The organism is Citricoccus sp. GCM10030269, assembly GCF_042665635.1.
Lineage (GTDB): Bacteria > Actinomycetota > Actinomycetes > Actinomycetales > Micrococcaceae > Citricoccus.
In genome coordinates, this window is the sequence record NZ_JBHTCV010000006.1 from 1 (window position 1) to 207,650 (window position 207,650).

Below are 207,650 nucleotides of genomic sequence, written 5' to 3' on the forward strand. Positions count from 1 at the left end.
CACCTCCCCGCCCCCACCCCACTCACTACGGGGCGCAAAGTGACCTCACCCCCACCAAAGTGGTGTGGTCAGGTCACTTTGCGCCTGGTGGTACCGAACCACCTCAGACGACCACCTTCCAAGGAGGAAAGATGCTCGAATTCGTGGACACGGCCGCCGAGGCCGTTTCCCGGGTCACCGACGGCGCCACGGTGCTGATCGGTGGATTCGGCAATGCCGGCCAGCCGATGGAATTGATCGATGCCCTGCTGGAGTCAGGCGCGACTGGACTCACGGTCGTGAACAACAACGCCGGACAGGCCGACGCCGGCCTCGCCCTGCTCATCAAGGAGCGTCGGGTGGCCAAGATCATCTGCTCCTTCCCGCGCCAGTCCGATTCCTGGCACTTCGACGAGGCCTACCGCGCCGGGGAGATCGAGTTGGAACTCGTCCCCCAGGGCAACCTGGCCGAGCGCATGCGGGCCGCGGGGGCCGGCATCGGGGGCTTCTTCACCCCCACGGGCTACGGCACCGAGCTCGCCGAGGGCAAGGAGGTGCGCGAGATCGACGGCAAGCATTACGTGCTGGAATCCCCGATCGGCGCCGACTTCGCCCTGATCAAGGCCTACGCGGCGGACCCGTACGGGAACCTCGTGTACCGCAAGACCGCCCGCAACTTCGGTCCGGTCATGGCGACGGCGGCCGAGCACACCATCGTGCAGGTCGACGAGATTCTGGACGAGCCGCTGGACCCCGAGGTCATCGTCACGCCGGGCATCTACACGGACACCGTGGTAGGCATCCCCACCGGCTCCGGTGTGAAACAGCGCGAGGAACGCGAAGCCCTCGCCGCCGGCAAGCCCAAGCCGAGCCTGGCCACCAAGACCGCGGCCGAGCTGGCCGCTGAGAAGTGAGGACGACGATGAGCGAACAGACCCCTCAGCAGAACAGCAGCACCTTCCGCAGCACCGAGACCCCGCTGACCCAGGAGGAATTGGCCCAGGTCATCGCGCAGGACATCGCCCCGGGCTCCTTCGTGAATCTGGGCATCGGTCAGCCCACCACGGTGTCCAACTATCTCTCCCCGGAGCAGCGGGTCACGCTGCACACCGAGAACGGCATGCTCGGCTTCGGGCCCCGCGCCACGGGGGAGCAGGTCGATGAGGATCTCATCAACGCCGGCAAGATCCCGGTGACCGAGCTGCCCGGCGCCTCCTACTTCCATCACGCCGACTCCTTCGCCATGATGCGTGGCGGTCACCTGGACGTGTGCGTTCTGGGTGCCTACCAGGTCTCCGCTCGCGGCGATCTGGCGAACTGGTCCACCGGTAAGCCCGGCGCCATTCCCGCCGTCGGGGGTGCGATGGACCTGGCCATCGGCGCCAAGGACACCTACGTGATGATGGATCTGTTCACGAAGAAGGGCGACCGCAAGGTCATGGCCGAGTGCACCTTCCCGCTGACCGGCGTCGGATGCGTCTCCCGGATCTACTCCGACAAGGCCATCCTGCTGCTGGACGAGTCCGGCATCGTCAAGGTGCGCGAACTGCACGGCATCACCTTCGAGGAACTGCAGGAAAAGCACCCGGACGTCACGTTCGAGCGCGTGGACTGACTCAGCACCGAGAACGACGACGGCCGGCCCGCCCGGCCGTTGCCCGCCGTCACCTGTCTGCATCTGCAAACACGGTTTGTTACCGTCGAAGGGTTGACGGTGCCCACCAGAGGGCACCGCACCCGGGAGCGGACCGAGAACGTCAGCGGTGACGCTGGCATGCGCCGGCGGTGCCGTCGGCGAAGGTCGTGGCCCCGGGTGGATGTGTGGTCCTGATGTTGAGGCCGTGGCGCGTGAACCTGCGCCCGAAGTCGTCTGCCTCCATCAGGATCCATCGATGGATCGAGAACAGGCCGACGACGGCCGGAAGGGTAACTGTGCCTCAACAGCGTATTGCGATGATCGGAGCCGGACCGAGCGGCATGGCGGCACTACGGGCCTTTGAGTCCGCGGAGCGCGCAGGCGACGAGATTCCCGAGGTGGTCTGCTTCGAGAAACAGAGCGACTGGGGAGGACAGTGGAACTACGACTGGCGCAGCGGCATCGACGAGTACGGCGAGCCGGTCCACTCCTCGATGTACCGCAACCTGTGGTCGAACGGCCCCAAGGAGGCGCTCGAGTTCGCGGAGTACACCTTCGACGAGCACTTCGGCCGTCCCATCTCCTCCTATCCGCCGCGTGAGGTCCTCTGGGACTACATCGATGGACGCATCCGCACGTCCAAGGTCAAGGACAAGGTCCGGTTCTCCACGGCGGTGCGGTGGGTGGAACATCACGCGGAAGACGACACTTTCACGGTCACCGTGGAGGACCTCACGACCGGAGTGACCTCATCCTCCGTGTTCGATCAGGTGATCGTGGCCACCGGACACTTCTCCTTCCCGCACGTCCCGGAGATCAAGGGCATCGAGACCTTTCCGGGGATCCTGCAGCACGCCCACGACTTCCGCGGCGCCGAGAAGCTGGCCGACCAGCGCGTACTGCTGGTGGGGGCGTCTTACTCGGCGGAGGACATCGGCGTGCAGTCGTTCAAGATGGGTGCCCGCTCGGTGACCATGAGCTACCGCACCGCGCCCATGGGTTATGCCTGGCCCGAGGGCATGGAGGAACTGCCGTTGATCGATCGATTCGAGGGCGACACCGCGCACTTTTCGGACGGCCAGACCCGCCAGTTCGATGCCGTGATCCTCTGCACGGGTTACCTGCACAAGTACCCGTTCCTGCCCTCCGACTTGGCGTTGAAATCCAGCAACAACATCTATCCGGCCGGTCTGTACCGGGGCGTGGTCTGGGAGAAGAACCCGCACGTCTACTACCTGGGCGCCCAGGACCAGTGGTTCACCTTCAACATGTTCGACGCCCAGGCCTGGTACGTCCGGGACCTCATCATGGGCCGTGCGACTCTGCCCTCGGCGGAAGAGCGTGCTGAGCACAGGGCGTCCTGGAGCGCCCGCTTCGAGGCTCTCGACGGAGACGCCGATGCGGTGCGGTTCCAGGCCGACTACATCAGGGACCTCATCGAGGCCACCGACTATCCGATGTTCGACCTGGACGAGGTGGTCCGCATCTTCCTGGACTGGAAGAAGGACAAGAAGGAGAACATCCTCACCTACCGGGACATTCCGCACCGCTCGGTGATGACCGGGACGATGGCCGCGGAGCACCACACCGCGTGGCTGTACGAGCTGGACGACTCCCTCGAGCGCTACCTCTCCGTGCCGGAGCAGACCGAGCTCGACGAGCTCATCGCCGGTCCCTCCTCCGGCTCCACCGCCTGACGCAATTTTTGTCTCCCGCCTCGCGGAAGCCCTGCGGGGCGGGAGCTAGAACGCGATCTTCAGCAGGAGGGCGCGCAATTGTTTGCGTTCCCGCGGGGACAGCGTCGCTAGGGTGACATCCTCGGATTCGGCGAGGATCTGGCGGGCCTTCTGGTGCAGTTCGTGGCCGGCTTCCGTCGCGACGATGATCTTGGAACGGCGGTCGCGGGGGTCAGTCTCCCGCTGCACCGCGCCGCGGTCCTCCAGGTTGTCCACGAGGGCCACGATCTGGCTGGGGTCCAGGGCCAGGAACTCGCCCATCTCCCGTTGCGAGGGGTTCAATCCACTCGCGGCCAGCGCCAGGACCGAGGACTGGCGGACCTTGAGGTCCAGGTCGGCCAGCATCTGATTGGCCTGACCCGATCCCCGCCCCCGTGCCCGGGCGATGAGGAAATCGATCTGGCCGGCCAGCTCTGAATCGAGGAAACGCTCGATGCCGTCCATGCCGTCGACAAGCGAAGAAGCCGGGGCGGCCGGGGTGGCTTTGTCAGTGGAAGTAGACATGGATTCTCGCAACCGTTCGTCACATCGTTGATATTTTCAAGTATAGCCCGGGGTCGGTGGCCACACCGCGGCCACCGGGTGTTGCTAGGGAATGTACATCATTGACTTTCTCAACGGTATGGGCTGTCATGGTGATCAGAAGCACTTGATCCCGTAGTGACCCCCAGATCTCAAGGAGAAACCCATGTCCCTGAACGGCAAAGTGGCCATCGTGACCGGATCCGGCGCCGGGCTCGGTCTCGCCTACGCGCAGGAATTGGCCCGTCAAGGCGCCTCCGTCATCATCAACGATGTCAATCAGGAGACTGCTGACGCCGCTGTGTCCTCGATCACCGACGCCGGCGGTCAGGCCGCCGCCGTGGTCGCCCCGGTCGGCTCCACCGAGACGGCGGATCAGCTGGTCAAGACGGCCGTGGACACCTTCGGCGGCCTCGACATCCTGGTGACCAACGCCGGCATCCTCCGGGACAAGTCCCTGCTGAAGATGTCCGACGAGGACTTCGACGCCGTCATCAACGTGCACGTCAAGGGCACCTTCACGTGCGTGCGTTCGGCCTTCGCCTACTTCAAGGAGAACGGTGTGGCCGGCCGGATCGTGACCATCGGCTCGCCGACCGGTCAGCGCGGCAACTTCGGCCAGACGAACTACGCCGCCGCCAAGGCCGGCATTGTGGGCATGGTTCGCACCTGGGCGCTGGAGATGAAGAAGGCGGGCGTCTCCGTCAACGCCGTCATCCCCGTGGCCGCCACCGCCATGACCAAGACCATCCCCTTCTTCCGCGCCGCCGTCGAGGCCGATGAGCGCGGCGAGGCCATGCCCGAGTTCTTCCGCAAGGAACTCGGCTTCGGACCGGCGCAGGACGTGGCCGGCGTCATCGCCTTCTTGTCCTCGGACGCCGCTGCCGGCATCTCCGGCCAGGCCATCGGCGTCGGTGGCGATCGCCTGCAGATCTGGTCCCACCCCGAACCGGCCGTCACCGAATACCACGACGGCGGTTGGGACTACGAGACCATGCTCTCCGAGGGCAAGGCCCTCCTGGAGGCCAACCTCCAGACCGTCGGCGAGAAGATGCCGGAGCTGCCGGCCGAGCTGCAGCCCCAGGACGCCAAGTGAGCGGGGATTCCGTGCGCTACGAATGCGCCGTCGACCCCGGGGCGATCACCGCGGTGGACATGCACGTTCACCTGGAGAAGGACGACCACGGACACGTGTCCATGCCGGACGACGTCATGGAGGCCTCCTCCAAGTACTTCAAGGCGGCCGAGCGGACCCCGTCCGTGGATACGATCGCCGAGACTTACCGCGCTCAGCAGATGGCGGCCGTGGTGTTCACGGTGGACGCCAGCACGCAGATGAAGCACGAGCCGAACTCGATCGACGACCTCGTGGCCGGTTGTGCCCGGAACAACGACGTCCTGATTCCCTTCGGCAGCGTCGACCCCCGCAAGGGTGAAGCCGCCGTGACCGAGGCTCGCCGCCAGGCCGATGAGTTGGGCGTGCGCGGCTTCAAGTTCCATCCCTCCGTCCAGGGCTTCGACCCCACGGACGAACAGTTCGCCCCGCTGTGGGCGGAGCTGGAGCGGATCGGTCTGCCGTGCGTGTTCCACACCGGTCAGAACGGCATGGGTGCCGGCCTGCCCGGCGGTCGCGGAATCAAGCTCAAGTACTCGAATCCGCTGCTGCTGGACGAGGTCGCCGCGGACTACCCGCAGCTGCCGATCATCATGGCCCACCCCTCCGTGCCGTGGCAGGACGAGGCGAACTCGATCGCCACGCACAAGGCCAATGTGTACATCGACCTCTCCGGCTGGTCGCCGAAGTACTTCCCGGAGTCCCTGGTGCGGCAGTCGAACAACGTGCTCTCCCGCAAGGTGCTGTTCGGCACCGACTTCCCGCTGATCACGGCGGAGAAGTGGATGCGCGCCTTCGCCGACCTGCCCATCAAGGATGAGGTGCGGCCGCTGATCCTCAAGGAGAACGCCGTGAAGCTGCTCGGCCTGGGCTCCGCAGAGGCCTCCGGATCCGGTACAGCCTCCGGCTCCGCTGCAGGAAGCGGGGCTTCCGATGCGTGAGCCGGTGACCGGAGCCGTCATCCCCTCGGACCTCTACGGCTTCGCGGAGCGACTGACCGAGGCGGAACGGACCGTGTTGACCGAACTGCGCACGGTGCTGGAGGAGCAGGTGCGTCCGCATCTGAACCAGCACTGGGACGCGGCCACCTTCCCGGACGAGATCCGGCAGCCGCTGCGGGACCTGCGGCTGATGGACCCGCCGGCGCTGAAGGCGGCGGGGGAGCCGGTCCGGGACATTCTGACCGGATTCCGGAACTTCGAGCTGGCCCGGCTGGACCTGAACGTGGGGACTTACGTCAACGCGCAGGCCGGCCTGTTCCGCACCGTCTGTCTGCTGGGTGGATCTCCGGAACAGGCAGAACAGCTCGACGCGCAGATCCGCGACTACACCCTCAATGGCGTCTTCGCGCTGACCGAACCGGACCACGGCTCCGATGTGGCCGGCGGCCTGGCGACCTCGGCTCGGCGCCAATCGGACGGGTCCTGGGTGATCAACGGCGCCAAGCGCTGGATCGGCGGCGCCCTCGAAGCGGACGTCCTGGCCACATTCGCTCGCGATGAGGACGATGGACAGGTCAAGTGCTTCCTGGTGCCGCGCACCGCCGAGGGAATGCACCTGGAGAAGATCCACCACAAGGCCAGTCTGCGCATCATGCAGAACGCGCACATCACCTACACAGACGTGCGCGTGGAGGAGGCCGACCGGCTCCAGGGCATCAGCAGCTTCAAGGACGTCAGCCGGTGCCTGCGCAGCATGCGTTCCGACGTGGCGTGGATGGCCGCCGGGGCTCAGGCCGGGGCCTTCGAGGCGGCGCAGCGGTACGTGCGTCAGCGCGAACAGTTCGGCCGTCCGCTGGCTGGCTTCCAGTTGATCCAGGAGAAGCTCGCGGTGATGCTCGGCAACCTCACCGCTTCGCTGGGCATGGTGGTGCAGCTGACCGAACAGCAGGCCCAGGGCATCTATCGCGACGAGAATTCGGCCCTGGCCAAGATGTTCACTTCATTGCGTCTGCGGGAGACCACCGCCCTGGCCCGCGAGGTCTGTGGCGGCAACGGCATCACGCTCGACACCGACGTCGCGCGCTTCCACGCCGACGCCGAGGCCGTCTACTCCTACGAGGGCACCCACGAGGTCAACGCGCTGATCGTGGGCCGGGCCGTGACCGGCGTCGGCGCCTTCGTCTGAGAGCCGGCACACCACCCAACCGTTATCCGTAGACCATTGCATTTACCAACTATTGTGATGTAGAACACAAGGCAAAGGAGAACCCATGAGTGAATCCAGCACTGAACAGACCGCCCAGGCAGCCGAGGCAGCCAAAACAGTTGTGTCGTTCGAGGACGTCAAGAATCTGGCCGGCCGGGACCTCGGCTACTCGGAGTGGCGAGAGGTGACCCAGGAAATGGTCAACACCTTCGCGGACGCCACGGATGACCACCAGTGGATCCACGTGGACCCCGAGCGTGCCAAAGAGGGCCCGTTCGGCGCCCCCATCGCCCACGGGTTCCTAACGCTGTCCATGATCATCCCGTTCTGGTCCGAGCTGTTCGACGTCACCGGCGTGAAAACCAAGGTCAACTACGGACTGGACAAGGTCCGCTTCACCTCGCCGGTGAAGGTTGGTGCCCGTATCCGCATGCACGGTGTCGTCAAGGAGGTCTCCGAGGTCAAGGGCAACGGCCTGCACCTGGTGACCGACGGCACCATCGAGATCGAAGGCGAGGACCGCCCCGCCGTCGTCGCCACCTTCCTGTCCCGCTTCTACGCCTGACGCACTCGCACTCAGGTCATCGCCGTCCGGTACCCCCACCGGACACGACACCCAGGAGAAATGATGAAGAAGAAGCTCGTATCCTTGATGGCCACCGTCGCCGTCGCGGGCCTGACGCTGACCGGTTGCGGCTCCGGTTCGCCGTCGGGAGGCGGTGAGGGCTCGACGTCGGCCGGAGCCTCGGAAGGCAGCGGCGCCTCCGGAGAGCTCACCCCGGTGACGGTCGGCGTGCTGCCGATCGCCCCGTCCGTGGGCGTGCAGTACGGCATCGAAGAGGGAATCTTCGAAGAGCACGGCTTCGACGTGGAGCTGTCCACCTCGAACGCCGGTGCCGCCATGCTGCCGGCCGTCTCGAATCAGCAGATCACCTTCGGCGTCGGCAACCCGCTGTCCGTGATGACCGCGGTGGACCAGGGCCTCGACATGCGTGTGGTGGCCGGATACTCCAACTCGCTGGCCGAGGGTGATGACATCGCCGGCGTCGTCACCACCAAGGACAGCGGGATCGAGGGCTACGAGGACCTGGAGGGCAAGACCACCGCGATCAATGCTCTGCGCACTCTCGGTGACCTCACGATCATGGCCGATGCCGAGGAGGCCGGAGCGGATCCGGAGAAGCTGAACTTCACGGAGATGCCGTTCCCGGACATGGCGGCCCAGCTGGAACGCGATAACGCGGACGCCATCTGGATTCCGGAGCCGTTCCTCACCAGTGCTCTGGAGAACCCGGACAACTCGCTGGTCGGATATTCGTTCCAGGACGCGATCCCGGGCATGCCCACTATGGTGACCTTCACCTCCGGCGCCTACGCCGAGGAGAACCCTGAGGTCGTCTCGAGGTTCGCCGAGGCCATGACCGAGTCGCTGGCGGCCTCGGAGGAGGACCCGGAGGGCACCCGTGCGCTGTTGCCCGAGTTCATCGATCTGCCCGAAGAGGTCGCTGAGAACCTGAAGATGGAGGAGCTGAGCGGGGAGATCCGCACCGAGCAGCTCAACGAGACGGCAGAGCTGGCGGTGAAGTACGGCTTCATCGAGCAGGCGCCGGACCCGGAGAAGCTCTTCATCCAGTAACGCACGAGACGATCACGCAGTTCTCGTAATCACGCAGTTCGTGATCACGCGGCGGTGCCCCGGGCCATCTGGTCCGGGGCACCGCTCTGTGTGGACTGTGCCAAGGCGCCATTATTGAACAAATCATCTAAATCTCTTGTTGCCACAAGCTACGCCTGAGTAGGATGTAGCTCACATCTCCGGCGCGGAGCTATCCCCAGCCCGCTGCCGAACTCGCACTGTGTGAACCAGGAGCACCGCCATGATGAGGAAAATCCGTATAGCCGCCCTGAGCGCGGCCACTCTGCTCGCGCTGACGGCGTGCGGGTCCGGCTCGCCGTCCGGTGGCGGCGGCAGTTCCGCTGAGGGCGGCGAGTCGGGCGCACAGTCCGGGGAGCTGACCCCCATTGAGGTCGGCGTCATCCCGATCGTGGACGTGGCCCCGATCTACCTGGGCGTGCAGGAGGGCATCTTCGAGAAGCACGGCCTGGACCCCGAACTCACGCTCGCTCAGGGCGGAGCCGCCATCGTTCCGGCCGTCCAGTCCGGTCAGATGGACTTCGGTTTCTCCAATGTCACCTCGTTGATCGTCGGTCGCGACGCCGGCCTGCCTCTGAAGATCGTGGCCACCGGTCCGCAGACCACGGGCAACGCCGAGGACGATTACGCACACGTGATGGTCCCGGAGGACTCGGACGTCACGAGCATGGCTGACCTCGAGGGCCAGAGCATCGCGGTGAACACCCTGAACAACATCAACGACTCCGTGGTGTCCGAGGGTATGAAGCAAGAGGGCGGCGACCCCGAGAGCATCGACTACGTGGAGATGCCCTTCCCGGACATGGTCAGCCAACTCGAGGCCGGCAACGTGGACGCCATCGCGGCCGTCGAGCCCTTCGTGACCCTGGCCGAGGCCGCGGGCGCCAAGCGCGTCTACGCCCAGTACGCCGAGCCAGTGCCGGATCTGTCCATCGCCGGGTACTTCACCACTGACAGCATGATCGAAAGCAACCCGGAGCTCGTGGACTCGTTCCGCGCGGCGATGAAGGAGTCACAGCAGTACGCCACCGATCACCCGGACGAGGCCAAGGCCGTCCTGCCCGAGTACACCTCGCTGGAAGAGGACGTCATCGAGGAGCTGACCATGCCTCGCTTCCCGCAGGAGCACGACGTGGCCTCCCTCGAGCGGATTGCGGAACTCTCGCTGGACTCCGGCCTGATCGACGAGATTCCGCCGACGGAGGACCTCATCGCCGAATAAACGGCCGCATGAGCACGCGATGAGCAGCGCCTCACGCGCATCTCGACCGTGAACGACGCCGGCCCCGCCCAGGTTCGCCTGGGCGGGGCCGGCGTGCGTCCTGGCACCCCCGGATCAGTGACGAATGTCGAGGACAATCATTGAAATACTCAACTGAATACACCACAATGAACGAGAGTGTGGTTCAGCGCACAGCCATTGCCGTGAGGAGTAGACACCCATGAACAATCGTGGAATCGGGGACTGGATCCACCGCCGCCGCGTCAAGTCCGCCGGGCAGACCGCCGTGATCAGCGCGGCCGGTGAATTGACCTATGACGAGTGGGCCGTTCGCATCGATCGCCTGGCTGACGCGCTCGCCGCCCGTGGCGTCCGGCAGGGCGATCGGGTCGCGTACCTGGGCGAGAACTATCCGTCGTTCCTGGAGGCGCTGTTCGCCGTCGGGTCCCTGGGCGGGGTGTTCGTCCCCCTCAACACACGCCTGGCTCCGCCGGAGGTCGCCTTCGCCCTGACCGACTCCGGATCCACGGTGTTGATTGCCTCGGCCACCATGGAACCGCTGGCGGTCTCCGGGAGCCGGGGGACCGACGTCGGGCTGTTGGCTCTGGTGCAGGACGGCACCCCGGTGCCGGCCGAGCGTCAGGATGGCGACCTCGCTCCCGTCGACTATGAAGAGCTGCTGGCCTGCGGCGAGCCGACACGGCCCGACGTGGGCGTGGAACTCGACGACCTCGCCATCATCTTGTACACCTCCGGCACTACGGGCAAGCCGAAGGGCGCCATGCTCACGCACGGCAACCTGACGTGGAACGCGTTCAATGTGCTCACCGATTTCGACATCACCAGCGATGCCGTCGCCCTGATGATCGCGCCGATGTTCCACGTGGCCTCCCTGGGCATGGGTGCGCTGCCGACGCTGCTCAAGGGCGGCACGCTGGTGCTGGAACCCCGCTTTGAGCCGGGCCGGGTGCTGGAGCTGATCGAGCGGCACCGGGCCACCTTCATCTCAGGGGTGCCGACCACCTATCAGATGCTCGCCGAGCACCCGAACTGGGAGAGCGCGGACATCTCCTCGCTGCGTCAGCTCACGTGCGGCGGCTCCGCGGTCCCGCTGCGGGTGCTGGAGGCCTACGAGAAGCGTGGTCTGTCCTTCACCAACGGCTACGGCATGACCGAGACCTCGCCCGGCGCGACCACCCTGCCGGCGAGGTATTCGCGGCCCAAGCAGGGGTCCTCCGGGCTGGCGCATTTCCACACCTTCGTCCGCGTGGTCGACCCGATGGGGGAGCTGTGTGCGCCCGGCGAGGTCGGCGAGGTCCAGGTCCAGGGTCCCAACGTCATCAAGGCCTATTGGAACCGGGAGGACGCCACGGAGGAGTCCTTCGTGGAGGCCGAGGACGGCACCTGGCTCAAGACCGGGGACATGGGCTACCGGGACGAGGACGGTTTCCTGTTCATCTCCGACCGGCTCAAGGACATGATCATCTCCGGTGGTGAGAACATCTATCCCGCCCAGGTGGAGCAAGAGATCGCCCAGATGGACGAGGTGGCCGCCGTCGCGGTGATCGGGGTGCCGAACGAGAAGTGGGGCGAGGTGCCGCGCGCCGTCATCGTGGTCCGTGACGGCCACGAGCTGACCGCCGAGCAGGTCATCAGCTTCCTCAACGGCAAGCTCGCCCGCTACAAGATCCCCAAGTCGGTGGTGTTCACGGACGAGATGCCGCGGACGGCCTCCGGCAAGATCCGCAAGCCGGACCTGCGCAAGCAGTTCGGCACCTGAGCCCGTTCGTTCCCTTTGAAAGGGAAAAGGCGTTCCTCTGTGTGATCTGCGCCTCTAGTGTGGGGCGCACCAGGCTGAGTGAATCCCCCACCAGAATCCGTGGAGCGAGATCCCAGCCAGATCTGGAGGACCACGAATATGTCACAGACTGAAACCCTCGCCCAGGCCATCGAGCGCGTGGGCAACCCCGTCGAGCTGCTGCGGAACCAGGATTGGCCGTCCGCCACGTTCCCGATCACCCCGGAGTTCACCAACTGGCGCGATGAGCAGCGCGCCTGGCGCACCACGGTGGCGATCATGGACCAGTCACACCACATGACCCAGCTGTTCCTGGGTGGCAGTGACCTCATTCCGTTGCTGCAGTCCATCTCGCCGAACACGTTCAAGAACTTCCAGCCCGGCCGAGCCAAGCAGCTCATCTCCGTCAACCAGGACGGCTACCTGATCGGCGACGGGATCCTGTTCTTCAACACCGACGAGCGTGAGGGTCTGGTCCTGGTGGGCCACCACCTGCTCATCGACTGGGTGCGGTTCAACGTGGAGAAGGCCGAGGCCGCCGGCAAGGACGTGCACCACCGCCTGGACCCGAACTCGAACATGCGCTCCGGCCCGCCGACCCTGTACCGCTATGAGCTGCAGGGTCCGGAGGCGGACAAGGTCATGGAGAAGGTCTTCGGCGGCCCGGTTCCGGAGGTGAAGTTCTTCCATATCGCCGATGTCTCGATCGCGGGCAAGAACGTCAAGGCCCTGCGGCATGGCATGGCGGGGCAGCCCGGCTTCGAGTTCTACGGCCCGTGGGAAGACCACGAGGTGGTGCACGCGGCGCTCTTCGAGGCGGGTCAGGAGTTCGGGATCCGGCTGGTGGGCGCCAAAGCGTACTCGAGCTCTCCACTGGAATCCGGCTGGGTCCCGACCCCCTTCCCCGCCATCTTCGGCGAGGACTTCGCTGAGTATCGCGAGTGGCTGCCGGCCGCCCGGGCCGGCTCGATCGGCGGTTCGCTGTACTCGGAGAACATCGAGGACTACTATGCCACCCCGTACGACTTCGGTCTCGGCCGCTCCGTACGGTTCGACCACGACTTCCACGGCCGCGAGGCCTTGGAGAAGCATGCGGAGAACCAGACCCGGCGCAAGGTCACGCTGTTGTGGAACGCCGACGACGTCGCCTCCGTGGTGAAGTCACAGGTGGAGGACGGCACTCCGGCCAAGTACCTCGACTTCCCGAAGGGCCGCTATGGCCTCTATCAGATGGACGAGGTGGTCCAGGGCGGCGAGGCTGTGGGTATCTCGACCGACGCCGGCTACGTCGCCTACCCGCAGCTGTACATGTCCCTGGCCACGCTGAACGCGGACATCCCGGACGGCACCGAGGTCGACGTCGTCTGGGGCGAGAACCCGGTCTCCCGCAAGCCGCAGGTCGACCAGAACCACCGGCAGGTGAAGATCCGTGCGACCGTGGCTCCGGCGCCGTACCAGGAGTATGCGCGGACCACTTACCGCGCGAACGGTTGAGTCGGGTGCGCTGAGTCAGGTGCGCTGAATCAGGTGGCGGGGCCCGACGTCGGTCCCGTCGCCTGATGCTGGCTCAGCGTCCGTTCCAGCCCCGTCGTCCGAAGTGCCCGCAAGGTCCGCAGTACTCGAAGCGTCCGCAGCGCTCGGACCGCCCGCAGCGCTCGAGGCGCCCGCAGTGCCTGTGGACTTCTCGAGACCGTTGGCCTGATCGATCCGGTCCAGCTCGTCCAGCTCGTCCAGCAGTTTCAGCCCGCGGTCAGCCCAGGCCAGCTCGGCGTCAGCGCGGGCCACGAGGCCCTCATAGGTGAACTTCTTGAAGGCCGTGGAGCGGCGGTGCTGGGAGACCGGAACGGACTCGAGACGCCGGTTCAGGGTCTCGGACGTGCCCGCCACGACCTCGTCGATCTGCTGTTGCCACATGCTGCGGATCTGCTGAATGTGGTCTCGATAGGCGGCGAGTTGGGCCCGAGCCCGGTCAGGGCTCGCGTATTCGAAGTAGGCGGCGCGGAGGTGCATGGGATCGCGGTCGCGGGTCCACTGCAGATCGGACTCCATCCATTCGCCGAAGGCCTGCCGGCCCTTGTCCGTGATGGTGTACTCGATCTTGCGGCCCTTGCGTCCCCACGGGACTTCCTCGGATTCCAGCAGTCCGTCCTGCAGCATCCGGCGCAACTCCGGGTAGATCTGGGAGTCCGGCGCGTGCCACACGTTGCCCACCGAGGACCCGAAGCGCTTGGCCAGGTCATAACCGGTCATCGGCTCCACGGTGAGGAGTGCCAGCAGCGCGTTGCGCAGGGACATGCAGTCGATCCTTCCTGCCGGACGCTTCGGCGGTGTTCTGCGACCGAGGCGCGAGGGTGATCCACACCACTGTATCGGCCACAGGCCGAAATCACTATGGGGATAGTGGTTGTGACGTGTCGGCAGATGAGCCGGCTGGTTCGGTGACGGAGCCCTGGGAGCCCTCGGAGCCCTCGGTCACACCCTGGGAGCCTTCGGCCGCACCCTCGGTGGGCTCGGGCTGTCGCGGCGGAGTGGTGATCTCCTCACCCAGCTCCAGATCCGGAATGGCCAAGAGGTCCTCGAGGCGGACCCCATCGACGAGGATCTCCGCGTTCGGGACGCCCGCCGCGGTGGCCGCGGTCTGATGCAACTGCGCCCGGATGCGGAACGACTCGCACTGGCTGCGCGAGACCACGTCACCGGTCAACTCGACCACGACCGTGTCACCCTCCACCCGGTGCGACACGTAGCGCAGGTCGTCCTCGGAGGGGTCGAGTGAGTTGGTCACGGCTGGGTCGCCATGGCTGTACTGCTCGTCGGAGAGGAGGAATCCGATGGCCGATGCCACCGGATCCTCCGTCTTGACCGGCACGGTTGTGGTCCGCACCAGCAGGTCTTGGCACGCGACCTCGCGACCGGTGGTGTTCGGCGGGTATTCGCCGTTGAGGGCCACGAAGTACAGCGGCAGTTCGGCGAAGCCCTCCGCATCCACGGTCGGCAGCGGATTCCCGTCCTGGTCAGTCGACTCGTCGGGGGAGGGGAAGATCGTGCACCCCGCCAGAACGACGGCGGCCAGCGCCGCTCCGACTCCCGCGGCGGCCCGGCGCGCGTCTGGGCGGCCGGACGAACGGTCCGGTCGGCGTCGGACGGTCATGGAACTCCTGAACTGCTGTGGGTTGGCCTGGACCAGGTCCATCGGGGCGACTCAAGGCCGCCCGGGCTCTGGCAGGTGCCGCTAGGGATCCCACCCATCCTACTCCGGCTCACCCCGGTCAGTGGTTCCGTGTGGCGGTAGGCTTGTTGTATGCCCTTGCGTAACCGTCGTGCTGCCGCCCTGCCTGCCAAACTGAGCCGTTCGTGGCTGCTGGTGAATGCGGCCAAGCCGGAGGATTTCGCCCCGGGACTCGCCTCGGAGGCGGACTCGGTCTTGTTCGACATGGAGGCCGCGGTCCCCGCCAAACAGAAGGACGCTGCCCGGGCGAACGTTATGGAGGCTCTGAACGGCGGCATGTCCGCCTGGGTGCGGATCAATGACATCGGCACGGACGACTGGGCGAAGGACTTGGAGGCACTCTCGGGAGCCGAAGGGTTGCGCGGCGTCATGCTGGCGCTGGCCGAGGAGCCCGAGCAGGTGACTTTGACCGCCATGCGCCTGCGTGCGGGCACCCCCGTGATCGCGCTGATCGAGTCCGCCGTCGGGCTGGACAACGCCACCGCGGTCGCGAAGGCCCCCGGCACCTTTCGCCTGGCCTTCGGCACCAACGACTTCCGCAAGGACACCGGCATCTCCGACGATCCGATGGCCATGGCCTATGCGCGTTCCCGCCTGGTCATCGCCTCGAGGGTGGGCAAGCTGCCCGGAGCGATCGATGGTCCTCCCGGCGTCGCCGACCCCAATGACGCGGTGGTGGAGACCTCCCGGACCACTCAGTCCATGGGCATGACCGGTCGGCTCTGCCTGAACCGTGAGCAGGTCGATTCGATCAACCTGGCCCTGTCACCGTCGGAGGACGAGGTCGCCTGGGCCGTGGATATGCTCCAGGCTCATGAGGCCGGAGCCTCGGTGGGGGATGGCTCCTACCTGCCCCGTTTGGCCCGTGCTCAGAAGATCGCCGACCTGGCGGACTCGTACGGCCTCTGGAACGCGTGACCGGGTAGATTTCTCCCGTGTACCGGCGTGGACCATTCCCTCGTGGTCAGTCCCGCCGTGAGTCACCCCGCCAGTCATTCCCGCCAGTCATTCCCGCCAGTCAGCTTCTGAAGGAACACCATGAACAGCACTCCCGAGTCCTCTACCGACTCCTACTCTCCTGACGTCTCCACTCCTGCCCCGGGATCGATCAGCGATTCGGGTCAGGGCTCGCCCCGCACCGGCACCGCCCGCGTCAAGCGCGGATTCGCGGACATGCTCAAGGGCGGGGTCATTATGGACGTGGTGACCGCCGAACAGGCGAAGATCGCCGAGGACGCCGGCGCCGTGGCCGTGATGGCACTCGAGCGCGTCCCTGCCGATATCCGCGCCCAGGGCGGCGTGGCCCGGATGTCCGATCCGGACCTGATCGACGGGATCATCGATGCCGTCTCCATTCCAGTCATGGCCAAATCGCGCATCGGTCATTTCGTTGAGGCCCAGATCCTCGAGGCGCTGAAGGTCGACTACATCGACGAGTCCGAGGTGCTGTCCCCGGCCGACTACGTCAACCACATCGACAAGTGGGACTTCACCGTTCCCTTCGTCTGCGGCGCCACCAACCTCGGCGAGGCCCTGCGCCGGATCACCGAGGGAGCGGCGATGATCCGTTCCAAGGGCGAGGCCGGCACCGGCGACGTCTCCGAGGCCGTCAAGCACATCCGCACCATCCGCGGGGAGATCGCCCGGCTCTCCGCGCTGTCCAAAGACGAGCTGTACGTCGCCGCCAAGGAACTGCAGGCACCCTACGAGCTGGTGGCCGAGGTCGCCCGCGAGGGCAAGCTGCCCGTGGTGCTCTTCACCGCCGGCGGTGTGGCCACTCCGGCCGACGCCGCGCTGATGATGCAGCTGGGTGCCGACGGGGTGTTCGTCGGCTCCGGCATCTTCAAGTCCGGCGACCCTGCCGGGCGGGCGGCTGCCATCGTGCGCGCCACGGCCCAGTACAACGACGCCGGCGCCGTCGCCGAGGCCTCGCGCGGTCTGGGTGAGGCCATGGTCGGCATCAACGTCGGCGATCTGGCCGCCCCGCACCGGCTCGCCGAACGCGGTTGGTAACCCCCACCCCTTCACTTTGCGGGCAGAACGAACCGGTTCGTTCTGCCCGCAAAGTGCTGTGTGGAGGGGGTTGTCGGATGAGGAGTGTGCGATGACGATGACGGGGATCAAGACGACGGGGGATCAGCCTGCCGTCGGGGTGTTCGCTCTGCAGGGAGATGTGGCCGAGCATGAGCGGGTGCTGACCGCGCTCGGCGCGCGGGTCTCGAAAGTCCGCTCCGGATCTGACCTGGAGGGCCTGGACGGACTGATCATCCCGGGGGGAGAGTCCTCCGTGATGGACAAGCTCTCCCGGCTGCTGGGTCTGGCTCCGGCCATCCAGTCGGCCGTCGCCGACGGCCTGCCCGTGTATGGCACCTGCGCCGGGATGATCATGCTGGCGGACCGCATCGCCAATCCGATCACCGGTCAGCAGAGCCTGGGCGGACTGGACATCACCGTCCGGCGCAACGCCTTCGGCTCCCAGGTGGAGTCCTTCGAGACCTCACTCGGGGTGGACGAAGTGTCCGACAAACTGGTGCACGCGGTGTTCATCCGGGCCCCCGCGGTGACCCAGTCAGGCCCGGAGGTGCAGGTGCTGACCCGCGTGGAGACCGGCGAGCCCGTGGCGGTGCGCCAGGGCAACCTGCTGGCCACCAGCTTCCACCCCGAGGTCACCGGCGACTGGTCCTTCCACCGGTACTTCCTCGAGCGAATCGTCGCCGCCCGCGGATAACCCGCGAATAGCCTGCCGCTACAGTTCCCCGATCACGCGGTCCCGGTCCGCGAACTGCCGGCGAGTGACGTCAGCCTCTGGAGCCATCCGGTCGGAAGCGTGTACGGCACCGGGATGCAGGTGGAACTCCACGTCCACGTCATGCCGGGCGAGCAGGGCCGCGTAGGCCAGCGACTCATCGCGGAGGATGTCCGCCCCACCGACCTCGATGTACGCCGGAGCCAGTCCCGTGGCGTCCTGCAGGCGGGCCGGGGCGATTGTGGCCGGCACCTCCGGTCCGCCGCGAGCGTCCCCGAGCAGGGCATCCCAGGCGGTGGTGTTGTTCTCGTAGGTCCACAGTGCGGTGGGCGCCAAGGCCGGGTCCGGCTCGGTGTTGCGGTCGTCCAGCATCGGATAGACGAGGATCTGGCGAGCCAAGTCCACGCCGCGGTCCCGAGCCAGAACGGCGACGCCGGCCGCCAGGGTCCCGCCCGCGCTGTCACCCATCACCGCTACCCGGCCGGGGTCAACGCTGAGTTCGGCGGCGTGGTCGAGGAGCCATGCGAGCCCGGCCCAGGAATCCTCCATGGGAGTAGACCACGCCGCCTCCGGAGTGCGCCGGTAGTCGACGGAGAGAAACGGGACGCCGGTGCGCTCCACGTAAGCGGCCACGAAGGAGTCATACAGATCAACGCTGGCGCCCATCATGCCGCCGCCGTGCAGGTAAACAATGGCTGATCCCGGGCGGGAATCCCGGTGCTGGTACAGGCGGGCGGGAACGGCCGTGCCGTCCGCGGAGACGGCGGATACCTCGGTGCGCTCGACGTGCGGGGCCGGAGCATCGGCTTGAGCCACGCCGGTGTAGATGCCGATGAACATCTCCCGCAGCGCCAGGGCGTCTCCGGGCGGCGGGGGTTCCGAGTCGGGGATGGCCTCCAAGGCTTGGAGAATCTCTGGATTGATCTTCACGCTGCGTTCCTCTCGTGTCGGAAATGAAAACCGGGATACCCCGCCGCCGCGGCCCGTTCCACGATGTCCCGGTATCCGGGGACTCCTCCCGCATAGGGCATGAACACGCGGGGTTTGCCGGGGACGTTGGCGCCCAGGTACCAGGAGGCCGTCGTCGGGAGCAGGGTGGCGTCAGCCACCTCGTTGGCGTGCGCCACCCAGTCTGCCTGTGCCTGTTCCGTCGGTTCGACGACCGTTTGCCCTTGGCGCTTCATCGAACTGAGCAGATCACCGATCCAGGACACATGCTGTTCGATCGACCGGACCACGTTGCTGAGCACCGAGGGGCTGCCTGGTCCGGCGATGTGGAAGAGGTTCGGGAAGCCGTGCACCATGACGCCGTACAGGGTGACCGGACCGGCGGACCAGGCCTCGCGCAGGGTGATCCCGTCCCGGCCCACCGGATTGATGGCCAAGGCCGGACCGGTCAGAGCGTCGAACCCGGTGGCGAACACGATCATGTCCACCTCGATCAGGTCGTCCCCGACCACCACACCCTCGGCCGTCACCCGGTTCAGTGGCCGCTCGCGGGTATCGACCAAGTGGACACTGGGCCGGTTGAACGCCTCATGATAGTCGCTCTCCACCACGATCCGCCGGGCCCCGACCGGATACTCGGGCATCAGCTGGCGGGCGGTCTCCTGGTCCTGGACCGTCTCGGTGATCTTGCGGCGCAGGAAGTCGGCGACGACGTCGTTGGACTCCTGATTGACCAGCACGTCGTCATAGGCGCCCAGGATCGCTGAACCGCCCTGGGCCCAGCGTTCTTCCAGGGCTCGTTCGCGTTCGTCCGGGTCGGCCTCGGCAGCGCTGGGCCCGGCCGAGGGGAAGTCCACGCCGAGAAAAGCCGCCCGGGCGCGCTCGCGGTAACCCTCCAGGTCGCTCAGCAGCTCACGTCGCTCGGTTTCCTGCAGTGGCCGGTTCCGCGCCGGCACCACATAACTGGGCGTGCGCTGCAGCACGTGCAGCTCCGCAGCGTCAGGCGCGATCGCCGAGATGACTTGAGTGCCGGAAGAACTCGTCCCGACGACGGCGACGCGCTTGCCGCGGAAATCCACCGGTTCCTGCGGCCACGCCGCCGTGTGGAATTGCTCCCCCTGGAAGTCCTCCCGTCCGGGAACGTCCGGGAACCTCGGCGCCGAGAGGGCACCGGTGCCCAGGACGACGTGGCGCGCGCGAACGGTACGGGAACCGGCAGCCGTGTGCACGGTCAGGTCCCATAGCTCGGCGGACTCATCGAAGACGGCGGCGGTCACCTGGGCGCCGAGCTCGACCCGGTCCCGCAGGTCGTAGCGGTCCACCACGTGATTCAGATACCGCAAGATCTCCGGCTGCGAGGGGTAGCGCTCGGACCATACCCATTCCCGTTGGAGGTCGTCGTCGAACTCGTAACTGTAATCCAGGCTCGGGAAATCGCACCGGGCCCCGGGATACCGGTTCCAGTACCACGTGCCACCGACCTCACCGCCGGCCTCGAACGCGCGGGCGTCCCACCCGGACTGCCGTGCGCGCTGCAGCATGTGCAGGCCAGCGAAGCCCGCTCCGACGACGGCGACATCGAGAATCTTGTTCGTGCCCACGGCGTCTCCTTCGACTGAGGTGTCCTGTATTCGCTGGTGTTCGCGTTGTTGGCCTCACCCTAGGGACGGTCAAGGAGCGGTGACGTGATCCTCACTGCACGACCCGATGACCGCGGCCGCACGGTGCAGTGTGATGCAAGCCACTGTCTAGACTCGTTCGGGCAGCCATCAACGGTGAGGAGATCTCCGTGGAACGCACCATTGCACCCTCCGAGCACCTCGGACATATCGCAGTGTCCACCGGCCGGGTCAAGGCCAGAGAGCAGTTCGACTATTGGCACAGTCTGCTGGTCCGTCACTACGTGGATGTGGACATCGAGTCCTCGGCCCGATTGACGCCGGAAACCGGGTATTCCGGGCGTATGCACCGCACCGATTTCGGAGGATGCTCGATCGATGAGGTAACGGCCGATCCGATCCGGGTGAACCGCTCGGCTTCCTCCATCCGGCGACACCCGGGCGACTACTACCAGGTGGCGGTGCTGGTGGAAGGCGAAGGCATGGTCATGCAGGACGGTCGGACGGCCCGGCAGAAGGCGCCCGGGGACTTCTTCGTCTTCGACACCGAACGGCCTTACATCTTCGACTTCCTGGGTGGCCGCACCAGACAAGCACTGTTCAAGGTGCCCAAGGAATTGGTGGACGCTGAGCTGCCGGATCTGGGCAGCCTCACCGCCGTCGCGGTCCGGGCCGACCACGGGATCTCGCGACTGGCCTCCCAGCTGCTGCTCTCGTTGTCCCAGAATGACGAGGCCCGCTCCGACCAGGCGTCTTACTCGGCGGTGACGAGCGCCCTCACGCTAGCCGTCACGGCCCTGCGCGAGCAGACTGGTGCCGGCCGGGAACAGCGGCCCGCCGAAGCGCTGCTGGCCGACGCTCGGATGTACATCTCGCGGCACGTGGCCGATCCTCGCGCGGTGACGCCGCGACAGATCGCCTCAGCCGTGAACATTTCGGAGCGCTACCTGTTCAAGCTGTTCGAGCAGGCCGGCACCACTCCGGTGAGATGGGCCCGCGCTTTGCGTCTGGATCGCGCCCACAACCTGCTGGAAGATCCCGCCGGTCACCGGTCCGTCAAAGAGACTGCCCATGCGGTCGGCTTCAGCTCGCCGGCGCACTTCTCACGAGCCTTCACGGCCCGCTTCGGCCAATCGCCCAGCGACGTTCGCGAAGCAGCCCGGAAAGACGCTCGGATCAGTTCTTCTGGCTCATGACGTCTCTGATGGGCGTGCCGTCGACGAGAATCGTGGCGGTGTAGACGCCCGCGTTAGCGATCGCCGTGTTCTCGAGCTGGGCGATGATGCGCGGGTCGTCGCACGTGCCCGCGGAGATCGGCATACCGGAAAGTTCGACGGTCACGGTGTCACCGCTAATGGAAGCGTCCTCGAGGGTGAGCTCGGACTGGTACAGGGCGTTGATGAGCCCGGACTGGCCGACGTCGTACTTCTTCTGGTTCAGCAGTGCCTGAATGGCGGCCTCCACGCGGGAGGGCTCGCCGACCTCGCCGGCTCCGGAGACCTCGGCCGTGGACTCGATGAGGGAGTCACCGCAGCCCGGGAACTCGATCCCGGTGGGCCCCTCGCCGGCCAGGGACACCCAGTAGACGGTGGCTTCAGCGGCCTGCGGGCTCTCGGACGCGGGCGTCGAGGAGGGAGCCGCCGGCGAGGTGGAGGCCGGTGCCGAGCTGGACGGCGACTCGCTCGGAGAGGCGGGGGCCGACGTCGTCGGTTCGGTGGTTTCGGTGGCCGAGGGGCTGCTCGTGGGGCTCTCGGTGGCGCTGGCGGTATCGGAGGCCGTCGGGCTCTCGGAGGGATCGTCTCCACCGGTGCCGCAGGCACTCAGGCCGAGGGTGAGGGTGGCGGCGAGGGCTGCGGTGGCGAGCAAGGGGCGTCGGGCGAGTGATGTCTGGCGCATGCTCTGAGCCTAGACGAGTGCCCGGACGCGAAAAGCCATTCAGGACATCACCACGTCCGACGCCGGCCGGTAGTCCCGCTGCGGGTCCAGTCCCAGCGGTTCGGCCACGGCCTCGGTCACGCCGCGATGGGTGAGGACGCCGTCGTGCGCCGTGAGTCCCTCGCGCAGGCCCTCGTCGGCGGCCAGAGCCTCCCGCCAACCGCGGTCCGCGATCCTCAGGATGTAGGGCAGAGTCGCGTTGGTCAGAGCGGTGGTGGAGGTCTGCGGGACGGCGCCGGGCATGTTCGCCACGCAGTAGTAGATCTGTTCGCCGACCCGGTATGTGGGCTCCTGGTGCGTGGTGGGGCGCGAGTTCTCGAAGCAGCCGCCCTGGTCGATGGCGATGTCCACGAGGACCGATCCCGGGCGCATGGTGGCCACCATCGGAGCCGTGACCAGCTTGGGCGCCGCGGCACCGGGGATCAGCACGGACCCGATGACCAGGTCGGCATCAGCCACCGCCTCGGCGATGTGCAGAGTGGAGGAGGCCAGGGTGCGCAGCCGGCCCCCGTGAACCGAGTCGAGGTACGACAGGCGGTCGAGATTGATGTCCAGCACGGTCACCTCCGCGCCCATGCCCGCGGCGATGACGGCCGCAGCTTCACCCGCGACGCCGGCCCCGATCACCACCACGCGACTGCGCCGGGTGCCCGGGACACCGCTGAGGAGCATGCCCGAGCCGCCCTGAGCCTGGGTCAGATGGTAGGCGCCGGCCATCGGGGCGAGGCGCCCGGCGACCTGGCTCATGGGGGCGAGCAGGGGGAGTGCGTGCGGGAGTGACCGTCCGCGCGTGACGGTCTCGTAGGCGATGGCGGTGGTCCCGGAGTCCAAGACCGCCTGGGTCAGCTGCGGGCTGGCGGCCAGATGCAGGAAGGTGAACAGGGTCTGGCCGCGCCGCATCAGCTGCCGCTCCGGGCCGACGGGTTCCTTGACCTTCAATACCAAGGAGGCCTGCTCCCAGACCTCCTCGGCCGTGGGCGCCAGTCTCGCTCCGGCATCCCGGTAGGCCTGATCCGTGATGCCGGATCCGAGGCCTGCGCCGGACTGGACCAGGACCTCGTGCTCGTGGTGGACGAGTTCGGTGACACCGGCGGGGGTGAGGCCGACGCGGAACTCGTTGTTCTTGATTTCGGTGGGTACGCCGATCAGCATGACTTGACGCTATCGGTTCTCAGGTGTTTCGGGGAGGGGGCCGCCATACTGGACTGGTGGACCCGCAGATCATCACCACCGTTATCGCCGGACTGCTGCTGATCGTGGCCGTGCTCGGCACGATCATCCCGATCCTGCCCGGCTCCATCCTGGCCGTGATCACGCTCATCGGCTGGGCGTGGATCCTCGGTTCGCCCGCCGCCTGGACAGCCGCGATCATCGGGTCCGGGTTGGCGATCGCCGGCCTGAGTGCCTCGGCGGTGCTCACCGGTCGGAAGATGCGACGCGAGGAGATTCCGAACGGGCCTGTCCTCGTCGGCGTGGCCGGGGCCATTGTCGGCATGTTCGTGATCCCCGTGGTGGGGCTTTTCCTCGGCTTCGCCCTCGGCCTGTTCGCCGCTGAACTGACCCGTCGCCGCGACGTCGGCGCCGCCGCCTCATCCTCCTGGGAGGCCCTGAAATCCATGGGCCTGGGCATCCTCGTCGAGTTCGGCTGCGCCTCGCTGGCCGCCTCCTCCTTCGCCCTCGGCACCCTGGTCCACTTCCTCAACCGCTGACCTTTTGCGGGCAGAACGAACCGGTTCGTTCTGCCCGCAAAGTGATGATGCAGTGAGGATGTGAGGCTGGGGAACGACGGCGGCGCGTCACCTGGGGTAGGTGACGCGCCGCCGTCGTTCGTGGGTTGTGGGTGCCGGATCAGATGATGGGGCGACCGGCTTTCTTGGACTCCGACACGTCGCGGATGAAGCCGCGGCCGACGAAGAACAGCACGAGGGCCACGATCACGGGCCACATCAGCACGTACGCGGTCAAAGCGATAGTCATGGTGTTTCCTTTCTCAGGTTCTGTACTGACACTGCTGCTGGTGAGCAGTGATCAATCGCGGTTGGACGTGCCGACGGCGCTCTCGGTCGCCGGTTCGGCATCGATCGGGGACTGGGCGGAGGCAGCCGTCTCGGTGGCCAGCGAGGCGTCCGGATCGAAGTCACCGGTGACGTCCTTGATGGTGTCGAAGTCGAAGTTCTGCTTCGACCGGAAGGACATCAGGTAGCAGACCACGAAGGACACCGCGTAGGCGACCAGCGAGGCCGACAGCACCGTGTAATCACGCAGGAACAGGAACGTGAACGGTGCCGCCACCACGGTGGCCACCACGCCGACGATGATCGCTGGACGCAGACCGAAGAAGCCGAAGGCCATGATGCCGAGCACCACACCGATGCCGATGGTGGCCAGTAGCTTGATGCTGAAGCCGAAGGCTCCGGTGGTCGGGATCCACTCGAAACGGACCGGCAGGAACGCCACGAGCGCGGCCAGCACACTGACGGTGAAGGCCGCGTTGGTGATCTTCGGCCAGTAGAACGAGGCGATGACCGGGAACACCAGGCAACCCCAGAGGGCGCCGACGAACACCAACAGGTCCAGAATGCTGAACTGTGCCGTGGCGAAGTACAGCGCCGCGGCCGTGGCCACGATCATGGTGATGCGGCCGACCCAGAGCATCGTCGCCGGCTTGGCGTTCTTCTTGCCGACCGACTGGCCGTAGACGTCCGCCATGACGATGGAGGACAGGGCCGCGAGATCGGAGTCGGCGGTGGAGGACAGGGCGCCGATGATCATCAGGAACGCCACGCCCAGCAGAATCGGGCCGAGATACGTGCCGGCCATCTGCGGGATGAGGTCGTTGAGGTCCCCGTCCAGTGGCGTCAGGCCCGAGTAGAGGGCCATGACGCCGATCATGCCGATGCCGATCACCGAACCGCCGTAGCCGATGGTCGCGGTGACGAAGGTCGGCTTGATGAGGTCCTCCCGCACCGCGAACAGGCGCTGGGCGATGGTCTGGTTGCCGATCGCGTAGGCCAGCACGGCTGCGATGTAGGGAGCGCCCTGGTTCATGAACGCGTCCGAGGAGAAGAAGTTGCCCTGCTGCGCAGTGACGTTGCCCGCCTCGACGCCGGCCTCGAACATCCCGGGTCCGCCGGCCACGAAGAAGACCACCGGGATGATGACCACGGTGGCGCCGAGCATGAACACGACCTGCACGAAGTCGGTCAGCACGGACGCACGGAAACCCGACCACAGCGTGTACAGCAGGACGCCGGCCGCCACGATCACGATGCCCGCGCCGAAGCTGATCGGAGAGAGCATCGAGATGAGAGCGCCGCCGGCGATGAAGTTGGAGGTCAGGGAGATCAGTGAGCCCAGCACGTTAGAGCCGGCCAGCATCAGCTGGGAGGACCGGCCGTGGCGGGCGTACATGACCTCGGCCAGGGTGTGGGCCTTCGGCGCCACCTTCCGGATGCGCTTACCGAAGGGGTAGATGAAGAGGATCATCAGGGCGCCCCAGAGCCCATAATGGATCGGTCCGGAGATGCCGTAGGTGTAGCCCGCGGTGGCGGAGGCGTACATGGACGACGCCCAGATCCACGTGGCGGTCATGGATGCCGCCGAGATGCCGAATCCGATGTTGTTGCCGGCGGTCATGTAGCCGTCGGCGTTCTCTTTCTTCCGGCCGATGGCCACGGACATCCACATGGTCCCGCCGTAGAAGAGAATCAGCAGCAACACCACTGCCATGACTCCTAGTTGGTTGATTTCCTGAGCGGGTGGCATCCCGTCCCTTTCCGTTGGCGACAAATGACAATGACAACGACCTCGTTCGCGGCGCGCGAGGGTCACTCGCCTACCGCGAAGGGCTGCTGGTCCCGGCCATCAGTGGGTCTTGTAGACCACCACCGGCGGGAGCCCGATTAGCGGGTCTGCGTGCCGCTTGCACGCACCCTGTGGGGCTCACACACACCGGTGCCAGCCAGGTAGCCAGCATTTGAAGCTTCTCACGGTTGCGATTGCAATACCAGTTGGGCCTAGGGCGTGATGTATAAACACGCAGGTCAGGCGCCTGTTTGGTGGACGTCATATAACTGACGGTGGTGTGGGGGTGGAGCGCCGGGGGCGCGCGGTGACGAGCAAACCACCAATAGGCGGTGGCACAGGCAAGAGCGCAGGCGGACGCTCGGGCGATGTCTCAGGTGGCGGCACGGTCAGTGGTGACGCGGCTGAATTCGAGTGTCGACCGGCGTCGGAGTATGATGGCTGAGCGTGTTCCGGCGTCAGCCAGGCACCGCGGGGCCTTAGCTCAGTTGGTAGAGCGTTTCGTTCGCAATGAAAAGGTCAGGGGTTCGATTCCCCTAGGCTCCACTTTTAGTTTTTTATTATCGATCAAGGCAATCCCGAACCCAGAATTTCTGGATTCGGGATTGCTTTTTTAGTGGGCTGAGGACATAGGCGGCCGGTTATGGTGGCTGATCCGGGCCGACGTCGGGCACATCCCGGAGCAAGCTGTCGCAGGGAAGTCCATCCCCTCGGATTACTGAATGCCTGTAACCTGTCATGAGCTACGCGTAATGACAGGTTATGGATCTAACCTGTCATTAGCGCTCCACTATGCCACCTGAGGAGTCGCCTTGCAGACCGATTGGCCGGGACACTCAACTGAGACACTCCCTTGGAGCAGCCAGGGTCGTGGTCCCAAAGAGGACCGCATCTTCTCGGAGTACCAGGCCACCATTCCGCCCTTTATCGCGGGCCTGGATTGGCCCCAGGGCGCTGAGACGAGTGCCCTGTCGGATGAGGCTGTGGCCGCTGTGGTGAGGTTGGACGCGACCGCCGGTCAGGTCCTCGCGCCGCTCACTGGATTCTTGCTGCGCAACGAGGCCCAGTCGTCCTCGAAGATCGAGCGGGTCCAGGCATCCCAGATTGATCTGGCCCGGGCCAGCCTGGGAATCAAAGCCAACGAGGACGCTCGGACGACCGTGGCTGCTGCAGAGGCGATCTCATTGCTGATCAACTCGGTCGCCAACACCGGGATTGTCGATCTCCAGTCCTTGCTCGCCTCGCACTACTCCCTGATGCGTGAAGACAAGATAGATGCCGAGTACGCCGGGAAACTGCGGACCGTGCAGAACTGGATCGGCGGATCTGACTACACCCCCAGGAATGCGATTCACGTCCCGCCGGCCCCAGAGCGGGTGCCCGAACTCATGGACGACCTGGTGGCATTCTGCAATAGGCGGGACCTGCCCGTGATGGCCCAAGCGGCCCTGGCTCACGCCCAGTTCGAGTCCATCCACCCGTTCACGGATGGCAACGGGCGTATCGGCCGCGCACTGATCAATGCTGAGCTGCGCTTCCGGGGAACCACCGGAGCGGCCATCATCCCCCTCGCCTCGGCCTTCGCTGCTCGCAGGCAGTGGTACTTCTCGTTGATCAACGTGTACCGGCAGGGATATGCCGGGTTATTCGTTCAGTACCTGTGCCGCTGTGCGGTGCTGGCGTGCGAGGAGGCCGCTGCATCGGCGGAGACCCTGAGCTCGTTGCCCTCGACCTGGCGCGAGAGCGCCCCGGCTCGAGGCGGATCGGCCGTCGAGAGGATGATCGACGACCTGCTCGACGCGCCCTTGCTGACCATTGAGACCGTGGTGGATCGGCTTGGCGTGTCCAGGACGGCAGCCACGTCGGCGATCTCTCGGCTAGAGGATGCTGGTGTACTTCGATTCGTTGGCCGCGGAAGGCGAGATCAAGCATGGGCCGCCGGAGATGTCTTGGATGAAACGGAGTCGCTCGTGCTGCGGATCGAGGAAGGCCGAGCCAGACTCCTCACCCCGGCGGTTGAGCGCCATCTCATCTCAGAGGGACTCATCGGAGTTTGACCGTCGGTTCGAGCACCGGTGCTGGACTGCTGAAATCAGCGATGGTGCCCATCATGCCGTGTCAGGCCGGTGGCGTTTGATCCGGGTCCATGGCCAACAAAAGTCGGCCGTGGCGCTTCACAGCGGAGCCTACAGCGGATGGCGCTCCCCGGAGTATCAGAGCTACCTTTTCGCGGAAGGGATCGACGACTACGGATCCGAGGCCAAAGCTGCCCAGTGGGTGGCCACGGCGGAGACATCGTCGCATGTCTCGGGCGACGCCGTCGATATCGCGACGTATGACGCGATCTCCTGGATGGCCCAACGCGGTGACGACTATGGGCTCTGCCAGATCTACGGCAACGAGTCCTGGCACTACGAGCTCAGGGCCGAGGCCATCGACAACGGGTGCCCTCCGCGATACGCCGACCCCGCTGACGACCCGCGACTGCAACAGTGACCCCTCCTCACTTTCCGGACAAAAGTGGTGGGTGTGGGTCAGCGATGTGGGTTCAGGTGATCTGGGTTCGGTCGCTCACGGGTCGCTCACCGCGCGCTGTACCAGTCCGGCAGCGGCTCCGGGCCCAGACGCTGGGTGTCTCCCGGCCGAGTCAGAGTGAGTACGGCTCGCATCACCACCGGATGACGCTCCAGCTCGTCCTCGATCGCCTGGATTCTGGTCTGCAACTCGGATTCGCGTGCATCGCCAGTGATATCCACGGAAGCCACGATGAACAGCCGGTTGGCGCCGACCCACTCGGTGTGCAGGAAGCTGACGGCCTCGATGTCGGGGTGGTTCACGAGTCGGTCCAGGATCTCGTGACGGGCCAGGGGAGAGCCGCCTTCGCCGGAGAGGAAGTCGCTGTTGCGCTTGATCAACAACACGGCGACGACTCCGAGCAACAGGCCCACCAGGATTGAACCGACCGCATCCCACATCGCCTGTCCGGTGATCTGGTGCAGGGCGATGCCCGCCGCTGCGATCAGGACGCCCAACAGTGCGCAGAAGTCCTCGGAGAAGACTGCCCGCAGCATCGGATCGGAGGTCGTCTGGATGTACTTCAGGGGTTTGACGCCGCGCTTCTTGGCTCCGCGGACCGCCTGCCTGGTGGCCTGGATGAAGGAGACCCCCTCGAACACGAACGCCATGGCGAGCACGATGTAGGCCCAGGTGTACGAGGTCTCCTCGCTCTCGGCACCGAGCTCCTGGATGCCGTGCCAGACGGACACCCCCGCGCCGACGGCGAACAGGCCGATGGCGGCGAACATCGACCACACGTACCCCGCGCGCCCGTATCCCAGTGGGTGGGAACGATCCGGGGCGCGCCGAGAGCGGCGCTCGCCGATCATCAGGAACACCTGGTTGCCGGTGTCCGCCCAGGAGTGAGCGGCCTCTGCGAGCATCGACGCCGATCCCGTCAGCACGGACACGATGGTCTTCGCGACGGCGATCACCAGGTTCGCGCAGAAGGCGATCAGGACGGTGAGTCCGCTCTCGCCGCCGCCACCCTGTTGACCCGTGTCGCCCGCGTCGGCATTCTCGATGCCCCCGGGCGGGGTGCTGGTGTTGGGCTGTGGTGGCTCGGGGGCGTTCGCGGACTCTGGGGACTCGGTGCGCGTGTTCTCCGTGTTCACGGGTCCATTGTGCGCCGGACAGGCTGGCCGGTCACGGCATCATGACCTGTCAGCTCGAATCCTTGGCGACGGCTCTCTAGGGGGGGCAGGCGCAACCTGCCACGGGATCCCGGAGGTGTCGGCGAGTTCAACCCGTCCATGGTGTGACCTTTTTGACTCATGTTGTTCGGTGATCGAGGTCTCGCCGTTCACAGCGGGATGCCGGCGACGCACACTGAATCCATGACTACTGAAGCCCACGCCGACATCTCCGGGGACCTCGAACGACTGGCGGACGCCGCCGTCGAGAAGGTATCCCGCTGGCTCGAGGCCACCCAACGCTCCGGAGTGAAACCCCACGCCTCCGCCGAGCGGCTTTCCGCCCTCCTGTCCGACCCGCGCGGACTCGACTTCACGGTGGAGTTCGTGGACCGGGTCATCCGCACCGAGGATCCGAAAGCAGCCGCGGAGGCCCTGTCCGAGCTGGGTGAGCTCGCTCCGGACACACTCTCCAAACTAGACCGCGCGCAGATCCAGGCCGGCTCCAAGCTCGGCACGCTGCTGCCCCATGTGGTGGTTCCGGCGGCCCGCACCCGGATGCGATCGATGGTGAGCCACATGGTCGTGGACGCTCGGGACAAGCCGTTTGGCCGCGCGGTCTCCCGGATGAAGAAGGACGGGCATCGCCTCAACATCAATCTCCTCGGCGAGGCCGTCCTCGGTGAGGAGGAGGCGGACAAGCACCTCGAGGACACCCTCCGGCTGCTGCGCCGGGATGACGTGGACTACGTCTCCATCAAGGCCTCGTCCATCGCCTCGCAGATCTCCATGTGGGGCTTCGAAGAGACCGTCGACTACGTGGTCAACCGTCTTGTCCCTCTCTATATCGAAGCGGCGAACGCCCCGGCCGGCTCCAAGTTCGTCAACCTGGACATGGAGGAGTACCGCGATCTGCGCCTGACCATCGCCGTGTTCAAGCGCCTGCTCTCGCTGCCCGAAACGAAGAACTATGAGGCCGGCATCGTGCTGCAGGCCTACCTGCCGGATGCCCTGGCCGCCATGCAGGAGCTCACCGAGTTCGCCAACCAGCGGGTCGCCGAGGGTGGTGCCGGCATCAAGGTCCGGCTCGTCAAGGGCGCCAACCTGGCCCTGGAGCACGTTCACGGAGACGTCCACGACTGGCCGGTCGCCACCTGGGAGTCGAAGAAGGCCACGGACGCCAACTACAAGCGGGTGCTGCACTGGCTGCTCACCCAGGACCGGATGAAGGGCGTGCGTCTTGGCGTCGCCGGCCACAATCTCTTCGACATCGCCTTCGCGCACCTACTCGGCGTCGAACGCGGCGTCTCCGAGCGCCTCGAATTCGAGATGCTCCAGGGCATGGCGACCGAACAGGCCGATGCCGTCAGCGCCGACGTCGGGGATCTGCTGCTGTATGTGCCGGCCGTGCGCCCGGCGGAGTTCGACGTCGCGATCTCGTATCTGGTCCGCCGGCTGGAGGAGAACGCGGCGAGCGAGAACTTCATGTCCGGAATCTTCGATCTCGAGCCTGGCTCGGAGGTTTTCCATCGCGAGGAGTCGCGCTTCCGCAGTTCGGTGGCGTTGCTGGCCGACACCCTGGAGCACGACGGCGAGACCCCGCCTGCCGCTCGGCACCAGCAGGACCGCTTGCAGGAAGAACGGCTCGGCCGCGAACTGCAGGTGGGGGTATCCGGGGTCGCCGAGGATGCGGAGGAAGACGAGGATCCCGACGAGTTGACGGATGAGGTGCCGGAGTTCCGCAACGAACCGGACACCAATCCGGCGCTGGAGGCGAATCAGCGGTGGGCGGAGCAGGTCGTGGAGCGGGCCACTCCGGAATGGCTGGAGCGTCAGGCCGTGCCCGAGCAGCTGGCCGCCGACGACGTCGACGCCTTCGTGGCGCGTGCCCGCTCGGCCGCCGAGCAGTGGGCTGCACGACCGGCTTTGGAGCGGGCCCGTATCCTTTACCGCGCTGCCGACATCATGTCCTCCCGCCGTGGCCACCTGGCCTCGATCGCTGCGGCCGAGGTGGGCAAGTCGGTGGCGCAGTCTGATCCGGAGGTCTCCGAGGCGATCGACTTCATCCGCTATTACGCGCATCGGGCGCTCGAGCTGGAGCAGGTGGACCACGCGCGCTTCTCCCCGGACCGTCTGGTGATGGTCACGCCGCCGTGGAACTTCCCGCTGGCGATTCCCACCGGTGGCACCGTGGCCGCCCTGGCCGTGGGTGCAGCCGTGATTCATAAGCCGTCGAAGCCGACGCCGCACTGCTCGATGGCGCTGTTGGAGTGCCTCTGGGACGGCGGTGTCCCCCGCGATGTGTTGTTCGGCATCTACCCGGATGAGCGGGAGGCCGCGCAGAAGCTGATCGCGCATGACGGGGTGGACCGCGTGATTCTCACTGGTGCCTCCGAGACGGCCGCGCTGTTCCGTTCCTGGAAGCCGGACCTGAACATCAACGCGGAGACCTCCGGCAAAGACGCCATGGTGATCACCCCGGCGGCGGACCGGGACCTGGCCGTCGCGGACCTGGTCTACTCCGCGTTCGGCCATGCCGGGCAGAAGTGCTCGGCCGCGAGCCTGGGCATCCTGGTGGGGTCGGTTGCGACCTCCGAGCGGTTCCGCCGCCAGTTGGTGGATGCGGCGTCCTCGCTGGTGGTCGATTGGCCGCAGAACCTCTTGGCGACCGTCGGCCCGCTGACCGAGTTGCCGAGCGACAAGCTTCAGCGCGCCCTGACCACCCTTGAGCCGGGGGAGTCCTGGCTGCTGGAACCGCAGCAGCTGGACGACACCGGCCGGCTATGGAGCCCCGGGATCAAGACCGGCATCAAGCCCGGAAGCTTCTTCCACTTGACCGAGGTCTTCGGCCCCGTCCTCGGGCTGATGGAGGCCAAGGACCTGGACGAGGCGATCACACTGCAGAACGCCGTGGAGTATGGGCTCACCGGCGGCATTCACTCGCTGGAGACCTCCGAGGTGGAGCAGTGGCTGGAGCAGGTACAGGTGGGCAATGCCTACGTGAACCGTGGCATCACCGGCGCGATTGTGCAGCGGCAGCCGTTCGGCGGCTGGAAGAAGTCGTCCGTGGGGCTCGGCTCCAAGGCCGGCGGACCGAACTACCTGATGCAGTTCGGTCAGTGGTCGAACGATGCTCCGGTTGGTGCTGTTGGTGCTGTTGGTGCTGTTGGTGCTGTTGGTGCTGCGGGCCGTTCGGGTGTTGGTGCCGGGGTTGACGCCGCGACCGGTTCGTTGACGGGCGACGCCGCCCGGCTGCTCAGTGCGGTGCAGGACAAGGGTCTGCTCAGCGACGACGACCTCGCGTGGGTTCGTCTCGCGGTGGCGGATGACGCCCAGTGGTGGGAGCGGGAATTCGGCCACGGTAGCGACAAGACGGGCCTGTCCTCGGAGGCCAACATCTTCCGGTACCTGCCTCAGGACGTCTTGCTGCGCGTCGGTGCCGACGCACCCGCCCGTGAGGTAGCGCGGACACTGGCCGCGGCCGCCGTCCTAGGTGCCGACGTGGAGGTGTCCGTGCACCCGAAGGCGCCGCGTCCCACGCGGAAGGTGCTCAAGGCGCTCGCCGCCGAGCTGCGGCTCAAGCCCGTCAAGGAGAACGACGACGCCTTCGCTCGGGCCGTCGTGGCCGGTGACCACGATCGCGGCGCCGCCCACTCCACCCGGGGGCCCTCCGCCGGCATCCGGGTTCGAGTGCTCGGGACGCTGCCGGAATCGGTTCGGGAAGTGGCCGCTCCGCGACCCGAAGTGGCCCTGCTCGATGACACGGTGACCGCCTCAGGCCGCGTGGAGCTGCGCTATTGGCTCAAGGAGCAGTCCATCTCCATGACCCTGCACCGCTTCGGCAACCCGAGCCGCCGCTTCCATGAGCTGGCAGAGGAGTTGACAAGCTAGCCACTGTCTACTGGCTACTTCATTTCCCGCAATTCGTGCTGATCCTGACCGCTCGCAGTCATAATGACCGCGAGCGGTCAGGATCGGTGCGAACTCTCGCCGGGCGGGGTTCGACGTTACGGGTTAGGGGCGGTAGATCCAGTACTCGGGCCCGAGGCGCTTCTCCAGGTCGTCAAGTGCCTGGAGATTCAACTCGACTGAACGCTCCGGAGTGATCAATTCGCTCTCATCGACTTCTTCGAACGTGATGCTCGTCTTGTCCTCGTAGAGGTTTTCGCCCTTGACTCGTGCGCGTTCGTCAAAGGGCCACAGGAAGACTTGTCGTGATGACAGGTCGTAGTACTGCTCGGGATCGGGGGTCTCGTATCCGAGCGTTGCCAGCGCTTTGCCGGTCCCGACGTAGTGGAAGGTGAGTTCGTCCGCGACGCCCCAATCTGCCACGGCGATCAAGTTGTCGGTGTGGAACATGATCACGTCGGTCGCGGCGTTCCGATAGAAGTCGATCACGGCTTGCTTTCCGTCAATGACGGCAGCGGTGTTTCCCCAATTGACGTGGTAGACGGGGTGGTCGGCCATCATCGTCTCATCGGTGATCTCGTCGATCTTTCCCGCCCCTTCCAGCAGCGCGTGACGCCACCACACCCGCAGGATGTGCTGATGGAAATCATTGGACGTTTCGTCGTGCAACTTCGCTGTCGCATCAAAGCTGTGTTTGATGAGATTCTCGATGCGGTTCATGAATCGCTCTCCAAAGGTCTCGTCGGGTGGCGTTCCCAGAATGCCTGGTGAGCAGGTCAGTGGCTAGACGTTTGCGGGGATTCTCCCGGACCGCCTGACAGTCCGGACCGCGTGTGCCTACGCCGGGCCGGTCTTGTCGGCGCGGTGCCCTCATGGAAGTCTGGACGCATGCCCGCTGCCGCGTCGCCCCAGAGTGCCGTGCCGGTCATCGGACCGGCGGATCACGCCCGTGTGCTGTCCCGAGTCCTACTAGGCCCGGTGATCAAAGGTCCCATCGTGCGCCGGCCGAAAGCGGTGGGCCTGGCCGAACGGTTCGACGCCGATTCCTGGGGCGTGGCCGAGATGCAACGGGTGCGGGCGCGCTACGGAGCCGGCCCGGTCCAGCTCCGGGTGGCCGGCCGCCGCGTCGCACTGTTGCTCGATCCCGAGGACGTGCACCGCGTCCTCAACGAGACCCCCGGCACCTTCTCGCCCGCCTCGCTCGAGAAGCGCGGCGCCCTGAACCACTTCGAGCCGAAAAGCTCCCTCGTCTCGTCCTCTGAGCGGCGAGCGTCCCGCCGGCCCTTCAACGAACAGATCCTGGAGACGGCGCGTCCAATCCACAGCCATGCCCAGGCGATGACGGCCGCCGTCACCGAAGAGGTCTCGGCGTTGTTGGGCCATGCGGACTTCGCCGGAGTCCTGGACTGGGACGCCTTCGCGGTGATGTGGGGGCGCATGGTCAGGCGCATCGTCCTCGGCACCAGCGCCCGTGACGACGAGCAGGTCACCGACGACCTCCGACGCCTCCGCGAACGCGCCAACCTCTCCTACTTCATGCCGCAGAACCGTGGTCTACGTGAGCGTTTCCTGGGTCGCCTTCAGGACTACATCGAGCTGGCTGAGCCCGGCAGTTTGGCGGCCATGGTCGCGCAGGCCGAAACGGCGGACGACATCGCTCCGCACCAACAAATCCCGCAGTGGCTGTTCGCCTTCGACGCCGAGGCGTGGGCGACGTTCCGGGCGCTGTCGCTGCTCACCGCGCACCCAGAGGCTGCCGAGATGGCACGAACGGAGATGGCACAGGCGCCAGATCTGCCCTTCCTGCGGGCCACCGTCTTGGAGTCGCTGCGGCTGTGGCCGACCACTCCGCTAATCCTGAGGGACAGCACCGTCGAAACGCGCTGGCGCAATGGGGTTCTGCCGGCCGGCACGTCGCTGGTCATCTACGCGCCGTTCTTCCACCGCGACGATGAGACCCTGCCCGAGGCCCACCGCTTCAGCCCCGAGCTGTGGCTGCGGGATCGGGACGACACCGACTGGCCCCTCGTGCCCTTCAGTGGCGGCCCCGGAATGTGCCCGGGACGCAACGTCGTCTTGCTGACGTCCAGCATGGTGCTGGGCGAACTGCTGCGCCGGCGCGAGTTCACGGCGCAGAAGCCCCTGAACACCGATCCGCTTCCCGGCACGCTGAGCCCGTTCTCCTCGCGATTCTCCGTCCGGCCCGTATGAGCGGATTGCTGTTCTCGCCCTGACTCTCGCGCAACAGCTCGCCACCTCTAGGCCACCACCAGACCACCACGAGGCAATTCGCACCGATCCTGACCGCTCGCAGTCATGATGACTGCGAGCGGTCAGGATCGACGCGAATTCTGCGCCCGGGCCAAGTAAGCCGAGTAAGCCAAGCCGGCCGGCCGCGACTGCCCGCCCGGCCGCCGTCGGGCTGTCCGCATGTGATCTGGACAACACCACATCGGCTGGGGAATGCTACTAGTCAGTACATTTCGGCGTCTGCAGCGGCCCGTCACGTGCTGTGATCGCGTCAGCATTCCCGACCTGCATAGACCGACATGCCACCGAAAGGACCATCATGAGCGAGGCCTACATCATCGACGCCGTCCGCACTCCCGTGGGCCGGTACCGCAAGGGCCTCGCCGAGGTGCATCCGCTGGACCTGGCGGCCACTCCACTGCGGGCGTTGATCGAGCGGACCGGGGTGGACAGCGAGCTCTACGACGAGGCCATCCTCGGCTGCATCGACCAACTCGGTCCGCAGGCCATGGACATCGCCCGCAACGCGTGGCTGGCCGCTGGCGGATCGGAGGCCGTGCCGGGCACCACCCTGGATCGGCAGTGCGGATCCGGGCAGCAGGCCGTCCACTACGCCGCCCAGGCCGTGATGAGCGGGACGTCGGACCTGGTCATCGCCGGGGGAGTGCAGTCGATGTCCGCCATTCCGCTCTCGCACGCCAACCGTGCCGCCGCCGACCTCGGCTTCCCCGATCCCTTCACCGGATCGCAGGGCTGGGCGCAGCGCTATGGGGATGAGGAGATCTCGCAGTTCCGCGGGGCCGAGATGATGGCCGAACGGTGGGGCTTCAGCCGTCACGAGCTGGAGTCCTTCGCGGTCCGCTCGCATGAGCGTGCCCTGGCCGCCCGCGCTGCCGGTCACTTTGAGCGCGAGATCATCCCCGTGCCCGGCGCGGAGGCAGTCACCGAGGACGAGGGCCCGCGCGAACCGAACCTGGAGAAGATGGCGTCCCTGGACCCGATCGTCCCCGGCGGATTGCACACCGCCGCCAGCGCGTCTCAGATGTCCGACGGCGCCGCCGCTTTGCTGATCGCTTCACCGGCCGCGGTGGAACGGCATGGCCTGACACCCCGCGCCCGCATTCACCACATCTCAGCCCGCGGCGCTGACCCGATCATGATGCTCTCGGCACCGATCCCGGCAACCCGGTACGCGCTCGAGAAGACCGGCCTGAGCCTGGACGACCTCGACCTGGTCGAGATCAACGAGGCCTTCGCCGCCGTCGTGCTGGCGTGGTTCACCGAGACCGGAGCCGACCCGGAGAAGGTCAACGTCAACGGCGGGGCGATCGCCCTGGGCCACCCGATCGGGGCCACCGGCGCCAGGCTGATGACCTCGCTGCTGCACGAACTGGAACGCCGCCAGGGACGGTACGGGCTGCAGACCATGTGCGAAGGCGGCGGCCAGGCCAACGTCACCATCATCGAACGCCTCTAACCTCGTCCCTCACCCCACCCGCCGACTTCGCGTTTTGCGGGCAGAACGGACCGGTTCGTTCTGCCCGCAAAACGAGGAGAGAGGTGAGGAAGAGGGCACATCTTCCGGGAGGACCACTCCATGACCACTCTTGACTCCACGATGGCTCGGGCCGGCGCGAACACCCTCGGCTCCCTGCTCGCCCGCACCGTGTCCCGCAACCACTGCAACGTCGCGGTGAAGTTCGAGGATCGCCAGTGGACCTACGCCGAGCTGGATCGGGCAGTGCACCGCGTGGCGCACCGCCTGCGGGACACCGGCCTGCCCGACGGCGCCCGCGTGGCCGCCTACGGGCTGAACTCCGACGCCTACGCGATTCTGTTCCTGGCCTGCGCCACGGCCGGCTACGTGCACGTGCCGGTCAACTTCGCGCTCAAGGGCGAGGAACTGGCCTACATCCTCGAGGACTCCGGTGCCGAGCTGCTCGTCGCGAACCCGGAGCTGCTGCCGCGGATTCGCGAGGTCGTGGACCAGGGCGGTGCCGCACAGGTGCGGCATCTCTGGACCTTCTTTCCCGACGCCGGCGCGGAGACCGCCGTTGCCGGTACAGGTGCCGGTGCAGGAGCGGAGACTGCCGGTCTGACGCTGCTGGACACCGCCCTCGATGAGTCGGCCCCCGGCACGCCCTTGGACCTGCCCATCGGCGACGCCGACCTGGTCCAACTGCTCTACACCTCGGGCACCACCTCTGCCCCGAAGGGCGCGATGATGTCTCACCGGGCGCTGACCGCCGAATACGTCTCCGCGATCGTCGCCCTGGATCTGACGGAAGAGGACCGCCCGCTGATCTGCATGCCGCTCTACCACTCGGCAGCCATGCACGCGTTCTTACTCCCGTATCTGGCGCTGGGCGCGACCATCCGGCTGCTGCCCAAACCCGACGTGGCCGCGGTGCTGGAACGGGTGGAGGCCGAGCACATCGGTTCCCTGTTCCTCGCACCCACCGTCTGGGTCCCGCTGTCCGGCCACCCGGACCTGGATACTCGGGACCTGTCGTCGCTGGCCAAGGCCCAATATGGCGCCTCCATCATGCCGGTGACCGTGCTGCAGCGCCTCCGCGATCGGTTCCCGCAGCTGGGCTTCTACAACTGTTTCGGCCAATCCGAGATGGCCCCACTGTGCACCGTGCTGCGTCCGGAAGAGCATGCGGCCCGTCCGGCGTCGTGCGGCCGTCCGGTGCTGTTCGTGGAGACCCGGGTCGTCACCGCTGAGGGCACGCTCGCCGAACCCGGCGAGCCCGGCGAAGTCCAGTACCGGTCGCCACAACTGATGAGCGGCTACTGGAACAAGCCGGAGGCCACATCAGAAGCCTTCGACGACGGCTGGTTCAAGTCGGGCGACCAGGCGACCCAGGACCAGCAGGGTTACCTGCAGATCGTGGACCGGATCAAGGACGTCATCAACACCGGTGGCGTGCTGGTCGCCCCGCGCGAGGTCGAGGACTGCATCTACGAGCTCGAACAGGTCGCGGAGGTCGCGGTGGTGGGGCTGCCGGACGAGCGCTGGGTCGAGGCGGTGACGGCCGTCGTCGTGCTCAAGGAGGGCGCCGAACTGACGGCCGAGACGGTGCGGACGCACGTGAAATCTCGGATCGCCGACTTCAAGGTGCCCAAGCGGGTGGACTTCGTGGCCGAGCTGCCGCGCAACCAGTCCGGCAAGCTGCTCAAGCGGCAGTTGCGGGCCGAACGGACCCCGGAGGGCTGATGAGAGGAGTCGCTCTCCCATGAGGACCGCTGACGGCTCCGAGCCCACGCACTGGTTGCTTCCCATCAACCCGGCTGCCCACGCAGAACACCAGCCCGCGGACTGGCGCGAGCGGTATGACGCCACCGGAGTCTGGAAGGCCATCGGACAGTCCCAGCCGATCGACCGGTGGTGTCTGAACAGTGGATTCCGCACGATGCGACCGGGTGACGTGATCTGGGCCTACCTGTCCCAGCGCCAGGACATCTGCGCGGTGGGCGTCGTGCGGAACATTGCCCACGAGGACGGGTGGATCGTGTACCTCGACTGGGACAGTGAGCGTACCGCGCATCTGTGCCGGGACCCGTTGCCGCGTAGGGCTTTCGGGCAGGTGCCCATGTCGACCTGTCGGGCCGACGCGCGCGCCGCTGCGGTGCTCTCGCAGTGGTACGAGGAGACCGGCACTCTGTGGGAGGCCCCAAAGTAACCCGGTCCTGAGCGGCCGGCGTATGCGGTTCTCGTCGACTCAGTCGCGGGATTCTCCTGCGTGGACGGTCTCCCCATTGGTCGGCAGAACCCCGGCGAACGTCAGAGGGATGGCGTGGGCGCGCTCGGGGTCGCGATGGTCCATCGCCTGAACGTGGACGTGGGGTTCGGTGCTATTGCCGGAGTTCCCGCAACCACCGAGCATGTCTCCGGCCTGCACCTGCTGGCCTGGGTGAACCCGGATGCTGCCCTGCCGCAGGTGGCAGAGCGCGACGATGGTGCCGCTGCTTTCGATCAGGACGTGGTTCCCGGCCAGCGCTGTCCAGCCTGCCGCGGCTCGGCGGTGCTGGGTGAGTGCGTAACGGATCGAGGGCACTCCGCGATAGGCGGGATGATCGGGCTCGTGGTCGTGCGCGGCGATGACGACGCCTCCAATGGGTGCCAGGATCGGGCGATCGAAGCCGGAGAACCGGTTGGAGGGCTCGGGTCGCAGGAGCGAGCCGAGAGTCATCGGCGCGGTGCGTCCGGTGTCAGTGACCGGTACGAAGTCGATGGCGTAGGACGTGGCGAGCAAGCGAGTCCCGTGGCTGGGAACCCGGTTCGCCGGGCTGTTCTGGACGAGCCAGCGGCCCGCGAACGGATAGACCAGGTCGATGAAGGTACTGATAGCCCTACCCCTCACGCTTCGGTGCCGGGTACCGGGTACCCGGCACCCGCCTACTGCTGCGGGTTCACCACGCGCATCGCTTCGGTCTCGCCCTCGCGCCACAGGGTGACTCCCTTGGCCTCGGGCAGGTTGGAGGAGCGGAACACGGGGTCCACGCCGGCCTTGCGCTGGTCGCTGTAGTCCTTGAGTAGTTTCACAGCGAGACCACCCAGCGGGATGATGGCGATCAGGTTGATGGTGGCCATGAAGCCCATGAACAGGTCGGCGATGTTCCAGATGAGCGCGACCGAGCCGAGGGCGCCGGCGAACACGCACACCACCACGAGTACGCGGTAGCTCATGATGAAGGGGCGAGCCTTCCGGCCGGCCAGGAACTCGATGTTGGACTCTCCGTAGTAGTAGTTGCCCAAGATCGAGGACCACGCCAAGAAGAAGATCACGGCGGTGAGGAACGGCCCGACCCAGTTGCCCACCTGAGCCTGCAAAGCGGACTGCGTCAGGGAGACACCCTCCACGTTCTCGGAGCCGAACTGCGGGTTGGAGAGCAGGATGATGAAGGCGGTGGCCGAGCAGACGATGATGGTGTCGAAGTAGACGCCGAGCGCCTGCGTCAGGCCCTGCTTGGCCGGGTGCGAGACGGCGGCAGTGGCCGCGGCGTTCGGCACCGAACCCATACCGGCCTCATTGGAGAACAGTCCGCGGCGCATGCCCTGCATCAGCGCCGCGCCGAAGGCGGCACCGGTGATCTGCTCGAAACCGAGGGCATGCCCGACGATCTGAGCGATCATGGCCGGAACCTCAGTGATGTTGATGACCACGACCACCAGAGCGAGCACGATGTAGCAGGTCGCCATCACCGGGACGATCACGTTGGTGACGGCGGAGAGCCGGCGGATGCCGCCGAAGATCACCGCGGCGGTCAACAGCGCGACGACGGCGCCGGTCACCACGGCCACGGTGGGGGAACCACCGAAGTTGCCCTGGGCGGAGTCGCTGATGGAGTTGGACTGCACCGCGTTGAACACGAAGCCGTAGGTGATGGTGATGACCACGGCGAAGATCGCGGCCAGCCACGGTTGCCGCAGGCCGTTGCGGATGTAATAGGCCGGACCGCCGACGAAGCTGTTCTTGCCGCGCTCCTTGTACAGCTGAGCCAGGGAGGACTCCACGAAGGCCGTGGCTCCGCCCATCAGGGCCAGCAGCCACATCCAGAACACCGCGCCCGGACCGCCGATGCTGATGGCCAGTGCGACGCCGGCGACGTTGCCGGTGCCCACACGGGAGGCCGCCGAGACGGTGAACGCCCGGAAGGCCGAGACGCCGTGATCGGAGTTGTCACCGCCGGGGCGCTCCAAGATGCTGCGGAACATCTCGGGCAGGAAGCGCACCTGCACCAGGAAGGTCCGCGCGGAGAAGTAAACGCCGGCGATCACCAGCAGCGCGATAACGAGGTACCAGTACTGGTCGTTGAACGCCAGAATCTGGTCGGCCAGGGAGTCCATGAACTCTTGCATTACCTCAGGGTAATGAACGAAGCCTGATCACCGGGGATTTGAGCGGAATTTAGCGGATCTCAGTCGGCAGAGCGCCCGCACTCCAACTCGTCAAGATCATCCGGCACCAGGAGTTCTCCCGCGAAACCCGTCCCGGCGTCCAGCCAGTGCTGCCGATCCACGGTCCCGGGAACGAGGTGGTGCAGGGCCAGCCGTGGCACACGAGCCTGCTCGGCGACGCGGATCGCATCGGCCACGGAACTGTGCGACTTGTGATGATGCTCCAATGACGCCCGCGAGGTGGCATCCGGGCGCTCCCGGTACTGCCGCTCCATGAACGCGAAGTCCAGCGCCTCGTGCAGCAGCAGTCCGGCGCCGTCGGCCAGTCGCACCAGGTTGTCGGTATAGGCGGTGTCCCCGGAGATGACCACGGCACCACCGTCGGCGCTTTCGTTGGCGCCGGAACCGGCGTCGTCCACAGAATCGGCCCGGACATCGAACCGGAACGCGAAAGCCGGCGCCAGCGGCGGGTGGCGCACCAACACCGCCTTCACGACGACGGCCTCGTCCCGGAGCACCTCGAACGGCTCCATCTCCGGGGCCGGGTTCTCGTTCGGGTGGAACCCGACGCCGGCCGGAAGCTCGATGTCCTGCGCCCGGAAGATCTCGAGGGGACTGGGCCGCAGGGCATCGAGCACCCGGTCATTGATGTCCGTGGCGTGGGCCTCCATCAACTTCTGGACCATCGCCGCGGTCCCCGGCGTCGGTTGGGCGGGGTGGAACGGCTCGGGAACCGTCTCCGCCCGAGGGGATACCGGCGGCAGCATCCCGCGGTCGCCGGGACCGATGATCGGCACCGGGTGACCGCGGCGGTGCTGCAGTGACGCCAGCGAGAACAGCATGACGCCGTTGAGGTCCACCGTGTGATCCGAGTGGAGGTGGGTGATGAAGATGCCCTTGAGCTGACCGAGATCCAGCCCGGCCCGGACCACTTGACGGCCGACGCCCTGGCCGCAGTCGACCAGGTAGAACCCGTCGTCCACCACGATCGCCGTGGCAATGCCGGACCGCTCCGTGGTTCGCCAGAATCGCGGACCACCGGCGGTGCCGAGGGCAATGACCCGCATCCCCATCACCTCCGCCATCTACGCGTCCACCTCGCTCTTGGCCTCGCGCTGTGCGTCGTCGGCCGGCTGCTCCAACCGGCCCGCCCGCGAACGACGGCGGATGGCGCGGATGATCTGCGGCCCCACCACGAGCAGCACGGCCAGGGCCATCAGACCCATTGCGATCGGCCGGTCCAGGAAGATGACCAGCGAACCGTCGCCGATGGCCAGCGACCGCCGCAGCTCTCCCTCGACCATCCCGCCGAGCACCAAGCCCAGCACCAGGGGCGCCACGGGGTAATCGAGCTTCTTCATAAACACCCCGAACACGGCCAGCCCGATCGCCAGGAAGGCGTCGAACATCCGGGAGGAGACCGCATAGGCCGCCACGATCGCCACCACCAGCACCACCGGGTACAGGTAGGTGTACTTGATGCGCAGCACCGAGGCGAACACGGGCGCCAGTGGCAGGTTCAGGGCCAACAGCAGGATGTTGCCCACATAGAACGAGGCGATCAGCCCCCACACCAGCTCGCCCTGCTGCTCGAAGAGCTGGGGGCCGGGCTGGATGTCGAACAGGATGAAGGCACCCAACAGGATGGCCGTCGTCGCTGATCCGGGGATGCCCATGGTCAGGGTGGGGATGAAGGCACCGTTGACGGCGGCGTTGTTGGAGGCCTCCGGGGCGGCCACACCGCGGATGTCACCGTGGCCGAACTGGGACTTGTCCTTGGCGATCCGCTGTTCCACGCCGTAGGTGAAGAACGTCGCGAGCGTCGGACCGGCACCGGGCAGGATCCCGATGATGAACCCGAGCAGTCCGCCGCGGCCGATGGAGCCGCTGGCCTTGCGCAGGTCCTTCCGGGACAGGATCATGTCCCGAAAGCGCGTGCGGATCGGCTTCATCTGGCCGGCCGCCCCCTGAGTGGCCAGCTCGGCCAGAGCCACAATACCCACGACGACGGCCACCAGACTCACCCCGGAGTACAGTTCCGAGCGGTCGAAGGCAAAGCGCAGCGTCGAGGTCTGCGAGTCGATGCCGACCATGGCGATCATCGCCCCGACCACCGCCATCAGAATGCCCTTGACCGGGTTCTTGCCGACGATGCCGCCGACCGTGAGCAGGCCGAGGACCATCAGCGCGAACATCTCCGGTGGACCGAAGTTCAGGGAGATCGCCGCGAAGAACGGCGCGAGCACGCTGAGGAAGACCACCGAGATGGTGCCGGCCACGAAGGAGGAGATGGCGGCGATGGCCAGAGCTTGACCGGCTTTGCCCTTCAAGGCCATCTGATGTCCGTCGATCACCGTCACCAGCGCGGCCCCGTCTCCCGGGGTACTGATCAGCACGGCGCTGATGGTGGAGCCGTATTCGGTGCCGTAGTAGAGACCGGCCAGCATGATCAGCGCGGTCACCGGGTCCAGGGTCAGGGTCAGCGGCAGCATGACCGCCACGCCGGACGCCGATCCCATCCCCGGCAGCATGCCGATCACGGTGCCCAGCACCACGCCGAGGAGGCAGAACATCAGGTTCTGCGGTTCCAGGGCGACGCTGAAGCCATGGAGCATGTTCTGCATCAGGTCCATATCAGAGTCCGATCAGGCTGTTGGGGAATCGGACGGAGAGCAGCTGCTGGAAGACCAGCCACAGCATGAGCGCGGTGACCGCCCCCATGATCAGCGCCGGCACGATCTTGAGCTTCTCCACGAGCAGTGCGATCGCGACGACGGCCAGCGGCATCGCGACCAGCATTCCGAGGATCGGGGCCAGCATGAGGCCGACCACCAGGATCAGCAGGATCGTGATCGGCTTGACGGCCTCCCGGATCCCTGGGGCCGCTTCCGCGGAACCCCGCCGGTAGGCCAGGACCTCTTGAGCGAGCAGCACGAGGCAGCCCACGATGAGCAGGATGCCCAGGGCGGCCGGAGCGGCACCGGGACCGAGGGGATTGGTGTCCGCGGAGAGCCCGTAGGAGACGGCCACGCTGACGTAGGCGATGCCCACCGCGATCATGATGACGAGGAAGCCGGCGCCCACGTAGTTCGGACGGACGGGCGGGGCGTGCTCGCGCTGCCCGTCTTCTGCTTCAACACTTCTGTCAGTGGTCATGGCGCTCATTCCATGTTCTCGAGGAGGTCCTGCTCGCTCTCCTCGATGAAGGTGGTCAACTCATCGCCGGTCAGGAACTCGGGGGAGAGGGCGTTCTCCTCGATGTACTGGTCATAGGCGGGGGACTCGGTCCAGGCCTCGATGTTGTCCAGCCAGTAGTCCTTCTGCGCCTGGTCCAGGTCCGGAGCGCCGAAGATGATCCGCCACTGGGTGGAGAACCGCTGGTCGGCGCCGAGGTCACTGGCCAGCGGGACATCGGCCAGCTCGGGGTGCTCGGCCGGTTCGTCGCCGGTGCTGAGCATCACCTCGAGCTCGCCGGCCTCCACCTGGGGCAGGAACTCGGCGGCCTCGAGCACGGCCAGATCGACGTCGCCGGAGAGCACGCCGCGGATCGAATCACCGCCGCCCTCGTAGACCACCGGGTCGAGCGTCATGCCCAGGGAGTCGGAGAGTTGGCGGGTCAACAGGCTGTCCGCCGCGCCCGAGCCGACTTGGGCGACCGTCAGTCCCTCGCCCTTGGCCTGCTCGACCATCTGTTCGGCGGAGTCGAACGCACCGGACTTGGCCACCACGTAGGAGACATCCTCGGCCACCAAGGCCAACTGGGTGTAGTCCTTCCAGGTGTAGCCGACGTCCTGCTCGTTGGGGCGCACGACCATGTTGGAGTAGTTCCCGACGCCGACGATGTCGCCCTTGCCGGGTTCGTCCTTGACGATCAGGACGCCCTCGACGGTGTCGTAGTTCTCGACGACGGTCGAGTCGCCCGTGTGCTCTTCGACGGCTTCGGCGAAGGCGCGCCCGAGGATGTCGCTGCCGCCGCCGGGCTGGGCGCCGACCGCGATCTCGACGGTGCCTTCGGGGCTCCAGGTGCCGTCGTCGTTGGTTCCACCGCCGGAGCTCTGGCCGCACCCGGTCAACAGGAGGGCGGAGGCGGAGAGGGCGGAGACTGAGGTGAGGACTTTGCGGTTCATGATGTTTCCTATCGACAGTGGTGCGGGGTGACGTGGGAGTCAGTCGAGGGCGAGGGAGGATCGCCGGATGGACTCGCCGGCTGACTGCAGCTGAGCGAGTTCGTCGTCCGTCACGGCCGGCAGCTCTGCGCGGACGTGAGGAGTGTTCGGGTCGGTGTTCAGGCGGGTGGGCACGGCCATGAACGTTTCGGGCAGGGCGTCGAGGCCGGCGGTCGAGGCGGTGGTCACCACCGCTTCACCGGCGGCGAGCGAGCGGATCAGATGCATGACGCCGGCTCCGGTGGCCCAACCAGAACTGCGTCCCGGCTTCAGTTGGGACCACCGCTCGAACCAACCGTCGACGTCGGCCCGGATGCGGTCGATCGCCCCGTCCGGCCACTCGACGGGCTCGCCGTCGACGCGGACCGTGGAAAAGATCGGGACTTGGCCCTTGCCGTGTTCGCCCAGCACCATGGCGTCGACCGAGGTGACCTCGGTGCCAAGCTCCTGGGCGATGGCCCGGCGCAGTCGAGCGGAGTCGTTCAGGGCGTAGCCGATCAGTCGGCCGGGGGCGAAGCCGTGGGTGCGGGCCAGCCAGTCCGCCAGGATGTCGACGGGGTTGGTCAGCAACAGCACCACAGCTTGGTCGCCGGCTTGGCCACCGCCCTGGTCGCCGGCCTCGCGGTGGATCTGCTCGGCCAGTGAGTCCAGCAGCTGCGCGTTGTTGGCCAGGAACGCCCGGCGGTCCCCGTCCGGGGTCTCCGGCAGGGAGGCGGCGACGATCACCAGATCCACCGGTTCCGGTGGCGGACCGCTCAGGACCCGTGGCCGGGCGATCCCGAGCACGGCCTGAGCATCGGAGAGGTCGATGCGGTGAGCCTCCACGAGATTGTCCCGACGGTCCTGCAGGTAGAGCTCCTGGCCGATGCCCTGGGTGACCAGTTGGGCGGCCACGGAGGAGCCGACCATGCCGGCCGCTCCGATGATGGAGATCCGTGCCGGCCACGCGTTCTGAGAGCTGATCTGGGAGACGTTCTGGCTCATGCGATCCGGTACCTCGCGAAGGCGTCCTCGGTGAACTCGATGCCGTGGCCGGGGGTGGTGGGCACGGCGGCGCGTCCGTGGGAGATCTCGAGGCGGTTGGTGGTGTACGGCTCGAGGAAGGGGAAGTACTCCACGTACACAGTGCTGTTGGTGGCGGCGGCCAGGTGGACGTTGAGGTCGGTCATCAGGTGCGGTGCGAAGCCGACGCCGTGGGATTCGGCGAGGTTCATGATGCGGATCATCTCCGTGATGCCGCCGACCATGCAGACGTTGGGCTGGGCGATGGAGAAGGCGCGCGAGGTGACGTAGTCGACGAACTCGGCGGCACTGCAGTGGTGCTCGCCGCCGACCACGGGCATCGGCAAGTGGTGGGCCAGTTCCACGTGGGACTGCCGGTCGGTGAACAGCACGGGCTCTTCGAACCAGAAGATGTCGTACTCGGCCAACCGGCGGCCCAGGGACAGCGCGGTGGGATAGGTGAGGCGCTCGTTGGCGTCGATCATGATGCGCACGCCGTCGCCGAGGGCCGTGCGGACGGCGGCGATGCGCGCCGGATCGTCTTGCGGGTCCCGGCCGACGCGGATCTTGACGGCGTCGAAGCCCGACTCAACGTACTCCTCGGACAGGCGCACCAGTTCATCCACGGAGAGCCGGCCGCCGGCCTTGCCGGAACCGTAGACGGGGACGTCGTCGGTGAGCTGACCCAGTTCGGCCGCCAGCGAGTTGCCGTGGGACTTGGACTTGAGGTCCCACAGGGCGATGTCGATGCTGGCCATCGCGAAGCGGTTGATGCCGGTGCCCATGCGGTGCGTGAGCTCTTCCATCGAATCCCAGATCCGCTGGGGCTGGGAGGCGTCCCGGCCTAGGATGCTCGGAGCCAGCAGGTCATCGATCAGCGCTTTGACGGAGGTTCCGCCCGCGTGGTCGGTGATGAAGCTGTAGCCCATGCCGGTCAGTCCCTCAGAGTGGACCGTGACGCCGATCAGCTCGTGGTGGGCGTCGTCGAAATCGGCCGTGGCCCGCAGGAAAGGCACCCGGAGGACCCAGGTGTCGATGTTCTCAATCTTCATTCCGCTCATTTCTTGGCATCAAGATGTTCCGTGACGTGGAACAATGGTGTTCGAGGTGGCACAAATGATGGTGTCGTACGTCACAGGCAGTGTCAACAGGTACGGTCAGATTCCCGATCCTGGAGTCGGGGACCGCGCGTTCATGTCAGGAGGGATTCGCATGCAGGTCGTGACCAATGCGCTTCGGGTGGTCGAATGCGTCGTCACTCATCAGCCGGTGGGGGTGTCAGAGATCGCCCGGGAGCTGGAGCTGCCCAAGTCCTCGGTGCAGCGGGCGCTGGAGGTGCTCCAGGAGAACGGCTGGCTGACGCGGGATCGGACCAATCCGCGCCGCTGGGTGCAGACGCCGCGGATCTGGATGCTGGCCCATGCCGGACCGGGCATGGAGATCCGGGAACTCACGTGGGACGTGCAGCAATGGCTCAACGAGAAGACGGACGAGAGCGTTCACGTCACGCATCACCAGGGGGACAACATCGTGGTGGTGGACCGGGTCGAGTCCACCAAATCCATCCGCGTGTTCGACCCGATCGGGACCACCGTGCCGATGCACTTGTCCGGTTCTGGCCGCGCCCTGCTGTCCACGTGGGACCGTGCCGACGTGGAGTCCTACTTGGAGCGTCAGCGGGCCGTGTTGCCCGAAGAGCAGCACCCGGACGAGGAGGCGCTCTTCGCGGAGCTAGAGGAGACGCGCGCTCGCGGATACTCGGTGAACCGGGGCAGTTGGCGCTCAGAAATCTCGGGCGTCGGCGTCGCCCTACGCTTGGACGGCCCGGCAAAACCGGCCGAGTACGGGATTGCCATTGCCATCCCCACGCACCGTTTCGACCCGGACAAAGTCGAGTACTACGGCGAGCTCGTGGAAGAGGGGCGCGATCGCATCCTGGCCGCCGCGGGACTACGGCCGAAGCGGTAATCGATGGGGGCGTCGGCCCCGTCCTCTAGTCGCCTGCCTTACTTCCTTACTTCCGGACTGCTTGCTGCGTCGGGTTGCTCCATCGGAGCCTCGAAGAACTCGAGCTCGTGGCCGGCGGAAACCTCGAACGCCCGCCACATCCGCTCCCGGGTCTTCGGGTCGGCCGACGCCGCGTACGAGCTGACCAGCCGGATGGCCTCCTCCGTCGCCGCGTTGAACGCCGGATCCCCGTAGGTCCGTAACCAGTCGGCGAAGGGGTTCTCCGGCACGGCGTGATCCACCAGCCGGGTGCCGACGTCCATGTAGATCCAGTAGCACGGCAGTACCGCGGCGATCAGCACCCCGTAGTCTCCACGTGCGGCCGTGGCCAGTAGGTGGTTGACGTACGCCGTCGTCGTCGGGCTGGGTTCTGCCTCGGTCAGCGCCTCACCGAGCCAGCTGCCGTGCAGTTCGAGCTCGGCCACGATCGCCCCGTTGGCTCCCTGCGCCCAGAAGGCCTGCTCCGCCGGTGTGGGGGCCAGGGCGCTGGCCGCGGCGAGTGCCCGCGAATAGTCCAGTAGGTACAGCGCGTCCTGGCCCAGGTACCAGGTGAAGGTGTCCCGGTCCAGGGTTCCCTCGGCCAGGCCACGGACAAAGGCGCAACGGTCGACGGCGGCCCGCACCTGCGCGATCTCGTTCCACCACTGGCGGGCGATCGTCTTCGCGTCGGTCGCCACCGGGGTGAGCCCACGGTCCCAGAGTCCGGCGAAGTGATGGATGGGTCCGTGGCCCTGGCCGACGTCGAGCTGGTCTGCCGCGGCAATGGCCTCGGTCAGCCACTGTTTGGCCTGCCGGGCGGCGAGCTCCCAGTCGTCGTACTGCGGGCGCAGGGTGGCCAGTGCGGAGGAGAATGAGCAGCCGGTGCCGTGGGTGTTGTCCGTCTGCACCCGCGCTGCGCTGAACTCGACCGTAGCGCCAGCACCAGTACCGGCTCGGCTGTCCACCAGTGCATCCCGGGACTCGGTGCCCTCCAGATGGCCGCCCTTGGCCAGCACCAACACACCGTGCTGGGACGAGAGCCGCTGCGCCTGCTCGAGGGTCGCTTCCCACGTGGTGGCCGGCTCTTCACCGAGCAGCACGCCCAGCTCGGGGATGTTCGGAGTGACCAGGTCGGCCCGGCCCAGCAGATCCCGGACCGCCTCCTCGGCGTCCTTGTCCAGCAGCCGGTCACCGCTGGTGGCGACCATGACCGGGTCCAGCACCACGATGGGTGGGCGCACTCGATCCAGCCAGTCGGTGACGGCCAGGATGATCTCTCGGCTGGCCAGCATCCCGATCTTCACGGCATCGATGGCCACGTCATCGCTGACCGAGTCGAGTTGCTCGGTGAGGAAGCCGACCGGCGGAACGTGGATGCTCCGCACGCCTTGGGTGTTCTGGGCCGTCATCGCGGTGACCACGGCCATTCCGTAGCCGCCACACGCGGCGATGGACTTCAGGTCCGCCTGGATCCCCGCCCCGCCGGAGGGGTCGGTCCCGGCGATACTCAGCACGCGGAGGATAGCGGTTGCAGGGTCTCGTTGGGCAATGGAGCGTTCAACAGAAAAAGTGCGCGTCATAAGCGCGACATCCCTTCGCTAGTTCTAACTAGATCAGGTTCGACGGGTGTTCTCTCAGCCCCTTTTCGGGGCACCCCGTGTCACGTGGTGTGGTCAGAACTGTAGCGCAGGAAGCCGGTCTACGAGGCCGATCGGCTCGCGCGGGTAGCCTGTCCGTCCGGATCGCGAGACGATTCACCGGCGATCTTCAACACGCGTTCTGGGACCGGTTGCTGCTGCTTCTTGGCGATCGCAATGTAGGCATGGGCAGCAGCACGCCTGTTCCGCAGATAGCGGCCCTGGAGCGCTTCCTTAGACGTCTGCTTGGCCATGTGCAGTCCCGTTCGGTTGAGTGTCGGCGATGTCAACGGCAGATTCGCCTTCTTCATTGTCTACCCCAGAGGGTACTCCCAGCACTACACCGAGGGCATCTAAGGCGAACAATCTCGCTTTTTCGCTCGGCGCGTTCTCACCCAAGTACTCCAACATGATGATGGCTGCATACGCGTCTTGGTCACGCAACAGATTGACGTTGGAATCGTCGTCGTTTACCTCGTCCTCGGTCGACGCGTTGTCGACTTCCACTGCCAGATCAGAAACCGACAGAAGTCGGTCCACAGACCATCGCGCGTTTTCCCACCACTGGGCTTCCAACGACGTCTCGCGCGACGTGTCGGCTGAACGAGTGACTCCTCGGTAGGCGATGGCGGCTGCACCGAGCGCCGCCATGCCGCCGAGCCCCGCGCTGGTGGAGAACGCATAGCCCCATGAGGTCAGGGCATGTAGCGAGATGGGCCACGCAGAGTGCGTCAAGAGTCCAGCCGCCACTCCGATCAGGAACGCGCCGGCAATCCACGTGGGCAGAACCCACGGCCTGGGAAAGCCCACGGAATCGCTAGTCATCGAACCGCCCCTTACCGTGAGGGAATATCGAGAAATTCCAGCGCGCCCTCAACTACGGCCAATCCTGCCAAGCCAAACGGACGAGATAAGGTCCTAGCTCACATCGCGTGGTGTCAACTCTTCCCAAGCCCTGGCCAGCTCTGCGGCAGCGTGCCGCGGGTGCTGCGCCGCGCAGATCCAGGACACGACGGCGGCTCCGTCCAGGCCCGCGGTGCGCAGGCCCGGCAGATCGTCCGGGACCACGCCGCCGATCGCGACGGCGGGCAGGTGGGTGGAGGCGGCGAGCCGCCCGATACGTTCTGCGCCGATGGGTTCTGGCGCGTCGGCCTTGGACACGGTGGTGCGCAGGGCGCCGATGCCGAGGTAGTCCACGCGGGCGTCGCTAGCCTCAGCGGCGGTGATCTGTTCCGGGGTGGCGGCACTGAGCCCGAGGACCGCGTCCGGGCCGATGAGCCGCCGCACATCCTCAACAGGCAGATCGTCTTGACCGACGTGCACTCCGTGGACGCGGGCGCCGCGGTTCCGGGCGGCGAGGTAGACGTCCACACGGTCATTGACCAGCAAGGTCACGTGTTGCGGGAGCACCTCGGACAGTGACTGCAGCAGGTCGACCTGCTGGCGGGCCGGGGTGTTTTTCTCTCGCAACTGCACCGTGGTGACCCCACCGGCGACGGCGGCCGCGACGGTGTCGACGAGTGTCCGCCCGGCGCCGTTGGCCTGGTCGGAATCGGTGACGAGGTAGATGGAGAGATCGATCGGGATCGGGTCATCCGCACCGATAGTCGCATTCATGCCGACCTCCCCGAGGAAGCGCTGGCGGTGTCCATCGTGATCCGGGCCCGTTCGGTGAGGTCCTCGGTGGTGATGGCGTCCAGCGCATCGAGGAAGGCGACAGCGAAAGAGCCCGGTCGCTCCCTCTGCTGGACTGCCAACTCGGCGGCCACCGCGAACACCGTGCATGCGGTCACGGTGGTGGAGAGCCGGTGTTGGTCGGTCGAGGCGAAAGCCGCGACGGCGGCGCCCAGCAGGCAGCCGGCTCCGGTGACCCGGGTGAGCAGTGGATGCCCGTTGTCGATGCGGACTACCGTCTCGCCATCGGTGACGACGTCCACGTCACCCGAGACGGCGACGACCGCACCAGTCCCGTGCGCCAGCTGCAGCGCGCTCGGCAAGGCCTCTTCGGCGCTGTCCGCGGAGTCGACGCCGCGGCCGCCCGCGCCCTCACCGGCCAGAGCCCGGATCTCGGAGGCGTTGCCGCGGATCACGGTGGGGCGGTGGTCCAACAGCTGGTGAGCCAGGGCGGTCCGAACCGGCAGGGCACCCACGGCGACGGGGTCCAGGACCCAGGGAGTGCCGGCGTCGTGGGCCGCGGCCGCTGCTTCCACCATGGCCTCACGCTGTTCGGCGTGCGGAGTGCCGAGATTGATGAGCACCGCGGAGGCGACGCGGGCGAAGGGGCCAGCCTCCGTGGGGACGTCCGTCATGGCAGGAGTGGCGCCGAGGGCGAGCAGGCCGTTGGCCACAAAGTTGACCGTGACGGGATTGGTCAGGCATTGGACCAGGGGCCGGCTGTCCCGAAGTCGGGGGAGCAGTTCCCGGGCGTGGTCGAGCAGTTCAGAGGGTGCAGAAAAATGCGTGCGCGTCATAGGCGCGACATCCCTTCGCTAGTACGAACTAGATCAGGTTCGACGGGTGTTCTCTCAGCCCCGGTGAGGGGCACCCCGTGTCACGTGGTGTGGTGGCTACTGTAGCGCAGCGTCCTCGGCTCGCTACTCCACAGCTAGAGATGGCAGCCACAGGACGATGTCCGGCACCGCGAACAGCAGGATCACCAAGGCGAGCTCGATGAGTACGAACGGCCACACGCCGCGGAAGACCTCACTGGAGCGCAGCCCGGACGTCCCGGCCACCACGAACACGTTGATGCCGACCGGGGGAGTCACCATGCCGATCTCGATCAGCTTGACGATCAGGATGCCCAACCAGACCCCGTCGAAGCCGAACTCCGTGGCCACGGGGTAGATCAGCGGGACCGTGATCACCAGGATGGAGATGGACTCCAGGGCCATGCCCATGGGGATCAGCAGCAGCAACAGCCCTGCCAAGATCGCCCACCCGGGAAGATCCGTGCCGGTGAGGGCGTCACTCAGGTTCTGCGGGACGCGGGCCACCACGAAGAACAGGGACAGCACGGCCGAACCGACGATGATGGCGAACACCATCGACGTGGTCTGAGCCGTCTCCTTGAGAGCCTCGACGAACTGCCGGCCCATGGTGCGTGCCCCGTCGCGGCGGAACTCCAGGACGAGCATCAGGGCGGCGGCGAGGGCACCGATCGCGGCCGACTCCGTGGGGGTGAAGATTCCCGAGTAGATGCCGCCCATGATGATGGCGAACAGGATGGCCAACCGGACCAGCCCGCGGTAGGGGAGTTCGCCCCACGGAATGCGGGAGGGAGCGTGCCGCTGTGCTGCTGCCGCCTCGAGCTCGGCGGGCAAGGTCCCGACGTCGGCGCTTCCGGTGGCGCTTCCGGCGCCGGCACCGCTTCCGGCGCCGGCACCGCTTCCGGTACCGCTTCCGGCGCCGGACGACGTCGTGGCATGGACCTTTGCTGGGGCGCCGGCCGTGATGGTCTGCATTCCGCGGGTCCGGAACTGGATGTAGACCATGTAGGCCAGGGCGGAGAGCACACCGGGTACGATGCCGGCGGCGAGCATCTGGGCAATCGATTCTCCGGAGAGGATTGCGTAGAGGACCAGGAACACGCTCGGCGGGATCATGGCCCCCAAGGTGCCGGCCATGGCCACCAGGGCGCCCGCCAGGCTCGGCGGATAGCCCGCCTTGCGCATCTCGGCGATAGACAAGCGGGACATGGTGGCCGCCGTGCCGATGCTCGAGCCCGAGACCGCGGCGAAGCCGGCACATGCGGCGACCGTGGAGATCCCGAGGCCACCCGGGAAGCGGACGAAGACCCGCCGCGCGACCTCGAACACCTGCCCCGCGATCCGGGCCTTCACTGCGAAGACGCCCATGAGGATGAACATGGGGATGATCGTCAAGGAGAAGTTGGACGTCTGCTCGAACGGCGCGGAGGCCAGCGTCCGCGTCACGAACACCTCGTCGCGCAGCAAAAAGAGGCCGACCGCGCCGGAGGTGGCCAAGGACAGCCAGACGGGCGTGCGGAATGCCAGCAGGATGATCAGCAGAACGATCACCAGCAGGACGATGACATCGTTGCTCATGACCGGTTCTCCTCGAGTGGTGCGCTTTCGTCGATCTGGTCGACCTGGACGGTCTCGTCGACCTCATCGGTTGTCTCGGTGGTGTCCTCTCCGAGTAGGGGTTCGCCGCGGATCAGGAGCACCACGTTGATGAGGGCCACCACTAGGAAGGCCACCAGGCCGATGACCACGAGCCAACGGGCCGGCCACAAGGGCCAGTCCACTAGGCCCTGCCGCAGTTCACCGGACTCGGTGCTTTCCACCGCCCGCTCGAACGTGGCGAGGACGAACCAGGCGGAGATCAGCACGCCGATGACCCAGGCAATGCCGATCAGTATCCGCGAGACCCGTGGGGGCAGGGCCTCGGTCAGCAGGTCCACGGCCACGTGCGCGTTGGTCACCCCGGCGTAGGCCAGCCCGAGGAAGACAGTGGCGACCAGAGCGGTCTCACTCATTTCCAGCAGACCGGGAACGGACCGACCGCCGGTGTTGCGCACGACGACGTCGATGACGATGGCGACCATGATCGCCAGAGTGGACAGGGAGGCCAGGGCGCCGAGCGGGACGGCAATCACCCTGGCGGCTCGCCGCAGGAATCCCGGCCTGCCGGCCGTGGGTGTGGAGTTCATGGAGGACCTTTCTCCAGCAGGTGTGGGCGCCGTAGTCGGCGCCCACACCTCAGGGGAGAGTGAAGGAATCAGGAGCGGTCGGAGCAGACCAGGGACGGGTCCTTCGGGGTCTCACCTTCGAAGGAGGCCATCTTCTCCTTGTAGGCCTCCAGGTATCCTTCGGGGTCCTCGAGACCGGCATCCTCGGCGTCGGAGATCCACTTCTCCTCCGGCTGGGTGCCCAGGGCCTCCTCCCAGCGCTCCGACTCGGCTTCGTCCCACTCCTCGATCTGACCGATGGTCTCGAGGACCGGGTCGCACTGCTCCAGGGTGATCTCCTCGAAGACGGTGGCGACGCCGCCCTCGTTGTACTCCGTGTTGACTTCGTCCACGATCTGCTTGAGGTCATCCGGCAGGGACTCGTAGGTATCAAGGTTCATCCACAGGCCGGTACTGGTGTACTGGCCGAGTCCCGGGTCCGTCCAGTTGGGCAGGATGTCTTTGAGCTGGAAGGACACCAACCCGTCCATGGGGAAGCCGGCCGCGTCGGCGACGCCGCGCTCCACGCCCTCGTAGGTCTCAGGGGCCGTCAGGGCGACATTGCTGCCGCCGGCTGCCTCGATGGCCATCTGGGTGTAAGGTCCGGCCATGCGCCAGCGCTTGCCGGCGATACCGTCCACCGACTCGATGGGTTCCTTACTCCCCAACAGCAGGCGTCCGGCTGGGTTGTGTCCGACCAGCTTGAAGCCGTTACTCTCCCAGAGGCTGGCGGCTCCCTCGTGCTCCGTGCTCAGCTCCCAGACGGCCTGAGTCATCGCCTGGTTGTTCTGCGTGAGGAAGGGAATGCTGACCACAGTGGTTTGCGGGAACAGCTGCGGGGCATAGTCGGCGATCGTCTGGCCGACGTCGGCGCGACCGTCCCGCACGCACTCGGGGATCTCGTCGGCGCTGCAGAGGGAGCCGGCGTAGGAGATGTCGAAGCTCAACCGTCCCTCTGAGCGGTCCTCGATCTCCTGCGTCCAATATTCCATGACGGCCTCGTCCACGCTGTCCGGGTTGGCCCAGGAGGCGACGGTTAGGGTGACCGATTCTTCTCCCTCACCGCCGCCGGAACCTCCGTCGCCGCCGGCACAGGCCGTCAGCAGTAGTCCGGTGGAGGCGAGGCCGGCGAGCGACGCCAGGAGTCGGCGGTTACGAGTGGTGCTTTGGGTGCGATGAGTCTGCATGACGGTGCTCCTTGAGACGGGATCCCGTGGATCGTTGATGACAGCCATGATTGTAGATGACAAGTGATCTATATCACCACAGGTAACGTGGGCCACAGACTTATATTCCCTAGTATGAACTGGATCACTGTCCTGTTCATTGTTCACCTCGACGCCGAAGGACTACATGAGCCGCACGAAGACCCACTCCCGCCGAGTCACCGCACTGGGAGGCCTGGCTGCCCTTGCGCTATTGACCGGTTGCGCGGACCAGTTCCGTGGGACCGCGACCGAACCCGAAGCGGGGCAGGAATCGTCCGCTGACGCGGCGAACGAGGCCGCCGTCGGTGACTCGCGGTTGGACGCCATCAAGGAGTCCGGGTCCCTGGCGGTCTGCACCACCGGTGACTACCCGCCGTTCACAGAGCAGGAGGAGGGGTCCGGCGAGTTCACCGGCATCGACGTGGACATGGCCCGAGACCTTGCCGAGACGCTCGGGGTGGAGGTCGAGTGGGTGAAGACCAGCTGGGAGACGCTGATGGAGGACTACCTGGCGAAGTGCGACATCGCCGTCGGGGGTATCTCGATGAACCCCGAGCGGGCCGAGCAGGTGTTCTTCACCGTCTCGACGCTGGAGGACGGCAAGACGCCGATCGCCCGCTGCGAGGACGTGGAGAAGTACCAGACGGTCGAGGACATCAACCAACCGGATGTTACGTCGATCTTCCCGAAGGGCGGCACCAACGAGAAGTTCGCCCGGGAGCACTACCCCGATGGTGACCTGCAGACTCATGACAACCTGACGATCTTCGATGAGATCGTGGCCGGCCGCGCCGATGTGATGACCACCGATCGCTCCGAGGTGCTCTACATCGACCACGAGTACGAGGAACTCTGCGCGGTGAATCCGGATGAGCCGTTCGACTACTTCCAGAAGGGCTACATGCTCCCGCAGGGCGACGTGGTCTTCAAGCACTACGTGAACCAGTGGCTGGACATCGCCATGAACGATGGCACTTATGACGAGATCGCCAAGCCCTGGATCGGCGATGTGGAATTGGCTCTGGAGGACTGATCCTGCTGGGCTGGCTGGGCTGGCTGAGCTGGCTGGGCCTGCTGAGTCCGCGAGGGCTCGCTGGGATGGGCTTCCCTGGGATGGACAGTGCAAGACCCCGGTCGTTGAACTCTATGCAGTCCGACGACCGGGGTCCTGTGTATGGGTGTCTTACAGACCCGTCTGGCTCACGCCATACTCAGCTTGCTCCGGCGTAAAGCCCTCGAAAACCAGCTGATCGACGAGGCCCTGGCGCGAGAACGCCGTGAAGTCGAGGTAGTTCGCGGCGGACTTGGCAGCCTGTTCATTCCAATCGACCTCGACGCGGTCAACCGCCCAGGTGGCGTCGGCAGCCGAGTAGTCCTCGAACTCCAGCTGTTCGATCAGGCCGGAGCGTGAGAAGGCAGTGAAGCTCAGGTAGTTGGCCGCGGCCCGCAGCGCGTTCTGCTGGCTCGGAGTCCCGGCTTCTTCTGCAGCCTTTTTCTCTTCTGCTGCACGGGCCTCTTCCGACGCCTTGGCCTCGGCTTCGGCCTTCTCGGCGGCCTCGGCTTCTTGTGATGCCTGGGCTTCTGCCTCAGCCTTCTCGGAAGCCTCCGCCTGCTTCGACGCCTGCGCGTCGGCCTCTGCGCGAGCGGATTCCTCTGCTTCCTCCTCGGCCTCGGCACTGGCGGACGCCTCGGCAGCCGGGCTGGTCTCCGCGGTTGCAGGAGAAGTTGTGCTCTGAGAGGGCGTGGCAGCTTCGGTCTCCGGGGTCTCCCCGCCACCAGTGGCGATGCCGACAATGACGAACAGCACCACGACGCCGGCCGGGATGGTGGCGCGCTTCTTCTTGTACCAGGGACGGGCAGCCTTGGCCGCGGCCTTGTGGTCCGACGGGGATCTGCCGCCGTAGTGCTGAGGGTTGTGGGGGAGTGATGACTGGTTCTTGGTCATGGCAAGGTCCTTCATGAGAATCGCTATGGGAAGCGATAGACGGTGAAGCGGTGCCGCGGAGGTGCCCACGGCGCCGTTTTCCGGATGCTGCCGGAACAGAGACCGATGGGAATGACCCGCGTCTCGGCGGGATCGGTCGTGGTCCAGAAGCTAAGGGTGGGGGCGGACACGATAAGGCTGCGTGGAACGACGACCGCAGGTCTAGTCGAACTTTTCGGGCACCCGGCACTGCCGCAGTTCAAATACTCGACGCCTCAGGATTAATTCGCGAGGCCAAGCCTGCGGTTCGAAGACCCCGAAAATCCGGGCGAGAACGACAGCGTGCATTAAGTACTGAATCCCGTCACCTGAAAATCGCCGCGCTTCTGAAGTGCCACCTCGGACTGCGACTGCGCTTCACCTGGAGAGGTAATTTATGGCGGGTTGGGCGCGCGAAGCTAGAAACCGGCTCGTCTTTTCAAACGATCACGAGGTGTATCGGTCGAGAGGTCGTTCGTCAGTCACAGTCTCCGAACATTTGCCTGGTGCTTGGATTACAGGCTTTTCGAGATGTCGTATTCCCAGGTCCATCCGCCTCCACCCATGAACCATGGGCGATGCGCGATCTCCCCCTTGGTATCGCTGACCTCTAGGATCACGCTACCCAATGCCTTCTCTGCAGGTCCGATCTCATAAGGGATTTGCTCGCTCTCATCGAGGCACATTTGCGTTGCCCCTGAGTCGATGGAGTTCATGGTCGTCCCATTGCTGTCGAATCCATGCCAATCAGTCTGGAATAGCAAGCTGGCAGGCGAAGCTCCTATCTGTTCAAACCCTTCACGCATTTCCTTCTTAGTTTCCACTTCGAGGTCGACTTGGAGGAAGTGATTTCCTGTGGCCGGGCCGTCCGCATACTCATTCGTGCAGGCGCCTGGTTTGATGTCGGTCACCTTGAACTGGACGATGTTTGGGGCTTCCGGATCTTCTGGGTTTGCCATTCCTGCGACTTCGCCCACCTCCTTGATGAGGTCTCCGCGGTCGTTCTCGTTCCGAGTGGGCGAAGGACTCGATGTGGGGGTCGCCGATGCGTCGGTGCTAGCCGGTTCGACGGTGAAATTGGTCGGTGTTGGTTGCTGTGACTGACCTCCGGAGCATGCGGTAAGCAGAGCAACCGAGCTGATAGCCATCGCCATCATTTTGGCGCGACGAGTTGAGTACATGAGAAACCCCTTTGGGACTGGTGATGACGCGAGACGGTGATGAAGTCGAACTCAATCCAACCAATGTGAGCGACAAGATAAGGCCATGTCCCATAGGTTCGAGGTGCCTACCGGAGACGGCACCTCTGGCGGTGAAGCCAAGGGCCAACTATCCGCCACAATAGACATCATGACAGCTTCACCGGACACCATCGTCCCCGCAGCCCAAGAACGTCATCCAGTTACGTTTGCGGAGTTGCTGGATCAATTGGTCTATTCGGGACTCAGTGAACAGGAACAGGGCCGTCGGTTTGAGCGACTGGCCAAGCGCTTCCTTGAGGTCGAGCCGAAGTACGCGGACCAGTTCTCAGACGTGTGGTTGTGGAACGAGTGGCCGGGCCGGAATGGCAAGGCCGATACTGGCGTCGACATTGTGGCCAAGGATCGATACACCGGTGAATTGATCGGCATCCAAGCTAAGTTCTATCCGCCGGAGAAGAAACTCCAGAAGGGACAGATCGACTCCTTCTTCACTCAGTTGGGCAAGGTCGACTTTGCCCAAGGCATGGTCGTCAATACTTCGATTGAGTGGTCTAAACATGCTGTCGATGCTCTGAGAGACCAATCAAAACCGGTTGTCACGCTGGGCATCAATGAGCTCACCGACTCGACGGTCGACTGGTCACGTTTCACCTTCGAGAATCCCGAGCAGTTGGTTCAGAGTCCCAAGAAGGAGCTCCGGAAGTACCAGCGTCAGGCTATTCAAGACGTCACCGACGGTTTCCGAGGCCACGATCGGGGTCGCCTCATCATGGCTTGTGGCACAGGAAAGACCTTCACTTCTCTGAAACTGGTGGAGGAAATGGTTCCCATTGGGGGCTCTGTGCTCTTTCTTGTTCCGTCCATTGCCCTGCTTCAGCAGACACTCAACGAATGGACGGCGCAGTCCGAGACGATAATCCGGGCCTTCGCGGTCTGTTCGGATGCCTCGGTCGGCAAGAACCTCAGCGAAGACGTCTCGGCAGTGGAGATCGGCTTTCCGGCCACCACAGACCCGGTGAAGCTAGCAAAACAGTCCAAGATCAGTACCGGGCAGGACGCCGTCACAGTGGTGTTCTCCACCTACCAGTCCATCGACGTCATCACTCAGGCTCAGCAGCTCGGCCTAGCAGAATTCGACCTGGTCATCAGCGACGAAGCTCACCGGACCACTGGCATCACCGAACCGGGACAGGACGGCTCGGCCTTCACGGCGGTCCACGATCCTTCCAAGGTCAAAGCGGCTAAGCGCCTCTACATGACGGCCACTCCTCGTCTCTACGTTCAGGAGGCCAAGGCGAAAGCCGCGCAGGACGACGTCACGGTCTACTCCATGGACGACGAGGAAACCTATGGACCAGAGTTCCACCGTCTCGGGTTCGGCAAGGCCGTCGAACAAGGGCACCTGACCGACTACAAGGTGCTCGTTTTGGCTGTCAATGAAGACGCCGTTTCGTCCTCATTCCAATCGTTGTTTGCCGAGGACTCAGGTCTGAAGTTGGATGACGCAGCCAGGATCGTGGGCTGCTGGAACGGGTTGTCCAAACGCAGCATCGATGGGCAGAGGCTGGACATTCAGGACACGAAGCCGATGAGCCGTGCGGTGGCCTTCGCACGCAACATCAAGGAGTCCAAGCGTCTGGCAGAACAATTCGAGACAATCGGGCGGCAGCTGCTGGCCAACCGGTCCGACGACGAGAAGCCCGGCCTGAAGATGGAGGCCGAACACGTTGACGGAACCCACTCCATGCTGGAACGCACGTCCAAGCTCGACTGGCTGAAAGAGACCACAGACGGCAACACGGTGCGGATCCTGTCCAACGCGAAATGCCTGTCCGAGGGCGTCGACGTTCCCACTTTGGATTCGGTCTTGTTCCTGAATCCCCGCAACTCTCAGGTAGACGTAGTCCAGTCCGTGGGACGAGTGATGCGCAAAGCCGAGGGTAAGGAATACGGGTACATCATTCTGCCGATCGCGGTACCCGCGGACCAAGACCCGGAGACCGCGCTGAACGACAACGCCCGATACAAGGTGGTCTGGGATGTGTTGCAGGCCCTTCGTGCCCATGATGACCGTTTTGAGGCGATGGTCAACAAGATCGACTTGGGTGCGTCCACGGATCGGCTGGACGTCATCACGGTCAATGACCCCTTCAATCCCGACGACGGCGGCGCGCCCGCCGAAGGCGAGGACGCCTCCCACCGTGGCCGCGCCGACGCACTGCTCCATCTGGCCAACGCTGCGGATTGGAAAGACGCGATCTACGCAAGGATGGTCCGCAAGGTGGGGGATCGCCGCTATTGGGAGGATTGGGCGGCGAGCGTCAAGGACATCGCCGACCGGCACATCAGCCGGATCCGCGGCATCCTGAACGGCGAGGACTCCCGACCGCGGGAGGAGTTCGCCGGATTCCTAACCGGGCTGCGCGGAAATCTGAATGAATCGATCACCGAGGACGGCGCGATCGAGATGCTGTCCCAGCACCTGATTACCAAGCCGATCTTCGACGCCCTATTCCAGGACTATGACTTCACGGCACACAATCCGGTCTCCCAGGTGATGGAGTCCATGGTCGAAGTGTTGGAGTCCTACCACCTGGAGTCTGAGGTCGACTCCCTCGAAGATTTTTACCGCGGCGTGCGAATCCGGGCGGAGGGTGTTACTAGCGCCGAGGGTAAGCAAAAGATCATCACCGAGCTCTATGAGCGGTTCTTCAAGCTCGCTTTCCCCCGCACCGCAGAGTCTTTGGGGATCGTCTACACGCCGCTGGAGGTCGTGGACTTCATCATCCGCGCCGTGGACGACGTGCTGCAAAAGGACTTCGGCGTTGGAGTTACCGACGAGGGCGTACACGTGCTCGACCCCTTCACCGGCACCGGGACCTTCATCGTGCGGCTGCTGCAGTCCGGGCGCATCCGCCCCGAGGACCTGCTGCGTAAGTACACCCAGGAGCTGCACGCCAACGAGATCCTGCTGATGGCCTACTACATCGCGGCCCTGAACATCGAGGCCACCTTCCACGGCCTGCAACTCGAACAGCAGAACCCCAACACCCCGGCGCGCGACGCCGGCCCGGTCGCCTCGCCGCACGACGCGGCGGTTCCAGAGGCGGCCGCCGAGCCGGTCGGCTCGGCCGACGGAGTCGGCTACGTGCCCTTCGACGGGATCGTGCTGACTGACACGTTCCAGATGACCGAGGACGGAGACACCCTCGACGACCACGTCTTCATCTCGAACAACGACCGCGTTGTGGCCCAGAACCAACTCGACATCCGTGTCATCATCGGCAACCCGCCCTACTCGGTGGGCCAGACCTCCGGCAATGACAACAACGCGAACCTCAAGTACCCGACGCTGGACGAGTCCATTCGCTCCACCTACGCGGATCGGTCTACCGCGACGAACAAGAACTCCCTCTACGACTCATACATCCGCGCCATCCGCTGGGCCTCCAATCGGATCCTCACCTCGGAACAGGGCGGAGTGGTCTGCTATGTCTCCAACGGCGGGTACATCGACGGGAACACCACCGACGGACTTCGCCTTACCTTGGCCGACGAATTCCACGACATCTACGTCTACAACCTCCGCGGCAACCAGCGCACCGCCGGCGAGCAGAGTCGACGGGAAGGCGGCAAAATCTTCGATGCCGGCTCCCGAGCCACGGTCGCCATCCTGCTGCTAGTCAAGCGTCCCGGCCCGGTGAAGCAGGGGCGACTGCACTACAAAGACATCGGCGACTATCTCAACCGCGACGAGAAGCTACAGCTCGTCGGTGAATCCAACGTGGGCACCCTGGACTGGGACAACATCACCCCCAACGCCGAGGGCGACTGGATTAACCAACGTGACCCCCACTACGAGCAGTACCCGTTCATCGCCGAGAAAGGTGCCAAGGAGGCGATCTTCGAGCTTCATTCGCGCGGCTTGGCGACCGCCCGTGATGCCTGGGTCTATAACTCTTCGGAGCCTAAACTCCGGGCCAATGTGGACCAGATGCTGAACTTCTACAACGCCGAAGTCGACCGGTACGCGTCTCAGGGGCAAGGGGCCAGTGTCGATGGCTTCGTCAGCACCGACCCGACGCAGTTCAGCTGGAACCGAGCCGACCGCGTCCAACTCAAGCGAGGGAACCACTATTCCGTGAGGGACGGTGGATTCCGCAGTGGTGCCTACCGACCATTCAACCGCCAGCATGTCTACTTCGATCGCCAGGCCAACGACATGGTCTACCGGCTCAACGAAATCTTCCCGGACTCAGAATTTGAGAACGTTGGTTTCTACAATGTCGGTAGCGGATCGGCAGTTCCGTTCAGCGTTCTTATGACTGATGTGATTCCCGATCTGCACGTCACAGGAGCGGGCAGTGGTGGTCAGTACTTCGCTCGATACTCCTACGTCGACGCCTCCGTCCAGGGAATCGAAGCCCAGGGCGACCTATTGGCAGAGTCTGGCGTGACAGTGTCGGGTTTCACGAGAGTGGACAACATTACCGACTGGGCGCTGGGGGAGTACCGCGCTGCCTACGGGTCGCAAGTGAGTAAGGACGACATCTTCTACTACGTCTATGGGCTGCTGCATTCGACTGAATACCGGGAACGGTATGCCGCTGACCTGAAGAAGTCGCTGCCGCGCATTCCCCAGGTTCCCGGCCGTGACCGCTTCGAGGCCTTCGCCGAGGCCGGTCGGAAGCTGTCCGCCCTGCACATCGGCTATGAAAAAGTTCAGCCGCACCCTCTGACCGAGGTGGTCTCACCGGTGGCCCCGGAAGATGAGTACGAGCGATTCGCCGTGAAGAAGATGAAGTACGGAGGGAAGTCCGGGGCCTGGGATAAGACGAGGATTCGATACAACGCTTACGTCGACCTCGAAGGCATCCCAGAGGAGGCGCAGCAATACACGCTCGGCTCGCGCTCGGCGCTGGACTGGATCCTGGAGCGGTACCAGGTCAAGAGAGACAAAGCGTCCGGCATAGTTAACGATCCCAACGACTGGTCTCGTGAACACGAACAGCCGAGGTACATCATCGACCTGGTTGGTCGAGTGGTGGCGTTGAGCCTTGAGACGATCGAGATTGTGAATAGCTTGCCTGCCTTGGCCTTGGGCCACGAATGAGAAATGATTGCGCACATGCCTGATCTGAAAGTATTTCGTCTCGCCGATGGACGCGTATCGTCACTGTCGGCCTCGAGTGCAGCACTCGAGAAGGATCTGCAGAAGCTCATCGAGGAGAATATGGGCGCCATCTTCGGCGTCGAGTTTCTCCATAGTGAGTACGTCACTGGCAAGGTCCATGGCGGTCGCATCGACTCCCTTGGAATCGATGAGAACGGTCTGCCTGTCATTCTTGAGTACAAGCGCCACCGGAATGAGAATGTCATCAACCAGGGTTTGTATTACCTCGACTGGCTGATGGACCATCGTGGAGATTTTCAACTGTTGGTACAGCAGAAGCTGGGGCATGAGCGCGCTGGCAATATCGATTGGAGCGAGCCGCGGCTGATCTGCGTGGCCAACTCGTTCACGAGGTACGACGAGCACGCGGTGAAGCAGATCGATCGGAGCATTCAACTTGTTCGCTACCAGTACTACGGCGACGATCTTCTTGCAGTGGAACTGATCACGACGACCGAGAAATCGACGTCCGCTACGTCGGTCGCCCCCGTGGAACCGGCACAGACGTCCTCAGGCCTGAGCTCGACGCGCATAACCGAAAAGACCGTCACGGAGAAGCTTCATCAAGCCTCACCTGAGCTCAGAGGCCTATATGCGCAGGTCGAAGACTTGGCCCTAAGTCTCGGCGAGGACGTCATCAAGAAAGTCAATAAAAATTACGTCGCTTTCCGTCGGCTCAAGAATTTTGCGTGCGTCGAAGTCCACCCTCAGTCAGGAAACCTTTTGGTGCATCTGAAGCTCAATCCAAAGGACTTCGTGACGGGGGATGACTTTTTGCGAGACATGACCGGTATCGGTCACTTCGGGACTGGCGATCTCGAGCTCAGGATTGCAGACGACTCGCGTTGGGAAGAGGTCTCCAGCCTGATTACCCAGGCGTATGAGGAGAACTGAAGCAAATGTAGGCGGTCGCGTCACTCTCTTCGACTATAGTTTAGACCTTGAAACAGAGCAGGGGAACCGGAAGGCCTTCCGGGGAGCGTAAAGCGTCTCGAGAGCCGGGCCCAAGAAGAGGGAATACCCCGTCTGGGCTACGGTGGGACAATGCTTCGTCGAATTCGTCGATTGCGTACGCGGTGCTGTGCGCCCAGGTGAGGGATTGGCCTGCCAGCAACGTTCCAATGAGCGGTACACCCTTGCCTTGCAATTAAGCACCTTATACTCACCTGTCCGGGAACAGTGAAACGTGTTCAGGTTTCCGTTCCATCGCGATGGGTGGCATCTCGACCTCGTCGGAGACCCTGGGCCGGTCCAGATGGTGAGGGTTAACCAATCTGCACCGGCTGACCGACTACCCTTGACGGGTGCCCATCGACAACGGCGTCGACGCCGGAGCGAAGGTTATGACCCAGCATGTGCTCCGGGCAAAAAAGCATCGATGACATAGCTGTACTGCGCTATGGGGCGATGAAGGGCTCTTCAACGCCTGCTATTCGCCCTCGACCATAGCCAGACACGGCTACCGTCAGCGCGAAGACATGCGTAGAGCCCGCATGGACGAGAAGAATGCCAAGGGGCGCCACTGGGAGCCTCACTTCTAGGGCAAGGACGGCAGCCCGCAGCAGGAACTTTTGCCTCGGGCAGCTACCGGCCTCCGGAATGCGGCTTCCAACTGGGACTACCCAACATCCTCAGTTGGCCTTGTTCCTTCCCGCGTCTATCAAGTCGATCCCCCGTGAATTCGCTAACGTCTAGAATGGCTCGCCTCAACGCTCGCAGGTCCTGACTTGGAACTTCGACGTCCCCAATCACTTCGTCCTGAGTGGGCAGATCTGATTGATATTCCGGTAGGGGCAGATGTGTAGAAGGTCCGTTCTTTGTGCCAATCAGGTCAACATATGCGCCATAGTCGATTGTGTAGACGTCGTATCTTTCTCCGGGGGCGTCCTGGGCCGAGTACCCGCGTCGAGCGACGTGAAGAACTCGCGCCTCGAAGAGAGATGTGAGAAGGCTAGTACCAATGTCCCTCTGGTTGACCAGGAACCCTCTGGCCTTTTTGTCACGTATGACCTTGTCAACAATCCAATTGAGCAACGCTTCGGCCTCGGGCTGCGACGTAAGTGCGCGATGCTTATCTTGGTGATACCAATCTCGAGAAGCGCGCCGGACGTGGGGGATGGAAATTGCGCCAGACCCTGCGTGCCGAGCTGAATTCGCGGCGATATTGATTGCATCTCTCGGGACCCCCTCTGCCGCTCTGACCAATTCGTCAAAGGCGCGCACGTCGGAGAACCCTTGACGAATAAGATCCCGTTCGGAACGGAAGTCAAATTGTGTCGATGTGTCTGAGGAGCCCACTTTAAGGTGCTTGCAGAACAGCCCAAGAAAGAACTCGCGGGACCGTTGTTGATCATTCTCAAACACCATGAAGTCATCAAGGCTCAAGTTGGCCGCCATGTCAGCACCGAGTTCGATGCCAATGAGCTCGCCATTCGATAGTTGTGTCTGGAACACGGCTTGCTGCTCAATTGCCGCGATCTTCACTGTAAAGCGGGGCAATGGCAAGATGCATCGCTTTAAAAACTCGCCAAGATAAGGCTGCACTTCGATTGGAAGACTGGTCCACTCGTCGAGGAGTAGCCAGATACGTCGGTTCGAGATGCTCCTGGCCAGATCTCGAAGCGCCTTGGAAACTTCAGCGAAATTAATGGACTGTACCTCAATGCCGCTTCTAGTCTCATTCTCTGCTCGCATGGATGTGGATGACGCATTGCTACTCGAAGCCACATTGAGTCCGTGGGGACTGACGTCTAAGCGGAAAGTTCCTTGCTCAGCGTCTTCCTCTCTTCTCTGTGATGACGTTTCGACTTCGCCGATAACACGTACGGTGCGGATTGAATCGTATAGGCGGTCGAGGGATCCAACAAAGTTGCTGTCACTTTCAAGTCCTTCGTCGGAGACCGCGAGGTTAAATATCTCCTCGTGTATCCAGCTCAGAAGGTCAACGAGTAGGCGTGCGGTCTTCTCTGCTCCGGTGAGTGGCCGTCCTCCAAAGAGACCATCAGTTGATCCGACCGTACGCAAGTCGATATAAATGGGTAGATTGTTCTCATCGTTGCGGATCGATGAGAGGTATCTGAATGCATGCGTCTTGCCAGTGCCGCGTCGGCCATAAACGATCTGGTCGTCCAGGTTGTTCATTGCCTGACTGACGCCCGAATCCTCGAAGGTTGATCGTAGTTCAGCTTCATCTCTTGACTCGGCCCGTTTGGGAATTTGTCCGAGCGCCGCATTTATGGTGGACAGTGCCATCAGGGGCCTCCAAGTCGGCTGGGTGTGTTATGTGGTTCCTGTGTCTAGGTCGCGTGTGCAACTCCACCTTATTGGAGAATGGCGCGGAATCACTATGGATGCATCGTTTTATTGCTTCTTTGTATATTGTCGGTGGATCTGAGTCTATATCAATTAGGGCCAATAGCCGTCCGCATTTCGCCTCAATCACTTCGCGCGTCAGTTCGGCCTCAGGCACATCCCTCGCCTCTGGCGCCGCATCCGCCACGTCGCTGACGCGTACTTCTCGAACAGCTCACGCTTGCGGGCCAGCATTTTGGTCAGTTGCTGGTCCACGCCTTCCCCAGGTTGCAGCCGGTGCCCTTGCACTGTCTTCAACTGGCCCGTGGGAGGAGCAGGGGAGCGATGGCCTGCTTTGACGGCCGGGTTGAGCTGAGGTTCGCACAGCGCCGTCACTATCATCATCGACAAGTTGACCCACACCGAACCTCGGCGGCGATCGAGCACGTCTGACGTCTCCGCGGACGGATATCCCTACGGAACGATCGAGTCGATGTAACCGCCGTCAACACGCACCGCGGCGCCAGTCGTGGCGGAGGCAAGGGGCGAGGCGAGATAGGCCACCATGTTCGCGATCTCCTGGGGCTCGATGAGCCGCTGCAGGAGAGACTGGGGTCGGTGGGCAAGCATGAACTCGCGCTGGGCTTCGTCCCACGGGGTGTCGGGATCCACCAGCTCGTAGACGAATTTCTCCACGCCACCGGTGTGCGTGGGGCCGGCAATCACGGAGTTCACGGTCACTCCGGTGCCAGCGGCGTCCTTCGCAAACCCACGCGAAACGGCCAGCAGTGCAGTCTTCGACATGCCGTAGTGGATCATCTCTTCGGGAATGACGACCGCGGAGTCACTGGCGATGTTCAGCACCCGTCCCCAGCCGCGCTTCTTCATCCCCGGGAGAGTAGCTCGGATCTGACGTACGGCGGCGAGTACGTTGACCTCGAAATAGTGCCGCCACTCCTCGTCGGTGATGTCGAGGGCCGGCGTCGCCCCGAAGATGCCGAGGTTGTTCACCAAGATGTCGATGTCACCGGCTGCGGCGAGCACGTCGGCGGCGCCGGCGTCGTCGGTGATGTCGCCTGGCGCTGCGATGAGGTCGCGTTCGGCGTTCTCGGACTGTAAGTCCGCAATGGCCGAGTCCACGCTGTCGGGCCGACGACCATTGATCGCCACGCGGGCCCCGGCGTCGGCCAGAGTGGCGGCGATCGCATTTCCGATGCCTTGCGTCGAACCCGTCACCAAGGCGGTGCGGTCGTGAAGCTCGATGAGCATGAAGCCCCTTTCGGAGTGATCAGCTGTGGCCGCAGCTGCTACCCATTGAGCGTGAGACCGCCTGCGTGGCTCTGGCCGCGTCACGTTGATCGTACGAGAGCCGCCGTCTATGGCGATACCGGTCTGTTGTCGGTCCGCGGCCCAGGTGGATCAATGGCGCGATGACCCGTCGCGCTCCGGCGTCACTGACCCGAGATCGGACGACGGCTGTTTGACGGTGTACGCGGCTAATCGCGGAAGTGTGTGAATGTAACCGAACTTTCACACAGAACCGGGGTTTTGTGTGAAAGTTCCGGAACACTCACACAAAACTGCGATTCACGCAGAAAGGGGCTGGCAGCACCCCGGCCATCGGGAGTTACGTGCACGACGGATGGGGCCCGCACCGGCGCGTCGCCACATCTAGCGTGATCGTCACTCGTCAGTCGTCTGGGGGTCGTCCAACGACGGTGCGCCATCCGCCGCCCACCAGCGACGAGCCTGCCCGACGATCGCGCAGTAGAGCAGCGTCACGAAGACCGAGATCGCGACGGCCCAGGGGTTGATCTCGGTGGCATTCAGGTCAGCCAGGCCGAAGGCTCCGGCGGCGAACGCGAAGGTGTTGCCCACGATGTGCAGGCCGATGGCGGCCTCGAGCCCGCCGGTTCGCCAGGTCAGCCAGCCCATGGCGACCGCGAAGACGAAGATGTCGATCTGTCCGATCCAGGAGTACTCGTGGCCGATCATGAACAGTGGCACCGGGAGCAGGATCGTCCAGGCCGGGTGGCGCAGCCAGGCCCCGATGCTCTGCATCAGCAGGCCGCGGAACAGGAACTCCTCGGCCGTGGCCTGAAGCGGTACCACGAGCACCACCATGACCAGCATCCACAAACCCTCACCGGCGAGACCAGGTATGTCGTCCGCCAAACCCTCGGGCTGTTCCACGAAAAGGCCAACCCCCTGGACGGTCGCATAGAGCGCAGCGGCGACGGCCAGGCAGCGGACCAACAACCTCCAGCGAAAACGTCCTGCCACGGAGGACACGAGCCCGGCCCTCCAGCCGCCAACGCGGACGCCGATCAACACCGCGGGCAGTGCTATGGCGATCATCCCCAGGGCCAACAGCGCAGTGACTGGCTGGTGAAGATCCATCGGTGCATCGGGGGCGAGCGCCTCGTCAACGGCAACACCGAGTCCGGGATCGACCACGGCGGCTATGCCGAGGACGACCATGAGCGCGAGCACCATCGCCGCCCAGACCCCCGCCGTGGTGACCAGGGCAAGCAGTGGGCGCCACCATCGGTAGCGCGGTGGCCGGCGGGCCAACCGGTGGTAGGGCATCTCGTGCGCCAGTTGGTGGGGAGATCCGGAGGGACGGGTGTGAGGATCAGTGCGAGAAACAGCGTGAGACATGGTCATGCATTCAGCCTCGCCAAGGGAGCGATGTCCGGCATCGGCCACGGAGCTGCTCCTTCACGGCTGAAGGTCCTACCCAGGTTCATCCCCTTGGACGACAGTCCGGTATGCCCCCGCGTTCTACGCTGAGGGGGTGTTGAGATGGATCCGTCGACCAGGGTGGTACGCCGCCGGGACCACCGTGGCGGCTCTGCTGATCGGGGTCCTCGCATTCGTGGTGGTTCGCGGCAGCATGCTGCCCGAGGACCCGACGTCCGTTCCCGATCCCGAGGCGCTGCGGATCACCCTGTTGCTCTTCGGCGACCTGTTTGTGGGACTACTTGCCGTGGGCCTGCTGCCACTCGCGCTGCGGCCCTGGGCGGAGGCGGCACCCACCCGTGCCAGCGACTCTGCCACCCCTGCCAGTGGGTGGGTGAATGGGTGGGCCTTCGCCGCCGGAATGGTCGTGGCGGCGACCACGGTGGTCTCGAGCCTGGCGATGCCGGCCGCCGTCGTCGTCCTGACCTCTTTCGCAGCCCGACGCCGGCCCTGGTGGTTCGGTGTCGCCACGGGCGCGTTCTTGGTCGCCACGGCGGTCAATGGGTTCGTGGTGGAGCCCTCACCGGAGGTGCCGACGTGGCCCGTCGTGCTCTTGGCACTGGCCGTGCCGGCGATCTGCGGGCTGGTCGGAGCCGTGCGCCGCCATCGTCGGGCACTGATCCGCTCTCTGCACCAGGAAGCGGCCGCCGCCCACCGAGAGCGGGAAGCCCACGCGGACCAAGTGCGGGCCGCCGAACGCACCCGGATCGCCCGCGAGATGCATGACAGCCTCTCCCACCGCCTCAGTCTGATCTCCGTGCACGCCGGCGGATTGGAGTACCGCTCCGACCTGGACGAGGAGACCCTTCATCGAACCGCCGGACTGGTACGGGAGACGGCACGCACCGCTGCGGAGGAACTGCGCGCGGTGCTCAGCGTCCTGCGCGAGGAGCACCACTCCACCTCCCCGGATGCGACCCTGGCCGCCCTGGGGGAACTCGTGACAACCGCCCGTGACTCTGGCACCTCGGTCGAACTCGTCACCGCTGGAGTGCTGGAGGAGAGCCGGACCGAACACCTCCCGGAGGTTCTCTCCCGAGCCATCTACCGGTTCGTGCAGGAATGCCTGACCAACGCGCGCACCCACGCCCCGCGCGCTCCCGTGCATCTGTTCTTGGGAGGTGGCCCGGGCGAAGGCATCATCATGCGGGCCAGCAACCCGCTGCCCGCCGATCCACCGTCGCCGGGTCCTGGCGGTTACGGATTGATCGGCCTGCGTGAACGATTCGAGTTGCTCGACGGCCGGCTGGAGCACCGTGCCGCCGAGGGAACCTTCACCGTGGAAGCATGGGTGCCATGGCCGAGTTGAGTTCACCGATCCGGGTCCTCGTGGCCGACGACGAATCCCTGATGCGCGCCGGACTGCGCCTGATCCTCGAGGGCGCTGCCGACGTCGAGATTGTCGGGGAGGCCGCTGACGGGGAGCAAGCTGTCACCCAGGCAGCGGAACTGCGCGCGGACGTGGTCCTGATGGACATTCGGATGCCGCGGTGCGATGGCATCGAGGCGACCCGTCGTCTCCGAGCGTCCGTGGACCCGCCCCAGATCCTGGTGCTGACGGCCTATGACACCGACGACTTCATCCTGGACGCGTTGGAGGCCGGAGCCGCGGGGTTCCTGCTCAAGGACACTCCGCCCGAGGACCTGGTGGCCGCCGTTCGGCAGGCTGCCACTGGCACCATGGCCGTCTCGCCGGCCGTGCTCGCCCGGCTGGTGGCGCTGGCCACGCACCAGGGCCGACGTCGGCCGGTGGCGGACCCGCTCGAGGGCTTGAGTGAGCGTGAGCAAGAGGTGGCCGCGCGGGTGGCCGACGGGCTGACGAACACGGAGATCGCCAGCGAGCTGTACCTCTCCGTGCCGACGGTGAAGACCCACATCGGGCGCATCTTCGACAAGCTGGGCGTCGAGAACCGGGTCCAACTGGCCGTCCGCGTCCTCGAATCCCGCTGACGCAACTCTGCCCTCAGTTAGGCCGCCAGAGCCTCCGGCACCCGGGCTGGCTCCACCAGCAGCTGACCATCCTCGACGCTCACCCGGACCACGTCGCCCTCGCGGACGGTCTCGGCGACCAGCAGGTCGGCCACTTGGTCATCGAGTTCGCGCTGGATGACCCGGCGCAGCGGGCGGGCGCCGTAAGCCGGTTCGTAGCCGGCGTCGGCGATCCAGTCCTTCGCGGCGTCGTCGACCTCGAGGGTGATGCCCTGGGCGGCCAACCGCTGCTCGGAGGCCCGCAGCTGCAGTCCGACGATCTCCCGGAGCTGTTCCGCCTCCAAGGGGGAGAACAGCACGGTGTCATCGATCCGGTTCAGGAACTCCGGCCGCATGAACTCCCGCAGCCGGCCCATCACCTTCTGGCGGACGTCCCGGCGGGCGGACTCGGCGTCACCGGAGGCGAAGCCAATCGGTGCGCCCTGCGAGGACATGAACTCCGAGCCGAGGTTCGAGGTCATGATCAGCACCGTGTTGCGGAAGTCGACCATGCGGCCCTGACCGTCGGTGAGCCGGCCGTCGTCGAGCACCTGCAGCAGCAGGTTGAACACGTCCGGGTGGGCCTTCTCGATCTCGTCGAGCAGGATCACCGAGTACGGGCGACGGCGGACCTGTTCGGTCAGCTGCCCGGCCTCGTCATAGCCCACGTAGCCCGGAGGGGCACCGACCAGACGCGAGACCGTGTGGCGCTCGCCGAACTCGGACATGTCGAACCGGACCATCGCACCCTCGTCGTCGAACAGCGACGTCGCCAGGGCCTTGGCCAGCTCGGTCTTGCCGACGCCGGTGGGGCCGAGGAACAGGAAGCTCCCGACGGGCCGCGACGGATCGGCCATCCCGGTGCGGGACCGGCGGATGGACTTGGCGATCGCGGCGACCGCATCGTCCTGACCGATCACCCGGTCGTGGAGTTCCTCCTCGAGCCGGGCCAGCCGGGACTTCTCGGCCTCGGTCATCCGCGCGGCCGGAATGCCGGTGGCACGGGAGACCATCTCGGCAATGGCGTCCTCGTCGACCACAGACGACGTGTTGTCTCCGTCCGAGTCTGCAGCGCGCTTCGCCTGCTCGGCCAGCGCCGCCTCCAGCTGCTCGCTGACGCGGTTGACCTCGTCGCGCAGCTCGCCGGCGCGCTCGTAGTGCTCCGCGTTGACCGCCGAGTTCTTCTCGGCCTCCAACTCGGCGAGCTGGGACCGCAGCGCGTCGACGTCCACGGCCGGGCCGGCGTCGTGCGGTCCGCGCTTCAGGGACAGCCGGGCACCGGCCTGATCGATGAGATCGATGGCCTTGTCCGGCAGGAACCGGTCCGTGATGTACCGGTCCGAGAGCACGACGGCGGCGCGCAGCGCCTCATCCGTGTAGCTCACCTTGTGGTGCTCGGCGTAGCGATCGGCCAGGCCGTGCAGGATCTGCACCGCGTCCTCCACCGACGGCTCGCCCACGGTCACCGGCTGGAAACGTCGCTCCAGCGCGGCATCCTTCTCGATGGTGCGGTACTCCTTCAGCGTGGTGGCACCGACCATGTGCAGGTCGCCACGGGCCAGGCGCGGCTTGACGATGTTGCCGGCGTCCATGCCGCCGGACTCACCGGAGCCGCCCGTGCCCACGATGGTGTGCAGCTCGTCGAGGAAGACGATGGTGTTGCCGTCCTCGGCGATCTCGTTCATCGCACCGGTGAGCCGCTCCTCGAAGTCACCGCGGTACTTGGTGCCGGCGACCATGCCGGCCAGATCCAGGGCGATCACGCGCCGCCCCTTCAGCTGGGCGGGGACCTCGTCGTCGGCGATGGCCTGAGCCAGACCCTCCACGATGGCGGTCTTGCCGACGCCGGCCTCACCGATCAGCACCGGGTTGTTCTTGGTGCGGCGAGCCAGCACCTCGATGGTCTGCTCGATCTCGTCGGCACGGCCGATCACCGGATCCAGCCGGTCCTCCCGCGCTTCAGCGGTCAGGTCACGGCCGAACTGCTCCAGAATGGAGCCTTCCTGGCCGCCCTGGCCGCCTTGGCCCGCTGCTCCGGGCTGGCCGGCCTGCTGTGCTTGCTGGTCCTGCTGATTCTGCTGATTCTGCTGGGCAGCGGCCTGCAGCGACTGCGGGGTGATGCCCGCCTGAGCCAGCAGCTGACCGGCGGGGGAGTCGTGATTCAACGTCAAGGCGAAGAAGAGGTGCTCAGGGTCGATGTAGGTCGAGCCGAAAGCACGGGCCACCTGGTAGCCGTCCAGCAGCACCTTCTGTGCCGAGTCGTTGAGGACCGTGGCGGTCTTCTCCTTCTGCTCGGTCGGCGCGGGCAGGCGGTCGTCCACGGCGCTGATGATGGCCTGAGGATCGACGCCGGTCTGCCGCACGGCCGCGGCGGCCGGCTCCTCGCTGAGCATGGTGCGCAGGATGTGCAGAGCGTCGACGTCGGTCTGGCCGCGCTCCGCAGAGAAGGTCGCCGCGGCGGACAGGACGTCATGGCTGCGCTTGGTCAGCAGAGCGGTGATGTCCACGGGTCGGCCCTGACGGCCGGTCCGCTGGCCCTGGAAGTAGCGGTTGATGAACTCGTCGAAGGACTCGCCGTTGGAACCGGCGGGGCCGAAGAATGCTGGCAAAGCGCCCTCCTAGTTGAGATGTTGAGTGCATTCGACTCAAGTAACGACAAGGGGTGCGGGATTGTTCCCAGTTCTCCTGTGATGCGGGTCAAACCTGAGCGGAGGAGGCTCAAGATGAGTATAAGCAGGCGAGCCTGCAGTGTCTTTCGATGTCCGCGCGCTGAATGGGCGGCAATATATCTTCCGATATGACGAACCGTGGGGGAATTGCCATGCCTGCCGATGGTGTTTCGGAAGAATAGTTCCGTTTGGCCGTGACTGGTGGCACTATGGGTGGTAATTTCTCGTTATCGGCATGATTTTTCCGGAGTGGAGGCTGGCTCATGTCAGACGTGAGCGACACCAGCGACACCAGCACCATCGGGCGGGCCATTCGCGCTGCGCGGCGGGAAGCCGGCTTGAGTCAGACTCAGCTGGCCGAACTTGTCGGCCTGTCTGACCGGACACTGAGGGATATCGAGAAAGGCAGCCGCAGTCCGAGCATTGGCGCAGTGGCCGCCGTGGCTGGTGCACTAGGCCTTCACCTGAGGGCGGACCGATGATCACAGACCTGGAGTCGCTCCGATTCGTCACCGTCGCGGACGTCTATAAAGCCGGAGCGCTGGCCGGAACTCTCGAGCGGACCGGCAACGGGACGGTACGTTTCAGTTATCTGCCCGACTATGGCGGTGCACTACTTCCCGGTAGTCCACCCGTGTTAGGTCAAGGCCTGCTTAGTTGAATTGGATAGTTTTGTCTCGTGTTCAACGCCTCGAAGTGCGCCGTGATCTATTTCAACTCAAGCAAGATCTGCTTCAACATCGGCCTTCCTCTCGATTCTGTCTTGAATCTCTGTGATCGTGGCCTGCTCCAGTGCGTTGATTTCACCGTCGACCAAAGCCACTAGACGTGCCATATCGAGGATGGCCCCCAGATCACCTTCGGCATCATTGAGCCGCTGCCACACTTCGGAGGGGTCGATTTCAATGGTATGGGCCAGTTGTTGGTCGAAAAACTCATGGCGTTCCCGAACAAACTTCATGAGGTGTCGAATTAGCTGTGCTTCGTCGTCGGATATCTTATGGTCTGCCACTATGACCAGCCATGCGACCCACAGCATTAGTTGGGGATGCTGGCTCCTTGTGGTGAGGCGGTCGGCTAATTCGACCACTCTGGCGTCGTTTCGGAAGACCTTCTGAGCATGACGCCCTGCGAGTAGCGTCGAGTAGCGATTGACCACGACCGCTAGCGGAACCCCGACCAGAGGGATGCCAATTTTGATGACATTCCGTTGGAGCAGAAACTTGCCCACGAATGGAAGCCCCTTGGCTGCGTTCAGGACACCTCTGGAGTAGAAACGCTTGATGACTGGTCGCACCAGAGGCGGTACTAATTTGGCCAGCCCTTCGCGTCCTACTTCCCCACCCTTGATCGTGAGAGCCACGCGGATTAGCTTCCACAAGTCGTCGGGGTCCTCAACGTCGAGCGGTACGCGATATAGGACCGCAATATCATAAGCAAGGCGAAGTTGGAGCTGCGTAAGGAAAACGACGTCGACCATCAAGGTGGCGACGGAAGCCGGAACGGTCGCCGGTGAAGCGCCACCAAGGGTTCCCAAAGTGGCAATGATGGCAGCGGAGTAGGCTCCAGCGGATAGCCCACCTTCGATCGCGGCATAGCGGCTCGCCATTTTGATGCGTTGATCAACGATGGCGTCTGCGGGCACACCCTTGTACTTTTCTGCGAAGTACTCCCACGTGGCCTTTTCGGTGTATGAGCCCAAGGCTCGTGCACATAGTTTAGGAAACCACCCGCCGGACTTGATGTCGTCGGGGCTGAGTTCTTTGATGAACTCTTGAATATTCGCCCGTTCTTCCTCGATCGCGGCACTGTGCACGTCTTCGTCATCGATTGGCACTTTGACCACGGAGAGTCCTTCCAGACGTTTATCCCAGGGCTTTCTCGATGACGTTACCGGATCCCTGTTGAAGTCGACGGGACTATTAGCCGGAACAACTGGAAATATTCGATCGCGGTCAATTAGCGATGCGCAAGATAACCTTTGGGCGCCCAGCTGTGATGGGATGGGAACCATGGTCAAGGCACAAGAAGTTACGCTTCAGAAAGTCCTCGAGGGCAGCTACCAGTTCCAGGTCCCGCTGTACCAGCGGCCATACCAGTGGACCAAAGAGCAATGGGACACTCTATGGGGTGACGTCGTCAGCCTCGCCGAGGAACGCCAAGAAGAACACGGCGCCACGGCAACGCATTTCATCGGCTCACTTGTTCTCGCTCCGGCGCCCGGTGTTGTCGCCGGCGGGCTCACCAAGTTCATGGTGGTTGACGGCCAGCAGCGGCTGACCACGTTGACCATCCTGCTGGCCGCGATCCGTGACCACGCCATCAGCACGATTCCCGATGGCGGGAGCCGTCACGCGGCACGGCTCGAGCACACGTTCCTCGTCAATCAGTATGAAGACGGACCTGGGCGCTACAAACTCCTGCCGACCCAGCAGGACCGCGACGACTACGTTGCCCTCATCAATAAGTCCAAAGTCGCTCACCCAAGCTCTCGGGTAGTCGAAGCGTACAGTCACTTTTCCGCGCTGCTGGACTTGGCGGCTGCCGATGAATCCAATCCAACGGTCGCAGCGATCGAAGATGCCGTGTCACATGGGCTATCCCTGGTATCCATCTCGACAGAGCCGGACGACAACGTCTACCGCATCTTCGAATCCCTGAACAACACCGGGCTGAAACTCACTCAAGGCGACTTGATCCGGAATCACCTGTTCATGCGGCTTCCCAGTAGAAGCCAAGAGGTGTACGACAGGCACTGGCGGTCCCTCCAGCGGACATTGGAGAACAATCAAATTGAATGGCTATTCTGGATCGACCTTGTCCGTCGTGATCCCATAGTTCGCTTCCGTGATACCTACACCAAACAAAAAGCCCGTCTCGAATCGCTGCGGACGGAAGAGTCAGTCGCTGGCGAGGTGGCACGCCTTGCCCATCTGGGCTCCATTTACCGGCTCATGTGGCACCCCGAGGAAGAGGAACACCCTGCCGTGCAACGCCAACTGCGTCGCCTACTAGACTGGCGGGCCACAGTCACGGACCCACCTGTGCTTCAGCTTCTGGTCATGCGCGATAACGGCGAAGCCTCTTCAAAGGAAATCGCACGAGCGATGCTCATCATCGAGTCTTACCTTGTACGCCGCATCTTAGCCGGGAGGGCCAGTCAGGGCGTGAACCGGCAACTGGCCGGGCTGGCGAACGAGCTCTACGCAGACAAGAGCTCCCAGTCCGTCGACATAACGGTCCACACTTACCTCACCCGCCAGGTCCGACAGTACGTGAGCGACCAGGCACTCCGGGATGCCGCCCGGACTTCAGCCTTCTACTACTCTGGCCGAGCCAACCAGCGCAAACAGGTGCTGCTCTGGCTCGAAGACCTTTTCAATAGTCAAGAGCACATCAACCCGGCGAACCTCACTATTGAGCACGTCATGCCCCAGACGTTGTCGCCGCAATGGTGGGGAAAGCTCGCGGAGTCCTACGACGAAGAGGCCATATCCGAACTACACACTTCCTTGGTGCACACGCTGGGCAACCTGACGCTTACCGGCTATAACGCTCCGCAATCGAACCGACCATTCGACGAGAAGCGCGCCTACTTGCGCGGCACCAGCTTAAAGATGAGTCAGGAAATCGGGGAAGCCGAAAGATGGACGTTCGCTGAGATCCAGACCAGGACCGACCGACTTATCGAGATGGCGATTCAATTTTGGCCCGGACCATTGGACGAGGGCTCTCCTGCGGATAAGACCGACAAGACGTATTGGGTGAGCCTCCGGTTCATTCTGGCTGAGCTTCCTTCGGGACGCTGGACCACGTATGGAGACCTCGCCAGTGCTATTGGTGTTGCGGCACAGAGCGTGGGCAACTATTTGGCGAACCAACCGGCGCCCAACGCCCACAGGGTGCTCAAGTCTGACGGCACAGTCTCGCCTCAGTTCGCGTGGATCGAGAACGACCGCACGGATAACCCGCGCGATATTCTCGCGGAGGAAGGCGTGACGTTTGATCAGAATGATCGAGCCGATCCGAAAGCTCGTCTAACTGTAGAAGATCTCGTGACGTTCTTGCCCGCCGCCAAGGACGAACTGTAAGAGCACCAGGCGTCTACTAGAACCAATGTTTCAGGATCCTACAGACGTTTTAACTGACGAGGACGGCATCTGAACACTCGGCAACAGCTCGGCGAATTGCCCCTGGTCAGGGGCAGGTCCGCCGCGGGACCGGGCCATCATGGAGTCCGTGAACGCTCCAACTCGCCGCACCACCGCCCGCACCCTGACCATCACCGCGCTCTCGTGCGCCCTATTGACCACCGGCACCGTTGCCGCGCCAGTCGCCGCCGCCACTGACTCTTCTGCCGACGAACAGCGCCTGGCTCGAGGCCTCACCCACGAGTCCTTCACGCTGGGCGACCCCGGCGCCGAGTACTCGTGGACCGTGCAAATCACGCTGCCGTCGGACCAGGAGGGTGTGCGGGATTCGCCTCTGGCCAGCCGTGGCACGGCTGACCGTGTGGCCTCCGAGCTCCGAGAGCACGGGCTCGACGCGCGGGCTGAAGCCGTCGTCGCTGACCGGCTGGCCGACTCCGGCGGCTACCTGGGTCACCGGGTCCGGGTGGGGGAGTTCTCCACTGAGGCTGAGGCGGAAGCCGCCCGTACTGAGGTGACGGCCCTCGGATATTCCGGCGGCACCTGGTACGAGGGCTGGGACGGCGACCAGCCGTCCGGCGAGGAGGGCGGCCCCGTCAACGTGGACGTCCTGACCGTGGACCCGAACCGCTTCCAGGGAGAAGTGGTGGGCACCTTCGGGTCTGATCTTGAGCGCACCGAGACCACCTCGGAACTGACCGAGGGAGCCCTGGCCGGTGTCAACGGCGGGTTCTTCGTATTTGGTGAACAGCACGGTGCACCCGGAGACCCAGCCGGCGCGGCGGCGTACAACGGGGAGATCCTCAGTGAGACCGTTGGGGACCGTCCCAACCTGGTGATCGATCACCGCAGCGGCCGCGCCTCAGTCCAGCGCCTCACGTGGGAGGGCCGTGTCTCCTCGGGTCACGAGGAACTGGACCTGGACGGCATCAATCGAGTGCCCGGAAAGATTCGCAATTGCGGCGGCGTCGGGGATCTCCCCACCGACGCACCGAAGCATGACGTCACCTGCACCGATGCCGACGAGACCGTCGTGTTCACCGAGGACTTCGGAACGACGACGCCGGAAGGGGACGGCGTCGAGGTGATCGTTGACCGCCGGGGCCTGGTTCAGGAGGTCAACCACGAGCGGGGCATCGAACTGACTGACGGCGAGTACGCCATCCAGGCCATCGGCGACGACTCCGCGGACCTGCGGGAGTTCGCCACCGAGGCCCGGCGGATCAAGCTCACCAACGAGTACCGCGACGAGCGCGGTAAGAAGCTGCGCATGACCCCGCACACCCAAGTGTTCAACGGAAGCCCCAACCTGCTGACGGACGGGGAGCGGGACATCACGGCCGCCCGCGATGGCATGGTCCATGCCGACAACCCGGGCCAGTTCTACGGCTGGACCCACCAACGCAATCCGCGCACTATCGCGGGGATTGACGAGCAGGGTCGCTTGGTGCTCATCACTGCGGATGGCCGGCAGACGGATTCCGTCGGACTGAGCATTTCCGAGGCGGCCGATCTCTCCGAACAGCTGGGGCTGGTGGACGCCATCAACCTCGACGGCGGAGGATCCACCACCATGGTGGTGGACGGCGAGCTCGCGAACTCCCCCTCCGGCGGCAGCGAGCGTGCGGTGGGGGATGCCATCGTGATCCGGGAGCGGTGACCGCCGCTTCTCCCACAGGAAGGGTGTGCCCGGTAGACAGCTCCGGGCACACCCCCTGATTTGGACGTGTCTAGATCCTTCTAGATCACATGTTGCGGCACTGATCGCACAACGGCAGTCCGCCCGTGCCCGGGAGACGGTTTCTGGGAGGAATCTGCTGCCCGGTTGGGCAATTGTCGTGGGTGTGGTGAACGTGGGGAGGGGAATGGTTGCTTGAGTGATAGGACGAGCTTGCCATGAGGATGACCTTTCAACGGGGGTGAACATCTCCAGTTTGGAGATGTCGAGAAGGTATCTGACTGGTCGGACACGATAAGAAAAAGCGATGTCCCTTCGCCCATTTCTGAGAAGAACTGGGGGTAGGCCTTACGGTCGGGCAGTGGTCATCCGGACGGCCACGGCGAGGGCGAACTGGTCCTCGAGGCTGTGTGGGTCCAACCCGGTCAGTTCAGCAATCCGGTTCAGTCGATTCCGTACGGAGTTGGCATGGATGCTCATCTCCTTGGCGGTCCGCGTCACTGAGGCACCCGAGTTCACGTAGGCCAACAGCGTCGGCCACAGGGAACGTCCGTATTGAGCGTCGTACTTCAGCAGGGGACCGGTCACATGATCGCGGAACGGTGCGGCTTGTTCGGGGGTGAGGCGCTCGATCAATCCAGGGAAGGTGGATAGATCGCGCGGGCCGGCCCCACTGCCGCGGCGAGCACTCATGGCCAGGGTAGCCATGGCCTCCTTGATGGTCCGGGCCAAGCCGGAGAGCGGAACCGCACTGCCGATGCCGAACATCTGCACATCACTGCGCTCGGAGAATCTGCGGACGAAGAGCTCATCGGCCACCACCACGGTGAGGTTCTCGATCCAGCCTTCGAGGATCACTCCCTCGAGTTCCACCGAAGCCTGTTCGGGCAGACACAGCGCCATGTACGCAGCCCCGGGAATCTCCGGAAACCGCTCACGAAAAATGTGCGGACTGGCGTAGCCGCGGCGTACGTAGTCCAACATGCGCCCGTCTTCGTGCCTCAGACGTTCATATTCATGACGCTCGTCGGCGAGTTCCTGGAACTTCTCCGTGAAGGCCACGAACGGCAGGCTCGGCGGCACGGTGAACATTGCCAGCCCGGCCTTCTCGGCCGCTGGTGCCAAATCCTCGGGGGAGTCGTGACCCTCCACCTCGATCGCCAGCGCAATGCCCGCAGCTCCGCTATCAAGCAGATGGGCCACGAATCGCTGGCAGGCCGCGGCATCGGACAGTTCGGAGCCCACCGTCAGGATCAATTCGTCTCCGCGCAGGAACATCCGTGGGTCGATCAACTCCGTGGCATGGGCCATCCGCACCGGGCGGTCCAACCCCAGCGAGCCGGCCACCAGCTCGACATCGAAACCTGGCCAGGTGAGGATGTCCCGCACGGTGGTGATGTGACGTCCACGGCGGCCCACTCGCACGGGGCGGGGTCCCACGGTTCCGTCATCATGCTGAAACAGTAGAGCCTCGGTATTTCACGAACGTTTCCCCTGATTGTGCACGTGTACACCCCGGCCGATCTGTGGCTGTGAGGGTGTCCAGAAACGTGGAAGCGGCCTTTAAGTCCTTGCTAGCTTCGAGCGCTATCACCCTCCTGAGCACGCTCTCCTCCCTGAAGGACACCCCCACCATGAGCCATAGCTCCTCTACGTCGACAGCCACGTCGACAGCCACAGCTCCAGCCGTCGATCCCGCATCCATCCCACCGAACGTCACCGGTGACGTGGACCGCGACTATCCGCTCTCGCCCGTACCGATCGCCGAGGAACGATCTCCGTTGCCGTGGTCATCCTCGGGTTCCTGTTCTTCACGCCCACCATGGTGGCCGCGGCCGACGTCGCCGTGGCCTTCGACTTCCCGCAATTCCTCGTTCTGGCGGGCGTTGCCGCGGCCGTGCTGGCCATCTACATCTCCCTGATGGGTGTGGTGAGCTCACGTACTGGCTTGACCACGGTGCTGGTCTCGCGCACCGTCTTCGGCAAGGTCGGGGGCAAATGGGCCTCCTTCATCCTGGGCGGCACCCAGGTGGCTTGGTACGGAATCACCCTGACCACGCTGTCGGACCTGCTGGGAATGGCGCTGGGGTGGGACATCACCTGGCCGATCGCCGTCATCGGGGGAATTCTGATGGCGCTCAGCGCCTACATCGGCATGAAAGGCATTGAGCTGCTGAGCTGGATCTCCGTGCCGCTGATGCTCGCCCTGTGTATTTGGGTCTTCGTGTTGGCCACCAATGAAGTCGGTGGACTCGGCGGCTTCCTTCAGCTCGAGGGCAACGGCACCGTGAGCACCGGGGCGGCGCTGACGATCCTGATCAGTACCTTCATCTCTGGGGGCACCCAGGTGGGCAACTGGAGCCGCTTCGCCAGGTACACCTCAGCCACGTTCGGCATCCTCGTGCTCTGCGTGATCCTCGGGCAGTTCACCATGTTCTTCTTCGGGGGCGTCGGCGCCGCCGCGTTCGGCGAAGGAGACTTCGTGGAATTGCTGCTGATGCTCGGGTTGATCGGCGCCGGGCTCATCCTGCTCGTGGCCAACCTGTGGACCACCAATGACAACGCGGCCTATGCCTACGGTGTGGCCGGCAGCGAGTTCTTCGGTAAGGCGGACAAGCGGCCGTTCGTGATCGGTGGCACCATCCTGGGCATCATCATCTCCGTCAGCGGGATGGGTGGCATGCTGATCCCGTTCCTGAACATGCTCGGCGTGCTGATCCCGCCGCTGGGAGGAGCCATCATCGGCATGTACTTCCTGGTCTGGCGAGGACGCACGCCGGACGACCTGCTGCAGACCGCTCCACTAGTGCGCGTCTCCGGGCTGATCGCCTACGTGGCGGGGGCCGTGGCCGCCGGCATCGGGACGGCTTTCGATCTGGGCTCCCCTGCCGTGCAGGGCATCATCGTGGCCGCACTCGTGGCCCCGCTCGCTGCCGTCATTGAACGAAAGGTCTCCGCCGCATGAGTCTCTTCATCGCCAACGCCCAGGTCATCACGATGGACGGAGAATCCGGGAGCACCCCGGTCACCGCGAGTATCCGGATCCAGGACGGCGTCATCGCCGCACTGGGACCTGACGTACGGCCTGAGCCCGGGGACGTCGAGATCGACGGTCGTGACCGACTGGTCGCCCCAGGCCTGGTCAACGCGCACACCCACTCGTGGGAGACGCTGTTCAAGGGGCGATTCGACAACCTGCCCCTGGAACTGTGGATGCTGTTCTCGTACCCGATACTGGGGAACACCCGGGTGGATCCCGATCTGGTCACCCTGCGCAGCACGCTCTTCGCCGCCGAATCCCTCAAGGCCGGGGTCACCACCGTCATCGACGACGTATTGGAGACACCAGACCAGGACTTCGACCAGCTCGACGCCGTTGTGGACGCCTACGATGTGGCCGGAATCCGCGCCAACGTCTCCGGCCACATCATCAACAAGCCCTTCGTGGACACTCTGCCGTTCGTGGGAGAACTGCTGGAATCGAGCCTGCTCGACGATGTCCGGGCCATGCCGGTCCCGACGACGGCTGATTACCTTGATTTCAGCGCCGAGGCCTTCGGCCGCTACCGCGGCCGGGGCGGCGGCCGGATCTCCTACATGGTCGCTCCATCCGGACCGCAGCGATGCACCGACGACCTGCTGACGGGCGCGACCGAACTCGCCGTGGCCCACGGAGCCGAATGCCACATCCACGTGCTGGAGACCAAAACCCAGGCAGTCACCGGCCCGGAGTTCTACGGCACTACCCTGGTCAAGCATCTCGACCGCATCGGCGCGCTCTCGGCCAACACGACCTTTGCTCATGGCATCTGGGTCACCGATGAGGATATCGAGCTGATCGCTCGGGCCGGGGTGTCCGTCTCCCACAATCCCATCTCCAACCTGAAACTCGGCTCCGGAGTGCTGCCCTGGCGCCAGTACCTCGACGCCGGCGTCAACTTGGGGCTGGGCAGTGACGGCGGCTCCAGCTCGGACTCGCCTCGCATGCTGGACGTGGTCAAGGCGGCGGGGCTGCTGCACAAGATCAGCGGTCCCGACTACGAATCATGGCCGACGGTGCAGGAAGTGCTGCACGCGGCCACGCTGGGCGGGGCCCGGAGCGGAATGCTGCAGGACGCCGTCGGGAGCCTCGAAGTGGGCAAGCGCGCCGACTTGGTGATCTATGACCTGAAGACCCTGGCCTTCACTCCTCGCAACTCCTTGGAGAAGCAACTGGTGTACTCGGAGAACGGTGGATCCATCGATTACGTCATCGTGGACGGCGAGATCGTGGTGGACCACGGCTCGCTGACCACCGTAGACGAGGAAGCCCTGATCGAGGAGTTCGCCGAGCGGCGGCCCCAGCTGCAGTCGTGGCACGACGAGCTGGAACAGCTCAATCAGGCCTTCGTGCCAGCGTTCACGCAGATGCACCATCGGGCTCAGGCGCAGGACATCGGCTTCACGCGGTACCTCCGCTGATCTTTCTATGATCGGATGAGAACACTTCTCCAGGGCCCCGAGAAGGGGCCCTGGAGACTCTGCAGAAACCGAGGCCACGATGGCAGACGACGTTCAACCCGTGATCGACCCCTTGGTCGTGAAGGACGCCGCCGCGTGGCGCGCCTGGCTGGACGAGAACGAGGATGTCTCGGACGGCATCTGGTTGCTGCTGGCCAAGAAGGGGACGACGGAGCCGACGTCGTTGAGCTATCAGGAGGCGCTGCGGGAGGCCTTGTGCAGTGGGTGGATCGATGGGCAATCCAAATCCATCGACGCCGCCGTCTACCGCCAACGGTTCACACCCCGCCGGAAGGCCTCCCTGTGGTCGCAGCGCAACGTGAAACTCGTGGCGGAGCTGATCGAACAGGGCCGGATGCGGCCCCGTGGTCAGGCTGAGATCGACCGGGCTAAGGCCGATGGACGCTGGGAGCGGGCCTATGCGGGGCCGGCCACCGCCGAGGTGCCCGACGACCTCGCGGCCGCACTCGCCGCCTCCCCGGCCGCGGCCGAGACGTTCGGCAGGCTGAAGGGCCAGAACAGGTTTGCGGTCCTGCACCGGGTGGTCACCGCCCCGAGTCCGGCGAGCCGGGCCAATCGGCTGGCCAAGCTGGTCGGCATGCTGGAACGCGGCGAGACGCCCTATCCGCAGTAGGCGGGTCGGTGATCGGATGGGCCGGTGCCGTCAGTCGGTCACGGCTCGATCCCCTCAGGCGGATCCCGCCCGCGCGCTCACCACGGCGCGGTCTCGGTGCAGCACGTTGATCTCCTCGAGGGAAAGCCGTGCCGTCTCTTTGGCCGTGAGCGCCGCACCGATCGAGATGGCGCACATGACGCTGACGAAGATGGCGGGGCCGACCCAGTTGTCGAGCTCCGGTCCGGCGAGGTAGGTCGCCAGAGCTGGGGCCACGCCGCCGGAGATCGCGAACCCGATCTGCGTGCCCAGCGCGAGGCCGGTGACGCGCACCCGGGTGGGGAACATCTCGGCGTAGAACGCCGGCCAGATGCCATTGGACATCGAGTACAGGATCCCGGACATCAGCGTGCCGAACACGAAGATCAGGGGCCAGTTCCCGGCGGAGATCGAACCGAGGTACGGATACATCAGCAGGGCCGGACCGGCGACGCCGGCAATGAACACGGGCTTGCGCCCCACCTTGTCCGCCAGCATGGCCACCAGCGGGATCGCCGCCAGGGCCACCGCGTTGGCGAGGATGGTCACTGAGAGCATGGTGGAGCGATCCAGCCCGACGCCGTTGGTGGCGTAGGTGATCGACCACACGGTGAAGACCATGTTGACCGTATTGATCATGGCCGCCGCCGCGATGCGCAGCACCGCCGCCTTGTGGTGCTTGAACACCAGGCCCAGGGGCGCGCCCTTGGCGTCGTCCTCGTGCACCTCCTGGAACGCCGGGGGCTCCTCCAGCCGGCGGCGGATGATGTAGGCCGTGACCACGACGACGGCCGAGAGCCAGAACGGCACCCGCCAGCCCCAGCTCATCAGGTCTTCCTCCGGAAGCATGGTGAACGGGATGAACACGGCGGTGGCCAGCAAGGTGCCGAACTGGGTGCCCTGCAGGGTCCAGCTGGTGGTGAAGGAACGATGGCGCTCGTTCGCGTGTTCCAGGGACATGGAGATCGCGCTGGCCTGCTCGCCGGCTGCCGAGAGGCCCTGGATGAGCCGGCAGACCACCAGCAGTGCGGGGGCGAGGGCGCCGACCTGTTCGTAGGTGGGCAGGCAGCCGATGGCGAACGTCGCCCCGCCGATCAGGAACAGGGTCAGCATCAGCACGAACCGCCGGCCGAACCGATCACCCAGCGGCCCCATGATCAGCGCGCCGAGCGGGCGGACCACGTAGGCCACGCCCACCGTCGCCATCGCCACCAGGACGGCGATGGCCGGGTTGGTGTCGTCCGGGAAGAAGAGCTGGTTGAGCACCAGAGCGGCCGCAGTGCCGTAGACCGCGAAGTCGTAGTACTCCAGGGCAGAGCCGATCCAACTGGCGATGGCCGCACGCTTGGGCGTCTTCCCGTGGGTGACGTGCGGAATGTCAGTAGTGGCCTGGGCGGAGGGCGTCGTGGGGGTCATTGGACGGTCTTTCAGTCGGTGTAAACGGGGATGTCGACGGGGAGCCCGGTGCGGGCGCTCTCAGCCACGGCCAGGACGACGCGCAGGGACTGCAGTCCGTCCCGGGCGGTGACTCTGGGCTGGGCCTGGCCGCGGATGACCTGGCCGAAGTGCTCCAGTTGCCGCACCAGCGGATCCTCGCGCCGCGCGTTGAGGCTCGTCACGGCGGACTTTTCCCACCACGAGGCCTCGCCCTCGTAGGAGCGGACGCGCAGGGTCGGCACGGAGATGGAACCGCGGGTGCCGGCGAGGTGATAACAGTCCTCGTCGTCCGCGAAGTCGTAGCTAGGGTTCTCGCGGGCGGTCTGCTCCCACGAGCGGGCGGAAGCGGCGGAGTCGGAGACGATGAACGTGCCCAGGGCGCCGTTGGCGAAGGTCAGCGTCAGTGCGGCGGTGTCCTCCACCTCGAAGCCCCGCGCCTGGTTGCTGCTGGTGGCCTGGACGCGGACGATCTCACCGCACAGCGCCCGCAGATTGTCCATGTCATGGATGAGGTTGATCAGAATCGGGCCCCCGCCGGCCTGCTGACGCCACGGGGCGGCGTCGAAGTAGGCGTCCGGCTTGGAGAACAGGGCGGACCCCATCACCGCCACCGGACGGCCGATGACACCCGCGCTGATGGCCTCCACCGCCTTCTCGAGCAGGGGAGAGTACCGGCGGTGGTGCCCCACGAGCACGGGAACGCCACGTGACTCTCCTGCGGTGACGATCCGTTCGGCGGCTTGGGGCGTGTCCGCGAGGGGCTTTTCCACCAGTACCGGAACGCCGGCGTCGATGCAGCTCAGTGCACCGCTCTCGTGCAGGTGGTTCGGCGTGGCCAGGATGGCGCCGTCCACGTGCGGCAGCGCCTCGGCGAGATCCGCGACCAGCGTGGTGCGGCCGGCGAAGGGGTGGTCCTTCGCGTCGACGAAGGGATCCACCAGGAAGGACAGCTCCATGTCCTGGCGGTCCAGGATGCGCTGGGCGTGCTCGCGGCCGATCAATCCGGCGCCGACCACGGCCAGGCGAAGCGGCTCCGCCGGAAGAACGGGGTCCGCCACAAGAAGGGGCTCGGTCATCCAGTCCTCATTTTCAATATGTGGAAATAGTTTCTGTTTTCTGGTAAGACTATGAGCGGGGTCACGCTCGGCTGTCAAATGGTGGCTGGGGCGTGAACTCGACATGACTGAGCCCGACAGGCCTGAACCCGAGAGCGAATAACGCGGGGAACCGCGGGAGGACGGAGCGCGATGGCTGCTGCGGCATCACAGACGGCCGTGAAGGCCCTGGAACTCATGGCCGCGCTGGGCGAGTTCCCCCGGGGCGCGACCGCCGGGCAGATCGCCGAGGCCACCGGCTATCCCTTCACCACGGCGTACCGGCTGCTCCACACGCTGGTCAGCGCTGGGTATGCCGAGTACGAGCCCACCGGCAAGGTCTACCGCCTCGGACTCCGGCTGTTTCAGCTGGGACAGAAGGTCGCTCACGCGCGCGGTCTGGACGAGACGGCGCGGCCGGTGATGGAGCGACTGACGGCGCAGACGGGGGAGAGCTCGATCCTCGCGACGTTGGACGGCGACCAGGTCCTCACCCTGTGCACCGTGGACGGCCCGCAGTTCCGGACCACCACGGACCCCGGCGACCACGGGCCGCTGAGCACGAGCGCCGTCGGAAAGGTGTTGCTGGCGAGCCACCCGGAGCTGCTGGACACCGTCGAACTGGTCGCTCGCACCTCCCGCTCCATCACCGACCGTGACGTTTTGCGGGCAGAAATTGACGGTGTACGCGCTCGCGGCTGGGCGTCGCAGTTGGAGGAGAACGACGACGGCATGGCCGCCGTGGCCGTTCCCGTGCGGTCCGGGGCGGGCCGGGTCGTGGCCACCCTCGCGCTGGCCGCCCCGGTCTTCCGCAAGGACGTCGACGCGATGGCGGCCTACGTGCCGCAGTTGCGCGAGGCCGCGACCGTCCTGGGGGCAGAACTGGTCATTCGCTGACGGCGCGCGGCGTCACTCCTCGATCTGGACGGCTGGGTCCACAGCGCGCTGCACGACCGGTTGCAGTGCGCGAAGCAACCCCGTGCGAGTGGCCACGTTCAGCTTAGCCAGGCAGCTGTCCAGGTGATACTCCACCGTGCGCAGACTGATGAACAGTTCCGTGGCGATCTGCCGTTCGTTCTTGCCCGCGGCGACGGCCAGGGCGATCTGCCGCTCCCGAGGCGACAGTCCTGCCATCAACCGGAACGACTCGTCGCCGTCCTCTCCGCCACCCTCCTCACTGCCCATATCAGCGCCGTTGCTAGCCGACGTGACGCTCTGCACCGCCGGCTCCCGGGCGGGCTCGCCGTCCTGCAACCTCATGGCGAGGTCTTCGGCTTGTCTGTGGAGCACCATGGCCCCGCAACGCAGGAAGAAGTCGGCGGACTGCTGCGCCCACCGGGAGGCCGCATCATCCGTTCCCACACACTGCGGATGGTCGTGAACCACCCGGGCCAACTCCAACGCCATCAGGGCCCGGACGAGGGCGTGACCTCCACCCGGTGGGGCGTCCGGCCCGCGGCCGAGAATCTCAGGCGCCGGTTCGGCGTCGAGCGCTTCCACGCACTCCTTCAGGTGTGCGTAAGCCTGCTTCGGCTCAGCTTGCGCGCGGCGGAGAAAGCCGCGCACGCCCGATGCCACCGCCCGCAAGACACCCTCCGGTGCTGAGTCCATGCCGGCGGTTCCTCGATGGGCCAGGGCAATCAGGTCCTCGGTCAATCCCCTGCTGGCCAGAGTTCGAGCGTAGAGCAGAACGGTGGTGAAGCCGACGGTGGCCCACCCGACGAGAGTGGACTCGATGAACCGGAACTGTCTGTCGGCTTCCGCCGGGTCGTCAGAGAACACGGCTGCCATGGCATACGACTGGGCCACGGAACACCGCACCACGTCTCCGCTGGCACCACCGCTCTCCTTGGCTCGTTTCATCAACGCAGCCCCCTCAGCGCGCGCCCCACGGGACAGCGGCACCAAGGCCGCGATGGCCAGCCCCATGCGCACACCGGCGTCCACGGGCAGCATCAGACAGTTTTCCACTACCCGGGTGGCATGGTCCTGCGCACGATCCCAGTCGCCGGCGTGGAAGGCCAGCTGCGTCAGGTTGGACTCCACATGCACTCTCTGCTCCAGTGGGCTCACACCGCCGACGTCGGCCGAGCGCAGCAGGCGCTGTGCTTCGGCGATATGGCCCTGGGCCCGCAGCCGTGAACCGACCACTCCAGCGATGAGATTCCGGACGGGCTCGGTGCCCGGGACGGACTCCAACTGGGCCAACAGGGAGGTCATGGTGGCGGTGAACTCGGCGATGCGACGTCGGTCACCATGACGCAACCCGGCCCACAGCGTCAGCATGGCCTCTACCGAGCGCGCCTCACTGACCAGGGCGTAAGCTCGTGGCTCCTGGCGGGCCATCTCCTCGAAACGCTGCCGGACGGGGATGAGCTGGGCTGCCAACTCGTCGATGGTGGCCGCGGTGGCCTCGAAGTTCCCTCCGGCCCAGGAGACCCGACCTGCTGCTGCAAGAGCATGGCCCAAGAGGATCAATCCGGCCTGGGTGGGATCTTCTTCGGGCAAGAGCAGACCGCGCCTGATCTGCTCCACGGCACGGTCCACGTCTTCGGAGGCCAACAGTGTCCACGCCAGTGCTGCCGATTTGGGGCGACTCTCCGGCAATCGGCCGAGAAGATCGCGCAGTTCCAGGACGAGTTCCGGACTGCGGGCCACCACGGTCGCGCGCAGAGTCAGTGCCAGCACCGCGGGATCTCCAGTCAGTCGCAGGGCGTGCCGGAAGTAACCGAACGCGGCCGTGCCGTCCCGTCGTTCGAGGGCCCCCTGCCCCTGTTCCATCAGGCCGCGGACCAACTCCGGCGTCTCCTCGGGATGGGACACGAGCGTTTGCGCGCGGACACGGTGATCCAGGGCCGAGAGGTCGTTCATGACGGTGGCCAGCGTCCGGTGCAGCGTGGCACGGCGCTCGGCCGGGACCTGCTCGGCCATGAGGGTCGCCAGGTGAGGGTGCGTCATGACGATCTGGGCCGTCGTCGTGTTGATCCGCACGTCACTGGAGGACCGCAGGTCCTCATGGGGTAACCCCGGGTGGCCCAGGGCGATCAACGCCTGTTCCAGTTGGAGGAGGTGCAGCGACTCTCCGGCAATGGCCAGCAGGGAGACGGCGTCGCGCATCTGGGGGGACATGGCGTCCAAGGTGGAGCGCAGGGCCTTGCCGAACAGTCGTTGGGCGCTGTCGCCCCCCGTCGGCCCGGTGTGTCCGGAGTTCAGCGCGGCCAGGGCGTCCTGCAGCCGCCGCTGATCGGCTGGAGCGTTCTGCAACCACCGGGCCAAGGTGTCCACCAGCAACGGGACGCCGTCCGTGCCGCGATGCACTTGCCGGGCGATGCCCTCACTGACCGGGATCCCCAGCCGGTCGCGCAAGACCTCGCGACATTGCGGCACCGTCAACGGCTCCAACTGAAGGTGGGCGCCATGCCGTCCCGAGGCCAGGAAGCGGTCGATCTCCTCGCTCAGTTCAGTTCTGTGTGGTCGGTAGGTCATGACCGTCATGGACTGGCCCTCCAGCAGCTCCTGCGAGCACCTCCAGAGCACCTCCGCGGAGAACCGGTCGATCCACTGGAGGTCTTCGATGACCAGGATGCGGGGCCTCTCGAACCGGGGTGCGTCCGCGGGGTGCTCCACGATGTCCAGGACCATCTGTACCGAATCCTCGACCGTGCTCGGCCACGGCTCTGTGCGACGTTCGGTCAATCCCGTGACGATCCGGCGCAGTAGGGCGCCGGGGGAGTTCAGATCACTGGGATACAGCTCGACGACGGTGCAGTCCTCCTCATTCGGCCCGCCCACCTCGGCCAGGAAAGCGTCTACCAGTGTGGTCTTACCGATGCCGGGGGGACCTTCGATGGCCGCGTACTGGGGATATCCTTCGTGCGCGCGCTGATGCACGGCGCGCAATCGCCGCCGTTCGTCATCGCGTCCGGGCAGGTGGCTTGGTGGACCTGCGGAGGGGCTGTCGGAGGACGTGGCGTGCAGGTTGTCGGGTGGCGTTGGCATCGTGCCGTGTCCCTTGCTCAGGCGGGTTGGGGCGCTCCGTACTGGAAACAGTAGTCGCCCTGTCATTCGCTGATGGTAGGTGTCCGGTGAAGCCATGACTATGGCCTGAGAGTGAAGACAGGTAGCAATGAGGTGCTGGCCGCGGTCGAGCGCCGGCTGCGCGACGGCGCCAGAGCCCCCCAGAAGGCCAGGGTCGCCACTCCTGAGAACCTGAGGGCCAGGACGTGTGCGCCGAGGTGGGCGTTGTAGTCACACGTCGTATCAGCCAGGGAAAAGTCTGTGCCCGAGTATTCCCGGGCCCCACAGGATGGCATCGACCACGAGAGATCCCAGCGTGGCCAGGCCGACCGTCAGCACGACGCGCAGCGGGTACACCCCGCCGGTGTAGGAGTGACGGCCCCGCGCAGCGCCGCATTTTCCAAGGCTTGGCCGTCCCGAGTCCACACGACGAGCAGGTAGCTGCCGGCCAGCACCAGGATACTCATGACGGCTCCGATGGCCCATCTGGTGCTGTCTTAGACCGGAGGGGCAGTATCTCCGACCGAGGAAGCGTGGACGCGTTCGGGCGCTGAGCGGTGCCGTTGCATGGTGTGAGCGTAGTGAACAAGTCTCCGTCACGCCCGCATCGACGGGTGCCCGTGCCCCTGCTCGCGAGGGGTTATCAGGTCGAATCGACCATTGTTACGGTGGAGCCGTCCGAGCAGGTCGACCAGTGAGGAAGAGCCATGACTGACGTACCAGAACATGATCAACTGCCACTGCCCGACTACGACCACATTCCACTGGGGACGCTGCCGACCCGCATCACCGGGCTGGACGAGGAGCAGGTTTCACAACTGCTGGCCTACGAGAACGCCCACGGCAATCGCCTACCCGTGGTCCAGGTCCTCGAACAGCGCCTCGAGGCGCTGCGCGATGGCGCGGAGCCGTCCGGGCCCGCCACGCCGGACACTCCAGAGGTCGGAGGGTCCCGCTCGGGTTCCCAGGTGTCTCCGGAGACCAGTGGACCCAACGTCGTCCCGCCGTTCCACGGAAACCCTGCCAACCCCTCGCAACCGGAGAAGTAGGGGCTCAGCCGAAGTACCCGTCCGTGATCAGGCGTCGACGACGACGGCCGTGATCAGCGGGGACCGCCGGTAGACGCGGTCGAGGTGCCGGGCCACGGTGTCGGCGATCAGCTTCTCCAGATCCTCCAGGGTGTCGATCTTGGAGGCCTTCGCCAGAGCGTTCTTCACCTTCTCGGCGGCACGGTCGAAGATGTGCTCGTCGTGGATGAAGCCCTTGGTGATGAACTCCAGCGGCTCGGCCAAGAGGTTGGTGTCCGGATCCACGATCGCCACCACGGTCACGGCGCCGCCTTCTTGCAGCAGCCGCCGTTCGACCAGGGTCTCCTCGGTCACCTTACCCACGGTGTGACCGTCGACGTAGACCAGGCCCGCCTCGACCCGGCCCGAGACCCGCGCCTTGCCATTGACCAGATCCACGGTGTTCCCGTCTGCGGCGATGAGAACCTTGTCGGAATCCACCCCGGTGCGGACGGCCAGCTCGGCGTTGGCGTGCAGGTGCTTCGATTCACCGTGGACGGGCAACACGTGAGTGGGCTGCACGATGTTGTAGCAGTAGACCAGTTCGCCGGCGGAGGCGTGTCCGGAGACGTGGACCTTCGCGTTGCCCTTGTGCACGATCGTCACGCCCAGGTCGGTGAGCTTGTTGATGATGCCGTAGATGGCGTTCTCGTTTCCCGGCACCATGGAGCTGGCGAGCAGAACGGTGTCGCCGGCGTCGAGCTTGATCTGGTGGGTCTCGTTGGCCATGCGTGCCAGTGCCGCCATTGGCTCACCCTGGGATCCGGTGCACACCAGGGTCACCTTGTTGTCGGGCATGGACTGCAGCTTCTTGAAGTCGACCACCAGCCCGCGGGGGATGTTCAGGTACCCCAGGTCCCGGGCGATGCCCATGTTCTTGACCATGGAACGGCCCACGAAGGCGACCTTGCGCCCATTGGCGTGCGCGGCGTCGAGCACCTGTTGGATCCGGTGGATGTGGCTGGCGAAGCTGGAGACGATGATCCGCTTCGGGGCGGTCGCGAACACCTGGTCGATGGCCGGGGTCAGATCGCGCTCGGAGACCGTGAAACCGGGGACCTCGGCGTTGGTGGAGTCGGTCAGGAACAGATCCACGCCCTCCTCGCCTAGCCGAGCGAAATGCCGCAGGTCTGTGATGCGGTCGTCCAGCGGGAACTGGTCCATCTTGAAGTCACCGGTGTGCAGCACCAGGCCGGCGCGGGTCCGGATGGCGACGGCGAGGCTGTCCGGGATCGAGTGGTTGACCGCGACGAACTCCAAGCCGAACGGTCCGGCTCGGTGCTTGTCCTCGGCCTCCACGTGAATCGTCTTGGGCTTGATCTTGTGCTCGGTGAGCTTGGCGGTGATGAACGCCAAGGTGAGCCTCGACCCAATCAGTGGGATGTCCGGGCGTTCCTTGAGCAGATACGGCACTCCGCCGATGTGGTCTTCGTGACCGTGGGTGAGCACGATGCCCACAATGTCCTTCAGCCGGTCACGGATGGAGGTGAAGTCGGGCAGGATGACGTCGATCCCGGGCTGGTGCTCCTCGGGGAACAGCACGCCACAGTCGACCACGAGCAGCTTGCCCTCGTGCTCGAAGACCGTCATGTTCCGGCCGATCTCACCCAGTCCGCCCAATGGAGTGATGCGCAGGCCACCGGACGGCAGCGACGGCGGAGCTTTGAGCGTGCGGGATGAACGGGAGGAAATGGGCAAGAGATCACACTTTCAGCAGGAGGTGGGGCACGGCGGTGCAAACGGCTCTCGTCGAGCTCTGGCTCGTGTCGATGCGGAGCGGCACCGGAAGTCTGCTGACGATTTTACCTTGAGACGCGTGCGGCCTGAACCGCGGCTACTGGCCTATTGAGTGGCCGAACATCTCCAGGCGCAGAGACCGTGCCGTGGTCATGTGCTGCTGCATCGCCTCGCGCGCGGCGGCACCGTCGCGATTCCGCAGGTGGCCGATGATCTGCTCGTGTTCGTCCAAGGACTGGTCCCAGCGTCCTGGCCGGGTCAGGGTGGAGGTGGGAGCGTGGATCTGGTGCGTGGCCAGCCGGTCCAACAGATCGCGCAGGATCGGATTGCGGGCGGCCGACCACAGCGCCTCGTGAAACTTGATGTTGGTGCCCAGTCGAGTGGCGTTGTCTGGATCCTCCAGAGTGCGGTCACGCGTCAGCAAGCCGTCCAAGCGCACCAGGTCCATCTCGGTGCGAGCCGTGGCGGCCTCTTCGGCGGCCTGCCCCTCCAGCAGGATGCGGAGGTCGTAGACCTGCATGAGTTGTTCCGGGTCCAGCCGCCGCACCTGCAGACCGCGAGTGCCACGTTCGAGCAGCCCCTCCTGCAGTAGCCGTCCCAAAGCCTCGCGCACCGGAGTACGCGAGACGCCGAAGCGTTCGGCCAGCGCCACCTCGCGGAAGGAATCGCCGGGGGAGTGGTCGCCGCGAAGGATCTCGGCTTTGAGCTGGCCGTGCATCGATGCGGCATCAACTTTTCCTGCCACGGTCGTCCCCTTCCGTCCGCTCCGCCGTCCGCGTCATCAGCCGACTCCCGGGCCTGTGCGCCGTTAGGCCAGCGTACCGGCGCGCCGACCGAAGACGACGCCGGCCGCGAGGCCTGAGCCGCCCGGGTAGTTGCCGGCGAAGAGCCCGCCGAGCATCTCACCGCAGACGTAGAGTCCGCGGATGTGCTCTCCGGACGCGTCGAGCACCCGGCCGTGGGTGTCCGACTTCAGGCCACCAAAGGTAAAGGTGATGCCACAGGTGACCGCGTAGGCGTAGAACGGGCCGTCCGTCAAGGGCGTGGCCCAATTGGACTTGACCGGAGTGGTGTTGGCTCGGCGCCCGTCTTTGATGGTGGGATCCCACGTGATGGACAGGTCGATGGAATCGTTGTAGTCACGCACGGTCTCCACCAATGCCCGTGGATCCACGCCGATCTTCTCCGCCAGCTCAGGCAGGGAGTCGGCTGAGGCCTCGGTGATGCCGGGCATCTCATATTCCTCGGCGCGGAGCATCGGCCGGAGGCTGGCATCGAAGATCTGGTACGCCACCGAACCGGGCTGCCGGAGAATCTCCCGGCCGAACTTGGCGTAGGTGTAGTTGCGGAAGTCCTCGCCCTCGTCCACGAATCGGCGGCCCTCAGTGTTGACGATGATCCCCAGCGGATAGGACTGACGGGTCAGCCGGTTGGTCAGTTCACGATTGGACTCGTTGTTCGGTGTGAAGGCGTCCCACTGCGTGGAGTGGCACGTTGACCAATGTCCAGCCTTCTGGGCGCCGATCTGCAACGCGGCGGCGATCATCTCTCCCTGGTTGAAGGGTGTGCCGCGGACCTTGGCGTTCTCCCACCCCTCGCCGAGGTGTTCGCGCCGCCACTCGGCGTTGGACTCGAAGCCGCCGGCCCCGAGGACCACGGACTCCGCGCGGAGCTCCTCCAGCGAACCGTCCGCCCGCCGGATGGTGACTCCGGTGACTTGACCGTCCTCGACCAGCAGCCCGGTGACGTCTTGCCCATAGCGGACCTCGGTGCCCAGTTCCGCGGCCACGCGCACATGGTCGTGCATCAGACCCTCGCCTCCGCCGACGTTCCCGACGTGCAGCCCGCCCCAGAACAGGTAGGAGCCGTCCTCGCGCTCATAGGCCTGGCGCTCATACATCAACCGATACTTCAGCCCGAGGGACTGCAACCAGCGCAGGTTCGGGGCGGCCTCATGGACCAGCACCTCGGTCAGCTCGGGGTCATTGCGACCGTCGGTCACGCGGGCGAGGTCCGCGGCATAGTCATCGGCGGTGTACGGAGGAACCTCGGAGAGGTCGTGTCGCTCATCCGGCTCGATGAAGTCCTTCAAGTCCTCGAGACCGTGGTGGGCAATGCGGGTGGCTCCGGCGGTGTAGTAGCTGTTCCCGCCGAACGCCTCTGGAGGAGCCTTCTCCAGCAGGAGCACTTTCCGACCACGGACGGCTGCGGCATGGGCGGCGGTAAACGCGGCGTTGCCCCCACCGACGACGATGACGTCGGCATCCAGCTCTCCCGCATCTCCAGAGTGTTCGGGGTGTTCAGGGCGGTCGGTGGGGGCAGCGGTGCGCGGGGCGTCGGTGGTCATGGTGTTCCCCTGTGTAGGACTCGTCGGTCGATGGATTCGCCGGACTCGCCGACGACTGTGCACGAATGTATACAAAGGTGCACAAAGGAGTCAAGGTGTTAGAGCGACAGCCGTAGGATCGTCATCATGAGCTGGGATATGCCGACCACGGACACGTTCGACCACGTCCGCAGCGGGGACGGCGAGCACATCGGTTACATCCACTGCACCGAGGACGGTCTCTTCGTGCCGTTCGACCTACTCCAGCGCCGCCGCGGAGTGCCCATGGAACTGAACGAGGCCGAGGAGGTGCTGGACGGCGTCGGGCTCAGCATGTTCGCCGACGCCTGGTGGCTGGACGACGGGATGGGCGGGCGCATGAGAGTCCTGATCCAGGAAGTCCACCGCGATCGGCTGACCGTGGCCCCCATGCTGGAGCAGTCGTCCGGGCACATCGCCAAAGCCGCTGACCTGAGGGCGACGATGACGGTGCCCTTGCCGACGGACCGGCTGCACCCAGACGGGTGAGGACCGAGCGGCATCCACGCGGTATCTCCCTGGGGAATACGTCAGCCACCCGTCCACAGATACCGATGCTCGGGTCGGCCGGCGGTTCCGTATCGAGGACGCAGCTCGGCCAGGCCTCGTTCCGTGAGCAACTCCAGGTATCGCCGCGCGCTCACCCTCGAGATCCCACAAGCGGCCGCCACATCCCGTGCCGAACGGTCGACGCCGGCCCCGGCCTCCTGCAGCGCAGCGGCAACGAGGCGCAGGGTCGGGACGGAAAAGCCCTTGGGCAGCCGAGCGGGCAGGCCGCCGTCGTCGGAGGTCTCTGTGCTTGTCGGAGTGCCGGGTGCCGAGTCTGCGGACGTGCCGGCAGCGCTCGCCGACAGACCGGACGCGCCGCGCACGAGCCCGTCGATCTCGGCCTGATCCAGCTCCTGGCCCCTCAACGACTCGCGGTCCGGGCCGCCGGGGTCGGAGGCGAGTACTGCGAACTCCTCGAGACGCTGATTGAACTCCTCGCGACCGAAGGGCTTGACCAGGTAACCGTCCACGCCGAATCCCACCGCTCGCCGCACGGTGTCCCGCTCGCTCGCCGCGGTCACCATGATCACCGCGACGTCGCTCCCACCGGCGCGTAGTTCCTCCAGTACCTGGACGCCGCTGCGGTCTGGCAAGTGGACGTCCAACAACACGAGATCCACCTCATGCTCGGCCAGGAAGCCCGCCACCGGTGTTCCGCGTTCAAGTACACCGACCACCTCGAAGCCGTCGAGAGCCTCCACGAAGCGCCGGTGCATCGCCGCGACGGCGAAGTCGTCATCGACCACGAGTGTTCTGATCACCGGTGTTCCTCCAGTTGACGCTGCTGATCTGTTGGGTCCTGCGGGTCTCGCTGATCCTGCTGCCCCGGCTGGTCTTGTTCATCCTGTTCACCCTGCCGATCCAGGGCGGACCACTCGGCCCGGAATCTGGCCCCGCCCAGTGGTGAGGCCGTGACGCTGACGCGACCGTGCCGGCGTCGGGCGATCCGGTCCACCAGAGCGAGACCCACGCCGCGGCCTCCAACCGGCCGGGCGCGTGCGGGGCGGCCTTCGTCGTCGGGCGCGTGGTCCTCGGTCGAGTCATGCTCGGGTGGATGGTCCTTGGTGGAGGCTCCCCATCGGAACACCTCTCGAGCCGCGGACACGTCCACGCCGGGACCCGAATCGTCCACCGTCACCACGAACCTCGCCGGGTCACAGACGACGTTAAGCAGGACCTGCCCGCCGTCCCCGGCTGCCTCGATCGCGTTGGTGAGCAGATTGGCCACCACCGTGAGGGCGTCGTCGTCGGCGTGCCAGTCCGGGCTCACCGTGCAGTCCTCCGCGAGCTCGAGGCGGACACCCGCCTCCCGTGCCACCGCGGACTTGGCCCCGATCAGAGCAGATAGGGAGGCATCGGACAGCTCACTCTGAAACGGGCCGCCGGGCAGCCCGGTCAGGTCGCGAATGTACTTCTGGGCCTCCTCGGCCTCGTCGAGCGAGAGCAATCCGGAGATCACGTGGAGCCGGTTCGAGAACTCATGCGTTTGGGAGCGGAGGGTCTCCGTCAGGCTGCGTTGGCCCTCCAGTTCCCGCAGGCTGGACTCGAGTTCGGTGCGGTCCTGGAGGGTCAGGGTGCGGCCGATCTCCCGGCCCTGGGCCCGAGCCGGACGCACCCGCGCCAGCAGGATGCGCTCGCCGGCCAGCGCGAACGTCGTCATCTCTTCCGGTGTCTCGGCCGACGCGCCGTTCGGGACGAGCAGCGTGGCCAGGTCCGGATCGAGGATCTCTGCGGCGGGGCGGCCCTCGAGGCGCTCATCAGTGCCGTCCATGTCGCTCGTGCTGTCCTTGCCGACCACCCCGAGCAGTCGGGCCGCCTCGTCATTGACGAGAGTGATGATGCCCCGCTCGTCCACACCAATGACACCGTCGCTGACGCTGTGCAGCAGGGCCTGCCTCGACTGGTGCAGTGCCGCCATCTCCTCCGGCTCCGCCCCATAGATGCGGGTGCGGACATAGCGGGAGGCCCACGCCGCGCCGGTGGTGCCGATAGCCGCGGCCAGGAGCACCCACGGGGCGAAGCCGAGAACCACCTCGAGCAGGTTCGCCCGGATGTCACTCTGCAGGATCCCCACCGAGACCGTCCCGACCACCTCGTCGCCGTCCCAGATCGGAACCTTGGAGCGCAGCGTCACTCCGAGGGGGCCTTCCTCGGTGCCACGGAACGTCTCGCCACCGCGGATCGGCCCGTGATCCGAGGAGACCGGCCGGCCGATCTGATCCGGGTCCGGGTGCGCCACCCGCAGGCCGTCTTCATCCACCACGACGACGAATCGCACCCCCGCGGCCCGCTCCGCCAGGTGCGCGATCGGCTGGATCTTGTCCGCCGCGTCCGGCTCGTTGACGAAATCGACCACCACCGGGTTCTCCGCGATCTCCGTGGCCACCGTGTGGACCTCTTCGAAGGCCAATTCCCTGGTGCGGTGATCCTCGAAGCGCAGCACGATGGCGGCCACGGCCAACACGGTCAGCAGCACGATGGCCACCTGCAGGGTCAGCAGGCGCAACCGGACGCCGTGCCGGGACCGGGCACGGAAACGGCGAAGTAGCGGCGGTGCGTGCGTGGGGACATCAGAGCGCATGGTCAGAACTTTCTTAATCACCCCTTATGACCACAAGCCCGAATCGGATGTGCCGTGGATCACTTTTCTGTCAACGTGGGGGACCGGCCTCCTCACTGTGGGCCGGATCACTGACGTAGAGAGTACGGAACACCATGAGTTCACGCACATTCACGAACGCTGTCCTCGGCGTGGCTGCCGCCGGCGTCGTCGGGCTCGCCTTGGTCAATGCCGCCTCGGACGGCGGGGAGGCCGCCGCGCGCTCCAAGCTGGTGCTGATGGCACCGGCGTCGCCGGGAGGCGGCTGGGACGGTTTCGCCCGCGAATCGCAGCAGGCCATCAAATCGGAGGGCATCTCCAACAACGTGCAGGTGGTCAACGTCCCGGGCGCGGGCGGCACCATCGGCCTCGGCCAGTTCGCCCAGATGGACGGGCGGTCCGACATGTTGATGGTGACCGGCGGGGTGATGGTCGGCGCCGTGGAACTCGCCGACTCCGGGGTGGAGTTGGACGACGTCGAGCCCATCGTGCGCATGGCGGACGACTACGCTGCGTTGGTGGTGCCGGCCGACTCGCCGTACGAGACGCTGGACGAGTTCATCGAAGCCTGGAAGCAGGACCCGGGTGGCACATCCATCTCCGGCGGATCACTCGGCTCGATCGACCATCTGCTGACCGGGTACGTCGCCGAGAAGGTGGGAATCGACCCGGCCGAGACGAACTACATCGCCTACTCCGGTGGTGGCGAGGCGCTGACCTCCATGCTCTCCGGCACCACCGTGGCCGGTATGTCCGGTTACAACGAAGTGGCCGACCAGATTGAGGCTGGCAACCTCCGGGCCCTCGCTGTCTCCTCCGAGGAACGGCTGCCCGGCGTCGACGTGCCGACCTTCAAGGAACAGGGCGTGGACGCCTCCATGGCCAACTGGCGTGGTTTGGCTGCCGCCCCAGGCATCTCGGACGACGACCGCGAGGAACTGCTCGAGATCGTGGACGAATACCGCCAGACCGACCATTGGCAGGAGGCTCTCGAGCGCAACAGCTGGACCGACAGCTACATGACCGGCAACGAGTTCGACGAGTTCCTCGAAGAGGAAACGACCCGCACCCGTGACATCGTGGAAGGACTGGGACTGTGAGCCCGCAACAGACTGCATCCCCGGCCGGCCCCCGAGATGGCGGCGTGACTGCGCGCCGTGGATTCTGGGCCGGCCGCAGCGAGCTCATCATGCCGCTGCTGGTTGCTGCGCTGGCCACCTGGCTGGCAATTCAGACGGCGACCATGAACGTCATGGGCGAATCCGTGCCCGGACCCCAGTTCTTCCCGACGATCATCTGCATCCTGTTGTTCGGCGTCGCGATCGTCCACACGATCCAGATCCTGCGGAACCCGCGTCTGCCCGATCCCACGGATGATGCGGAGAACGCCGACACCTCCTCAGATCTGCTCGCGGATCTCGCCAGCGCCTCCGACCGTGGACGCGAGCGGATCGCCGGACGCACCCCTGAGGCCACCCTCCCGAAGGAGTGGAAGACCTACACCGATTGGAAGACGGTGGGACTGCTCGTCGGCGGTATCGCTGTCTTCATCCTCGTGCTGCCCTTGCTCGGTTGGGTGTTCTCCGCCGCCGGCCTGTTTTGGATCGTGTGCAAGGCCTTGGGCAGCCAGCGCCCGGTGTTCGACCTGATCATCTCGCTGGTGTTCGCCTCCGTTATTCAACTGGCCTTCAACGCCGGTCTCGGACTGAACCTGCCCTCCGGCTTCTTGGAAGGACTGCTCTGACATGGAACAGCTGAACTTGCTGTTGGAGGGCTTCGGCTCCGCCCTCACGCCGATCAACCTGCTGTGGGTGCTCATCGGCGCCGTTCTCGGCACGGCCGTGGGCGTGCTGCCGGGGCTCGGCTCTTCGATGGCGGTGGCCCTGCTGCTGCCGATCACCTTCACCCTCGACCCGACCGCTGCGTTCATCATGTTCGCCGGCGTCTACTTCGGTGGGCTCTTCGGAGATTCCACCGCCGGGATCCTGCTGAACACGCCCGGCAACTCCGCGGCCATCGCCGGCTCCTTCGAGGGACACCGGATGGCCAAGGACGGCCGGGCGGCGAAAGCACTGGCCACCGCCGCGGTCGGGGCCTTCACGGGTGGGCTCGTCGCGACGACCCTGGTGGTGTTCTTCGCCCCGATGCTCGTGAAGATGGCCACCGCCTTCGGTCCTGCCGAGTACTTCGCCCTGGCCGTGTTCGCCTTCCTGGCGATCTCCTCCGTGGTCTCGGAATCCGTGGTGAAGGGCCTGGGCGCTCTCGGCATCGGACTCGTGCTGGCCGTGGTGGGCGTGGACGGCCCCTCCGGCACTGTCCGCTACACCCTGGGATTGCCGCAGCTGTTCGACGGCATCTCCATCGTGGTCATCACCGTCGGACTGCTGGCCCTGGGCGAAGTGCTACACATCGCCGGCCGCATTCACCGCGACCCCGTGGCCCAGAAGATCGGCACCAACGGCCGAGCCCGGCTGGAGCGCTCGGATGTCCGCAAGGCCCTGCCAGCGTGGCTGCGCGGGACCGCCTTCGGCGTGCCCTTCGGCATCATCCCTGCCGGCGGCGCCGAGGTGCCCACCTTCCTGGCTTATGGCACGGAGAAGCGGCTGGCCCGGCGTCGTGGGGATACGGAATTCGGAACCACCGGCTCCATCCGCGGTGTGGCCGCACCCGAGGCCGCCGGCAATGCCACGGCCGGCACCGCCATGGGGGCGCTGCTTGCCCTCGGACTCCCGACGTCGGCGACGGCGGCCATCATGCTCGCCGCCTTCCAGCAGTACGGCATGCAGCCCGGACCCTTGCTCTTCGAACGCAGTGGCGAGCTGGTGTGGACTCTCTTGGCGTCCCTGTTCATCGGCCTGGTGGTCTTGGTCATCCTGAACATGCAGTTCGCGGTGCTGTGGGCCAAGCTGCTGTTCATTCCCCGTCACTACCTGTACGCGGGCATCACGGTGCTGTCCATGCTCGGTGTCTATGCGATCAGTTCCTCGACGCTGGACCTGTGGGTCCTGTTGGCCGTGGGGCTGCTCGGATTCATGCTCCGCCGGTACCAGTTCCCGCTGGCCCCCGTGCTGATCGCCGTGGTGCTCGGTCCATTGGCTGAGACCGAACTGCGCCGCGCCCTGACCGTTTCCGAGGGCGATGCCTCCGTCCTGATCTCCAGCCCCGTCACCGTGATCCTGTACTCCGTGCTGGCGGTGGCCCTGATCATCAGCGCCGTGCAGCATTTGCGGCATCGTCGGCAGAAGGCGACTGCTGTGGGCGGTCCAGGGACTGATTCGGGTGGTGGCCCGGGTGGTGCACCGGGAGGCAACTCGGGTGGTGCTCCGGGAGGCGATTCGGGTGGCGGCCCGGGCGAACCGGCTGGCACTGCATCAGTTGTCGGATCCTCTCCAGTTATTCGCCCCCACACTGGGGCCGGATCCAACAACTGATGAGGGTGGAGTGGGCATCCGGCGACGTCGGCCCCTCCCGAGAGCGCGGACTGGCTCGTTAGCCTGGCCTGACAGCCGGCGAAAGCAGTCGACCACAGGAGGCCATCATGACCAGGATCGCCATCGTCCTCGGCAGCACCCGCCCCCACCGCACTGGCAAGGCGGTGGCCGATTGGGTGTACGAGCAGGCCAGTCAACGCACGGACGCCGAGTTCGAGCTGGTGGATATCGCTGACCAGAATCTGCCGTTGTTGGATGAGCCCACGCCCCCGGCGATGGGGCAGTACGAGCATGAGCACACCAAGGCGTGGGCACAGAAGATCGCCTCGTTCGATGGATTCGTGTTCGTCACTCCGGAGTACAACCACTCGGTGCCGGGCGCGATGAAGAACGCGGTCGACTATCTCTACGCAGAGTGGAACAACAAGTCCATCGGCTTCGTCAGCTACGGCAGCGCAGGCGGCACTCGCGCCGTGGAGGCCTGGCGGCTCGTCGCGGCTGAGCTGCAGATGGCCGATGTCCGCGCCCAGGTGTTCCTGCCGTTCAGCGCGGAGTTCGGGGAGGACTCCTCCTTCCGGCCCAGTGACGGTGCCACGGAAGGTCTCGGCGGAGTTTTCGACCAGGTGATCGCCTGGGCCGAGGCGCTCAAGCCGCTGCGGGGGTAGGTCGGAGCGTCCAAGCCGTCCACCCCTGACATCAGTTGTCGGATCCGGCCCCAGTGTTGCCGCCCCATACTGGGGTCAGATCCGACAACTGATGAGGACGGGACAGTTGATGAGCCCGGGACGAGGAAGAGCCAGCTCGGCTAGGTCCCCGGGAAACCGGGCAGGATGGTCACCGCGTAGTGCCCGTCCGCGGTGTCCACGGAGAGCAGCTGCGCGCTGACCGGAACGTCCGACGCCAAGACCACTCCGTAAGGCTGGCCCAGTGGAACGGCTTCCGGGTCGATCAGATCGTTGACCCGCACCTGCCGCACGCGTTGCCTCGGCACGAGCACCTCGTACGGGTCCACCGGGTTGCGGTCCTCGTGGAAGACGGTCAGGCGTACGCAGGCGTCCCGATCGGTGGCGTTGAGCAGGCAGAGAACATTCCGGCTCGTGTACTCGGGTTCATGGCCGGTGCTGCGCGAGGGGATGTATCCCGCGGGGAAGGTCCAGTGGGTGTGTGCTGCGTCCATCAGCGTTCCTTCCAGATCTCGTCGGGGGAGGGCTGCCGTCCATCCGGCGGCTCGATCAGCAGTTCACGCAGGTGGTCGTTGAGGAAGACCCCCTCCGGATCGAGTTCACGGCGCACCGCCCCGAACTCGTTCCACTCCGGATACAACGACGCCAGCCGTGGCGCCGTGGCCGAATGCTTCTTGCCCCAATGCGGCCGCCCGTCGAAACTGCGCAGCAGCGGCTCCAGGTCCGAGAAGTACTCCCGATACGGCAGCGACGCGTTGTGCAGCAGGGCGATCGTCATGGTCGGCCGCCCGCCGGCGGTGCTGAGCATTCCGCGGTCCGGGGCGATCGTGCGGACGAGCACCCGCCACCCCACTCGGTCCCGATGGCGTTCCTTCACCCGTTGCCGCACCTGCCGGAAAGCCTCCAGCGTGGTGTCCAGCGGCAGCATGTACTCCATCTCCTCGAAGTGGATCTCCCGACGATTGGGAATGATCTCGTAGGAAGGGCCGGTCTCATCGCGCTTGAGCCGCCCGGGCGGAACGAGTTCCGGTTCGTCACCCGGCTCATTGAGCATGCGAACCTGGGCCAGATCGCTGCGCGGATACCAGTAGAAATCGAAGTTGCGGTTCTGCTCCACCAGCTCGGCGTAGTGCTCCAGCACCCAGTCGATATGGGTCATCCAGTTCGTCCGGTGCAGTTGGTAAGCCGGACGGACCCGCAGGGTGAGAGAAGTCAGGATGCCCAGCGAGCCGAGCGACGCCTGGGCGGCGCGCAGGAGCCGGTCGTCGCCGTCGTCGGGCTGGTGTTGATTTTTCGGCCGGTCGGTCCCGAAGGCGATCACCTCACCGGTGCCCGTGACCAGCCGGCCGCCCACCAGCATGGAGGACAGGTTGCCGATTCGGGCGCCGGTCCCGTGCGTGCCCGTGGCCAAGGCACCGGCGATCGACTGATAATCGACGTCCCCGAGATTCTCCATCCCGACGCCGGCCTCCGCCAGTTCCCGGCCCAGGTCCGCCAGCCCCGTTCCGGGCAGGACGGTGGCCAGCCCTTGCTCCGGGTCCGTGGACACCACCCCGCTGAGCCGGTGCAGATCGACGAGGGCATCGTCGGTGGCCACCAACGGCGTCGACGAATGGCCGGAGCCCACCGGTCGCACCGTGCGGCCTCGTTCGCGGGCATCACGGACCAGATGCACGACGTCGGCCTCATCGGCCGGTCGGTGCCATTCCGTGGGTTGGCAGGAGACACTGCCGGACCAGTTGATGAATTCCCTTGTGGAGCCCATGCCGTTCATCATGGCATCGTCGACTGCCGCATCTCGGGCGGGGACGACGTTCAGTCTTCGATCACCAGGGGGAAGACACTGAGGTAGAGCCGGATCCGGCGGGTCTCCTCGCCGTCCGCCGTCTGGCCGGGGAGGGCATCAGCGGCTGGCTCTGCCTCGTCCAGGGCCTTCTCGTGACGTTCGATCACGGCCATCAGTTCCTCACTCAGGGCCCGCGCCTGTTTGGCGGTCATGGTGCGGGTACTGGTGGAGTCAATGGAGGCCCTGACCCATTCGGGATCGGCGTGGTTCTCGACGCTCAGCCACCGTCCGAGTGCCTCTGCCCGCTGATGGAGAGAGGTCCGGAACAGAGCCTGGATGGCGGGGCGGTTGGACTCGTCCTGCGAGAGCTCATACGTCGGCACGGCGAACCCCACCGGCTTCCACCACCGCTCCCGGCCGGAGCCACGATCGGTGTCCTCCTCCACAAAGCCGTGTTTCTCCAGTTGGCGCAAGTGGTAGCTGGTCTGGCCGGTGCTCTCGTTCAGGTGTTTGGCCATCGAAGTAGCCGTGGCCGATCCGCGGTCGTTGAGGTAGGAGTACATCGCCATCCGCAGTGGATGGGCGAAAGCCTTCATGGCGCCGGCGTCGACCGCGCGGGCGGCCACCCCCGGCATGGCGTCCTTGCCGACGACGGGATCGGGAGAATCCTGCGGGGAGGACTTGTCATCTGTCATGTGCAGAGATACCTTTGCATAGACGCCTTTGCAGAGAAAACTCTGCATAACCTTCTTGGCTTCAGTCTACGGAGATGACGAGCATGCTGCGATCCACCCCGAATGCCCCGCTTCCGAGGCCCAGACCCACTCGATCACTGTTGAAGCCCACGCCGGACGCCGCCGCAACGGCTCCCGTCCCCTCGTGGCGTGACGCGCGCGGCGCGGACCCGACGATCCAGCGGGTGCTGCGCGCCGGCGTCGTCGGTGGGGGACCAGGACTGCGATGAGCGGCGCATCAGTTGTCGGATCTGGCCCCAGCGCGAAGCCACAACAGTGGGCGGAATCCGACAACTGATATGAGGGTCAGCTCTTGATGCGTTCCCGCGTCCGCGTGATCAGCTCATCGGCGCGGCCGATCAGCCGGTCGGCCTCCTGGATGTCGCGCTCCACGCGGGCACACGCCTCCGTGTCCTTGAGAGGGATGAGGTCCGTCTCCAAGGTCAGGGCCGCGGCCACCAGGGTGCCGCGGACGGACCCGACGCCGGCCCCGACGTCACTGAGGACGTTGGCGTTGCAATCGACGAGCACGTCGTCGGCGATGTCGAGGGCGTCCGCCGAGATCCCGACCAGTGCCCGCGGTGGAACGGCGGCATCCCGAAGCGCCTCCTGGATGCGCCGGGAACGCTCCTGGCGCTCGTCCTCGGAGTCGCGGGGCAGGCCGTAGGCGTGGGCCACGTGGGAGAACGCCTTCTCATCGTCGTCCGAGGCTTCCAGGGCCCGGGTGGCCAGATCCGCCGCCCGATTGGCCAGTTCCTCGTGGCCACTGAACCGAGCCGCCATGGCCAACAGCCCGACGCCCTGAGCCAGCAGGAGGGCGCCCGTCGCCCCACCTCCCGGCGTGGGCGTACCGGAGGCCAGCCGGTTCACGTATCCCTCGATGGTCTCGTCGCGGATCATGCCCAGAGAATAACCGTGGCGAGACCAGTACGTCTCCGGCTGGGGGCCAGGCAAGACTCCGCGCGGGGCTCCGGGCGGGACTCCGGGTGGTTCTGCGGGACGGGTCCGGGACAGCTCAGGGTCGGGTCAGGGCACTTCCGAGGCTCCCGTGTCCATGAGCCGCCGTAGACTCACGACCGTGGAGAATGCAGCGCCCGTCAGCGAAACCCGAGAGACGAAACCGAACCGTGCCCTGCCGCGCTTTCTGGTCATCGTGCTGTGCTTGGCCGGACTGGTGTTGGCTCTGGAATTCGTGCAGGGCTTGCAGAGCGTCGTCGCCCCCGTCTTCCTCGGTCTGAACCTGGTCATCATCGCTTACCCCTTGCAGGCCTGGCTCATTCGCAAGGGCTTGCACCGGTTCATCGGCGCCACGGTCACAGTGGCCGTGGTCGTCGTCGTGCTGATCGTGTTCGTGGCCCTGATCCTGTGGTCCGCCTCAGAACTGGTGCGCGCGCTGCCGGGCTATGGGCCGCAGTTCAACGAGATCTACAACGGCGTGCTCGCGTGGATCGGCAGCTTCGGAGTCACGTCTGACATGCTGATGGACCAGCTCTCGGACCTGAACATGTCCACCGTGATCTCCACCGGCACCGGGCTCATCGCCGCGCTGCTCTCCAACGTCACGGCGATGCTCGGGCTGTTGGTCACCGTGGTCATGGCCGTGTTCTTCCTCGCCGTGGACTCCGTGGCCGTGGACCGTCGCATGGCCCTGCTGAACAGTGCCAAGTTTGAGCTCGGTACGGCCCTGACCGCCTTCGCCTATGGTGTGCGCCGGTACTGGATCGTCACCACGATCTTCGGTTTGATCGTGGCCGGTCTGGACGTGGCGGCGCTCGCGGTGATCGGGGTGCCGATGATCTGGGTCTGGGGCGTGCTCAGCTTCCTGACCAACTACATTCCCAATATCGGCTTTGTCATCGGCATGGTTCCGCCGGCGCTGCTGGGGCTGGTCGAGGGCGGCTGGGGCGCGTTCATCGCCGTGGTTGCGGCCTACTCGGTCCTCAATTTCGTCATTCAGTCGATCATCCAGCCGAAGTTCACCGGCGACGCCGTGGGCGTGATCCCCACGGTCTCGTTCCTGTCCCTGCTGTTCTGGGCGTGGATTCTCGGGCCCCTCGGTGCCATCCTGGCTCTGCCCGCCACCCTGCTGCTCAAGGCCGTCATGATCGACGCCGACCCGCACTCACGCTGGATCAACTCATTCATCGCCTCCGACCTGCGCGGCATGGAAGACCGGAACCGGCGTGGGTTGGCCCACAAGGGGGGACGCGGCGAGCCGGAGACGACGGCACCCACCGAGGAGCCCACGTCGCCCGGTCCCGACACCTCGGATACGCCCCCGCTGCAGGAACTCCCGGCCGAGGAAATGCCAGTAGTAGATCGCTGAGTATCCATGTCCGCAGGCTGCCTCATCCCTGTGGACAACACAACGGTGTCCTGGGTCCGTGAAACCATGGTCAGATGAGCAGTTCCCCCTCTTACCCCTATGTCACCGAGCAGGACATCATCGGCCTGGTCGGTCCCGTAGCGGCACAGCGGGGCAAGGCCTATGCCCGCCAGGGCGTCGTGACACAGATGGTGTGGGAGTCCACGGACGCCTCGGCCGCCACAGGGACCGCGGCCTCCACCACGGGAACCACAGCCACGACCCCGCGCACGCTCTACGGGCAAGTGCAGGGCAGCGATCCCTTGCCCTACGAGACGTTCGTGCTCATGGTGCCCGGTCAGACGACGTCGGGCGGGCAACCTCGTCAGTGGAAGCCGCTGCGCGGCGGCTGCACCTGCCCCGTGGGCAACGATTGCAAGCACGCTGCGGCGCTGCTCTATGCCGCCACCACGGAGTCCTTGCGCCAACTTGCCCCGCCGACGGAGGGTTGGGGTCAGGTCCGGCGGTTCGTCGACGAGGACGAGTCCGCCCCGAACGATGAATCCGCCAGCAGCAGCTTGGGCACAGACGATTGGCGCGCCGTCCTGGGTGAACTGACCGGGCAGGACTCAGTGGCCCACACGGAGGCGCCGGTGGGCATTGGGATCACCCTGCTGGCTGAGCCCAGCTCACCGATGCGCCGCCGGTGGGGTCCCAACGAGGCCTCAGTCGCGGACATCGAACAGGGGGCTGGGCTGCACGTTCAGCTGCGACCGCTCCGCCGCGGTTCGCGGGACAACTGGATCAAAGGCGGGCTGACTTGGCGGAAATTCCAGTACGGCGGCCTCCGTCACCAGCTCCGGGAGGACCACGTCGAGCTCCTGGGCCAGCTTTACCGTCTTTATCTGGCCGAGCGCCCGCATCACTACGGCAATGACGAGACGCTCCGGTTGGACGCGCTGTCCGGTCCGGCCGCCTGGCAGCTGCTGTCCCGGGCACAGGAAATGGGCGTCGAGTTCGTCGGGCAGGGGATCGTCGGGGAGGTGCACTTGGCCGAACCGGCCACGCTTCGCCTGGACGTCAGCGAGCATGGCGGCCTGGAGGTCGCACCGGTCGTCGAGTCCGAGGGGGAGCCGGTGCCGGGAGCGCGGGCGGCCGGCACCGGTGGCTACCTTGCGGCGGAGGTGCGCGACGACGTCCCGCGCCATGGTGCCCCGGTGCGGGTGACGCTCGTGCCAGCGAAGCAGACCATTCCTCGTGCGGTGCTGGACCTGTTGCAACAGGGCGAACCCCTGAGGATCCCGCAGGGGGAGACCGAGGAATTCTTCTACGACGTCTACCCCCGGTTGTCCCGGTTGATGCCCGTGGACAGTACGGACGGATCGGTGGAGTTCCCCGAAGTGCCGTCTCCGGAGCTGAGGTTGGAGGTGACGCACCGCCGTCACCACGAAACGGTGCTCGAATGGTCCTGGCTCTACTGGGGCCCCAAGCGCGAACTGCCTGTCGAGATCCGCCGCCGCGGCACCGGACGTGGCTGGTCCCCGACCGGTTACTCCTCACGAGCCCGTGGAGCAGAGGCCGAGCGGAACATCGAGCACGAGGACGCCGTCCTGGAGCAGGTGGGTCACGTGTGGCCGCTCACCCGGGTCGCCGAGACGACGCGGAATCACCGGTTGACCGGGGCTGACACCGCCCGGTTCGTGGAGCACGTGCTGCCCGAACTGGAGAAGATCGAGCACGTCACGGTCATCGAGCACGGGGACCGCCCGGATTATCAAGAACTGACCGATGATCCGCTGATCCGCGTGACCCAGGTCGAGGCCGCGAACCCGAAGGACAACGACTGGTTCGACCTCGGATTCGAGATCACCATCGGCGGTCAACTGATGCCATTCACCACGGTGTTCAAAGCCTTGGCCCAAGGCAAGAAGAACTTGGTGCTCGACGACCACACCTACTTCTCCCTCGACCATCCCGGCTTCGACCGCCTGCGCGAACTCATCTCCGAAGCCGAGGCGATGGGGGAGTGGAAACCGGAGTCCCCGAGGATCGGCAAATACGACGTCGCCCTCTGGGAAGAATTCGAGGACCTCGCCGACGAGGCGGTGGAGACCGTCGCCTGGCGAGAGTCAGTCGGCGCTCTCAAAGACATCGAAGAGATCCCGACGCCGGCCGTCCCCGCCGGTCTCCAAGCCACCTTGCGTCCGTATCAGGTCGAGGGCTTCGCGTGGCTGTCCTTCCTGTACGACCACCATCTCGGCGGGATCCTGGCCGACGACATGGGGCTGGGTAAGACACTGCAGGCGCTAGCGCTGATGGTCCGGGCCCGGGAACGCTCCGCTGAAGGAGCGCCGCCGTTCCTGGTGGTGGCGCCGTCGTCGGTGTTGTCCGTGTGGAAGGACGAGGCCGAGCGTTTCGCACCCGGGCTGGTTCTGCGCGTGCTGGACACCACCTCCGCCAAGCGCAAGACCACCGTGGCCGAGGAGGTGGCCGGGGCCGACGTCGTGATCACGAGCTACACGTTGTTGCGCCTGGACTCTGAGGAGTTCACGGCGCTGGACTGGGATGGCCTGGTGCTCGATGAGGCGCAGTTCGTGAAGAATCGGGCGGCGAAGAGCCATCAGGCGGCGAAGGCGTTGCAGGCGCCGTTCCGGTTGGCGATCACCGGCACGCCGATGGAGAACTCGCTGTCCGACCTGTGGGCGCTGCTGTCCTTGACGGCCTCGGGACTGTTTCCGTCGCCGAGCGTGTTCCGCACCGAGTACCTCAAGCCCATCGAGTCTCCGGACGCCTCGGAAGACGGCGCCCGGTTGGCGGCGCGGCGAATGGAGCGGCTGCGCAAACGGATCCGGCCGTTCATGCTGCGTCGGACCAAGGATCTCGTGGCCTCCGACCTGCCGCCGAAGCAGGAGCAGGTCAGCCACGTGGAACTCGTGCCCAAGCACCGCCGGCTCTACGATCAGGTGCTGCAGCGTGAGCGCCGGAAGGTCTTGGGGCTGCTGGAGAACATGGACGAGAACCGATTCATCATCTTCAAGTCCCTGACGCTGCTGCGGATGCTTGCTCTGGACCCGGCAATTGTGGACGAGAAGTACACCGACGTGCCCTCCTCGAAGATGGAGGCATTGATGAGTCAGCTCGAGGAGATCGTGGCTGAGGGGCATCGCGTCATCATCTTCAGTCAGTTCACGTCCTTCCTGCGGCGAGTGGGAGACACGCTGGCCGACCGGAGCGTGGCGTTCGCCTATCTGGACGGCTCCACCCGCAACCGTTCGGCCGTGATCGACGGCTTCAAGTCCGGCAACGCTCCGGCCTTCCTCATCAGTCTCAAGGCCGGCGGCTTCGGACTGACCCTGACCGAGGCCGACTACGTGTTCCTGCTGGACCCGTGGTGGAATCCGGCCACTGAGTCCCAGGCCGTGGACCGCGCGCACCGGATCGGCCAGAACAGCACCGTCATGGTGTACCGCATGGTGGCGGAGAGGACCATCGAGGAGAAAGTGCTGGCCCTGCAGCAGAAGAAGGCCGCCCTGTTCTCGTCCCTGACGGATGGAGACAGTGCCTTCTCCAGCACCATCACCGCCGACGACGTCCGCGACTTGTTCACCCCCGAGCAAGACTGACTGTTCCCCCGAGCAAGACTGACTGTCCCCCCCCGAGCAAGACTGACTGTCCCCCCGAGCAAGACTGAGGCGGCTGGCTGCCTTTCGCCTTCTTTTTTCGCATTTCGCGCTGATCCTGACCGCTCGCACGCAATATGACTGCGATGCATCAGGATCGGCACGAATCGCGGATTGAGGGGGCAGGGGTTAGGCGCGGGGGACGCCGGCACGCTGCAGTCGCTGCTCGAGGAGTTGCGGGTTCTCGACGTCCTTCCACATCCACCGTACGAAGCGGATGCCCTGTTCCTGGATGCGTTCCGAGCGGCTCTTCTCCTCGCGGAACACTGTGTCGCGGTTCTGCCCGGAGTAACTCTCCGCGTCGGTGTACTTTCCCCACCCATCGAACTCTCCGGCCAGCCGCAGCTCGGGCCACCAGAAATCCACCATGCCCAGGAAGCGCCCCTGAGCGTCGTAGAGCCGATGCTGAAGCTCGGGCGCCTGGAATCCGAGTTCATGAATGCGGGCCCGGCTGAGAGATTCGCCTGGTGAATCGGACAGTGGCTGGGCGAACTCGGCCACCTGCAGCAGCTTCCTCGCGGCTTTTTTCGTGGTGCAGAGCCCGGCCAGGGCTGCCAGTTCACTCCTGGCCCACGGTGTCGCCGTGCGGGCCAGGCCGCCGTCGTGGGTACTGCGCAGTCCGCTCAGCAAGGCGTCGGCAACCATCACGGCATCGCCGAAGGTCAATCGGTGCAGAGTGTCGGCGATGCAGAACCGGAGGTCCTCCGTCATCAGTTCCCGTCCATGGCTGATGGCCAACCGGGCGGGTCGGGCCGGCTCGAGTTTTTGAATCTCGTCACGCGTCCAGGCTCGCGGCACCGAGATGCGCTGTTCGGACATCAAGGGCCAAGCGGCGGCAGCCGGTGTGGCTCGGAACGTCCGGCGCGCGGCACCCGAACTGAAGGCACGCAGCCTCACATCGACGCGGGCCTCGTTCAAGGGAAGGCCGTACAGCAGCAGTGCGGTCTCACGGCAGAAGAGCGGTGTCTGCCGCGCGGAGAGGGCGATGGCCAGTGCGGTGGCGAGATGGCGTTCACGGGGGTAGGCCTCCGTCCAGACATCCGCAGGGACGAAGACGCCGGGTCTGAGGCGAATGAGGTCGCTGGACTGGGCTGATCGGTGAAGGACGTGGGCTCGGTCTTCGTCGTAGGCCGATTCGGAGGAGTGCTTCAGCGGAATGTCCCACGCCGTCACGGTCACCACACCGTCCGACAGCTCCTGATGGATCGCGTGCGAGGGCAGCGTGGCGATGGGAGGTAGGGCCGAGGACATGTGGCCAGCACAGCATCACCTGTTCATGCGGGCTGGCTCGCGGAGAGCAAATGTGGACACCGGTAGCCTCTCGCCACGCTGTGGAGTAGTGGCGTGTGACGGAGGCGGGCCGTGGAGTCTCTCGCCGTCACACCACCTCTTAACTGCCACCGTTCACCTCGCAATTCGCGCTGATCCTGACGGCTCGCATGCAATATGACTGCGGCGCATCAGGATCGGCACGAATTGCGGAAAGAGGCGGGAAAACTAGTCGTTACGCCTGGCGGGAGGGTTGCGGCAGGGCCACCTGCCGGATGCCGACGCCGCGCCGGTACAGTCGCTGCGCCGGGATGGGCACCACTTTCCGCCCCGGGTAGGCGGCTTGGAGCAACTGGTGGGCGCCGTCGTCGTGCGGGTCTTCGAAGGAGGGCACCACCACCGCACCGTTGACCGGCAACACGTTGACGTAGGACCAGCTCAGCGGGCCACGGTCATCCTGGCCGGCCAGCGGAGCGGTCACCGTGGCCACGTTCAGGGGGCGGCCGCGAGCATCGGTCTCGTTCTGCAACACGTTCAGGGTGCGCATCGAGACCTCGTGGTCGGGGTGGGCAGGGTTCTCCTGCCAATGCAGCAGCACCACGGTCGGCGAGGCGAAGGCGACGAGCTGGTCGATCTGGGCCCCGACGCCGAAGGGACCGGAATCGCGCGTCAGACCGGAGGGCAGCCAGATGATCTTGCGGATGTCCGTGTAGCGGGTGAACTCCGCCTCGATGTGCTCTCGCGTCCAGCCGCCGTTGCGGGAGGGGTCCAGCAGCACCGACTCGGAGGCGATCAGGGTGCCCTCGCCGTCGGTGATGAAGGCGCCGCCCTCGTTGACCATGAGCGAGAGCTGACGGTCGGCGCCGGTGAGCTCGGCGATGGTGCCACCGGTGACGTCGTCGAGCCGGTACTCCAGACCGGGTCGGCGGCCGAATCCGTTGAAGACCCAGTCGATCATGCCCAGCTGGCGCCGACCGGCGCCGTGGGCACCTGCACCGCCACCGCCAGCACCGCCACCGCCAGCACCGCCCGCGCCGTTTCCGCGTCCACGGTCAGCCCACGGATCATCCCCGCGGTCCACTCCTCGATGCTGAGCGCGGCCCCGACCCTCCGTGATCACCGCGCCCGTGGTGAAGGTGGGACCGGTCAGGCGCAGGAAGGGATTGTCCATGGCGACGGGCACTACGGGAATCATCGGGTCCACGTAGGTGTGCACGATCTGCCGGTCAGCCGGATCCACCAACAGAGTGACGGGCTGATAGTCCATGACCGCGTGCGCCACCCGGCTCCACGCGCGCCGCGCCCCGGAGAGCTCCCACGTGGTGGTGCCCATGCGCGCGTAGTCACGGGGGAAAGACATCCACAACCGCTCCTGCGGCTCGGTGTCCGCGGGCAGATGCCAGACGGCGGTGGATACACCCGTTGCGCCCCCGCCGACTGACGCGGCCTGCGGTTCCTGGCGCATTGCTCCCTTTCGTGCGGTGCTTCACGGGGGTCCGCCGGCACGCCACGACTGCGAGCTGCACGGGCACGGACTTTCACCATGCTAAGTGAGACGCCCCGTTCCGGAGACCAGAATGGCACCGTCGTCATCAGATCGTCACCTGGGGCCACGAGCCGCCGTGGCACGATGGCGGTCATGCACCTGATCTTCCGCACCCTGCTTCTGCTCATCCGCTCCCGACGACGGCCACCGGTCAGCGTCTGGGACGCCACATCACTGCCGCTGAAGGCGCTGCCGACCGACATCGACATCGCCCTGCACATCAACAACGGCATGTACTTCTCGCTGATGGACCTGGGCCGTTTCGACCTGCTGGTGCGCGCAGGATTCTGGGACATGATGCGGCGGCGAAAGTGGTCCCCGGTCGTGCAGGCCGAACAGATCGCGTTCCGCCGGTCGATCAACCTGTGGCAGGACTATTCGCTGGAGACCAGGGTGCTCGGCCTCGATGACAAGTGCATCTGGATCGAGCAGCGCTTCGTGGTCGACGGCGAGATCTCCGTCCGCGGCTACGTCGCCTCACGCTTCATCGGCCCCGACGGCCCGGTGAGCAACGAGGAGATCCTGGCCGCCGTGCGCGAAGAACTCGGTGAGGAGATGCCGGCCGACCTCGAGGTCCCCGAGTGGCTGCATGACTGGCGGGTCAACATCGCCCTGCCCGGCTCCCGCAAGCCGGCCCCGCACCTGTGGTGAGAAGCACGACGCCGGCCGCGCACCGGCGTCGTGCGGGTTCAGTCCTGCGGTGTGCGGGTGCAGGATGGAAGACATGAACAACCGCTTACTCATCATCGGCGGGCTCGCGACGCTGTTCTTCATCCTCGTCGTGGCCTATCTCGTGGGACTGTGGGCGTGGATCGTGCTGGGCGTCTTCGCCCTGATGCTGGTCGCCCTGGCCATCTGGGACATGACGCAGAAGCGGCATGCGATTCTGCGCAACTTCCCCATCCTCGGGCATATGCGGTACCTGCTCGAGTCGATGCGCCCGGAGATCCAGCAGTACTTCATCGAGCGGAACTTCGACGGCAAGCCCTTCGACCGGGACACCCGGACGCTGGTGTACTCGCGCTCCAAGGGCGCGGACAACCACAAGGCCTTCGGCACGGAGCGGGACACCGCGCGCATCGGCTACGAGTATCTGCTGCATTCCACAGCCCCGGTCCGACCACCGGAGAAGATCCCGACGGTACGAGTCGGCGGCCCGGACTGCCGTCAGCCGTATGACCTGTCGCTGATGAACATCTCCTCGATGTCCTTCGGCTCCTTGTCCAAGAATGCGGTGCTGGCGATGAACAAGGGCGCCGCGATGGGTGGATTCATCCATGAGACCGGCGAGGGCGGGCTGACCAAATACCACCTGGCCCACGGGGCGGACCTGTTCTGGGAGATCGGGTCCGGGTACTTCGGCTGCCGCACCGAGGACGGCCATTTCAATCCCGAGCGATTCGCCGAGAAAGCCACGCTGCCCCAGGTCAAGGGCGTCACCATCAAGCTCTCCCAGGGTGCCAAGCCGGGACTCGGTGGCGTCCTGCCCGGGCCCAAGGTCACTCCAGAGATCGCCGAGGCCCGCGAGGTGCCGCTCGGCGTGGACTGCATCTCTCCGGCGTCCCACTCGGCCTTCACCACGCCCCGGGAGATGGTCCGGTTCGTCGCCCAACTGCGAGAGCTCTCGGGTGGCAAGCCGGTGGGCATCAAGCTCTGCGTGGGTTCGCGCACGGACGTTCTGGCCATCTGCAAGGCCGTGTGGGAAGAGCGAACCGCCCCCGACTACATCATCGTGGACGGCTCCGAGGGCGGCACGGGAGCGGCCCCACTGGAGTACTCCGACCACGTGGGGACGCCGCTGACCGAGGGGCTGATGCTGGTGCACAACGCCCTGGTCGGCACGGGTCTGCGCCACATGATCAAGATCGGTGCGGCGGGGAAGGTCGCCACCGGATCGGACGTGGTCAAGCGACTGATCCAAGGCGCCGACTTCACCATGTCCGCCCGCCCGATGATGATGGCCACCGGCTGCATTCAAGCGCAGAAGTGCCACACCAATGAGTGCCCCGTGGGGGTGGCCACGCAGGACCCCCGGCTGGTGCGGTCTCTGGATGTGGAGGACAAGTCCAAGCGGGTGCACAACTATCAGAAGCTCACCGTCCGTGAGGCCGTGCAGATCATGGCCTCGATGGGCCTGACCCGGCCCTCGCAGTTGAACACGCGCATGCTGCGCCGCCGCGTGGACCATCTCAACACCAAGTCCTATGCCGCGATCTACCACTGGCTCCGCGAGGACGAACTGCTCAACGAGCCCCCGCGCGGCTGGGCCGCCGATTGGGAAGAGGCCGACGCCGATCACTTCGGTGAGCACGCCCCGGTCGGCTACCTGACGGAGCCGGAGCCCGAGTGGCGTGAAGAGCTCTACGTGCCGGGCCGGTCCGCCGCCTCGGCCGCCGAACCGGCCACGGAATCTGCCACCGAGCCGGCGACTGCCACCGCCGCAGACCGCAGCGGGGAGGGCAAGACCGGAGGCGAGGGCGAGCCCCGGTCGGGCGGCCGTCCTCCGGAGCGCAACGCCGAGGAGAAGGACCTCGACGGCGCCCGTCCCCGGCGTTCCGGTTCCGATACCGGTTCCACGCCCGTGGTCAGCAACGAACCGCGGCCCGAGGGTGAAGTCGGCTCCTGAGCGATTAGCGTGTAGTCATGACTGACCATTCCGCATCAGGAACCCCCGCAACCCCCGCCGCGCCCCGGCTCGAGTTCCTAGCCACGATCGCCGTGGACGTCGACGCCCCGATCGAGGTCGGCCGCACCCACCGGGGCCAGCGGCGCGTCATCCCGATCGCCGGCGGCGCGGTCACCGGCCCGGAGCTCAACGGCACCCTGCTGCCCGGGGGCGCGGACTTCCAGCTGATCACCTCGGAGACAGCGTCCGATCTCGAGGCCCGCTACATCATCGAGACGGACGACGGCGACCGCATCTACGTCATGAACGCCGCCTACCGCACGGGCTCGGCCGAGGACATCGCTGCCCTGGTGCGCGGCGAGCGGGTGCCGCCCGAGCGGATCTACTTCCGGTGTGCACCGCGGTTCGAGGTGGCCGGAGACCGGTGGTCGTGGTTGGAATCCACGGTGGTCATCGGCTCCGGCCGCCGCGAACCAGACCGGGTGATCATCGACCTCTGGAAGGTCTGCTGACCGCTCAGGCGGAGGCGCCGCCGTCGAGGTCCAGGTTGAACACCCGGGTGGCGATGCCTTCGAAGAACTCGAACTTCTCCTGCTCGGAGATCGGCAGTCCCTCCTGGATGGTGACCTCGTCGGGCTCGTACTGGTACGGGTAGTCCATCGCGTACATCACCCGGTCGGCGCCCATCATCTGACGGACGAACATGACCTCGTCCTGCCACGGCATCCCACTGGTGGTGAACCAGACGTTGCGGCGCAGGTACTCGGAAGGCTTCAGGGGCAGCGGCTTGACGTGCTCGTACCGGCCCGTGGCGATCTGCTTGCCGTACATGTAGTCGATCCGGTTCAGCCAGAACGGCAGGGCTTCGCCGAGGTGACCGACCACCATGGTCAGCTTGGGGAAGCGCTCGAACACGCCGGAGACCACCAGACGCAGCAGGTGCAGACCGGTCTCCACGCCGAAGCCGTAGATCGACCCGTCCAGCCCGCGCTCGTGGAAGGGGCGGAGCAGCCCGGCCGACGGGGCGTTCGGGTGCAGGTAGACCGGAACGCCCAGGGACTCGGCGGCCTCGTAGAAGGGGAGGAACTCCGGGGTGTCCGTGTAGCGGTCGCGGACGTGTGAGTTGAGGATGGCCCCCTTCAGGCCCAGTTGCGTGACGGCGCGGTCGAGTTCGGAGGCGCCGGCGTCCGGGGCGGAGAAGGGTACGGCGGCCAGACCGGTGTAGCGGTCCGGGTGCGCGCGGACGATGTCGGACAGGCGGTCGTTGGCCAGTCGGGCCAGGGTGTTGGCCTGGGTGGCCGGCAGCGGGTTGGTGCCGGGGGAGGTCAGGGACAGGATCTGGTGGTCGACGCCGGCTGCGTCCATCTCCCGCAGGCGGATGCCCTCGGTGTCCGTCATGCGTTCGCGGATGAACCGGGGACGCTCGGCATCACCCAGGGCGTAGTAGCCCATGAGGCTCATGAATCCCGGATCGTCCTCGGGATGGCTGCCGAGAACCTCCTTGAAGAGGTCGAACATCTCCGGCGGCGCCCAGGCCTCCTCCGTGGCAATGCGCCGGTAGGGGCGGGCGGTGTTGGCTTCGCTGGTCATCGAGTGTTTCTCCCTCGGGTCGGGTTCAAGCGGTCAGTGGCAAAGGGTCAATGGTCGGTTCCGATCAGGCTGTGGTCGGTTCCACAAAAGAGCTGGTCAGTCGGATTCGGGCTGAGTCACCAGGTCGTCGACGGCGACTTCCTCATCGGTCAGCCCGTAGCGGACCATGCGCTCGTTGATGAACTGCAGGGTCTCCATGTCCACGGAGGCCTCCCACGAGGGCAGGTTGATCTCATCGGCGAGCTCAGCATCGATCGTGGTGACCTCCGGCAAGGCCTCACGGAAGGCATCCGGATCCTCGGCAATAGCCTCACCGGTGGCACTGATGCCCCGCTGGAAGGCCTTGATCACATCCGGATTCTCGGCCGCGTACTGCTGCGAGGCCATGTAGGTGCCGACCATGAGGTTCTCGCGGGACTCGACGTAGGGGCTGGCCACGTCCACGGCGCCCTGTTCCTCGGCCATGGTGACGAAGGGTTCGATCAGCAGGGCGCCATCCACCTGGCCGCTCTCCAGGGCTGGCAGCATGTCGGAGAAGCCCATCTCGGCGAACTTCACGCTGTTCTCATCGGCGCCGGCCTCTTCCATGAGCGTCATGATGGCGACGTCGTTGATGTTCTCCAGCGTGTTCACGGCGATGGTCTTGCCCTCGAGGTCACTGACCTCCTCGATGCCGCTGGACTCCGACGCCATGATGCGGGCGAAGTCCTTCTCCGGATCGTCGACGGTGCGAGTGCCGGCGGACACGATGTTGATCGGCAGGCCCTTGCTGGCGGCCAGCAGGGCGCTCACGGTGTTCGATCCGGCGAACTGCGTCTCGCCGTTCACCAATGCGGGCACGGCCGCGGCGCCGCCGATGCTGACGTCCACGGTGACGTCGAGCCCCTCCTCCTCGAAGTAGCCCTCGTTGACGCCGTACTGCAGAAAGGCCGAGGGCATCCCCGCGGTGTCCGCCACCCGCACCGGGGTGACGGTGTTGCCCTCGCCGTCGGTGGAAGTGTCCTCCCCGCCGGAACTCCCGCAGCCGCTCAGCATCAAGGGGACGGCCAGCATCGGCGCGATCCAACGCTTGTAGGTCTTCTTGCTCACAGTGAATTTCTCCTTCTCGGTGGCACGTCGTTTCGAGAAGCGTAGGATGCAATAGCGTCAGGCGGAACAGTTCAGACTACTGTTCTGACTAGCAGAACAGAGGGAGCGTCGTGTCGGAGATCAGAGCGGTCGTCCATGCCTTGGCCGTGGTGGACCGGGTGATGGCCGAGGGCGGCGTCCGAGTCCGCCAGGTCGCCGATGAGCTCGGCATCGCTCCCTCCAGCGCCCACCGTCTTCTGGGCACACTGGCCGAGCAGGACTATGTGGTCCAGGACCCGTACAGCCGCATCTACCGACCCGGCGCGAAGCTGCTGGCCCTGGCCGGCGGCGTCGTCGGTACCCGCGAGGTCCGCCACGCGGCGCACCGCCCCATGGAGAGTCTGGCGGCGGCCACCGGCGAGTCGGTCTCCCTGTCCGTCCTGGCCCGCTCGGAAGTGGAGTTCGTGGACGGCATCGAATCCGGCCACGTGCTTCGGGCCTCGCCGCGCATCGGAGCCCGGCTGCCGGCCTACGCCACGGCCGGCGGACGGGTGCTGCTGGCGGACCTGACCCCGGAGGAGGTGGCCGGCATGTTCGGCACCGGCATCCGCAAACTCACCGACCGCACCCTGGGATCCCTGAACGAGCTGACAGCCGCCCTCGCCAGGATCAGGCAGGCAGGGTATGCCGTCTCCCGCGGCGAGAGCACCGAAGGCATCACGGCCGTGGCCGTGCCCATCCGCGATGGTTCGGGCCGCGCGGTCGCCGGTCTGGCGGTGGTCGCCCCGACGGAGCGACTGCCGGACACCGGATTGTCCGTGGTCATCGAGCAGCTGACGCAGGCTGCCCGGCAGACCACCACCGAATTGCTGCCGCGCGCGGCACCGAAGGGAAACGAGGACCGCCATGACTGAGGAAACGTCTACCTCCAGACCTGGAGCCCCGCGGGCCGGGACGGCGCTGCTGACCGTCCTGCTCATCGCGATGGGCGTGGGCCCGCTGCTGAACTACGGACTGTCCGCGACGTCGGACCTGCTGATCCGTCAGCTGGGCGTCTCCGCGGGTCAGTTCGGCCTGCTCATCACCGTGCTGTTCGTCAGTGCGGCCGTGTCCTCGATGGTGATCGGCCGGCTGGCCGATGTGCTCAGCATCCGCAGCCAGTTGGTGTTCAACTACGGCGGCACGGTGCTCGCCCTGCTCATCTCGGCGATCGGCCCCTACTACTGGGTCCTGGTCGTGGCCTGCATCCTCGTCGGCCCGGCACAGGTGATCGCCAACCCGACCACCAACCGGGTCATCTACAGCGCCGTACCGGCCACCAAGCGGTCCGGATGGATCGGTGTCAAGCAGTCGGGCGTGCAGGCCAGCCAGCTGGCGGCCGGATTGCTTTTCCCGACGGCGGCCCTCTGGGCCGGCTGGTCTGGCGCGGCCATCGCGGCCGGCGTCGTGGTCCTGCTGCTGTTGTGGTGGTCTCTGCGCCATATTCCGCCGGAGGCACCGACCGACTGGTCTGCCGTTCGCCGCGTTCTGGCCACCCGCTTCCGGACCCGGCGCACGGGCGCCTCCACCTCGCTGCCCATGCAAGTCTGGCTGTTCGCCGCCGTCGCCTTCTGTTCGGGAATGGGCACCCAGGCCACCAACGTGTACTTGCCACTGTTCGCCGTGCGGGATCACGACTACAGCCTGCTGGTGGGCGGTCTGGCGGCCGGGCTGTCCGGCGTCGTCGGCGTGGCCAGTCGCGTCTTCTGGGGCCGGGCACTGGGCGCTGGACGCCGGCCCGGCACCCTGCTGGCGTTGATCGCCTCGGGCGCGCTGATGGGGATGGCGTGCATGGTGGCCTCCTCCGCGCTCGACATCGCCGGCCTGTTCTGGGCCGGCGTCGCGCTCCACGGACTGACGGTGCTGGGGACCAACGTGGTGGTCAACGCCGGAACCATGCAGGCCGTGGACGCCACGCGGATCGGCGCCGCGAGCGGCACCACTACCATGGGCATGTACGCTGGCTTCGCCCTCGGCCCGGTCGGGATGGGTGCCGTGGTTGAGCTGACTGGTGGCTTCCTGCTCGGTTGGATCCTGGTCGGCGCGGTCTACGTCCTGTTGCTGAGCCTTGCCGTGACCATGGTGCGCACCGAGCGACGGCGTTCTCGTGACGCTGAGTGAGCCCACCGCCACATCCTCCTGGCCAGACAGGCCGAGCACCTGAACGGGGCGAGCGCATGAGCACCGCCGACCGACCCGAAAGGGGAAGACTTCTCCCTTATGCCCGGCGCGATGCCCTTCTCAATGCCCGGACGGCGCCGAGTACGACACCGCCAGCCAGGACCCATGGTCCGGCGACGATGATCGGGTCCATCCACGCGTGCGAGGTGTCCGCGCGGTTCTCGCCGCGGCGCGAGGCGAGACCGTGGCCAGTGAGCTCACTGCGGATCCTGGTCTCGGTGACCGGATTGTCGGGACGGGCCGAGAGCACGGACCGGACTTGGTGCTCCCATGCATCGACGCGGTCGGCGGCGAGCAACCCCAGCCAATGGGCCGCCCGAGCCTCACTGAAGCCGTAGGCCCATGCCCGGATCGGGGCGGACAGGCCCCTCATGGGCTGTGCCGTGCCGAAGACGGGGGTCACGTCCTGGTGTTCGATCGAGTGCTCCCGAGACCGGTCCTGCGGCTGGCGCTCCGGGAACTCCCAGTGGGCCCCGGTCTCCAGGCCCCGCTGTTCCCGCGGGACGGATGGTCGGTCCGCCGGGTCCAGGTCGACGCCCCAGCCGGGGATCTCCGCTTGGAGCTGTTCGCTCGTCCGGTGCCCGGACGGCCGGTCCGCGACGTACGGCGTGGCCGGCGTCGGGTGTCCGGGGCCGGCTTCGGCGGTGGATTCCGCAGGGACGGGGATGTCGTGGGTGGACGTCATGGCAGCTCCTTGCCGCTCAACCGGCATGCGGCAGCACCAGGGTCTTGATGCAGCCGTCCAGCTTGGAAGAGAACAGGTGGTAGCCCTCGGCGATCTGCTCGAGGGGAATCCGATGGGTGACGATCTGACGCGGAGTGAGGTAGCCGTTGCGGACGTGCTCGAAGAGTCTTGGCCACTGACGCTTGACCGGGCACTGGTTCATACGCAGCGTGAGGCCCTTGTTGAGCGCGTCGCCGAACTTCACCGCACTGAATATTGGGCCGTACGCCCCCATGACGGAGATCGTTCCGCCCTTGCGCACGGCATCGATGGCCCAGTTCAGGGCCACCGGGGACCCACCCTGCAGCTTGAGCTTGGCGGCGGTGACGTGCTGGATGAAATTGCCGTCGGCCTCGGCGCCAACGGCGTCGATCGCCACGTCGGCCCCGAGGTAGTCGGTGGTCTTCTTCAGCTCAAGGACGATGTCCCCGTACTCGGCGAAGTTGTACGTCTCGGCGTGGGCCATGGTGCGGGCCTTCTCCAGGCGGTACTCGAGGTGGTCCACCACGATCACGCGGCCGGCACCCATCAGCCAGCTGGACTGGGCCGCGAACAGGCCGATGGGGCCGGCACCGAAGACGACCACGGTGTCGCCTTCGGCGATGTCCCCGAGCTGGGCTCCGAAGTAACCGGTGGCCACGGCATCGGTGAGGAGAACCGCGTCCTCCTCGTGCATCCACTCGGGAATCAGGGCCGGGCCCACGTCGGCGAACGGAACGCGCACATACTCGGCCTGGCCGCCGTCGTAACCACCACAGGTGTGCGAGTACCCGTAGATGCCGCCCACGGCGGTCGCATTGGCGTTGACGTTGTGGCAGTTGGAGTAGAGGCCCCGGGAACAGAAGTAACAGGAGCCGCAGTACACGTTGAAAGGCACCATGACGCGGTCCCCGGGCTTGAGGTTGCGGACCGAGGATCCGACCTCGTGCACAACTCCGACGAACTCGTGTCCGAAGGTGTGGCCGATGCGGGTGTCCGGCATCATTCCGTGGTACAGATGCAGGTCGGAACCGCAGATGGCCGCCGTGGTCACCTTGACGATCGCGTCATTGGGATGCTCGATGCGGGGCATGTCCTTCTCTTCGACCCGCACCTTGTACGGCCCCCGGTACACCATCGCGCGCATGTTCCGCCTCCGGCCCTTCTCATCCACCCGCTGTCACAGGTACTCCACGGTGTCCTGGCAGCCTGAGCAGGTCAAGGGTTGCCCGCCGGACGCCCAGTACGATCCCACGCCTCCGGCACCCTGTGCCGTGGCGGCCCCGCCGTCCGGGTTCCCAGCCCTGGCCGGCCAGCGGGCCGTGGTGATCCGTCGCCATCGGCCCGATATCGACGATGTCTACGACCAGCAGGTCCCCAGGTCCGCGCCCTCCACGCGGAAGGGCCCGGACAACTGATGCTCAATGTGGAAGGGCGCGCGCAGCACGTCTTCAGCGGACTCGTCATTGCGAACGGCGCCGTCGAACCAGTCACGGCACTCTACCCGGAAGCTCTGACCGGGTCGGACAGTGGCCACTGGCGGGATCTCCGGATGCCAGCGGTTATGCCCGGGTGAATCCTGGGCATGGAAGGGGAGGGCAGGGTCGAGAGGAAAGAGGTTCTCGATCATGCCGTGCATGCTACCGATCCGCCGGCGGCTACGGGCCTGCTGACCGGCGTCAACTTCCGTTCCATCGTGCACGCCCGGCAGGGTACGACTGAAATGAGTCACCAGTGATCCCCCGAACGCCAGGTCGGAGACCCAGGACTGTCGATCACGCCACACTCCAGCGGCTAGTGGAACGGTCCGGCGCAAGAAATACGGTTGGTCGGTCAGCGCGTTGAGCCCGGCTTGGGCCAGCCCCATGGCGGTGAAGACGACCCTCACCTTCGCTGTTTGGGGCGGTGGCGTGGTCCTTAACCAGCAGTGAACCAGCGTGTTGGTGGTGCCGGGGTGGGTGCCGCGTTGCTGGCGGGATTACCACGCAGTGAGGTGCCACAAGCGACTCCTGCGGCGGTTCCCTTGCCTATGGCGATCGCGACCAACTGCAGCCCTGCGGTGATGTCTCCTGCGGCATAGACCCCGTCGATGCTGGTGAGCTGGAACTCGTTGACGGCGATCCGTCCTTCGTGGTCGAGCTGGCACCCCAGCTGTCGGGCGAGGTCGTTGGAGGGATCGTGGGCATAGGAGAAGAAGACCTTGTCCCCCTCGACCAATTCGCCCCCGGTCAATCGCACGCCCTGCAGGGATCCGGGCGGCCCGACCAGCGCTTCTGGCACCCCGTCTACGACGTCGATCCCATGGCCATCCAAGACTGCCCGCTGCGCGTCATCGACGGGCCCGCCGTCGGTACCGGTGATGACCCGCACAACGGCTGCCCAGTCGAGCAATTCCGCTGCATAGGCGGGAAGCTCATCTCCGGCGCCCAGCACGATCACCGCCTGCTCACGGGCGTTGTATCCGTCACAGGCCGGACAGTGGAAGACGTCCGTGCCGTAGTGCGAGTGGAAGCCGGCAATCTCCGGGAACCGGTCGCGCATCCCGGTGGCGAGGACCACCCGCTTCGCGGCGACGTCCGCGCCGTCGACGACGGCGCGGAACAAGCCGTCTTCACCGTGGTGCAGCCCAGTGACCGTGCCGTGACAGAGCATCACCTGGGGGTATTGCTCCAGTCCGGCGCGGGCATCGGTCAGCAACTCCTCCGGGGTAGTAGGGTCCCGGCCCAACAGTCCGTGTGCGCGGTCAGCGGGCAGGTTGCGCTGGTGTCCCGCGTCCACCACGAGCGTGGAGCGTCGGTACCGGCCCAGCCACGTCGCTGCGGACAATCCGGCAGGTCCACCACCGACCACGAGGGCGTCGAGGATGCGCGGGTGGTCAAGATTCATTTGGCCTCCGAAGCTCAGGGAAAGCACTACATCAGCTGTCCGGATCGTCCATGGGGAAGACCGGTGCCCGATCCGAACTTCTCGTGCCAGGCGACCGATGTGCACGTCTCAGGAGCGTCACCGCCACAGGGGAAAAGCCCGGGGCCGATGGACACCCGGGCTTTCCTCCGAGACGGATGACTGGGGAAAATCATCGCGTCAAGGACAGGACTTCGGATTATCCCTTGTTGAGTTTGTCCTGAACGGTGCCGGCGGCCTTCTCCTCCGAGTTCGGCAGCTCGGTCGTGCCGTAGAAGCGTGCGTCCGGGTGGGTGGGCGGCGGCATCGGGACACCTGCCATGGGCTCGGGCTGATAGTCAAAAGTCCCTTTGCCATCCGGAGTCGGCCCGGCGGCCCAGCTACCTTGATCCATGGCTTGGCCATCGGAGAAGTTATACGCGGTATAGGCGTGCTCCGAGGTTTCCTTCGACTGCGGGAAGTTGCTGGGCGTGGGCATTTCCTCCAGACCATCCTCCTGCAGTTCTCTGACGGCGGCGACCCACTGGTTCTGGTGCATGGTGTCCCGGGCCAACAGGAAGGACAACAAATCGCGGATGCCCGGGTCATCGGTCATGTGATACAGGCGTGCCACCTGGGTGCGGCCCTGCATCTCCGCGTTGACGTTCGAGGTCATGTCTGCCAACAGATTGCCGCTGGCGGTGACGTATCCCGCCGTCCACGGGTTGCCCATACTGTCCACGGGGCGAGCGCCAGCACCGGAGACAATGGCCTGCTGCATATCGGTTCCACCGATCACGGCGGCGACGGCCGGATCCTCCTGGATGGCATCCTCGGTGATACCCAGAGGCGCCTTCTCCAACAGCTGGGCCACCATGGTGGCCAGCATCTCCACGTGCCCGAACTCCTCCGCGGCAGTACTGAACAACAGATCCCGATACTTGCCGGGGATATGTGCGTTCCACGCCTGGAAGCTGTACTGCATGGCCACCGTGATCTCCCCGTACTGGCCGCCGATCACCTCCTGGAGCTTGCGCGCATACACGGCGTCAGGCTTCTCTGGCGAGGAGTTGTATTGGAGCTTCTGCTGATGAATGAACACAGGCGTGAACCTTCCTCATAGGGTGTGGGCGGCATTGCGCCCGTTGATTGGTGGTGCGCCTACCAAACTAGAGGCAGCGTCCCGGTCAGCTCCAGCGATGGTCATCGATACGATTGGAATCTGGTCTGAATGGTGGGCAACAAGAAAGAAACCAGTCAGATGCAAAATAGGTTGTTCACTCGGTATTCCGGCCGGTGAGCTTGTCCCGGAGTCGGTCGACCATGCCGACACCGGGGCCGATGGTCTTGTGGAACAGTTCCGAGTGAGGCGCGTTGGGGTGTGGCCGCGTCGGAGTCAGTTTCTTCGCGTTCTCGACCTTCTGTCCAATATCAACGAGCTCTTCTGCCGGGATGCTGGCCCTTAGCTGGGGGAACTGGTCGGATTCCTCGTCCTCGATATGGTGGCGCAGCTGGCTCTCCAGTTCTCGGACAGATTCCATGAACTGGGGGTCGGACGCGTTGATGTCCTCGATCCGCTTCATCACCTGGACGAGGTCGTCATGCTCCTTCTTGTCGTGTTCGACTTCTTCGGCGCCGTTCGGAAGGTGCTTCTCCATGGACGGGTAGACGAACATCTCCTCAGCCACGGCATGGCGCATGACTTCGGCGATCACGGTGTTTGCCAGGTCGCGCCGCTGGTCGGCGTCTGCAGTGGCTTCGATCTGGCCCAGCAGCTCGAGCATGGCGCGGTGGTCGGCCGTGAGGATGTCCACGGCATCGGATTGCTGTCCGTCGATGGTGGTTTCAGTCATGACAGGTGCCTCCTGTGGGTCGAGGCTCATCGAGTCGGAGCCTGCGTCCAGTCGTGGGTCGGTGTCCCTTGCGTGTTTGCATCGGGACAAAGCCGGACGCACCCGGTTGTGTTGGGCGCGTTACCGCTCACCTTGCCTCATCGATGGAGGTGCCACAAGGGCGTTTACGGCTGATTCGCAGGGTTGCCCATCAGGTCGCCTATGGCGTCCAAGGACACCACGGCCCCTGCTGGAGGCAGGTCGGGGGTTCGGTGGAAATTGATCTCCTCGATGGATTCCTCGGTGAGCTCATCGTCGTTCTTGCGTGGCGAATCCGAATCGGTGGTCATGGGGTGTCGGTTCACGATCCGTTGCGGCATGAGGCCGGCCACCGGCCGATGGTCATGGACTGCAGGCAACACGTGGACCGATCCTCGTATCCCATGCCGTGGCCGACAAAAAAAGCTCCCAGATCCAGCGCGCATCGGATCTTCACGAGGGTGAGGGCGGCCGGACATGATCGAGTAGCGTAATCGCATGCCAGACGTCATCTCTCGGAAGGACAGGCCATGAGTACCACCTCAGACCGATCGCCCATGGATCGCACCCCCACCGAACGTCATGCCTCGGGCCGCAGCCCGGTTCAGATCGTGGCGATGATCTACGGCGTCGTCTTCCTGCTGGTCGGCATCGCCGGGTTCATCCCCGGCCTCACCACCAACTACGAGACCATGCAATTCGCGGGACACCACTCCGAGGCCATGCTCATGGGCCTTTTCCAGGTCTCGATCCTGCACAACGTCGTCCACCTGCTCTACGGCATCGCCGGATTGGCGCTGGCCCGGACAGGGACCATGGCACGGCATTACCTTCTGTGGGGCGGCATCGTCTATCTCCTGCTGTGGCTCTACGGCCTGTTCATCGGCCATGACTCGCCCGCGAACTTCGTACCATTCAACAATGCCGACAACTGGCTGCACCTCGGACTGGGCGTCACCATGGTCGCCCTGTCCTTCCTGCCGCGAAGGAAGCACGCCACGGTGGAGACGACCGCGGAACGTCACGATCGCCAGCGTTGACTGCATCGGGAGAATGAAACGCTGAAAGAGGCCGCGCACAAGATGAACGACCTCGACGTTGGACAACTGCCGGTCCAGTGGTGCATGAATCCGCCGGCCACAGCAGTGTCGACGGGAACCCTCCGAAAGGGGTCATGATGAGGTCCATTGCTGACCAGGACGCCAACGAACTCGGCGGAAGATGGAGCGTGCTGGTAAGGCAGAAGAGCGACCATCTCACGCTGGATGCTCTGCTAGAAGAGCTTAAGGGCACGACCGGTGCGGAACAGGGGCAGGTGCTGCTGAAGATCTACCGGTTGGTGTTCCCTCATGCCTTCGCCGAGGAATCGGTGCTGTGGCCACTGATGCGGCAGGTCCTGCCGGACGGGCAAAAGTTGACGCTTGAGGTGGAACGCGAGCACCAGGAGGTCAACGAACTCGTCACCGCACTTGAGGGGATGCCGCTCGACGACCTTGCCCGTGAGCCTCTGCTCGTTCGGCTTGCGGAGGTGCTGCGGGAGGACGTGCGCGATGAGGAAGATGAATTGCTCCCTCGGCTGCAGGCTCAGTTGAGCTGGAACCAACTGAGAGGCGCCGGCTTGGCCTGGGAGGTCGTCCGCCGCACCGCACCCACCCGCGCCCACCCGGTGGTGGCCCGGCGCCCGCCCGGAAACGTGATCGCCGCACTGCCGTTGTCCGTGATCGACCGGGTGCGGGACCTCGTGGACGGGGCGGTGCTCCGGAACTCGAAACAGACAGGGTTCTGGCTGCGCCGGCTGAGCTCGGCCCTGACCGGGCTCTCCCACCAGGTCGAGCGGCTGCACATCATGCGCCAGGGAGAGGATCCCTCCACAGCCTTAGCGCTCCACTGATCTCCCCACCGGGGCGCCGACCGAACCGGCACCGTCGTTGGCGCAACAGTCGGATGACCCGCTCGAAGGAGACACCCATCAACTGTGCACGCTGTGCTGGTGCCGTCCTATTCGGAGCTGCCGGTCTGGCCCTCGGAGTCGGTCTCGGAATGATCGGTGCCGTACGTCGAAATCGTCCCCTCCATTCAGCTGGCACGGTCGTGGCCGGCGCACTCGTCATCGACACCCCTAACCCTATCGGTTCCGCGCTTTTCGACACTGCGGGGAGAATGCCTCTGATCGCACGGCTGTCACGAGCCGTTTCGTGGCCCGTGAAGCTTCCCGACATCATTGGTCTGGCTCTCCGGATCCCCGGCGGCGGACCTAACGGCGGCCCGGCGGACCTGCTCTTCGCTTCCACCGGCACCGGTCGATTCACGCGATACATTCTGCAGTTCCACACCTCGGCGACAGCCGGAGCGTTGACCACCATGCTCCCCCTGACGGGACCTGAGGGACACATCGTCTTCCGCCTGGACCCGGAACCGCAGAACCACTACCGGCTGTCCTTCTCGCGCAACTCGGAACCATGGCTGGCCTTGGGGTGGGTATCGCTTGAGTCACCTCGCGAACCACCTCGGCGCTCGAACCTTCCCGCCGGACCCGACGACGCACAGTTGCGATTTCGACCCGTCGCACAGCCGCCGGCCGACCTCGCCGTGCCGACGTGGCTGCGTGCGGTCCGTTCCCCCGCATATGGCATCGCACGCTTCGTCTGGAAGTCTTGAATCACAACCTCAATCTCGAGGACTCGGGAGAGGGCGGCCGCAAACGAGTTCCGCGCGCGCTCTTCTACCTCCTCACTCAGCGTGCTCGACCGCCGCGCTCAGGCCGGTCGAGGCATACCGAGCCGGGCATGCACGGCGGGTGCTGCGTGCACCAGTGGCTCATGGGTCGGTGCGGGCAAACCGGCCCAGCGCAGCGGCGCCGTGAGTCTTCCGCTGGCCGTGGCCGCGTGCAGAGGCCAGGGCTCATGCTCGACCGGCGTGCGCCACAGTACCCGCCCCCGCCGATGGTATGCCGACCAGCGTCCGGTGATGCTCTCCACCAAGGGCGTGCGCTCCGTGGCCTCCAGCGGCAGACCGACGTCCACCGCCGCCTGGAACCAGTCGTCGCGGTGTGAGCGGAGCCAGTGTGGTGTGCCGAATCGGTAGACCCAGCGCGAGCTGTCCATGGACACCGCGGAGTGGGAGTGCTCATAGGGCAGCCCGAGACTTCCCAGGGCGGCGATGAAGGTACGCCGGGGCACAAGCATTCCCAGGAACCAAATGCCGTCTCGTCCGTCCTGCGTGCGCACGTAGGCCCGCACATTGAGTTCCGGGAAGGCGCCCCATCCCGGCGGCGGCAGACCGGGCGGACGGACCCCCACCATGCGGAACGGGGTGATGCCGACCCATGTGCGGCCGTCCCATTGCTGCACAGTGAGCTCATCGGGCACCAGGGACTGGACGGTTGCGACGTCGTAGGGCCAGTGCAGGAATGTGAGGTGTTCCCAGTCCTGGAAGTTCACGGGGATGCGAACCGGGTGATCGGGAGTACGTCCGCTCATCGCCGGCTGCCCGCCTCTCGAGGATGTTTACGCCAAACCACGGGCTACTCCTCTGCGTGTTATGCGGCGGGCACGGGTGGCCAGTGTAGTCCCGCGCCCAGTCGCGGGGCACCGCTGGATGAGCTCGGCAGGACTGGTCGACGTCGCTCAGGCGTTCGCCATCGCTCGCCGGGTGGTGTGCCGGCCGTGGACCAGCCAATAGAGGCCGATCGTGGCCGCGATCAGTCCGGAGAGCATCAGATACATACCTGAGTAGTCGGTGACGGGCAGCAGGGCGCCGAGGATGATGGGGCCCACGCCGGCCCCGAGGTCGAGCATGATGAAGTACGTGGAGGTCGCCACCCCGATCTGCATCGGCGGCACCACGGAGACGGCGATCGCCTGGACACTCGTGAGCAGGGCGCCGAATCCGAAGGCCACCAGGGCGGCCGAGATGAAGATCCCCGCGGGAGTGGGCCAGCGTGACAACATCACCAGTCCGGCCATGAAGGAGATCAACAACGGGATGATGGCGGCGTTGTCTCCGAAGCGGTCGTGAATCGGGCCGACGATGAACCGGGTCAGCACCAGCACCGCGGCATAGACGAGGAAGAACGCGCTGGCGACCGCCGGGCTGACGCCCTCCTGCTGGGTGTAGCCGTTGAGGAAGGCCAGAATGCCGGAGTAGGCGATGCCTCCCAGCAGGATCACCAGGGAGACCGGCAGCGCCTGGAGCGAGACCATGCGCCGGAAGGAGAAGCGCGGCCGGGGCGCCTCTGCGGCGTCTGCTCCGTTGGCTGTGTCATGCGTCTTCTCAACACGGTCGGCAGGGTCAGTGGGAACGGCTGGACCGGGCTGCGGCAATTTCACCAGGATCCCGGCCACGAGCGCGCACAGCGAGAAGGCCGTGCAGAGCAGAAACAGGGAGTCGAAGCCGAAGGCGTGCGTGAGCTGGAAGGCAAGCAGAGGGCCGAAGGCGGAGCCGGCGGTGGTCGAGGTGCCGAACCAGCCGGTGCCCTCACTTCGCCGAAGTGCGGGAATCATCCCGATGACCGACGTCGCCAGGACGGTGCTGGCGGCACCGAAGGCCACCCCGTGGAAGAACCGCACGAGGATGAGCAGGCCGAGGGTGTTGGCCAGCAGGTACAGCGCCGATGCGACGAGGAAGCAGGCCGCCGCGGTGATCAGCATCCGGCGTCGACCGATGAAGTCCATCGACTGACCGGTGGCCAGCCGCGCGACGACCGCGCCCAGCACGAAGGCGCCAACGGCCAGACCGGACATCATGTCCGAGGCGTGGAAGCGGTCCACGGCGTACAGGGCCATCGCCGTCACCAGCAGGTAGAACACCATGGCCAGGAACAGATTCGTCACGGCGGTGAGGATGAAGTCCCGGCTCCACAATCTCCCTGGTTCGGTAGCAGAGGCTGTGGCCGAGGGCATGGAGGTCTACCGGCTTTCGTGTTCAGGACTGGGGCGGCTCCAGTGTAGCCCCGCGCCCAGTGAAGGGGCGCAGGGAGACTACGCTGAAGGGTATGGCGCAACGCGGAAATATGACCTGGCTCTGGGTCATGATTGCCGCAGCGGTCCTCACCCAAACGGCCCTGAACCTCTTGCGTCCGGTCACCAGCTACAAGCTGCTCGACTTCGGAGCGGGGGAGACCACTGTCGGGTTGGCCACCGCCGCCTACGCCATTCTTCCGTTGGTGGCCGCCATGTGGCTGGGACGGCTCAGTGGCCGGTTACGCACCCTGCGCGGCATGATCGCCCTGGGAGCACTCATCCTGGGACTGGGCGGCGTCGGGCTGACCGTGGGCAACTCCGTGGCTCTCCTGATGGTGTCCTCCGCTGTGCTCGGAATGGGCCATCTCGTGTTCACCATCGCCGGGCAGACGGCCATCGGACGGCGTGCCGGACCGGAATCCATGGACGCCGCCTTCGGCTGGTTCACCGCCGCCTTCTCCGTGGGGCAGATGGCCGGACCGTTGATCTCCGGAATCATCCTCGGGAATGCGACGCTCGGTGACGCCACGGGAAACGCGGCCCTGGAAGGCCGTATCGATGAGGCCCTGTGGTTGGGCGCCGCCTGTTCCCTGGCCGCGGTGCCGGTGATGTACCTGATGAGGGCCGACGGCGGCCGACGCACCAGACGCCCTCCGGTCGACGCCACCTCGACGGCGGCCGACCAGCCGAAGACGGCAGACCAGACGGACGCGGCAGCCGGTGCGGCCACCGTGGGCAAACCCACCATGCGGCGCATCTGGACGGTGCCGGGAATCCCCTCGCACATGCTGGCGTCGCTGTCCCTGTTGGCGATGCTGGACATCCTGACGGCCTTCCTGCCGCTGGTCGGGGAGTCCGCCGGGGTGTCACCGTTGTGGGTCGGCGTGCTGCTCGCGGTGCGCGGCGGTGCCTCGTTCGTCTCGAGGATCGTGCTGCCGTGGATGTCGCGGCGGTGGCCTCGCGAGAAACTCGTGGTGGTGTCCCTGCTGGTCTCCGCTGTGGCCCTGGGATTGGTGCCGCCGGCCTTGGACGGCTGGAACGCCCTGTGGCTGGCCGTGGGGCTGATGGGCGTCGGCGGTTTCGTGCTGGGCATCGGACAGCCGTTGACGATGACACTGGTCTCACAGTCCGTGCCGGCGGCGTGGCGGGGCTCGGCCTTGGCCTTCCGGCTCGTCGGCAACCGCGTCGGGCAGGTGGCCATGCCGGTGGTGGCCGGCTTGGCGGCAGCACCCCTCGGACCTGCTGGTGGGATCTGGTGTGCCTGCCTTATCCTGGCGGCGTCGGGCACCGAGCGACTGGTCTCCGGCCGCCAGCCCTGACGAAGGAGTCTCGCTTGCCTGATAATTTGCCCGGGAATCCGACTGACAAGCTGCACGATCTTCTGAACCGCCACGTCGATGCTGGCACGATGCCCGGTGCCGTCGGCACCATAGGTCAGCACTATGCACCGGTCGCCGTCGGGCTCGACGCTCCGGGTGGAGCGCCCCTGCGCACGGACGCGATCTTCCGGATTCAGTCGATGACCAAGACGGTGACCGCCGTCGCCGCGCTCAGTCTGGTGGAGGACGGGGCCCTGGCTCTCAACGACCCGATCGCCACTTGGCTGCCGGAACTGGCCGAGCCGCGGGTTCTGGTCCACCCCGACGCGCCGCTCGCCGAGACGACGCCGGCGGTCCGGCCGATCACGCTGCGGCACCTGCTGACGAACCAGTCGGGCTACGGAGTGGCGGTCACGGACTCCCCGTGGCGGCGAGCCATGGTCGAAGCGGGCGTGGAAGCTGGACCGGAACCCGTGGACCTCGCGGCTCAGGACTGGCTCGATGCCCTGTCCTCACTGCCGTTGGCCTTCCAGCCCGGTGAGGGGTGGCGCTATCACCACTCGTTCGGGCTGCTGGGGATCCTGCTGGGCCGGGTCACGGACCGTTCTACGGCCGAGGTGCTGCGCGAGAAGGTCTTCGACCCCGCGGGCATGCCGGATACGGGATTCACCGTGCCGAGGGATCAAGCCCACCGGTTGCCGGCCGCGTTCCGGCACGCTGTAGCCGACAGCGAGCAGGTCGGCGCCGAAAAGATCGGCGTCGAACAGGATGGCGCCGAGCGTTCCGGCTTCGACCACACCGAACCGGCCGGGGAGGGGTTCTACGTCGAGCCTGCTCCTTTCGACGTCAGCCACTCCGAGTTGGTCTCGACCGTGGCCGATTACCATGCGTTCTTGCAGTCGCTCCTCGAGGGACAGCTCCTCTCAGGGGAGCTGCGGGACGAACTGCGAAGCGACCACATCGACGACGCGGCGAAGACACCGGACAGCTTCTTTCCCGGTTTTTGGGAGAACACGGGGTGGGGGTACGGCGTCTCGGTGGTGACCGGCGGGCGACACCGCGGACGGTTCGGCTGGTCCGGAGGCCTCGGCACCGATTACTTCGTGGACCCCGACGGGTCGATCAGCATCGTGATGACCCAAGTCGAGATGGGCGAACAGATCGCCACGCTGTTCGGTGACCTTCAGGAACTCACGTCCGAAGGCCGGCCCGGACAGCGGGCGGGTGACTACAGGGACTGACCGGAGTATCCCTCGGTGTCCTCGTCCGCGGTCTCCGTCTCCTGGTAGTCGGGGATGCCGTTGAGATTCTCGTCTCCGTCGACGAGGAAGCGATCCCGACGCAGCGGATCAATCGCGTCGAGGTCCTCCGGATCATCGGACGAACCGTAGTCGGTGGTGCTGTCGCGCCCATCGTCGGGCTGCTCCAGGTCATTCTCGGGTTCTTCGATGAATTGCTCTTCGAGCTCATCTTCGTAGCGCGCCAACGTGAACCTCCTCGATGTCGGGCGACCCTTCACCAGCGGCGGGTCTGCCGCCTGAAGCCGCGTCGTCCGGTCAGTCTACTGCCGGCGATGGCCCAAGGGCAGGGCCATCAAGGCCAGACCGGTCAAGACCAGCATCATGATCCCCACGCCGCCGAACAACCAGATCGTGGCCCCGGTGTTAGCCAGTCGATCGGCACGAGCCACGGCCTCCGTGGCGGGAGTCTCGCCGTCGTCCGTGGAGGGCGAGTGGGGGGCGTCCGAGGCGTCTCCGCCTCCGTTGCTACCGTTCTCGCCGTCCCCATGGTCTCCATCGTTGCCACCGGAGCCGGGGTTTCCACCAGAGCCGGACCCGGAGCCCGGAGTGCCAGCGCCAGTGCCGTCGGGGGAGGACGAGTCGGAAGAGTTGTCGGTGTCCGCCGGGTCAGAAGGACCGCCGGTGGGGGTTCCAGCGCCAGAAGTGGGAGCCTGGTCATCGCCATTTCCGCCGCTACTGCCGTTGCCGCCGCCATTGTTCGGCGGCCCCTGGGGCGCCGACGACGGCGGTGCGCCGTCTCCCGAGGTCGGCGGACCGGACGTCGGTGCTGAGGTGGGCTCCGCGCTGGTGGGTGCTGGGTCCGACGTCGGGGCTTGAGTGGGACTGGTGGGCGGAACGCTCGTGGGCTCGGGTGGCGCCGGGGTGGTCGGCTCCGGCTGGCTGGTCGTCGGATCCGGAGACGGATCCGTGGGCGGGTCGGTCGGATCCGACGTCGGTGTCGGGTCGGACGAGGGTTGGACGTCAACCCACAATTCACACGGAGTTTCGCCGCCGCGGCCGTCATCGGCCGTGACTATAAAGCTGTCATCGTTGGTGGCGTCAGCCGGCGTCTCATACGTGACGGTGTGGCCGGAGACGCTCGGCTGGAGGCCGTACTCCGTCGAGACTCCGGCGCTCAACGTGACGGGGTCGCCGTCTGGATCCTGGACCTGAAAGCTGAGGGATTCTTCCTCGCCGGCATCCGCGATGAGCGTCGGACACCCGCCGACGAACTCCGGGGGCTGGTTCGCGTCAGCGGAGGACGACGGCAAGGGTGCCGACGAGGAACTCGGAGACGACGTCGGCGTGGCGGTAGCACTGCCGGTGAGAGGTCCGATCAACACCAAAGACCCGGTGGCGACGGCGGCCAGCATCCGGGCCGGCCGGGGACGGCGCCCAGGCGAAATGCGGCGACCAGAAAAGGGATCGACGGAGCCTGGGTTAGCAGAGCCCGGTGCCCTGGTGGTCATGCTGGTGCCCCCCGGCTCGATGGCGCTTGGCCCCGTGTTGCCCGCCCCGTCCTCCGAAACGGGCAACACCGGCTATTTGTGATCATACCGTGATCAACCCCAAAGTACACATCACAGAAACATCACGGCATGCGGATGGTGGTGCGCCGTGACGCTGTGACCGGGAAAGGCGAGCGGAAACCCGGGTCTGATCAGACGATCCGGGTCTCAGGCACGGACACTCGCGAGGGATCGTCGGTGACCACGTGGCCGATGGCCGCGTCGATCTCGGCCAGGACCGCACTGTCCAGGGTGATGTCCAGGGCCTTGACGTTCTCCACGATCTGTTCCGGCCGAGAGGCACCGACCAGCGCTCCGGCGACATTCGGATTGGCGAGAACCCACGCGATGGCGAGCTGGCCCATGGTGCACCCCAAGCCATCGGCGATCGGGCGCAGATTCTGGACAGCGGTCAGGACCTCGTCGGTCATGCGGTGCGCCATGGTCGATGCGCCGCTCTCGTCTGCACCACGGGAACCGGCCGGAGCAGGCTGGCCCGGGAGATATTTGCCAGTGAGGATGCCGCCGGCCATGGGGGACCAGACGATTTGGGAGAGACCGAGCTCCTCCGAGGTGGGGATGACCTCGGACTCGATCACGCGCCACAGCATTGAGTACTGCGGTTGGCTGGAGATCAGCTGGATGCCCAGCGAGGAGGCCATCGCATGGGCCTCTCGGATCTTGTCCGCGGGCCACTCTGAGACACCGATGTACAAGGCCTTGCCGGACCGAACCACATCGGCGAAGGCCTGCATGGTCTCCTCGAGGGGAGTCTCCACGTCATAGCGGTGGGCCTGGTAGAGGTCGACATAGTCCATCTGCAGCCGCTTCAGGGAGCCGTTGATCGACTCCATGATGTGCTTGCGGGACAGGCCGGTGTCATTGGGTCCTTTGGGCCCGGTGGGCCAGTAGACCTTCGTGAAGACTTCGAGGGATTCTCGCCGCTCGTTCCTCAGTGCCTCGCCGAGGACCGTTTCGGCCTTGGTATTCGCATAGACGTCGGCGGTGTCAAAGCTGGTGATGCCGTGTTCGAGGGCAGCCCTCACGCAGGCATGAGCCGTCTCGTTCTCGACCTGTGAGCCGTGGGTGAGCCAATTGCCGTAGATGATCTCGGAGATCTTGAGTCCGCTGTTGCCGAGGTAACGAAATTTCATGGTTTCACCCTAGTCCGGATGGCTTCGGACCGGGCTTGGACTGGGCTTAACAGAGAACGGCCGCTGTTCCCGAGGGAACAGCGGCCGTTCAGAAGTCTGAAGGAATCAGACGAGCTCGATCAGAGCGGGCGGACTGCAGCAGCCTGCATGCCCTTGGGGCCCTGCTGGGCCTCGAACTCGACCTTCTGGTCTTCCTGCAGTTCGCGGAAGCCATTGCCTTCGATGGCGGAGAAGTGAACGAAGATGTCAGCGGAGTTGTCGTCCGGAGAAATAAAGCCGTAGCCCTTTTCTGCGTTGAACCACTTGACGGTACCGGTGGCCATGTTGAGCCTCTTTCTTTGGGGTGTTACCCCGCCAGTGTTCCGACGGGGGCGAAGCGGCGTGTGCGAAACCGCTTCCCAACGCCCCGTCCAATCCGAAGATTGACCGGCCCGAAAGGGTACGGACTTACTGCTACTACTACTTCTGGTTTCTATAGTACGGGACGAAGGAGGGGGTAGAACACCCCTTTCTTCAAATCAGCTCTGACGGGACGTTAATTCGCCCACAGCGCAGCATGGGCGATGAGTGGTCGAGGGTCGCCCAGCTGCCGGCCACTCAGCTCCTCGGCGGCCATTCACGCAGCTTGTCCATCTGCCGACGGTCCCGTTTGGTGGGCCGGCCAGTACCGCGGTCGCGCCGGGGAACCGCGAGGAACTCTCGGGGAACCTGCTCGGGGGAGTGGTCGATGTAGTGGCGAACGGCCTCAGCCGCTCCGACGCGTTTGGTCAGAAGCCCAGTGACTTCCAGGATCCGTTCTCGCCCCGGCTGACGGACTCGAATGGTGTCGCCTGGCTTGACTGCCTGGGCAGCCTTAGCCGGCTGCCCGTTGAGGCGGACGTGCCCGGCACGGCAGGCCGCCGTCGCCGCAGACCGCGTCTTGTACATGCGCACGCCCCACAACCACGAGTCCAGACGGACCTGAGTGGGTGATGGAGCAGCGGGCATGCCGATGAGTTTAGTGGCGGATTACTGATTGCCCTCGGCGGTGCGCAGGTTGCGGAAAGCCGAGCGGTGGAAGACCAGCGGCTCATACTCGGAGGAGTGGTCGTGCACTCCGTGAACCTCCAACAGCACCATCTTGTGGTCACCGGCCGGCAGTTCGGAGTAGACGGTGGTGTCCAGCCACAGGGCCGCCCCGTCCAGGAAGAGCGCGCCGTGGTCGTTGGCGCGGATGTCCAGGCCGGCGAAACGGTCGCCGTCCTTGGACGCCAGCTGACGGCAGACCATGGTGTGGTCCTCACCGAGGATCGAGATGCCGATCCGATCAGCCTGCTTCAGCCGGGGCCACGTGCGGGAGGTGTTCTGGACGGCGAAGGACACCAAGGCCGGTTCGAGTGAGACGCCCACGGTGAAGGACGAGGCCACCAACCCCTCCTTGACGCCGTTGGCAATGCCGGCCAGGGCAGCGACGCCGGAGGGGAAGTGGGAGAAGGCCGTCCGTAGGGTCTGGGTGGACAGATCCTGATCGAGATCGGCAGGGCGGTGGAAGTCGTTGGTTGCCAGTGCGGTCATGTCGGTCCTCCGATCAATAGCGAATCTGACGGGGAGCGCACCTCGGGCTAATCCCCAGGGCACCAGCAGAAACGCGGTACTTGCCCGCCGGGGCATCCGGAGGGCCGAATCCTCACCTGGAGCACCCCACTACTGCGTGAAGAGGGTTGCCGTCCCGCAAGCCAGGGCTGTAACAGCGGGAACTCGTGATTCCGGCCCCAGCGTATCGACGCCGTTCTGTGAGGGTCAAAGACTTCCGCGAACTGTGAACTCCCGTGACATGTTTTTCCTGAGACCAGCTGCCCTGCTGGCCCACCACCTGCCCCACTACGCCACTATTCATACCTACTGGAAACGCAGCGATACGGCGTGGCCGTGGGCGGGAAGTCCCTCGGCCTTCGCCAGCGCGGAGATGGTGGTGTCCAGTTCCTTCAGCGCGGTCTCCTCATAGCGGATGAGCTGCTGCAGGCGCAGGAAGCTGACCGTGCTCAGACCGGAAGAATGGCGGGCCGATCCGCCTGTGGGCAACACGTGGTTGGAGCCGGACGAGTAATCGCCCAGGGGCACGGGGGAGTGGGGGCCCACGAAGATGGCGCCGGCGTTCTTCACCCGACGAGCCGTCTCTAGCGGATGGACGGTGTGGATCTCGAGGTGCTCGGCGGCATAGGCGTCGGCCACGGCCAGTGCCTCGTCCACGGTCTGGACCAGCAGGATCCCGGACTGAGGACCGCCCAGGGCCTGGCGGATCTGCTCCTCGTGGAAGGAGCCGGGAACCTGACGATCGATCTCGGCCACCACGTCCCGGGCCAACTCTGGGGAGGTGGTGATGAGCACTGAGCCGGCCATCGGATCGTGTTCGGCCTGGCTGATCAGGTCCGCGGCCACCCAGCGGGCGTCGGCGGTTCCGTCGGCCAGCACGGCGATCTCGGTCGGGCCCGCTTCGGCGTCGATGCCGATGGTGCCCAGCAGGGCGCGCTTGGCCGCGGCCACGAAGATGTTGCCCGGCCCCGTCACCAGGTCGACGGGGGCGCAGGCCCGGGCGCCGTCGTCGTCGTTCACGCCGTAGGCGAACATGGCCACCGCTTGGGCGCCGCCGGCGGCGTAGACCTCGTCCACGCCGAGGAGCGCACACGCGGCAAGAATCGCCGGGTGCGGCCGTCCGTCGAAGTCTTTCTGCGGCGGGGACGCCACGGCGAGAGAGGCGACGCCGGCTGCTTGGGCCGGAACCACGTTCATCACCACGGAGGAGGGATAGACGGCGCGGCCGCCGGGCACATACAGGCCCACGCGGTGCACGGGCATCCAGCGGTTCTCCACGATGGCGCCCTCGCCCAATTCCACTTCGGAATCCGGGGGCAGCTGTGCGGCGTGGACCTTCCGGGCACGGGAGATGGACTCCTCCAGGGCGGTCCGCACCGAGGGGTCCAGCGACTCGAGTGCTTCAGCGATGGCCTCGGCCGGCACCCGCAACGACGGCGGCCGGATCCCGTCGAACTGTTCGCCGAGGTCCAGCACGGCCCGGACGCCCTCGGTGCGGACGCGGTCCAGGATTGGCATCACCTTCGGGACGGCGCTGGCCACGTCGAGTTCAGCGCGGGGCAGCACGGTGGCAGGGTCGACAATGCGGCCGCGCAGGTCCGTGGTCGAAAGCATGTAGGGGCTCCTGTGTGTTCCGCCGGTGTGTGGTTCAGCGTCCATTCTCCACCCGTTCAGGTTCGACAAAGTCCTGGATGTCAGACTGGAGACATGCCGAAATTGTCCTCGTTCGCAGACCTGTCTGCCTCCGTCGTGCCTCACACGGTGCTGGCCACGACGGCCGAACTGTCGACGGAATCCAGCGCAGTTCCCGAAGACATCTCCGGGAATGTCCCTGACACCGTCCAGGACGGGGCCCGGGGCGCCGTCGACTCGCTGGGGCCGTTCTGGGGCATTGTCTCCACGGTGGCGATCTCGGTGGTCATCGCGCTGCTGGTGGTGACCGCAGCCTGGTTGCTGAGCAGTGTGGTGCTGCGCCGCCGGCCCGGGCTCCGCGATCAGGTGGGCCGCTGCCGCGTTCCCCTGGGCCTGGCCGCGGCTCTGCTGGCCACGCGCATCGCCCTGGGGCTCACGGCCTCCGACTACCCGTGGTTCAACGGCGTGAGTTTCTTGCTGCTGGCCGGGGTGATCGGTGCCCTGGCGTGGCTGGCCCTACGGGTGGTGAGGATCGTCGAGGAACGCTTGCTGGACAGGTACGCCTCCGATGAGTTGGAGGACCGGCGCGACCGCAAGATCCGTACGCAGACTGTGCTGCTGCGCCGGGTGCTGAACGCGGTGATCATCGTCATCGCCGTCTCCGTCGTGCTGTTGACGATCCCGTCGGTTCGCGCGGTCGGCGCCGGTCTGCTGGCTTCGGCAGGTGTGCTCTCCGTGGTGGCCGGCCTGGCGGTCCAGTCCACGCTGACCAACATGTTCGCCGGCATTCAGCTGGCCTTCACCGACGCGATCCGCGTGGGGGACGTGGTGATCGTGGACGGGGTCTACGGGACCATCGAGGACATCACCCTGTCCTATGTGGTGGTCAAGATCTGGGACGGCCGCCGGGTGATCTTCCCGTCCAGTCACTTCACCACCACGCCCTTCGAGAACTGGACCCGCACCGGTTCGGCGCTGTCCGGAACGGTGGAGCTGGACGTGGACTGGCGCGTTCCGGTGGACGCCACTCGTGAGCGTCTCAAGGCGCTGTTGGAATCCACTGAGCTCTGGGACGGCAAGGACAGCTCCATCCAGGTGAGCGAGGCACTCGGTGGCACCGTCAAGCTCTGGGTGGCCGTCTCCGCCCGCAATGCCGGAGACCTCTGGGACCTTCGCTGCCTGGTGCGCGAGGACCTCGTCACCTTCCTGCGCAGCGAATACCCCGAAGCGCTCTATGCGCACCGGCTCACCGGCGGGCTCTCCGTGGTGTCCCCGGTGCTGGCTCCCTCAGAGTCCGGGCACGACGGCGGCTGGGAGACTCTCGACGGATCGTCCGGTTCCGAGGAGGGCACCGACTCGACCGGCGCCCCGGTGGACACGGGCCCGCAGCACCAGCAGCGCACTCCCACGCGCTCCTTGCCCCAGGTGGGACCGGACACCGGTCAACACCCGAGTCACGAGCAGAACGGGGGGCAGCGCACCAATACCGGCGAGCACCCCGTCACGGGAGAGCGGTCACCGACGGGTTCTGTCCCCTTGACCAAGGCCAGCGACGACTCCTCCGTCTTCACCGGCTCCGTCACCGCGGTGGAACGCAACCGCGAGTTCGCCGGCCCGGGTGAGAAGGCGTACCAGGAGCGCAAGGAGAAGGGCACTCACAACGGTGAGGGTGACGAAGAGGATCGGGACGACTCGAATGGTGACGAGCAGGACGAGACCCGCGAACACGTCATCCGCCGCCGTCCCGACCAGGGCACCGCAGGCGACTAGGGCTGGTCGAGCCGGACCAGGTGGTGTCTCCTGGTGTCGCTCAACCGGCGGTGAACGTTCCGCCCAGCTCGTGGGCGAGGCTCTCCAGGTCGGTTGACTCGGGCAAGGAGACGACGGCTTCGCCCGACTGTGTCTGCAGGACCTCGGTGACGTCCGCGACGAACCACTCGTTCCCTGCCGCCATCGGCACTGGACCGCCAGAGTGCAACAGTTGAACGGCCTCTTCGACCACGGCGGGGTCATCCGACCAGCTCATCAGGACGCCGGTGCCGCACTGGCGCCCGGGCAGTCCGGTCTCGGGAGCGCCGTCGACCATGAAGAAGTGTTCCCCGCGGTCCTGCTTGGGGCAGTCCAGGCGCTCGTCGACGGTGTCGAACAGGTCCTCGAGACTCTCGAAGCTGACCGGCGACTCCTGGGCCGATGGCTGTCCGGACGCGACCGACGACGGTGATCCTTTCGGCGCTGTGCCGGTCCCCGACTGTGCCCCCGCACCTGCTTCCGGCTCGGAGCTCGCACACGCCGTCAGCAGTGCCCCGGCCGCCAGAGCCGACATCACCGCCCACACTTCTCGTCCGGACGCGCGTCCGGCAGTAATCGGCATCAGCGGTCCTTCGGTGGTGCGTCCGGGCCGGTCCCCGGTTTCAGCGTGTTCTCTTTGACGCACAGCACCGGCTGGTCGAGCTCTTTCAAGAGCAGGTCCGAGACGGAGCCCATGACGACGCGGCCGAGGCTGCCGCGGCGGCGCAGGCCGATGACCACCAGGGAGGGCTGCACCTCGTCGGCGAGATCTTTGATCTCTTGGACGGTGGAGCGCCCCCGGGCGTATTGACGGAACTCGGCCGTCAGCCCCGAAGCATTGAGGATGGACTGCAGCTCGACCTGTTGCTCCTCGGTGACCATGGCATGGTGCCGGTGCTCACCGCCGGGGCCGGCATTGACCACAAGCAGGTTTTCCTGAGTCGTCCGCGCTATGCGGATGGCCTCAGCCAGGGCCGCTCGGGATTGCTTGCTGGGCGTGTAGCCCACGAGGATGGTCATGGCTCGTTCCCCTCCTCAGACGACCCGTCGGGCGTCTCTTGGACCTATTGGGACCTCTGTGGGCCTATTGGCCTTTTTTGACTTTGGGCTCGGAACGGCTGAAGCGCTCCAGCACGGCGTCCGGACTGAACCGGGCAGCCGTCATGAGGGAACGATACCGGCGTGAGGGAATGCACACACTCCGACCCTCGGCGGCGGCGGTGAGGCCCTCGCGGACCACGTCGTCGGCATCCATCCACGCCCACTTGGGTTTCTTGGTGGTGTCGATCCCGGCCCGGTGATGGAACTCGGTCCGCACCGGGCCCGGGCACAGGGCCGTGACCGTGACGCCCTCGGGCTTGTAGCGGGTGTTGGCCCATCGGCTGAAGTTGATGGACCAGGCCTTGGCTGCGCCGTAGCTGCCGTCGGGGATGAGCCCGGCCACGGAGGAGACGTTGATGATCCGTCCGCCGCCCCGGGCCAGGAACGCCTGGATGGCGGTATGGGAGAGCAGCATGGGCGCTTGGACGTGCACTCTGAGCAGGCTCAGTTCATCCGAGGCCTCGCTCTCGTGGAATTCCGTCGAGAGCCCCGATCCGGCGTTGTTCACCAGCATGGTGATCGGTTGATCGCGGGACCGCAGTCGAGCGGCCACCACGTCGACGCCGTCATCGGTGGTGAGATCCGAGGTGAGTGTTTCGACGTTGATGCCGTACTGCGCCTCGAGGGACTGGGCCTTGGCGACCAGGTGCAGGGGGTTCCGGCCCGTGATCACCAGATGGTGTCCCTGACCCGCAAGCTGGCGGGCGAACTCAGCGCCCAGCCCGGAGGTCGCACCGGTGATCAGGACGGTCTGGCCCGATCGGGAGGGCGCGGGGGTGAAGGGCAGGTCTTCCTGCTGCTGTAGTTCGCGCTCGTCGAGTTGTTCTGCCACGTGTTCCGCCTAGCTCAAGGACTGCTGAATGATGCTGACTGGCTATCGAAGAATCCGCCGTGGGCCGACCAACGATGTGGTCGAAGCCCGACTTCCATGGTAGGAGCGCTGTACCGTGAATCCGGGCCAATTCGGGGTGTCCGAAGGTTACAGTCTGGACACTCTCAGCTCAGTCGCCAGGATGGTGAGCCAGGTACGCCAGGTGGGCGGCCACGGTCTTCCCCGCCACGGCTCGCACGATTCCCGTCACATCGGGGTAGATCGTCTCCGCCAGCCGACGGGCCAGATCCTCGAGGGCGGCAGGGTCCCGCGCGTGGACGGTCTCCCGGTCGGCGGCGTCCCCTTCCTGCAGCAGTGTGCGCAGCTGATCCAGGCGTTGTTGCCGGTGCTGCCGGTACTGCGTCGCCACCGCGGCGATCGAGGGCAGAGCCGGTCCGTGTCCCGGCAGCACCGTGGCGTCGCCGAGGGAGATCAGCGTCTCGAGCGAACGCAGGTAGTCCGCCAGCGTCCCGTCCGGGTGGTCCAGCATCGTCGTGCCGCGACCCAGGATCGTGTCTCCGGTCAAGACCGAGCCGGCGGCGCCGTCGTCGGGAAGGGCGAAGGAGAACGAGTCCGAGGTGTGGCCGGGCGTGTGCCAGGCGGTGAGCACGACGCCGGCCGCCGGGATGCGCTCGCCGTGCACCAACGGTGCCGCGCCGCGTGACCACTCGGGCGAACCGCCCCGCACCGGCGCACCGGTCCGGGAGGCGAACACCTCCACGGCCCCGGTGTGGTCGCCATGGTGGTGGCTGACCAGGATCAGTTCCACCCGACGGCCCTCCGCGGCCGCCAGCACGGCTTCGACGTGCTCCTCGGCCATATCGGCGGGGCCCGGATCGAGGATGACCACCGAGTCGGCTCCGGGATCACCGATCAGGTACGTGTTCGTGCCCTCGAGTGTCATACCCGATGGGTTTTCGGCCAGCACGGATGAGGTCAGATGAGAATCGACACGCGGCACCACAGAAGACATAGGCTCAGTGTATGGAGCAGAGTCAGCAATCCTCGCAGGATGGCCAGCAGCAGGCGGAACAGCAGACGGGGCAGCCGGGACAGGGCAGCTACGTCCAGCCCGGGCAGGAATTCATCCGGGACACGAACTACATCCATGACCGGATCGTCGCCAATCCGGAGGCGGCTCGGGCAGCGCCAGTCGTCGCCGCCGACAAGATCGGTCGCGTCCGGGGCGGGCTGACTGAGGGGGCGGAGGCCTGGCCGGTCGAAGCGGGCCGCTACCGGCTGGTCGCGGCCCGGGCCTGTCCCTGGGCCAACCGGACGATCATCGTGCGGCGACTGCTGGGCCTGGAGGACGCCATCTCGCTGGGCACCCCGGGGCCGACTCATGATGAGCGGTCCTGGACCTTCGACCTGGACGAGGGCGGCCGGGATCCAGTGCTGGGCACCGAGCGGCTTCAGGAGAACTACTTCAAGCGCTTCCCGGGATACCCGCGGGGCATCACCGTGCCGGCCATCGTGGACATCCCCACCGGCGGCGTGGTCACCAATGACTATCCGCAGATCACCCTGGACTTCTCCACCCAGTGGAAGCAGTTCCATCGGGACGGGGCGCCGAATCTGCTGCCGGACGAGAAACTGCCGGAGATGCGGGACGTGGTCACCCGGATCTTCACCGAGGTCAACAACGGCGTGTACCGCTGCGGCTTCGCCGGTTCGCAGGAGGCCTATGACTCGGCCTATGAGCGGCTGTGGACGGCGATGGATTGGCTCGAGGAGCGGCTGACCGGTCAGCGCTACCTGATGGGCGAGACCATCACCGAGGCCGATGTTCGCCTGTTCACCACACTGGTCCGCTTTGATCCCGTGTACCACGGGCATTTCAAGTGCAACCGCAACAAGCTGGATCAGATGCCGGCCCTGTGGGGTTACGCGCGGGACCTGTTCCAGACGCCCGGTTTCGGTGACACGATCGACTTCGTGCAGATCAAGAGCCACTACTACGAGGTTCACCGGGACATCAATCCCACCGGCATCGTCCCGCAGGGCCCCGATCTCTCCGGTTGGCTGAGCCCGCATGGACGAGAGGAACTCGGCAGTTCGCCGTTCGGTGACGGCACCCCGCCCGGACCGCCGCGTGAGAGCGAGCTCGTCACGCCCGGACACAACCCTCTGTACCCACAGTCTCGGTAACCACCACCCTGGAGTGATCTGATGCGTGCCGTCGTCTTCGAGAATTACAAGACCTTCCCGCAGCTCAAGGACGTTGAGCGCCCCACACCCGGCCCGGGGGAGGTGCTGCTGAAGGTCGCCGGTGCCGGGGCCTGTCACTCGGATGTGGCCGTCTACGCGGAGTTCGAACGGGGGCTCAACCCGAAGGTGGATCCGCCGTACACGCTGGGCCATGAGTCCACCGGATGGGTGGAGGAACTGGGAGAGGGCGTCAGCGGAGTGGAGATCGGTTCCGCGCAGATCGTCTACGGTCCCGTGGGCTGCAACCACTGCAAGGCCTGTTCTCGGGGGCAGGCCACCTATTGCGAGAACGCCGCCGACGTCCCCTACGCCGCCATAGGACTGGGGCGCGACGGCGGCATGGCTGAGTACGTGAGCGTTCCCGCCCGCAATCTGGTGGCGCTGGGCGATGCCGACCCGATCGCCGCGGCGCCGCTGGCGGACGCGGCTTTGACTCCGTACCACGCGATCAAGCTCGCCCTGCCGCACCTGAACGGTGGCGGAAGGTTCGCTCTGGTCGTGGGCCTGGGTGGCCTCGGCCAGATCGGTGTGCAGTTTCTGCGAGCCCTGACCGGCGCCGCCGTCATCGCCACTGACATGAAGCCCGAGGCGATGGCACAGGCTGAACGGTACGGGGCGATCACCGTCCCCGGCGGCGAGGGACAGGTCGAGCGCATCCGCGAGATCACCGGTGGACGCGGCGTGGATGCCGCCTTCGACTTCGTCGGGATCGCTGCCACCGTCCGCACCGCCTTGGCCTCCACCGCGGTTCAGGGTCGATGCACCGTGGTCGGCCTCGGAAACGGCACGCCCATCGAGTGGGCCTTTCTCACCACGCCGTACGAGGCGGAGCTCGTCAGCACGTACTGGGGCACCACGGAAGAGCTGTACGAGGTCGTGGCCATGTACCGCGCCGGTCAGATCGTCCCGCAGTACACCACCTATCCGATGGAGCGGGCGCTGGAGGCCTACCGAGCGCTGGAGGCGGGAGAGGTCGCCGGACGCGCCGTCGTCGTCCCCCACGCCTAGATTGTTGAACAATCCTCGGAGGTAGGGCATCCTGGTGTGACCACGGCCATGAGACGGAGGTCACGACGTGAACCACCAGCCCGGCGCAATAGCGCGGACGGACCTGAACACCACCGATGTGAACAGCATTGACCTGAACAGTGATGTCGGCGAATCGTTCGGTTCCTACACGATGGGCGATGACGCCGCCATCTTCGAGTCCGTGTCCTCCGCCAATGTCGCCTGTGGTTTCCACGGGGGAGATCCCTCGGTCATCGCCCAGACCTGCCGGCACGCCGTGGCCGCCGGCATCACGGTGGGCGCCCATGTCGCCTACCGGGACCTGGCCGGATTCGGCCGCCGGTTTCTCGACTGCTCGCCCACCGAACTGGCAGACGACGTCCTCTATCAGATCGGCGCCCTCGAGGCGATGGCGCGCGGCGCGGGAACCCGTGTCCGCTACGTGAAACCGCACGGCGCGCTGTACAACACCATCGTCCACCACCGCGAGCACGCCCGGGCCGTCGTCGATGCCGTTCGCGCGTACGGCGGAGAGCTTCCGTTGCTGCTGTTGCCGGGCTCGGTGGCGGCCGAGATCGCCGCAGAGCACGGTGTACGGGTGGTGACGGAGGCCTTCGCCGATCGCGCCTACACGCCGCAGGGCACGCTGGTGTCCCGCCGTGAGGCCGGCGCCGTCCTGCATGACGAGGCAGCGGTGGCCGAGCGCATGGTTCGCCTCGCCACGGACGGGGTGATCACCGCGATCGACGGCTCGGACATCCGGGTGGATGCCGCCAGCATCTGCGTCCACAGTGACACCCCCGGTGCCGTCTCCATGACCGCAGCAGTCCGGTCCGCGCTCGAGGAGGCCGGGATCCAGATCAGGTCCTTCGTATGAGCGCACGCGCCCTGCGGTGGGCCGGCACCCGGGCATTCCTGATCGAATGCTCCTCCCTGGCCGACGTCGTGGCTCTTCACGCGCAACTGACGGCAGCACCCCTGCCCGGCCAGATCGACGCCGTGGCCGCCGCCGAGACGCTGGCCCTGAGTTTCACCCACCGTGCCGCCGCGCTCGCCGGAGCCCGGGCCGTGGAGTCCCTGGAGGACCTTCCGGGAAGCACGAACTCCGGGCGGACCGTGGAGATCGACGTCGTCTATGACGGGGAGGACCTGGCCGAGGTCGGAGAACTGACCGGGCTCGGGGTGGACGGACTGATTCGCCGCCACTCGGAGACGGACTGGATCGGGGCCTTCGGCGGATTCGCTCCCGGTTTCACGTATCTGGTTCCTGACGGGCCCGATGGTGCTGAGACGCCCTTCGAGATTCCGCGTCGCTCCTCGCCGCGCACCTCCGTACCGGCTGGATCGGTCGCCATCGCCGGACGGTTCTCGGCGGTGTATCCGCGCCGTTCGCCGGGTGGCTGGCAACTGCTGGGCCACACCGACGCCCACATGTGGGATCTGGAGCGAGAGTCGCCGGCCCTGGTCCGTCCGGGCGACCGGGTTCGCTTCCGTCCGGTGCGCGCGCTGGCGACGGTGACGAGTGAAGCCAGTGACGCCAGCGGCCAGTCCGGTGGCGACCCGAGTCGCGCGGCGACGGGCGAGCCTGCGCTGGTTGTCGAGAACCCCGGGCTGCAGTTGCTCGTCCAGGACCTCGGACGCTCCGGATTCGGCGACCTCGGGGTGTCCGCCTCCGGAGCCGCGGACACGGCCTCGGCGCTGCAGGCGAACCGCCTCGTGGGCAATGCCCCGGACGAGGCCGTCATCGAAACCCTGCTCGGCGGACTGTCCGTGCGCGCTCGCGGAGACCTCGTGCTCGCCCTGACCGGGGCCGAGCCGCCCGCGCGGATCATGGCGGTGCCGGACGGGATTCCCGCCGACCGTCCCGCCCCGCTGCGAAGTCCCTTCGCGCTCTATGACGGTGAGATCCTCGACGTCGGCCCTCCCGCCGCCGGGCTGCGCACCTACCTCGCGGTGCGGGACGGAGTGCAAGCTGCCGTGGTGCTCGGCAGTCGGTCCACGGACACCATGTCCCGGCTGGGCCCGGAACCGTTGGCGGCTGGAGCAGAGCTGACCGTGCGTGACCAACCGGGCTATGCCGCCGTCGGGACGCCGGAACCGGTCTTGAATGCCCTGCCGCGAGCGGGGGAGACGGTGGAGCTGCGGGTGGTGCCCGGGCCGCGCCAGGACTGGTTCGGTGACGCCGGGCTGGAGCGGCTGAGCGGCCAGGAGTGGCCGGTCAGCAGCGAGTCGAACCGGATCGGCGTCCGCCTCGAGGCGCCCCAGGACGGTGCACCGCTGGAGCGGGAGAAGACCGGCGAACTGGCCAGCGAGGGAGCCGTGGCCGGCGCCCTGCAAGTGCCGCCATCCGGACTTCCCGTGCTGTTCCTGGCCGACCATCCCGTCACGGGCGGGTATCCCGTGATCGGCGTGGTGATCCCGGAAGATCTGCCCGTGGCGGCCCAACTGCCGCCCGGCGCCGCGGTCCGCTTCACCCTGATTGACCCGGACCAGCCGGCGCCCGCCGATCGCCGCACCCTGAAAGGATTGAACTGATGAGCCAGCCAGAGCAGCCCCAGCATGCGTCTGAAAACCGGTACCGGCCCCTGAAGAAGGTCCTGATCGCCAATCGCGGCGAGATCGCGGTGCGCGTGGCACGGGCCTGCACTGATGCGCAGCTGACGTCCGTGGCCGTGTACTCGGATCCGGACGCCGATGCCCCGCACGTGCACCGGGCCGACGAGGCCTACGCGCTGCGCGGCAGTAGCGCGGCCGAGACCTATCTGGATGGTGACCAACTGCTGGAGGTCGCCCGGCGCTCCGGTGCGGACGCCGTGCACCCCGGTTACGGGTTCCTCTCGGAGAACGCCGACTTCGCCCAGGCCGTGCTCGACGCCGGACTGACCTGGATCGGTCCCTCACCGCAGGCCATCCGCGACTTGGGCGACAAGGTCTCCGCCCGCCGGATCGCCGTGGCCGCCGGAGCGCCCCTGGTGCCCGGGACGGAGCGCCCTGCCGAGGACGCCGCCCAGGTGCGCGCGTTCGCCGAGGAACACGGTCTGCCGGTGGCCATCAAGGCTGCTTTCGGTGGTGGCGGCCGGGGGATGAAGATCGTGCGGGGGATGGAGGACGTGGAGCAGGCCTTCGACTCCGCAGTGCGGGAAGCCGTGGCGGCGTTCGGCCGGGGCGAGTGCTTCGTGGAGCGCTTCCTGGATCAGCCGCGGCACGTGGAGGCCCAGGTGCTGGCGGACACCCACGGGACGGTGGTCGTCGTCGGGACCCGGGACTGCTCGCTGCAGCGCCGCAACCAGAAACTCGTGGAGGAGGCGCCGGCGCCGTTCCTCACGGACGAGCAGCGCGAGCGCATCCACGCCTCCGCCCGGGCCATCTGCCGCGAGGCCGGCTACACCGGCGCCGGCACGGTGGAATACCTGGTCGCCCCGGACGGACTGGTCTCCTTCCTCGAGGTCAACACCCGGCTGCAGGTCGAGCACCCGGTCACCGAGGAGACCACCGGAGTGGACCTGGTCCGTGAGCAGTTTCGGATCGCCGCCGGCGAGCCACTGAGCTTGACCGAGGATCCCAAGCCCCGGGGGCACGCCTTCGAGTTCCGACTCAACGCCGAGGACCCGGCCCTGGGCTTCCTGCCGACGCCCGGCACGGTCGAGGCCTTCGAGGCGCCCACCGGTCCCGGGATCCGCGTGGATTCCGGGGTACGGTCCGGATTCACGGTGCCCGGCGACTACGACTCGCTGCTGGCCAAGCTCATCGTCTGGGGTGAGGACCGGCAGCAGGCCATCCGGCGGGCCAGGGCCGCTCTGAGCGAGCTGGTCATCCAAGGGCTGCCCACCGTGGTGCCCTTCCACCGTGAAGTACTGGAGCACGCGGACTTCACCGATCTCGATCGGCTCGCGGTGTACACCACGTGGATCGAGGACGCGTTCCAGGCCGACCTAGCTGCCTCGCCCTACCTGGCGGCCGCGGCTGCCGGCACCGAACGGACCGAGCTGACGGTGACCGTGGACGGCAAGGCGGTCAGCGTGGGCCTGCCCGCGGACGTGTACCAGGCTCTTCGCAGTGGTGGCGTTGGTCGCGTCGGCAGCGCCGATGGCGCCGCTTCTCAGGTCGGTGACTCGCCGGCGTCGGGAATGAACGACGACGGCGCGGTCACCGCGCCGATGAATGGCTCGGTGGTCACCTGGCTGGTGGAGGACGGCGCCACCGTGAGCGCGGGGGAGGACCTGGTCGTGCTGGAGGCCATGAAGATGGAGACGGCGGTGCCGGCCCCGGTTGGCGGCGTGTTCACGCGTGCCGGTCTCGACCGTGGTGACAAGGTGACCCGCGGTCAGGAACTCGGACGGCTGAGCTGAGATGACTGACCCAGAGCGCGGCGCAACGGCGGCGCACGCCCACACGGGCGCGTGGGTGACGCAGGTGCTCCGCGAACGGATCTCCGCCGGCGAGCTGCTGCCCGGCACCAAACTAGCCGAGCAGGCCCTGGCCGAGTCACTGGCCGTCTCTCGGAACACCTTGCGTGAGGCCTTCACGGTGCTCGCGGGCGAGTCGATTGTGGAACGAGTGCCCAATCGCGGCGTCTTCGTGGCCTCTCCTCACGCCGAGGACATTCGCGAGGTCTACCGGATCCGCCGCATGCTCGAGCCGGCCGCCCTGTTGTGGGGCGAGCTGGGGGAGGAGACGGTGGCCGGGCTGCACGCGGTGGTCGACCGGGCCCTGGCCGCCCGCGACGCCGGGGACGTCCGCGGGATGGCTGATGCGAACCAGCACGTGCATGGCACCATCGTGGCCCTGTCCGGCTCGGAGACCCTCAGGACGGTGATGGACCAGACCCTGGCCCGCATGCGATTGGTCTTCCACGGCATGGCCGCGGCCCCCGACTTCCATGCCCGGTATGCCGAGCGCAACCGGGTGCTGGTGGGGCTGTTGGAATCCGGCTGTCGCGAAGACGCCGCCGAGGCGATGCGCGACTACCTCGACACCGCCGAACGCGAATTGCTCGACTGGCTCGGGCACGAGGACGAGCCGAAGAGCGGCTCAGGAGCGGCTCAGGGGATCAGGTAGTCCGAGTCCCGGGCGTCGGTGATCAGCATGTGGCCCGGTGCGTGGGCGATGGCCAGCGGTGGCCGGGACTCCATGACGGCGGCCTGCGGGGTGACGCCACAGGCCCAGAACACCGGAATGTGTCCCTCGGGAATGGTCACGGGGTCGCCGAAGTCCGGGGTGTCGAGGTCACGGATGCCCAGCTCGTCCGGGGCGCCGACGTGGACCGGTGCTCCGTGGACGGCCGGATAGCGCGAGGTGATCCGCACGGCGTCGGCAACTTGAGCGGCGGGGACCGGTCGCATCGAGACCACGAGCGGCCCGGACACGCTGCCGGCCGGCGCGCACCGCACGGAGGTCCGGTACATCGGCACGTTCACGCCCTGTCCCTGATGAGCGATCGGCACACCGCCGACGGTCAACGCGGATTCGAAGGTGAAGGAGCATCCCACGATGAACGTCACCAGGTCGTCGCGCCAGTACTCCGTGATCGACGTCGGCTCCGCCACCGGGACACCGTCCTCGTAGACCACGTACTTCGGCACGTCGGTGCGGATATCGCCGCCGGACAGCAACTCCGAGGAGGTCTCGCCGGCGTCCAGGACACCCAGCAATGGCATCGGCTTCGGGTTGCGTTGGGCGAACAGCAACAGATCGAAGGCGTGCGAACGCGGGACGATGATCAGGTTGGCCTGGGCCCACCCGGCAGAAATTCCCGACGTCGGCCGGACCAGTCCCGCTCGGAAGCGCGCCCTGGCCTCGGATGGGGTGAGAGCGGCGAGATCGGCGTCCATCACGCCCCCGTCATGAGTTCGATGGCCGGCGCGAACGAGTTGTAGGCCAGGAACAGCGTCACCAGCCAGACGGCCACGCCGATGACGATGAGCCAGACCGGGTACCGGTAACCGTGCAGCAGATCGCGGCGGCGCAGCGTCACCCAGAGCAGGACGGCGAAGCCGATGGGCAGGATCAGGCCGTTGAACGCGCCGGCGAAGACCAGCAGGGTCTGCGGCGCCTGGCCCAGGAAGAGGTAGACCACGCCGCACACCGTGATGAAGGCGACCGTCAGCAGATTCCTCCGGCGCGGGCTGCCGTCGGTCTTGGTGATGAACGAGACCGAGGTGTACGAGGCGCCGATGACCGACGTCACGGCGGCGGCCCAGAGGATGATGCCGAACAGCCGCATGCCGATCTCGCCGGAAGCGTGCTGGAAGGCCTCGGCCGCCTGGTTGTCCGTGGTCAAAGCGACTCCGCCGGCCACGACGCCGAGGATGGCCAGGAACAGCAGGACACGCATGATGCCGGTGACGATGATCCCGAGCACGGAGATGCGGCTGATCTGCTTGACGGCTCCTTCGCCGCGGATACCCGAGTCGATCATGCGGTGGGCTCCGGCGTAGGTGATGTAGCCGCCGACGGTGCCGCCCACGAGCGTGGTGATGACGAGGATGTCCACCTGCTCCGGCATCACCGTGTTCCGCAGTGCATCACCGACGGGTGGGGCGGCGACGATGGCCACGTAGAGCATCAGCAGGATCATCACGGCCCCGAGCATCACCACAATGCGGTCCAGAGCCATGCCGGCACGCTTGGAGAGGAAGATCAGGATCGCGATCACCGCGGAGATGCCACCGCCGATCTTCGGATCCACTCCGAGCATGGCGTTGGCGCCGAGGCCGGTGCCGGCGATGTTGCCGATGTTGAACACCATGCCGCCGATGAACACGAGGACCGAGAGCACCCAGCCGATGCCGGGCAGGACCTTGTTGCCGAGTTCCTGGGTCCGCATGCCGGAGACGCCGATGATGCGCCACACGTTCAGCTGGACCGCGATATCCACGAGGATCGAGATCAGGATGGCGAACGCGAAAGCCGCCCCGAGCTGGACCGTGAACGTGGTGGTCTGGGCGATGAAGCCGGGGCCGATGGCGCTGGTGGCCATGAGGAACATCGCCCCGAGGAGGGCGGTCCGCTGTGCGTTTTTGGGCTTGGCGGGCTTGGCCGGTCGTGCCGGTTCGGTGGCGTCGGTTGCGGCGTCCTTCATGGCTACCTCTCAGGCGGGTGGGTGATGTGCATCACCGAGGGGAATTTGAGCGAACACTACAGGTTGTTCAACAATCCCCGCAAGACATTGTTGAACAATCATGAGGGGTTGAACGTGCGGGCGGGCTAGGGCCAGACTGCGATCATGGCTGAGAAAAAGACATCGTCCAAGGAATCCGACGCTCCGCAGATCAAAGACGAAGAGATGTATGAGGCCCTGCGTGAGGATGGGGCCAGTAAACAGAAGGCGGCGAGGATCGCCAATGCGGCCGCCCGCGACAGTCGCTCCGAAGTCGGCGAGCGCGGAGGTGAATCAGAGTCCTACGAGGACTGGACGGTCGATGAGCTCAAGGACCGGGCCAAGGAGCTGGACCTCCACGGCTACTCAGATCTGCGCAAGGACGAGCTGATCGACAAGCTGCGCAACCACTAATCTCCACTGGTCAGCAAGGCCAGCAGAGCCCGGTCCGGTTGCTGGTTCAGACGCATCACTCTGCCTTTCTCGAACAGATCGATCACCCGGGGATCCACGTAGGCCTCCCGAGCGACCGTGGGGGTGTTGTGGAGGAGATCTGCGCTGGCCTGAATGGCGATCTTCACCGCCTCCGGAGGCATGACGCCGGCTCGATGGGAGCGGGCCAGGGATCGAGCAGCCGCGACCGTTCCCTGCCACGTCCGGAAGTCCTTGGCCGTGAACTCCAGTCCGGCGATCTCGGTCAGATACTCGTTGACCTCCATGGCCGAGATGCCCTTCCATGCCCGACGCCGGCCCGTGCGGACCGGATACGCCATCGCCGGGGCGGTGCGCGGGGTGACCGGAATGCCGGCGAAGAAGTCTGCCAACTCGGCGTCGTGGACCGTCACGTCCCATTCGCCGCCGGCCTTGCCGGGGAACCTCAGGTGCACTTCGCCGTCGTGCAGCCCGACATGCCGCCGCTGCAGGGTGGTGGCCCCATATGCCTTCAGTTGACCGGTGTGCTCTGAGCCGCCCACCCGTAATGCGGCGCGGTCCATCAGTCGCACGGCCGCCGCCAGGGCCCGACGCCGGCCGACTGACTCCGGCGAGTCCGCGGACGATGCGGGGTTCGCCGGGCCGTCGGAGCGGGTGTCGCCGCCGGACGCGGCCTCGCCCGGTCGCAGATCGCGGGTCACCCGCCGACGCAGCGAGGGCAACGTCCTGGCGAAGGACAATGCCCGCTCGAACTTCTCGGAATCTCGAGTGGCGCGCCACTGCGGATGATAGAGGTACTGCTTCCGGCCGGCGTCGTCGATTCCGGTGGCCTGGATGTGGGCATTCTCCTGGCCCGCGATCCAGACCTCAGTCCAGGCAGGCGGAACGGCCAGGTTCCGGATCCGCTCCAGCGCCGTCGGATTGGTGATACGGCGCCCGTTGGCGCCCCAGTAGGTAAAACCCCGGCCGGCCCGACGTCGGGTGTAACCGCCGTTGCCCGGAGTCGCCCTGGTCAGCCGGGGCACGTCAGGCGCTCTTGCGTCGCTTCGAGGTGGATTTCTCGGCCTTCGCTGGCTTCTGTGACTTCTTCTTCTGTGACGAATCGGACTTGCCGGAGGGACTGGACTTACTCGAGTCGTCCTTCTTGGCTGACTTGCTGGTCTTGCTGGATTTGCTGGATTTGCTGGACTTCGACCGAGATGAGCTGCTCGACGTGTTGCCGGAGGACTTCTGGCGGGTGCTCTTCCCGGAACTCTTGCGGTCCCCGCGCTTGCGGTCCAGCGAGGACTTGAGCGCCTGCATCAGGTCGATGACCTCCGCGTCCTCGCCCTCGGATTCGTCCTCGGTCTCGCCGAAGGTGGCGGCCGTGTCCAGGGATTCGCCTTGTTCGAGCTTGGCGTCGATGAGCTTGCGCAGCTCGACCTGGTAGGTGTCCTCGAACTCCTCGGGTGTGAAGTCGGAGGCGAACTGATCCACCAGCGCCGAGGCGAGCTTCTTCTCCTTGGTGTTGATCTTGGTGCGAGACCGGGTGGCGGGGAAGTCCACGTCCCGGATCTCGTCGGCCCAGCGCATGGTCTGCAGCACCAGCACCTTGTCCTGGACGCGGAGCACGCCGAGGCGGGTCTTCTGCCTCAATGCGAACGTCACCACCGCGGTGCGATCGGTGTCCTCCAGCGCCTGCTGCAACAGCAGGTAGGACTTCGGGGATTTGCCCTGGGGTTCCAGGAAGTAGCTCTTGCCCAGTGTGACCGGGTCGATCTGCTCGGACGGGACGAACTGCACCACTTCGATCTCGTCATTCTGGGCTTCGGGCAGAGCATCGAGGTCCTCATCGGTGATGATCACCGTCTGCTCGTCCTCGGTGTAGGCCTTGTCGATGTCGTCGTAGTCGATCTTCTTCCCACAGACCTCGCACCGGCGCTGGTAGCGGATCCGTCCGCCGTCGGCGTCGTGGACCTGGTGGAAGGAGACGTCGTGCCCCCTCGTCGCTGAATACGCCTTGACAGGCACGTTCACCAGACCGAAGGTGATAGATCCAGACCATACGGCTCGCATAACGGCCAGCTTAGGCCCCTTGCGGCCGTGACGGGAGGATTGCATGGCACGAACGCCGCGGAAGACCTACACCGTGGGGGAGCGCAGCCTTTCGGTCTCCAGTCTCGACAAGGTCCTTTATCCGGTCACCGGGACCACCAAGGCCGAGGTGATGGAGTACTACCTCGCCGTGGCCCCGGTGCTGATCCCGCAAGTGGGGCAGCGTCCCGTGACCCGCAAGCGCTGGGTCGATGGTGTGGGCACGGCGGAGAAGCCCGGCGAGGTGTTCTTCCGGAAGGATCTGGAGGATTCGGCGCCGCAATGGATCCCGACCGGTCGGCTGGAACACTCTGAACGCGTCAACGTGTATCCGCTGGCCAATGAACCCGCCGTGCTCGCGTGGTTCGCCCAAGTGGCTGCGTTGGAGCTGCACACCCCGCAGTGGCGGTTCGGCCGGAACGGGCAGCCCCGCAATCCGGACCGCCTGGTGTTGGACCTCGATCCGGGCGAGGGGGCCGGGCTGGCAGAGTGCGCCGAGGTGGCACGGTGGTGCCGCGAGATCCTGAGCGACATGGACCTGGAGGCCTTTCCCGTGACCTCGGGATCCAAGGGCATCCACCTCTATGCGGCCCTGGACGGCAAGCACAACGCCGAGGCCATCAGCCAGGTGGCGCACGAACTCGCCAAGGCCCTGGAAGCTGATCACCCCGACCTGGTGATCTCCTCCATGCGCAAGTCCCAGCGGGCCGGCAAGGTCTTCGTGGACTGGAGCCAGAACAACGGGAACAAGACCACCGTCAGTCCCTACTCCCTCCGAGGACGTGAGCGGCCGTGGGTGGCCGCCCCGCGGACCTGGGACGAACTCGATGATCCGGATCTGCGGCACTTGGAACTCGACGAGGTGGCCGAACGCGTGGCCGACGGCCTGGATCCCATGGCCGCGCTGGGCTGGACGCCGGAGTCCGGCAGTGGTGACTCCGGCGGTGGTGACTCCGCGGGTGGTGAGTCTGGCGGCACGGGTGACGGGGCCGGCGTCGACCGTCTCACCACCTACCGGTCCATGCGCGACCCGGCCAAGACGGCCGAACCGGTGCCCGAGTCCGCCCCGGCTGAGCGTTCCTTCGGCGATGGCGAACTCCCGGCCTTCGTCATTCAGGAACACCACGCCCGGCGTCTGCACTGGGATTTCCGCTTGGAACACTCGGGGGTGCTGGTCTCGTGGGCTGTCCCCAAGGGGCCGCCGCTGGAGACCGAGTCGAACCGTCTGGCAGTGCAGACGGAGGATCACCCACTGGAGTACGGGACCTTCGAGGGAACCATCGCCCAGGGTGAGTACGGGGCCGGGGAGGTCACCATCTGGGACACCGGGACGGTCGAGCTGGAGAAGTGGCGCGACGGCAAGGAAGTCATCGCGGTGCTCCACGGACAGCCCGACGGCGGCCTGGGTGGCGTGCCGCGGCGTTACGCCTTGATCAACGCTCCGGGCATGGGCGAGAAGAAGAACTGGCTGATCCACCTGATGAAGGACCAACCGGATCCGAAGAAGGGAACAGCCGCGTCCAGCAAGACGAAGACGTCCAGTAAGACGAAGACGTCCAGCAAGGCGAAGAAGTCCACGGGCGCGCCGGCGTCGTTCTCGGGGTTCTCGGTGGGGGACGTGCCCGAGCCCATGCTGGCGACCGCGGGCCAACCCGCCGACCTGGACGCGGACGAGGACTGGACCTACGAGATGAAGTGGGATGGCTATCGGTTGATCGCCGGAATCAGTCCCGACGGGCTGATCCTGGTCAGCCGCAATGGCAAAGACCTGACCGCCGACTACCCCGTGCTCGACGAACTCTGTGAACTGCTCACCGGCCCCGCCGCGGAGTACGGAGGAATCATCGTGGACGGGGAACTGGTCGCTCTGGACGGTGAGGGTCGCCCGGATTTCGGACTCTTGCAAGAGCTCAGCGGTCGCAACAGCCGCGGCATGCGTCGCCGTGGTTCGGCCAGCCCGGCGCAGGGCACCGAGGACCAAGCCAGTCTGCGCTACATCGTGTTCGACGTCCTCCAGCTCGGTCCGCCCGGGGCGCCGAAGTCGGCCGTCCGATCCTTGCTGCGCACCGCGTATGACGAGCGTCGGGAGATTCTGATGGACGCCGTCGGGGGTGGTGACTATGTCTCCGTGCCGCCGGCCCACCACGGCAGCTTGGCCCAGGCCCAACGGGCCAGTCGGGAACTCGGGCTGGAAGGAGTGGTCGCCAAGAAGACCGATTCGACCTACCTCCCCGGGCGGCGCGGATCAGCGTGGATCAAACTCAAGCTGCAGCAGCATCAGGAGGTCGTGGTCATCGGCGCCCGTGAGGGCAAGGGTGGCCGTGCCGGCGGGGTGGGTTCGTTGCTCGTAGCAGTGCCGGACGAGACCGGGCAACTGCGGTATGCCGGGCGGGTGGGCACCGGCTTCTCCTCCACGCAACTGGAGGAGGCCGGCGAACGTCTGCGCCGGCTTCGCCGCAAGACTCCGCCCGTCTCCGACATCCCCACAGCCGACCAGGCCGACGCGTGGTGGGTGCGCCCGTCGCTCGTGGGGGAGGTGTCGCTGGCCGGTCGCACGCGCGCGGGTCGATTGCGCCAGGCCTCGTGGCGAGGCTGGCGTGAGGACAAGTCTCCCGAGGACGTGCGCTGGGAGGTGTCATGAGCTCAGCGGATCGAGGGCGGCCGGTGACGGACGAGGACGAAGCGGCCTTTCGTCATGAGACGCCCGCGGAGAAACTCGACCGCAATTGGAACGAGCTGCTCCAGGAACTGCGGGTGATGCAGACCGGGACACAGATCGTGACCGCCTTCCTGATGACCTTGCCGTTCCAGTCCCGCTTCGGCGACCTGGCCGACCACTTGCGCGGTTGGTATCTCGTGCTGCTGGTGGCCGCCGTCCTGCTGACGGCGCTGATGCTGCTGCCCGTGGTGATTCACCGCCGCTTCTTCGGAAGGCATGTCAAGAACCGGACGGTCGAACTGGGTGACCGTGTGGTGAAGATCTGCCTGGCCGGCATGGGTCTGCTGCTGGCCGGTTGTGTCGCTTTCATCTCCCACGCGTTGATGGCTCCGGACGTCGCCCTGTGGGTCACCGTGGGCACGGCGGTGGTCATCGCGGTGCTGATGGGTGTGCTTCCCCTGCTCTTGCGTCCGGGCCTCAGCTCACGTACCCGTCGGTGACGCTCAGCGCCTGGTCCAGGATGTCCAGGCCGTGACGGACCACATCGTCGGGGGTGTTCAGTGGCGGAGCCACGTGGATGCGGTTCATGTTCTGGAACGGCAGCAGGCCCAGTCTCTTGCACTCGGCCACCAGCTCGTTCATCTCGGGCGAGGAGCCACCGTAGGCGGCCATCGGCTCCTTGGTGGCGCGGTCCTTCACCAGTTCAACCGCCCAGAAGGCACCGAGTCCGCGCACGTCACCCACGGAGGGATGGGCCGCCTGCATCTCACGCAGCCGCGGACCGATGATCTCTCGGCCTAGGCGCGCCGAGTTCTCCACCATGCCCTCGTCCTTCATGGCGGTGATCGTGGCGACGGCGGCCGCGCAGGCCAGCGGGTGTCCGGAGTAGGTCAGCCCTCCCGGGTACGCAGTGGTGGCGAAGCTCTCGAACACGGCGTCTGAGATGGCCACTCCGCCCAACGGAACGTAGCCCGAGTTCACGCCCTTGGCGAAGGTCATCAGGTCTGGTTCCACGCCCCAGTGGTTGACGGCGAACCATTCACCAGTGCGGCCGAAACCGACCATCACCTCGTCCGCGATGAACAGGATGCCGTGCTTTCGGGTCAGCTCCCGCACACCCTCCAGGTATCCGGCCGGAGGGACGTAGATGCCCGCCGTCCCCGGCACCGTTTCCAGGATCACGGCGGCAATGGACCGGGGTCCCTCCAGCAGGATCGTCTGCTCGAGGTGCTCCAGCGCCCGTTCGGTCTCCTCCTGCTCCGTGGTGGCGTGGAAGTAACTGCGGTACGGATACGAAGGCATGAAATGCGCGACGCCGGCTGCGGCCTTGTCCACGGCATCGCGCCGAGGGTCGGCGGTCAGGTTGAAGGCCAGCTCGGTGCCGCCGTGATAGGCGCGGTAGGCCGAGAGGATCTTGGGCCGGCCGGTGTGGAGGCGAGCCATCCGCGCGGCGTGCTCGACGGCGTCGGCCCCGGCGTTGGTGAAGAACACGTGGTTCAGGTCTCCGGGGGCCAGCTCGGCCACCAGTCGGGCGGCCTCGGAACGAACGTCGTTGACGTGCGAGGGGTTGATGGTGGCGATGGTCGCGGCCTGCTGCTGAATGGCCTCGACCACTTTCGGGTGCGAGTGACCGATGTTGGTGTTGATGAGCTGCGAGGAGAAATCGATGAGGCGGTGGCCCTGGCCGTCCCAGACGTAGGAGTCTTCGGTCTTGACCACGGTCATCGGGGAGAGGGTTCGTTGAGCACCCCACGAATGGAAGACGTGTGCGCGGTCCAGCTCATACGCTCTGCGGCCCGCAGCCAGCAGGTCCTCGCTGATCGAAGGGTCCGGGGTCACGGGTTGGATGGTCATCGACACTCCTTGAGGTGGATGGGGCGCTGACTGATTGATCACCAGCATGCCCGATTCTCACCGTCCCGCGAGGTGGGTGACGGATGAGATAATCAGAGCCATGGACCCCGTACCCGAATCCGCTGAGGCGACCGGAGGCGAGGCCCGCTGGTTGTCGATTCGGGAGCGTCGGGCCTGGCTGAGCCTCGTGGCCACGTACATGCAGCTCATGCCCACACTCGAGTCGGACCTTCAGCGCGACGGTCCGGTGAGTTTCTTCGAGTACCAGGTGCTGGCCATGCTCTCGGAGGAGGACGGGCCGTTGCCGATGAGTGAGTTGGCCGCTCGGACCAATTCGTCCCTTTCGCGGTTGTCCCACGTGGCGCGCAAGCTCGAGTCCCGTGGGTGGATCCGCCGGAGCCCGTCCCGTGAGGACGCCCGCGTCACCATGGCCGGGATGACCCCGGAGGGGATGTCCGAACTCCAGCGTCTGGCGCCACATCACGTGGAGAGCGTTCGTCGGTGGTTCCTGGACAGTCTCGATGATCGTGACCTGGCCGACCTGGCCCGCATCGGGGCCAAAATCATCACTCACCTGGACCCGGATCACTGGATCTTCCGGGATCCCGCGCTGGCGGGGGAGTGCCCTCAGCAGAGCTGATTCCGGTTTGGACGATTCGTGACTCTGGCCTAAGATGGAACGGCGTTAAGCCACGTTGTGCCCTATGCGCGCCCGGTGTCCTGCACCAGGTGACCGGGGCGCCGGAAAACAGCGTGCTTCCCGTAAACCGGATCCCCGGGCCGCCTCTCGAGGTGGCGCAGGGGACTCACCGTCTTCCCCAGCGATCAAGGGCACTTCGGTTGGATCTCACCCAGCCTGGTTACCCCTTCGGAAAGTCGCAGTAAGAGCGCGGTGTCACAACTGGTGGCGGGACTCGTGGTGCAACCGGCTTGTCGGAGGCGCCACTAGCGGGTTCCGCCCGTTCTTTTACTACTACTTGCAACGAGGAGTGATCATGGCAGCAAACTGCCAGGTAACCGGGGCTGGGCCGGGCTTCGGCCACAGCATTTCCCACTCGCACCGTCGCACCAAGCGTCGGTTCGACCCGAACATCCAGAAGAAGACCTACTGGGTTCCGTCCCTGCGCCGCAACGTGACCTTGACCCTGTCGGCTAAGGGCATCAAGACCATCGACGTGCGCGGTATCGATGCCGTCGTCGCCGATCTGATCTCCAAGGGAGTGAAGCTCTGACATGGCCAAGGACAAGGACATTCGTCCCATCATCAAGCTGAAGTCCACCGCCGGCACCGGGTTCACCTACGTGACCCGTAAGAACCGCCGCAACACCCCGGACCGGATTGTGCTCAAGAAGTACGACCCGGTTATCCGCCAGCACGTCGAATTTCGAGAGGAGCGCTGAGGCATGGCCAAGAAGTCCAAGATCGCCAAGAACGAGCAGCGTAAGGTCATCGTTGCCCGCTATGCCGAGAAGCGCCGCGAACTGAAGAAGACCCTGGTCGACCCGAACGCCTCTGACGAGGCACGCGAGAACGCCCGCGTCGGTCTGCAGAAGCTTCCCCGCGATGCCTCCCCGATCCGAGTCCGCAACCGCGACTCCATCGACGGCCGCCCCCGCGGTACCTTCCAGAAGTTCGGTGTCTCCCGTGTTCGCTTCCGCGACATGGCCCACCGCGGCGAACTGCCGGGCATCACCAAGTCTTCCTGGTGACCTCCGGCCTGCTGCTCTGAGGACTCTCTGAAGAGCGGCGCCTGAGCACCACGCAGCATCCCACGGGGTGGCGGACCACACGGTCCGCCACCCCGTGGGTCTTTAAGGCCCGCGCCGCTCCACCAGCCCTGCGCCCGCCAAGCCCTGCCCCCGGCCAGCCCTGCGCCCGAGCCGACTTTCCGCCGTCGCTCGGGGCTTGAACCCCTTCGAGGGCTCTCCCTAGCGTGAGCAGTGTCAGGAGCAGCCGATCACCGGCGCTCTCAAGGTCAACACCTTTCGGAGGAGCAGTGATGGCAAACGAACCGCAGAGCCCCGTGAAGGATCCCAACTACGACCTCATCGCCGTCCTGGAGAAGTCGCTCCAGGCGGTCTTTCAGCTGGAGACCTACGCCAAGGACGCCGAACAGAACGGCGACACCGAACTGGCGGAGTGGTTCCGCCGGATCCAGGAGAACAACCGCAAGGCCGGCGACCAGGGCAGCGAACTCCTGCTGAAGCGCCTCCAGAATCGCAGCGCGTGACCATTCACGCTCGCTGATCGCAGGGCTTCCTCCCGCTCGGAGGAAGCCCTGCTGCATGGCGAGGGTGGCGCTCCAAGCTCAGGAATCGAGTGAATTGCCACCTTTTCCGCGACTTTCCGCGTATTTCCGGGCTTTAACGGCGTCTTGCGGGGCTTTCGGGTGGTAGCTTTCGGAACATGCGCCCGGATCTGCCGGTTCGGGCCAGGGAATCCACCATCGAAGTCCAGGAGGACACATGGCTATGAACCGCAGTGAACTTGTTGCCGCCGCCGCTGAGAAGACCGGCAACTCCCAGGCCGCCGTGAACGGCGTGCTGGATGCCGTCTTCGAGATCTTCTCGGCGCAGATCTCCAAGGGCGAGAAGGTCACCATCCCCGGCTGGTTGGCCGTGGAGCGCACCGACCGTGCCGCCCGCACCGGTCGTAACCCGCAGACCGGCGACACCATCCAGATCCCGGCCGGTCACTCGGTCAAGATCTCCGCCGGCTCCAAGCTGAAGTCCGCCGCCACCGGCAAGTGACGAGACTTTAGTGTGACGCGGGCGCAGCCGCCCACCGTCGACCGAGGGCGCCCCCACGTGGGGCGCCCTCGGCGTTTAACTCGTGCCGATCCTGATGGGACGCACGGAAAATCACTGCGAACCATCAGGATCGGCACGAATCCGCTCTGGTTCAGCACGTTCAGCACATGCAGGGTGTTCAGGGCTAGTGCGTTTTTCTACGCTCGGTAGAACTCACGTATCATGGACGGATCGTCAGTTCGCGACGCGGCAGGGGAGGTGCACCGAATGCCCGTACGCTTGCTTGCTCGGCGTCCCCCTCGGAGCCCACCCCGGCATCCACTGGGCAGTCCACCTCAGCGTCCACTGCGGAGTCCATCCCAGCATTCCGATTCCTTCCGACGTCCCGGTGCGGCTACTGTTCGGGGCCCCGCCCGTCTGGTGCGCGGCTGGGCTGCTGCCCTGATCGCCACCCTGCTGGCCGCCGGTTCGCACACCGTGGCCGCCTCCTCCGGTCATCACGACGCCGGTCCCGCCCCCGTGGTCTGGATCCTCACCCTCGCTCTGGCCGGGCTTCTCTGCACCGCTCTGGCGGGGCGTGCCCTGTCCTGGTGGCGCCTCGGCCTCGCGGTGGGGGCCAGTCAGCTGCTGTTTCACTGGTTGTACTCGATGGCCGCCGTACCCCTTCCGGCCACAGGCCTGACTGATCCGCATGCCGCCGCCGGCCACGGCGCTGCCGCCCATGCCTCTGTCACGGACGCCGTTGCCACTCACGGTGCTGTCACTCATGCAGCTGCCACTCACCCGGCCTCGGCCGACCATCTGTCGATGGCGATGGTCTGCGCACACGTGCTGGCCGCCGTCGGGACGGTGGTGCTCTTGCGCCGCGGGGAAGTGCTCGCGGCACGCGTGGCGGAACTCGCCGTCGGGGTGGTTCTGCGTTCGCCGGGCGCACGGATGGCTTGCCGCACCCTGCTGTCCCCGGTGCGCCGTGTCCCCGTCCGGGCCTCGGCGCCCGCGTGGGGACTGAGCGATGTTGTCCTCTCCTGCCTGCGACTGCGCGGGCCACCGTCGTGGACACCGTCGGTATTGACCGGCCTGTGACCCTCGACCACGTCAAACATCGCCCGACGCCCACCGGCGCGGGCCCCGAAGGACACCATGACGACGACCCCATCCACCACCCCCATCCCGACCAACCACCGACTATCGAGAACCTCCCGACCCAGAACGACCGGCGCGGCCGCGGCGTCGGCAGTTGTAGCGGCCTGTGCCGTTGTGGCACTGGCCACGGCATCCCCGGCCGCAGCCCACGATGAGCTGCTCTCCACCTCGCCCGAGGCGGGCACCACCGTGCTCACGGCCCCGACGGAAGTGACGCTGGCGTTCTCCGGAGATCCCATCACGGGTCAAGGAGTCCAGAACCTCATCACCGTGACCGACGACGAGGGCCACCAATGGCAAGACGGTGACGCCCAGGTCTCCGGGGCGGAGCTCAGCGCCGACCTGTGCGAGGGACTGCACAACGGTGAATACGAGGTCGAGTATCGAGTCGTGTACTCCGACGGTCATTCCGATGAGAAGTCCTACGAGTTCACCCTTGATGATCCGGACGCGCCGGACGCTGCAGTCCCCGAGGACTGCGGCGTCCCGAATCCGGAGGCCTCCGTGGCCCAGGGCGGAGCGTCCGCCAGCGCGGACACCGCTTCTCCGGGCGCGGCTACGGCTGAGTCAGCGTCTCCGGACGCGAACGGCTCCGCCTCCGATGCCTCGGATGCGTCCGACACGGCCGGCACCCCCGATCCGGCCGGCACCGCATCCGGCGAGGCCACGGCCGCGGACAGTCAGGCGCCGGCCGAACAGTTGCCCGGATGGGTCTGGCCCGCGGCCCTCGGGGCAGTGGTGGTCGTGGTGCTGGCCATGGTGACGGTGTTCCGCAAGGCCAAGAACATCGACGGCGGCACCGACACCCCGTGACGAACCGACGGTCCGGGGCGGCGGACGTCGCGTCAGCCCCGGGCCGTCTCCGGCAGGAACGACCTGCGAGAGAATGGACACCGTGAATTCTTCCCGATCCGCAGCCCAGGGCGCCTCTGCGCCGGTGTGGCTGTGGCCCGTTGCCGGGACGGTCGGCGTGGTCGCCTTGGTGCTGGCCGCCGCCTGGACCGGCATCGCCGCCGTCGACCACCTCTCCGACCCCGGCGCCTTGACTCGCTGGGGACTGCCGGTGGCCGAGATGCTGCACAATCTGGCGCTGCCGACCGCCGTCGGGGCTCTGGTGTTCGCCTGTGTGATCATCCCGCCCGTCCGCGGGGAGGTCGAGCACCCGGCGTTCACGCGGTTGATGACGGTCGGGACCGCGGCCTCGGTGGTGTGGACGCTCTCCGCCCTCGCCGTGCTCATCCTGTCCTACTCCGATCTTTCCGGCATGCCCCTGGACCCGGGAGCCACCTTCACCTCGAGCCTGGTGGGGTATGTCCAGGACATCTCGGTCGGCCAGGCATGGATGGTGGTGACCGTCATCGCCGCCGTGGTGACCTCCCTGACCATCGCGGTCCGCTCGGCGGCCGGCCTGGCCTGGACCGCGGTGCTGGGTCTGGCCGGCATCGTCCCGTTGGCCCTCATCGGTCACTCCGCCTCCGGCGACGACCACAACGGCGCGGTCAACTCGATCGGTCTGCATCTGCTCGGCGTGGTCGTGTGGGTCGGCGGACTCATCGTGCTGGCCCTGATCTCTCCCGCCCTCCACGGCCCGGACGGAGCCACCGGCCGCCGCTCGGCCCACCGGCAGGGACCCGAGCCCCTGATCTACACGGTGGTCTCTCGGTACTCGCTGCTGGCCGGGCTCGGATTGGCGACCGTGGTGCTCTCCGGTGTGGTCAACGCGGCCATCCGGATGAACACCTGGGAGCAACTCACCAGCCCGTACGGCGTGCTCATCCTCGCCAAACTGTTCGGCTCGGTGCTGCTGGGTCTGGCCGGACTCATGCACCGGCTGTGGATCATCCCGCGCCTGGCCACCGGCACCACGGCCCCTCCGCTCGCGGCCAAGCGTCTGCTCTGGCAGCTGATCGCCGTCGAGGCCGTGCTGATGGTCGCCGTCATGGCGTTCGCCACCGTGCTGTCCCGCACGGCGCCGCCCGTGCCGGAGGAAATCGCTCCCGACGCCTCGCCGGCCCGCATCCTCACCGGCTATGAACTGCCCCCGGAACTGACCTTCGAACGGTGGTTCACCTCGTGGCGCCTGGACTGGCTCTGGGTGGCCATCATCGTGTTCCTGGTTGTGTGGTGCCTCCGGGCCACGATCCGGCTGCGCCGCCGTGGCGACGTCTGGCCGGTGCTGCGGACCGTCTCCTTCTTGGTGGGCCTGGCCATCCTGTTCTGGGTGACCTCCGGCGCCCCGGCCATCTACGGGCAGATCCTGTTCAGCGCACACATGGTCGCCCACATGACCCTGACCATGATCGCGCCCCTGTTCCTGGTCCTCGGGGCTCCGGTCACCCTGGCCCTGCGTTCGTTGCCCACTCGCACCGACGGCACTCGTGGCCCGCGTGAGTGGATCCTGTGGATCGTGCACTCTCGTTTCGGCAAGGTGGTCACCCATCCGATCGTGGCGGCGGTGAACTTCGCCGGTTCCATCCTGGTCTTCTACTACTCACCGTTCTTCGGCTTCGCCCTGAACGAGCACCTCGGCCACGAGTTCATGAACGTGCACTTTTTGCTGACCGGCTATCTCTTCGCCTCGGTGATGATCGGCATCGACCCGCTGCCGCGAAAGGTGCTGTACCCCATCCGGTTGGTGATCCTGCTGGCCACGATGGCCTTCCACGCCTTCATCGGTGTGGCCATGACGTCCTCACAGTCGCTGCTGGAGGCCTCTTGGTTCGGCTCCACCGGACGCGACTGGGGTCCCTCGGCGATCGCCGACCAGCAGATCGGCGGGGCCGTGATGTGGGGCATCGGGGAGGTGCCCACCGTGATCATGGCGGTGTTGGTGGCCGTGATGTGGTCCAGCAACGACGCCAAGGAGACCAAACGGCTCGACCGCAAGGCCGATCTCAACGACGAGGCCGAGCTCAAGGCCTGGAACCAGATGTACGAAGACCTTGCCGAGGAGAGGCCACGCCGATGACCACGCGATCCGACCGCCAGCTGCGGTCCGCTCCCTCCGGCGTCGGAAAGGATGTTCTCACCGTCGGCGCAGCGCTGGCCTGCGCGCTGGCGTTGGCCGGCTGCTCGGACGGCACCCAGACCGACCACGGCGGCGCCACCGACCCGTCCAGCTCGGTCGCCGATGACGGTCGGCCGGATCAGCAGGCGGCGGCATCGGCGGCCAACCGGGCCGGCAGCTTCGGCTTCACGAACCAGGCCGCCGCCACACAGGAGGCCATCGTCGAGAGCCGGGACGAGGCACGGCGGCGCCAGAGCAACACCACGGGCACCACCGTGGAGCCCGCCGACTGCGCATCGCCCCTGACCGCGATTGACTGGTCGCCCATTCTGATGCCCGATGCCGAGGCCTCTCGCGTGGACTTCGGCTCCGAGACGTTCGCCGGGACCGGAACCGTCGAGGTCGCCTCCCTGGAGGACGCCGAGGTGGTCAGGGACCATATGCGCAGTGTTGATCAGTTGGTGGCGGAGTGCCCCGAGCTCTCCCTGACCGTCGCTGATTCCAGCGTGCAGGGCTCGTCGTCCTCTGCTTCGTCTGATTCGTCCTCGTCGTCTTCTGTTTATGACGTCACCGCCCGTGCTTCCGAGGCCGATGCCGACTCCGCGTTGGTGTGGACGCGGACACCCGCAGGAGGTCAGAGCGGCGGCGCTGAGAACGGTGCTGAGGACGAGGCCGAGGGCGGGAACGAGGGCCAGACAACGGTCCAGGTGCTGATGGACCAGACGGACGACTACGTGGTGATGGTGTCCTTCATCGGCGGCTCCGAGGTCGCCGGCGAGGAGTTCACAACCATGGCCGAGGAGATCCTGGCGACCGCCGTCGACGCGCTGTGACGCCGGGGCTTCACGGACCGTGGCCCGGACTGACAAGATGGCCGCACGCGCACCGTCCGGCTCCGCCCGGCACGTGCGCCGGTTGATGATCAGCAATCCACCTGAGGAGCCTGTCATGAGCGAAAACCAGCGTCCCGACGACGGCAGCACCGGCGATTTCGAGGGCGATTCCACTGACGCCGGGGTCACCGGAGCGGGCAATCGAGTGTCCGACCCTCCGGAGGGCCAGGAGCAAGAGGGCTCGGAACAGCAGGGCGACTCGGCCAACCCGGATCCACGAGAAGGCGACGTCACCGGACTGGAGCCAGGCGGCGGCGTGCCGCCGGGGGAGACCCCGCCGGCCGAGGGGCAGATGAGTGGAGACCAGGGTCACGAGGAATAGTGGCGTTGTATGACTTCACCGACTAGGTGAGGACCGGCCGGGGCGAGGACAATGGGCGCATGAGCACGACTGCACCCCGCGCCACGTCCCGCGCCACCTCCCGCGTCCGCGCGTCGGAGTTGATCGGCCGCAATTGGCTGAATACCGGCGGACAACAGCTGGACCTCGCGGACCTGCGCGGAAAGATCCTGATCCTCGACTTCTGGTCCTTCTGCTGCATCAACTGCCTGCACGTGCTCGATGAGCTGCGCCCGCTCGAGGAGCAGTTCCATGACGTGCTGGTCACCGTCGGTGTGCATTCGCCGAAGTTCGACCATGAAGCCGATCCGGAGGCCCTGGCCGCGGCGGTGGAACGCTATGACATCCAGCACCCCGTCCTCGACGACCCGACGCTGACCACGTGGCAGGCCTACTCGGCTCGCGCGTGGCCGACCCTGGTCGTCGTCGACCCCGAGGGCTACATCGCCGCGCATCTCTCCGGCGAGGGACACGTGGCCGGGCTGACCTCACTGATCAGCGAGCTCGTGGAAGAGCACACCGCCAAGGGCACGCTGCACCGTGGCGACGGACCATATGTTCCGCCGGAGCCGGTCGCCCGAGACCTCAAGTTCCCCGGCAAGGCCATCGCCCTGGGGAGCAGAGGAAGCGAGCCCGGTTCGTTCCTGGTCGCCGACACCGGTCATCACCGCCTGGTCGAACTCGGTGCGGATCTGACCACCGTGGTGCGCACCATCGGCGGCGCGGGTGATGGCTCCGGCGGGTCGACCGAGGACAATCAGGAGACCAAGGGCACCAAGGGCATCGTCGACGGCGGCCCGGAGACGGCGCTGTTCAACGAGCCCCAAGGGCTGACGCTGCTGCCCGAGGACGTGGCTGACGCCGTCGGGTACGACGTGATCGTGGCCGACTCCGTCAACCACCGCCTCCGGGGGGTCGCCCTCGCGGACGGCACGGTCACCACGCTGGCCGGCAACGGCGTGCAGCGACTGATCGATCCCGAGCGCGCCCGGGTGGCCGCCGATCCGGACTCCGAGGACAGCGTCTCGTTGGAGCCGTTCGAGACCGCACCCCTGGAGACTTCGCTGTCCAGCCCCTGGGACGTGCTGTGGTCCACCACCGAGGACACCGCGGTCGTCGCGATGGCCGGCACGCACCAGATCTTCAGTTTCGATCCACGCACGGGAACTCTGGCCGTCTACGCGGGGACCGGTCTGGAAGGGCTGGAAGACGGCGGCCCCACCACGGCCTGGTTCGCGCAGACCTCGGGATTGGCCGAGGCCCCGGACGGCTCCCTCTGGCTGGCCGACTCCGAGTCGTCGGCGCTGCGCCGCATCGTCCTCGGCTCCGGCTCGGACGCTGATGCGGGCACGCCGGAGCGTCAGGTGAGCACCGCCGTCGGGACCGGATTGTTCGATTTCGGTTTCCGTGACGGCGCCGCCGAGCAGGCCCGGCTGCAGCATCCCCTCGGGGTGGCCGCGCTGCCGGACGGCTCTGTGCTCGTGGCGGACACGTACAACGGAGCGGTCCGCCGCTTTGCGCCGGCCGGTGTGTCCGCGGACGGACGGGCGACCGAGGCATCCGTGTCCACCGTGGCCCGCGGGCTGAAGGAGCCCTCCGACATCCTCGTCGAGCCCGATGCAGAGGGGCAGGCGACCTCGATCGTGGTGGTGGAGACTAACGCCCACCAGCTGGTGCGGCTGTCCGTGCCGGAAGAATATCTGCAGGTGGACGAGGGTGCGTTGCAGACGCAGCGGCCGCGGACCGCGGTGGCCGCCGGGGATCTCGAGCTCGCGGTGAACTTCGAAGCGCCGGCGGGGCAGAAGCTCGATGATCGCTGGGGCGATCCGACGCAATTGAAGATCTCCTCCTCACCAGAGGAGCTGCTCCTCGGGGGCGACGGCACCTCCACGGGACTGAACCGGACACTGCGGATCAATCCCGACGTCGCCGAAGGAGTTCTGCACATCACCGCCCGGGCGGCCTCGTGCGACGGAGAGAAGGGGCAGCCCATTCCGGACCACGCCGCGTGCCACCTCTACCAACAGGACTGGGGCATCCCGGTCACCGTGCGGGCGCAGGATCTCGACGGAGACGGCCTCGCGCCGGAGACCCGTCTGGATCTGGACCTGCGGGGGATACACTGACAATCGAGTGGCGGCATCGCGCCCGTTGAGGCGGGTCGCGGGGCCACACCGGCTCGCAGCAGTATCAGCACCGAACCCGAGACCCGAAGGCGGCCGTATTTCCATGACCACCCTGGTTGTTGCCTCCTCCAAGCACGGCTCCACCCGTGAGATCGCCGAACGGATCGCCAAGGTCCTGCGTGAGAACAAGGGCGTGACCACCGTGGTCGAGGACACGAAGGACGCTCCGAAGTGGCTCGCGACGGTCGAGGCCGTCGTCGTGGCTCTGCCGATCTATGCCGGTTCTCTGGACAAGGCCGGCAAGGCCTTCCTCGACACCTATCGAGCTGAGCTGGCGGGCGTCTCGCTGTTCATCGCGGTCTCCGGCGGTGCCCCCGAGCTGGACGGCGGCCTGCGCGCCACCGTGGACGCCTACGGCGCCCGCGACGTGACCTACCTCCGCGGTGCGCTGTTCGAGGAAAAGCTCAGCTTCAAGGAGAAGCTCCTGATCAAGCTGGCCAAGGGCCAGTACGGCGACTACCGAGACTGGGATGCCGTTGATTCCTGGGGCAAGTCCCTGGCCAACCGCGGCGCCAACTGAGTCAGGCGAAGATCAGGGCGACGGCGATCATCGCCGGGACGGCCACGATCGTCGTCACGAGGATGGTGTCCTTCGAGACCACCATCCCCGTCTCATAGCGCGAGGCCGAGACGAAGATGTTCTGCGCCGTGGGCAGCGATCCCATCACCACGGCCACCAAGAGTTGATGCCCCGACAGGCCGAGGATCGGTCCCGCCACCACCCACGCGAGCACGGGGTGAATCAGCAGTTTGATCGCTGCGGCCAGTACCACATCACCTCGTCGTCCGGCTGCCTTCTCGAGGGGGCGTGAGCCGACCAGGGACATGCCGAACGCGATGAGCATGGCCGGGATCGACGCCCCGGCAATCAGGCTCACGGACTCGGCGACGGGCTCCGGCAGCTGCCATCCAGTGGCCGCGAACACCAGGCCCAACACCGAGCCGATGATCATCGGGTTCAAGGCGATGTGACCGAGCTGCCGCCAGAAGGCGACCCACCGGCTGGCGGGACGGACGGGACCGGGCGCACGGCCGGCGTCGGGCTGGCCTTGTTGGTGATGGAGCTTGCGCGCCCGCGCCTCCGCTGCCGTGGTGGAGTCCAGGGAGGCGACATAGATGGGGGTGTAGATGGCGAGCTGGAAGATCAGCACGGGTGCGGCCAGGGCGGCATCCCCGAGTACGTACGCCGCGATCGGAATACCCAGATTGGCGGAGTTCACCACGGAGGCGCTGAGGGCACCGATGACGGTCTCGGAGCCACTGCGGCGGGGGAGCAGCAGTCGGGCCGCCAGGAGGTAGAGCCCTCCGGCGAGGAACGCGGAGACGGTGGCCACCACGAGCTGGGGACCGAGGACGGACTGGACGTCAGCGGCGGAGAGGGTGTCGAAGAGCAGTGCCGGGCTGGCGACGAAGAAGGCCAACCGGGACAGGACCGGCTGGCCGTGGACGCCGAGGACTCCGGAGCGGCCCGTGGCGTAGCCGACCAGGATGATCACCCAGACCACGGTGAACCCGGAGATCACCTCGATCACCTTAAACCCCCTCCGATTCGGTGCGCTCGGGGGCCGTCTCCAGCAGGATCCGGGCACAAAGAGAGCGGGCGACGGGAATCGAACCCGCGTATCTTGCTTGGGAAGCAAGCGCTCTACCATTGAGCTACGCCCGCAGGACAAGACGATATCGGCCTGTCACGCGCAGTCCAGCTTACACGGTATCCCGGGCGAGTCTGGTCTGGTTGCTGGTGTCGTGGCGGGATCTTGATGTTCCTGAAGCTCGGCGCGCGACGACGCTGGATGGTGCGTAGGTGTGCGTGGGGGAGAGTGCGCTGCGCTACTTTGGGAGGGTGCTTCTCTCTGATCGCGACATCAAGGCCGAGCTCAATTCGCAGCGGATCTGGTTGGACCCCCTGGTGCTGGACATGGTTCAGCCCTCCAGTGTGGACGTGCGTATCGACCGGTTCTTCCGGCTCTTCGACAATCACAAATACGCGCACATCGACCCCTCGGTGCCGCAGGAAGAACTCACCCGGCTGGTCGAGGTGGACCCCGAGGAGCCCTTCATCCTGCACCCTGGAGAGTTCGTGCTGGGCTCCACCTATGAGCGGGTGACCCTGCCGGATGACGTCGCCGCCCGGCTCGAGGGCAAGAGCTCGCTGGGACGGTTGGGACTGTTGACCCACTCGACGGCGGGCTTCATCGACCCCGGCTTCTCGGGTCACGTCACCCTGGAACTGTCCAATATGGCCACCTTGCCCATCAAGCTGTGGCCCGGCTCGAAGATTGGCCAGTTGTGCTTCTTCCGGCTGTCCTCCCCGGCGGAGCATTCGTACGGTTCGGGCCCCTACCTGAACCGCTATCAGGGCCAGCGAGGCCCCACGGCGTCACGCTCTCATCAGAACTTCCACCGGACCGTCATTGAACGCTGACGCGGGCGGGAGTGGGTACGTGCGGGGCCAGCTGACAGCAACTGATGAAGACGGGCCGTTCACTTCGCCGCTTCCCTGACCCAGTAACATGCCCGGCATGAGCACCCCCTCTTCGTCGGCGGCGTCCACGGCCGGCCCCGACCATGCCTCCACCGCTGGCGAATCGTCGGCCGAAGGTCCCCTCGACCGACCGCTGAACCGGCGTCATGTCACCGCGTGGGCCCTGTGGGACTGGGGCTCTGCCTCGTTCAACGCCGTCATGGTGACCTTCGTGTTCGCCACCTACCTGGCGTCTGACTCCTTCGGAGCGGATGACCGGGGCACCCAGTGGTTGGCGGCGGCCAACGCGATCGGCGGGCTCATCGTCGCGCTCACGGCCCCGGTGATCGGTCAGCGCTCCGACCAGGGCGGCCGGCGCAAACTCTGGCTCGGGATCAACACCGTGGCGGTCATCCTGTTGACGGCGCTGTGCTTCTTCGTCCAACCGGATGAGGCCTTCCTGCTGCTGGGCGTCGTCCTCATCGCCGCGGGCAACGTGGCCTTCGAGTTCGCCGGGGTGAACTACAACGCCATGCTGTTGCAGGTGGCCACGCCCAAGACGATCGGCAAAGTCTCCGGCATCGGATGGGGCGCCGGATACGTGGGCGGGATCTTCCTGCTGCTGATCCTCTACGTCGGCTTCATCGCCGGGGACACGCACTGGCTCGGCATCTCCAATGACGAGGCGATGAACATCCGCGTGGTGGCCCTGTTCTCCGGACTGTGGTTCCTGCTCTTCGCCATCCCGCTCTTCGTCAGCATCCCGGAGCACCGGGCCACGGGCGAGAACGAGAAGGTCAGCATCATCGAGTCCTACCGCCGACTGTGGCGCACGATCATGGGCCTGTGGCGCCAACAGCGCAACACGTTCTGGTTCCTCGCGGCCTCGGCGATCTTCCGCGACGGCGTGGCCGCCGTCTTCGCCTACGGAGCCATCCTGGGCACCACTGTCTACGGAGTGGACCCGGCGGACATCCTGCTGTTCGGCATCGCCGCGAACGTGGTCGCCGCCGTCGGCTCCTTCGCCGGTGGCTGGATCGACGACCGGGTGGGGCCCAAGCGGGTCATCATGGGTTCGCTCATCGGCCTGATCGCGGCGGCGGCCATCGTGTTCTTCCTCAACGGCACCACCACCTTCTGGATCTTCGGTCTGCTCCTGTGCTTCTTCGTGGGACCGGTACAGTCCGCATCGCGATCCTTCCTGGGGAGGTTGACCACGGAAGGGCAGGCGGGGGAGATCTACGGGCTCTACGCCACCACGGGACGGGCGGTGTCCTTCCTGACGCCGGCGTTGATCTCCGTGGCCATCGGCCTCAGCGGAGACGCACGGTTCATGGTCCCGGCCATTCTGCTCGTCCTGCTCGCCGGCATGGCCCTGCTCTTCCGGGTGCGTGACCCGAAAGTGGAGGACCACCTCCAGCCGGCCCGCCCGGCCCAGACCGCGCAGCATTAGAGCCAAAGAAAGCCGGCACTAGCCAGGTGGCAGCGGTGACGGCGAATGACTGATCTGGTGATCGCCGTCAGCGCGCCCCGGTATGATGGGAGGGATCCCCCGCCCCGACAGCTGGAGGCTGCCTCGTGCTGACCGTGCTCATTGCGTTGTTCGCAATGGCACTGGTCGCCCCGCTGATCTTCAGGGCCTTCGACCGCAACGGATTCTACGTCCTGGCCGCCGTGCCGGCCCTCGGGTTCTTCTGGTTGGTGTTCCAGCTTCCGCGGGTGCTGGAGCTCCAGAACACCGTCAACTCCGGCGCGGCCGCCCCGGAGAACCTCGACGGCGGCCTGGTCCAGTCCTCCTCGTGGATTCCCGATCTCGGTATCGAGTTCTCCTTCCGGATGGACGCCCTGTCCGCGTACATGGGCCTCATCGTGCTGGGCGTGGGGGCCCTCGTCCTGGCTTACTGCGCTCGCTACTTCAACGCCCACGATTCCCGCAACGGCGCCTTCGGCGGCCAGCTGATCGCCTTCGCCGGCGCAATGTTCGGCCTCGTCACCACCGACGACCTGCTGATCCTCTACACGTTCTGGGAACTGACCTCGGTGCTCTCGTTCCTGCTGATCGGGTACTCGGCACACCGCATCTTCGCTCGCCGTTCCGCCACCCAGGCGCTGATCGTCACCACCTTCGGTGGGCTCGCCATGCTGATCGGACTGGTGATGCTGGGCCAGGCGTCCGGAACCTACCGGCTCTCCGAGATCGTCGCCCGCGGCCCGGAGCTGATGGCCGCGGACGCCGGCGCGTTCCTGGAGTGGGCGATCGTGCTGGTGTTGATCGGCGCGTTGACCAAGTCGGCGCAAGCGCCGTTCCACTTCTGGCTTCCGGCGGCCATGTCCGCTCCGACGCCTGTCTCGGCCTACCTGCACGCCGCGGCCATGGTGAAGGCCGGCGTGTACCTGGTGGCCCGCTTCGCCCCCGCATTCGCCGAGTCGGGCTGGTGGCAGGCTCTGGTGCTGGGCGTCGGTCTCTGGACGATGCTGGTCGGCGGATGGCGTGCGTTGCGACAGACGGACATCAAACTGATCCTCGCCTACGGGACCGTTTCCCAACTCGGATTCCTGCTGGTCGCCAATGGCCTGGGCCATCGGGATGCGGCGATGGCCGGACTGGCCATGCTGGCGGCGCACGCCCTGTTCAAGGCCCCCCTGTTCATGGTGGTGGGCATCATCGACCATGAGGCCGGCACCCGCGACCTGAACAAGCTCTCGGGCGTGGGCCGCAATCACCCTTGGTTGTTCACCACCGCGGTGATCTGTGCTGCCTCCATGGCGGGCATTCCGCCGCTGTTCGGCTTCGTGACCAAGGAGTCGGTCCTCGAGTCCCTCCTGAGCTGGGCGGAGCACGGTTCGGGTGGGGGCCTGTGGGCCACGGTCTGGGCCTGGGCCCCGCTCGTCGGCGTGGCGGTCGGCTCCGTTCTCACGGTGGCCTACTCCGCCCGGTTCCTCTGGGGCGCCTTTGCCGCCAAGGACGTCCGCACGAACGACGTTCCACGCCCCGCCTCACGCCCCGCTCCGCACCAGGCCGACGACACCCGCTTCCGCCGGCCGGTCACGATCGGCGCGCTGGGCCCCTCGGCGCTGCTGGCCCTGGCCTGCGTGATCGGTGCGTTCGTCCCCGCCATCATGGACGCCCTGCCCGTCGCGTTCGGCGGATCCATGCCGCCACTCGAGTCAGCCGGTGAGCCAGCAGGCAAGCCCGCGCACCTGGCCCTGTGGCACGGCATCACGCCGGTCCTGGGGATTTCATTGGCGATCGTCGCACTCGGCCTCGCGCTCTACGCTGCCAAGACGAGGGTGGGCCGGCTCCAGGAGAACATTCCGGCCTGGGTGGACGCCCAACGCATCTACCGGTTCCTGCTGCGCATCCTGGACGACGTGGCCGTGGGCGTCACGGGCCGCACCCAGCGCGGTTCGCTGAGCTTCTATCTCTTCATCATCTTGGCGGTCGCCCTGCTGTCGCCGCTCCTGGCGCTGGTGTTCCCCCAGGAGCACGACGGCGGCTCCGGCCTCGCCGCCGCGATCTTCGGTTCGGCGAACTGGGTGTGGGCGGATTCGGTGGCCCAAGTCCTCATCGGCGCAGCCATCATCACGGGAACACTGGCGGCCATCTGGGCCCGGAAGCGGTTCATGGCCGTGCTGCTGGTCTCCGTGACGGGCTATGGGCTGGCCGCCATGTTCGCCCTCCAGGGAGCCCCCGATCTCGCCCTGACGCAGTTGCTGGTGGAGTCGATCGTGCTGGTGGCCATGGTCCTGGGCCTCCGGGTGCTGCCCGCCGGGTGGTACACCCGACGTCGGACCGGGTTCCGGTGGGCGCACGCAGTGCTGGGCACCCTGTTCGGGTTGGTCATGGTCTGGGTGGCCATCACCGCACTGGCCTCACGGACGGCGGAGCCGATCTCCCTGGAGATGCCCCAACTGTCCTACGAAGACGGAGGTGGCAGCAACATCGTCAACGTGCTGTTGGTGGACATCCGTGCCTGGGACACCTTCGGTGAGATCACGGTGCTGGCCGCGGCCGCCACCGGGGTGGCCTCGTTGATCTTCATCCAGCAGCGTGACCGTCGATCGGGAAATCTGGATCAGGTCGCCTCCGGATCCGTGGGCCGGTACTCCGCCCGGGGACCGCTGGAGACACGGGAACTGGCAGCGGTGCGGAAGTTCGCGATCGTGGACCGTGATCAGTGGCTGGTGGCCGGACGCACCGTGGCCCCGGAACGCCGGTCCATCATCTTCGAGGTGGTCACCCGGCTGATCTTCCACGTGATCATCCTGATGTCCATCTACCTGCTGCTGGCCGGACACAACACTCCCGGTGGCGGGTTCGCCGGTGGCCTGATCGCCGGTCTGGCCCTGACGATCCGCTACCTGGCCGGGGGCCGTTATGAGCTCGAGCAGGCCATGCCCATCCCGGCCGGCGTGCTGCTGGGCTCGGGGTTGGCCGTGGCAGCCATCACCGGGGTGGTTCCGTTGTTCTTCGGCGGAGAGGTGTTCCAGTCGGCGATTCTAGAGGCCACCCTTCCGCTGTTCGGCCACGTCAAGTTCGTCACCGCGAGCATTTTCGATATCGGCGTGTACCTGGTCGTGGTGGGTCTGGTCATCGACGTGCTGCGCTCGCTCGGTTCCGAGGTGGACCGCCGGTCCGAAGCGGAGTCGGCCGCGCAGGTCGAGGCCGACCGCCGCCGTCGGGAAGCCCAGGGCAGGGCTGCGGCCCGGTCCGCCGGCACGGCACCCCGGCAGACCGCCGGCTCCGGGTCCGGTACTGACACCGGTACTGACGCTGGAGCTGGCATCGAGACCGGGACGGGGACCTCATGAGCGTGAACGTGGTGATGCTGCTGACGACGGGCGTCATGTATGCCGGCGGGGTCTACCTGCTGTTGGAACGGACCCTGACCCGGGTGCTGTTCGGGATGATCCTGATCATGAACGCCACCAACTTGCTGATTCTGGTCATGGCGGGTGCGCCGGGGCAGGCCCCGTTGGTGGAGGACGGCGTGAGCCCGAGCGACTACACGGACCCACTGCCGCAAGCGATGATCCTGACCTCGATCGTCATCTCGTTCGCGGTCATCGCCTTCATGGTCGGCATGATCTACCGGTCCTGGAAGGTGGGCCGGCGGGACGAGGTCTTGGTGGACACCGAGGACGTCAAAGTGGCCGAACGGCCCGCCTTCGACGCCGAGGAGGACGCCGAACTGCAAGAGGAACACTCGGAGTTCCTCACCGAGCATGAGGATCCGAACGCCGACTACGAGCATGCCACCGCCGTCGATCCCTCCGCCGTGTCCCCGGCCGTCCGTCAGCGCGGACAGGGCAGCGTTCGTGTGGCGACGACCCGCCAGCGCCGCGACCGCGGTACTGGATCCGGCACTACTCCGAGCTCCGGTGCCGGCGGCGAGCGGGGTTCGAGTGCTGTGGCCGAACCTGAAGAGGGCGAGCAACCGGTGGGCTCACGAGGACACGACGATCACCTTCCGGATGAGGACGAGCGTGCCGGCAGTCCGCGGTCCCGTCCCGACGATGGCCCTGAAACTGGAGCCGACGACGGCCCCCGGAACGGCGGGCAGCGATGACCCTCGACATCGTCTCCCTCGCTCCGCTCTCCGTCCTGCTGCCGATCCTCGGCGCGGCGTTGGCGTTCGTCCTGGTGCGCCGGCCGAAGGCACAGATCGCCGTGACTGTCGGCACCATTGCCCTGACCCTGTCTCTGGAGAGCCTGCTTCTGGCCACCACGTGGGACACCGGGGCCGTGGCCGTGTTCCTCGGGGGATGGGAGGCGCCGTGGGGCATCACCATGGTGGTCGACCGTTTCTCGTCACTGATGCTGGTGATCTCCTCGGCCATCGTGCTCGCGGTTCTGGTCTACGCCTCCGCGCAGGGCATCACCGATCAGGACCAGGGCGGCCCGGTCTCGATCTTCCACCCGACGTTCCTCATCCTCGTGGCGGGCGTCTCCAATGCGTTCCTCGCTGGTGACCTGTTCAACCTGTACGTCGGCTTCGAAATCCTGTTGACGGCGTCGTACGTCCTGTTGACCTTGGGAGGGACGGGTCCGAGAGTCCGGGCCGGGGTGACCTATGTGGTCGTCTCGGTCATCTCCTCGGTGATCTTCCTGATCGCCATCGCCATGATCTACGGGGCCACCGGCACGGTGAACTTGGCGGACCTGGCGGTGAAACTGGCGCAACTGGATCCGGACGTGCAGATGGTTCTGCACGTGATGCTGCTGGTCGGTTTCGGCATCAAGGCCGCCGTCTTCCCGCTGTCCTTCTGGCTACCGGACTCCTATCCCACCGCTCCCGCCCCGGTGACCGCCGTGTTCGCCGGACTGCTGACCAAGGTGGGCGTCTACGCGATCATCCGGACCGAGACGCTGCTGTTCCCGGGAGACCGGGTGAACGCGGTGCTGATGTGGGTGGCCCTGCTGACGATGATCGTCGGCATTCTCGGGGCCCTGGCACAGAACGACATCAAACGTGTTCTGTCCTTCACTCTCGTCTCGCACATCGGCTTCATGATCTTCGGGGTGGCCCTCTCCAGCGTCCTGGGACTCGGTGCCACGATCTTCTACGTGGTTCACCACATCACCGTGCAGACGGCGCTGTTCCTGGTCACCGGGCTCATCGAGCAACGGGCCGGTTCGGCCAACATCGACCGGCTCGGTGGCCTGGCGCGGATCTCCCCGCTGGCCGCGGTCCTGTTCTTCATCCCGGCGATGAACCTGGGCGGCATCCCACCGTTCTCCGGTTTCCTGGCGAAGGTCGGCCTCATCCAAGCCGGCGTCGGGGCGGACACCACGATGGCCTGGGCCCTGGTGGTGGCATCCGTGGTGACCTCGCTGCTGACCCTGCTGGTGATGGTCAGGGTGTGGGCGCGGGCCTTCTGGCGGCGGATGGAGGACGTGGAACATCCTCCGGCCAAGCTGACCATCGCGCTGGAGGAGTCGGAGGCTCGGCGAGACGGGCGCGCCGTCAAGACCAAGCTGGCCAAGGGGCCAGCGCGAGGCATGGTCTATCCGACCATCGGTCTGGTCACGCTCGGTCTGGCGTTCACGGTACTGGCCAGTCCGCTCTATGCGTTCTCCGACCGCGCCTCCACGGATATGCTCACCCGCACTCCCTACATCGAGGCGGTCCTGGGCCGGGACGCGGCCGCCCAGGCTCTGAGGGACGTGGGCGGCCTGGAGGAGCAGGGCATCGATGTCCCGGAACGGGACCAGTCCGGTCCCGGGAAGATGGAGCCTCTCGAAGGAGACAGCGAAGGGCACGACGCCGGTACCCGCCGGCACGAGCACGAGGTTACCGAACCGGCCAGCGAACCCAGCGGCGAATCCGCCAGCGCACCGGCCGGCGGAGCGGAAGGCGGGCGGCCATGAGTCTCAATCAGCATGACCCTCGCCGGCATGACACCAGCCAGCACGACTCCAGCCAGCACCACTCCGCCGCGCAGCCCGACCAGGGTGCACCCGAAGAACGTGCCCAGTGGTGGAGCCAATGGGTGATCCTGTTGGGGTTGACGCTCACGTGGGGCGCACTGTGGCAGGACTTCTCTCCAGGGGTCCTGGTGGCCGGCGTCGGGGTTTCGCTTCTGGTGTTGTGGTTCTATCGGCTGCCGAAGGTGAGCTTCTCGGACCGGATCAACCTCTGGTACGTCCTGGTCTTCACGGTCCGGTTCCTGTGGCATGTGGTGACCGCGTCGGTCTCGGTGGCGCGGGACGCCATTGTTCGTGGTCCGGGGATCGTCAACGCGGTGGTGGCCGTGCGGCTGCGCAGCCACGATGACCTCATCGTCACCCTCACCGGTCACGCCCTGGCGTTGGTCCCCGGTTCGCTGGTGATCGATGTGGACCGGCCGACGTCGACCCTGTTCCTGCACTGCCTCAACATGGAGAGCATGGAGGAGGTCGAGCTGTTCCGAGCCCGGGCGCTTGAAACGGAGGCCGCTGTCATCCGTGCCATTGGCACCAAAGCCGATCTGGCGCTGGTCAAGGACAGCGAAGCGGCCGGTTCGGATGCGACCAGCTCAGACCCAGCCACCTCAGACCCGGCCGGCTCAGAAGGACCAGAAGGGGAGGCGCGCTGATGACCATGCTCGAGATCGCCGGGATCGTCTGCATCGTGCTGCTCGGCCTGGGCGCGTTGGCCGCGATCTACCGGATCGTCCGGGGGCCGTCCATCCTGGACCGGGCCATCGCCACGGACGTGCTGCTGATCACCGTGTCTTCGGCGCTCTGCGTGGACATGGCCGTCAACCACCACACGGACCACGTGATGTTCGTGGTGGCGGCCTCGGTGATCGGATTCATCGGATCCGTGACGATCTCCCGGTTCGTGGCGGAGTCACGGAAGGAGCCGAGCGAACATGGGTGATGTGCTGAACGGCCTGCCGGAGTGGCCGGTGATCGCCGACGGCCTCGCTGCGGTCCTGCTGGTCCTCGGGTCCCTGTTGTCCACGGTGGCGGGCATCGGTCTGTTCCGGTTCCCCGACCAATTGTCCCGGATGCATGCCGGCACCAAGCCCCAGGTGCTGGGACTGCTACTCGTGCTGACGGCGGTGGCCCTGGCGTGGCGGGCGTGGGTGTGGATCCCCGTCCTGCTGCTGGCGTGGGTGCTGCAGATGCTCACCGCACCGGTGTCCGCACACTTGGTGGGCCGAGCCGGTTACCGCACCAAACACCTCAGGCCGGAGTACCTGTACGTGGACGAGCTGGCCGACGTGGTCGCGCGTCAGGACGACGAGGGTAAGCCCGTCAGTTCAGCCGATGAGCGCACGGTGCCCACCCCGGACCCGACCGATTCCTCGGACCGGGACTGACTCTCAGACCTCGCCGGTGCCGATCTTGGCCTTCTTGGCCTGCGAGCGAGCGGCCATGGCCTTGCTGGCCTTCTTCGCGCCGCGCTGCGAGGTCACGCGGATCAGTGCCGTGATGCCGGCAGAGATGGTGGCGAAGGTGATGGCGCCCCACATGTTGTTCTCGGTGTCGTCGACGTCCTTGGGGGCGTCGTGCCCGGTGGCCTTGCGCCAGGTGTAGTCAACGATCTTGGTGCCGACATAGCCACCGATGAGGGTGATCGCGGTACTGATGATGCGTTCCGTGAGCTTGTTCATGGGGGTGTCCTCCCGGCTGGGCTGTGTGGTCGCGTCCAGCCTATCCGCTCGGTGGGTTGATCGCTTCTGTGGTGCATTATGCTGGACGGACACTGTGAACGACAGGGGAGCACCTCCGGGTGCTGAGAGTGCGCGCAGCGCAGACCCTCGAACCTGCACCGGCTAGCACCGGCGAAGGAAGTCGAGTTCTCTGATGAAACTTCAGAACACCGTCCACCGGTCCGGTTCACCGGAAACCGTGGAAACCGCGGAGTCCGTTTCATCCCCCTCCTTGGAACCTTGAGGAGGACAACATGGTCTCATCCCAGACCAATCACCAACACACCACTCCCGACGCCGGCCGCTCGCCGGAGGCCGGAAGCTCACCCACCGCGGGCGGTACGTCCGATCCGGGACGGCCAACGGCGCACAACACGGCGACCAGCACGGGGGCCACCACGGGGACCACCACCGCTCAGAATCGCCGCACGTGGCGCGTCGTGGACATCGTGGTGGCCGCGGTGATCGCCGTGGCCTCCGGGGTGATCTTCTGGGCCTGGAATCTGGCCTACGCGGGCCTCAGCCCGGCCTTCGCGGCGTTCCCGCCGTCGTCGGGACTCGTGGCGGGGTTGTGGCTGTTCCCCGCCGTGCTCGGCGGGCTCATCATCCGCCGGCCCGGAGCGGCCCTGTTTACCGAACTCGTCGCCGCCACCGTCTCGGCCCTGCTGGGTTCCCAGTTCGGGCTCACCGTGCTGGCCTCCGGACTGGTCCAGGGACTCGGCGCCGAGCTGATCCTGCTGCTGTTCCTCTACCGCCGATTCACGCTGCCGGTGGCCCTGCTCGCCGGATTGCTCACCGGTCTGTTCGGCGGGATCAACGACGCCTTCATCTTCAACTGGTTCCCCGAGTACACGATGGACTGGAAGCTGATCTACGTGGCTCTGGTCGGGGTGTCCGGGCTCTTGATCGCCGGTCTGCTCTCGTGGCTGGCCACCCGCGGGCTGGCCGCCACCGGCGCGCTGTCCGCCTTGGCGTCCCGCCGTGCGCATCAGGAGTCGGTGGCCTGACCATTGGCCAAGGCTGGACCAGGGGCTGAATCTCGGGCCCGACCGGGGACTGGCCCGGGTGCTGGTCCGGGGGCCGTTTCCGGTGCTGGATCCGGGACGGTGTCCGGGGCGACCGTCCGCGCCGAGGGCTGGGGTTGGCGGCACGCTGGTCGGTCCGCCGCCGCCGTCGCCGGTCTGGATCTGACGGTGCCGGCGGGCCAGAAGGTGCTGCTGGCCGGTCCCTCCGGTGCGGGCAAGTCGACGCTGTTGTACGCGCTCGCCGGGGTTCTGGACCCTGCCGACGAGTCTGAGGAGACCGGCCGGCTCCTCGTCAACGGTGTGTCGTCCCGGGAGCAGCGTGGACATGCCGGGCTGGTGCAGCAGGACCCGGAGACGCAGGTGATTCTCTCCCGGGTGGGGGACGACGTGGCGTTCGGCGCCGAGAATCTGCAGGTGCCGCGCGAGGAGATCTGGGAACGGGTCCGGGACGCGCTGTCCGCCGTCGGTCTCGGCGCCGACGAGGGAATCTCCCTGGACCGGGACACCTCGAAGCTCTCCGGTGGGCAGAAGCAGCGACTCGCTCTGGCAGGGATCCTGGCCATGCGGCCACCGCTGGTACTGCTCGATGAACCGACGGCCAACCTGGATCCGGCCGGCGTGATCGAGGTGCGGGACGCCGTCGAGGCTCTGATCGAGCGCACCGGGGCGACCCTGATCGTCGTGGAGCACCGCCTGAGCGTGTGGGCCGAGCACGTGGACCGGCTGGTGGTGCTCGAGCCCGGCGGGGGCATCAGCCACGACGGCGGCCCGGCCGAGTTGTTGGACTCCGGCCCCGTCCGGGATGAGCTGGCCTCGGCTGGACTCTGGGTGCCCGGCCACGTCCCCACCCCCATCTCTGGCAACTGGAGGTCAAAAGTGCCCCAGAATGGCGGGTTTTCGGAGCGAAACCGGGGCACTTTTGACCACCAGACGCGGGGTGGCGGGATGGAGGAGAGCGCGCTGTTGACGGCTCGGGGACTGGCGGTCTCGAAGGAACCCGTCACACCCGGATGGCGGCGACGTTTCGGACCACCGCCCCGGCCGGTTCAGCGCGGGCTGGACGTGGACCTGCGGGCAGGCGAGGCCGTCGTTGTGACGGGGGCCAATGGCAGCGGTAAATCGACCTTGCTGCTCACGTTGGCCGGTCTGATTCCGACCCATGCCGGCACGCTGACGGCGGGTCGAGCGCTCAAAGGGGACCAGGGCGACAGTCTGCCCGACGATCCGTACCGCTGGAAGGCCGCCGATCTGGTGAGCCGGATCGGCACCGTGTTTCAAGAGCCCGAGCACCAGTTCGTGGCCACCACGGTCCGCGATGAGCTGCTGTTCGGCCCTCGCCATGCCCGGAATCCCGAGACGGGCCGACGCCTCTGGACGGACGAGGAAGCGGAGGCCCGGGCGGACGAACTGCTGGAGGTCCTGAACCTGACCGCGCTGGCCGAGGTCAACCCGTACACGCTCTCGGGCGGGGAGAAGCGGCGGCTCTCGGTGGCGACAGTGTTGGCCGCCGGGCCGGAGATGGTGTTCCTGGATGAGCCGACCTTCGGTCAGGACGCCAACACGTGGGCCGTGCTGACCGGGCTGCTCCGCGATCTGGGCGCGGACGGATGCTCGGTCCTGGCCGTGACCCATGACGTTGACTTCGCCGCCGTCCTCGACGCTGACGTGATGGAGCTGGAGCCCCCGAGGGAGTCCACCCCGTGACGCCGCTGGAACGGGCCAACCCGCTGGCGAAGGTGGCAGCCCTGCTGCCCATCACCGCCGTGCTGGTGATGACCATGGACTGGGCGTCCTCCGGCCTCGTCTTGGTCACCGCCGTGGCCCTGTTGCCGCTGTCCGGCATCCGGCCCGGAGAGTTCTTCCGGCGGGCGTGGGTGTTGGCGGCGGCGGCCTTGGTGGCCGCCTGGGGCACGGCCCTGGTGGGGGACGACGCCGGCCGGACACTTCTCGAGGCCGGTCCGGTGACCATCTCGGAGGGCTCCCTGCTGGCAGGACTGGCCACCGGCCTCCGGATCCTGGCCGTTGCCCTGCCCGGAGTGATGATCTTCATCACCACCGACCCGACCGATCTGGCCGATGCCCTCGCACAGCGGCTCAAGCTCCCGGCGCGGTTCGTGCTGGGGGCACTCGCCGCCTTCCGATTGCTCGGCGTCCTGACCGAGGAATGGCGGACCCTCGGTCAGGCGCGACGGGCCCGCGGTGTGGGAGCCGGAGGCCATCCCGTCCGCCGCACCACCTCCTGGCTGGGACAGGTCTTCGGCCTGATGGTTCAGGCCATTCGACGCGCCACCAGGCTCGCCGTGACCATGGAGGCGCGGGGCTTCGGCACGGGGGAGCGGACCTGGGCCCGAGAGTCCAGCTTCGGCGCCGTGGATGTCTGGGTGGTGCTGGGCGGCTGTGCTCTGGCCGGGCTGGCCGTGGGGTTGTCCGTGGCCACCGGTGCCTGGAACCTCGTCTGGGCCTGACGCGGATCTAGGAGTGAAGCGGGTCTACGCCTGATGCGGGTCTAGGACGTGGGGCCGTGCTCGCCGGGTTCCAGGTCTTCGGCGAGGAAGCGATGCAGCTGCTCCGTGAGTTCCGCGTCCTGCGGCAGCGCCTCGCCGTCGAGGTGAGTCACCGGGGCCACGCCGCGCACGGAGGAGACCAGCCACACGGCATCCGCGTCGAACAGATCGGAGGTCTCCAGTGGTCCATAGCCCAGATCCCAGCCGGCACGTTCGGCGGCCGCGAAGATCGTGCCCTGCGTGGTGCCCGGCAGGATGCCGGTGTTGCGGAGGGGCGTGACGAGTTCGATGGCCTGGGGCCCGCCCTGCTCGGGCCCGCCCCGCTGCGGGACCCGGCGGGCGAGCAAGACCGTGGACGTCGGCCCTTCCAAGATCTGGCCGTCCGAGGAGAAGAAGATGACATCGTCCGCGCCTTGGGAGGCCGCGTGGCGCAGGGCGGCCATGTTCACGGCGTAGCTCAACGACTTGGTACCGAGCAGCAGCCACGGCGCCCGTTCGGCCACGCTGGAATCGAAGCCACGGTCCAGCAGCAACACCTTCAGCCCGCGCTCCCGGGCAGCGGCGAAGGCTGGCGATACGGGTGAGACCAGCACCCAGTACGTTCCGCTCGGCGACATGGGTTCCGAGGTGCGCTCCGAGGTGCGCTCTGAGGTGCGCTCTGTGGTGGAGCCCGGCGTGGGTTCGGGACCGCGGGTGGCCACCAGCTTGACGACGGCGTCCGCCCCGGGGTTCGTCTCAGCGAACGCCTCCAGGCCGGCCCGAGCGGCCCGGCGCCAGAGTTCGGCCGCGGGAATCGGCAGTTCGAGGGCGGCCGCTGAGGAGGCGAGGCGTTCGAGGTGGGACTCTTCCTTGCGGATACGGTAACCGCCGGCCTGCGCGGGTGCGGAGGTTCTCGAGGCATCCGACGAGTCGCTGCGCGGCACCGCCGTCATGGTCTCGAAGACACCGTCGCCCCGTGTGAGCCCCTGATCCGTGACCAGGATGGCCGGCGTGCGGGGATCGGCCACCCGGATGCCGAGGTGTGCGTCCCGGCCGCCTGATCCGCCGCCCGGCCCGGCACCCATCGCGACGCCCGGCCCGGAAGCCAATCCGCCGCCGTCGTGCTGGGCCTCGATGAAGACGACGACGGACTGCCCGGGATCCGGGACGAAGGATGCGGACGCCTCAATCATGCAGTCCAGCCTACGCAGACGGGCGGTCGGACTCCTTCGCCACGCCCGAGCCCTCGTCCTCAGTGGCGGACTCCGCACCGACCAGCTCGGGATCCGTGTAACCGTGGTTGCGCTCGAGCGAGGCACCCTCGACGTCCACATTGGGCAGGATCCGGTCGATCCACCGCGGCAACCACCAGGCGGCCTTGCCGAACAGATGCATCAGCGAGGGGATCAGCAGCAGGCGGACGATGAAGGCGTCCACGAGCACACCGAAGGCCAGGCCGAATCCGATCGGCCGGATCATGGCGGATTCGGAGAACACGAAGCCACCGAACACGCTGATCATGATGATGGCCGCGGCGATGACCACGGACCGGCCAGCGTGCATTCCCTGCTGGACCGCCACCCTGGCCGGCGAGCCGTGCGCGAACGCCTCGCGCATGCCGGAGGAGATGAACAACTGATAGTCCATCGCCAGCCCGAACAGCACGCCCACCATGATGGTCGGCAGGAACGCCAGGATCGGGGCCGGGTGATGCACCTGGAACGCCTCGGCGAGCCAGCCCCACTGATAGATGGCCACCACGCCGCCCATGGCCGCGAACGCGGAGAGGATGAACCCGCCCGTGGCGATCAGCGGCACCAGCAACGAGCGGAACACCAGAATCATGATGAGCAGCGAGAGCCCGACGACGACGCCCAGGTAGATCGGCAGCGCGTCGGCGAGCTTTTCAGCCACATCGACGAAACCACTGGTGTTGCCCGCGACGGCCAGGTTCGTGGAGTCGGACTCCGGCTCCGTTTCGCGCAGTGTGTGCACCAGGTTCTCGGTGGACACGGCGTTCGGGCCGTCCTCGGGGATGACCTGGAACATGGCCATGCTGTTGTCCTCGGACACGGCGGCCGGGACCACCGAGGAGACGTGGTCCAGCTCCTTCAACTGGTGGGCCACCGCCAGCTGTTCGTCCATCACCTCGGTGTCGTCCAGTCCGGAGGGCAGATCGGCGGTCACGACGAGCGGACCGTTGCGCCCCTCACCGAAGGTGTCGGAGATGGTCATGTACGCCTGGTAGCTCGCGGACTCCGGGGGTTCTGACGCGCCATCGGGCAGCCCGAGACGCATCGAGAAGAACGGAATGGCGATGACGCCCAGCAGCACGATGGTCCCGATGGAGGTGAGCACCGCCCGGGGAGTCGACATCGGCTTCACGGCCGGGGCCGCATGGGAGCCGGCGGACGAGGACGAGGAGGACGACCGCGCGTCGTCGACGCCGGCCGCGTGCCGTCCGTGGCTGATCGTCGCGGCGCTGGCGGAATCCGCCGCCGCCCGCTCCTTCTTGCTGAGCACGCGGTGCTTCGCCAGACCGAGCAGGGCGGGCATCATCGTGATGGCGATCATCACGGCCAGGGCCACGCAGACAGCGCCGACCGTGCCCATCAGGCCCAGGAACGGGATACCCGTGACGTTCAGGGCGGCCAGCGCGATGACGACGGTCAGCCCGGCGAACACCACGGCGTTGCCGGAGGTGCCGGTCGCCAAGCCGATGGACTCGTAGAGTTCCACGCCGTCCTTGAGCTGGCGGCGGTGGCGGTTGATGATGAACAGGGCGTAGTCGATGCCCACGGCCAGTCCGAGCATCAGGCCGAGCACGGGCGTCACGGACAGCATGTCGATAGTGCCCGAGAAGGCCAGTGTGCTGGTGGCCCCGATCCCGACGCCGACCAGTGCGGTCAGGATCGGCAGGCCGGCGGCCACGAAGGTGCCCAGCATGATGAACAGCACGATGCCGGCGATGACCAGGCCGATGGCCTCCGCCGCGCCGGCGAGCTGCGGCACGGACTGCGAGAGATCGTTGGCGGGGAGGACCTCGACCCCGTCGATCTGGGCGTCGGTCAGCGTCCCGACCACCTCGTCCTTGACCTCGGTGGAGATCTCCATCAACGGGGCGGTGAAGGTCACCGAGCCGATGGCTGCCGTTCCGTCCTCGGACACGGTCCGGTACTCCTCGGCGAGGGCGAGCATGTCCTCACCCTGCTCCAGCTGGGTCTCGCCGTCCTCGAGTTCCTGCTTCTTCTGATCGAGTTCTTCCTGATTGGCCTGAATCTCTTCGCGGCCGTCCTCGAGCTGAGCCTTCCCGGCGTCCAGCTGTTGCTGCTGAGCGTCCAGGGCTGCCTGTTGCTGTTCCAGTTGGGCCATCTGGGCCGCGGGGGCGCCGGCGGCCTCCGCCTGGGCGCGGGCGGCATCCAACTGTTCTTGAGCGGCGTCGAGCTGTTCCTGACCGGACTGGAGCTCGGCTTCGGAGGCCTCGAGCTGTTCCTGCGCTTCGTCGATCTGCGCCTGACCGTCTTCCAGTTGGGTCCGGCCCTCCTCGAGCTCGGCACGGTTGTCCTCGATCTCCTGCTGGTTGGAGTCCTTCTCCGCCTCGGTGGCGAAGGGATCCAGGACGGAATCCACGCCGTCGAGCTCCTCAACCTCCGTGAGCAGATCCGCGATCTCCTGACGCTGAGCGTCAGTGAACTCGGTACCGTCCTCCGTGCGGAACACCACGGAGCCGGAGCCATTGGCCGCCTCGGGGAACTCCTCCGAGAGCCGATCGGTGACCTGGCTGGTGGGCGTTCCGGGAATGGTGATGGAGGTGGTCAGGGTCCCGCCGAAGGCCAGGAACCCGCCGACGGACAGGGCCAGGACGACGACCCAGGCCCCGATGACCGCCCAGGGGCGCTTCGAGGAACCGAAGCCGAGTCGGTAGAGCAGTTCTGCCATGGAAAGGCGCTCCTTCGGAGGAGATGAGTACAACGATGGGTCCAGACGGGTGACGGGTCGGAATGGTTGGGGGGACGGACCGACCCGTCACCGACTATAGTGGACGGAACGTCTCGTATCGAAATAGGCGATGGAGAGAATGACCACGGAGGTTGTGGTGAACGCTGACGAATTGAGGGGACCGACTGAGCATCGGGGCCGGCCGCGGAGTGAGAAATCCCGCGTGGCCGTGCTGCAGGCGGCGGCGGACCACATGGTGGACTTTGGCTTCCAGGACCTCACGGTGGAAGGGCTGGCGACGTCGGCCGGTGTGAGCAAACAGACAATTTATCGCTGGTGGGGGTCCAAGACCGACGTCGTCGTCGAGTCCATGGCCGAGGGCTACCTGGTGAGTCCGCTGGGTGGTCCGGCAGACACGGGGGACCTGCGTGTCGATCTGGAACGGTGGATCGGCGAGCTCAAGGCCGAGATCGAACAACCGGAGTCGGCGCGATTGGTGCAGGCCATCCTCTCAGCACTGACCTCAGCGGGAGGGACCTCCTCAGCGATCCAAGCCTCCCTCATCCGCCCGATCATGGAAAGCCTGGACGAACGCTTCCGCGCGCACGACCGCACCCACCCCGGCAGCCTGCCGGCGCCGCCGTCGTTCTTGGCCGAGACCGTGGGGGCGAGCCTGCTGTTGCACGTGATGTTCTCCCTGCCGATGTCCTCGGAGTGGATCGACCAGCTGATGAGCCTCGTGACGCCTTCACGGGACGGCGATCACTCGAGCCGACCGTAGGCTGAGGAAATGCTCTGGCCTGTCGCTGAGTTCAGCACCTTCCCCACGTGGCTCAGCGTGGTGTTCTGGGTCGTGGACGTGGGTATCCGCGTACTGCTGCTCGGCATCGTCCCGGGTGGCCGTCGTCCCGCCGTGGCCATGGCATGGCTGCTGATCATCTTCTTCCTGCCGTTGCCCGGTCTGGTCCTGTTCCTGCTGTTCGGCTCGTTCCGACTGGGCGGGCCGCGCCGTTCACGCCAGCGAGCGGTCAGTCAGGCCCTGGGCCGGGCCACCGCGCATCTGGAACTGCCCAACGACGCCGGCCAGGCGCCCGGATACGTGGCCTCGGCGGCCGCATTGAGCCGGAATCTGACGAGCTTTCCCATGTTGGACGGCAACGGGTTCGAGTTCATCACGGACTACCGCGCCTCCCTGCAGAGGATGGCCGATGACATCGACAACGCGAAGCACTACGTCCACCTGGTCTTCTACATCCTGGCGGACGACCCCGAGGATCGGCAGGGCTACACCTCGGTGGTGCTGGAAGCCCTCGAGCGCGCCCATCGGCGCGGGGTGAAGGTGCGCATCCTCTTCGACCACATCGGTTCGCTGCGGGTCAGGGGCCATCGGAAGCTGCGGCAGCGACTCGACGCCGCGGGACTGGAATACCACGAGACCATGCCGGTGCTGCCCTGGCGCGGCAAGTATCAGCGCCCGGACTTGCGCAACCACCGCAAGATCCTTGTGGTGGACGGACTCGTCGGCTACACGGGCTCGCAGAACCTCATCGAACCCGGGTACAAGCAGCCCGCAGCACACCGGATGGGCCGCGCCTGGGTGGACCTGATGGCCCGGGTCACCGGCCCGATCGTTGCCTCGCTGGACATCGTGTTCGTCACTGACTGGTACTCGGAGACCGGCGACCCCCTCGAGGGGGCGATCCGGGATCCCGACCCGACGGAGCTGGACGTGGACGAGGGCAGCATCGCCCAAGTGATTCCCTCCGGACCGGGTTTCGCCAATGAGAACAATCTGCGCCTGTTCAACTACCTCTTCTACTCCGCGAGCAAACGACTCGTGGTGGTCTCCCCGTATCTGGTGCCGGACGACTCGATGCTCTACGCGCTGACCACCGCGGCCCAGCGGGGCGTTCACGTGGAGCTCTACGTCTGCCGCAAGGCCGATCAGTTCATGGTCCACCATGCCCAGCAGTCCTACTACCACGCCCTGTTGGAGGCGGGGATCCAGATCTTCCGCTATCCCGATCCGAATGTGTTGCATGCCAAGTTCTTCACGATCGACGAGGACGTGGCCGTGTTCGGATCCTCGAACATGGATATGCGCTCCTTCTCGCTGAACATGGAGGTCTCCGTGTTGACGGTCGGCTCAGAGATGGTCGATGCCCTTCAGTCGGTGGTGGAGCAGTACCGATCCGTGTCCGAGGAGCTGACCCTCGAGCAATGGGAGGGTCGGCCGCGACTCAAGCGCTGGGTGGACAACGTCTTCCGCCTCACCTCCGCTCTGCAGTAGCGCCGAACATCGCTTTGCGGGCAGAACGAACCGGTTCGTTCTGCCCGCAAAGCGATGTGGCTGGGCGGGAGCATCACCAAGAGCCACCCAGCTCAGAGTGGGAAGGTGGAACCCAGGCTCCGAAGCACCCCATGGGCCTTGGTCCGTACTTCCTCCCATTCCTCCTCCGGAACCGAATCCGCGGTGATGGCCCCGCCGACGCCGAGGGTTAAATCGGTTTCGCTCGTCTCGCCCGTCTCGCTCGTCTTGCCCGTCTCGCCGGACTGCCGTGGGACGGCCACGAGGGTGCGAATCAGCACGTTGAGATCGGCGGCGCCGTCGTCGGAGAGGTACCCGGCGACCCCGGAGTACACCCCGCGTGGCCCAGATTCGAGGTGTTCGAGGATGTGCATGGTCGAGATCTTGGGTGCACCGGTCATCGAACCCGGAGGGAAGGCCGCGGCCAGGGCGTCTGCGCGAGGAACGCCGTCCTCGAGTTGAGCCCGCACCGTGGAGACCATCTGATGAACAGTCGGATAGGACTCGACGGCGCACACCCGCGGAGCGGACAAGGTGCCCGGCCGAGCGAAGCGGGACAGGTCGTTCCGCGCCAAATCCGTGATCATGATGTTCTCGGCCCGGTCCTTGTCCGAGGCGGCGAGGTCCTCTGCCAGAGCCCGGTCCTCATCCGGGGTCGCACCGCGCGGGCGGGTGCCCTTGATGGGTTCGGTCACCATCCAGCCGTCCACTGACATGGAGAGAAAACGTTCGGGGCTCGTGGAGAGGATCTCCACGGACTCGGCACGCAGATAGAGATTGAAGGGCGCACGGTTTGCCGCCGCCAGCTCTCGGTACGTGGCCCACCCGTCGAACGAGGCCACCGTGGATTCCAGGTGAGTGGTCAGACACACTTCATAGGTGCGGCCCTCGTAGATCTCATGCTGGGCCGAGCGGATCTTCGCCAGATACTCCTCGCGAGAATCCCTCACCCTGAACACCGGCGGCGTTTTGCGGGCAGAACGAACCGGTTCGTTCTGCCCGCAAAGCGGGAGGGAGGTGAGGGACTCGGCCCAGGTGGGTCCCTCAGGATCGTCGGTCGCCCAGAACAGGGTGGTGGTCTCGGCCATGTGGTCCACGGTGGCCCCGCGACCGGGACGGAACAGCAACGCCTCCGGCGGGCCGGTAGCGGCGTCAACCGTGGCCGCACCATCCGGTGAACCGGCCTCGCGCTTGAGCCCATACCCGATCCAGCCCATCCATCCGGGCTGGAACGGTCCGCCGGACTCAGCGTGACCACCAGTGCCGGGCCACACGGAGGCCAGCCAGGCGAAGAACCCTCCCTTGCGGCGCACCGTGAGATGGCCGCTGCGGACGGTGGTGGTTCCGGCGGTATGGGTGGCGATCGCGGAGGCGCCAGTGGCCAGACCGATCAGCGAATATCGACTGCGTTCCGGTGCCGGCGTCACGTCGTGGTCGGAGCTCTCCAGCAGCAGCGCTGTTCCGGAATCAGGACCCCCTGCCGCAGAAAACAGGCTCTGCGGGTCCATAGCACCTGACACCGTGAGGTGCTTCCAGCGTGGCGGCGCGGGTGCCGGAATCAGGTTCAGAGCCCCTTCCCAGCCCGGCAGGGCGCGCAGGCCTTCCACCAGCTGGACGGCCGCGTCAGGAAGCGAGCCGGGGCCGTCCACGAGGAACCACGCGGCGTCAGCGACGTCGTCGGTGGCCAGGTAAGCCTCTTCCTGGGCTGCCCAGCGGTCCCAGTGCGCGGCGAACACCTCGCCGTCTCGGTGCAGTGCCCGGCGCTTGCGCTCGGCGTCGTCCATCTGCACCCACGCAACGGCGTCCACGAGTGGGCGGGCCTGCCGGTTCCCGGCGCCCACACCCTCCAGAATCACGACGTCGGCCGGATCCGTGTGGCTGAGTTCTCCCGGTGTTGCGGTGGTCCAGTCCCAGCGGCGCCAGTGGGCCGTCCGTCCGGCGGACAGCGGCTCGACGACGTCCTGGTGGTAGGCGGGAAAGCACGCGGTCAAACCGTCCCAACCGGGGTAGATGGAGTCCAGATGGAAAACCGCGACGGTCAGATGTGGGCGCAGGAGGGCGGCGGTCTCCAAAGCCAGGGACGTCTTGCCCGCCCCCGAGCGGCCGTCGATGGCCAGCACCAGCGGTGTACGGTCGGCTGGTTTCATGTCGTCGCCGGTGAGTCGGGTGAGTCGCGGGAAACGGATGAATCGGAGGCATCAATGCTGTCGAGGGTCTCCGTGGCGGCCTGCAGGACGTCAACCGCCGTCTGCATCTGCTCGGGTGAGAACTCCGCCAGTCGATCGGTCAGTCGTTGTGCGAGTGGCCGGAAGATCGCGCGACCATCGTTGGTCGCAGAGTCGGTGTGGCTGATGTTCACTCGGCGACGGTCTGTGGTCGAGGGGCTCCGCCGGGCATGACCGTTGGCGACCAGCCGGTCCACCAGCGCCGTGGTGGAGGCGGAGGTGAGGTTCAGCAGTCGGCCCAGATCGGTGGGGGTGGTCTCCAGGCCGGCGGCCTGGCGCTGCATCAAGATCGTCAGGGCGCGCAGGTCCGTGCGGTGCACGCCATGGTGATGACCGGCGGCCTCGGTCGTTCGATCCGCCGCCTCTGCGTAGCGGCGAAGAGCCTGAACCAATGCCGGGAGCTCGGTGGACTCCTTGCTCGCGCGGGCCATGGGTCTCCTTCCGCCGGACGCAGGGCCCCAGTCTACTGAGCATCTCGACGCCGATGGCCGGGCGGAAAAACCTCTCGATTATCGAGGTATTGCGGTACGGTGAGTCAATGTCCCCCGCGCCGTCTCCCACGCAGTCGTCCACGTCGCCATCCGCACCGCCCCGGCACCGGGCCGGATCTCGGCGTGGTCCGCGACTCTGGTCGGGAGTCGCCGTCCGGGTGGCCGCGGCCGCCGTCGTGGTGCTGGCATGGCTGGCCGGGACGGGGCTGGGTGGGCCGACCTTCGGCCGGCTCGGTGAGGTGACCTCCAATGACCAGGCGACGTTCCTGCCCGCGTCGGCCGAATCCACACGGGCCGGCGAATGGGCCAGTCGCTTCACCGACGGAGACCAGATCCCGGCACTGATCGTGGCCGAACTGCCCGGCGGCCAGATACTGGCGGAGGGCTCTGGTGAAATGGCGGCCCTCTCCGCTTGGGGGGAGAAGCTGGGCGCAGTCGACGGAGTGGATCAGATGGTGGGGCCCGTGCCGTCGGAGGACCGGGAGGCCATCCAATACATCGCCCTCATCAATGCCGAGTCGGCAGAGCCTGATGTGGTCGTGGAAGACCTTCGCCGGGTCCTCGAAGCGGCGAAGACCGATCCGGTCGCGGCGGGTGCGGAAGACCTGGCCGGCGTGAACGTCCATGTGACCGGGCCGGCCGGACTGTCCGCGGATCTGGCCGGGGCCTTCGCCGGGATCGATGGTGTGCTGCTGGCCGTGGCGCTGGGAGCGGTGTTCCTCATCCTGGTGCTGGTGTACCGGTCGGTGCTGTTGCCGATCCTGGTACTGCTGAACTCGGTGGCAGCACTCTGTGTGGCCGTCCTGACGATCTATGGGATGGCCTCTGAACAATGGATCGCCCTCAACGGTCAGTCACAGGGCATCCTGTCCATCCTGGTGATCGGCGCCGCGACCGACTATTCGCTGTTGATGGTCGCCCGCTACCGGGAGGAGCTGCGGCGGGAACCGCGCGTGTGGTTGGCCGTGCGTTCGGCCTGGCGCGGATCTTTCGAACCGATCACGGCCTCTGCGGCCACCGTGGCGCTCGCACTGTTGTGTCTACTGATTTCCGACCTCAACTCCAATCGCTCCCTGGGACCGATCGCGGCCTCGGGCATCGTGCTGGCATGGGCGGCGTCGTTGACCTTTCTGCCCGCGGTCCTGTACCTCTGCGGGCGCTCCGCCTTCTGGCCCGCCATTCCGCGGCCCGCGGTGGTGAATCGGCCGAAAGGATCGGTGGCGGATCAGGCACCCGACGTCGCCATGGAGCCCCTGGGCGATCGGGTGCACCACGGCGTGTGGTCCCGCATCGGTGCCATGGTCGCCCGCCGGCCACGAACCGTGTGGATCGTGACGTCGATCGTGCTTCTGGTCGGGGCCGGGGGAGTGACGCAACTGCAGGCCAGTGGCGTGGCACAGTCCGACGTTCTCCTGGGGGAGTCGGACGCGAAGGCCGGCCAGGTCGTCCTCAGCGAACACTTCGACGCCGGAACCGGAGCTCCGGTCACGGTGATCGCCCCGGCGGAACGCGGAGATCAGGTACTGCAGACCGTGCAGGCCTACGAGGGCGTGGCCTCGGCCTCCTTGACCGCCGACGGCGGCGCTCCCGCCGGTGCTCCTGCCGGCTCGCCCGCTGGCGCTCCCGGCGACCAGCAAGGCGACCAGGAAGGTGCCCAGCAAGGCGAGGCGACGGCGCCGCTGGAGGTCGACGGGCGGGTGTACCTGCAGGCCACCCTGACCCATCCGGCCGATTCCGCGGAAGCGGAGAGCACGGTGGTGGATCTGCGGCGATCGCTGCACGATCTGGACCCGGACATCCTCGTGGGAGGCACCACGGCCACCGCTCTGGACTCGAACACCACGGCTCAGGCGGACCTGAAACTCATCATCCCGCTCGTGCTGCTCGTGGTGCTGCTCATTCTGATGGCTCTGTTGCGGTCGATCCTGGCCCCGGTGCTGCTCGTTCTGGCCACCGTGCTGAGTTTCGGCACGGCGATCGGGGTGTCCGCGCTCGTGTTCAACCACGTGTTCGGGTTCCCGGGCGCGGACCCCAGTGTGCCGCTGTACGGGTTCGTGTTTCTGGTGGCCCTGGGCGTGGACTACACCATCTTCCTGATGACCAGGGCCCGGGAGGAGGCGGCGCAGATCGGGACGCGCGCCGGTGTGCTGAAGGCCCTGACCGTCACGGGCGGGGTGATCACCTCGGCCGGCGTGGTGTTGGCGGCCACGTTCGCCGCGCTGGCCGTCATCCCCCTGATGTTCATGGTGCAGCTCGCCTTCATCGTGGCGTTCGGAGTGCTGCTGGACACCTTCCTGGTGCGTTCGCTGGTCGTCCCGGCAGTGACGCTGGACATCGGTCCGGCGGTCTGGTGGCCGTCGAAACTCAGCCGAGCGTCCGGTCGGCGGAAGGTGGCGGGCTGATCAATCCCGCGATGCAACCCGGTTCAGTTCTCGTGGTGCAGTTCGCCGGTGTTGTTGCTGAGGAACGAGCGCAGGAACCACTGGAACAGTTCGAGCTCACGCGTCTGACCGACCAGCAGATCCTCGGCCATGGGATCCAGCTTGCCGACCTCTTCAATCGCGTTGCGGTGGTCGGCGATGACGCCGGTGTACACCTTGTCCAGGGCGGAGATATGGGTCAGGGTGTCGGCGCGGCCGACGGCGTAGTCGTCCCACGTGCGCTCGGCGGCAATGGCCCCGGGGGTGCCCTGCGGCGACAGGCCCATGGTGGCGACGCGTTCGGCCACCTCGTCCACGAAGCCGCGGACCACGTTGACCTGCGGATCCAGCATCTCGTGCACGGCGATGAAGTTCGGCCCGACCACGTTCCAGTGCGCATGCTTGAGCGTCAGCTGGAGATCATTGAGGGCGTGCAGCCGCATCTGGAGGATCTCGGCGACGCGGTGGCCGTCCTCGAGGTCAACGCCGGGGACGGTGTACTTCGCCTGGACGTCCTTGGCTGAGCTGTTCTGTGTTGCCATGATGTCTCCTTTCCCCGCGGCGCGGAATCCAGTTGCCGCGCCGGTGCCGCTCTGTCGATGACCTCACTCAAACACCCCTGCGAATTCTCCGCAAGGTCTCCTGGTGCGCGGTCTCGGCGGAGTCTCTCCGGTTCAGGTCGGCATTGGGGAATGAATCATCGACCGCTCTCGTTGGACGAGGTGACGCAAGTTGAGTCGGGGTGACTCAAGGCAGATTGACATCCGGACGCCGGCATGAAACCTTGAGTCTTGAACGCTCAGGTGGCCGGTCGCGGAAGCCTCACTCCGCCGGTCAGGAAGAGCGACTGACTCAGTAGCTGACCAACGATCCGTCCGTCAAGGAAAGGAACCGCCCATGTCCCGTGCAGTGGGAATCGACCTCGGAACCACCAACTCCGTCGTGTCCGTACTGGAGGGTGGCGACCCGGTCGTCATCGCCAACGCCGAAGGCTCCCGGACCACCCCGTCCGTCGTCGCCTTCTCCAAGTCCGGAGAGGTCCTGGTCGGCGAGATCGCCAAGCGCCAGGCCGTCAACAACCCGGACCGCACCATCGCCTCCGTCAAGCGCCACATGGGCACTGACTGGAAGGTCGAGATGGACGGCAAGCAATACACGCCGCAGGAAATCTCCGCGCGTACCCTGATGAAGCTCAAGCACGACGCCGAGGATTACCTGGGCGAGAAGGTCACCGATGCGGTGATCACCGTGCCGGCGTACTTCAACGACGCCGAGCGCCAGGCCACCAAGGAAGCCGGCGAGATCGCCGGCCTGAACGTCTCGCGCATCATCAATGAGCCGACGGCGGCCGCGCTCGCCTACGGCCTGGACAAGGGCAAGGAAGACGAGCTCATCCTGGTCTTCGACCTCGGTGGCGGCACGTTCGACGTCTCCCTCCTGGAGGTGGGCAAGGACGAGGACGACTTCTCCACCATTCAGGTTCGCTCCACCGCCGGCGACAACCGCCTCGGCGGTGACGACTGGGACCAGCGGATCGTCGACTGGCTGCTGTCCCAGGCCAAGTCCAAGGGCGCCGACCTGTCCAAGGACAAGATCGCCCTGCAGCGCCTGAAGGAGGCCGCCGAGCAGGCCAAGAAGGAACTGTCCTCGGCTTCCTCGACGAACATCTCCCTGCAGTACCTCTCCGTCACGGCCGACGGTCCGGTGCACCTGGACGAGCACCTGTCCCGTGCCAAGTTCCAGGACATGACCTCGGACCTGCTGGAGCGCACTCGGAAGCCGTTCGAGGACGTCATCAAGGAAGCCGGCGTGTCCATCAAGGACATCGACCACGTGGTGCTCGTCGGCGGTTCGACTCGTATGCCCGCCGTGACCGAGCTCGTCACCGAGATGACCGGCGGCAAGGAGCCCAACAAGAGCGTCAACCCGGACGAGGTCGTCGCCGTCGGCGCCGCCCTGCAGGCCGGTGTGCTGTCCGGTGACCGCAAGGACGTGCTGCTGATCGACGTCACCCCGCTCTCCCTCGGCATCGAGACCAAGGGTGGCGTGATGACCAAGCTCATCGAACGGAACACCGCCATTCCGACCAAGCGGTCAGAGACCTTCACGACGGCGGAGGACAACCAGCCCTCGGTCTCCATCCAGGTCTTCCAGGGTGAGCGTGAGTTCACCCGGGACAACAAGCCGCTGGGCACCTTCGAGCTGACCGGCATTGCGCCGGCCCCGCGCGGCATGCCGCAGGTCGAGGTCACCTTCGACATCGACGCCAACGGCATCGTCCACGTCTCGGCCAAGGACAAGGGCACCGGCACCGAGCAGTCGATGACCATCACCGGCGGCACCTCGCTGTCCGATGAGGACATCGATCGCATGGTGAAGGACGCCGAAGCCCACGCCGCCGAGGACAAGGAACGCCGCGAGGCCGCTGATCGTCGCAACCAGGCCGAGCAGACCGCCTACTCCGTGGACAAGCTGCTCTCGGACAACGGCGACAAGCTGCCCGAGGACATCAAGACCGAGGTCCAGGCCGACGTCGACGCCCTCAAGGAGGCCCTGGAGAAGCAGGACAACGACGACGAGGTCAAGGCCGCCTACGACAAGCTGCAGGCGTCCCAGACCAAGATCGGTGAGGCCCTCTACGCCTCGCAGGCCGCCGACGCCGGTGCCGGTGCCGAGGGCGCTGCTGCCAGTGACGGCTCCGCCCAGGCTGAGGACGAGGACATCGTCGACGCCGAGGTCGTGGACGAGGACGAGGGCAACGAGGGCAACGAGGAGAACAAGGACGGCAAGTAAGCCGGCCGGTACTCCTCGAGTCCCTGCCCTGATTCTCATCTGACACCCGGGCCCGCCTGAGCACTGCGGGCCGCCGGGCCCGGTCGGGCCGGACCACGTACATCGATGCGCGGCCGGCCCGATCGGGGCTCCGGAGGAAAGGACACACACCATGGCGAACCACGGAAACGACGAAGAACGTGAGCACGAGGAGCCGGTGAGCTTCCAGGACAAGCGTCGGGTCGACCCGGAGACCGGGAAGGTCCGCGGGCCCGGCGCCGCAGCGGACTCCGGTTCCGGCGATGCTGACGGAGACGCGCTGTCACAAGCCCAGCGGATCCTCAACGACGCCGCCGGCGAGGTCGGCGACGAGGGCGCCAGCCCGGAGGAGACCGTGGTGGCCGGCAACGCCGGAGGAACACCGCCGGTCGACTCGGACACCGACGCGCAGAACGCCGACGCGCAGAACACCGCCGCGCAGAACAACGCCGGAGCCAGCGCTCGTGAAGAGGAACTGCGCAATGACCTGCTGCGGGTCCAAGCGGAGTTCGTGAACTACAAGCGCCGGGTGGACCGCGACCGGGACGTGGCCAAGGACAACGCCATCCAGTCGGTGCTGACGGCACTGCTTCCGGTGTTGGACGATCTGGATGCGGCTCGTGCGGCCGGAGATCTTCCGGAGGGGCCGGTCTCCTCGATCGCCACCAAGTTCGAAACGGTGCTGACCGGATTCGGCTTGGAGCGTCAGGACCAGGACACCCTGGCCGGCCAGGCGTTCGATCCGACTCACCATGAGGCCATGCTGCGCCAGCCCAACTCGGAGATCCCCGAGGGGCACATCGTGCAGGTCTTCCGCAGTGGCTACATCCGCGGGGAGCGCGTGCTGCGCGCCGCGCAGGTGATGGTCTCGGCGGGCGACGAAGGTGGCGACAGCAGCGGAGCCGAGCCGGCCGGAGGCGAAGCCGAGGCGTGAGCCCAAGCCGGCGGGCCGACGTCGTGACCCGCCGGCTGGTCGGCACGCCGATGGAATAACACTGGACCGTTCGACGGGGAAAGGAGGCACCATGGCCTCACAGGATTGGGTAGACAAGGATTTCTACGCCACGCTTGGTGTCTCCAAGGACGCCTCGGAAGCCGACATCAAGAAGGCGTACCGGACGCTGGCCCGGAAGTTCCACCCGGACCAGAACCCCGGCGACGACGCGGCCGAGAAGAGGTTCAAGGAGATCACCGAGGCGAACGCGGTGCTCTCGGACCCGGAACAGCGCCAGCAGTATGACGCGATTCGCTCGATGGGCTCGGGCGCCCGGTTCTCCGCACCGGGAGCTGGCTCCGGTGGTGCCGGAGGCGGCTTCGAGGACGTCTTCGGCGGGTTGTTCAACACCGGTGCCGGCCGCGGTGGAGCTCGGTCGGGATACTCGACCGGTGACATCCCGCCCGAATTCGCTGACCTGTTCGGTGGTTTCAGCGGTGGAGGCTTCGGTGGCCAGAGCGCCGGCGGCCGCGGAGGATTCGGTGGGTACGGCACTCCGACCAAGGGAGCCGACCGCACTGCTACCTCGACCATCTCCTTTGCGGGGGCGATGCGCGGCACCAGGATCTCGTTCCGGGACTCGGACGGCGAAGTCATTGATGTCCGGGTTCCCGCCGGAGTCAAGGACGGACAGAAGGTGCGGGCTCGCGGCAAGGGCTCGCCCGGCCCCGGCGGAGCGGGTGACCTGATCGTCACCGTCAAGGTCGAAGAGCATCCGTTCTTCCACCGGGACGGGAACAACCTGCGGATCGAGGTGCCCGTCACCTTTGACGAGGCAGTCCTCGGGGCGACCATCGAGGTGCCGACTCTGGAAGGACCGGTCAAGGTGAAGGTCCCGGCCGGCTCATCGTCCGGACGCGTGCTGCGCGTGAAGGGACGAGGCGTGAAGCCGTCCAAGGGATCCGCCGGCGATTTGTTGGTGGAGCTCCAGGTTGCGGTCCCGTCGACACTCTCCGATGAGGCCCGTGCTGCAGTCGAAGCCTATGCCGCCGCGACGGAGGGGCATCGCCCTCGAGCGGGGTTGGCGGATAAGGCACGGCTGTGACGACGTTCTGGGACGAACCGCTCTACGTCATCTCGGTCGCCGCCGAGCTGGCGGACATGCACCCGCAGACCCTGCGACAGTACGACCGCATGGGCCTGGTCGTCCCGCAGCGTCAGGGCGGGCGTCACCGCCGGTACTCCCGCCAAGACGTCGAGCGGCTGCGGATGATCCAGCAGCTCAGCCGTGAAGGGGTGTCACTGGAGGGCATCCGGCGGATCGTGGAGCTGCAGTATGAGGTCGATCGGCTGCGGGACACCGTGGCCGAGCTCGCCGCCCAGATTCAGGATTTCCAGGCCTATGCCCGGTATCCCCGCGTGTTCACGGCCGGCGCCGCCGGGGACGTGACCACCACCTTCGACGCCGGCCCGGACGGCACAGCGCAGCGCCCGTCGCCAGGCGGGACCAGAACAGCCCGGCAGCGGGCACGGCGTGCCGCGCGCTGGCTGCGGCGACCCGGCGTCATCGCCGCCGGCCCGAGTATCTCCGAACTCACGGCCGGGCCGGTCTCCGGATCGTCTGGCGCGTCAGCCGGATCGCCGGGAGCACTGCCGGGCGCACTGCCCGGTGGAGCCGGCTCGGGACCTCGGGCGCTGCTGTGGAAGTCACAGGACTGACACCGGATCGGGGCGTCCCGTTCCGTGACATCTGGACCTCCGCCGAACAGCGTGCCACCCGGGCCCGGCTGCGCGCAGACATGCGGCGTCGCCAGGGCCTGGGGGCACGGCAGAAGTCCGCCCTGGACGGGTTGGTGCATGCCCTGAGGCGCGAGTCGATGGATCGGTCCTTCCCGGAGAGAATCCTGCTGTCGTACGACCTCGGCAGCCGCTTCCGGTCGCCCGCGGCGATCGTGGCCGTGGGTGAGATCGACACCGCCACCCACGTCAGCTGGCAGGTTTCCGGCATGGGCATCTCCGTACACACCGCCATGTGGGGCTCCGTCAAGGAGGCGGCCCAGCTGTGGGCAGCGCAGAAGTCCGCCGGAGCGGAACACCCGTGTGTGATCTCCTGGCTCGGCTATCAGCCGCCCGGCCCCTGGGGCGTGCTCTCCAGCCGATCCGCCCTGCGCGGCGGCGCCCGGCTGGCCCTCCACCTCAACAGTTGGTTCGACCATTACGAACGGCTCAGAGCCGAAGACCGGTCGGGGCGGACACCGCCACGTCCTCACACTGCAGTGGAGGCGCACTCCTACGGCACCGTGGTGGCCGCTCGGGCCCTGCAGATCCTGCATCGGAGCTCGCCATCCCGGAGCATCGATGCTCTGGTCGTCTCCGGTGCGGTGGGCTTGCCCCGGGATCTGGCCGGCGACCCGGCCGCCCTCGGCATGAGCGAGGAGCGGATCTACACCGCCCTGGCGGACACCGATTACCTGTCCCGGCTCGCGCTGTGGTTCTCCGGCCGCCGACAGTGGACGCGGGCCACCGAACTCAAGACCACGGCCGACGAGGAGCGCAACCTGGCGGCCGCCGTCGGGCACAACACCTCTCGCTACCGCCCGGATGCCCGGCTCTTTCGCCGGGGGCGCGGCTACCGGGACCCCGGGACCGCCTCGCTGTATCGGATCGCGCGGGCGACCATCGGCCTACCGCCCTGATCCCTCCCCGCTTCGTCTGGCGGTCAAAAGTGCCCCAACACGCCCGGGAATCGGTGTGTGTCAACCTGTTTGGAGTCAGTGATCGGGTTG

At 66.3% G+C, this 207,650-nt stretch carries 179 protein-coding genes, 2 tRNA genes, 1 pseudogene and 4 riboswitches; of the genes and pseudogenes, 98 read left to right on the top strand and 84 right to left on the bottom strand.

Annotated elements, in window-relative coordinates:
- The first annotated feature begins 131 nt into the window (after positions 1-131).
- The 3 genes from ACFQQD_RS13045 to ACFQQD_RS13055 all read left to right on the top strand — a co-directional run bounded on the left by ACFQQD_RS13045 (position 132) and on the right by ACFQQD_RS13055 (position 3,312).
- A complete protein-coding gene (locus ACFQQD_RS13045) occupies positions 132-893 on the top strand; it encodes a 3-oxoacid CoA-transferase subunit A (RefSeq protein ID WP_378090156.1) in 762 nt (253 codons plus the stop codon).
- 8 nt (positions 894-901) lie between these two features.
- Positions 902-1,594, top strand: a complete 693-nt coding sequence (locus ACFQQD_RS13050; RefSeq protein ID WP_378090158.1) for a 3-oxoacid CoA-transferase subunit B — start codon at positions 902-904, stop codon at positions 1,592-1,594.
- A gap of 362 nt (positions 1,595-1,956) precedes the next feature.
- A complete protein-coding gene (locus tag ACFQQD_RS13055) occupies positions 1,957-3,312 on the top strand; it encodes an NAD(P)-binding domain-containing protein (RefSeq protein WP_378090507.1) in 1,356 nt (451 codons plus the stop codon).
- A 45-nt stretch (positions 3,313-3,357) separates the two neighbouring features.
- Here the strand turns inward: ACFQQD_RS13055 and ACFQQD_RS13060 are convergent, their stop codons facing one another.
- Positions 3,358-3,855, bottom strand: a complete 498-nt coding sequence (locus ACFQQD_RS13060) for a MarR family winged helix-turn-helix transcriptional regulator (RefSeq protein ID WP_378090160.1) — start codon at positions 3,853-3,855, stop codon at positions 3,358-3,360.
- 184 nt (positions 3,856-4,039) lie between these two features.
- Here ACFQQD_RS13060 and ACFQQD_RS13065 point away from each other — a divergent pair, with 184 nt between their 5' ends.
- From ACFQQD_RS13065 to ACFQQD_RS13100, 8 genes are all read left to right on the top strand, one after another.
- Entirely contained in the window at positions 4,040-4,969 is a 930-nt protein-coding gene (locus ACFQQD_RS13065; protein WP_378090161.1) for an SDR family NAD(P)-dependent oxidoreductase, read from the top strand.
- Between the two features lie 59 nt (positions 4,970-5,028).
- On the top strand, positions 5,029-5,928 hold the full coding sequence (locus ACFQQD_RS13070) for an amidohydrolase family protein (protein WP_378090509.1): 900 nt from the start codon (positions 5,029-5,031) through the stop codon (positions 5,926-5,928).
- Positions 5,921-7,114 carry an acyl-CoA dehydrogenase family protein gene (locus ACFQQD_RS13075; protein ID WP_378090163.1) on the top strand — a complete coding sequence of 398 codons (1,194 nt, stop codon included), beginning with the start codon at positions 5,921-5,923 and terminating at the stop codon, positions 7,112-7,114. The genes ACFQQD_RS13070 and ACFQQD_RS13075 overlap by 8 nt, the downstream gene beginning before the upstream one ends.
- A gap of 85 nt (positions 7,115-7,199) precedes the next feature.
- Positions 7,200-7,700 carry a MaoC family dehydratase gene (locus ACFQQD_RS13080; RefSeq protein WP_378090165.1) on the top strand — a complete coding sequence of 167 codons (501 nt, stop codon included), beginning with the start codon at positions 7,200-7,202 and terminating at the stop codon, positions 7,698-7,700.
- Positions 7,701-7,760: 60 nt separating this feature from the next.
- Positions 7,761-8,771 carry an ABC transporter substrate-binding protein gene (locus ACFQQD_RS13085; protein ID WP_378090167.1) on the top strand — a complete coding sequence of 337 codons (1,011 nt, stop codon included), beginning with the start codon at positions 7,761-7,763 and terminating at the stop codon, positions 8,769-8,771.
- A 241-nt stretch (positions 8,772-9,012) separates the two neighbouring features.
- Positions 9,013-10,011 carry an ABC transporter substrate-binding protein gene (locus ACFQQD_RS13090; protein WP_378090169.1) on the top strand — a complete coding sequence of 333 codons (999 nt, stop codon included), beginning with the start codon at positions 9,013-9,015 and terminating at the stop codon, positions 10,009-10,011.
- A 220-nt stretch (positions 10,012-10,231) separates the two neighbouring features.
- Positions 10,232-11,791 (top strand): long-chain fatty acid--CoA ligase, encoded by a 1,560-nt coding sequence (locus ACFQQD_RS13095; protein ID WP_378090171.1) that lies wholly within the window; start codon positions 10,232-10,234, stop codon positions 11,789-11,791.
- Between the two features lie 138 nt (positions 11,792-11,929).
- Complete coding sequence (locus tag ACFQQD_RS13100; protein WP_378090173.1) at positions 11,930-13,303, top strand: aminomethyl transferase family protein; 1,374 nt, start codon at positions 11,930-11,932, stop codon at positions 13,301-13,303.
- A 15-nt stretch (positions 13,304-13,318) separates the two neighbouring features.
- Here ACFQQD_RS13100 and ACFQQD_RS13105 read toward each other — a convergent pair whose 3' ends face one another.
- Positions 13,319-14,104: a PadR family transcriptional regulator gene (locus ACFQQD_RS13105; protein WP_378090175.1), complete on the bottom strand. Its 786-nt coding sequence runs from the start codon at positions 14,102-14,104 to the stop codon at positions 13,319-13,321.
- Between the two features lie 94 nt (positions 14,105-14,198).
- Positions 14,199-14,960: a hypothetical protein gene (locus ACFQQD_RS13110; RefSeq protein WP_378090177.1), complete on the bottom strand. Its 762-nt coding sequence runs from the start codon at positions 14,958-14,960 to the stop codon at positions 14,199-14,201.
- A gap of 150 nt (positions 14,961-15,110) precedes the next feature.
- Between ACFQQD_RS13110 and ACFQQD_RS13115 the strand changes: the two genes are divergently transcribed.
- The 3 genes from ACFQQD_RS13115 (at position 15,111) to pdxT (ending at position 17,766) form a co-directional block, all read left to right on the top strand.
- A complete protein-coding gene (locus ACFQQD_RS13115) occupies positions 15,111-15,956 on the top strand; it encodes an HpcH/HpaI aldolase/citrate lyase family protein (RefSeq protein ID WP_378090179.1) in 846 nt (281 codons plus the stop codon).
- 120 nt (positions 15,957-16,076) lie between these two features.
- On the top strand, positions 16,077-17,051 hold the full coding sequence (pdxS, locus tag ACFQQD_RS13120; protein ID WP_378090181.1) for a pyridoxal 5'-phosphate synthase lyase subunit PdxS: 975 nt from the start codon (positions 16,077-16,079) through the stop codon (positions 17,049-17,051).
- Between the two features lie 91 nt (positions 17,052-17,142).
- Positions 17,143-17,766, top strand: a complete 624-nt coding sequence (pdxT, locus tag ACFQQD_RS13125; protein WP_378090183.1) for a pyridoxal 5'-phosphate synthase glutaminase subunit PdxT — start codon at positions 17,143-17,145, stop codon at positions 17,764-17,766.
- 18 nt (positions 17,767-17,784) lie between these two features.
- Here pdxT and ACFQQD_RS13130 read toward each other — a convergent pair whose 3' ends face one another.
- Together ACFQQD_RS13130 and ACFQQD_RS13135 are read right to left on the bottom strand one after the other, a co-directional pair.
- Positions 17,785-18,714, bottom strand: a complete 930-nt coding sequence (locus ACFQQD_RS13130) for an alpha/beta hydrolase (protein ID WP_378090186.1) — start codon at positions 18,712-18,714, stop codon at positions 17,785-17,787.
- The gene (locus ACFQQD_RS13135) at positions 18,711-20,333 is read right to left on the bottom strand and encodes a flavin-containing monooxygenase (protein ID WP_378090188.1); all 1,623 of its coding nucleotides are present in this window, start codon (positions 20,331-20,333) and stop codon (positions 18,711-18,713) included. Before ACFQQD_RS13135 ends, ACFQQD_RS13130 begins: the two co-directional genes overlap by 4 nt.
- 188 nt (positions 20,334-20,521) lie before the next feature.
- Here ACFQQD_RS13135 and ACFQQD_RS13140 point away from each other — a divergent pair, with 188 nt between their 5' ends.
- Positions 20,522-21,547, top strand: a complete 1,026-nt coding sequence (locus ACFQQD_RS13140; RefSeq protein ID WP_378090190.1) for a helix-turn-helix domain-containing protein — start codon at positions 20,522-20,524, stop codon at positions 21,545-21,547.
- Here the strand turns inward: ACFQQD_RS13140 and ACFQQD_RS13145 are convergent.
- Positions 21,528-22,247, bottom strand: a complete 720-nt coding sequence (locus ACFQQD_RS13145) for a GerMN domain-containing protein (protein WP_378090192.1) — start codon at positions 22,245-22,247, stop codon at positions 21,528-21,530. The genes ACFQQD_RS13140 and ACFQQD_RS13145 overlap by 20 nt on opposite strands.
- 39 nt (positions 22,248-22,286) lie before the next feature.
- Positions 22,287-23,438, bottom strand: a complete 1,152-nt coding sequence (gene ald, locus ACFQQD_RS13150; RefSeq protein WP_378090194.1) for an alanine dehydrogenase — start codon at positions 23,436-23,438, stop codon at positions 22,287-22,289.
- A 56-nt stretch (positions 23,439-23,494) separates the two neighbouring features.
- Here ald and ACFQQD_RS13155 point away from each other — a divergent pair, with 56 nt between their 5' ends.
- On the top strand, positions 23,495-23,995 hold the full coding sequence (locus ACFQQD_RS13155; protein ID WP_378090196.1) for a DUF456 domain-containing protein: 501 nt from the start codon (positions 23,495-23,497) through the stop codon (positions 23,993-23,995).
- A gap of 139 nt (positions 23,996-24,134) precedes the next feature.
- On the opposite strand, the gene ACFQQD_RS13160 is transcribed toward ACFQQD_RS13155, so the two are convergent.
- Positions 24,135-24,263, bottom strand: coding sequence for a putative transporter small subunit (locus ACFQQD_RS13160; protein WP_378090198.1), 129 nt, complete (start codon positions 24,261-24,263; stop codon positions 24,135-24,137).
- A 51-nt stretch (positions 24,264-24,314) separates the two neighbouring features.
- Positions 24,315-26,051, bottom strand: a complete 1,737-nt coding sequence (locus ACFQQD_RS13165; protein ID WP_378090200.1) for a sodium:solute symporter family protein — start codon at positions 26,049-26,051, stop codon at positions 24,315-24,317.
- Between the two features lie 512 nt (positions 26,052-26,563).
- Between ACFQQD_RS13165 and ACFQQD_RS13170 the strand changes: the two genes are divergently transcribed.
- From ACFQQD_RS13170 to ACFQQD_RS13180, 3 genes are all read left to right on the top strand, one after another.
- Positions 26,564-26,636, top strand: a tRNA-Ala gene (locus ACFQQD_RS13170).
- 266 nt (positions 26,637-26,902) lie between these two features.
- Positions 26,903-28,147, top strand: coding sequence for a Fic family protein (locus ACFQQD_RS13175; protein WP_378090202.1), 1,245 nt, complete (start codon positions 26,903-26,905; stop codon positions 28,145-28,147).
- A 109-nt stretch (positions 28,148-28,256) separates the two neighbouring features.
- Positions 28,257-28,586, top strand: coding sequence for a D-alanyl-D-alanine carboxypeptidase family protein (locus ACFQQD_RS13180; RefSeq protein WP_378090204.1), 330 nt, complete (start codon positions 28,257-28,259; stop codon positions 28,584-28,586).
- Between the two features lie 86 nt (positions 28,587-28,672).
- On the opposite strand, the gene ACFQQD_RS13185 is transcribed toward ACFQQD_RS13180, so the two are convergent.
- Positions 28,673-29,761 carry a cation diffusion facilitator family transporter gene (locus ACFQQD_RS13185; protein ID WP_378090206.1) on the bottom strand — a complete coding sequence of 363 codons (1,089 nt, stop codon included), beginning with the start codon at positions 29,759-29,761 and terminating at the stop codon, positions 28,673-28,675.
- 222 nt (positions 29,762-29,983) lie between these two features.
- Here ACFQQD_RS13185 and ACFQQD_RS13190 point away from each other — a divergent pair, with 222 nt between their 5' ends.
- Positions 29,984-33,670 carry a proline dehydrogenase family protein gene (locus tag ACFQQD_RS13190; protein WP_378090208.1) on the top strand — a complete coding sequence of 1,229 codons (3,687 nt, stop codon included), beginning with the start codon at positions 29,984-29,986 and terminating at the stop codon, positions 33,668-33,670.
- A 123-nt stretch (positions 33,671-33,793) separates the two neighbouring features.
- Here ACFQQD_RS13190 and ACFQQD_RS13195 read toward each other — a convergent pair whose 3' ends face one another.
- Positions 33,794-34,408 carry a hypothetical protein gene (locus ACFQQD_RS13195; protein WP_378090210.1) on the bottom strand — a complete coding sequence of 205 codons (615 nt, stop codon included), beginning with the start codon at positions 34,406-34,408 and terminating at the stop codon, positions 33,794-33,796.
- A gap of 168 nt (positions 34,409-34,576) precedes the next feature.
- On the opposite strand from ACFQQD_RS13195, the gene ACFQQD_RS13200 reads away from it, so the two are divergent.
- The 4 genes from ACFQQD_RS13200 to ACFQQD_RS13215 all read left to right on the top strand — a co-directional run bounded on the left by ACFQQD_RS13200 (position 34,577) and on the right by ACFQQD_RS13215 (position 39,624).
- Positions 34,577-35,899: a cytochrome P450 gene (locus ACFQQD_RS13200; protein ID WP_378090212.1), complete on the top strand. Its 1,323-nt coding sequence runs from the start codon at positions 34,577-34,579 to the stop codon at positions 35,897-35,899.
- 358 nt (positions 35,900-36,257) lie between these two features.
- Positions 36,258-37,415 carry an acetyl-CoA C-acetyltransferase gene (locus ACFQQD_RS13205; RefSeq protein WP_378090214.1) on the top strand — a complete coding sequence of 386 codons (1,158 nt, stop codon included), beginning with the start codon at positions 36,258-36,260 and terminating at the stop codon, positions 37,413-37,415.
- A 120-nt stretch (positions 37,416-37,535) separates the two neighbouring features.
- Positions 37,536-39,158 (top strand): fatty acyl-CoA synthetase, encoded by a 1,623-nt coding sequence (locus tag ACFQQD_RS13210; protein ID WP_378090216.1) that lies wholly within the window; start codon positions 37,536-37,538, stop codon positions 39,156-39,158.
- Positions 39,159-39,177: 19 nt separating this feature from the next.
- Positions 39,178-39,624 (top strand): hypothetical protein, encoded by a 447-nt coding sequence (locus ACFQQD_RS13215; protein WP_378090218.1) that lies wholly within the window; start codon positions 39,178-39,180, stop codon positions 39,622-39,624.
- A 39-nt stretch (positions 39,625-39,663) separates the two neighbouring features.
- Here the strand turns inward: ACFQQD_RS13215 and ACFQQD_RS13220 are convergent, their stop codons facing one another.
- The 8 genes from ACFQQD_RS13220 to ACFQQD_RS13255 are packed head-to-tail and all read right to left on the bottom strand — an operon-like array spanning position 39,664 to position 48,063.
- Complete coding sequence (locus ACFQQD_RS13220) at positions 39,664-40,305, bottom strand: M23 family metallopeptidase (RefSeq protein ID WP_378090220.1); 642 nt, start codon at positions 40,303-40,305, stop codon at positions 39,664-39,666.
- Positions 40,306-40,340: 35 nt separating this feature from the next.
- The gene (locus ACFQQD_RS13225; RefSeq protein WP_378090222.1) at positions 40,341-41,804 is read right to left on the bottom strand and encodes an alanine/glycine:cation symporter family protein; all 1,464 of its coding nucleotides are present in this window, start codon (positions 41,802-41,804) and stop codon (positions 40,341-40,343) included.
- A 59-nt stretch (positions 41,805-41,863) separates the two neighbouring features.
- Entirely contained in the window at positions 41,864-42,928 is a 1,065-nt protein-coding gene (locus ACFQQD_RS13230; RefSeq protein ID WP_378090224.1) for an MBL fold metallo-hydrolase, read from the bottom strand.
- Complete coding sequence (locus ACFQQD_RS13235) at positions 42,929-44,467, bottom strand: tripartite tricarboxylate transporter permease (protein ID WP_378090227.1); 1,539 nt, start codon at positions 44,465-44,467, stop codon at positions 42,929-42,931.
- A 10-nt stretch (positions 44,468-44,477) separates the two neighbouring features.
- Positions 44,478-44,999, bottom strand: coding sequence for a tripartite tricarboxylate transporter TctB family protein (locus ACFQQD_RS13240; RefSeq protein WP_378090229.1), 522 nt, complete (start codon positions 44,997-44,999; stop codon positions 44,478-44,480).
- Positions 45,000-45,004: 5 nt separating this feature from the next.
- Positions 45,005-45,970, bottom strand: a complete 966-nt coding sequence (locus ACFQQD_RS13245) for a tripartite tricarboxylate transporter substrate-binding protein (protein ID WP_378090231.1) — start codon at positions 45,968-45,970, stop codon at positions 45,005-45,007.
- A 39-nt stretch (positions 45,971-46,009) separates the two neighbouring features.
- Positions 46,010-46,993 carry a malate dehydrogenase gene (locus tag ACFQQD_RS13250; protein ID WP_378090233.1) on the bottom strand — a complete coding sequence of 328 codons (984 nt, stop codon included), beginning with the start codon at positions 46,991-46,993 and terminating at the stop codon, positions 46,010-46,012.
- Positions 46,990-48,063 (bottom strand): mandelate racemase/muconate lactonizing enzyme family protein, encoded by a 1,074-nt coding sequence (locus ACFQQD_RS13255; RefSeq protein WP_378090235.1) that lies wholly within the window; start codon positions 48,061-48,063, stop codon positions 46,990-46,992. The genes ACFQQD_RS13250 and ACFQQD_RS13255 overlap by 4 nt, the downstream gene beginning before the upstream one ends.
- A 160-nt stretch (positions 48,064-48,223) precedes the next feature.
- On the opposite strand from ACFQQD_RS13255, the gene ACFQQD_RS13260 reads away from it, so the two are divergent.
- Complete coding sequence (locus ACFQQD_RS13260) at positions 48,224-48,979, top strand: IclR family transcriptional regulator (protein WP_378090237.1); 756 nt, start codon at positions 48,224-48,226, stop codon at positions 48,977-48,979.
- A gap of 38 nt (positions 48,980-49,017) precedes the next feature.
- On the opposite strand, the gene ACFQQD_RS13265 is transcribed toward ACFQQD_RS13260, so the two are convergent.
- From ACFQQD_RS13265 to dctP, 7 genes are all read right to left on the bottom strand, one after another.
- Positions 49,018-50,577: a bifunctional hydroxymethylpyrimidine kinase/phosphomethylpyrimidine kinase gene (locus ACFQQD_RS13265; RefSeq protein ID WP_378090239.1), complete on the bottom strand. Its 1,560-nt coding sequence runs from the start codon at positions 50,575-50,577 to the stop codon at positions 49,018-49,020.
- A riboswitch (TPP riboswitch) is annotated at positions 50,571-50,665 on the bottom strand. It overlaps the preceding gene by 7 nt.
- Positions 50,666-50,868: 203 nt before the next feature.
- The gene (locus ACFQQD_RS13270; protein WP_378090241.1) at positions 50,869-51,459 is read right to left on the bottom strand and encodes a hypothetical protein; all 591 of its coding nucleotides are present in this window, start codon (positions 51,457-51,459) and stop codon (positions 50,869-50,871) included.
- A gap of 93 nt (positions 51,460-51,552) precedes the next feature.
- A complete protein-coding gene (gene thiE, locus ACFQQD_RS13275; RefSeq protein WP_378090243.1) occupies positions 51,553-52,251 on the bottom strand; it encodes a thiamine phosphate synthase in 699 nt (232 codons plus the stop codon).
- Positions 52,248-53,105 (bottom strand): hydroxyethylthiazole kinase, encoded by an 858-nt coding sequence (gene thiM, locus ACFQQD_RS13280; protein ID WP_378090245.1) that lies wholly within the window; start codon positions 53,103-53,105, stop codon positions 52,248-52,250. Before thiM ends, thiE begins: the two co-directional genes overlap by 4 nt.
- Positions 53,099-53,193: riboswitch (TPP riboswitch) on the bottom strand. It overlaps the preceding gene by 7 nt.
- A 35-nt stretch (positions 53,194-53,228) precedes the next feature.
- Positions 53,229-54,701, bottom strand: coding sequence for a TRAP transporter large permease (locus ACFQQD_RS13285; protein WP_378090247.1), 1,473 nt, complete (start codon positions 54,699-54,701; stop codon positions 53,229-53,231).
- Entirely contained in the window at positions 54,698-55,309 is a 612-nt protein-coding gene (locus ACFQQD_RS13290; protein WP_378090249.1) for a TRAP transporter small permease, read from the bottom strand. Before ACFQQD_RS13290 ends, ACFQQD_RS13285 begins: the two co-directional genes overlap by 4 nt.
- A 68-nt stretch (positions 55,310-55,377) precedes the next feature.
- Complete coding sequence (gene dctP / locus ACFQQD_RS13295; protein ID WP_378090251.1) at positions 55,378-56,514, bottom strand: TRAP transporter substrate-binding protein DctP; 1,137 nt, start codon at positions 56,512-56,514, stop codon at positions 55,378-55,380.
- A gap of 166 nt (positions 56,515-56,680) precedes the next feature.
- On the opposite strand from dctP, the gene ACFQQD_RS13300 reads away from it, so the two are divergent.
- Positions 56,681-57,568, top strand: a complete 888-nt coding sequence (locus ACFQQD_RS13300; RefSeq protein WP_378090253.1) for a transporter substrate-binding domain-containing protein — start codon at positions 56,681-56,683, stop codon at positions 57,566-57,568.
- 150 nt (positions 57,569-57,718) lie between these two features.
- On the opposite strand, the gene ACFQQD_RS13305 is transcribed toward ACFQQD_RS13300, so the two are convergent.
- Both ACFQQD_RS13305 and ACFQQD_RS13310 read right to left on the bottom strand, forming a co-directional pair.
- Positions 57,719-58,480, bottom strand: coding sequence for an Ltp family lipoprotein (locus tag ACFQQD_RS13305; protein WP_378090255.1), 762 nt, complete (start codon positions 58,478-58,480; stop codon positions 57,719-57,721).
- Positions 58,481-59,013: 533 nt separating this feature from the next.
- Positions 59,014-59,679, bottom strand: coding sequence for a hypothetical protein (locus ACFQQD_RS13310; protein WP_378090257.1), 666 nt, complete (start codon positions 59,677-59,679; stop codon positions 59,014-59,016).
- A gap of 169 nt (positions 59,680-59,848) precedes the next feature.
- On the opposite strand from ACFQQD_RS13310, the gene ACFQQD_RS13315 reads away from it, so the two are divergent.
- Positions 59,849-64,813, top strand: a complete 4,965-nt coding sequence (locus ACFQQD_RS13315) for a DEAD/DEAH box helicase (RefSeq protein ID WP_378090259.1) — start codon at positions 59,849-59,851, stop codon at positions 64,811-64,813.
- A gap of 15 nt (positions 64,814-64,828) precedes the next feature.
- Positions 64,829-65,767: a DUF5655 domain-containing protein gene (locus ACFQQD_RS13320; protein ID WP_378090261.1), complete on the top strand. Its 939-nt coding sequence runs from the start codon at positions 64,829-64,831 to the stop codon at positions 65,765-65,767.
- Between the two features lie 690 nt (positions 65,768-66,457).
- On the opposite strand, the gene ACFQQD_RS13325 is transcribed toward ACFQQD_RS13320, so the two are convergent.
- The 3 genes from ACFQQD_RS13325 to ACFQQD_RS13335 form a co-directional block, all read right to left on the bottom strand.
- The gene (locus tag ACFQQD_RS13325; protein WP_378090263.1) at positions 66,458-68,125 is read right to left on the bottom strand and encodes a hypothetical protein; all 1,668 of its coding nucleotides are present in this window, start codon (positions 68,123-68,125) and stop codon (positions 66,458-66,460) included.
- Positions 68,126-68,638: 513 nt separating this feature from the next.
- Complete coding sequence (locus ACFQQD_RS13330) at positions 68,639-69,433, bottom strand: SDR family NAD(P)-dependent oxidoreductase (protein ID WP_378090265.1); 795 nt, start codon at positions 69,431-69,433, stop codon at positions 68,639-68,641.
- 414 nt (positions 69,434-69,847) lie between these two features.
- Complete coding sequence (locus ACFQQD_RS13335) at positions 69,848-70,831, bottom strand: CPBP family intramembrane glutamic endopeptidase (protein ID WP_378090267.1); 984 nt, start codon at positions 70,829-70,831, stop codon at positions 69,848-69,850.
- A gap of 130 nt (positions 70,832-70,961) precedes the next feature.
- On the opposite strand from ACFQQD_RS13335, the gene ACFQQD_RS13340 reads away from it, so the two are divergent.
- Together ACFQQD_RS13340 and ACFQQD_RS13345 are read left to right on the top strand one after the other, a co-directional pair.
- Positions 70,962-72,215: a sensor histidine kinase gene (locus ACFQQD_RS13340; RefSeq protein ID WP_378090269.1), complete on the top strand. Its 1,254-nt coding sequence runs from the start codon at positions 70,962-70,964 to the stop codon at positions 72,213-72,215.
- The gene (locus ACFQQD_RS13345; protein WP_378090271.1) at positions 72,203-72,856 is read left to right on the top strand and encodes a response regulator; all 654 of its coding nucleotides are present in this window, start codon (positions 72,203-72,205) and stop codon (positions 72,854-72,856) included. The genes ACFQQD_RS13340 and ACFQQD_RS13345 overlap by 13 nt, the downstream gene beginning before the upstream one ends.
- A 17-nt stretch (positions 72,857-72,873) precedes the next feature.
- Here ACFQQD_RS13345 and ACFQQD_RS13350 read toward each other — a convergent pair whose 3' ends face one another.
- Positions 72,874-75,483 carry an ATP-dependent Clp protease ATP-binding subunit gene (locus ACFQQD_RS13350; RefSeq protein WP_378090273.1) on the bottom strand — a complete coding sequence of 870 codons (2,610 nt, stop codon included), beginning with the start codon at positions 75,481-75,483 and terminating at the stop codon, positions 72,874-72,876.
- Between the two features lie 323 nt (positions 75,484-75,806).
- Here ACFQQD_RS13350 and ACFQQD_RS13355 point away from each other — a divergent pair, with 323 nt between their 5' ends.
- Complete coding sequence (locus tag ACFQQD_RS13355) at positions 75,807-76,025, top strand: helix-turn-helix transcriptional regulator (protein WP_378090275.1); 219 nt, start codon at positions 75,807-75,809, stop codon at positions 76,023-76,025.
- A 236-nt stretch (positions 76,026-76,261) separates the two neighbouring features.
- Here ACFQQD_RS13355 and ACFQQD_RS13360 read toward each other — a convergent pair whose 3' ends face one another.
- Complete coding sequence (locus ACFQQD_RS13360; protein ID WP_378090277.1) at positions 76,262-77,389, bottom strand: hypothetical protein; 1,128 nt, start codon at positions 77,387-77,389, stop codon at positions 76,262-76,264.
- A gap of 166 nt (positions 77,390-77,555) precedes the next feature.
- Between ACFQQD_RS13360 and ACFQQD_RS13365 the strand changes: the two genes are divergently transcribed.
- On the top strand, positions 77,556-79,634 hold the full coding sequence (locus ACFQQD_RS13365; RefSeq protein WP_378090279.1) for a DUF262 domain-containing protein: 2,079 nt from the start codon (positions 77,556-77,558) through the stop codon (positions 79,632-79,634).
- Between the two features lie 148 nt (positions 79,635-79,782).
- Positions 79,783-81,351, top strand: a complete 1,569-nt coding sequence (locus ACFQQD_RS13370; protein ID WP_378090281.1) for a phosphodiester glycosidase family protein — start codon at positions 79,783-79,785, stop codon at positions 81,349-81,351.
- 366 nt (positions 81,352-81,717) lie between these two features.
- Here ACFQQD_RS13370 and ACFQQD_RS13375 read toward each other — a convergent pair whose 3' ends face one another.
- Both ACFQQD_RS13375 and ACFQQD_RS13380 read right to left on the bottom strand, forming a co-directional pair.
- Positions 81,718-82,809, bottom strand: a complete 1,092-nt coding sequence (locus ACFQQD_RS13375) for a PucR family transcriptional regulator (RefSeq protein WP_378090283.1) — start codon at positions 82,807-82,809, stop codon at positions 81,718-81,720.
- Between the two features lie 10 nt (positions 82,810-82,819).
- Positions 82,820-83,047, bottom strand: coding sequence for a hypothetical protein (locus ACFQQD_RS13380; protein ID WP_378090285.1), 228 nt, complete (start codon positions 83,045-83,047; stop codon positions 82,820-82,822).
- Positions 83,048-83,155: 108 nt separating this feature from the next.
- Here ACFQQD_RS13380 and ACFQQD_RS13385 point away from each other — a divergent pair, with 108 nt between their 5' ends.
- The 3 genes from ACFQQD_RS13385 (at position 83,156) to ACFQQD_RS13395 (ending at position 86,503) form a co-directional block, all read left to right on the top strand.
- Positions 83,156-84,334, top strand: a complete 1,179-nt coding sequence (locus tag ACFQQD_RS13385) for a cytosine permease (RefSeq protein WP_378090287.1) — start codon at positions 83,156-83,158, stop codon at positions 84,332-84,334.
- The gene (locus ACFQQD_RS13390; protein WP_378090290.1) at positions 84,331-85,830 is read left to right on the top strand and encodes an amidohydrolase family protein; all 1,500 of its coding nucleotides are present in this window, start codon (positions 84,331-84,333) and stop codon (positions 85,828-85,830) included. Before ACFQQD_RS13385 ends, ACFQQD_RS13390 begins: the two co-directional genes overlap by 4 nt.
- 79 nt (positions 85,831-85,909) lie before the next feature.
- Positions 85,910-86,503, top strand: a complete 594-nt coding sequence (locus tag ACFQQD_RS13395; RefSeq protein WP_378090292.1) for a YdeI family protein — start codon at positions 85,910-85,912, stop codon at positions 86,501-86,503.
- Between the two features lie 54 nt (positions 86,504-86,557).
- On the opposite strand, the gene ACFQQD_RS13400 is transcribed toward ACFQQD_RS13395, so the two are convergent.
- Together ACFQQD_RS13400 and ACFQQD_RS13405 are read right to left on the bottom strand one after the other, a co-directional pair.
- On the bottom strand, positions 86,558-87,937 hold the full coding sequence (locus ACFQQD_RS13400) for an MFS transporter (RefSeq protein ID WP_378090294.1): 1,380 nt from the start codon (positions 87,935-87,937) through the stop codon (positions 86,558-86,560).
- A gap of 11 nt (positions 87,938-87,948) precedes the next feature.
- The gene (locus ACFQQD_RS13405) at positions 87,949-89,034 is read right to left on the bottom strand and encodes a Gfo/Idh/MocA family protein (RefSeq protein ID WP_378090297.1); all 1,086 of its coding nucleotides are present in this window, start codon (positions 89,032-89,034) and stop codon (positions 87,949-87,951) included.
- Between the two features lie 171 nt (positions 89,035-89,205).
- Between ACFQQD_RS13405 and ACFQQD_RS13410 the strand changes: the two genes are divergently transcribed.
- Positions 89,206-89,949, top strand: coding sequence for an IclR family transcriptional regulator (locus ACFQQD_RS13410; RefSeq protein ID WP_378090299.1), 744 nt, complete (start codon positions 89,206-89,208; stop codon positions 89,947-89,949).
- A 12-nt stretch (positions 89,950-89,961) separates the two neighbouring features.
- On the opposite strand, the gene ACFQQD_RS13415 is transcribed toward ACFQQD_RS13410, so the two are convergent.
- Positions 89,962-93,051: an AAA family ATPase gene (locus ACFQQD_RS13415; protein WP_378090301.1), complete on the bottom strand. Its 3,090-nt coding sequence runs from the start codon at positions 93,049-93,051 to the stop codon at positions 89,962-89,964.
- Between the two features lie 725 nt (positions 93,052-93,776).
- Between ACFQQD_RS13415 and ACFQQD_RS13420 the strand changes: the two genes are divergently transcribed.
- Entirely contained in the window at positions 93,777-94,118 is a 342-nt protein-coding gene (locus ACFQQD_RS13420) for a hypothetical protein (RefSeq protein WP_378090303.1), read from the top strand.
- A 27-nt stretch (positions 94,119-94,145) separates the two neighbouring features.
- Here ACFQQD_RS13420 and ACFQQD_RS13425 read toward each other — a convergent pair whose 3' ends face one another.
- The 3 genes from ACFQQD_RS13425 to tcuA form a co-directional block, all read right to left on the bottom strand.
- A complete protein-coding gene (locus ACFQQD_RS13425) occupies positions 94,146-95,828 on the bottom strand; it encodes a ribonuclease J (protein ID WP_378090511.1) in 1,683 nt (560 codons plus the stop codon).
- A gap of 142 nt (positions 95,829-95,970) precedes the next feature.
- A complete protein-coding gene (locus ACFQQD_RS13430; protein ID WP_378090305.1) occupies positions 95,971-96,618 on the bottom strand; it encodes a GntR family transcriptional regulator in 648 nt (215 codons plus the stop codon).
- Positions 96,619-96,681: 63 nt separating this feature from the next.
- On the bottom strand, positions 96,682-98,220 hold the full coding sequence (gene tcuA, locus ACFQQD_RS13435) for an FAD-dependent tricarballylate dehydrogenase TcuA (protein ID WP_378090307.1): 1,539 nt from the start codon (positions 98,218-98,220) through the stop codon (positions 96,682-96,684).
- 126 nt (positions 98,221-98,346) lie between these two features.
- On the opposite strand from tcuA, the gene ACFQQD_RS13440 reads away from it, so the two are divergent.
- Complete coding sequence (locus ACFQQD_RS13440; protein ID WP_378090309.1) at positions 98,347-98,727, top strand: serine/threonine protein phosphatase; 381 nt, start codon at positions 98,347-98,349, stop codon at positions 98,725-98,727.
- A gap of 41 nt (positions 98,728-98,768) precedes the next feature.
- On the opposite strand, the gene ACFQQD_RS13445 is transcribed toward ACFQQD_RS13440, so the two are convergent.
- On the bottom strand, positions 98,769-99,548 hold the full coding sequence (locus ACFQQD_RS13445) for a response regulator (protein ID WP_378090311.1): 780 nt from the start codon (positions 99,546-99,548) through the stop codon (positions 98,769-98,771).
- Complete coding sequence (locus ACFQQD_RS13450; protein ID WP_378090313.1) at positions 99,545-101,368, bottom strand: ATP-binding protein; 1,824 nt, start codon at positions 101,366-101,368, stop codon at positions 99,545-99,547. The genes ACFQQD_RS13445 and ACFQQD_RS13450 overlap by 4 nt, the downstream gene beginning before the upstream one ends.
- Positions 101,369-101,502: 134 nt before the next feature.
- On the opposite strand from ACFQQD_RS13450, the gene ACFQQD_RS13455 reads away from it, so the two are divergent.
- From ACFQQD_RS13455 to ACFQQD_RS13470, 4 genes are all read left to right on the top strand, one after another.
- A complete protein-coding gene (locus ACFQQD_RS13455) occupies positions 101,503-102,486 on the top strand; it encodes a Bug family tripartite tricarboxylate transporter substrate binding protein (RefSeq protein WP_378090315.1) in 984 nt (327 codons plus the stop codon).
- Positions 102,483-103,130: a tripartite tricarboxylate transporter TctB family protein gene (locus tag ACFQQD_RS13460; protein WP_378090317.1), complete on the top strand. Its 648-nt coding sequence runs from the start codon at positions 102,483-102,485 to the stop codon at positions 103,128-103,130. Before ACFQQD_RS13455 ends, ACFQQD_RS13460 begins: the two co-directional genes overlap by 4 nt.
- Position 103,131: 1 nt before the next feature.
- Entirely contained in the window at positions 103,132-104,817 is a 1,686-nt protein-coding gene (locus ACFQQD_RS13465; protein ID WP_378090319.1) for a tripartite tricarboxylate transporter permease, read from the top strand.
- A 107-nt stretch (positions 104,818-104,924) separates the two neighbouring features.
- On the top strand, positions 104,925-105,482 hold the full coding sequence (locus tag ACFQQD_RS13470) for an NADPH-dependent FMN reductase (protein ID WP_378090321.1): 558 nt from the start codon (positions 104,925-104,927) through the stop codon (positions 105,480-105,482).
- Between the two features lie 140 nt (positions 105,483-105,622).
- On the opposite strand, the gene ACFQQD_RS13475 is transcribed toward ACFQQD_RS13470, so the two are convergent.
- The 3 genes from ACFQQD_RS13475 to ACFQQD_RS13485 are packed head-to-tail and all read right to left on the bottom strand — an operon-like array spanning position 105,623 to position 107,981.
- The gene (locus ACFQQD_RS13475) at positions 105,623-105,994 is read right to left on the bottom strand and encodes a sensory rhodopsin transducer (protein WP_378090323.1); all 372 of its coding nucleotides are present in this window, start codon (positions 105,992-105,994) and stop codon (positions 105,623-105,625) included.
- Positions 105,994-107,265 carry a D-arabinono-1,4-lactone oxidase gene (locus tag ACFQQD_RS13480; protein ID WP_378090325.1) on the bottom strand — a complete coding sequence of 424 codons (1,272 nt, stop codon included), beginning with the start codon at positions 107,263-107,265 and terminating at the stop codon, positions 105,994-105,996. Before ACFQQD_RS13480 ends, ACFQQD_RS13475 begins: the two co-directional genes overlap by 1 nt.
- 50 nt (positions 107,266-107,315) lie before the next feature.
- Positions 107,316-107,981: a winged helix-turn-helix domain-containing protein gene (locus ACFQQD_RS13485; protein ID WP_378090327.1), complete on the bottom strand. Its 666-nt coding sequence runs from the start codon at positions 107,979-107,981 to the stop codon at positions 107,316-107,318.
- 74 nt (positions 107,982-108,055) lie between these two features.
- Between ACFQQD_RS13485 and ACFQQD_RS13490 the strand changes: the two genes are divergently transcribed.
- Complete coding sequence (locus tag ACFQQD_RS13490; RefSeq protein ID WP_378090329.1) at positions 108,056-108,250, top strand: hypothetical protein; 195 nt, start codon at positions 108,056-108,058, stop codon at positions 108,248-108,250.
- Between the two features lie 76 nt (positions 108,251-108,326).
- Here the strand turns inward: ACFQQD_RS13490 and ACFQQD_RS13495 are convergent, their stop codons facing one another.
- A complete protein-coding gene (locus tag ACFQQD_RS13495) occupies positions 108,327-108,920 on the bottom strand; it encodes a cyclodeaminase/cyclohydrolase family protein (RefSeq protein ID WP_378090332.1) in 594 nt (197 codons plus the stop codon).
- A 178-nt stretch (positions 108,921-109,098) separates the two neighbouring features.
- Between ACFQQD_RS13495 and ACFQQD_RS13500 the strand changes: the two genes are divergently transcribed.
- Complete coding sequence (locus ACFQQD_RS13500) at positions 109,099-110,346, top strand: AI-2E family transporter (RefSeq protein ID WP_378090334.1); 1,248 nt, start codon at positions 109,099-109,101, stop codon at positions 110,344-110,346.
- A 74-nt stretch (positions 110,347-110,420) separates the two neighbouring features.
- A complete protein-coding gene (locus ACFQQD_RS13505; protein ID WP_378090336.1) occupies positions 110,421-113,948 on the top strand; it encodes an SNF2-related protein in 3,528 nt (1,175 codons plus the stop codon).
- Between the two features lie 186 nt (positions 113,949-114,134).
- On the opposite strand, the gene ACFQQD_RS13510 is transcribed toward ACFQQD_RS13505, so the two are convergent.
- Entirely contained in the window at positions 114,135-115,256 is a 1,122-nt protein-coding gene (locus ACFQQD_RS13510) for a hypothetical protein (protein WP_378090338.1), read from the bottom strand.
- A 253-nt stretch (positions 115,257-115,509) separates the two neighbouring features.
- Complete coding sequence (locus tag ACFQQD_RS13515) at positions 115,510-116,739, bottom strand: agmatine/peptidylarginine deiminase (protein WP_378090340.1); 1,230 nt, start codon at positions 116,737-116,739, stop codon at positions 115,510-115,512.
- A 174-nt stretch (positions 116,740-116,913) separates the two neighbouring features.
- Between ACFQQD_RS13515 and ACFQQD_RS13520 the strand changes: the two genes are divergently transcribed.
- From ACFQQD_RS13520 to ACFQQD_RS13530, 3 genes are all read left to right on the top strand, one after another.
- Entirely contained in the window at positions 116,914-117,471 is a 558-nt protein-coding gene (locus ACFQQD_RS13520) for a thioesterase family protein (RefSeq protein WP_378090342.1), read from the top strand.
- A 73-nt stretch (positions 117,472-117,544) separates the two neighbouring features.
- Positions 117,545-119,446: an FMN-binding glutamate synthase family protein gene (locus ACFQQD_RS13525; protein WP_378090344.1), complete on the top strand. Its 1,902-nt coding sequence runs from the start codon at positions 117,545-117,547 to the stop codon at positions 119,444-119,446.
- Positions 119,447-119,463: 17 nt separating this feature from the next.
- Positions 119,464-119,958 carry a DUF3237 domain-containing protein gene (locus ACFQQD_RS13530; protein WP_378090346.1) on the top strand — a complete coding sequence of 165 codons (495 nt, stop codon included), beginning with the start codon at positions 119,464-119,466 and terminating at the stop codon, positions 119,956-119,958.
- Positions 119,959-119,962: 4 nt separating this feature from the next.
- Here the strand turns inward: ACFQQD_RS13530 and ACFQQD_RS13535 are convergent, their stop codons facing one another.
- On the bottom strand, positions 119,963-121,036 hold the full coding sequence (locus ACFQQD_RS13535) for an amidohydrolase family protein (protein WP_378090348.1): 1,074 nt from the start codon (positions 121,034-121,036) through the stop codon (positions 119,963-119,965).
- Between the two features lie 96 nt (positions 121,037-121,132).
- Positions 121,133-122,125 carry an ABC transporter substrate-binding protein gene (locus ACFQQD_RS13540; protein WP_378090350.1) on the bottom strand — a complete coding sequence of 331 codons (993 nt, stop codon included), beginning with the start codon at positions 122,123-122,125 and terminating at the stop codon, positions 121,133-121,135.
- Between the two features lie 110 nt (positions 122,126-122,235).
- On the opposite strand from ACFQQD_RS13540, the gene ACFQQD_RS13545 reads away from it, so the two are divergent.
- Positions 122,236-123,018: an IclR family transcriptional regulator gene (locus ACFQQD_RS13545; RefSeq protein ID WP_378090352.1), complete on the top strand. Its 783-nt coding sequence runs from the start codon at positions 122,236-122,238 to the stop codon at positions 123,016-123,018.
- On the top strand, positions 123,011-124,264 hold the full coding sequence (locus ACFQQD_RS13550) for an MFS transporter (protein ID WP_378090354.1): 1,254 nt from the start codon (positions 123,011-123,013) through the stop codon (positions 124,262-124,264). The genes ACFQQD_RS13545 and ACFQQD_RS13550 overlap by 8 nt, the downstream gene beginning before the upstream one ends.
- Positions 124,265-124,361: 97 nt before the next feature.
- On the opposite strand, the gene ACFQQD_RS13555 is transcribed toward ACFQQD_RS13550, so the two are convergent.
- The 7 genes and pseudogenes from ACFQQD_RS13555 to ACFQQD_RS13585 all read right to left on the bottom strand — a co-directional run bounded on the left by ACFQQD_RS13555 (position 124,362) and on the right by ACFQQD_RS13585 (position 130,092).
- Positions 124,362-125,009 (bottom strand): hypothetical protein, encoded by a 648-nt coding sequence (locus tag ACFQQD_RS13555; protein WP_378090356.1) that lies wholly within the window; start codon positions 125,007-125,009, stop codon positions 124,362-124,364.
- Positions 125,010-125,025: 16 nt separating this feature from the next.
- Positions 125,026-126,174: a zinc-dependent alcohol dehydrogenase gene (locus tag ACFQQD_RS13560; RefSeq protein ID WP_378090358.1), complete on the bottom strand. Its 1,149-nt coding sequence runs from the start codon at positions 126,172-126,174 to the stop codon at positions 125,026-125,028.
- Between the two features lie 151 nt (positions 126,175-126,325).
- Positions 126,326-126,657, bottom strand: a pseudogene (locus tag ACFQQD_RS13565) (acetamidase/formamidase family protein); the annotation flags it as partial.
- Between the two features lie 287 nt (positions 126,658-126,944).
- On the bottom strand, positions 126,945-127,913 hold the full coding sequence (locus ACFQQD_RS13570; protein WP_378090360.1) for an NAD(P)/FAD-dependent oxidoreductase: 969 nt from the start codon (positions 127,911-127,913) through the stop codon (positions 126,945-126,947).
- Positions 127,914-128,130: 217 nt separating this feature from the next.
- Positions 128,131-129,012, bottom strand: coding sequence for a manganese catalase family protein (locus tag ACFQQD_RS13575; protein ID WP_378090362.1), 882 nt, complete (start codon positions 129,010-129,012; stop codon positions 128,131-128,133).
- Positions 129,013-129,187: 175 nt separating this feature from the next.
- Positions 129,188-129,763 (bottom strand): hemerythrin domain-containing protein, encoded by a 576-nt coding sequence (locus ACFQQD_RS13580; protein WP_378090364.1) that lies wholly within the window; start codon positions 129,761-129,763, stop codon positions 129,188-129,190.
- 164 nt (positions 129,764-129,927) lie between these two features.
- Complete coding sequence (locus tag ACFQQD_RS13585) at positions 129,928-130,092, bottom strand: hypothetical protein (protein ID WP_378090366.1); 165 nt, start codon at positions 130,090-130,092, stop codon at positions 129,928-129,930.
- A gap of 219 nt (positions 130,093-130,311) precedes the next feature.
- Here ACFQQD_RS13585 and ACFQQD_RS13590 point away from each other — a divergent pair, with 219 nt between their 5' ends.
- The 3 genes from ACFQQD_RS13590 (at position 130,312) to ACFQQD_RS13600 (ending at position 132,439) form a co-directional block, all read left to right on the top strand.
- Positions 130,312-130,821 (top strand): DUF4383 domain-containing protein, encoded by a 510-nt coding sequence (locus ACFQQD_RS13590; protein ID WP_378090368.1) that lies wholly within the window; start codon positions 130,312-130,314, stop codon positions 130,819-130,821.
- Between the two features lie 134 nt (positions 130,822-130,955).
- Entirely contained in the window at positions 130,956-131,672 is a 717-nt protein-coding gene (locus tag ACFQQD_RS13595; RefSeq protein WP_378090371.1) for a hemerythrin domain-containing protein, read from the top strand.
- A gap of 311 nt (positions 131,673-131,983) precedes the next feature.
- Positions 131,984-132,439, top strand: a complete 456-nt coding sequence (locus ACFQQD_RS13600) for a hypothetical protein (RefSeq protein WP_378090373.1) — start codon at positions 131,984-131,986, stop codon at positions 132,437-132,439.
- Between the two features lie 98 nt (positions 132,440-132,537).
- Here the strand turns inward: ACFQQD_RS13600 and ACFQQD_RS13605 are convergent, their stop codons facing one another.
- Together ACFQQD_RS13605 and ACFQQD_RS13610 are read right to left on the bottom strand one after the other, a co-directional pair.
- Positions 132,538-133,260, bottom strand: a complete 723-nt coding sequence (locus tag ACFQQD_RS13605) for a YqjF family protein (RefSeq protein WP_378090375.1) — start codon at positions 133,258-133,260, stop codon at positions 132,538-132,540.
- A 147-nt stretch (positions 133,261-133,407) separates the two neighbouring features.
- Positions 133,408-134,613 (bottom strand): MFS transporter, encoded by a 1,206-nt coding sequence (locus ACFQQD_RS13610; RefSeq protein ID WP_378090377.1) that lies wholly within the window; start codon positions 134,611-134,613, stop codon positions 133,408-133,410.
- A 161-nt stretch (positions 134,614-134,774) separates the two neighbouring features.
- On the opposite strand from ACFQQD_RS13610, the gene ACFQQD_RS13615 reads away from it, so the two are divergent.
- Together ACFQQD_RS13615 and ACFQQD_RS13620 are read left to right on the top strand one after the other, a co-directional pair.
- Positions 134,775-136,061: an MFS transporter gene (locus ACFQQD_RS13615; RefSeq protein WP_378090379.1), complete on the top strand. Its 1,287-nt coding sequence runs from the start codon at positions 134,775-134,777 to the stop codon at positions 136,059-136,061.
- A gap of 14 nt (positions 136,062-136,075) precedes the next feature.
- Complete coding sequence (locus ACFQQD_RS13620) at positions 136,076-137,302, top strand: serine hydrolase domain-containing protein (RefSeq protein WP_378090381.1); 1,227 nt, start codon at positions 136,076-136,078, stop codon at positions 137,300-137,302.
- On the opposite strand, the gene ACFQQD_RS13625 is transcribed toward ACFQQD_RS13620, so the two are convergent.
- The 7 genes from ACFQQD_RS13625 to hisD all read right to left on the bottom strand — a co-directional run bounded on the left by ACFQQD_RS13625 (position 137,290) and on the right by hisD (position 143,189).
- The gene (locus ACFQQD_RS13625; RefSeq protein ID WP_378090383.1) at positions 137,290-137,547 is read right to left on the bottom strand and encodes a hypothetical protein; all 258 of its coding nucleotides are present in this window, start codon (positions 137,545-137,547) and stop codon (positions 137,290-137,292) included. The genes ACFQQD_RS13620 and ACFQQD_RS13625 overlap by 13 nt on opposite strands.
- Positions 137,548-137,622: 75 nt before the next feature.
- Positions 137,623-138,810: an Ig-like domain-containing protein gene (locus ACFQQD_RS13630; RefSeq protein ID WP_378090385.1), complete on the bottom strand. Its 1,188-nt coding sequence runs from the start codon at positions 138,808-138,810 to the stop codon at positions 137,623-137,625.
- 191 nt (positions 138,811-139,001) lie between these two features.
- On the bottom strand, positions 139,002-140,003 hold the full coding sequence (locus ACFQQD_RS13635) for an aldo/keto reductase family protein (RefSeq protein ID WP_378090387.1): 1,002 nt from the start codon (positions 140,001-140,003) through the stop codon (positions 139,002-139,004).
- Positions 140,004-140,122: 119 nt separating this feature from the next.
- Entirely contained in the window at positions 140,123-140,326 is a 204-nt protein-coding gene (locus ACFQQD_RS13640) for a cold-shock protein (RefSeq protein ID WP_378090389.1), read from the bottom strand.
- 274 nt (positions 140,327-140,600) lie between these two features.
- Positions 140,601-140,990 carry an RNA-binding S4 domain-containing protein gene (locus ACFQQD_RS13645; protein WP_378090391.1) on the bottom strand — a complete coding sequence of 130 codons (390 nt, stop codon included), beginning with the start codon at positions 140,988-140,990 and terminating at the stop codon, positions 140,601-140,603.
- 21 nt (positions 140,991-141,011) lie between these two features.
- Positions 141,012-141,557 (bottom strand): flavin reductase family protein, encoded by a 546-nt coding sequence (locus ACFQQD_RS13650; RefSeq protein WP_378090393.1) that lies wholly within the window; start codon positions 141,555-141,557, stop codon positions 141,012-141,014.
- Between the two features lie 71 nt (positions 141,558-141,628).
- Positions 141,629-141,748, bottom strand: a riboswitch (SAM riboswitch).
- Between the two features lie 133 nt (positions 141,749-141,881).
- Positions 141,882-143,189, bottom strand: a complete 1,308-nt coding sequence (gene hisD / locus ACFQQD_RS13655; protein ID WP_378090395.1) for a histidinol dehydrogenase — start codon at positions 143,187-143,189, stop codon at positions 141,882-141,884.
- Between the two features lie 93 nt (positions 143,190-143,282).
- Here hisD and ACFQQD_RS13660 point away from each other — a divergent pair, with 93 nt between their 5' ends.
- A complete protein-coding gene (locus ACFQQD_RS13660) occupies positions 143,283-144,977 on the top strand; it encodes a mechanosensitive ion channel family protein (RefSeq protein WP_378090397.1) in 1,695 nt (564 codons plus the stop codon).
- 40 nt (positions 144,978-145,017) lie between these two features.
- Here ACFQQD_RS13660 and ACFQQD_RS13665 read toward each other — a convergent pair whose 3' ends face one another.
- The 4 genes from ACFQQD_RS13665 to ACFQQD_RS13680 all read right to left on the bottom strand — a co-directional run bounded on the left by ACFQQD_RS13665 (position 145,018) and on the right by ACFQQD_RS13680 (position 147,940).
- Positions 145,018-145,578, bottom strand: coding sequence for a hypothetical protein (locus ACFQQD_RS13665; protein WP_378090399.1), 561 nt, complete (start codon positions 145,576-145,578; stop codon positions 145,018-145,020).
- Positions 145,578-146,015, bottom strand: coding sequence for a universal stress protein (locus ACFQQD_RS13670; RefSeq protein ID WP_378090401.1), 438 nt, complete (start codon positions 146,013-146,015; stop codon positions 145,578-145,580). The genes ACFQQD_RS13665 and ACFQQD_RS13670 overlap by 1 nt, the downstream gene beginning before the upstream one ends.
- 64 nt (positions 146,016-146,079) lie before the next feature.
- Positions 146,080-146,928, bottom strand: coding sequence for an SDR family NAD(P)-dependent oxidoreductase (locus ACFQQD_RS13675; protein ID WP_378090403.1), 849 nt, complete (start codon positions 146,926-146,928; stop codon positions 146,080-146,082).
- A 169-nt stretch (positions 146,929-147,097) separates the two neighbouring features.
- On the bottom strand, positions 147,098-147,940 hold the full coding sequence (locus tag ACFQQD_RS13680) for an MBL fold metallo-hydrolase (RefSeq protein ID WP_378090404.1): 843 nt from the start codon (positions 147,938-147,940) through the stop codon (positions 147,098-147,100).
- Between the two features lie 11 nt (positions 147,941-147,951).
- Between ACFQQD_RS13680 and ACFQQD_RS13685 the strand changes: the two genes are divergently transcribed.
- The 6 genes from ACFQQD_RS13685 to ACFQQD_RS13710 all read left to right on the top strand — a co-directional run bounded on the left by ACFQQD_RS13685 (position 147,952) and on the right by ACFQQD_RS13710 (position 155,241).
- Entirely contained in the window at positions 147,952-149,115 is a 1,164-nt protein-coding gene (locus ACFQQD_RS13685) for a glutathione S-transferase family protein (protein WP_378090406.1), read from the top strand.
- A gap of 21 nt (positions 149,116-149,136) precedes the next feature.
- Positions 149,137-150,183 (top strand): NAD(P)-dependent alcohol dehydrogenase, encoded by a 1,047-nt coding sequence (locus ACFQQD_RS13690; protein WP_378090408.1) that lies wholly within the window; start codon positions 149,137-149,139, stop codon positions 150,181-150,183.
- 118 nt (positions 150,184-150,301) lie between these two features.
- Positions 150,302-151,060: a LamB/YcsF family protein gene (locus ACFQQD_RS13695; RefSeq protein ID WP_378090513.1), complete on the top strand. Its 759-nt coding sequence runs from the start codon at positions 150,302-150,304 to the stop codon at positions 151,058-151,060.
- Complete coding sequence (locus ACFQQD_RS13700; protein WP_378090410.1) at positions 151,057-152,718, top strand: carboxyltransferase domain-containing protein; 1,662 nt, start codon at positions 151,057-151,059, stop codon at positions 152,716-152,718. Before ACFQQD_RS13695 ends, ACFQQD_RS13700 begins: the two co-directional genes overlap by 4 nt.
- Complete coding sequence (locus tag ACFQQD_RS13705; RefSeq protein WP_378090412.1) at positions 152,718-154,532, top strand: acetyl/propionyl/methylcrotonyl-CoA carboxylase subunit alpha; 1,815 nt, start codon at positions 152,718-152,720, stop codon at positions 154,530-154,532. The genes ACFQQD_RS13700 and ACFQQD_RS13705 overlap by 1 nt, the downstream gene beginning before the upstream one ends.
- A 1-nt stretch (position 154,533) precedes the next feature.
- Positions 154,534-155,241, top strand: coding sequence for a GntR family transcriptional regulator (locus tag ACFQQD_RS13710; RefSeq protein WP_378090414.1), 708 nt, complete (start codon positions 154,534-154,536; stop codon positions 155,239-155,241).
- On the opposite strand, the gene ACFQQD_RS13715 is transcribed toward ACFQQD_RS13710, so the two are convergent.
- Positions 155,226-156,014 carry a putative hydro-lyase gene (locus ACFQQD_RS13715; protein ID WP_378090515.1) on the bottom strand — a complete coding sequence of 263 codons (789 nt, stop codon included), beginning with the start codon at positions 156,012-156,014 and terminating at the stop codon, positions 155,226-155,228. The two genes, ACFQQD_RS13710 and ACFQQD_RS13715, sit on opposite strands and share 16 nt — an antisense overlap.
- Positions 156,014-157,264, bottom strand: coding sequence for an NRAMP family divalent metal transporter (locus tag ACFQQD_RS13720; protein WP_378090416.1), 1,251 nt, complete (start codon positions 157,262-157,264; stop codon positions 156,014-156,016). Before ACFQQD_RS13720 ends, ACFQQD_RS13715 begins: the two co-directional genes overlap by 1 nt.
- 144 nt (positions 157,265-157,408) lie before the next feature.
- On the opposite strand from ACFQQD_RS13720, the gene ACFQQD_RS13725 reads away from it, so the two are divergent.
- Positions 157,409-157,696: a Rho termination factor N-terminal domain-containing protein gene (locus ACFQQD_RS13725; protein WP_378090418.1), complete on the top strand. Its 288-nt coding sequence runs from the start codon at positions 157,409-157,411 to the stop codon at positions 157,694-157,696.
- On the opposite strand, the gene ACFQQD_RS13730 is transcribed toward ACFQQD_RS13725, so the two are convergent.
- Positions 157,693-158,739 carry a DNA topoisomerase IB gene (locus ACFQQD_RS13730; protein ID WP_378090420.1) on the bottom strand — a complete coding sequence of 349 codons (1,047 nt, stop codon included), beginning with the start codon at positions 158,737-158,739 and terminating at the stop codon, positions 157,693-157,695. The genes ACFQQD_RS13725 and ACFQQD_RS13730 overlap by 4 nt on opposite strands.
- Position 158,740: 1 nt before the next feature.
- Complete coding sequence (locus ACFQQD_RS13735) at positions 158,741-159,814, bottom strand: Ku protein (RefSeq protein ID WP_378090422.1); 1,074 nt, start codon at positions 159,812-159,814, stop codon at positions 158,741-158,743.
- On the opposite strand from ACFQQD_RS13735, the gene ACFQQD_RS13740 reads away from it, so the two are divergent.
- The gene (locus ACFQQD_RS13740; RefSeq protein ID WP_378090424.1) at positions 159,813-162,428 is read left to right on the top strand and encodes an ATP-dependent DNA ligase; all 2,616 of its coding nucleotides are present in this window, start codon (positions 159,813-159,815) and stop codon (positions 162,426-162,428) included. The two genes, ACFQQD_RS13735 and ACFQQD_RS13740, sit on opposite strands and share 2 nt — an antisense overlap.
- Positions 162,425-162,946 carry a DUF6328 family protein gene (locus tag ACFQQD_RS13745; RefSeq protein ID WP_378090426.1) on the top strand — a complete coding sequence of 174 codons (522 nt, stop codon included), beginning with the start codon at positions 162,425-162,427 and terminating at the stop codon, positions 162,944-162,946. The genes ACFQQD_RS13740 and ACFQQD_RS13745 overlap by 4 nt, the downstream gene beginning before the upstream one ends.
- On the opposite strand, the gene ACFQQD_RS13750 is transcribed toward ACFQQD_RS13745, so the two are convergent.
- A complete protein-coding gene (locus tag ACFQQD_RS13750) occupies positions 162,924-164,300 on the bottom strand; it encodes an aspartate aminotransferase family protein (protein ID WP_378090428.1) in 1,377 nt (458 codons plus the stop codon). The two genes, ACFQQD_RS13745 and ACFQQD_RS13750, sit on opposite strands and share 23 nt — an antisense overlap.
- A 100-nt stretch (positions 164,301-164,400) precedes the next feature.
- Between ACFQQD_RS13750 and ACFQQD_RS13755 the strand changes: the two genes are divergently transcribed.
- The 13 genes from ACFQQD_RS13755 to ACFQQD_RS13815 all read left to right on the top strand — a co-directional run bounded on the left by ACFQQD_RS13755 (position 164,401) and on the right by ACFQQD_RS13815 (position 175,140).
- Positions 164,401-164,940 carry a MarR family winged helix-turn-helix transcriptional regulator gene (locus tag ACFQQD_RS13755; RefSeq protein ID WP_378090430.1) on the top strand — a complete coding sequence of 180 codons (540 nt, stop codon included), beginning with the start codon at positions 164,401-164,403 and terminating at the stop codon, positions 164,938-164,940.
- A gap of 355 nt (positions 164,941-165,295) precedes the next feature.
- A complete protein-coding gene (rpmB, locus tag ACFQQD_RS13760) occupies positions 165,296-165,532 on the top strand; it encodes a 50S ribosomal protein L28 (RefSeq protein ID WP_378090432.1) in 237 nt (78 codons plus the stop codon).
- A gap of 1 nt (position 165,533) precedes the next feature.
- Positions 165,534-165,701 carry a 50S ribosomal protein L33 gene (gene rpmG, locus ACFQQD_RS13765; RefSeq protein WP_378090434.1) on the top strand — a complete coding sequence of 56 codons (168 nt, stop codon included), beginning with the start codon at positions 165,534-165,536 and terminating at the stop codon, positions 165,699-165,701.
- 3 nt (positions 165,702-165,704) lie between these two features.
- Positions 165,705-166,010, top strand: a complete 306-nt coding sequence (rpsN, locus tag ACFQQD_RS13770; RefSeq protein ID WP_378090436.1) for a 30S ribosomal protein S14 — start codon at positions 165,705-165,707, stop codon at positions 166,008-166,010.
- 290 nt (positions 166,011-166,300) lie between these two features.
- Positions 166,301-166,531 (top strand): hypothetical protein, encoded by a 231-nt coding sequence (locus tag ACFQQD_RS13775; RefSeq protein WP_378090438.1) that lies wholly within the window; start codon positions 166,301-166,303, stop codon positions 166,529-166,531.
- A 235-nt stretch (positions 166,532-166,766) separates the two neighbouring features.
- Positions 166,767-167,051 carry an HU family DNA-binding protein gene (locus ACFQQD_RS13780; RefSeq protein ID WP_378090440.1) on the top strand — a complete coding sequence of 95 codons (285 nt, stop codon included), beginning with the start codon at positions 166,767-166,769 and terminating at the stop codon, positions 167,049-167,051.
- A gap of 420 nt (positions 167,052-167,471) precedes the next feature.
- Positions 167,472-168,134, top strand: a complete 663-nt coding sequence (locus ACFQQD_RS13785) for a hypothetical protein (RefSeq protein WP_378090442.1) — start codon at positions 167,472-167,474, stop codon at positions 168,132-168,134.
- 57 nt (positions 168,135-168,191) lie between these two features.
- Complete coding sequence (locus ACFQQD_RS13790; RefSeq protein ID WP_378090444.1) at positions 168,192-169,007, top strand: copper resistance protein CopC; 816 nt, start codon at positions 168,192-168,194, stop codon at positions 169,005-169,007.
- Positions 169,008-169,080: 73 nt separating this feature from the next.
- Positions 169,081-171,162 carry a cytochrome c oxidase assembly protein gene (locus tag ACFQQD_RS13795; protein ID WP_378090446.1) on the top strand — a complete coding sequence of 694 codons (2,082 nt, stop codon included), beginning with the start codon at positions 169,081-169,083 and terminating at the stop codon, positions 171,160-171,162.
- Positions 171,159-172,034, top strand: coding sequence for a hypothetical protein (locus tag ACFQQD_RS13800; RefSeq protein WP_378090448.1), 876 nt, complete (start codon positions 171,159-171,161; stop codon positions 172,032-172,034). Before ACFQQD_RS13795 ends, ACFQQD_RS13800 begins: the two co-directional genes overlap by 4 nt.
- Before the next feature lie 115 nt (positions 172,035-172,149).
- On the top strand, positions 172,150-172,416 hold the full coding sequence (locus tag ACFQQD_RS13805) for a DUF6480 family protein (RefSeq protein WP_378090450.1): 267 nt from the start codon (positions 172,150-172,152) through the stop codon (positions 172,414-172,416).
- Positions 172,417-172,475: 59 nt separating this feature from the next.
- The gene (locus tag ACFQQD_RS13810) at positions 172,476-174,560 is read left to right on the top strand and encodes an NHL domain-containing thioredoxin family protein (protein WP_378090452.1); all 2,085 of its coding nucleotides are present in this window, start codon (positions 172,476-172,478) and stop codon (positions 174,558-174,560) included.
- Positions 174,561-174,663: 103 nt separating this feature from the next.
- Positions 174,664-175,140: a flavodoxin domain-containing protein gene (locus ACFQQD_RS13815; protein ID WP_378090454.1), complete on the top strand. Its 477-nt coding sequence runs from the start codon at positions 174,664-174,666 to the stop codon at positions 175,138-175,140.
- Between the two features lies 1 nt (position 175,141).
- Here the strand turns inward: ACFQQD_RS13815 and ACFQQD_RS13820 are convergent, their stop codons facing one another.
- Together ACFQQD_RS13820 and ACFQQD_RS13825 are read right to left on the bottom strand one after the other, a co-directional pair.
- Positions 175,142-176,152, bottom strand: coding sequence for an AEC family transporter (locus ACFQQD_RS13820; protein WP_378090456.1), 1,011 nt, complete (start codon positions 176,150-176,152; stop codon positions 175,142-175,144).
- Between the two features lie 63 nt (positions 176,153-176,215).
- A tRNA-Gly gene (locus ACFQQD_RS13825) sits at positions 176,216-176,286 on the bottom strand.
- A 177-nt stretch (positions 176,287-176,463) separates the two neighbouring features.
- Here ACFQQD_RS13825 and dcd point away from each other — a divergent pair.
- From dcd to mnhG, 8 genes are all read left to right on the top strand, one after another.
- Positions 176,464-177,045 (top strand): dCTP deaminase, encoded by a 582-nt coding sequence (gene dcd / locus ACFQQD_RS13830; protein WP_378090458.1) that lies wholly within the window; start codon positions 176,464-176,466, stop codon positions 177,043-177,045.
- Between the two features lie 97 nt (positions 177,046-177,142).
- Positions 177,143-178,537 carry an MFS transporter gene (locus ACFQQD_RS13835; RefSeq protein ID WP_378090460.1) on the top strand — a complete coding sequence of 465 codons (1,395 nt, stop codon included), beginning with the start codon at positions 177,143-177,145 and terminating at the stop codon, positions 178,535-178,537.
- Positions 178,538-178,662: 125 nt separating this feature from the next.
- Complete coding sequence (locus ACFQQD_RS13840) at positions 178,663-181,896, top strand: Na+/H+ antiporter subunit A (RefSeq protein ID WP_378090462.1); 3,234 nt, start codon at positions 178,663-178,665, stop codon at positions 181,894-181,896.
- The gene (locus ACFQQD_RS13845; protein ID WP_378090464.1) at positions 181,893-182,654 is read left to right on the top strand and encodes a Na(+)/H(+) antiporter subunit C; all 762 of its coding nucleotides are present in this window, start codon (positions 181,893-181,895) and stop codon (positions 182,652-182,654) included. Before ACFQQD_RS13840 ends, ACFQQD_RS13845 begins: the two co-directional genes overlap by 4 nt.
- Positions 182,651-184,456: a Na+/H+ antiporter subunit D gene (locus ACFQQD_RS13850; protein ID WP_378090466.1), complete on the top strand. Its 1,806-nt coding sequence runs from the start codon at positions 182,651-182,653 to the stop codon at positions 184,454-184,456. The genes ACFQQD_RS13845 and ACFQQD_RS13850 overlap by 4 nt, the downstream gene beginning before the upstream one ends.
- The gene (locus ACFQQD_RS13855; RefSeq protein WP_378090468.1) at positions 184,453-185,163 is read left to right on the top strand and encodes a Na+/H+ antiporter subunit E; all 711 of its coding nucleotides are present in this window, start codon (positions 184,453-184,455) and stop codon (positions 185,161-185,163) included. The genes ACFQQD_RS13850 and ACFQQD_RS13855 overlap by 4 nt, the downstream gene beginning before the upstream one ends.
- A gap of 5 nt (positions 185,164-185,168) precedes the next feature.
- On the top strand, positions 185,169-185,450 hold the full coding sequence (locus tag ACFQQD_RS13860) for a monovalent cation/H+ antiporter complex subunit F (RefSeq protein WP_378090517.1): 282 nt from the start codon (positions 185,169-185,171) through the stop codon (positions 185,448-185,450).
- Positions 185,443-185,895, top strand: coding sequence for a monovalent cation/H(+) antiporter subunit G (gene mnhG, locus ACFQQD_RS13865; RefSeq protein WP_378090470.1), 453 nt, complete (start codon positions 185,443-185,445; stop codon positions 185,893-185,895). The genes ACFQQD_RS13860 and mnhG overlap by 8 nt, the downstream gene beginning before the upstream one ends.
- A gap of 3 nt (positions 185,896-185,898) precedes the next feature.
- On the opposite strand, the gene ACFQQD_RS13870 is transcribed toward mnhG, so the two are convergent.
- The gene (locus ACFQQD_RS13870) at positions 185,899-186,189 is read right to left on the bottom strand and encodes a DUF4235 domain-containing protein (RefSeq protein WP_378090472.1); all 291 of its coding nucleotides are present in this window, start codon (positions 186,187-186,189) and stop codon (positions 185,899-185,901) included.
- 93 nt (positions 186,190-186,282) lie between these two features.
- Positions 186,283-186,386, top strand: a riboswitch (TPP riboswitch).
- Positions 186,387-186,482: 96 nt separating this feature from the next.
- On the opposite strand from ACFQQD_RS13870, the gene ACFQQD_RS13875 reads away from it, so the two are divergent.
- The 3 genes from ACFQQD_RS13875 to ACFQQD_RS13885 all read left to right on the top strand — a co-directional run bounded on the left by ACFQQD_RS13875 (position 186,483) and on the right by ACFQQD_RS13885 (position 189,718).
- Positions 186,483-187,235, top strand: coding sequence for an ECF transporter S component (locus tag ACFQQD_RS13875; protein ID WP_378090474.1), 753 nt, complete (start codon positions 186,483-186,485; stop codon positions 187,233-187,235).
- A 99-nt stretch (positions 187,236-187,334) separates the two neighbouring features.
- The gene (locus ACFQQD_RS13880) at positions 187,335-188,957 is read left to right on the top strand and encodes an ABC transporter ATP-binding protein (RefSeq protein WP_378090476.1); all 1,623 of its coding nucleotides are present in this window, start codon (positions 187,335-187,337) and stop codon (positions 188,955-188,957) included.
- A complete protein-coding gene (locus ACFQQD_RS13885) occupies positions 188,954-189,718 on the top strand; it encodes an energy-coupling factor transporter transmembrane component T family protein (protein WP_378090478.1) in 765 nt (254 codons plus the stop codon). The genes ACFQQD_RS13880 and ACFQQD_RS13885 overlap by 4 nt, the downstream gene beginning before the upstream one ends.
- Positions 189,719-189,759: 41 nt before the next feature.
- On the opposite strand, the gene ACFQQD_RS13890 is transcribed toward ACFQQD_RS13885, so the two are convergent.
- Both ACFQQD_RS13890 and ACFQQD_RS13895 read right to left on the bottom strand, forming a co-directional pair.
- Entirely contained in the window at positions 189,760-190,929 is a 1,170-nt protein-coding gene (locus ACFQQD_RS13890; RefSeq protein ID WP_378090481.1) for an aminotransferase class IV, read from the bottom strand.
- Positions 190,930-190,939: 10 nt separating this feature from the next.
- Positions 190,940-193,675: an MMPL family transporter gene (locus tag ACFQQD_RS13895; RefSeq protein ID WP_378090483.1), complete on the bottom strand. Its 2,736-nt coding sequence runs from the start codon at positions 193,673-193,675 to the stop codon at positions 190,940-190,942.
- Between the two features lie 139 nt (positions 193,676-193,814).
- On the opposite strand from ACFQQD_RS13895, the gene ACFQQD_RS13900 reads away from it, so the two are divergent.
- Positions 193,815-194,456: a TetR/AcrR family transcriptional regulator gene (locus ACFQQD_RS13900; protein ID WP_378090485.1), complete on the top strand. Its 642-nt coding sequence runs from the start codon at positions 193,815-193,817 to the stop codon at positions 194,454-194,456.
- Positions 194,457-194,465: 9 nt separating this feature from the next.
- The gene (gene cls, locus ACFQQD_RS13905) at positions 194,466-195,965 is read left to right on the top strand and encodes a cardiolipin synthase (RefSeq protein ID WP_378090487.1); all 1,500 of its coding nucleotides are present in this window, start codon (positions 194,466-194,468) and stop codon (positions 195,963-195,965) included.
- A 92-nt stretch (positions 195,966-196,057) separates the two neighbouring features.
- Here cls and ACFQQD_RS13910 read toward each other — a convergent pair whose 3' ends face one another.
- The gene (locus ACFQQD_RS13910) at positions 196,058-198,130 is read right to left on the bottom strand and encodes a chorismate-binding protein (RefSeq protein WP_378090489.1); all 2,073 of its coding nucleotides are present in this window, start codon (positions 198,128-198,130) and stop codon (positions 196,058-196,060) included.
- Positions 198,127-198,639: a MarR family winged helix-turn-helix transcriptional regulator gene (locus ACFQQD_RS13915; RefSeq protein ID WP_378090491.1), complete on the bottom strand. Its 513-nt coding sequence runs from the start codon at positions 198,637-198,639 to the stop codon at positions 198,127-198,129. The genes ACFQQD_RS13910 and ACFQQD_RS13915 overlap by 4 nt, the downstream gene beginning before the upstream one ends.
- Before the next feature lie 107 nt (positions 198,640-198,746).
- Between ACFQQD_RS13915 and ACFQQD_RS13920 the strand changes: the two genes are divergently transcribed.
- On the top strand, positions 198,747-201,101 hold the full coding sequence (locus ACFQQD_RS13920) for an MMPL family transporter (protein WP_378090493.1): 2,355 nt from the start codon (positions 198,747-198,749) through the stop codon (positions 201,099-201,101).
- Positions 201,102-201,124: 23 nt separating this feature from the next.
- Here ACFQQD_RS13920 and ACFQQD_RS13925 read toward each other — a convergent pair whose 3' ends face one another.
- Positions 201,125-201,661 carry a Dps family protein gene (locus ACFQQD_RS13925; protein WP_378090495.1) on the bottom strand — a complete coding sequence of 179 codons (537 nt, stop codon included), beginning with the start codon at positions 201,659-201,661 and terminating at the stop codon, positions 201,125-201,127.
- A 355-nt stretch (positions 201,662-202,016) separates the two neighbouring features.
- Here ACFQQD_RS13925 and dnaK point away from each other — a divergent pair, with 355 nt between their 5' ends.
- The 5 genes from dnaK to ACFQQD_RS13950 all read left to right on the top strand — a co-directional run bounded on the left by dnaK (position 202,017) and on the right by ACFQQD_RS13950 (position 207,560).
- Positions 202,017-203,912, top strand: a complete 1,896-nt coding sequence (gene dnaK, locus ACFQQD_RS13930) for a molecular chaperone DnaK (RefSeq protein WP_378090497.1) — start codon at positions 202,017-202,019, stop codon at positions 203,910-203,912.
- Positions 203,913-204,063: 151 nt separating this feature from the next.
- Positions 204,064-204,864, top strand: coding sequence for a nucleotide exchange factor GrpE (locus ACFQQD_RS13935; RefSeq protein ID WP_378090499.1), 801 nt, complete (start codon positions 204,064-204,066; stop codon positions 204,862-204,864).
- Between the two features lie 91 nt (positions 204,865-204,955).
- Positions 204,956-205,969 (top strand): DnaJ C-terminal domain-containing protein, encoded by a 1,014-nt coding sequence (locus ACFQQD_RS13940; protein WP_378090501.1) that lies wholly within the window; start codon positions 204,956-204,958, stop codon positions 205,967-205,969.
- Positions 205,966-206,583: a heat shock protein transcriptional repressor HspR gene (locus ACFQQD_RS13945; RefSeq protein WP_378090503.1), complete on the top strand. Its 618-nt coding sequence runs from the start codon at positions 205,966-205,968 to the stop codon at positions 206,581-206,583. The genes ACFQQD_RS13940 and ACFQQD_RS13945 overlap by 4 nt, the downstream gene beginning before the upstream one ends.
- Positions 206,565-207,560 carry an alpha/beta hydrolase gene (locus tag ACFQQD_RS13950; protein ID WP_378090505.1) on the top strand — a complete coding sequence of 332 codons (996 nt, stop codon included), beginning with the start codon at positions 206,565-206,567 and terminating at the stop codon, positions 207,558-207,560. Before ACFQQD_RS13945 ends, ACFQQD_RS13950 begins: the two co-directional genes overlap by 19 nt.
- The last annotated feature ends 90 nt before the right edge of the window (positions 207,561-207,650 follow it).

What these genes read in the sequence shown, in the direction of transcription:
- ACFQQD_RS13570 (WP_378090360.1), bottom strand. Translation starts at nt 127,913, where the DNA reads ATGAATCTTGACCACCCGCGCATCCTCGACGCCCTCGTGGTCGGTGGT.
- ACFQQD_RS13650 (WP_378090393.1), bottom strand. Translation starts at nt 141,557, where the DNA reads ATGACCGCACTGGCAACCAACGACTTCCACCGCCCTGCCGATCTCGAT.
- hisD (WP_378090395.1), bottom strand. Translation starts at nt 143,189, where the DNA reads ATGCTTTCGACCACGGACCTGCGCGGCCGCATTGTCGACCCTGCCACC.
- ACFQQD_RS13835 (WP_378090460.1), top strand. Translation starts at nt 177,143, where the DNA reads ATGAGCACCCCCTCTTCGTCGGCGGCGTCCACGGCCGGCCCCGACCAT.
- ACFQQD_RS13895 (WP_378090483.1), bottom strand. Translation starts at nt 193,675, where the DNA reads ATGGCAGAACTGCTCTACCGACTCGGCTTCGGTTCCTCGAAGCGCCCC.
- thiM (WP_378090245.1), bottom strand. Translation starts at nt 53,105, where the DNA reads ATGACGCGCACGCATTTTTCTGCACCCTCTGAACTGCTCGACCACGCC.
- dctP (WP_378090251.1), bottom strand. Translation starts at nt 56,514, where the DNA reads ATGCAGACTCATCGCACCCAAAGCACCACTCGTAACCGCCGACTCCTG.
- pdxT (WP_378090183.1), top strand. Translation starts at nt 17,143, where the DNA reads ATGACGATGACGGGGATCAAGACGACGGGGGATCAGCCTGCCGTCGGG.
- ACFQQD_RS13195 (WP_378090210.1), bottom strand. Translation starts at nt 34,408, where the DNA reads ATGAACCGCATCGAGAATCTCATCAAACACAGCTTTGATGCGACAGCG.
- ACFQQD_RS13100 (WP_378090173.1), top strand. Translation starts at nt 11,930, where the DNA reads ATGTCACAGACTGAAACCCTCGCCCAGGCCATCGAGCGCGTGGGCAAC.
- ACFQQD_RS13735 (WP_378090422.1), bottom strand. Translation starts at nt 159,814, where the DNA reads ATGCAATCCTCCCGTCACGGCCGCAAGGGGCCTAAGCTGGCCGTTATG.
- ACFQQD_RS13190 (WP_378090208.1), top strand. Translation starts at nt 29,984, where the DNA reads ATGACTACTGAAGCCCACGCCGACATCTCCGGGGACCTCGAACGACTG.
- ACFQQD_RS13055 (WP_378090507.1), top strand. Translation starts at nt 1,957, where the DNA reads ATGGCGGCACTACGGGCCTTTGAGTCCGCGGAGCGCGCAGGCGACGAG.
- ACFQQD_RS13045 (WP_378090156.1), top strand. Translation starts at nt 132, where the DNA reads ATGCTCGAATTCGTGGACACGGCCGCCGAGGCCGTTTCCCGGGTCACC.
- ACFQQD_RS13320 (WP_378090261.1), top strand. Translation starts at nt 64,829, where the DNA reads ATGCCTGATCTGAAAGTATTTCGTCTCGCCGATGGACGCGTATCGTCA.
- ACFQQD_RS13910 (WP_378090489.1), bottom strand. Translation starts at nt 198,130, where the DNA reads ATGAAACCAGCCGACCGTACACCGCTGGTGCTGGCCATCGACGGCCGC.
- ACFQQD_RS13535 (WP_378090348.1), bottom strand. Translation starts at nt 121,036, where the DNA reads ATGACCAGCGAAGCCAACACCGCCCGCCCCTACCGGCGCATTGCCACG.
- ACFQQD_RS13210 (WP_378090216.1), top strand. Translation starts at nt 37,536, where the DNA reads ATGACCACTCTTGACTCCACGATGGCTCGGGCCGGCGCGAACACCCTC.
- dnaK (WP_378090497.1), top strand. Translation starts at nt 202,017, where the DNA reads ATGTCCCGTGCAGTGGGAATCGACCTCGGAACCACCAACTCCGTCGTG.
- ACFQQD_RS13705 (WP_378090412.1), top strand. Translation starts at nt 152,718, where the DNA reads ATGAGCCAGCCAGAGCAGCCCCAGCATGCGTCTGAAAACCGGTACCGG.
- ACFQQD_RS13080 (WP_378090165.1), top strand. Translation starts at nt 7,200, where the DNA reads ATGAGTGAATCCAGCACTGAACAGACCGCCCAGGCAGCCGAGGCAGCC.
- ACFQQD_RS13860 (WP_378090517.1), top strand. Translation starts at nt 185,169, where the DNA reads ATGCTCGAGATCGCCGGGATCGTCTGCATCGTGCTGCTCGGCCTGGGC.
- ACFQQD_RS13665 (WP_378090399.1), bottom strand. Translation starts at nt 145,578, where the DNA reads ATGCCGATTACTGCCGGACGCGCGTCCGGACGAGAAGTGTGGGCGGTG.
- ACFQQD_RS13270 (WP_378090241.1), bottom strand. Translation starts at nt 51,459, where the DNA reads ATGACTAGCGATTCCGTGGGCTTTCCCAGGCCGTGGGTTCTGCCCACG.
- tcuA (WP_378090307.1), bottom strand. Translation starts at nt 98,220, where the DNA reads ATGACCACCGACGCCCCGCGCACCGCTGCCCCCACCGACCGCCCTGAA.
- ACFQQD_RS13720 (WP_378090416.1), bottom strand. Translation starts at nt 157,264, where the DNA reads ATGAAGGACGCCGCAACCGACGCCACCGAACCGGCACGACCGGCCAAG.
- ACFQQD_RS13870 (WP_378090472.1), bottom strand. Translation starts at nt 186,189, where the DNA reads ATGAACAAGCTCACGGAACGCATCATCAGTACCGCGATCACCCTCATC.
- ACFQQD_RS13590 (WP_378090368.1), top strand. Translation starts at nt 130,312, where the DNA reads ATGAGTACCACCTCAGACCGATCGCCCATGGATCGCACCCCCACCGAA.
- ACFQQD_RS13740 (WP_378090424.1), top strand. Translation starts at nt 159,813, where the DNA reads ATGGCACGAACGCCGCGGAAGACCTACACCGTGGGGGAGCGCAGCCTT.
- ACFQQD_RS13595 (WP_378090371.1), top strand. Translation starts at nt 130,956, where the DNA reads ATGATGAGGTCCATTGCTGACCAGGACGCCAACGAACTCGGCGGAAGA.
- ACFQQD_RS13415 (WP_378090301.1), bottom strand. Translation starts at nt 93,051, where the DNA reads ATGCCAACGCCACCCGACAACCTGCACGCCACGTCCTCCGACAGCCCC.
- ACFQQD_RS13110 (WP_378090177.1), bottom strand. Translation starts at nt 14,960, where the DNA reads ATGACCGTCCGACGCCGACCGGACCGTTCGTCCGGCCGCCCAGACGCG.
- ACFQQD_RS13335 (WP_378090267.1), bottom strand. Translation starts at nt 70,831, where the DNA reads ATGACCATGTCTCACGCTGTTTCTCGCACTGATCCTCACACCCGTCCC.
- ACFQQD_RS13245 (WP_378090231.1), bottom strand. Translation starts at nt 45,970, where the DNA reads ATGAACCGCAAAGTCCTCACCTCAGTCTCCGCCCTCTCCGCCTCCGCC.
- ACFQQD_RS13075 (WP_378090163.1), top strand. Translation starts at nt 5,921, where the DNA reads ATGCGTGAGCCGGTGACCGGAGCCGTCATCCCCTCGGACCTCTACGGC.
- ACFQQD_RS13050 (WP_378090158.1), top strand. Translation starts at nt 902, where the DNA reads ATGAGCGAACAGACCCCTCAGCAGAACAGCAGCACCTTCCGCAGCACC.
- ACFQQD_RS13410 (WP_378090299.1), top strand. Translation starts at nt 89,206, where the DNA reads ATGGCTGCTGCGGCATCACAGACGGCCGTGAAGGCCCTGGAACTCATG.
- ACFQQD_RS13790 (WP_378090444.1), top strand. Translation starts at nt 168,192, where the DNA reads ATGACGACGACCCCATCCACCACCCCCATCCCGACCAACCACCGACTA.
- ACFQQD_RS13725 (WP_378090418.1), top strand. Translation starts at nt 157,409, where the DNA reads ATGGCTGAGAAAAAGACATCGTCCAAGGAATCCGACGCTCCGCAGATC.
- ACFQQD_RS13490 (WP_378090329.1), top strand. Translation starts at nt 108,056, where the DNA reads ATGACGAGCATGCTGCGATCCACCCCGAATGCCCCGCTTCCGAGGCCC.
- ACFQQD_RS13530 (WP_378090346.1), top strand. Translation starts at nt 119,464, where the DNA reads ATGACTGACCATTCCGCATCAGGAACCCCCGCAACCCCCGCCGCGCCC.
- pdxS (WP_378090181.1), top strand. Translation starts at nt 16,077, where the DNA reads ATGAACAGCACTCCCGAGTCCTCTACCGACTCCTACTCTCCTGACGTC.
- ACFQQD_RS13300 (WP_378090253.1), top strand. Translation starts at nt 56,681, where the DNA reads ATGAGCCGCACGAAGACCCACTCCCGCCGAGTCACCGCACTGGGAGGC.
- ACFQQD_RS13260 (WP_378090237.1), top strand. Translation starts at nt 48,224, where the DNA reads ATGCAGGTCGTGACCAATGCGCTTCGGGTGGTCGAATGCGTCGTCACT.
- ACFQQD_RS13160 (WP_378090198.1), bottom strand. Translation starts at nt 24,263, where the DNA reads ATGACTATCGCTTTGACCGCGTACGTGCTGATGTGGCCCGTGATCGTG.
- ACFQQD_RS13255 (WP_378090235.1), bottom strand. Translation starts at nt 48,063, where the DNA reads ATGAAGATTGAGAACATCGACACCTGGGTCCTCCGGGTGCCTTTCCTG.
- ACFQQD_RS13390 (WP_378090290.1), top strand. Translation starts at nt 84,331, where the DNA reads ATGAGTCTCTTCATCGCCAACGCCCAGGTCATCACGATGGACGGAGAA.
- ACFQQD_RS13515 (WP_378090340.1), bottom strand. Translation starts at nt 116,739, where the DNA reads ATGCGCCAGGAACCGCAGGCCGCGTCAGTCGGCGGGGGCGCAACGGGT.
- ACFQQD_RS13470 (WP_378090321.1), top strand. Translation starts at nt 104,925, where the DNA reads ATGACCAGGATCGCCATCGTCCTCGGCAGCACCCGCCCCCACCGCACT.
- cls (WP_378090487.1), top strand. Translation starts at nt 194,466, where the DNA reads ATGCTCTGGCCTGTCGCTGAGTTCAGCACCTTCCCCACGTGGCTCAGC.
- ACFQQD_RS13325 (WP_378090263.1), bottom strand. Translation starts at nt 68,125, where the DNA reads ATGGCACTGTCCACCATAAATGCGGCGCTCGGACAAATTCCCAAACGG.
- ACFQQD_RS13710 (WP_378090414.1), top strand. Translation starts at nt 154,534, where the DNA reads ATGACTGACCCAGAGCGCGGCGCAACGGCGGCGCACGCCCACACGGGC.
- ACFQQD_RS13875 (WP_378090474.1), top strand. Translation starts at nt 186,483, where the DNA reads ATGGTCTCATCCCAGACCAATCACCAACACACCACTCCCGACGCCGGC.
- ACFQQD_RS13355 (WP_378090275.1), top strand. Translation starts at nt 75,807, where the DNA reads ATGTCAGACGTGAGCGACACCAGCGACACCAGCACCATCGGGCGGGCC.
- ACFQQD_RS13115 (WP_378090179.1), top strand. Translation starts at nt 15,111, where the DNA reads ATGCCCTTGCGTAACCGTCGTGCTGCCGCCCTGCCTGCCAAACTGAGC.
- ACFQQD_RS13440 (WP_378090309.1), top strand. Translation starts at nt 98,347, where the DNA reads ATGAGCTGGGATATGCCGACCACGGACACGTTCGACCACGTCCGCAGC.
- ACFQQD_RS13635 (WP_378090387.1), bottom strand. Translation starts at nt 140,003, where the DNA reads ATGAAATTTCGTTACCTCGGCAACAGCGGACTCAAGATCTCCGAGATC.
- ACFQQD_RS13065 (WP_378090161.1), top strand. Translation starts at nt 4,040, where the DNA reads ATGTCCCTGAACGGCAAAGTGGCCATCGTGACCGGATCCGGCGCCGGG.
- ACFQQD_RS13900 (WP_378090485.1), top strand. Translation starts at nt 193,815, where the DNA reads ATGACCACGGAGGTTGTGGTGAACGCTGACGAATTGAGGGGACCGACT.
- ACFQQD_RS13670 (WP_378090401.1), bottom strand. Translation starts at nt 146,015, where the DNA reads ATGACCATCCTCGTGGGCTACACGCCCAGCAAGCAATCCCGAGCGGCC.
- ACFQQD_RS13315 (WP_378090259.1), top strand. Translation starts at nt 59,849, where the DNA reads ATGACAGCTTCACCGGACACCATCGTCCCCGCAGCCCAAGAACGTCAT.
- ACFQQD_RS13555 (WP_378090356.1), bottom strand. Translation starts at nt 125,009, where the DNA reads ATGACGTCCACCCACGACATCCCCGTCCCTGCGGAATCCACCGCCGAA.
- ACFQQD_RS13235 (WP_378090227.1), bottom strand. Translation starts at nt 44,467, where the DNA reads ATGCAGAACATGCTCCATGGCTTCAGCGTCGCCCTGGAACCGCAGAAC.
- ACFQQD_RS13465 (WP_378090319.1), top strand. Translation starts at nt 103,132, where the DNA reads ATGGAACAGCTGAACTTGCTGTTGGAGGGCTTCGGCTCCGCCCTCACG.
- ACFQQD_RS13345 (WP_378090271.1), top strand. Translation starts at nt 72,203, where the DNA reads ATGGCCGAGTTGAGTTCACCGATCCGGGTCCTCGTGGCCGACGACGAA.
- ACFQQD_RS13450 (WP_378090313.1), bottom strand. Translation starts at nt 101,368, where the DNA reads ATGCGCTCTGATGTCCCCACGCACGCACCGCCGCTACTTCGCCGTTTC.
- ACFQQD_RS13475 (WP_378090323.1), bottom strand. Translation starts at nt 105,994, where the DNA reads ATGGACGCAGCACACACCCACTGGACCTTCCCCGCGGGATACATCCCC.
- ACFQQD_RS13095 (WP_378090171.1), top strand. Translation starts at nt 10,232, where the DNA reads ATGAACAATCGTGGAATCGGGGACTGGATCCACCGCCGCCGCGTCAAG.
- ACFQQD_RS13365 (WP_378090279.1), top strand. Translation starts at nt 77,556, where the DNA reads ATGGTCAAGGCACAAGAAGTTACGCTTCAGAAAGTCCTCGAGGGCAGC.
- ald (WP_378090194.1), bottom strand. Translation starts at nt 23,438, where the DNA reads ATGCTGATCGGCGTACCCACCGAAATCAAGAACAACGAGTTCCGCGTC.
- ACFQQD_RS13560 (WP_378090358.1), bottom strand. Translation starts at nt 126,174, where the DNA reads ATGCGCGCGATGGTGTACCGGGGGCCGTACAAGGTGCGGGTCGAAGAG.
- ACFQQD_RS13615 (WP_378090379.1), top strand. Translation starts at nt 134,775, where the DNA reads ATGGCGCAACGCGGAAATATGACCTGGCTCTGGGTCATGATTGCCGCA.
- ACFQQD_RS13230 (WP_378090224.1), bottom strand. Translation starts at nt 42,928, where the DNA reads ATGGCGGAGGTGATGGGGATGCGGGTCATTGCCCTCGGCACCGCCGGT.
- ACFQQD_RS13205 (WP_378090214.1), top strand. Translation starts at nt 36,258, where the DNA reads ATGAGCGAGGCCTACATCATCGACGCCGTCCGCACTCCCGTGGGCCGG.
- ACFQQD_RS13070 (WP_378090509.1), top strand. Translation starts at nt 5,029, where the DNA reads ATGCACGTTCACCTGGAGAAGGACGACCACGGACACGTGTCCATGCCG.
- ACFQQD_RS13685 (WP_378090406.1), top strand. Translation starts at nt 147,952, where the DNA reads ATGGAGCAGAGTCAGCAATCCTCGCAGGATGGCCAGCAGCAGGCGGAA.
- ACFQQD_RS13935 (WP_378090499.1), top strand. Translation starts at nt 204,064, where the DNA reads ATGGCGAACCACGGAAACGACGAAGAACGTGAGCACGAGGAGCCGGTG.
- ACFQQD_RS13890 (WP_378090481.1), bottom strand. Translation starts at nt 190,929, where the DNA reads ATGATTGAGGCGTCCGCATCCTTCGTCCCGGATCCCGGGCAGTCCGTC.
- ACFQQD_RS13290 (WP_378090249.1), bottom strand. Translation starts at nt 55,309, where the DNA reads ATGAACTCCACACCCACGGCCGGCAGGCCGGGATTCCTGCGGCGAGCC.
- ACFQQD_RS13285 (WP_378090247.1), bottom strand. Translation starts at nt 54,701, where the DNA reads ATGAGCAACGATGTCATCGTCCTGCTGGTGATCGTTCTGCTGATCATC.
- ACFQQD_RS13815 (WP_378090454.1), top strand. Translation starts at nt 174,664, where the DNA reads ATGACCACCCTGGTTGTTGCCTCCTCCAAGCACGGCTCCACCCGTGAG.
- ACFQQD_RS13925 (WP_378090495.1), bottom strand. Translation starts at nt 201,661, where the DNA reads ATGGCAACACAGAACAGCTCAGCCAAGGACGTCCAGGCGAAGTACACC.
- ACFQQD_RS13780 (WP_378090440.1), top strand. Translation starts at nt 166,767, where the DNA reads ATGGCTATGAACCGCAGTGAACTTGTTGCCGCCGCCGCTGAGAAGACC.
- ACFQQD_RS13525 (WP_378090344.1), top strand. Translation starts at nt 117,545, where the DNA reads ATGAACAACCGCTTACTCATCATCGGCGGGCTCGCGACGCTGTTCTTC.
- ACFQQD_RS13060 (WP_378090160.1), bottom strand. Translation starts at nt 3,855, where the DNA reads ATGTCTACTTCCACTGACAAAGCCACCCCGGCCGCCCCGGCTTCTTCG.
- ACFQQD_RS13755 (WP_378090430.1), top strand. Translation starts at nt 164,401, where the DNA reads ATGGACCCCGTACCCGAATCCGCTGAGGCGACCGGAGGCGAGGCCCGC.
- ACFQQD_RS13090 (WP_378090169.1), top strand. Translation starts at nt 9,013, where the DNA reads ATGATGAGGAAAATCCGTATAGCCGCCCTGAGCGCGGCCACTCTGCTC.
- ACFQQD_RS13305 (WP_378090255.1), bottom strand. Translation starts at nt 58,480, where the DNA reads ATGACCAAGAACCAGTCATCACTCCCCCACAACCCTCAGCACTACGGC.
- ACFQQD_RS13630 (WP_378090385.1), bottom strand. Translation starts at nt 138,810, where the DNA reads ATGACCACCAGGGCACCGGGCTCTGCTAACCCAGGCTCCGTCGATCCC.
- thiE (WP_378090243.1), bottom strand. Translation starts at nt 52,251, where the DNA reads ATGAATGCGACTATCGGTGCGGATGACCCGATCCCGATCGATCTCTCC.
- ACFQQD_RS13200 (WP_378090212.1), top strand. Translation starts at nt 34,577, where the DNA reads ATGCCCGCTGCCGCGTCGCCCCAGAGTGCCGTGCCGGTCATCGGACCG.
- ACFQQD_RS13915 (WP_378090491.1), bottom strand. Translation starts at nt 198,639, where the DNA reads ATGGCCCGCGCGAGCAAGGAGTCCACCGAGCTCCCGGCATTGGTTCAG.
- ACFQQD_RS13680 (WP_378090404.1), bottom strand. Translation starts at nt 147,940, where the DNA reads ATGTCTTCTGTGGTGCCGCGTGTCGATTCTCATCTGACCTCATCCGTG.
- ACFQQD_RS13605 (WP_378090375.1), bottom strand. Translation starts at nt 133,260, where the DNA reads ATGAGCGGACGTACTCCCGATCACCCGGTTCGCATCCCCGTGAACTTC.
- ACFQQD_RS13850 (WP_378090466.1), top strand. Translation starts at nt 182,651, where the DNA reads ATGACCCTCGACATCGTCTCCCTCGCTCCGCTCTCCGTCCTGCTGCCG.
- ACFQQD_RS13250 (WP_378090233.1), bottom strand. Translation starts at nt 46,993, where the DNA reads ATGAGCCAGAACGTCTCCCAGATCAGCTCTCAGAACGCGTGGCCGGCA.
- ACFQQD_RS13495 (WP_378090332.1), bottom strand. Translation starts at nt 108,920, where the DNA reads ATGATCCGCGACGAGACCATCGAGGGATACGTGAACCGGCTGGCCTCC.
- ACFQQD_RS13585 (WP_378090366.1), bottom strand. Translation starts at nt 130,092, where the DNA reads ATGACCACCGATTCGGATTCGCCACGCAAGAACGACGATGAGCTCACC.
- rpmB (WP_378090432.1), top strand. Translation starts at nt 165,296, where the DNA reads ATGGCAGCAAACTGCCAGGTAACCGGGGCTGGGCCGGGCTTCGGCCAC.
- ACFQQD_RS13240 (WP_378090229.1), bottom strand. Translation starts at nt 44,999, where the DNA reads ATGACCACTGACAGAAGTGTTGAAGCAGAAGACGGGCAGCGCGAGCAC.
- ACFQQD_RS13105 (WP_378090175.1), bottom strand. Translation starts at nt 14,104, where the DNA reads ATGTCCCTGCGCAACGCGCTGCTGGCACTCCTCACCGTGGAGCCGATG.
- ACFQQD_RS13085 (WP_378090167.1), top strand. Translation starts at nt 7,761, where the DNA reads ATGATGAAGAAGAAGCTCGTATCCTTGATGGCCACCGTCGCCGTCGCG.
- ACFQQD_RS13330 (WP_378090265.1), bottom strand. Translation starts at nt 69,433, where the DNA reads ATGCTCATCGAGCTTCACGACCGCACCGCCTTGGTGACGGGTTCGACG.
- ACFQQD_RS13165 (WP_378090200.1), bottom strand. Translation starts at nt 26,051, where the DNA reads ATGCCACCCGCTCAGGAAATCAACCAACTAGGAGTCATGGCAGTGGTG.
- ACFQQD_RS13485 (WP_378090327.1), bottom strand. Translation starts at nt 107,981, where the DNA reads ATGACAGATGACAAGTCCTCCCCGCAGGATTCTCCCGATCCCGTCGTC.
- ACFQQD_RS13420 (WP_378090303.1), top strand. Translation starts at nt 93,777, where the DNA reads ATGACTGACGTACCAGAACATGATCAACTGCCACTGCCCGACTACGAC.
- ACFQQD_RS13660 (WP_378090397.1), top strand. Translation starts at nt 143,283, where the DNA reads ATGCCGAAATTGTCCTCGTTCGCAGACCTGTCTGCCTCCGTCGTGCCT.
- ACFQQD_RS13855 (WP_378090468.1), top strand. Translation starts at nt 184,453, where the DNA reads ATGAGTCTCAATCAGCATGACCCTCGCCGGCATGACACCAGCCAGCAC.
- ACFQQD_RS13810 (WP_378090452.1), top strand. Translation starts at nt 172,476, where the DNA reads ATGAGCACGACTGCACCCCGCGCCACGTCCCGCGCCACCTCCCGCGTC.
- ACFQQD_RS13395 (WP_378090292.1), top strand. Translation starts at nt 85,910, where the DNA reads ATGGCAGACGACGTTCAACCCGTGATCGACCCCTTGGTCGTGAAGGAC.
- ACFQQD_RS13505 (WP_378090336.1), top strand. Translation starts at nt 110,421, where the DNA reads ATGAGCAGTTCCCCCTCTTACCCCTATGTCACCGAGCAGGACATCATC.
- ACFQQD_RS13645 (WP_378090391.1), bottom strand. Translation starts at nt 140,990, where the DNA reads ATGCCCGCTGCTCCATCACCCACTCAGGTCCGTCTGGACTCGTGGTTG.
- ACFQQD_RS13145 (WP_378090192.1), bottom strand. Translation starts at nt 22,247, where the DNA reads ATGCGCCAGACATCACTCGCCCGACGCCCCTTGCTCGCCACCGCAGCC.
- ACFQQD_RS13940 (WP_378090501.1), top strand. Translation starts at nt 204,956, where the DNA reads ATGGCCTCACAGGATTGGGTAGACAAGGATTTCTACGCCACGCTTGGT.
- ACFQQD_RS13405 (WP_378090297.1), bottom strand. Translation starts at nt 89,034, where the DNA reads ATGACCGAGCCCCTTCTTGTGGCGGACCCCGTTCTTCCGGCGGAGCCG.
- ACFQQD_RS13845 (WP_378090464.1), top strand. Translation starts at nt 181,893, where the DNA reads ATGAGCGTGAACGTGGTGATGCTGCTGACGACGGGCGTCATGTATGCC.
- ACFQQD_RS13225 (WP_378090222.1), bottom strand. Translation starts at nt 41,804, where the DNA reads ATGCAAGAGTTCATGGACTCCCTGGCCGACCAGATTCTGGCGTTCAAC.
- ACFQQD_RS13510 (WP_378090338.1), bottom strand. Translation starts at nt 115,256, where the DNA reads ATGTCCTCGGCCCTACCTCCCATCGCCACGCTGCCCTCGCACGCGATC.
- ACFQQD_RS13640 (WP_378090389.1), bottom strand. Translation starts at nt 140,326, where the DNA reads ATGGCCACCGGTACCGTCAAGTGGTTCAACGCAGAAAAGGGCTACGGC.
- ACFQQD_RS13580 (WP_378090364.1), bottom strand. Translation starts at nt 129,763, where the DNA reads ATGACTGAAACCACCATCGACGGACAGCAATCCGATGCCGTGGACATC.
- ACFQQD_RS13745 (WP_378090426.1), top strand. Translation starts at nt 162,425, where the DNA reads ATGAGCTCAGCGGATCGAGGGCGGCCGGTGACGGACGAGGACGAAGCG.
- ACFQQD_RS13520 (WP_378090342.1), top strand. Translation starts at nt 116,914, where the DNA reads ATGCACCTGATCTTCCGCACCCTGCTTCTGCTCATCCGCTCCCGACGA.
- ACFQQD_RS13480 (WP_378090325.1), bottom strand. Translation starts at nt 107,265, where the DNA reads ATGGGCTCCACAAGGGAATTCATCAACTGGTCCGGCAGTGTCTCCTGC.
- ACFQQD_RS13690 (WP_378090408.1), top strand. Translation starts at nt 149,137, where the DNA reads ATGCGTGCCGTCGTCTTCGAGAATTACAAGACCTTCCCGCAGCTCAAG.
- ACFQQD_RS13215 (WP_378090218.1), top strand. Translation starts at nt 39,178, where the DNA reads ATGAGGACCGCTGACGGCTCCGAGCCCACGCACTGGTTGCTTCCCATC.
- ACFQQD_RS13700 (WP_378090410.1), top strand. Translation starts at nt 151,057, where the DNA reads ATGAGCGCACGCGCCCTGCGGTGGGCCGGCACCCGGGCATTCCTGATC.
- ACFQQD_RS13750 (WP_378090428.1), bottom strand. Translation starts at nt 164,300, where the DNA reads ATGACCATCCAACCCGTGACCCCGGACCCTTCGATCAGCGAGGACCTG.
- mnhG (WP_378090470.1), top strand. Translation starts at nt 185,443, where the DNA reads ATGGGTGATGTGCTGAACGGCCTGCCGGAGTGGCCGGTGATCGCCGAC.
- ACFQQD_RS13800 (WP_378090448.1), top strand. Translation starts at nt 171,159, where the DNA reads ATGACCACGCGATCCGACCGCCAGCTGCGGTCCGCTCCCTCCGGCGTC.
- ACFQQD_RS13455 (WP_378090315.1), top strand. Translation starts at nt 101,503, where the DNA reads ATGAGTTCACGCACATTCACGAACGCTGTCCTCGGCGTGGCTGCCGCC.
- ACFQQD_RS13805 (WP_378090450.1), top strand. Translation starts at nt 172,150, where the DNA reads ATGAGCGAAAACCAGCGTCCCGACGACGGCAGCACCGGCGATTTCGAG.
- ACFQQD_RS13265 (WP_378090239.1), bottom strand. Translation starts at nt 50,577, where the DNA reads ATGACGCGCACTTTTTCTGTTGAACGCTCCATTGCCCAACGAGACCCT.
- ACFQQD_RS13550 (WP_378090354.1), top strand. Translation starts at nt 123,011, where the DNA reads ATGACTGAGGAAACGTCTACCTCCAGACCTGGAGCCCCGCGGGCCGGG.
- ACFQQD_RS13310 (WP_378090257.1), bottom strand. Translation starts at nt 59,679, where the DNA reads ATGTACTCAACTCGTCGCGCCAAAATGATGGCGATGGCTATCAGCTCG.
- rpsN (WP_378090436.1), top strand. Translation starts at nt 165,705, where the DNA reads ATGGCCAAGAAGTCCAAGATCGCCAAGAACGAGCAGCGTAAGGTCATC.
- ACFQQD_RS13795 (WP_378090446.1), top strand. Translation starts at nt 169,081, where the DNA reads ATGGACACCGTGAATTCTTCCCGATCCGCAGCCCAGGGCGCCTCTGCG.
- ACFQQD_RS13775 (WP_378090438.1), top strand. Translation starts at nt 166,301, where the DNA reads ATGGCAAACGAACCGCAGAGCCCCGTGAAGGATCCCAACTACGACCTC.
- ACFQQD_RS13920 (WP_378090493.1), top strand. Translation starts at nt 198,747, where the DNA reads ATGTCCCCCGCGCCGTCTCCCACGCAGTCGTCCACGTCGCCATCCGCA.
- ACFQQD_RS13400 (WP_378090294.1), bottom strand. Translation starts at nt 87,937, where the DNA reads ATGACCCCCACGACGCCCTCCGCCCAGGCCACTACTGACATTCCGCAC.
- ACFQQD_RS13715 (WP_378090515.1), bottom strand. Translation starts at nt 156,014, where the DNA reads ATGGACGCCGATCTCGCCGCTCTCACCCCATCCGAGGCCAGGGCGCGC.
- rpmG (WP_378090434.1), top strand. Translation starts at nt 165,534, where the DNA reads ATGGCCAAGGACAAGGACATTCGTCCCATCATCAAGCTGAAGTCCACC.